The sequence below is a fragment of the Pseudarthrobacter sp. lyk4-40-TYG-27 genome (assembly GCF_030209295.1).
Lineage (GTDB): Bacteria > Actinomycetota > Actinomycetes > Actinomycetales > Micrococcaceae > Arthrobacter.
On record NZ_JARVSH010000006.1, the window covers coordinates 344,730 to 542,361 of the forward strand.

The following is a 197,632-nucleotide window of genomic DNA, read 5'->3' on the forward strand; positions in this document are numbered from 1 at the left end:
CCAGATTGAAAGTGACGTCTTCAGGATGATCTACGGAGCCAACCGTAGAGGACAGTATCGGGCGTTTATCCGCGGTTGCTTCGATGGATGGCTTGGACGGCTGGGCAAGATAGATCCATCATTTCAACAGAGGATCACAGGATGAGCGCAACTGAAGCGGTTCGGGTTTCGGTGTGCATGGCAACGTACAACGGTCAGGAGTACGTTGCCGAACAAATTCGGTCCATCCTTGCGCAACTGTCGCCCGAGGACGAACTCATCGTCGTTGACGATGCCTCGAAAGATTCAACGCTCGACGTCGTCCGCGACCTTGGGGACCCACGCATCGTTCTCCTTCCAAGCGCGGAAAACCAAGGCTACGTTGCCAGCTTCGAGAAGGCAGTGTCCGCGAGCAGGGGCGAATACATTATGTTGTCTGACCAAGATGATGTGTGGCTGCCCGGGCGGGTGGATACTCTGGTCAGCGCCCTGCAGACCAAAGATTTCGCGGCGAGCAACTTCACCGTTTTTGGAAGCCCCGCCAACAGGTACCATCAAGTTCAGCTCAAAGAATCCGACAGCCGTCGGTGGGTGGCCAATTTGATAACCACATGGATAGGAATCCGACCTTACTACGGGTGCACCATGGCTTTCAGGTCCGCGGCCAAGAAACTCATCCTCCCGTTCCCGGATTTTCTAAGCGAAACTCACGACCAATGGATTGCTATCGTGGCGAACCTAAACCGGAACATGGTCCACGTTGCAGCGCCTACAGTCGCACGGCGCCTTCATGACGAAAACACGACTCCGAAGTCCCGCAGACCTGTTGCGGTCATTCTCCGGGCGAGAATCATGCTCCTGCGCGCCTTCTTCGTGGCCTTGACCCGAAGGACCGAAAACCGATGACATCACATAATCTCCCCATTCCGAGCCAATCCGGCGATGTCAGTTTCGAGGGAACCTTCGGCGTGGTCGCCCTGGCCGCATACCAGCCCGATGAGTCCATGTTCGCTCGCCAACTGCAGTCCATCCAGTCGCAGAGCCACTCGAATTTTTTCTGTCTCATCTCCGTGGATGGAGACCATCAGCGCGTGGCGGCCATGGTGCAGCGGGCCTGCGGCAATGACGACCGGTTCAGGGTTCTTGGATACGACGACCGGCTCGGCTTCCACCACAACTTCGAGCGGGCCCTCGAAGCCGTCCCGGAAGAAGCCCGATGGATTGCCCTCAGCGATCAGGACGACTATTGGTATCCCGAGAAATTGGCAACGCTCCTTCCGAAACTTGACGTTGCCGCCCTCGTTACCGGGCAGGCACGGGTGGTGCCGCCCCACATATCCGCCATCGGGCAGGATCCGTCAAACGGAAGCCTCACAGACAGGAGATCTGTCGGAGCTGCCGACCTTATCGCTAATAACCAAGTCACCGGGTCACTCTGTATTTTCCGGCGCGAAGTGCTTGAGCTGGCCCTGCCGTTCCCGTCGCTCGACGCGCCTTCGCAATACCACGATCACTGGATCGGACTTTGCGCTCTCGCCTGCGGGAGCATCAACATCCAAGACGTCGTGCTGCAGGACTACATCCAGCATGGCGGAAATGTCGTAGGCGAATCGCAACAGAGCTTGCCCACATCCATCCGCAACACCTTTCGATTCGTAAAGCGTTACGAAGGTAGCGTCTCACCACGAAGTGTTTGCAACATCATCTACAAGACTGGGCTTGGGTGGCGGACACTCATGGCGAGAACATTGTTGGAGCGGCTCGGTCCGACGGTTGACTCTAAGAGCCCGGAACTGAGGGATAGTCTCTTAATCTACGCTGTACCCAAGGCCGGCGCGCTCATAAGACTGGTAATCAAGGGGGTTCGCAACGGAAACGTTTCCTCCCTGCGCGCCCTTGAAATCTCGCTTGGCACAATTCTGCGTCGGGTATCTGTCTAGGGCGAGATGTTGCTGCCGCCCCTGCTGGTTGGCTGCCGCCGATTGCAGAGTGCCGCTCATATTCACCACTTCACGGACCCTCAGTGGATCAGCTGCGCCGGTCAGCGCCGGCCTGCACCCGCCCAACTGTGTTGACGGTGACGCCCTAACCCCTGCTGAGCTGATCGCGCCTTTCTGTTGACAATGTGCGCAGCAGATCACCTGGATAAAGCACAGCAGGCAGGCGGAACATGCCCTCGGTCAAGCCCTTGACCGTGCCAGACAACCAGAGTGCCTTGTTCTTTGCCACGGGGAACTGTCGGAATGCCAGCACAGCTAATTCTGCAAAACGAAAGATAGGCCTTTGCGTCAGCGACCAAGGGCGCGGATTTAGCCTCGTAAGCCACAACTGGTTCCGAAGGTAGTAGTACAGCCGCCATCCCATGTCTTTGACGCCCGCGTTGTTGGGATGTTTCATCCGGGCGCTAACAACGTGGATGCCAAAGGAAGACCGTGCCAGTCGCTTCGTGTATTCGACATCGTCAAACCAAATGAAGAAGTCCGCATATGGAAGGGGCATAGCCGCCGACAGCTTCAGATCGATTAGGACGCCTACGAAGGTGGTGTGTGACAGCGCAATGCCTCCCAGTTTCTGGGCAGCGAGTTGGGCAGATGCATCTGTTGAAACTGTGGGGAGGTTGCCGACCACCACAGCGCCTTCGGTGTCTTCCACTAAGGGCGCGGCGAAGCTCGGCCGTGGTTCGCTCTCCATGGCCTGGATCAAAGGAGCCAGCGCATCGTTGCGTGGCTCAGCATCATCATCCATCAACCATGCAAGGCTGTGCCCATGCTGCAGCGCCAGCTCGATGCCCCAAGCAAAGCCACCGGCCCCGCCGAGGTTCGAGCCGGTTTCGAAGAGGGTAATTCCCGGATGATGGGCGCGCACGTACTCAGCGCTGCCGTCGGTAGATCCATTTTCGATCACGATGATCTCATCCAGTGGGCGGGTCTGCTGCTCCAGAGCCGACAGGCACTTCTTCAGATAGTCCAGTCTGTTGAAGGACACAACTACGGCTGCTACGGACATGAACCATCCTGACTTTGCGGTGCGACTTACCATTACAGCTTAGTCGACCGGCGTGGGCTTGCCGGGCGACGGCCGTTGCGGGGCCTTAGGATTGAGGCTTTGGGTGCTTTCCTGGCACCCGGGGTACGAAAGGTTGGATTCAGCTTCGTGAAAGCAATCCTGGCCGCATTGTTCAGATTAGGAACCTTTGCGCTCACAGTGGGCGCCGGTACCGTCGTAGGGCTGCTGGCCATACCCGTCATCACCCGCGTCGTCGGCGCCGACGCTTGGGCCGTACAGGTCCTTGTGCAGACAGTTGCAACGCTTTTCGGTGTGGCAGTTGCATTCGGCTGGGGAACTGTTGGCCCAGGTATGGTCGCTGCCGCCGCCAAGGAGGACCGGCCTCAGCTTTTCCTTGATTCCCTCATTACCCGCTCCTATCTCCTGCTCATCACCGCGCCAGTAATGATGATCCTCATGGCTCTGCTTAGGCCCAAGGAAGCATTGTTTGTCTCAATCGCCACCGCCGCCTACCTCATGCCCTTCGTGGGAGCGGCTTGGTACTTCGTTGGTGAAGGGCGGGCAATGCGGTTGTTTCTTTTCGATGCGCTGCCTCAATTGCTCGGCACGGTCATAGGGGTCGGCATTTTGGTCTTGACTCGGGATTTCACCCTGCTGGTCGTCACCCAACTCATCTTCAATGTTGTCGCTGTGTGGGTCAGTTCGACAGTCATACTGCGCTCTGGCGAAGGTCTGAAGGCAAATTTTTCGCCCCGGAACTCCCTGCGTCAGATGGCACATCAACGCCATGGAGTTATTACGGCGGCGACGGGAAGCTTCTATGTCAACTTACCCATGTTGGCTGTGAATGCGATCATTCCTTCCCAACTCGCAAGCTACGCAATTGCTGACCGTCTTTTTCGGTTTGCCGTCACGGGATTCTCCCCCGTTCTACAGTTCGTCCAAGGTTGGATACCAGCCGCGGGTGCCGGTTCTACGAACCATCGAATAAACCGGGCGTCGCAACTAACCCCCTTACTGGGACTCGCTGGTGGTTCAGTCCTTGCTGCAGCCGGTCCCTGGGCCGCCCAAGTCCTCGTTCCGGGGACAAACAACTTCGGCTACAACTTAAGCATTCCAGTCGGCGTCAGTTTTGCCGCCGTTGCGATCTCGCAGGTGATCGGGCTTGCATGTCTGGTGCCCATAGGCAAAGCGCGGGAGCTTGCTGCATCAACACTGGTCGGGGCAGTCATTGGAACGCCTGTGATTGTCGTCGGCGCAATACTATTGGGGGTCCCCGGAGTGGTTTGGGGAATGGCGCTCTCCGAAGTTGTCGTCGCGGCATTCCAATGGCGCGTTCTCCGGCGATACCTCAAGTCGCAGCCTTAGTCGCCACACCTTATAAAAGGTAGACCTACAAGCTTTAAGCGCAATACCCAAACTGTGAGGTTGCGGCGGCTTGCTGCTGCTGGCGGAGAACCCCAACAAGGCAGTTGTCCCTTTGTCGGCAGGTGTCCCCTAGGACCGGTAGCCCGCATCCGGGATGCTGGATGGATGTGGCTTACTTCTCTTCTTACTTAGGGGTGAAGGGTCCACGTCGAGCGGCCGCTGCCGCCTGCTCTGCTAGCCAGGGACGCGTGCCCTCAGGATAGTCGAAGGCATCATCTACGGGTAGCGGTGCGGGTTCGCTTGGCAGGATGTGTCTGCCGGCGGCGGTCCGTGGCAATCTGCACGGAAGTGTCACCGCTTCTACTGCGGTACCGGAACGTGGGACAGCCCCGTGGGGGCAGTGCTGACGGCTAGGAAACACGCTTAGTTCACTGCCCCAGGAGCTCTTTACACGCGATATGCACTTTGTCCGCAAACCATCCCCGGGGCGCGATCTGAATCCCGGTAGTCCCCAAGGTCGGATTGGCGATACAAGCCTGTCTTCCTGCATTGACCTCCTCACTCCATACAGGCCCGTTCGTCCGGGAAACCACCGTGGGAAAGAAGAAGATGAGCTGTAACACAAGGAAAGAACCGAGGAGGAGTGAGGCTTTCGCCCGAGACTTCGTTATGAGTACGGCGCTGGCAAGTGGAAAGAGTGTCAAAAGGAACATAGAAGGAGCTGTGCTGTACCGGGAGATGAAGAAACCGTTCCAATCGGCTGCGTTAAAGGCAGCGTAGTCGAAGAAGGGCTGTGGGTTTACCACCTGAGTTGCTGCCCACGTTCCGAAGGATGCTACAACCATGGTGCCAGCCAAGAATCGCTGCGCCGGTTCACCTTTCCACATGATGAACGCAAACAGCACGACAAACGGAATCGCCGCAACGACTATCGGCAGCGCACCAAAAGCATGAACGTGACTTGTGACAGTAACGGAATCTCCGTAAAACAATGCGCTACTGCTATTTAGGAACCAACCTTCCAAGACAGAAAATAAATTTACAGGGTATCCAGAGGATGGGGACCGCGAATTCGTCAAAGTAACGAAAATCTGGCAGGCGAGCCCGAAAAACAAACCTATTTCCGCGTACCACCTTGATTTGTCCCGCCACCGGTAGAGGAATAGGGGCACAAACATCAGTGTCAGTATCTCGGTAAGTGCTACCACCAGCGAGGCAACAAGGAGGAATATCCCCTCCTTTCGGCTCTTCGCCGGCTTCAAGACTAACCATGGCGCAAGCCATAATAGGTACCAGTGGACGTTTGCAAAGTTGGCCAACGTTTCCACGGGCCCAGGTGCCACAAGGACAGGAATCGAGGCAAGACAAACTCGGATGGTTCTACTCGCGGAAAATGGCTTCGACAGTCGATAGACGAGGAGGCCCACGAGCGACACCACGATGCAGCTGAGAAAATTCATGGCCAACGCGTATAGGTTGATCGGAACAACGCTTACGACCAGGTTGGCAGCGAGCCGCGGAATAAGGTGCAGGTAGCCCTCATACGGCGCCAGTATTCCGCGCCATCCGCTGCCGCTAATAGCATCATTGAGGAACACGCCGCCGTCTTCTGCCCAGATACTTCTTTGCGCTTCCCACGGCATCCTGAAGAAGGCAATCAAGGCCCCGATCGAGACGATGGCGACATTGATTACCCAACGAATGATGCCTCGACTGCTATCTCCAACAAGCGTCCCGGGTCTCATGGCTGCGCTCTCCCAACGCAGGCCGGTTTGTGTCAACTTCATTGCCCCTAATCGTAGGTTTGTACTTGTTCCGAGCCATGATCCATCGAGAACCGATCTAACCTCAATCGGGCAGCATCAAAGACGTGCATTCGGCACCAACAGCCAGGCCAGCAAGACCAAGAACATACGAAGCCATCTTCCAGATCCGAAGTGCGAGGGCCGCGGAGGCAGGGCCCGCAGCGGAGGGTAAATGCGTATCAGGTAGATTTCCTGCTAGGCCGGCGTACATTTTCGTTGCTGGGATTCGACGACGACGCTAGGGCTGTCAGCTCTCATCGATTCCTCTTCCCCCACAATATAGGTCATTTGTATCGACGCTATGGCGACCCGCAAAGGTTTAGCTTGTAAAGCTTGGCCTCTCCCTGCGAATCTTCGAGCGTGGCCAACCCTGCCGTTATCAGTGCGTCCAGACCTTTGTAGCCACTGTCTCGTCCGTGGACCTCCCGGTGTCCAAAGTCGAGAATGTAGTCAATCTTCAGTCTTTCGACTGTGGGGCAAACAGCGGGGTCGTCCTGTGCTGGCACAGGGCCGTTGAGCAGGGGGGCGGCGCCTTCGGGAACAGCACTAAGGATATGTAATTGGACCAGTTTCCGATCAGCGAAAGCATAGGCCAACGAGCTGCCATTCCACGGATTTCCTACCATCACGGCGTCCTTGGGTACCTCACCGGGCAACCGCTTGATGAGGGTCATTTCGTCGGTGGATATCAGCGGTGCGTTATCACTCAAACTGTAAGAGCCCGTCATAGACGCCTGGGCCTGGCTGACGTTGCCGCGCTGTGTGGCCGCAATAAGAGCCACAACAGCGACGACCCCAGCCGCAACGACTATCATCGAAGGCTTCACCGGAACGAACCTTCTCGCGGGGCTGACCTGAGTCGCAGGGCCGCTCCTATCTACGTGAGTATGCACTCGCCCAAGAATCACCAACAGGTGATCCCACATGCCCACGGCTCCCCTGCAAGCCAGTGGGATTGTCACGAGCGGAAGGAGGGCAGCAAGTCGCGGCGGATCGTTATACCAAATACCCGTCACGAACAGTCGAAAGTTCTCTTGAGGAAACGAACTCACCACGACGAAGAGAAAGGCTGCCACCGCATATGAACCCAGAAGCCACAACCGTTTGCCAGAAGGAAGAGTCAGGTAGAGACCGAGGATAGTCAACAGCATGATGCCCCAAGCAACAGGGCGTCCAATCGCTGAACTGGAAATTACCTCGCCGATTGCCTGGCCCGTCGACTCAACTGGCGGCCAAAAAGCCGCTTCGGCCGGAGGACGCACGACGCCCCAGAGAACCCGGATCAAGACAACGGCACCGACCAACGCAAGAACCAATGCTCCGGCAATAGCAGTCCGGCGCATGCCAGTTGCGGATCTGATCAGTACTACGGATTTACGAACGAAAATGTAGCTAGCTGGTGGAATAATCAGCGCGAGCCAAGCCATGGCTGCGCTTGGGTGAGCCAATGCCATACCGGGAAGCACACCAAGCAGCAGCAGCGCGCTCAAAAGCTTTGAGCGGCCCGGCACTGCGGAGAGACCGAGTGCATCCAGTCCGACGCCAAAAACTACGGGAAGGAGGGCAAGAGCAAGAAAATTCGGGTACAGGACTCCGAAGTCCAGCAGGGAGATCGGAAAGGCCCCAAAAGCCGCGGACAATACTCCAGCCGCGAGACTGACGGCAGGCTTTCGGCCCCAAACCGACTGCGCAAGATAAATGCAGCCAACAGGCCAAACTATTGAGGCGACCACGATGTTGATGACATTGGCGGAAGTTGTTATTTCCGCTCCTCCCGTGCTGACGAGCAACGAAACCAAGTCGTGCCATGCAGCTGGGTACGAGCCAGCCCCTGTCATAGAGTTGAGAGTAAGCGACGAACCGGAGCCCGTATCGAGGATATATCGCACTGCGTTAAGGTGAAAAACATTATCAAACGTCTGGGAAAACGCTTCCGGCGATCCGACGGCGTTCACTATCCGCCGTCCTATAAGGACGGCTGCAATTGTTGCTGCCGCAAGCGAAGCCAGCATCCAGCAGGACGGGTTCTCGTCAAATTTAGGACTAGCGCCACGAGCCCTCTTTTTTGAAAGAAACGAAGCAAAAAGAGCTAAGGATGCAATAACAAAAGTCAAACCAAGCACAGGCAGAATTGACCAAGACAATCCCAGAAACGGTGCGGCAATCGCTGCAACTCCGACTAACGAGGTACTGACCGCCGGAGCAACCGCAAGGGCCTGGCTTGTGCGCAAGCGGGCGGCCATTCCCACGGCCAGGCCAGGAATAACCAGCAGCGATGCCGCAAGGACAAATTGTGGTGCTTCATCAAACCAAGACAAAAAGTCCTCCGAACGAGTACTGGCGCGCGGAGATGTTACTCATGCCGCGGCTACCATGCTAAGAACGCCAGGGTCAGCCCTAGAATAGGGTTGCCCCGGAAAGTAAGTTGGGTCAACTGCGCAACAGGCCAACGGCTTCGTGAATCGGCCCGTCGTAGATCATTTCCCCATGCCTCAGAAGAACCCCCCGCTTGCATATGCGTGCCACAAGGTCCAAGTCGTGGCTCACCACAACTAGAGTCTTACCATCCATTGCGAGTTCCTGAATTTTGTCGATGCATTTTCGCTGGAAGGGCTCGTCGCCTACGGCGAGGATCTCGTCAATGAGGAACACTTCAGGGTCTGTGTGTACAGCAACGGAGAAGGCGAGCCGCAAATACATTCCGGACGAGTAGAACTTGACCTCAGTATCTATAAACTGACCGATTTCCGAGAACTCTACGATGTCGTCAAATTTGTCCTTGATCTGCTGCTCGGTCATTCCCAGGATTGCGCCGTTCAGGAATACGTTGTCCCGCCCAGACAAATCTGGGTGGAAGCCAGCACCAACTTCAATAAGCCCAGCGACCCTTCCGCGCGTCCTCACGGTTCCGGTGTCGGGAAGCATCACTCCGGAAATGTGTTTAAGCAGCGTTGATTTGCCTGAACCGTTGAGGCCCAGGAGTGCCACGGTTTCCCCAGCCTCGATGTCAAGGGATACGTTCTTTAACGCGTGGAACTTCTCGGAAAGATCGCCCTTTCGCCCCTTGGCTAGCCACACCACAGCCTCTTTCAGTGACCTGGTGTGGCGCAACACGAATTGCTTGCTGATATTCGAAACTTCGATAGCGGTGGCCACTTAGAGCTCCTGTGCGAAACGGCCCTCGAGGCGCCGAAAGGTGTACTGACCCAAAACAACAATGACCACCGCAACCACGAGCCCGACAGGCAGCCACAAACCAAAGAGGTTCGGGGGCATGGCTGCCGAACCGTCCGTTGTGGGAAACCAGAACGCGTAGTGGAATAGCTCCACCCCTATGGTGATCGGGTTTGCCTGGTAAATGGCAAATGCCGTGCTTCCAAGCTTCTGCTCAACCATTGACCACGCATACATGACCGGTGAAGCCCAAGTGGCAACCATTAGGAGCATGTCCACCAGGTTTTCCGAGTCACGGAAGTACACGTTGGCTGCACCGAAAAGCAGCCCCAAACCGGTCGCGAGCAGCCCAACGATGACAAAGCCCGCGACCGCAGCCAACAGTTGCACCAGGTTAGGGTGCCATCCCGCGAAGACACAGCCGACGATGAGAACCACAAGCTGGGGGAAGAAGTGCACCGCTGACACCCAAACGGAGGCCACTGGGAACAATTCGCGCGGAAGGTAGATCTTCTTGATCAGGTTTCCGTTCATCACGATGGACCGTGCCGCATTGCCCAATGCTTCGGAAAAGAAATTGATCAGGACAATGCCGGAAAACAAGTAGACGGCATAGTTTGCCAATCCGTCCGGATTCCTGGCACTTCGTTCCAATCCGAGGAAGATTCCCAACGCCACATAGAAGACGATGAACTGAACGCCCGGTTTGACATAGGACCAGAGAAGTCCGAGAACGGAGCCCCGATAACGGACCTTCAACTCTTTCCGCACCAGCAGCTTGAGCAGGAAGCTTGACTGCTTGATGTCCCGCAGTCCCCCGCCCAGTCCTGGCGTGGTCAGATCACTGGTCGAAATTACGCTCACTTGATCTCATTCTGCGTATGCTGCTCAAACGTCTTCCTCCACGACTCGATCGATGTCAGATCGTTCACGGCAGCCTTGTACTTCCTGCTGAGCGCGGGCCAATCCTTGAGCAGCGCCGCGTGAAGGCGTCCACTGTCAGCCAGCATCTTCCTCAAGCGTTTTGGATCACGGCGGTACCAGGATGCTCCGGTCCCCTCGGCATTGGAGACCACTGCGCTGTCATACTGGGCCATCCGCCACCATCGGTTGTCCTGATGGGCAACCGTGGTCTGAGGGCGTTCGGCACTGGTTCCCTGGATGGGCTTAACCAGTTGCCTGACTACCGTCTTCGCCGCCCACGGCAGAAGGGTGATTCTCGAAGGCTGGGACGGGCCATGTCCTCGGCGAGGCGGCTTGTCCATTTTTGGAGCCGGGAAATCCTCAGGATTTGGTCGGAACACGGCATCTGAATGCGCAGACATCATTTCCCGGATTTCCGGCAGTTTGGTTGCCAGCAGGTCGGGCAGTGTCTCAGGCCCCTTCAACACATCCTCCAGTGCCCATTGCCGCCCTTGTGCGGTGGCGTACTGCATGGAGACCATATGCTTGACGTCGCCGTACTGCGAAGCCTTGACCACGTCACCGCCGTATTCGTACGGACTGTGCAACAGCGCCGTTACGACCCGATTCCGCGAGTGGAAGTAGGCCTGCCAACCGACCAGGTCGTCTTTGTCGATCCAAGAGACGTGCCACACGGCAGATCCCGGCAGAGAAACCGTCGGGTAGCCGTGCTCCTTTGCTCGCAAACCGTATTCAGCGTCGTCCCACTTGATGAACAGCGGCAGTGAGAGTCCAATGTCTCGGATCACTTTGGTGGGGATCAAGCACATCCACCAGCCGTTATAGTCGACGTCACAGCGCCGGTGAAGCCAAGACGTCTGCCGCAGGTTGGACGACAGGAAGTCGTGCCCGAGGATCATATCTTCGCTGGGAAGGGCCGGTTGGAAGCGGTAGGGATTAACCACTTCGCCGAACGTGTGCAGGACAGTCCGGTTATACAGGTCGAACATGTGTCCGCCGACCAGGGTTGGCGTTTTGCATCGGTCGGCAAAGGTGAGGAGGCGGATGATGCTTTCGGGTTCGACGACGATATCGTCATCCATGAGCAGAACGTAGTCACTGCCGTTTTCAACGGCCTCGAACATCCCGCGCGCGAATCCGCCGGAGCCGCCCAGGTTGGACTGGTTGATGATCCTGAGTTTCCCGTTCAGGGACTCCTTGACCGCTTCGAAGCCGGGGGCATCGTAGAGTTTCTGTGAGCCCTGGTCGACGATCAGGATCTCCCGCACGTGCTCCAAAGCTTCGGCGCTGTCGGCCAGGAGACGCAGGTTGTTGAGGCAGAAGTCCGTCTTGTTGAGTGTGGTGATCTGGAGGGTTACCGACCCCGAAGTTCTCTCGACAGCGGGCCCTTGCCATTCGGCGTCGAGCATGATGAGTGGCTCAGTTCCTGCCAACAGGTCGAACCAGTACCATCCGCCGTCGCCAAAGGGAGCCAGCGACAGTTCAAAATGGCTTTCCGAGATGCCCTCGACACGCCGGGTGTCTACCCTCTGCAGTGATCCGCGTGCATTGGATTTGTAGACAATGACGGAACCGGTGCCTTGGGTCCGGACTTGCAGCCGGACTTTGTCCACCGTTGCCCACCGCCGCCAATAGCTGGCAGGGAAGGCATTGAAGTAGGTGCCGAACGAAACGCGCTCCCCCGACCGGACTGATGTGGAGTGCCGCGAGAGGAAGTCCTCGACGTGCGCCTCTTTGGTCGGGCTGCTGATCGTCCTGGGCTTGGCGTCTTTCTTGTCTCCGTCGCCAATCGTTGGGAGCTGGATGCCAGTAGCGGTGCCCATATCCATGTAGAGGGGCGCTGTATCCATCTGGCTGGCGCTTGGCAGAATGACGCGCTGCAGGGTCTGCCATCCCAGCTGGTTGTCGATTCCTTCAGCCTTAACTTCAGCTTTCGCTTTGCTGTCGGTGGCGGCGCTCATGCGTCAACACCTCCACTTTCCAGCTTCACGCCGCTTTCGAAGTGCGGCCGGATCTTGTTATCAAACATGCTCAACGCGGATCCGATGGCCATATGCATGTCCAAGTATTTGTAGGTGCCCAGCCGGCCGCCAAACAAGACGTCCGTTTCCGCGGCTGCGAGGTCGCGGTACTTCAGCAGTCGCTCCCTGTCGGCGGAGGTGTTGACGGGGTAGTACGGCTCATCGCCCTTTTCGGCAAATCGTGAGAACTCCCGCATGATGACCGTCTTCTCGGTCTGGTATTCACGCTCGGGGTGGAAGTGGCGCGGTTCGATCACGCGGGTGTAGGAGACGTCGTCGTCGTTGTAGTTGACGACGGACGTGCCCTGGAAATCACCAACATCGAGGACTTCCTCTTCGAAGTCGATGGTGCGCCAGGACAGGTCACCCTCGGCGTAGTCGAAGTAGCGGTCCACCGGGCCGGTATAGACCACGGGGATCTTGCCGACAACCTTGTTCTTGCTGTATTCGTGGGATTCGTCGAAGAAATCGGTATTCAGACGCACCTCGATGTTCGGGTGCTCGGCCATCTTCTCGATCCACGCGGTGTAACCGTTGGTGGGCAGGCCCTCGTACTTGTCGTTGAAGTACCGGTTGTCGTAGTTGTACCGCACGGGCAGCCTGGAGATGATGCCCGCCGGCAGGTCCTTGGGGTCCGTCTGCCACTGCTTCCCGGTGTAGTGCTTGATAAAGGCCTCGTACAGGGGACGGCCGATCAGCTGGATGCCCTTGTCGTTGAGGTTCTGGGGATCGGTGCCCGCCAGCTCGCCGGCCTGTTCCTGGATGAGGTCCCGCGCCTGGCCGGGAGTCAGGTTGGCGCGGAAGAACTGGTTGATGGTGGCCAGGTTGATGGGCAGGGAGTACACCTCCCCTTTGTGGACGCCGTACACCTTGTGCACGTAGTTTGTAAAGGTGGTGAACCTGTTGACGTATTCCCACACGCGTTCGTTCGAGGTATGGAAAAGGTGGGCGCCGTACCGGTGTATTTCAATACCGGTCTGCTCTTCCTTTTCGCTGTAGGCATTGCCCCCGATGTGGTGGCGACGGTCGATGACGACCACCTTCAAGCCGAGCTCAGTGGCGGCCCGTTCTGCGATTGTCAGGCCAAAAAAGCCGGACCCTACGATGACGAGGTCAGCGGTCACAAAATCTCCTGGTTCGAATGCGGGCAGCGCAATGTTGCGCATTGTCTGCTGCTCTAGCCTACCCGAGGGACCGCAACGTCCGTCGAATCCACCCTGCCCCTGTGATCCGTCGCACATCCGACCTTAAGCGAGCCGCAGGACCCCATCCCGTTCGACGTACGCATCCCGCGTGCCGGGACAAACCCAATTGCTGCCGTCGTTAATCAATGGTTGGCCGGCCTTGCCCACCCAGCCGATGCGCCGCGCGGGGACACCCGCCACGAGCGCGAAGTCCGGCACGTCCTTTGTGACCACAGCGCCTGCCGCCACCATCGCCCACGCCCCGATGGTTACGGGCGCTATGCAAACCGCACGGGCACCAACAGCAGCTCCCTCCAGGATCGTCACACCCACTTTTTCCCAGTCCTCCTCTGTCTTGAGGGTCCCTTCCGGAGTGACAGCGCGTGGGAAAACATCATTGGTCAGGACCACTGCGGGACCAATAAAGACCCCCGCCCCAAGAATCGCGGGTTCGTACACCAGGGCGTAGTTCTGCACCTTGCAGTTATCCCCCAAAACCACGCCGGGGCCGATGTAGGCGCCGCGACCCACGACACAGTTCTCCCCCAGGCGTGCCGCCTCACGGACCTGCGCGAGATGCCACACTTTGGTGCCCGCCCCGATGCTTGCGCCTGCATCAACGTCAGCACTGTCCGCGATGGTGCCCAAAGGATTCCCCCTTGCTGCTCATGGCCCGCTTCTCAAGGGGACCCGTGTAGCGATCCTAGCCGAGCTCCCGCCGTGCAAGCAGGACTCCCCGGCTGGGTTTTCCACATAGAGCCCGAAACGTCTCCCCAGGCTTTCCCTTCATGGATAGCGTGACGCAATACGCACGAAGGATTAGCACCCATGACCCTGCATTGCACCTTGGTTGGTGGTCCGGGCTCCCCACATCTCCGGGCTCCTCTCGAACTGTCCATCGAGGCTCCGCCCGGCACGCCAGGAGCGGACATCAACGAACAGTTGTCGACGAAATTCGGCACCGGCCCGGTCACTGTGGACGGACAGGACCTCCGTTCGTTGGTTGCCGGTATTCCGCCGCTGGTAAGCGCGGCGATTCTTGTCGACGGCGGCACCTCGCAGTCAGGGCAACGGCCGCGTCGTCTCCGGGCCGCTGATACCGCGGCCCCGCTGGCACTCGCCATTCACAGCGGCGCTGCTGCGGGAACAGTCATTCCGATCCGGCGAGGCAGCTACACCATAGGTCGCAGCGGTGCGCGCGTTGTCATACCGGATCCGGAGTTGTCGCGCGAGCACGCACGCCTTGTCGTCACGGACACGGATATCATCCTGATCGACTTGGACAGTGCAAATGGCACCTACGTCGACGGTGAGAGGATCCGGAATACTGCCATCTCCACGGATTCCGGTATCAGGTGCGGGCAGTCCACCATGTCGCTGGTGTTTTCTGACCAGTCGGAGAGGGTCCTGGCCGATGCCGGAAAATCCGTGGCCGAACCCATCGTGGTCTCCGGCGGGGCTGAGGCCAGCAACCGCGCACTGCTGCTGCTGGCCGCAGTTCTCCCGCTGGCGATTGGCGTGGGGCTTGCGGTGGTTACCGGGATGTGGATGTTCCTTGCCTTCTCGGCGGCGTCCGCGTTTTCTGTTCTCGTGCCCGTCATCAGCGGCCGGCGGCAGAGGCAGGAATTGGCGGCTGCTGTTCAAGCGGCAGTGCGGGAAGACGGGGAACGCCGGCGCCGGTGCGCCCCGTCCCTTGCCCTCGTTGCCCTGGCAGCGCACCGGAGCACCCAGACGCCGGTGCCCCATTTGGCGTCCGACGGCGTGTGGCTGAGGTTGGGCGAAATGGAGCAGTCCGCCAATGTCCGAATTGAGCCGGCACGCGCCGTCCAGTCCATCCACCCGGTTGGGCGGGTCCCCATCGTCCTTGACCCGCGCCGGCCGCTCACCATTATTGCGGGCTCTTCGGCGGCCATAGACGGCGCCATCAGGTCCCTCATCATGCAACTTGCGGGCTACCCCTTGGCTGACACGACGGGGGTGGTCGTCCACGGCCGGCCGGAGAATCTGCCGTTGGCCGCCCGGTATCTTCCCAGGGCAATCCTTACCGGAACAACTGATGCCGCCCTCCGGGTCATCGAAGGAGGTGGCCCATCAGGTTCAGAGCGAAGTGTCCTGTTGATCCGCAGTACGGACCCGGCGGACGAGGGCGACGTCAAAGTCCGTGAAGCCGCTGTGGAACGAGGTTGGCAGGTTCTTCATTTTCTTCCGGAGCACACCGAATCCCCTTTAGCTGACGTGTTTTTGTCCGAGGGCAGGTCGATCATGCTCCTTGACCACGACAAGCCGGTCTTTGTCCCGGACCTTCTACCTGAGGCAGTGTTCACCACGCTCTGCCGACGCCTGGCGAAGGCGCCCAAACGGGAGGACGGGCACGTGCGCTCCGTTCCGGCCACCGTCGCCCTCAGCGAGATCCTGCCCATGACTGCGGCTGAGACCGCGAGACGCTGGGAAGCCGCAGCGGAAAGCCCGGGGCTCGCGGTGCCACTGGGCCTGGGTGCGGCCGGCCCGAGGACCCTGGACCTGCAGGCAGACGGTCCCCATGTGCTCGTAGCAGGCACCACGGGCTCAGGAAAATCGGAATTGCTCCGGACCCTTACCCTGGCGCTCGCCCTGAGCTACCCGCCTGAGCGCGTCAACTTCTTCTTCGTCGATTTCAAAGGTGGCTCCGGATTGGGTCCACTCCACGGCTTGGTCCACTGTGTCGGACTTCAAACCGACCTGACCGGCGCCGAAATGGAACGCACCCTGATATCGCTGCGGGCAGAAGTCAGGCTCCGTGAGGAGCACCTCTCGGCAGCCGCCGTACCGGACCTCGCAGCGTACAGGTCCTCGCACGCTGCCAAGGATTTCAACCTCCCCCACCTCGTTGTCATCATCGACGAGTTCAGGATGCTTGTTGACGATGCTCCGGAAGTGCTGCGTGAGCTGCTGCGGATCGCTTCCATAGGGCGGTCGCTGGGTATCCATCTTGTGATGGCCACGCAACGGCCACAGGGTGCATTGACGGCCGACATCCGGGCAAACGTCACCTCCAGCATTGCCCTCCGCGTGCAGTCGGACATGGAGTCAGTGGACATCATCAATTCGAAGGCCGCGGCGGCCATCGGAGTGGATACTCCGGGCCGTGCGTTCCTCGCCCGCGGTGCGGAACCTGCTGAAGCGTTCCAGGCCGCGTCCCTGCCGCCCATTTCCGAGGATCAGCTGCACGGTCCGGTCGTCATCCAGCCGACAACCACGTACCTGGCTCCCCGGGAAGCGGCGGCCCCGTCCCCGCCGTCCCCTGCGCCAACCCCTGCCACGGCGGCGGCTCCCCTGGTGGCACTCGTGGAATCCCTGTGCACGGCGTATGGCAAACAGGTCCCCCGGAGACCGGTGGCTCCTCCCTTGCCGGCAGACCTGGAAGAACCGGGGCAGGATTTTTCATCCGACGGATACCAGGCAGCACGGTCGATGCCCGCTGGACCTGGCGACGACGAAGGCTGTGTGCGCCTGGGACTGATGGATCTGCCCCAGAAGCAAAAGGTGGTGACTCTGGCCTGGAGCCCCGCCACCGATGGGCATGCCGCCTTCCTTGGCAGTTCCACCTCCGGCGCGCCGGAAGCCCTTGGACTGACGGCCGGAAGATTGATGGCCAGCCCGTCCGAAGCCCACTTCTATTTCCTGGACAGTACTGGGAGCCTTTTGCCCTTGGCGCACGCCGGCCGGACCGGGGCCCACGCCGGTATCCACGAGTTGCGCCGGGGAGTCCGGATCCTGGAACGTCTTACCCGCGAACTAGGGAGGCGACTTAGCCGGCCCGCCGTTGGGGAGGTACCCCTGGTTCTCATTGTGTCTGGCTGGGGCTCCTGGGTTTCAGCGTTCCGGTCCGGCCCATTGGCCTGGGCCGAAGACCTGGTCCAGGACCTCGCCCGCGACGGGAGCAAGGCTGGAATAACTCTGTTGCTTTCCGGTGAACGCGAACTGGTCGCAGCGAGGTTCTACGCATCCATCCCCAACCGCTTCTATTTTCCGTCCGGCTCCACCGAAGAGAGCCGTGCCGCATGGCCCCGGATGCCCTCCGTTCCCCCGGTGGCGGGAAGGGCTGTCGCATTTGGGCCTGCAGCCGCCGGCGGCCCGACGGTCTGCCAGTTTTACCGAGAATCCCTCGCTGGCCACGGGCGTCCATCTACCTGCAGGGACGGCCTGCCTGCGGCATCGCCGCCGTTCAGGGTCGAACCCCTCCCGGCTATGATCACCGCCGGCGAGGTCACGGCACGTGCCGGGCGCAGCACAGCGTTCCGGACTGGTGCCGAGAACGGGCAAACTGGCACTGCAGACGCCTCTGCAGGAACCGGGCAAGCCCGGGCCGTCCTGCTGGGCGTGGCAGGCGACGAGCTCGATGCGATTCCCGTCCGGATTCCAGCCGGCGCCGTGATGGCAGTCCTCGGCGTTCCCGAAAGTGGCAAGAGCAACGTGCTGCACGCTATAAAAACGCTAAATTCCAGCAAAGGATTTTTGTCAAGCCCCGTGCCGCACATGAAAGCCGGAAACCTTTGGCGGGGCGTGCTGGAGCAGGCCACTGCCGGAGAGATTTCGCCCGACACGCTGCTGCTCGTCGACGATGTAGACCTTCTGGACCCCGCGGCAGTGAAGGACCTGGGCCACCTGTGCGGTTTGGGCTATTCGATGGTGGTCACCGCAAGATACAGCCCGTTGCTGCCACAACGCGTTCCTTTGATCATGAACGCCCGGGCGGCCGGCCTCGGTCTTCTGATGTGCCCGCGGACGATGGCCGAGGGTGACCTGTTCGGGGTCCGGTTTGAGGTGGAGGCGAATCCGCCGCCCGGCCGTGGCATCCTGATTTCTGAGGGACGGTCGTGTGCCCTGCAGGTGGGATGGGCAGGGGCCGCACCCTGATCTGCCGGGTGTTCTCTGCCGTTGCCCCAGATCCGGGAGTTCGTTACCCAGTCCTGACGTTTACAGGGAACGAACCAGCGGCGCCTGTTGCAGGGGCGTCAGAGAGCAGGGGGCGGACTGCCCGTTCGGGACGCGTGGCCGATCACCCTGTTGGAGAACAGCAGAACTATGGCGGCCGCCGCTGGTACCACCATTGCCGCACCCGCAAGGACCAGTCCGCTGGTCAAGGTTGGGACACCAATCGTCAGGACGAACAGTTGGGCCACCAGCGCCGCTGCCCGGGTCCACCGGTACCCGCGATAGAGGAAGACGGATACCGCAAAGAGCCAGGCCGAAAAGGCCAGCAGGAGGCCCAGAGTGAAGACAGCTCCCCAGAAAGAGAGCACGGGGCTGCCGGTGAACAGCTCGTACCCGTACCAGCCTGCAGCAACCAGCAGGGCAAGGGCTTCTGCACCGGCAATCAACGCCACCACGGTGGCAGCAACGGGTGCGGGAGTGGAACGCTGGTCGGCCGGGCGGCCGGGTCCGTTGCCGGGCTCGTCCGGAATCGCTGGGACACCTGCTGGGTTTACCGGGGGTCTTGACACACTGGCACCCTACCGGACATAGTCGGACACTGGTGAGGGCAGGAGCCGCCACTGTGATGCATCGCTCAGGTTTCCACTGATATCAGGCGTTATTACCCCTTGTTTACACAGCGTTAACATGACAGGCTTGATGCAGATGACCAAGGGGGCCCAGAGGGCCCCTTTCCTTTGTAGCCACTAGTGAATAATTTCACAAAGGGCACTTCCCAGAAATGGAGCAACTGATCAGCATGGATTGGCGTAACCGCGCAGCGTGCCTCGACAAGGACCCGGAACTGTTCTTCCCCGTCGGAAACACAGGCCCGGCCCTCCTGCAGATCGAGGAAGCCAAGAGCGTCTGCCGCCGGTGCCCCGTAGTGGACACGTGCCTCCAGTGGGCTCTGGAATCCGGCCAGGATGCCGGTGTCTGGGGCGGCATGAGCGAAGATGAGCGCCGCGCCCTGAAGCGGCGTGCCGCCCGCGCCCGCCGGGCGTCCTAGAAGGCGGGCAGCCGGCACCGTTAAAACGGACCTTACAACCAGAGGCCCCGGATCGATCCCAAGGATCGGTCCGGGGCCTCTGTCGTTTGGTTCTACCCACCACCGGGCGCCATATCGGCGCGTACGGTCCGTGGCCTACTTCCCGTGCAGGCTTAGCCTGATCTTGACCTCGGTTCCACCGCCCTCCCGGCGTTCCCACGTGATGGTGCCGCCCAGTTCACTGGTGACCAAGGTCCGCACGATCTGCAATCCAAGCCCCTCGACATGCGGGGTCTCCGGGAGCCCCACGCCGTCGTCTGCGATGGTTACCGTCAGTTCCTCGCCATCCTCCCCCTCGGACCTGTCGGCCAGGAGCCACACTGTCCCGGCCCTCCCCTCAAGACCGTGCTCCACGGCATTGGTCACCAGTTCGTTGATCACCAGGGCAAGCGGTGTGGCCAGGTCGCTGGGCAGCTCACCGAACGTGCCGGAGCGTTCGGTCCGTACCTGCTGTGACGGGGACGCAACCTCGGCGGACAGCCTGAACTGGCGGCCAATCAGCTCGTCAAAATCAACGCTCTGGGTCAAGCCCTGCGACAGGGTCTCATGCACAAGGGCGATGGTGGCCACACGGCGCATCGCTTGTTCCAGTCCCTGTTTGGCCTCATCACTCACCATCCGCCTGGATTGCATCCGCAGCAGCGCAGCCACCGTCTGGAGATTGTTCTTGACCCTGTGGTGGATCTCTCGGATGGTGGCATCTTTGGTCACCAACTCCATTTCCCGCCGCCGCAGCTCCGAGACGTCCCGGCAGAGCACCAACGCACCGAAGCGCTGCTGTTCATCGCGCAGGGGGATGGCACGCAGGGACAGGCTGACACCGCGGGATTCGATCTCGCTGCGCCACGGCATCCGCCCGGTAACCACCAGCGGCAGGGTCTCGTCAACCATCCGCCGGTCCTTGAGGAGGCCGGCCGTGACCTCGGCAAGGGAACGCCCTTCAAGGGATTCACCGTCGCCAAGGCGGCGGAACGCGGAGACACCGTTCGGGCTGGCATACTGCACCACGCCATCGGCATCAAGCCGGATCAGGCCGTCCCCCACGCGGGGTGCACCCCGGCGCGACCCGGTAGGCGAGGCAAAGTCCGGCCATAATCCCAGGGTGCCCATTCGCAACAGGTCATACGCGCACTGCCGGTAGGTCAGCTCCAGCCGCGACGGCATCCGCGAACTGGACAAGTCCATATGCGTGGTGACCACCGCAAGCGTCCGCCCGTTCCGGACCATCGGGACCGCCTCCACCCGAAGCGCCATCTCACTGTTCCAGTTGGTCTCGCTGGACCGCTCAATGGAGCGGCTGTTCCAGGCTTTGTCCACCAGCGGCTGCAGGTCGGAGCGGATCCCTTCCCCCACGAAGTCGCTGTGGAACGCGGTATGCGTGGTGGAAGGGCGCACGTGGGCCAGGGCGACATAGCCAAGCTCCGGGTGGGGGAACCACAGTGCCAGGTCGGCGAACGCCAGGTCCGCGACCATCTGCCAGTCCCCCACCAGGAGGTGCAGCCATTCGGCATCGCCCGGCCCGAAATCAGCGTGTTCCCTGATGGGGTCCGTAAAGATTGCCACTGCACCTCCAGTTGCGACGCCGCAAGGCTAGCGTCGGACGATTGACCTCAAGAGCCTCAATGCTACCGACAGTGAGGCCATGTCGTCGGCCTCCAGGGCGTTCACTTCGTCGAACATGCTCTTTGCCCTGCCCAGCTGTTCGGCATTCTGCGCCTCCCAGTCCTTGAGCCGCGCCTCCGGTGAGTCGGCCGTGGACGTTGCGTCCAGCACCGCCGTCGTCATGTCCGACACGGTCGAGTACAGATCGTCGCGCAAGGCGGCCCGCGCCAGCGCCTGCCACCTGTCCTGGCGGGGCAGGCTGCTGATCCGTTCCAGCAAGGAATCCGCGTGGAACCGGTTGAACACGGTGTAATACGTGGCCGCAATGTCCTCTACCGGGTCCTTGCGGGATCGGGCGATCTTGGCAATATCCAGCAGCACGAAGCTCTCGAACAGCTCGGCCCAACGCAACGCCAGGCTTTCCGGGAGTTCCCATTCGCGACCCTTCGCCAGCCATTCGGCCACCCGTTCGCGGTCATCCCCGCGCAGGTAGTCCAGCAGGCGGGCCCGCATCGGATCCATGAGCGGCTTGAACTCCGCCACTACCTCTGCGATCGGGCGGGAGACGCTTTCCTGGCCCAGCAGCCACCGGACCGCACGGTCCAGGAGCCGGCGGATGTCCAGGTGTACGGTGCTCCAGTGCTCCGTCGGGAACGAAGCCGGCAGGCTGTTCAACTCGGCCACCATCGCATCCAGTTCGTACACCTCCCGCAGTGCCACGAACGCCTTGGCGACGGCCACTTCGCTGGCCGACGTTTCTTCCATGACCCGGAAGGCGAAGGTGATCCCGCCAAGGTTGATCATGTCGTTGGCCACCACGGTGGCGATGATTTCGCGTCGCAGCGGATGCGTGTCCAGCTCCGCATCGAAGCGTTCGCGCAGCTGGTGCGGGAAATAGGAGCGCAGCGTGGCCCGGAACCAGGGATCGTCGGCAAGGTCGCTGTCCCGAAGCGCCGAGGCCAGCTCGATCTTTGCATAGGCGGCCAGCACCGACAGTTCAGGGGAAGTCAGGCCCTGCCCCTGCTGCAGCCGGTCACGCAGGGTTTCGGTCGTCGGCAATGCTTCCAGGTCGCGTTTCAGGTCCGCGCTCTTCTCCAGCCAGTCCATGAGCCGCTCGTAGCTCGGGCTCCACTCGGCCACCCGGCTGCGGTCGTTCAGGAGCAGGATGTTCTGGTCGATGTTGTCTTCCAGGACCAGCCGGCCCACCTCGTCGGTCATGGAGGCCAGGAAGTCCGCGCGTTCGGCCGCCGGCAGCTTGCCTGCGGCGACCATGCGGTCAACAAAGATCTTGATGTTGACTTCGTGGTCGGAGCAGTCCACGCCGGCAGAGTTGTCGATAGCATCAGTGTTGAGGATGACCCCCTGCAACGCCGCCTCGATGCGGCCGCGCTGGGTCATGCCGAGGTTTCCGCCTTCGCCCACCACTTTCACGCGCAGATCCCGGCCGTTGACGCGGATGGCGTCGTTGGCCTTGTCCCCCACCGTTGCGTTGGATTCTGAACTGGCCTTGACGTAAGTGCCGATACCGCCGTTGTACAGCAGGTCGGCCGGGGCCAGCAGGATGGCCCTCAGCAGCTCCGGCGGGCTGAGTTCGGTGGTTTCGGCCGACAGCCCGAGTGCAGCGCGCACTTGCGGGGATACGGGAATGGACTTGGCCTGCCGGGCGAAGACGCCGCCGCCTTCACTGATCAGCGACTTGTCGTAGTCGTCCCAGGAGGACCTGGGCAGCTCGAACAGCCTCTGCCGCTCAGCGAAGGAGGATGCCTCGTCCGGCGCGGGATCGAGGAAGATGTGCCGGTGGTCGAATGCCGCAAGCAACCTGATGTGGCGGGACAGCAGCATCCCGTTTCCGAACACGTCACCGGACATGTCCCCCACACCCACCACCGTGAACGGCTCGGTCTGGGTGTCGAGGTCGAGCTCACTGAAGTGCCGCTTGACCGACTCCCAGGCGCCCCGGGCCGTGATCCCCATGGCCTTGTGGTCGTAGCCTACGGAGCCGCCGGAAGCGAACGCGTCCCCCAGCCAGAATCCGTATTCTGCCGACAGCCCGTTGGCGATGTCCGAGAAAGTAGCCGTCCCCTTGTCCGCCGCCACGACAAGGTAGGAGTCGTCGTCGTCATGCCTGACAACGTTCGACGGCGGCACAAGCCGCTCGCCGCTACCTTCCGTGAGCAGGTTGTCGGTGAGGTCCAGCAGGCCGCGGATGAAGGTCTTGTAGCTTTCGACGCCTTCCGCCATCCAGGCCGCGCGGTCGGCGGCCGGATCCGGAAGCTGCTTGGCGAAGAAGCCGCCCTTGGCTCCGGTGGGAACGATGACGGCGTTCTTGACCGTCTGCGCTTTCACCAGGCCCAGGACTTCGGTACGGAAGTCCTCCCGCCGGTCAGACCAGCGAAGGCCACCGCGGGCGACCTTGCCGAACCGCAGGTGCACGCCCTCCACCCGGGGCGAATAGACCCAGATTTCGAACATCGGCCGCGGGAACGGCAGCCCCTCGATCTGCGCCGGGTCCAGCTTGAAGCTCAGATGCGGCTTGTCCTGGAAGAAGTTGGTGCGCAGGGTGGCCTCAATGAGGTTGCCGAATGTGCGCAGCACGCGGTCTGCGTCCAGTGTGGCAACCTTCTCAATGGCAGCTGCCAGGTCCTGGCGTACGGACGCCTGGGCGGCGGCGCGGCCGTCGTCGTCCATGGCCGGGTCAAAGCGGGCAGCGAAAAGCGCGATCAGGGCCTTGGTCACGTCGGCGTTGGCCAGGAGCGTGTCCGCCATGAACCCGAAGGAACTGCTGCTGCCCATCTGGCGCATGTAGCGTGCGTAAGCCCGCAGCACCGTGATCTGCCGCCAGTGCAGGCCCTCCCGCAGCACCAGGCGGTCGAAGCTGTCAGACTCCGCCGCTCCTGTGATGGCGGCGCCAAAGGATTCGGCCAGGAGTTCCCCCGTGCTGACCGGATCCACGCCGGCAGGGTATTTCAACCCAAGGTCGTAAAGGAAGAAGTCCCTGTGGTCGGCGGTTTCGATCTCGAACGGGCGTTCGTCCAGGACTTCCAGACCCAAGTTGTGGAAGTAGGGAAGGATCTGGCTCAGGCTCTTGGGCTCCAGCATGTAGAGCTTGACCCGGGCGTCCTCTTCCAAGGTCGCGCCTGCCCCCTCGGGCAGGTAGACGTGGACGCCGGGACGGTCCTGCCGCGCGTCCGCACTCCGTTCGGCGGCGGCTCCGTACTTCTCGAAGCGCGCAATATCCTCAAGCGCGTCCTCTACCTCGTAGTCCACCCGGTAGCTGGCGGGAAACGCCTCGGCCCAGATGGCGGCGAGCTCCTTGGCCTCGGCCGGGTCCCGCCCTTCGCGCAGGACCTCGGTGATGCCCTCACTCCAGGACCTCGCGGCCCGGACCAGCCGCGTTTCCAGCTCCTCGCTGTTGACGTGGCTGACATCGGCGTTCTTGGGCAAGCGGATGCGGAAGAACAGGCGGGCAAGGGCCGACTCCGTCATGCGTGCTTCGTAGTCGATCGAGACCGCCTGGAACGTTTCCCGCAGTTCCTGCTCAATGCGCAGCCTGACATTGGTGGTGTACCGGTCACGGGGCAGGTAGACGACGGCGGACATGAAGCGGCCGTAGATGTCGGGCCTGAGGAACAACCGGGTGCGGCGACGTTCCTGAAGCTTCTGGATACCCAAAGCCGTTGCGGCGAGGTCGGGAATTTCGATCTGGAACAGCTCATCGCGCGGATAAGTCTCGAGGATCCCCAGCAAATCCTTCCCGGAATGCGAGTCCGGCGGGAAGCCCGCGGTTTGCAGCACAGCGTCGACCTTTTCGCGGACGATCGGAATATCCCGGACGGAGCCGGCGTAAGCGCTCGTGGCGAAAAGTCCGATGAAGCGGCGCTCGCCGTTGACGTTGCCTGCGGCATCGAAACTCTTGATTCCGATGTAGTCGAGGTAAGCCGAGCGGTGCACGGTCGAGCGGGAATTGGCTTTCGTAATGACCAGGGCGCGTTTTTCCCGTGCCTTCTTCCGGCCGGTATCGGTGAGGTGCTGGATGTGGGGGGAATCGGCGGCCGCCCGCAACAGTCCAAGCCCGCTGTCTTCGCGCAGCTCGAGGACATCTTCCCCGTCGACGTTCAAGAGGTCGTATTCGCGGTAGCCGAGGAACGTGAAGTTACCGTCGTCCAGCCAGCGGAGCAGGTCCTTGGCCTGGCGCAATTCGGCGATCTGTGCGGGGTTGGCCACCTGGTCCAGGCTTCTGGCGATTTCCAGCGCCTTTTGGCGCATCTTCGGCCAGTCCTCGACAGCGGCCCGGACGTCCTTGAGTACCCTGGTCAGTCCGGCAAGCAGGGACGACTTCGCGTCGTCCGGAATACGCTGGATTTCGACGGCGATCCACGACTCCATGTGGGAGGCGTTTTCACCTTGGGCGATGAGGTGCGACAGGTTCGGCATGGCGGCCGTGTCCCCACTTGAAATGCCCAGGTGGGCCGGGACCCTGTTAACCTCTACCAACTCGCCGGTTTCCCGATTCCTGGTGGCGACAAACAGCGGGTGGACCACCAGTTTGATGGCTGCGTGCTGCCGGACCAGTTCCGCGTTCACGGAATCGACGAGGAAGGGCATGTCGTCAGTAACGACGAAGATGACGGTGCTGTCCTCCTCGTCGGCGATTGAGATCTTTGCCTGCCCGGGCAGCCGGACCGACGCCGTCGTGTGGTGCTCCCGCGCCCGGGACTCCAGTACCTCGCGAGGGTAGCTCCGGGCGTCCTCCTCCGCCAAGTGCTGGTAGTAGTCCCCCATGAAACCTTCAAGGCCTTCAATGGAGAGGGGCTGATCCTCCACACCGGATCCAGACGACATCGACAACGCCTCCACTAGAGAAATTCGCCGCACCTTTGCAGCTCTTATGGCGAGCCTAGTCCTTTGCCTTGCGCCGCGGTGTGGAAGAAAATACAGAGGATTTGGACTTTTGCTGGACGGGTGCACAAACCAGTTCCCTGATCGCCCTGCGGAGCGTCGACTCCGGCGCAGCTTCGTGCAACAGGGATCCAGCCAAGAGCGCTGCGTCGGCTGCAGCGGGGTCGCACGGCAGAAACGCGGTGAGCCCGGAAGCCGGACCGTATCGTTCCCAGGCATCCCTCAGCTGGCGCTCGGGACTTCTGCCAACGGAGGAGGCCCGCACTTTGTTCATGACCACGATAGGTGCGGCCTGTGGGACCGCTGTTTCCAGTTCGGCGAGCGCCCGCACCAGCCTGGGCACCCCTACCGGATCCGCTGCCCCGACCGCATAGACCGTGTCAGCCACCTCAAGGGGGCAAAGCGTCGCCGCATTCCGCCGCGGCGCCATGGTGTCGAAGCTGAGTTCTTCATCAGCCTCAAGACAGAAGCCGGTATCGACCACCACCACGTCCGCCATGTGCCTGGCCCGCTCGAGGACCAAGGCCAGAGCTGTGGCCCTGAGTTCGGTCCACCGGTCAGCGCGGGTTATCCCCGTCAGGACCTTGAACGTCCCTGACGCGGTGGCAACGGTTGAGGCCACTTTCCGAAGCGCATCAGCGTCCAGCGCCCCCTGGTCGGCGAGCCTGCACGCCTGGGCAAGCCCGGCCGACTCATCCAGCAATCCCAGGACTGCCGCTACGCTTGCGCCGTAGGTGTCGGCATCGACAAGGAGGACCTCCCGGCCGTCAGCCGCCATTTCTCCGGCGATGTTGGCTGCAACCGTGGTCCTTCCGGGCGACCCCGCCGGACCCCATACGGCGATGATCTTCCCCGTCCCGGCATTCTCCGGGCCGGGCCTGGGTTCAACCGGAGTAATGGCGAGCGCCGCTCCAGTATCAGCTTCCGCGCTCAACGCCGGAGGACGACCCAGACCGGTCAGGCGGGCAACAGCGTCCGCTATCCTGTCCGAAAGCTCCGCGGAATGAACCCCGGTCAGTGCCGAGGCCACCCCGATCTTGCGGAGCCTGTCCGCCTCATCGGCGTTGTCCGTCAGGGCAATGACTGCCACCCCCACAGCGCCAAGGCGGTCAACCAGGGACGCAGTCAGCCCTTCTGAACCTTCGGCCACGACGGCAGCCCTGGCGAGGCCGCTCTGGCAGGCTGCCAGCAATTCCGGAAGTTCAGCGCATCGCCGAACCACTGTGACGGGGCCGTGCAGCCGTTCCAGGCCGCCCACCACATCCTCCCGGCTTTGGCCCACAGTGACCACCGGAATGCTCATCGGGCGCCCCCGGGGTTCCAGACGACCGAGATCTTTGCTTCATTTGCCTGCGCGCCCAGCAACGCCGGCATCTGCTTGTCCTCCACCAGTACCATCAGAACCGTCGTCTTCGACGATCCAAGGGCCGTGGACCCCGTGGCCACTTCGGTGATCTCCGCACCGGGCAGGAGGAGCTTCGGCTCACTGAAACCGTTCTTGGCATCCGGCTGCGCCACCCAAACATCGACGCGGGCGCCGGCAACGGCTTGTGCCGGCAACGTCTGATCAATGGTGAGAGCCACAGGCTTCCGGTCCAGCCGGTCCACTTCGCCGAGGCTTGACCGCGGAACGAGCTGGTCTTTCCCAATGCGCTGCATGGCAACCACGTCCTGCGGCAACCCGTCCGCCACGGTGATGTAATGCTGCTCGGTATCTCCCAGCCTGACCTTGGCGCGCACCACGTTCTCGGGAGTGAGTCGTTCGCCCACCGCAATGCCGTCCCTGGCGGCGTAGACCTCGGTTGTCCGGTCTGCGCTGCCTACGAGAAAGACGACACCCGCTATGGATACCAGGACCAGGAGTACGCCAACCAACAGCCGGGGGTCTCTCCACGAGGGACGCTTGAGCCGTGCAGCACCGACGCTTGAATCAGGAACCATACCGTCCTCCCCCTTGGCATCCCGGACCCTCCCCACGGGGGCCGGACTCCTCATTGTTACCGGAAGGCCGATGGAACAAAAGTCATTTGGCTAAAACCTGCCAATATGTGGATAACGGGCACAAACTGTGCCACTTGATGGCAAAATGAGTCCATGCCAAGGTTTCTCACGCTCGCAGACGTCGCTGAGCAGCTTCAGATTAATTCTCCAGCCGCGTATGCCTTGGTGCGCAGCGGCGAGCTGAAGGCCATCCAGGTGGGTGGCAGGGGCCAGTGGCGGGTCGAAGAAAAGATGCTGGAGCAGTACATCCAGGAACGCTATGCCGAGGCCAGCCGCATGATCCAGGAGTCCCGCGCCAAGTCGATGTGACCGGCTAGCGCACCTTCCAGCCGCAAAAGCAGCAGGACCGACTGCGCCGCCGCTACAGACCGCCCGTCTTGCGTGACCTGATCATGGCAAGCCCGGCGAAGGGTATGGCAGAGACCTGGCTCACGCCCTGGCTCCTGCGGACCTCGCCGGGCGTGACCACGGCCAGGTCGATGTAGTCACTGCCCACGCGGTCGATCACTCCTGCCAGGCGGACGAGACCTGCAGCACCGCCAACGGTCACCGCCAGCTCCGCCCTGTCGCGTGCAAGGCCACGCAAGGAATGCGCGAGCCCAATCGATCGGCGAACCGCGGAATTTTCTGCTTGCGCGTGCCGCCCCAGTCCGACATAACGCGCCACGGCCGCGTAGGGAACAAGCACTTGGCTCTGCTCATCGTCCAGGACCAGCGCATCGGCCCCGGCATGTGTGAGCTCACCGTGTACGGTTTCCCCGCAGAGAAGATGGACGCCAATCCGGTAGCCCACCGATGCCCGCAGCCTGTCCTCAACCGGCAGGCTTACCAACTCGGCGCGGGCCCGCTCATTGATTTCGGCGTCCAACGACAACCGGTCAATTTCTGCAAGTTGGCTTTCGATGTCATTGAAAAGTGCATCCCAGCGCATTCCGCCAGCGTAAGTTGCCCTTCCGCCCCGGTCAACGCAGCCAGGATTTTCTCTCCAACGTCTGGACAAAAGATCTTACATCGGTCCAAACTAAATCAAACAACATCAAATGGCATCAAAAGGAACGATAATGGATTGCAGGGAAGAAACGCGGTGGTCGGACATCGTGTCGGCATTTGCCTTGCTCGTGCTCGGCGTCGCACTTTGGTTCCTGGGCTCCGGACTTGTCGCCCAATGGCAGGCTTCCGCAGCGCGCAATCAGGAACCATCCGTGGAAGTCCTGTTGGCGGCCGCCGCATCAGCGGCCGGTGCCGGCATTTTGCTGTGGTGGACGTTTGCGATCGTATGCGCCGGTTCAGGAGTCCTACTCGAGCGCCTTGGCCGGCGTCGGTCCGCGGCAGCCGTGCGCAGGTTCTCTCCTGCATTCATGCAACGGGCCTTGGTTGCCGCCCTTTCGATCCAGCTCCTCGCAGGAGCGGCCGCGCAAGCCGCCGCAACCGATCCGGGGCCCGCATGGGGCCCCACACCCAGCCACTCGTCGTCGGCCCCCTTCAGCCCACCACCCACGAGCAGCATTCCAGACACGGGAGGAGGAACCGTGAAGGAACAGTCCGCAGTGGAACCGCCAGGGAGCATCCCCGCAACGGAAGGACAACCCGGGCCCCCACCGCCCGCCGCCATGCCGGCACCCGGATGGCGTCCCGCTCCTCAGGTAGTGGAACCCGGCCTGCTCGCCGCGCCAGGGAGCCGGGCAGCAAGTGGAGCTGCTCCCGGGACCGGGGCTGCAACCGTGACCGTACTGTCCGGGGACACACTGTGGGCCATCGTAGCCAACCAGCTTGGCCCCGGTGCCTCGGATGTGGACATAGCCCTCGAATGGCCGCGCTGGTACTCGGTGAACCGCGGGCAAATCGGCGGGAACCCGGATGTCCTGCTGCCAGGCCAGATCCTCCGGGCGCCACAGCCGTCGTAACTGCACTTTTTGCTACCTGGCAGTGGAACCAGCCAACTAAATGAAGGGGAATCCAATGATTGCTGTGACACCAATTCGCGCCAAGCAGGACTTGACGGCGCTTTCCGGGAACAAGACCGGTGGGCCGGGGATTGCCGCCAGCGGGACCTCGTCCGCAGGGCGTTTCCGGGGAGCACTTCCGGCACCGCTGCGACCAGTCGACGAGGCCGCGGAAGTGCGGGCCATCACCCGCGGGACCATCCAGGCCTCCATGGAGGTCCTGGCCGGAATCCGGCCCGTCCACCAGCTTGCACGCCGGCTGGATCCACGGTGCCTGTCGGCCCTTCAACACCGGGCAGCATTGATCAGGCGTGAACTGACCCGGACTGGCAATCCGGCACTGGCCCGGCTTCACCGGAATTCAGTGGTCCGCTCGGTACGCGTCTGTGAGGTGTCCGATGGGATCTACGAGGCCAGCGCCGTCGTTGTGGATGACGTGCGCGCCCGCGCCGTTGCTGTGCGCATCGAACGGAGCAAACAGGTGTGGCGGGTGGTCGAACTTGTCATCGGGTGAGAGAGCGCCCGGAGACGCCGACAGGGCAGGGAACAAGAGGTTCCCTGCCCTGTCGGCGGATGCCAGCGCCCTTGGTAACCCCTGCGGGCTAACGCTTCTTTTTCTTTGCGGGGCGCTTTGCTGCGTCCTGGGCGGCTGCCTTGGCCGGATTGCCGGAACGTCCGCCTGAGCGGGTTTCCACGCGGGTCTCGGTTCCGCCGCCTTCGCTGGGTGCCGTGTACTGGAGCTGGGCAGGCTTCTCGGGCGCTTCGAGACCGGCCGCCCGCAGTTGCGGATCCACGTGCTCGGTGTGGCCGCCGGAAGCATCCTGGACCACGACGTCCTGGGCGGGAGTGACTTCCACCTCGAGGTTGAAGAGGAAGCCGACGCTTTCCTCCCGGATGGCTTCCATCATGGCCTGGAACATGGCGAAGCCTTCACGCTGGTATTCCACGAGTGGATCGCGCTGGGCCATGGCCCGCAGGCCGATGCCCTCCTTGAGGTAGTCCATCTCGTAGAGGTGTTCCTGCCACTTGCGTCCGATGACCGACAGGACCACGCGGCGCTCGAGTTCGCGCATGCTTTCGGAGCCAATCGCTTCCTCCCGCGCCTGGTAGACCAGGCGGGCGTCAGAGAGGATCTCCTCCTTCAGCAGCTCCACGGTAACCCGTGCCTTGCCGCCGGCTTCTTCGATGATGTCTTCCGCCGTGACACTGACGGGGTAGAGCGTCTTGAGGTTGGTCCACAGCTGGTGGAAGTCCCAGTCGTCACCGTTGCCCTCCGCCGTGGCGGCATCAATCAGGGCCACAATGGTGTCCTCGACGAAGAACTGCACCTTCTCGTGCAGGTCATCGCCCTCAAGGATGCGGCGGCGGTCGCTGTAAATGGCTTCGCGCTGGCGGTTCAGGACGTCGTCGTACTTGAGGACGTTCTTGCGCTGTTCGGCGTTGCGGCCTTCCACCTGGCCCTGGGCCGAGGCGATGGCCCGCGACACCAGCTTGGATTCCAGCGCAACGTCGTCCGGAACCGAGCTGTTCATCAGTCGTTCGGCGGCCCCAGAGTTGAAAAGCCGCATGAGGTCGTCCGTCAGGGAGAGGTAGAAGCGGGATTCTCCGGGGTCACCCTGGCGGCCGGACCGGCCGCGAAGCTGGTTGTCGATGCGCCGGGACTCGTGCCGTTCGGTGCCCAGGACGTACAGGCCTCCCAGATCCAGCACTTCCTCGTGTTCGTCCTTTACGGACTGCTTGGCTGCCTCAAGGGCTGCCGGCCACGCGGCTTCGTACTCTTCTGAGTTCTCCTCCGGGTCCAGGCCGCGCTTGGCGAGCTCGGCCACTGCGGTGAATTCTGCATTGCCGCCCAGCATGATGTCAGTACCGCGGCCGGCCATGTTGGTGGCGACGGTGACGGCGCCCTTGCGGCCGGCCTGGGCAACGATGGCCGCTTCACGGGCGTGGTTCTTGGCGTTCAGGACCTCGTGGCGAATCCCTTCCTTTGCGAGCAGCTTGGAGAGGTACTCGCTCTTCTCCACGCTGGTGGTGCCCACCAGGACGGGCTGGCCTTTTTCGTGCCGCTCGGCGATGTCCTTCACGACGGCGTCGAACTTGACGACCTCATTCTTGAACACAAGGTCAGGCTGGTCGATCCGCTGCATGTCCCGGTTGGTGGGAATCGCCACGACACCGAGCTTGTAAGTGCTCATGAATTCGGCAGCTTCCGTTTCGGCGGTGCCGGTCATGCCGGACAGCTTGCCGTACATGCGGAAGTAGTTCTGGAGCGTGACGGTAGCCAGGGTCTGGTTTTCCGCCTTGATCTCGACGCCTTCCTTGGCCTCGATTGCCTGGTGCATGCCTTCGTTGTAGCGCCGCCCGGCCAGGATGCGTCCGGTGTGCTCGTCGACGATCAGCACTTCGCCGTCCAGGATGACGTAGTCCTTGTCCCGCTTGAAGAGTTCCTTGGCCTTGATGGCGTTGTTCAGGAACCCGATCAGCGGGGTGTTGGCGGACTCGTACAGGTTCGAGATGCCGAGGTAGTCCTCGACTTTTTCGATGCCGCTCTCCAGGACGCCCACGGTGCGCTTCTTTTCGTCGACCTCGTAGTCCTTCTCGGGCTGCAGCCGGAGCACTACCTTGGCGAATTCGCTGTACCAGCGGTTGGTGTCACCCTGCGCCGGGCCGGAGATGATCAGTGGCGTTCTGGCTTCGTCGATAAGGATGGAGTCCACTTCGTCGACGATGGCGAAGTGGTGGCCGCGCTGGACCAGTTCGCTCCTGTCCCACGCCATGTTGTCGCGCAGGTAGTCGAAGCCGAATTCGTTGTTGGTGCCGTAGGTGATGTCCGCGGCGTACTGCTGGCGGCGCACGGCGGGATCCTGGTTGGCCAGGATGACGCCACTGGTGAGGCCGAGGAAGCGGTAGACGCGGCCCATAAGTTCGGACTGGTATTCGGCGAGGTAGTCATTCACGGTGACCACGTGGACACCCTTGCCGGAGAGCGCGTTCAGGTAGGCGGGAGCGGTCGCCACCAGGGTCTTGCCTTCACCGGTCTTCATTTCCGCGATGTTGCCCAGGTGCAGGGCGGCGCCGCCCATGAGCTGGACGTCGAAGTGGCGCATTCCGAGTGTCCGCGAGGAGGCTTCGCGTACGGCGGCGAAGGCTTCCGGAAGCAGGTCGTCGAGCTTCTCGCCATCCTGGTGCCGCTCGCGGAGGCGGTCGGTCTCCTCCCGCAGTTCCGCGTCGGTGAACGTCTTGAACGAGTCTTCGAGGGCATTGATGGAGTCGGCATAGTTCCGCAACTGCCGGAGTGTCTTTTTGTCACCCGTGCGGAGGATTTTTTCGATAAGTGATGCCACGTGAAGATGCTCCCAGTCTCATGCCGCCGAATTCTGGCGTGTTCAGTCTACGGGAGAGACACCCGGCCGTTACTCCCTTTTCCCTGAGAGCGGATAGTCCTGCAGCCGCCCAAGCTCCTGTGTCAGGCATGCGGCGAGATCTCCCGCCGGGCCGGCTTCCACGTCGGGCAGGCCAAGCCATTGGCCCATGAGCTTCAGCTCTGCAGCCAGTTCGGCGGCGGTGTCCCCGGGGGCGTCCGGCTCGGCAAAAGCGGACCTCACCAGCAGCCTGCCCCCGGCGCGGTCCGCTTTCACGTCCACCCGGGCCACAATTCTGTCCCGCAGCAGGAAAGGCAGCACATAGTACCCGAAACGCCGTTTGGGCTCCGGGGTGTAGATCTCAATCCGGTAGTGGAAGCCGAACAGTTCCAACAGGCGCCGCCGCTCGAAGACCAGGGAGTCGAACGGGCTCAGCAGGGCCCGGCCGTTGGCGCGCCTTGGCATGGCGGCTTCCACGTGCCGGAAGACTTCGCGGTTCCAGCCGTTCACGTTGACGCGTTCCAGCCTGCCTTCCGACACCAGGTTCTCGACGGCCAGCGCGGTCGCCTTCACAGGTGTCCGGAAGTAGTCGGCGAAGCAACGGACGCTTCCGATCCCGTGCGCCATGGCCGCCGCCTCTGTCAGCCGCTGGAGCGCGGCGGCCGGATCGGACGCCGTGGCTTCGTTCGAAGAAAATGGCAGGACCTTGGCCGTCAGGGTGTACTTGCGCTCGAACTGCCCGGTCCTGGCGGCAGCTGACACTGCCCCTTCTTCGAAAAGGTGTTCCAGGACCCGTTTCACAGCGTTCCAGTTCCACCCCCAGTTCTCGGTCTGCCGTTCCTCGACGTGGCCGATCCTGGCTGTAAGTTCCGAGGCCGTCATGGGCCGGGACGTGGCGAGGACGGAAAGGATCCTGCCGGCCAGGTCGCTGCGGAGCTCCGGGTCCATGCGTGAGGCACCCACCCATGACCGCTTCTGCCATTGCAGGAGGTCACCGTAGTGCTCGGGCCGGATATAACTGGCCTCGTGCGCCCAGTACTCCACCATGCGGCGTGGCCGCTGCGCGGACATGCGGTGCAGGATTTCGCGGTCGTAATTGCCAAGGCGCGAAAAGAAGGGCAAGTAGTGACTGCGGACCAAGACGTTGACGGAATCGATTTGGACGAGCTGGAGACGGGCAAAGGTACGGCCCACCGCCCGTGCTGTCACGGGGCCGGCGGGCCGTCCTTTGTGGAGTCCCTGTGCTGCCAATGCGATGCGCCGTGCCTGGTCAAGGCTCAGCGATGCTGACATTCAGTCCTCTCACGTGGTGGTGTATTCCACCTTACGCGTTGGCGGGTGCGTCGTCGGAGCGGTACGCGAGGATCTTTTCCTCCACGACGGTGTCGCCGGGCTCGCACTCGTGGTCCAGGGTGATGACCCCGTAGGTCCAGCCACGACGGCGGTACACGACGGAGGGCGTGTTGGTGGCTTTGTCCACGAAGAGGTAGAAGTCGTGTCCCACCAGTTCCATGTTGTCCACGGCGTCATCGAGGGAGAGCGACGCCGCGGGGAAGACCTTGCGCCGGATCAGCACCGGTGAGCTTCCCGCCGGGATGTCGTTGTCAACATCATAGGGAGACTTGTTGTCGGCGGCCTGTACGGTTTCATCCCGGTGGTTTGCCTCAAGGTACAGCGGCTCGTGCGCGCTGGCGGGTTCAAGCGATGCGGTGGCCTCGCGAACGGCCTTGGGGGTGTGGCGCCCGTGGTGGACCTTCTTGCGGTCCTTGGCCCGGCGGAGCCGCTCAAGAAGTTTGTTGTAGGCGAGGTCAAAGGCAGCAAATTTGTCTGCGGCGCTCGCTTCGGCACGGATCACGGGTCCGCGGCCCAGCACTGTCACCTCTACGGTCAGCTGGTCGCCGGTTTGCCGGGCATTGGTCTCCTTGGAGACTTTCGCGTCGACACGCTGGACCTTGTCACCCAGCGATTCGATTTTTGCGATCTTTTCCCCGGCATATTCGCGGAACCGGTCTGAAACGGTCAGATTTCGTCCGCTGATCATAAACTCCATGGTGCCCTCCAAATGACTTCGGTGACACGACGGCGGCACTTCCCTGGGCCCAGCTGTCTGACAGTCGAGCCCCTCTCCGAGCCGCCATCGAAAGGTACATTCTGTTCTTGGTACCCACCTTCGACGTTAGTTCATAGCCACCTGTTATTCATCCTTTCCCGGTTTATTTTTTTCTAAGTCATGGTCGCTTCGGCGGTTCCATGCGGGCGCCGGGCGCGGGGTCCGCAGCATCGGGCGGGCGTGTCGCGGCAAGCACGACGGCGCCCCTCACCTTGGCCCCTGCCTGGTGCAAGGCACGGGCTGCTTCCCCGATCGTGGCACCCGTCGTCAGGACGTCGTCGACGATGATGCACGGCCTCCCCGCAATCGCTGGACGGGACCGGACGACGACCCGCATGGACCCCCTGACCCGCTGGGAGCGGGCGCCCCTGCCCAGCCCCTTCTGGCCGCCGGACAGTCCTGTCCACCTGAGCGCTTGGGCCCCCGATGGCCGGACCTTTCGCAGGGCATCGACGACGGCAACGCCCGGCAGGTGCCCGGCCGCCTTCTTGAGGAGCAGGTGGACCGGGCTGAAGCCCCGGTTGACGTAGGCCGCCGTGCTGGTGGGGACGGGCACCAGCACGAACCCGTCAGCGTCCGCTGTTGCCGCCCGGACGGCCCCGGCCAAAGCCCGGGCCAGGCTTGCACCAAGCTGGTGCTGGCCGTGCCGTTTGAACGAGAGCAGGCCCTGCGCCAGCTGGTCCCGGTAAACAGCGGCCGCCACGACGGGGAGCAGGATGGTCCCGGATACATCCATCAGCGCGGGGGCGCCGCCCTCAGCCCGGAACGGCTCCCTGGCCAGGTGCCGGATACGGCTGGTGCAGGCTGGGCAGAGGGCACTGTCCTCCGCACCGCAGCACACACAGTCCACCGGGACGGCCAAGGCCAGGAGTTCACCTCCGGCCCCCGCCACCCAGTCGACAAGCCGCAAAAGGGCACTCGCTTGATTCGCGCGGTGCTTTGCAGCCCACCGCGGCGGCGGATGAAGGTCCGGGTCACGCGCAGGTTCCCTGTCAGGGGACCTCGATGTTCCGGCGGGTCGTCTGGTGCCGTTCACCTTTCCACCATCACCGGTCGGTTCCGCATGGGGAAGGACCGGGCCCACCTATGTGGATACCAGGTGGGCCAGGTCCGCCCGCCCTCAGCCGGGGAACGAGGGATCCACCGGGCCCTTGATTTGCGGTGACCAGCCATTGCCCAGGCGCTGGAAAATCCCTTCGCCGGACTGCACGTAAATGTCATCGGCACCGTTGCCTGCGCTGATGGACACCACCCCTGGCCAGGGGGCAAGCTGCTGCGGCTGGCCCGAGGTCAGAGACAGCAGCTCCGGCGTAACGTTGGAGCCAGCTGCCGCTTTCATCACGGCGACCGAGGTGCTGTTGACCCAGACCCCCTGGTCGGGATCGGTGGCGGTGACCAGCGTGATGGGCGCCGTCAGTTCGCGCGGGGTGCCGTCGCCGCCGCGGATCACGCCCGTCACCTGCACTTTGGATTTTCCGTTCTGTTCGGAGATCACCAGGGCACGGACACCGTCACGCGAGATCCGGAATTCCTTCACCGTACGGCCGGCAAGCCACGACGGCGCCAACGTCACGGAGGGGACGGGTGCACCTTCAGCCACTCCACCGGGACGGAACGCCACCACTTCGGTTGCCCCGGTGGCGCCGGGGCCCGCCGTCCACACCCAGTCATTGAGGCTGAAGGACGGACGGCTGAGGGTGCTCCGTGTGGTCAGGGCGCGGGCGGGCTGGCCCGGGCTGATGCTGTACAGCGTGGTGCGTCCTTCGTTCAGGAACGCGGCAGCCTGGGACACGGGTGATTCCGCGGGGAACCGCGGGTTGAGGGCCGAGACGGACTGCATGTCGGGCAACGGGGAAACCCGGTTGTTTTCGTACCGCACCAGTTCGCCGCCGCTGATGGCAATCTGGCGGGACGGCACCGTCTTATCCAGCACCGGGGGAAGAACCGAACCGTTGTCCTCCACGCGCACCAGGTCCTGGTTGGCACGAAGCTCCACGTTGACCACATCAGGCTGGGTCCGGAACGTCAACGTCAACTGCATTTGCATGCGGAGCCGGTCTTCGGCTGATGTTTCCGTGAGCTCTTTTGCCGTCAAATCAACCTGGGCTGCTCCAGACACCACCGGCACCGATTCACGGGCCAGTTTGATCCCGGAAGGAAAGGCACTGACGACGGCGCCGCGAAGGTAGGGAGCGGGCCCGGCCAGCAGGGCACTGGTCATGGCTTTGACCGTCTTGTTCTTCAGGAACCACCGCACGTCCGGTACGGCATAGGTGAACGTCGGGTCGTAGAAGTAGATCGGGTAGGCGCCGTAGATCACCTTGAAGGTTTCCTCGGCGATGGCGGTCCCATCCGGTATCGCGGAAATCCGCCACTCGCTGTCAACCTGTGTCACGGTGACGGGAATCCGTTCCACCGTTCCCGGCGGTGACTGGGTGGCAATACCGTCGGCGTCCACGGTGTAGGCGACATCGAGCTCATAGTTGTAGACGTTTTCCGTGCCGGTCGGTACCACCCGCGCTTCCCGGTAAACCAGCGCCCGCTTGTCGGGTTTCCAGGACACCGCCGATGCCTGGGTGAGGTACTGCCGGGCCACTGCGTAGTCGTCCTCGTAGCCGCTGCCCGCCCGGTAGAAGTAGTCGATGATCGTCTCCGGTGTGGCGCCCGGTTGCGGCGCTGCAGGAAGGAACACCGGGGCACTGACATTTCCGGCGCTGCTTTCGCTGCTTTTTCCCACCGGCCCGGACGTCGGGATCCGGGCACACCCGGACAGGAGGACGATCAGCAGAACCAGGAAAGCCGCAGCGTACTGTGCGTGCCGTCCGTGCCGGGTCATGGTGTCTCCTCGGGGCCCCGGGACGGAGCGGGCTTGGCGGCATCTGTCTGCAGCACCAGCATGTTCTTGTTGTCCTGTTCTGCGGGGATGTTCCCTGGCGCGCCCGGGATGGTGACGTCCCTGGGTTCGAGCTGCACGGGTGACTCGGTGATCGCGCCATCCTGGCGCAACGGCAGGGTCAGGCGGAAGTTCGCCCCGCTGCCTTTCCGGCCCCAGGCCTGCAGCCAGCCGTGGTGCAGCTTGGTGTCCTCCATGGCGATGGACAGGCCCAGTCCGCTGCCTCCCGTCGTCCGGGCGCGGGCGGGGTCCGCCCGCCAGAACCTGTCGAAGACGCGGGCAGCTTCAGCCGGGTCCATCCCGATACCGTGGTCCCGCACGGAAACGCCAACAGCCGTCTCGTTGGCCGCGACCGTCACCGTCACCGGTTTTCCTTCGCCATGCTCCACGGCGTTCAGGATCAGGTTCCGCAGGATCCTGTCGATCCGGCGGGCATCCATTTCCACCACCATCGAGCCTTCCGGGGCCGCGAAGACGATGTCCGAGCCGTACTCGGCAGCCACGGGGGCCGCACCTTCGATGACGTGCGAAATCACATGGAGCAGGTCCTCGGGTTCAGCGTCCAGCACCGCGACGCCTGCATCGAAGCGGCTGATCTCAAGCAGGTCCGAGAGAAGGGACTGGAAACGCTCCACCTGGTTGTAGAGCAGCTCGGCCGAGCGCTTGTTGATGGGGTCGAAGTCGTCGCGCGCGTCGTACAGGACTTCGGCCGCCATGCGCACGGTGGTCAGGGGTGTCCGCAGTTCGTGCGAGACGTCCGAAACAAAGCGCTGCTGCATCTGTGAAAGGGTGGCTAGCTGGGTGATTTGTTCCTGCAGGCTGGCGGCCATGTGGTTGAAGGAGGCGCCCAGGCGGGCCACCTCGTCCTCGCCCCGGACCACCATGCGTTCCTGCAGTTGCCCGGCGGCCAGCTTTTCCGACACCATCGCGGCGTGGCTGACCGGGCTGACCACATTGCGGGTGACGTACCAGGCGACCGCGCCGATCAGGAGCACCAGGACGGCGCCGCCTGCCCAAAGGACGCTTTGGATCTCATTGAGCGTCTGCTGTGCCGTGTTCAGGTCGTAAATAAGGTAGAGCTCATAGACGGTGCCGTTAAAGGTCACTTTGTTTCCGACGGCGATTCCCGGCCGGTCTTCGGTGCCCACCGGAATAACGGTGGACGCCCAGAACTGTTCCTTGCCCGATTCCTGTACAGCCTTGCGCAGGTCCGGCGGGATGACGCTGACAGTGAGCTGGTCAGAGGCGCGGGACTCCACCCAGCGGTTGCGGGGTTTGGTCTGGTTGGGCATCGCTTCAAAAACGTAGCGCCGCTGGATGACCGATCCCCTGCCCTCGACCGCGCTGAGCGTGTCCGAAACCAAGGTGATGACGCTGGACTGGTCGGTGACCTGGGCGCCGTCGAACGTGTCCTGAACCTGCTTGACGTTGTAGCGGGTCTCCGACTCCGCCTGGGTCAACCGCTCCTGGAAGAGGTTGTTGGCAATCTGGTTGGACAGGTAGGCGCCAACCACCGCAAAGGAGGTCATGGCCAGCATCAGTGTGGTCAGGACCGTCCGGAACTGCAAGGAGCGGCGCCAACGTTTTTGCAGGGCCCTGCCGAGGTAACGCAGGCCGGGCAGGAACCGCACCACACCCGTCCGCACCAACCGGACGACGCGCAAGGCGACGATAAGGGCGCGCCGCTGCCAGATCCTTGCGCGGAACACCATGCGCGGCATGCCCGGGGGTGTGGACTCGGCAAGCCCCGGCCCGCGCTCTTCGTCGCTGCCGTTCAGCGGGGCGCCGGCTTCCGGCGCCTCCCCGGAAGCCGCAAGGCTCCGGTCAGGTCCCCCGTCCTGCGCGGCGGGGTCAGACCCCTGCTTTGTAGCCGACACCACGCACCGTCAATACAACTTCCGGGGCTTCCGGGTCCTGCTCGATCTTGGACCGCAGCCGCTGGACATGGACGTTGACCAGGCGGGTATCGGCGGCGTGCCGGTAGCCCCAAACCTGCTCCAGGAGGAGTTCCCGGGTGAAGACCTGCCACGGCTTGCGGGCCAGTGCCACGAGGAGGTCGAATTCCAGCGGCGTCAGGGAGATCCGGTCGCTGCCCCTGCTGACAGTGTGGCCCGCGACGTCGATGGTGATGTCCGCGATCCGGAGCGTCTCGGGCGCCTTTTGGTCTCCGGGGCGGAGCCGGGCGCGCACGCGTGCCACCAGTTCGGCCGGTTTGAAGGGTTTGGGCACATAGTCGTCAGCTCCGGATTCGAGCCCTCGGACGACGTCGGAGGTATCAGACTTGGCGGTCAGCATGACGATGGGCACATCCGATTCGGCACGGACCTGGCGGCAGACTTCGATACCGTCCATGCCGGGAAGCATGAGGTCAAGCAGGACCAGATCCGGCCGCGAAGACCGGAAGACGTCCAGCGCCTGGGCGCCGTCGGCGCAAAAGACGGGTTCGAAGCCGTCATTACGGAGGACAATTCCAATCATCTCGGCCAGCGCTTCGTCATCATCTACAACCAGAATGCGTGCCTTCATAGTTATATATTCCCTTATCGGGATGGCTTTGTCCTGTTCAGCGCCTTCCGGCATGGCGGGACACTAGGCGGTCCGACGCCGGAACTATAGTCTTGGGGTCAAGCCCTGCGCTGCCGGCGGGCACCTTTGGAGAGGGCAGCGCGCGGGTATCAGGCGCAGTGGTATTGGGGGAGGAAATCAGTGTCACCACAGGAGTCGGAACCCGGCGAGCCCCGGCAGGGGCGGCCGGGCAACGGAGCAGACGACGGCGGATCGGGCGCCGGGAGCGCCAGCAGCCCCGTACCGCCGGGTTGGCAGCAGCCGTGGGAACCACCTGCAGGCCCGCAACCGCCGGCAGGGCAACAGCCGCCCGGCTGGGAGCAACAGCCGTCATGGCACCCGCCGCCCCAGTGGCAACAACCCCAGTGGCAACAGCCGACGCCGCCGAACCCCAGCAGCCCTTACCCGGGTCAACCACCGTACGCCGGCCAACCGTATGGGCCCCCCGGATACGGCGGCCAGCCGAATAACGGGTCCCCCTACCCCGGCATGCCCTACGGCACCCCGCCCTACGGTCAGCCGCGCTACGTCGCTCCCCCCAAACCCGGCATCATTCCCTTGCGGCCGCTGATGTTCGGCGAGATCCTGGATGGTTCTTTCCAAGCGATGCGCCGCAACGCAAAGGCCATGGTGGGCGCGGGCCTGCTGACCCAGGCCCTGGCCGCCGTCATCACCGCGGTAGTCACGGCCGTGAGTGCATCCTCGGCTGTATCGCTCGAAGGGTGGGCGCGCACTGCCACCCGGGGCGATATGGCGTCCATGGCCATCGGACTGATGGCAGGCGCCGCCGCGGTGACTGTCCTGTCCGTGTTCCTCTCCGCCGTCCTCCAGGGCGCCATGGTGGTGCCCGTGGCCCGGTCGGTCCTCAACCGCCCCACCGGCTTCCGGCGGATGATGTCCCTGGCGCGGCCCCGGATCGGCGCCCTCGTCGGATTGGCTGCGCTGCTGGTCGCGGCGGGAATTGCGGCCATGGGGCTGCTCGCCGTCATCCTGGCGCTCTTCTTCACCAACGTCCGGGGCGCCGCGTCCCTCTTCGCTTTCCCCCTGGTCCTGGGCGTCGTTGCCCTCTTCGCCTGGGTGGGCATCAAGCTCATGGTGGCGCCGGCCGCCGTCGTTATCGAAGAACTTGGTGCCTTCGCCGGGCTTCGGCGGTCGTGGGAGCTGACCCGGGCCAACTGGTGGCGGATCCTGGGCATCACGTTGGTGGTATCCATCCTGGTGGGCGTGATCAGCCAGGTGGTCCTGATCCCGGTGAGCTTCCTGCCCGTGGTCCTGGCCGGCGTCGTCTCGCCGCACGGCGGCAGCGGACAGGACGCCACCCTGGCAGTGGTCCTGGGCATCGTCACCGCCCTGGTCGGCGCTTTGGTCGGCGGGGTGGGGTTCGCCTTCCAGACCTCCGTCATGGCCCTGCTCTACATGGACTTGCGGATGCGCAAGGACGGCCTTGACATCACCTTGCTGCGCCAGGCGGAGACCGGGGCGGATCCGGACGGTATCCCGGGCCGGGGCCCCCGCCCGGGCACCAACACTCCGTACCCAGGGCAGGGTGCGGCGCCGGGAGCCTGGCCCTATGGCCACTGAGCCTCCGGTGCTTCCGGGCGCCGAAGAGGCACGGCGCTGGGCGGCGGAGGAACTGGCCAAACCGGAGTACCGGGAGGCCGCCCCGTCCTGGCTTGACACACTGTGGCGGAACTTCCTGGATTGGCTGCAATCCCTGGACGGCTCCCGGGGGGATGCGCCATCGGTCCCCGGCGTTGCCATCGCCCTTGTCATTGCCGGGATCATCGCGGCCGCCATCATCCTGGCGCGGCCCCGCCTCAATGCCCGAACCCGGCAGCCCAAGGACGTTTTTGAGCTCGGCAACTCCCTGGCGGCCGCGGACTACCGCGCCCGCGCGGAAGCCGCCGCCGCGGCAGAGAACTGGGGGGACGCCGTCGTCGACCGCTTCCGCGCCATGGTCCGCACCGCCGAACACCGGACGATACTGGATCCCCAGCCCGGCAGGACCGCAGACGAAGTGGCACAAGCGTTGTCCGTCCAGTTCGCTGCCGAAGCCGGGCCTTTGCGGTGGGCGGCAGAAACCTTTGATGGAATCCGCTACGGAAACAGGCCAGCGGGCAACGGGCAATACCGTGAAATGGTGGGACTCGATACCAGGCTGGAGGACATGAAGCCCGCATCCGCCGGCTCCGCAGGCACGGTGCCGGTGCCATGACCGGGCTTCCACCAGCGAACACCGGCTACAGCAACACACCAAGCTCCGGGGCGGCCGCCGGGCAGGCAGCGCGAGGCCGCGGGCCGTTCGGGTGGATCCGCAACCACCGTGGCCTGGCGGCCTCGGTTGTGCTTGCCGTTGCGGCGCTGGCACTCGTCATCGGAACGCAATTGGCCCCCAAGGGCGACACCGTTCCCCTGTCCGTCCACAATGCCGGACCCAACGGCGCCAGGGCGCTTGCGCAGATCCTCGGCCGCCACGGCGTGGACGTCCACACCCCGAACCGCTTCGATGCAGCGCTGGCCGACCTCCGGTCCAGCTCCTCACCCACGCTGCTGCTCTACGACCGGAACGGCATCCTTGGCAAACCCCAGCTTGCGGCCCTGGCAGCGGCGGCGGACCGCGTGGTGGTCATCTCCCCCAGGCTGGACACCCTCACCGCCCTCGACGTCGGCATCCACCAGGCCGGCGTCGTGCCTGACGCCGTCCCGGTCCTGGACCCGAGGTGCAGCCAGGCGGACGCCAACGCCGCAGGCCAGGTCACGGGCCAGGGAGGATTCGTGTACGACGGCGGCACCACCTGTTACCGGGCGGCAGGAACCGCCGGGATGCTCGCCACCAGCGGCGACCGGCGCACGGCAGTGCTGGGAAGCACGGCCGTGCTGGGGAACGACAAGCTCGACGACCTGGGCAACGCAGCCCTGGCGGTCAGGCTGCTCGGAGCATCGCCTGACCTTGTCTGGTACCTGCCCTCGCTGGAAGACGTGACGGTGACCGGCCACGGGAAGACCCTCGATGACCTGGCACCGGGTTGGGCACGCTTCCTGGGGCCTTGGCTGCTCCTGGTGGCGGTGGCGGCAATCGTGTGGCGGGGCCGGCGGCACGGGCCCTTGGTCTTCGAGCCCCTGCCCGTGGTGGTCAAGGCGGTTGAAACCGCGGAAGGACGCGCCAGGCTGTACCAGGACTCACGTGCCCTGGACCAGGCCCGGGACAACCTGCGGGCCGGCATGCTGGCGCGCATTTCAGGGAAGGTCCGGCTTGGCCCCGGCGCGGGGGCCGAGGACGTCATTGCCGCAGCGGCCCGGCTCCTGGGCAGGGATCCGGCTGCCGTGCGCGTGCTGGTGAATGAACGACCGGCAACCGAAGCCCACCTGGTGGCCTGGTCACAGGCCATGGACAAACTCGAGAAAGAGGTCATGACCCAATGAGCGAACACAGCAGCGGCCCGCAGGTCCTTAATTCGGTGGGCGGCGGCAATACAGCAGACGACGACGCTGCGAGGCAGTCGCTCCTTGCCGTCCGCCGCGAAGTGGCAAAAGCGGTGGTGGGCCAGGACGCAACGGTTACGGGCCTCCTGATCGCCCTGCTTGCGCAGGGGCATGTGCTGCTGGAGGGCGTCCCGGGCGTGGCCAAGACCCTGCTGGTCAGGGCGCTGTCCTCGGCCTTGAGCCTGGACACCAAGCGGGTGCAGTTCACCCCGGACCTGATGCCGGGCGACGTCACCGGCTCGCTGGTCTACGACGCCCATACCTCCGAATTCAGCTTCCGGGAGGGACCGGTGTTCACCAACCTCCTGCTCGCAGACGAGATCAACAGGACCCCGCCGAAGACGCAGGCCTCACTCCTGGAGGCAATGGAGGAGCGGCAGGTGTCCGTGGACGGCCGGGCCCGGAGGCTGCCTTCACCGTTCCTGGTGGCCGCCACGCAGAATCCGGTGGAGTACGAGGGGACCTACCCGCTTCCCGAGGCACAGCTGGACCGGTTCCTGCTCAAGCTCAGCATGCCGCTGCCGCAGCGCCAGGAGGAAATCGAGGTCATCCGGCGCCATGCCGCCGGGTTTGATCCCCGCGACCTTGCTGCCGCGGGAGTGCAGGCAGTAGCCGGTGCGGCGGATCTGGAACGGGCGCGTGAGGCAGTAACAAGGGTGGCTGTCGAACCGGAAATCATCGGCTACATCGTGGACCTAGTTAGGGCCACACGGAGCGCCCCCTCATTCCAGCTCGGGGTCTCCCCGCGCGGTGCCACCGCCCTCCTCAACACCTCACGGTCCTGGGCCTGGCTCTCCGGCCGCCCCTTCGTCACCCCTGACGACGTGAAGGCGCTGGCGCTGCCCTGCCTGCGCCACCGCGTGGCCCTGCAACCTGAGGCGCAGATGGACGGCGTACGGGTGGACGATGTCCTGGGCAGCATCCTGGCGTCCGTTCCCGTTCCCCGCTGATGGCCATCTCGGGTCGCTTCGTTGCACTGGTGCTGCTTGGCGTTGTCCCGGTACTGCTCCTCCCCGGCTGGCTGACCGTCCTGGCCACCGTGTCAGTGCTGACGGCCCTGGCGTGTACCGAACTGGTGTTCGCCGGGTCGCTGCGGCAGATCAGCGTGGTGCGCCCGGCGCCGGAAAATGTGACGCTGAACGGCCAAACGGACGCGGTGTTCACGGTCCGCAACGACGGCAACCGGGCGCTGCGGGGCACGGCCAGGGACGGTTGGCAACCTTCGGCCGGCGCCCGGAACCCGGTGCAGGACATCGACGTGCCGGCGGGCGAAAGCCGCCGCTACACCGTACGGCTTCAACCGGTCCGGCGCGGGGACCTCACAACGCAGCATGTGACCATACGTTCCTTCGGCCCGCTTCGCCTCGCCGCCCGCCAGCGCACCATCGGGTGCCCGGGCTCGGTGCGGGTCCTGCCGCCCTTCCATTCCCGGCGGCACTTGCCCTCAAAGTTGAGGAAGCTGCGCGAACTCGACGGCAAGGCTGCCGTGCAGATCCGTGGTGCCGGCACAGAATTCGACTCCCTGCGCGATTACGTCAGGGGCGATGACGTGCGCTCGATCGACTGGCGCGCCACCGCCCGCCGTTCCGCGGTGGTGGTCCGCACCTGGCGCCCGGAGCGGGACCGGCGCGTGGTGATGGTCCTTGATACTTCCCGGACCTCCGCCGCAAGGATCGGCGACGAAACCCGCCTGGACACCGGGATGGAGGCGGCGCTCCTGTTGGGCGTATTGGCGGAGCGCGGCGGCGACCGGGTGGACTTCGTTGCGTTTGACCGGCGGACCAGGGCCCGTGCCGCGTCCGCCGGGCAGGGAAACATCCTGGGGAGGCTGGTGCAGGCCATGGCCCCGCTGGAGGCGGAGCTGATCGAGATGGACTGGCCGGCGGTCCCGGCGCAGGTCAGGGCCCTCTCCGCGCATCGTTCCCTGGTGGTCCTGCTGACGTCGCTGGACGGTGGTGCACCGGAAGAAGGCCTGCTCCCGGCCGCCGAACGCTTGGCCAGCCAGCACGTCGTGGTGGTGGCCGCCGTCCGCGACCCGCAACTGGGCACGATGCTCCGCGATCGCAGCGATGCCACCGGAGTGTTCCGGGCGGCAGCCGCGGAACGCGCCCTTCTGCAGCGGGCAGCCCTGACCGCGGAGTTGCGGCGCTATGGTGTGGAAGTGGTGGACGCCGAACCCCATGAGTTGCCGCCCCGGCTCGCGGACATGTACATCCGGCTCAAGGCTGCCGGTAGATTGTAAAACCGGCGGCAGCTGTCCGTCACCGGCAACAGGAGGTCACCATGAGCGTCCCGATCTACCAGCAGGCCTTGGGCGCAGAGTTTTCCCGCCTGCAGCCCGAATTGCAGGAGTACTTCTCACTCGCCCCTGGATCAGGGCAGTACGGCGTGGGTGAAGGAACGTTCGACGTCGTGGGCTGCCGCCAGCGGTGGCTGCGCCCATTACTGCGGCTCACCAGCGGCGAAGAAGCATTTTTCCCGGAGTACGGCGAAAACGTCCCGTTCCGGATCGAGAACCATGCGCATCAGGATCCGTTTGGCCGATCCAGCCTGACCGCACGCCGGGAAATCCGCTTCCCCGGGCGCACCCGGCTTTTCCAGGACACCACCAGCGCCACCACGCGCGGCGGCGGCACGCAGCTGGTGGATTACGTCGGCCGGTACCGGCGCCTCGTCACGGACCTGAACCTGGGCGTCACCCCGGAAGGAAGGCTGCGCGGCGTATCCGAAGTTTCGCGGCTTTTCCTCGGACCGCTCCGGTTGCCCCTCCCTCGGGCACTGGATGCGAAAGCCTACGCGGAACAGTGGTGGGACCCCTCCGAAGGCCCGCACGGGCGGCACCGTATCCAGGTGAAAGTGATCCAGCCCCAGATTGGCCTGGTCCTGGTGTACGCGGGGGCCTTCGAGTACCGGCTCCGCCCCTACTCCGGCGGCAGCTCCGCCCAGAGCTACCTCCCCCGTTACGCCCAGCCGGACCGCTGGGAGAACAGGGTTTGAGTCTTATCCCAGCACCCGCTGGTTGAGCCCGTCCGCCACCTGGGTCAGCCTGCCGAGGACCGCCGTGGCCTGTGCAGGAGTGAGTCCCGCCAGTCCTGCCGAGGGCGTCACCCGCACCGCGCTGAGCAGTTGGGCGGGCAGGCCCAGCTGCCGCCAAGGACGCCATAGCGACTCCACGCCCTCGGCCACCTGCGGGAGCGTCCCCCCGGAGACTTCCAATGCACCGGCCCAGAAATGCTTGCCTGCCTCGACTGCCCCGGCGAGCTGTTCCCATTGCCGGTTGGTCAGGGCCTTCAACGGCAACGCAACGCCGTCGGCCCCCGCGGACAGGGCCAGCTCGATCGGTGCTTCGATGTCCGGGAGGGACACGACCACCTCGGCGGCTCCGGCTGCGCGGAGGGCGTCCAGGACCAGGCGCCAGGCCTCCCGCGCTTCGGAGACGGCGATCGCCCGCAGGGTCCGATACCCGCTGGCCGTGGGTATGGTGCCTGCCAGCACTGCTGTGATGGCCGGCTCGTCCACCTGGACCACCAGGCGGGTCCCCGGTACTGCTGCGGCAACCCGGCCAAGGTAGCCGCCCACCCCGGCGGCCAGTGAGGCTGCGAGGTCCCGGCGGGCGCCGTGGTCCAGCAAGGCGCGTTCACCGTTGTGCAGGTACAGGCCGGCAGCGAGGGTGAGCGGCCCCACCAGCTGGACCTTCAGTTCCCGGGCTGAAACGTCCTCGGCGCCGGCGACGTCCGCGAGGACATTCAGGTCGGTGGACAGGGCCGAAGCTGCCCGCCGCATGTCCTTGCCGGGGCGGTCAACAAGCCGCCACCCGTGGGGCTGGACATCAACGGCCAGTTCCTCAAGGAACGATGCGGTGCGGCCCAAGGCATCGGATCCAACGCCACGTTCCGGCAGTTCGGCGAGGAAAGGTAAATGCGGGCTGCCAAGTTCACCGCGAATGATCCGGGCGGCTTCGAGCGGATCCTCACCGGGCCACGGGCCCAGGCCAGTGGCCGTCACTTCCTGCGCAGCAATAACGGCCGGCTGCTGGCCGGGTCCGGGTTGGTGCTGTTCCCGGCTCACGCCAGTGCTGAGCTGTGGGGGTTGGCTTCGGCGGACGCCTGATGGTCCTCGGCGATGGCCTCATGGTGGCGGATAACCTCGCCGATGATGAAGTTCAGGAACTTTTCCGCGAAGGCGGGATCGAGGTGGGCGTCCTCGGCGAGTCGCCGCAGCCGTGCGATCTGGGCAGCTTCGCGCCCGGGGTCGCCGGCGGGCAACCGGTGTGCGGCCTTCAGGAAGCCCACCTTTTGCGTGGCCTTGAAACGCTCGGCGAGCAGGTACACCAGTGTGGCGTCGATATTGTCGATGCTGGAACGGATGGACAGCAGTTCAGCCATCACCGAATTATCCACGTGGCCTGCCAGTGAACTGGCGGATGGATCAAAATCGTCTGGGCCCGGGTTGTGCTGCGTCATGGTTCCAGTCTATGGGAGCGGATGGAATCGACGCGGGTATGAAGCGCCGGTGCCGGCTGACCGCCGGCACCGGCGCCACTGGCTCCTGCTTGCGGGAGCCACAGCCAGGCTCAGATGCCCAGGAGTGCCCGGTGTTCCTCCCGGCGTTTAGCCTGTTCGGCCGGGTCCGGCACTGGCAGCGAGGCGATCAGGCGGCGTGTGTAGTCATGGCGCGGGTTGCCCATGACCTGCCTGCCGATCCCCTGCTCCACCAGCTTGCCCTTGTACAGCACGCCCACCCAGGAGGACAGGATGTCAACTACGGCAAGGTCGTGGCTGATGAACAGGCAGCCGAAGCCAAACTCCTCCTGGATGTCCTTGAACAGTTCCAGGACCTTCGCCTGGACCGAAACGTCCAGGGCCGACGTCGGCTCATCCGCAATCAGCAGCCGCGGATTCAGGCTAAGTGCCCGCGCCAGCGATGCCCGCTGCCGCTGGCCGCCCGAGAGCTCGTGCGGGTACCTTCCCGCATACGACGCCGGCAACTGCACCGATTCCAACAGCTCGCCGACGCGCTTGCGCGCCTGGGCCTCGCTTGGCCGGGTGTGGATCAGCATGGGCTCCGCGATGCAATCACCGATGGTGAGTTGCGGGTTGAACGAGGCGGCCGGATCCTGGAAGACGAAGCCGATGTCCTTGCGGAGTGGTTTGAACGTGCGTTCGCGCAAGTTCAGCATTTCGTAGCCCAGGACCTTCAGGCTGCCTCCGGTGGTCCGGTTCAGCCCGGCGATGGCCCGTCCGATGGTCGTCTTGCCGGATCCAGATTCCCCCACAAGGCCGAACACCTCGCCCGTGGACAAGGTGAAGCTGACGCCGTCCACTGCCTTGAAGGCGGGTGTCCCCAGTCGTCCCGGGTATTCGATCACCAGGTTGTCGGCTGACACCAGCACTTCCCCGTCCTGGTGCGGACGTTCGGTGAGGCCGGCCGACGCCGAGTTGCGGCCCAGGTGCGGCACGGCAGCGAGGAGCTTGCGGGTGTAGTCCTGGCGGGGTTCAGCGAACAACGTCTTCGAGGTGGCCTCCTCGACGATGTCGCCCCGGTACATCACCACTACCCGGTCGGCGAGGTCGGCCACCACTCCCATGTTGTGGGTGATCAGGACGATCGAGGTGCCGTACTTGTCCCTCAGGTCCCGGAGGAGTTCGAGGATTTCCGCCTGTACCGTGACATCCAGGGCCGTGGTGGGTTCGTCGGCGACAATGAGGCCGGGATTCAGGGCCAGGGCTGCCGCGATCACCACACGCTGTTTCTGGCCGCCGGAAAATTGGTGCGGGTAGTAGTTGACGCGGTGCTCGGGGTCCGGGATTCCCACTTTGCGCAGGGCTTCGATGGCGCGTTCCTTGGCTTCCTTCGCTGATACGCGCCGGCTGCCGTCTGCCCCGGCATGGGCCCGGATCCCTTCGGCGATCTGCCATCCCACCGTGAATACCGGGTTGAGGGCGGTGGAGGGCTCCTGGAACACCATGGCCACGTCGCGTCCACGGATCTGGCGGAGCCGGCCGGGGCTCAGGCTGATGACATTGGTGCCGTTGATCAGCACGGCGCCGGAACTCATCGCTGTTTCAGGCAGCAGCCCCAGGATGGTTTTGGCGGTGACGGTCTTGCCGGAGCCGGATTCGCCCACGATGGCCAGCACTTCTCCGGCCCTGACTTCAAGGTTGACGTCCTTGACGGCATGGACGTCGCCGCCGTCGGTGGCGAAGGTGACCTGCAAGTGGTCGATCTCCAGCACCGTTTTACGGTCCTGTTCCGTGCGGTCCGAAACGGACCCAAGGTTTTCGCTCACGGGTTGCTCAATTCTGTTTCGGTGCCGGGTCCAGCTGATGCGGCAGATGCTTTGCGGCTGATCCGCTTCCGCCCGCGCAGGCGCGGATCGTTGAGGTCGTTGATGCTTTCGCCCACGAGCGTCAGCCCCAGCACGGTCCAGACGATGGCCAGGCCGGGGAACAGCCCCGTCCACCAAACGCCGGACGTGGTGTCGGCGAGCGCCTTGTTCAGGTCGAAGCCCCATTCCGCGGCTGAGCTCGGTTCGATGCCAAAGCCCAGGAAGCCCAACCCTGCGAGGGTCAGGATTGATTCGGAGGCGTTGAGGGTGAAGATCAGCGGCAGGGTGCGGGTGGCGTTGCGGTAGATGTGCCGGGTCATGATCCGGATGTTCGAGGCGCCCACCACCTTGGCCGATTCGACGAAAGGCTCCGCCTTGAGCCTGATCGTTTCGGCCCGGATCACCCTGAAGTACTGCGGGATGAACACGACCGTGATGGAGATGGCGGCAGCCAGGATTCCGCCCAGCAGGCTGGACTGGCCCCCGCTGATGACAATGGCCATGACGATCGCGACCAGCAGGGACGGAAAGGCGTAGATGGCATCGGCGACGACCACCAGGATGCGGTCCAGCCAGCCGCCGATGTAGCCGCTCACCAGGCCGAGGATGACGCCGGCGAAGATGGACAGGATGACGGCGACGATGATGACCAGCAGGGCTGTCTGGGTGCCCCAGATCACCCGTGACAGGACGTCATAACCGCCAACGGTGGTGCCCAGGAGGTGCTTGCCGCCGGGCGCCTGCTGGGTGGGGAAGTTGCCGTCGGCATCCGAGAGCTGCGCGAAGCCGTAAGGCGCCAGCAGCGGTGCTGCCAAGGCTGTGAGCAGGAAGATGCCTGTGAGGACGAGCCCCACGACCAGCATGAACCGTTGCAGCCCGACGCTCTTGTTGAAGTGGGAAACAACCGGCAGCCGCCGGAAGAAGGATGCCCGCGGGTTGGCCACGGGTTCCAGGGTGGTCTCGGCAGTCATGTCAGTACCTCACGCGGGGGTCGATCAGCGCGGCGATAATGTCCACGATGAAGTTGGTGACGGCGACGATGACGGCCAGCAGCACCACGATGCCCTGGACGGCGACGAAGTCGCGCGCCGTGAGGTAGTTGGCCAGCTGGAATCCGAGGCCTTTCCACTCAAAGGTTGTTTCGGTGAGCACGGCCCCGCCGAGCAGCACTGCGATCTGCAGGCCCATGACCGTGATGATGGGGATCAGCGCCGGCTTGTAGGCGTGCTTGGTGACCAGCCGGTATTCGCTGACGCCACGTGAGCGGCCCGCCTCAATGTAGTCCTTGCCGAGCGTGCCGATGACATTGGTCCGAACCAGGCGCAGGAAGACCCCGGCCGTCAGGAGGCCAAGGGCCAGAGCCGGAAGGACGGCGTGGGACATCACGTCGCTGAGGGCAGCCATGTTTCCGCTGCGCAGGGCATCCAGCCAGTAGATGCCGGTGGGGGCTTCCAGGGCTGTGAGGGACAGTTCGGTCCTCGTCCCGGCGCGGCCGGCGACCGGCAGCCAGCCCAGCCACACGGAGAACACCAACTTGAGCAGCATGCCGGCGAAGAACACCGGGGTTGCGTAGAACAGGATGGCCAGGATCCGGAGCACGGCGTCCGGCAGGTGATCACGACGGTGCGCGGCGATCATCCCGAGCGGTATGCCCACCACCAGCGCGACGATGATGGCGTTGATGGCGAGCTCCAGGGTGGCGGAGCCATAAGTGGTCAGCATCTCGGTGACCTTGCGGTTGTCCGAGAGGGTGGTGCCGAAGTTGCCCGTGACCAGCTGCCCCAGGTATTCGAAGTACTGCAGAAGCAGTGGCCGGTCGTAGCCGGCGGTGTGGATGCGTTCTTGCAGCTGTTCCGGCGGGAGCCGGCCGCCCATGGCGGCGGTAATGGGGTCGCCGGTGATCCGCATGAGGAAGAACACCAACGTGACGAGGATGAGGATGGTAGGGAAGATCAGCAGGAAGCGGACCAGGATGTACTGGGCGAGCCCTCCCCCTGCCGCTTTTTTCTTGGTCGGAAGGAGCGCGTCCGCATCACTTGGCGGCGCGTCAATCAAAGATGTCATCGGTACCTGGATTCGTGGTGACCGGGAGCCAGCATTCCCCTCGTTGCTGACTGATGACCGGCAAAAGGCGGGACACCATTGCGGCGTCCCGCCTCCGGCCCGTCAGAGCCCGATGGGGGTTGACTGCTTACTTGGACAGCACGCCAAGGCGTGTCTTGAACGAGGGGTCGAGGGTCTTCTCGACACCCTTGACGTCAGCTCCCGCCACCAGGAGCTGCGAGCCCTGCAGGAGCGGCAGGGTGGAGAGGTCCTTCGCCACTGCCGTCTGGGCATCGCCGATCAGCTTCTGGCGTTCGGTCTTGTCCGGAGTGACCAGCTGCTTCTGGATCAGGTCCGTGACGGTCGGGTTCTCGTAGTGGTTCTTGAGGAAGTTGCCCGGGATGAAGAAGGGCGTGAGGTAGTTGTCCGCATCCGAGTAGTCCGGGAACCAGCCGAGCTGGTATACGGGGTACGCGTCAGAGGTGCGTGCCTTGGAGTACGTCACCCATTCGGTGGACTGCAGGTCCACGGTGAAGAGGCCGGACTTCTCCAACTGTTCCTTGACCATGGCGTATTCATCGCCCGAAGACTTGCCGTAGTGGTCCGGGTTGTACTGCAGCTTCACGGTCACCGGACCGGTGATCCCTGCGTCGCTGAGGACCTTCTTGGCTTTGTCCAGGCTCGGCTTGCCGCTGCCGTCCCCGTACAGGTCCTTCATGGGCTGGATTGCGCCGGGCAGCCCATCCGCCACCACGGAGTAGGCGGGAACGTAGGTTCCCTTGTACACCTGGTCCGAGATGGCTTGCCGGTCAACAATGTCCGCCATGGCCTGGCGCACGGCCAGTGCCTTGCCAGGGTTGGCTTCAGGCGTCTTGGCGCCGAACGGCATGGTGTCGAAGTTGAAGACGATGTAGCGCAGCTCGCCACCCGGGCCCTTGTAGACCTTGACCTTGGAGTCCTTGCCGAGGTCGGCAGCGTCCGTGGCGGTGAGGCTTCGGCCGGCAACGTCGATGTTGCCGCCCTGGACGTCCAGCTTCAGGTTGTTGGAATCGGCGTAGTACTTGATCACGGCGCTGTCGTTGGCCGGCTTGCCGAGCAGTCCGTTGTAGTCGGGGTTGCTCTTGAGGCTGACGAGTTCGTTCTTCTTGTAGGAATCGATGGTGTACTGGCCGGCGAACGGCTTGGCCGCCACGATGTCTTCGTCGCTCATCACCTTATCGGCGGGGAAAACTTCCTCATCCACGATCGGACCGGTGTTGGTGCCAAGGACGCTCGGGAAGACTTGGTCGTTGGCGGCGTTCAGGGTGAACACTACGGTGGTGTCGTCCTTGACGTCGACGGACTTGAGGTTGGACAGCAGCGACGCCGGGCCGTTGGGATCATTGATCTTGAGGACGCGGTCGTAGGAGAACTTCACGTCCGAGGCCGTCAGCGCGTGGCCGTTGGCGAACTTCAGGTTGGGCTTGAGCTTCACGGTGAACTCGGTGGGTGACGTGAAGGACGCGGACTCCGCGATGTCCGGGCTGACCTCGGCCGAACCGGGCTTCGAGTTCATCAGGAAGGGGTAGACCTGGTTCATCACCAGGAATGAGCCTGCGTCGTAGGAACCGGCGGGATCGAGGGTTACGACCTTGTCCGTGGTTCCAAAGGTAATGGCACCGCCGCCGGCACTGCCGGTGGACGTTCCCCCGCCGCCAGAGGGCCCCGTGCATGCTGTCAGGGCCAGGGCGGAGATGCCTGCCAGCGCGATGGCGCGGTGCAGGGCCGTTGTGCTCTTGATCATCTGTGAACTTCTTTCCGATGAGTACGCGCACGCCCGCGGTCACAGGTTGATAGCCCCAGACGCCGGCGTGCAGTGCTGATCCCTTGATTCAATCAGAGAGTCAGCCCTCGGGACGGCCATTTCTGTGAGTTGAAACACAATATTTTCTCAATAGTTACCCGGCAGTGCGATGCGGAATCGTGCAGGCGGCCGGCCCTGGGCACAGCAAAGGACCGCCACGGTGGAACCGCGGCGGTCCAGGGAACGGCAGGGTTACAGCGCGGCCCGCTGGAGGGACCGTGCGGCGTCGATGGTGGCCTGGCCCAGCACGCGGCTGCCCTGGTACAGCACCACGGTTTGGCCCGGGGCCACACCGCGCAACGGAGCCTCCAGCCGGACCATCAGCTGGCTGCCGGCAGCGCCGTCCCGGGCCGGCTCCACCCAGGCTGTGGCGGGTACGGGATCCCCGTGCGCACGGACCTGGGCGTGGCAGTTGAATTCCGCCCCCGAGTCCACCTCGGAAATGGGAAGGCCCGCCCAGGAGACCTTGATGCCACGGATCTCGTCGATGGCCAGCAGGGCTTCGGGACCCACGACCACTTGGTTCTCCTTGGGCCGGATTTCCAGGACGAAGCGGGGCTTGCCGTCGGCGGCGGGGGTACCCAGTTTGAGTCCGCGCCGCTGGCCCACCGTGAAGGCGTTGGCTCCCGGGTGCTCCCCCACCTTGGCGCCGGACTCGTCCACGATGTCGCCTGTGGTCATCTCGATTTTCTCGGCGAGCCAGCCGGCGGTGTCGCCGTCCGGAATGAAGCAGATGTCGTGACTGTCCGGCTTGTTGGCGACGGAGAGGCCCCGCCGCTCCGCTTCGGCACGGACCTCGGCCTTGGACGGTGTGTCGGCCAGGGGGAACATCGAGTGCTTGAGCTGTTCGTGGGTCAGGACCCCAAGGACGTAGCTCTGGTCCTTCGCCCAGTCGGCTGCGCGGTGGAGTTCCCGGTTGCCGTCGGCGTCCTCGATCACTTTGGCGTAGTGGCCGGTACAGACGGCGTCGAAGCCCAGGGCAATGGCTTTCTCCAGCAGGGCGGCGAACTTGATCCGTTCGTTGCACCGCATGCACGGGTTGGGGGTGCGGCCGGCGGCGTATTCGTCGATAAAGTCCTGGACGACGTCTTCCTTGAAGCGCTCGGAGAAATCCCAGACGTAGTAGGGAATGCCGAGGACGTCGCAGGCACGCCAAGCGTCCCGGGAGTCTTCGATGGTGCAACAGCCCCGGCTGCCGGTGCGGAGGGTTCCGGGCATGCGGGACAGGGCAAGGTGGACGCCGACGACGTCGTGCCCGGCCTCGACCGCGCGGGCGGCGGCAACGGCGGAATCAACTCCGCCGCTCATGGCTGCTAGTACTCGCATGCTGGCTTTCTGTTGGGGGACGCTTGCTCACCGGGGCCCGGGCGGCAAGGCCGGGCGGGCGAAACGATCTTCGCCTATCCATTCTACGGACCCGCGCAAATCGCCCCTGGCCGCCGGGACCTGACCCGGCAAACCCGCCCAGGGCACCAGCGCCCTGCGGAATCAGCTGCCGTGCAGTGCCTGCCGTGCCACGGTACCTGCGGTTTGGATGGTGGACTCGTGGCCGGCCATTCCGGCCTGGCGTGCACGTGCATAAGCCTCGGGCAGTGCCGCAAGCAGGGCATCGACGTCGGCCTCGGTGGAAGTGTGTCCCAGGCTGAACCGCTGGGCTCCCCGCGCGGTGTCCTCGTCCAGGCCCATGGCCAGCAGCACGTGGGAGGGCCGCGGGACGCCCGCGGTGCAGGCAGAGCCGGTGGACGATTCGATGCCCGCCAAGTCCAGGAGGAACAGCAGCGAATCCCCTTCGCAGCCAGGGAAAGTGAAATGCGCGTTGCCGGGCAGCCGACCATCACCGGGCGCACCACGGAGTACGGCTTCGGGAACCCGTTCGCGGATGCCGTCCACAAGGCGGTCACGCAGGGCAGCGATCCGCGCCGCCTCGGCGGGCAACGCAGCTGCAACGGATTCCGCAGCGGCGGCGAAGGCCGCGATGGACGCAGTGTCCAGCGTCCCGGAGCGGACGTCGCGTTCCTGGCCGCCGCCGTGCTGCACCGGCGTCAATGTGACCGAGCGGCCCAGCAGGAGCGCACCCACTCCGACAGGGCCGCCGATCTTGTGGCCGGAAACTGACATTGCGTCGAGGCCGGATTCCTTGAAATCCACGGACAAGGAACCGAATGCCTGGACGGCGTCGGAGTGGACGGGCACGCCGGCCGCGTGGGCCAGCTCCACGATGCGGCGGACGGGCTGGATGGTGCCTACTTCGTTGTTGGCCCACATCACGGTCACCAGGGCGACACTGCCGGGGTCGCGTGCCAGCTCCGCCTCCAAGGTAACCAGATCCACCACACCCTCGCGGTCCACGGGCAGCCAGGTAACAGCCGCGCCCTCGTGGCGCTCAAGCCATTCGACGGTGTCCAGCACCGCGTGATGCTCGACGGCGGAGCAGAGGATGCGGCGCCGCCTGGGGTCTTCTGCCACGCGGGACCAGTACAAGCCCTTCACGGCGAGGTTGTCCGATTCGGTGCCGCCGGAGGTGAAGATCACTTCTGACGGGTGTGCCCCGACGGCCGCGGCAATGGTCTCGCGCGCGTCTTCCACGGCGCGGCGGGCCCGGCGGCCGGAACCGTGCAGTGATGACGGGTTTCCGGTACGTGCCAGCTCACGCGTCAGTGCGGTGAGGGCCGCACCGTTGAGCGGCGTGGTGGCGGCGTGGTCGAGGTAGGCGGGCACCGTCCAATTCTAGCGCCCGCTGCCGCGGCAGCCCCGGGCACCAACCTCGGACGCCCCGATGGCGGCAGCCATCAGTTCACCGGCCAGGTCATAGTTGCGGTCCGCCCCCGCTTCGGCTCAGGCCGACGGCGGCACCAGGGGCATGTAGCGCGCCACATCCTTGCGGGCGGCGGCGAGCGACCCCGGATCCGGGCAGGAAACGGAGATGTAGGCCGACGAGCCCGCAGTGCCGAAGACCCTGGCAAGAACCGCGGTCGGCTTTCCGCCGTGCGCGGCAGGTTCCAGCACGAGGACCTCGACGCTCTTGCCGGGCTCTTCGACGCTGCCGCCCCACTGCAACGTCTCCGTCGTCAAATACGAGGGCTGGATGGTGGCGTCCAGGTACTGGAACAGGGCCACGGTGGACTCCCGGTCGTCCCCACGGACCAGCGGGCCCTGCCCGGTGCTGACCCGGGCCGCGACCACGCAACCGTCAGCCTTGGCGTATTGGCTTGCACCGGCTACGTCCTTCGTGACCGGCTTCCACCCCGGTGCACGCTGCAGCTCGTCAGAGATGCCCACCGGAACGCCCGGGGCCAGGGTGCCCCCGGCCGCAAAGGGCAGGTCCCGGGCTGCCACTGCCGCGGCGTCGTGGCCGGGGGTGATCGTTGGGGTGGACAGGGCCGGCGTGCTTGGCGGCGTTTCCGGGGCAGCAGGGTCCCGGACACCCACGCTGCAGCCGGCCAGCAGCACTGCCATTGCCAGCGGCACCCCCAGGCGCCATCCCCGGCCCGCCGGCACGGCCGTCGTCGGAAAACCCATTTCCACCCCGCATCCCCTGCAGCCGGTGTTCGGCTGTGCATCCACGAGTCTAAACTCCGGCCGCGGGGAACCCCGGCACCCCGGGCGCTCGTTGACAATGCAGGCCGACCATCCGGGCTGGCTAGACTGGGCGGGCACTTCGCTTTCCCCGTGGCGCTTGAAGAACAGGACGATTGCTTGACCGAGAGCAGCAGCTCCCACTACCAGGTCCTCCGTGTGGCCGTCACAGCCACTGAAAAAGAGATCAAAGTGGCGTACCGGCGCGCAGCCAGGTCTGCCCACCCGGACCACGGGGGTGATGCCGCAACGTTCCGCCGGGTCACCGCTGCGTACGAGACGCTGATTGATCCGCAGCGCCGCAAGGCCTACGACCGGTCCTATGGGGCGGGCGCCGCGCCGGCCGACGCCGGCGCCCACTTCGATGCCCCCGCGGCAGGGAGCCGGGCGTCCGCCACAGTCCGCAGACCGGGCGGCGGGCGGAACACGGCCGGGGACCCTCCGGTTTACGTTCCGCCTTACGAAGGGAGCGGCGTGGTCCCGCTGATTCCGTTGGAGCAGGCCGGCCAGCAGGTCCATGGGATGCCCCGGAAGAGGGGAATCTTCGGCGCCGAGGCCCGGATCCAGCGTGAAATGCGCACGGTGCAGCTCCTCTCCCGCCAGGTGCTGACGGCCATCCCCGCGGCCCGGCTCATCAACGGCCTGCAGTCGCCGGCGGACAACAGCCACATCGACCACGCCGTCCTGTCCGGCTACCGCCTCGCCTTGGTCAACTCGATGCTCCTGCCCAAGGGCGCCTATGCCTGGGACGGCCGCACCCTCAATCACGGGGGGCGTGCCGTGGCGCCCCCGCAGCTTGCCCGGGTGGTGTGGGCGATGCAGGACATCTTTCCGGAACTGAACGTCACGGGGTGGACCGTGGTGTTCAGCCCGGATGGCAACCTCCATGAGCCGGTGATCGACCATCACCGCCGCCCGGCAGGGCCCATGGAAACGGTCCAAATCGTCAACGCGGCCGGCCTGGTGCGCGGCCTGAAGGAGTTCCTTGCCGCAGGACCGGCACCCAACACCGTGAACGTGCCGGTCCTGGCCCGGCTGCTGCGCGGCATGCACTGACGGCGGTTGGCTAGGATGGGGACGTGTTCCGCATCCTCTTCCATGCCCCAGAAATACCCGGCAATACCGGCAATGCCATCCGCCTTGCCGCCATCACCGGCGCCGAACTGCACCTCGTGGAACCCCTGGGCTTCGACTTCTCCGATGCCAAACTGCGCCGTGCAGGCCTGGACTACCACGACCTCGCGGTGGTGACAGTCCACCGGAGCATCGAAGACGCCTGGGAACAGCTCAAGCCGGAGCGGGTCTACGCCTTCACCTCGGACGGTACAACCAGTTACACCGACATCCCGTACCAGCCCGGGGACGTCCTGATGTTCGGCAGCGAATCCGTGGGCCTGCCTGCGGAGCTGAAGACCGACCCCCACGTGACCGCAACAGTGCGCCTGCCCATGCTCCCGGCGCTCCGCTCCCTCAACCTCGCCAACGCCGCCTCCATTGCCGTCTACGAAGCGTGGCGCCAGCAGGGCTTCGCCGGGGCCAAGCTCTAGCACCCCGCCCGGCGGGGACAACCGGGACTGAACTCTTTTTTCGTCGATCCCATCCGGCTGCCGCACGGCTCCGAATGCCTTTTGAAACACATTCAAGCGGAGCAAGGAGCGGCAGGTGACATTACTCGAGGCGCATTCCAGGCGCGAACACCGCAACAGCCGCGGCACTGCCCGGGAATCTCCCGCCGGAGACTTATGCTTGGAAGTGATGGAAACTCCCAACGCGCCGAATCCCGAAGGCTCCGCCGCGGTGACCGATCCCCCAGCCGACATCAGCCAGCGGCTGTCGACGCTGCTTGCCGCTGTCGCCCGCGGGGACCAGGCCGCGTTTGCCGAGTTCTACCAACTCACGTCCCGCCGGGTTTTTGGCATGGCACGCCGGGTCCTGATCGACCCCGAACTCAGCGAAGACACAACGCAGGAAGTCTTCCTGCAGGTCTGGCAGAACGCGGCCAAGTTCGATCCGCAGGCCGGGAGCCCGCTGTCGTGGCTCATGACCATCTCCCACCGGCGGGCGGTGGACAAGGTCCGGTCCTCGCAATCCTCCACGGACCGTGAAGCGAAATACGGCGCCAGCACCCAGGACATCGACCACGACAGCGTCTCCGACGAAGTCGGAAGCCGGCTCGAGGCCGAGGCGGTGGTCCGCTGCCTGGAGACGCTGACCGAAACACAACAGGAATCCGTGCGCCTGGCCTACTACGGCGGCCTGACCTATCGGGAAGTCGCCGAACGGCTGAATGCCGCTGTTCCCACCATCAAGTCCCGCATCCGCGATGGACTGATCCGATTGAAGACCTGTCTGGGGGTGAGTTGAATTGAGTGACATGGACAACAGCCGCAACGACCGTTCGCGTGCGTTTGGCGACACCGTCGCCATGGACCTTGCCGCAGGCCGTGCCATCGACCTCGCCGAACTCTACGCCCTTGACGCGGTCACGGAGCACGAACGCGACGCGATTGACCAGTACATGTCCACCGCACCGGAAACGGAGCGCCTCGTCTTCCTGGAGCGTGTCCGCCAGTCCCGGGAGACGCTGGCCCGCACCTTCCGCGCGGAGGAGGAGCCGCCGTCGGACCTGTTCGAACGGATTGTGGCCCAGCTTCCCGCGGGCAGCGGCCGTACCAGTGCTGACGCCGTGCCCCCGGCCGTAGGCGCGGTAAAACCGCCAGAACCAACCGACGATCTCGCCGAGGCCCGCAAGCGCAGGGCGGAGCGCCGTCCGTCCGGCACCAGGCGCTGGCTGGTGGGCGTGGCAGCCGCGGCAGCGATTGCGCTGGGCGGCGTGGGAGTGGGCGCCTACCTGGCCGACCAGAATGATCCCGTCAACCAGGTCGTGCGTGCCGGGGACCTGCGCGAGGCGTCCGTCAACGTTCAAGGCGGCGGCAAGGCGACGGTGCTGATCTCCGCGTCAGAGGATGCCGCCGTGGTGAAAATGAGCGGCGTGCCCGCTCCACCGGCGGGCAAGGTCTACCAGATGTGGCTCATTCCCAAGGACGGCTCCGCCCCGGTGTCGCAGGGCCTGATGGACGAACAGGCACTCTCCAAACCTGCCGTGGTCCAAGGCATCCATTCGGCTGCTTCGCTGGGCATCACCGTTGAGCCGTCCGGCGGTTCGAAAGCGCCCACGCTGCCGACGGTTGCGGCGGCACCGCTCGGCGCCTGACCCGGCACCGGCGACCAACGCCAAAAGCCCCCCGTTCCCATGATCGGAACGGGGGGCTTCTTGCGTCCTAGAAGCCGGCGATGGTGTCCGGCCCGTTGACCGCCACCACGTGGAAGGCCTCGGCACTGCGCCCGCGCGGCATTCCTGCCCGCGCGGCGTTGGTGCGCATGCCCTGGCGCACGGTGGCTTCCATGGCCTCCACGTCGGGGTGCTGGCTGACGTGGACATGGATGGCGGCGAGTTTCGCGTCAACCTGGTCGGTGACATCGACGAAGTGGTTTTCCCGTTCACCCGGTCCCGCATAAAGCCAGAGCCACGGCAGCTTGTAGGCTTCCAGCCCGGCCTCCGCCAGCTCGGGATAGGCGAAGGGGTTCTCCAGTGCTGGGTACACGGCCCGGGTCACCGCCTCCCCCACTGCCAGGTGGTCCGGGTGGCTCTTCTGGATCCGCTGCCAGTTCCGTTCAGGGTGCATGGCGAGCACGACGTCGGGGCGGACTTCGCGGATCAGCCGCACCACGCCTTTCATCACCTCGTGGGAGGCCTCAAGGTAGCCGTCACGCTGATGGAGGTAGTGGATGTCAGTGACGCCCACCAGCTCCGCTGCCCGGCGCTGTTCGGCGTCCCGCATGGCGATGATGTCCGCGCGGTGGGCAGGATCGAAGCCGCCGGCATCGCCGTCGGTCATGATGCAGTAGCTCACCTCCACCCCCGCAGCCGTCCACGCGGCGATGGTGCCCGCTGCGCCGAAGTCGATGTCGTCGGGGTGGGCCGCAAAACAGAGCACCCGCCCAACCCGGTGTAATTCCGGGTTGAACGGGCTCCCTGCCTGCTCGCTGGAAGCAGTCAACGGATCAGCCTTTGCGCTTCTTGATCTCGGCTGCGGCCTGGGGCAGGACATCGAAGACGTCCCCGATGATGCCGAAGTCGGCGATCTCGAAGACCGGCGATTCGGCATCCTTGTTCACGGCGACGATGACCTTGGACGTCTGCATGCCGGCTTTTTGCTGGATGGCACCGGAGATGCCTGCCGAGATATACAGCTGCGGGGAAACGGTCTTGCCGGTCTGCCCCACCTGTGCGTCGTGGCTGATCCATCCGGCGTCGGTGGCTGCGCGGGAAGCTCCTACGGCGGCACCGAGGGCATCGGCCAGCTCCTCGACGGGACCGAAGTCGCCGTCCATGCCGCGGCCGCCGGCAACGACGATCCGGGCGTCGGTGAGGTCCGGGCGGCCGCTGGCCACCTTCTGCTCGCGGGCAGTGATGCGGGCAACGTTGGCGACGGCGGGCACCTCCACGGTTGCCGTTTCGGGCGTGGTGGGTGCGGGCGCGGGTTCCGGAACCACGTTGTTGGCCTTGAGCGTGAGCACGGAAACGGCCGTCGTGGCCTTGCAGGAGGTGTTGTACGAGCCGGCCAGGACCGACTTGTGCGCGGTACCGTCCGGGTCCACGGCGACGACGTCGGTGATGACGCCGGCGTTGAGCCGGATGCCCAGCCGCGCCGCGATCTCTTTGCCTTCCGGAGAGTTATCCAGCAGCACGATCCCGGCTCCGGCTGCCTCTGCCGCTGCGGCCAGGTAGGCTGCCTTGGGCGCTACGAGGAAATCACCCAGGTCCTCGGCCGACGGGTGCAGGACGGTGCCCACACCGTATTCCGCCAAGGTGGCGGCGACGTCGTCGGAAAGGTCTCCGTTGACCGCGACGGCGCTCTCCCCCAGGGAACGAGCCAGGGTCAGCAGCTCCAGGCTGCTCTTCTTGAGCGAAGCTCCGGGGCTGTCGATGAATACCAGTACTTTTGCCATGTCGTTGTCCCCTTAGAGCAGCTTCTGGGCGGCCAGGAAATCAACCAGCTTGATGCCGGCGTCGCCCTCGTCGGTGATGATGGTGCCGGCAGTCCTCGGCGGCCGCTGTTCGGCGCTGGTGACGGTGGTCCACGACCCTGCAAAGCCAACCTGGGCAGGGTCCACGCCGATGTCTGCGAGGGAGAGCGTGGTGATGCTCTTGCGCTTGGCCGCGATGATGCCCTTGAAGTTGGGGTACCGGGGTTCGTTGATCTGGTCCGTGACGGACACGACCGCGGGCAGTGCTGCTTCCACAGTCTCCGATGACGTGTCGGCGTCGCGCCGGGCAGTGAGCCGGCCGCCGTCGACCTCCAGCGAGGATGCGAAGGTTACCTGCGGCAGCCCGAGCCGCTCCGCCAGCTGGGCTGGGACCAGCGAGGTCTCACCATCGGTGGACGCCATCCCGGTCAGGACCAGGTCCACGCCGCCCAGGTGCCGGACCGCCGCCGCGAGTGCCAGCGAGGTGGCAGCCGCGTCCGAGCCGGCGAGCGCGTCGTCCGTGAGGTGGACGCCTTCGGTGGCGCCCATCTGCAGCGATTTCTTTACGGCGTTGACGGCCCCGGCAGGGCCCATGCTCAGGGCAATGACCTGGTTGCCGGCCTTGCTTCCGCCTCGGGCCTCGGCAAGCTGCAGGGCAGCTTCCAGGGCGTATTCGTCGAGCTCGGACAGGATGCTCTCGTCGCGGTCCGCGGTGTTGCCCTCGCCACCCAGGTGTCGGTCGAACTGGGCGTCCGGTACATGTTTGACCAGGACTACGATCTTCAATGTCTCTTCCACTGTGTTTACAGCAGCCTTCCATGCTTGTGGACAGCCAGCCGGGTGGGTCATGGCCGCGGAATGCCCGGCAGGCGGGTAGCTCCTAGCTAACCATATCGGCGCGTCCGGGCGCCCTCTTCCGTTAACGCCTGTGTCAGGTTTTCCGTTGCGCCGGACATGCCGACGGCGGCGCCCCCTGGGTGGGGACGCCGCCGTCGTGATGGCTTGGGCGTGTCAGCTGGCTGCCGCGCCGAGCGTGACGTCGAACGTCTGCTCCTTGCCGCCGCGCTGGACCGTGATCTTGACCGTGGAACCTGCCGGCTGCTCGCGGACCGCCGCGGTCAGCTGGTTCGGTTCACCGATGCTGAGGTCGTTGAACTTGGTGATGACGTCGCCGACCTTGATCCCGGCCTTCCCTGCCGGCGAACTGGCGTCAACCGTTGCTACGTCGGCGCCTACCGAGAATTCCGAGGACGCACCGGAGGTACTCTTCGCCTTGACGCTGACACCGAGCTGGCCATGGGAGGCCTTGCCGTTGTCGATGATCTCCTGCGCCACGCGCTTGGCGTTGTTGATCGGGATGCTGAACCCGACGCCGATGTTGCCGCTCTGGGACGTCGAGGTGCCGGAGCCTGCGGACGCGATGGCCACGTTCACGCCGATGATCTCACCCTTGCTGTTGACGAGGGCGCCGCCGGAGTTGCCGGGATTGATCGCTGCATCGGTCTGGATGACGTTGATGGCGATGGATCCCTGGCTCGAGCTTTGCTGGCTTTGTCCGCCGCCCGGAGGCGCAAACTGGAAGCCCTGGTCACCGCCCTGGCTGTTGTCACCGCCCTGCGGGGCTGCCGACGATGCCACACTGATGGTCCGGTTCAGCGTGGACACGATGCCATCCGTCACCGTCCCGGTCAGCCCAAGCGGTGAACCGATGGCGATGGCGGTGTCACCCACGTTGAGTTTGGAGGAATCCCCCAGGGTTGCAGGAGTGAGGCTTGAGGTGTCGTCCACCTTGATCACCGCGAGGTCGGACAAGGGGTCCGTGCCTACGAGCTTCGCGGGAAGGACCTTGCCGTCGCTGGTGCGGATTTCAAGGGTGGCGTTGGCCGTCTGGCCGTCCAGCGTGACCACGTGGGTGTTGGTGAGAATGTGTCCCTGGTCGTCAAGGACGATGCCCGAACCGGTGCCACCGGAGCTGCCGCTGGTGGCACTGATGGTAACGACACTGGGGGAAGCCTTCACCGCGGCGGCTGTAATGGCGTTGACGTCATCCTTGTTATTCACGATGACCGTTCCCGGCTGGTTGCTGCCACCCACCGCCGAGGTGCCGGAGCCGGCGTTTCCAAACAGTTCACCTGCGCCCACCGTTGCCACGCCGCCGCCCACAAGCCCAGCGGCGAGGATGCTGGCGATGAGGGTGCCGATGCCGAAGGTCGCCTTCCGGCGCGGAGCATCCTTGGGATTGGGCGCCAGGCCGACACTTGAATGCTGCATACCGGGCCCCGCGCCCTGGCCTGGCTGGCCGTTCTGCTGCTGGCCGTAGTATCCGGACTGGCCGTAGAAAGGCTGGCGCTGCGGGTAAACGGGCCTGGGAGCGCCGGGGAGCTCCTGGGTGTGGTCCTGGCGTGCTGCCTGCGGCTGGTCCAGCCGTTCCGTGGGGTCGTGCTGCTGGTCAGCGGCACCGTACTGTCCCTGCTCGTGGCCGGCATTGCCCCCGCCCCCGGACTGAGTGTCCGCCGGGCCGGCTCCGGGCTGCTGCGGGTCCTGCTGCTGCCAGGGGTTCCGGCTGCCCGCGCTGCCCTCCGGGACCGGTCCTGGCGTGTGATTCTCAGTCATGGGACTTCCTTTCATCCTTGTCTGCCATTAACTATGACCCGTCCCGCTGGAACAAGCTCGGATGTTTGCTGAAAGCTTCCTGAACGTCGTGGCGTTCCCATAGAACCCCGCAATGTGTTTCGCTGGCGGCATATTCGGCCGCATGGACTGGCTGTGGGGTGCACCATAGAATCAAGATGAATTGCCACAGCGACCTGCGGCTTCACACCAAGCGTGGGGGCGCTGCTGGATTCGACGACTGATTCGTCCCGAGTCGGTGTCAGGCGTGCTGAAGGGTTGCACATGCGGTCAAAGTTCAAACGTTTCCTCGCCGTGATCGGCCTTGCCGGGCTGCTCACGATTCCCGCCGGCGCGGCCTGGGCCGAAGACCCGGTGACCATTCCCTCCGGAACGAACATTGTTGATAATGCCAACGTCCTGGGCAGCCGGAAGGGCGAAGTCCAGGACGCCATCCAGAAGCTACTGAAAGACCACAAGTACAACCTGTACGTGGTCACGGTGAAGACCTTCACCAACCCGACCGATCCGGCCCAGTGGACCCAGAAAGTAGCTGAGCTGAGGACCATGGGCAGGGCTGACGCCGTCCTGGCAATTGCTGTTGATGACGGCAAGTTCAACTTCGTCACGAATTCGAGCAGCCCCATCCGGTCCAAGCAGGCCAACATCAGCCAAAACGCAGTCACCGCCAACCTGGCCGGGGGCAAGAAGGACTATGCGCAGGCTGCCATCGACACCGCCTCAGCAATCGGCGACGCCGCCAATGGCGGAAGCGGCAGTGTGTCTTCCGGTGACGGTGCAGGCGCCGCGGTTCTGGTTGGAGCCGGCGTCGTCGTGGCAGGCGGCGGCGCCTGCCTGTACTACCGCAACCGCCGGAAGAAGGCCGCAGCCCAGGCCTCCACGGGCAGCTACGGCCCCCAAGGTGCCGAGCTGGACCCATTGGCTTCGCTGAGCGTGGACGAACTCCGCCGCAAGAGTGGCTCCCTCCTGATCGAAGCTGATGACGCCATCAAGTCCAGCGAACAGGAACTCGGCTTCGCCCAGGCGCAGTACGGCGACTCCGCCGTGGGGAACTTCACCAAAGCGCTGGAGGAAGCCAAAGCCCACATGGGCGAGTCCTTCAAATTGCAGCAGCAGCTTGATGACCACATTCCGGACACCGAAGAACAGCAACGCACCTGGCTGGGCGAGATTATCCGCCGGTCCGAGGCCGCCCTGGCCTCCCTGCAGGAGCAGAAAGCGGACTTCGACTCACTGCGTGAACTGGAAAAGAACGCGCCCCAGGCCCTCGCGGCCGTCAATGCCGGAGCCCGGGAAGCGGACGCCAAGATTTCCACGGCCGAGCAGTCGCTTGCCGAAATGCGGTCCAAGTACGCGGACAGCGCGCTGACACAGGTTTCTGACAACATCGTCCAAGCCAAGGAGCGGCTGGCCTTCGTGCAGAACGCCTCGGCAACCGCGCAGCAGAAACTGGACGGGGGCGAGCAAAGCCTCGCCGCCGTGGCAGTCCGCGCAGCCGAGGAGAGCCTGCACCAAACCAACGTCCTGCTGGACGCCATCTCCAAGCTGTCCGCGAGCCTCGATGAAGCCCGGAACAGCGTCGAAACGGCGGTGGTGGACACGGCGCAGGACCTGGCGCAGGCAAAGGCCATGATCCAGTCCGGAACCCACGCCGAGCTGGCGGGCCCCGTGGCTGCGGTGGAAGCGGCCCTTGCCCAGGTAAAGAGCGAAATCCAGGGCGGGAAGATCGATCCTGTCGCCACCCTGCAACGTGTCGAAAGCGCGCACCAGACCCTGGACCAGGCCTTGACCGGCATCCGGGACCAGCAGGAGCAGGCGCGGCGCGCCCAGGCATCCCTGCAGCAAACCATCATGTCCGCGCAAGCCCAAATCAGCGCAACCTCCGACTACATCACAGCGCGGCGCGGCGGCGTTGGCACCGAGGCGCGGACCCGACTGGCCGAATCCCAGCGCAACCTCGACTACGCCCTCTCCATCGCACGGACAGATCCGGTCACGGCCCTGACTTATGCACAGCAGGCCCACGCCCTGGCGGCGCAGGCAGCACAACTGGCCCAGGCAGACGTTGACCACTTTGACGGCTACGCCAACCAGGGCTTCGGCCGTGGCGGCATGTTCGGCGGCGGCGGTGGCGGCGGCCTGGGCGGTGCCATCCTTGGTGGCATCCTGATCAACTCCATCCTGAACGGCGGCCACGGCGGCTGGGGCGGCGGTGGCGGCTGGGGCGGGGACTCCGGCGGAGGTGGCGGCTGGGGCGGAGACTCCGGCGGCTTCGGCGGCGGAGACTTCGGCGGCGGAGACTTCGGCGGCGGCGACTCCGGCAGTTTCTAGACCCTCCGCCGGCCCAGACCGGAGCAATCCGGCCGGCGGACAACAGCAGTACACCACTGTGCACCGGTTCCAGTGGGTCAACACAGAGCAGGACGAAAGGCAAACACCATGGTTAAGCAGTCCATTTTCGGCCGGATCGCACAGCTGGCAAAGGCGAATATCAACTCTTTGCTGGACAACGCCGAAGATCCGCAGAAGATGCTGGACCAGATGGTCCGCGACTACACGAACAACATCGCAGAGGCCGAATCCGCCGTGGCCCAGACCATCGGCAACCTCCGGATGCTCGAGGACGACTACAACGAGGACATCAAGAACGCCCAGGACTGGGGCAACAAAGCCCTCGCCGCCTCCCGCAAGGCTGACGAATTCCGCGCCGCCGGCGATGTGGCCGACGCCGAGAAATTCGACAACCTGGCCAAGGTTGCCCTGCAGCGCCAGATGGCGGCCGAGAGTGAAGCCAAGGGCGCTGAGCCGAGCATCGCCTCCCAGCGCGAAATCGTGGACAAGCTCAAGGTGGGCTTGGACCAGATGAAGAACAAGCTCAACCAGCTGACCAGCAAGCGCAATGAACTCGTCGCCAGGTCCAAGACCGCCGCTGCCCAGTCGCAGGTGCACGACGCCATTAAGAGCATCGACATCATGGACCCCACCAGCGAAGTCGGCCGCTTCGAAGAGAAGATCCGCCGCGAGGAGGCCAAGGTCCGCGGACAGGAGGAACTTGCCGCGTCCAGCCTCGATGCACAGTTCAACCAGCTGGAAGACCTGGGAGAGCAGACGGAGATCGAAGCCAGGCTGGCAGCGCTGAAGGCCGGGGGCAAGCCTGCCCTCGGCGCAGGCAGCCAGGCATCAACGTCCGGATCCACGGTGGACGAAGCCGACTTCGACAAGCTCTGACCTGCGGGATATCCGCTGCATGGAACAAGACAATGGCCGGGACCGGTGTCCCGGCCATTGTCTTGCCTCCAGTGTGTAGCGTGGTGGTATGGCATCCACTGAACAAACGTCCCTGGTATGGCTGCGCGACGACCTGCGCTTGGACGACAACCCGGCGCTGGACGCCGCGGCCCGCCTGGGCGGTCCCATGACGGTGGTCTATATCCTCGACGAGGAGTCCGAAGGAATACGCCCGCTGGGTGGTGCTGCCCGCTGGTGGCTGCACCATTCCCTGGTGGCGCTGGCAGCGGACCTGGAAGGCAAAGGTTCCCGGCTGGTACTGCGCCGCGGTGCCGCGGCGGGCATCATCCAGGACCTGGCTGCCCGGACCAAGGCGACGCATCTTTTGTGGAACCGGCGGTACGGCCAGCCCGAGCGGACCATTGATGCCGGGCTCAAGGACTGGGCCGGAAGCAACGGCATCGAAGCCGCCAGCTTCCAAGCCAACCTCCTCTTCGAGCCTTGGACCATTACCACGGGCGCGGGCGGCCCGTATAAGGTGTACTCCCCCTTCTGGCGGGCTTGCCTGGCCGCGGCGGACATCCGCGACCCCCTGGAGGCACCTGGGACATTGCCGGGGCCTGCTCCGTCCGGCCGCGGACTGCCCGCCTCAGACACGCTCAGCAGCTGGGCCCTCCTTCCCACTTCCCCCGACTGGAGCGGCGGCCTGGCCGAGGCCTGGGAGCCGGGCGAAAAGGGCGCAGCACACCGCCTGGAGGAGTTCCTGGACGGCCCCATCGAGGAGTACGGCACGGGCAGGAACCTTCCCGGCACCGATGGCACCAGCAGGCTGTCACCATACCTGCGGTTCGGCGAGATCAGCCCGTTCCGCGTGTGGCGCGAGATCCGCCGCCGCCACCCCCGCAAAATCCCTGCCGACGTCGGAACATTCCGCTCGGAACTGGGCTGGCGCGAGTTCAACTGGCATCTGCTGTACCACAATCCGGACCTGGCCACCCAAAACTTCCGGCCGGCGTTCGACAAGTTTCAGTGGGGGTCGCCAGGCAAACGGGAACTTGCGGCGTGGAAGCACGGAAACACGGGCTATCCCCTGGTGGACGCCGGCATGCGGCAGCTCTGGCAGACGGGCTGGATGCACAACCGCGTCCGGATGGCGGCCGCATCCTTCCTGGTCAAGAACCTCCTGACAGATTGGCGGATCGGCGAGGAATGGTTCTGGGACACCCTGGTGGACGCGGACGCCGCGAACAACCCGGCCAACTGGCAGTGGGTGGCGGGTTCCGGCGCCGATGCCTCACCGTACTACCGGATCTTTAATCCCGTCACGCAGAGCAAGAAATTCGACGCCAACGGAAGGTACCTGCGCGAGTTCATCCCCGAACTTTTGGAGCTGGACGGCAAAGCCATCCATGAACCCTGGAAGTCAGGGGTCCAAGGCTACCCGGAACCGCTCGTGGACTTGCCGGAATCGCGGGAGCGGGCGCTGAACACTTACCAGCAGCTCAAGGACTCTGAGGCTAGCGGCTGACCTTGCCCATAAGGGACGCGATGGGGCGCAGGAAGATCGGACGCGCCAAGAACCAGGCGGCCACCATGACCGCGACCGACGCAAGGAAAACCCAGAAGCCGAACCAGCCGTCGTCGTCGCTGACACCGTACATATGGTTCAGGTTCCGCAGCGCGCCGGTGGTGAGCACCAGGAAGACGTGGACCACGATGAAGGCGACGAAGTAGATCATCACAGGGAAGTGGACGGCACGCGCCCATTCAATCGGGTAGGCCTTGTTGAGCCTGGCTGCCTTCTTTGGCCACGCGGAGGACATCCGCAGGCCGGTGATGAATGCCAGCGGCGCCGCAATGAAAACAGTGACGAAGTAGGCCAGGAGCTGCAGCGCGTTGTAGTTGATCCAGCCATCCTCCGTGGGCCAGTCCAGCGACGCGTATTGCAGCGCGGCAGAGAGGGCGTTGGGAACGACATCCCAGCTCGTGGGGACAATGCGCATCCACTGGCCGGTGGCAAACAGCAGGACAGCGAAGACCAGCCCGTTCAGGATCCACAGGGCATCAAGGGTCAGGTGGAACCAGAGCTCCAGGCTGATCTTGGTGGGCGCATTCCTGGTACGGATCAAGCCCTTGTTGTTGCGGGTCCAATGCCCGCTGGGACGGGTGGTGGTCCGCACCTGCCATCCGGTGCGGATGATCAGGAGCAGGAAGAAACCGTTCAGGAAGTGCTGCCAGGCGAGCCACGCCGGGAACCCAACAGGGGCGGAGGCCGGCAGTTCAGATTGGCCCGGGTAATCGGCCACGAACGACGCAACGGCGGGCAGTCCCATCAGCAGCCTGGCGGCCAGCACTGCCAGGACCAGTGCCACGAGGACGGCGGGAACCGCCCAATAGAGCCGGGACCGCTTACCCGTCGCGGCGCCGGGCTTCTTCGTGGGTGTGGCCATCGAACAACATACCTCTCAAGAATGGCGTATGGCTGCCCACGGATCGTGGGGTCCTCGAAAGAGAATACTAGGAACTATGCGCATCCAGGCAAAAAGAAGGCCCCGCCGGCGTAACTGCCGGCGGGGCCTTCATAAGTTGCGGGGACAGGATTTGAACCTGTGACCTCTGGGTTATGAGCCCAGCGAGCTACCGAACTGCTCCACCCCGCGTCGCTTGATCAACACTACCCTACTTTTGCGGCGGTCCCGACCACCCTGAGCACCACCGGGGCACGCCTCCCGAAAGGCTCTGCGCTGTCGCGCGGGCAAAGCAGAAGGCCCGAACATTGTTCCCAATGTTCGGGCCTTCTTCCAGTTGCGGGGACAGGATTTGAACCTGTGACCTCTGGGTTATGAGCCCAGCGAGCTACCGAACTGCTCCACCCCGCGTCGCAAGAACTACTTTACCGGGAGGTGAACCGGAGGCCAAATCGGCGGGGCGTGACGTCCGTTACGCCGGCCCGGCACCCGCGCCCGTGGAGGCTGGGATGCCGGGCCGCCGTCGTCGGACTAGCGGCTCGCTGACGGGGACGGCGTCGCCGAAGGTGAACCGGAGGCGGCCGGTGCCGGCGTCGCCTCCGGAGCCGTGACCGGAATCTTGGCTTCGGCCTCCATGGCCTTCTGCAGTGCGGCCGCGACCTTCTTCTGGGCCTCGCCGTAGGCGGCGAAGTCGCCCGCCGCAAGGGCTGTCTGGCCGGCCTGGATGGCCGAGTTGGCGTCATCCAAAGCCGCCTTCAGCTGGGCCTTGGCGTCGGCTGCCGCAGGCGTCGAAGGCGCTGCCGGCCCGGCGGGCGTTTGCCCGTTATTGGCCGAGTCTCCGGCTGCTGCCCCCGAATCGCCTCCGAAGAGCTGCTTCAGGGCTGCGTCCAGGGTGGGCGCGAAGCCCACCTTGTCACCGAATGCCACCAGCACCCGCTGCAGGGTCGGGTAGGAGGTCTCGCCCGTCGACTTGAGGTAGACGGGCTGGACATAGAGGATGCCGCCGCCCACGGGCAGGGTGAGCAGGTTGCCGTTCAGCACATCCGATGCGCCCTGCCGCAACAGGTTAAGGGCCTGCGACACGGTGGGGTCCGAGTTGAACTTATTCTGCGCCTGCCCGGGGCCGGGGACCTGGGTCTCCGGCGGAATCTGCAGCAGCCGCAGCTTGCCGTAGCCGTCAGCCTTCACCCCCGCCTGGTTGCCGGCGTCCGAGTCGGCGGCCAGGAAGCCATACAGGACGTTCCGTGCGTTTCCGTTGACAATTTGCGGAATGAACGACGATGTCAGCTGGAACGCCGGCTTCTGCTGGTCGGGCATCTGCAAGGACATGTAGAACGGCGGCTGCTTGACGTCCGTGTCCACAGTGGGATCAGCCGGAGTGCTCCACACGTCGTTGTTCTTGTAGAAGCTGATGGGATCCGTCACGTGGTACTGCCCCAGGAGCTCCCGCTGGACCTTGAAGAGATCCTCCGGGTAGCGCACGTGGCTCATGAGCGCACCGGACATCTCGGAGTACGGCTTCAGCGAGGACGGGAAGACCTTCTGCCAGGCCTTCAGGACGGGGTCGGTATCGTCCCAGGCGTACAGGGTGACCGAGCCGTCGTAGGCGTCCACCGTGGCCTTGACCGAGTTCCGGATGTAGTTCACCGTGCTGTTGGGCAGCGCCACGGCGCGGCCGGAACTGGTCTGGGAATCAGCCGTCGCATCGGAGAGCTGCTTCTGCTGCGAGTAGGGGTAGTACTGGCTGGTGGTGTATGCATCCACGATCCACTTGACCCGGCCGTCCACCAGGGCGGGGTAGGATCCGCCGTCCACCGTCAGGTACGGGGCCACCTTCTGGACGCGTTCGCGGGGGTTCCGGTCGTACAGGATTTGCGATTCGGAGTTCACCCCGTCCGAGAGCAGCAGGTCCGAGGACTGGAATTTGATGGCGTACAGGATCTTGTTGAAGAAAGAGCCGACGTTCGGACCGCCGTTGCCCTTGAAGGTGTACTGGGTTTCGCCTTCGCCTTCCTTGCCGGACGGGCGGTCCTGTTCGCGCGGGGTGGCGCCGTCCGGAGCTCCCACGATCGAGTATTCCGGCGAGGACTCGCCGAAGTAGATCCGCGGCTCGTAGGTGGAATCACTGCCGAGGACGCCGGTGGAAGGGATGCCGGACTGCAGGAACTCAGGTTTGCCGTCCACCGTGAACTTGTTGCCCTTGGCGGCCACGACGCCATAGCCGTGCGTGTACACCACGTGCTGGTTGAGCCAGCCCTGCTGGTTGGTCTGCACGTTGGTGGGGTTCAGCTCGCGCACCGCGATCACGGTGTCCTGGATCTTGCCGTCCACCTCGTAGCGGTCCACGTTCAGGGCCTTGGGGAACTGGTAGTACGGGCGGTACTGTTCCAGCTGCGCGAAGGCGTCCGAGATCAGGTTGGGGTCCAGGAGCCGGATATTGGCCGTGGTCTGCGCATCAGGTGCCAGCGCACCGGTGCTGGCCGTGTTCGTGGCGTCGTAGCGGGTTTCCTGGATGCCGTCCAGGCCGTACGCCCTGCGGGTGTTGTCGATATTGCGCTGGATGTACTGGCTTTCCAGCGTCTGTTCGGACGGACGCACCTGGAACTGCTGGATCACCCACGGGTAGACGCCGCCGGCCAGGATGGACGTAATAATCAGCATTGCCGTGCCGATCACCGGCAGTCGCCAGCGGCCGATGACGGCAGCGACGATGAACAGGACTGCCACCAGGGCGGCCGCGACGGCGAGGATGGCCTTGGTGGGGATGACGGCGTTGACATCGGTGTACAGGGCGCCGGCCCAGCGGCCGCCGTTGTTCTGCACGGACGAGAAGCGGTCCAGCCAGAAGTTGACTCCCAGGAGCACCAGGAAGGCCGCACCCGTGACCGCTATATGGATTTGTGCTGCGCGGCTGGTGAAGACGCCGCGCTCCATGAGCCGGATGCTGCCGTACAGGTAGTGGGTGAGGATCCCCGCGATGCCGGCAATGACCACCACGCTGATGAGGAACCCGGTCACGAACCCCAGGAAGGGCAGGGTCATCAGGTAGAAGCTGATGTCCATGTTGAACTGCGGGTCGTTTTGCCCGAAGCCCACCTGGTTGAAGAAGAGCAGCACCTTCTGCCACTGGCTCGCCGCGGCGCTGCCCGCAAACAGGCCGAACAGGATGGGAAGCCCCACCATGACAATCCGGCGGACCGGCTCAAGCTGGGCCTGGTACCTGTTAAGGTTGTCCCGCACCTCCGAATCCGGCGCGTAGACCGGCCGGGCGTTATAGGCGATCCGGATCGCGAAGAACACAGCCGCGAACATGAGGGCGAAGCCGGCCACGAACGTGGCAATCTTGGCCAGGTTCTCCGTGATGAAGACCTCGATGAAGCCCAGCTGCCGGTACCAGAGGACGTCGGTCCAAACGTTGGCGAAGAAAATGAAGCCCACAACCACCAGGGCGACAACGATCAGGGTGGGCGTCAAGGCGCCGCGACGTGAAGGGGGTCTGCCTGTGGGCATGGTGCTGGCGGGACGGGACAAACTGGGTACCTCATAGCTGGTCGTCAGAATATTCGAAGCGTGCGAGCGACGCACCCTACCGGCCAAAAACGGCTGGTATGGTCCGTCATCTGTGCCACGAGTGGCGGTGGAGCTTAGTTCCTGTCGGTTCTAGATGCGCCCAGTCTAGTTGTTTGCGCAGGTCGGCAGGCCGGACGTGTCCTGTCCGCTGCCTGCGGCTTCCACCGCGTGCCGGGCCTGGGACAAGTTTTCCACCCGGACCACCTGGAGTCCGTCCGGAACATGGCCGGCCACCTCGTCGCAGTTTCCGGCCGGCGCCAGGAAGAGCGTGGCGCCGGATGCGCGGGCACCGCGCATCTTCTGTGCGATCCCTCCGATCGGGCCCACCGTGCCGTCCGGGGCGATGGTGCCCGTGCCCGCGATGTGCTTGCCGCCCGTGAGGTCACCCGGCGTCACGGTATCGATAATGCCCAGCGAAAACATGAGTCCTGCGCTCGGTCCGCCCACCTTGTCCAGGGAAATCTGGACTTGGAAGGGGAAATTGAACAGGTACTTGAGCATGACGCCAAGAATGTAGCGGCCTTGGCCGTTGTCCTTGGGCGTGATGTCCAAGGTAACGGGCTGGCCTCCTCGCTCCACCGTTACCGTGGCCGGTGCACCCTTGCCTGCCGCCAGCTCATCCTGGATGACGGACAGGGACGTGATGTCCTTGCCGTTGATGGTCTTCAGGACGTCGCCTTGCTGGATCTTCCCGGCGGAAGCGGAATCCTTTGACAGGTCCGCGGCCTGGAGCTGCTGGCTGAAAGGAATCTTGAGTTCATTCAGAGCCGACGCGACGGCGTTTTCCTGGGACGTGGTCATGGCCACGGCGCTTTGCTCCTGGGCCTCTTCCTTGGTGGTACCCGTGGGGTAGATCAATTCTTCCGGGTACACGGCTTTGGAACTGTCCAGCCACGCGGAGAAAGCGCTGAGGATGCTGACGGAGCCGGTGGGCCCGCCGTCAACGTAGACCGTGGTCAGGTCCAGGCTTCCGGCCGCAGGATAGGTTTCATGGCCGCTGACACTGATGACCGGATGCCCTTGGCTCTCCCCCAGCGTGTTGTAGGTGGGCCCGGGGGACTCGATGACATACGGCACAGGCAGGGTCCCAACAGCAATGCCCAGCCCCAGCGCCGCCAACCCGGCAACCATCATGGTGGACAGGCGCCTGCCCGGCCGCCCGCCGTCGTCCGCAACCATGCCCCCTCCTGAGCCGCTGCCGTCCTCGCCGTCAAGGGGGCCGTTGCCTCCCGTTGGTTCCGGACCGGAGAAGGGGCGAAGCTCGGGAACGTGGTCCTCGGAGGAATGGCCGCCACGGGTTGTAGTCACCCCACCAACAGTACGCGGTGAAGATGTCCCGGGGCGCTTTGCCTAGAGCGAACGACGGCGGCGGGCGGCAGACAGCCACGCCCCACCGGGGTACCGTGAAGACTGATCAACAGTCACACCATCGATCGGCGGGACCATGACCTCCAACCCACTCAATCCGTCCAACGGCGACGACAATCCCAAGGATCCGTTGACCGAGATGCTGCAGAACCTGATGGGCGGCAAGGGGATGGAAAACTTCGACCCCGCCGAGCTCGCCAAGGCTGCCGGCCTGCCTGACGACCCCAACCTGCTGGCCCAGATGTTCTCCCAGGTGCAGGCGATGATGAATGCGCCGTCCGAAGGACCCGTCAACTGGACTCTGGCGCACGACAACGCCCGGCGCGTCGCCGCCGGCAGTTCAGATCCCTCCGTCACCGCGCAGCAGTCCCGGGACGTCGACGAAGCACTCCGCCTGGCCGAACTGTGGTTGGACCCGGTAACGGACCTGCCCGCCACCGGGCTGATCGGCAAAGCCTGGTCCCGTGCCGAGTGGGTGGAAGCAACCCTTGGCACCTGGAAGCGGCTGACCGAACCGGTGGCCAACAGCATCGCCAACGCCCTGTCCTCGGCCATGACGGAGCAGATGCCCGAGGAGATGAAGTCCATGATGGGCGGCGCCTCCTCGATGCTGCAGAACATGGGCGGGGCCATCTTCGGCATGCAGCTGGGCCAGGCCATCGGGGCCCTGTCCAAGGATGTTGTCAGCTCCACCGATATTGGCGTCCCGCTCGCCGACCTTGAAATGGCGCTCCTGCCTGCCAACGTCGCGGCATTCGGCGAAGGCCTGTCGCTGCCCGAGAACGACATCCGGCTGTTCCTTGCCGTGCGGGAGGCCGCACACGCACGCCTGTTCGTGCAGGTGCCGTGGTTGCGTGGCCACCTGCTGGGCGCCATCGAGGCCTACGCCCGTGGCATCCATATCGACACCTCCCGCATCGAGGAGCTCGCCCGGGACATCGACCCGAGCAACCCGGAAGGCATCCAGGAGGCCCTCTCCCAGGGCGTGTTCATGCCGCAGCGGACCCCCGCCCAGGAGCAGGCACTGGAGAAGCTCGAGACAGCGTTGGCCCTGGTGGAGGGCTGGGTGGACGAACTCACCGCTGCCGCCACCGAGAACCTGCTGCCCTCCGCCGGCGCCCTCCGGGAAACGGTGCGGCGCCGCAGGGCCACCGGCGGTCCGGCCGAACACGCATTTGCCTCCCTGGTGGGGCTGGAGCTGCGGCCCCGGCGCCTGCGCGACGCCGCGACGCTGTGGGCAACGCTGAAAGATGAGCGCGGCATTGAAGGCCGAGACGCCATTTGGCACCACCCCGACCTGCTGCCCACCGCGGAAGACCTCGATGACCCGAAGGGTTTCAGCTCCCGCCGGAAGCTCGCCGAAGCGAGCGACAGCGAGGTCGACGACGCCCTGCAGAAGTTGCTCAGCGGCGGTTTCGACGAGGCGCCCGGTGCTGACGGTGACACCGCCGCCGGCACGGACACAAATGACGGCGGCCAGGACACGGACGACGGCGGTTCGGACCAGCCGAAGAGCTGAGATTGGTTGGCGCGGCCGGGGGTTTCCCGGCCGCGCCGGTCCGTTAAGCCGGGGTGATGGGCCTGCGCGCGGTTGGCGCCGGACGTTGAGCGGTGGGTGGTCCTAGTCGGCGTCGCCCGGCCAGGGGTTCCCGGCAGTGTTGGGCACACGGTCCGGGGCGGCAGCGTCTTTGTCCAGGCCCCGTGCGGTGGCGTATGAGACACCTTCGAGGAACGCCTTCGCGCGCCCGGTGTGGGGATAGGCCTCGAGCAACCGCCAGAACGCCGCGTTGTGCGAGGCCACCAGCAGGTGCGCCAATTCGTGCAGCAGGACGTAGTCGATCACCCATTGGGGCATCGGGCGCAGTTTGTCCGACAAGCGGATGGTCCCGTCGGCGGGGGTCGCGGAACCCCACCGCGAGTTTTGGTTTCCGACCCAGCGTACCGATGTGGGCGTTGCCCGGCCGCCAAGGTATGTTTCAGACAACTGGGCGGCATGGGCGGCCAGGGCTTCGTCGGTGGCGGGACGCCGCCGGCCGGAAGCGGCGCGCCGCTCCCCCTGCTTGTGCAGCTTTGCCAGCATCCGGTGGACCCACTCACGTTCCTGGGCCGCGGTGAACCGGGCCGGAATGGCGACCACGGCGGTACCGTCTTCCCAGAATGCCGCGACGGTCCGGGTGCGGCGCGCCGACCGCCGCACCTCCACGGGGGATCCACCGGTGGTGGTCAGGACGGCGGCGGGCTGCCCGTGGCTGCCTGGCGGGCTGCCGCGCCTCACAGCACGCTGCTTTCGGCAAGGACCTTCAGGACATCCTCCCCATAGCGTTCAAGCTTGGATGGACCGATGCCGGCAAGCCCGGCAAGTTCTTCGAGGGACGCAGGCCGCGCCTCAGCTATCGCAGTGAGGGTGGCGTCGGTGAAGACGACGAACGCGGGAACGTCAGCGGACTGGGCGACGTCGCGCCGCCAGTTCCGGAGGGCGTCAAAGGTCTGTTCCTCGTAGCTGGGCGGACACGCGTTGCAGCGTCCCACCTTGCGCTCCGCCCCGGTGGACAGCATGCTGCCACAAACCCGGCAGACTGCCGGAGCGGCCGCCTTGCGGCGCGGAACCGGTCCCTTGCCGCGGGCGCTGGAGCTGGCAACGGAGTCGGGCCGCAGCCCGTCGAGGAAACGGGACGGCTTGCGGTTGGCCCGGCCGCCGGGAGTCCGCGCCGTGCTCCACGACAGCGAGAGGTGTTCACGGGCGCGGGTGATCCCGACGTAGAGCAACCGGCGCTCCTCATCGACCGATTCAGGCGAATCCGCGAAGGAAATGGGCATCAGGCCTTCGCTGAGCCCCACCAGGAACACGGCATCCCATTCCAATCCCTTGGCTGCGTGCAGGGAGGCGAGCGTCACGCCTTGCACGGTGGGGGCATGCTGGGCGAGGGACCGCTCCTGGAGTTCGTTGACGAAGTCGCCGAGCCCGAATTCCGGACCGCGGTTCTGCGCCAGTTCATCGGCCAGTGCCACCAGCGCCGCCAATGACTCCCACCGCTCGCGGAGGGCGCCACCACTGTGCGGGGCGGAATCCGCGTAGCCGAGGGAGGAAACAATGTCCCGGACCACCTGGCCCAGTGGTTCCGGGGAATCCGCTTCGCTGACGGCCCTGGTGGCGGCGCGAAGCTGGAGAATGGCGTCCCGCACCTCCTTGCGCGCGAAGAAGCGTTCGCCACCCCGCAGCTGGTAGCCGATTCCCGCAGCCGCCAGCGCCTGTTCGTAGGCCTCGGACTGGCCGTTGGTGCGGAAAAGGACCGCGACCTCGCTCGCCGGTGTCCCGGCGTCGAGCAGTGCCTTGATCTTCAGCGCCACGGTGGCGGCTTCGGCTTCGTCGTCCGTGCATTCGGTGAACTGGGGCACGGGGCCGGCGGGACGCTGGGCCACGAGTTGCAGGGGCGTGGCCCAGGCGGCGTCTGCGGCAGGGCCGCCGCTGCGCCGGCCCGCCAGCAGGTCGTTGGCCAGCTTTACAACCTGGGGTGTGGAACGGTAGTCCCGGATGAGCTTGACCACGTTGGCCTGCGGGTAGCGGGTCTTGAAGTCCAGCAGGTGACGGGGGGATGCTCCGGTAAAGGAGTAGATGGTCTGGCTGGCGTCGCCCACCACGCAGAGTTCGTCGCGGCCGCCAAGCCAGAGTTCGAGGAGCCGCTGCTGCAGCGGGGAAACGTCCTGGTATTCGTCCACCACGAAGTGCCGGTACTGCTCCCGGACCGTGGCCGCCACCTTCTCGTCCTCCTGCAGGATGCCCACCGTAATCAGCAGCACATCTTCGAAGTCGATCACGTTGCGGTCCGTCTTGACGTCCTCGTAGGACTGGAAAACGCGGGCCACCGCCGTGAGGTCGAATCCCCCGGGTGCACCGCGTCCCTGCGCGTTCTCCAGGTAATTGGCAGGCGTCAGCATGGACACCTTGGCCCATTCAATCTCCGAGGCGAGGTCGCGGATGGACGCGCGGTCGGTGCTCAGCCTCAGCCGCCGGGCGGCCTCGGCGAGGATCTGGGCCTTGTGATCCAGCAGGTTCGGCAGGGTGCCGCCCACCGCTTGCGGCCAAAAAAACTGCAGTTGGCGCAGCGCGGCGGCGTGGAAGGTCCTTGCCTGGACATTGCCCGCTCCCAGGTCCCGCAGGCGGCTGCGCATCTCGGCCGCGGCCCGGGCGGTGAAGGTCACCGCCAGCAGTCGCTGGGGCGTGTAGACCCCCGAATGGACGCCGTAGGCGATGCGGTGCGTGATGGCGCGGGTCTTGCCCGTACCCGCTCCCGCCAGGACGCACAGCGGACCGTTGAGGGTGCTGGCCACTTCACGCTGTTCGGCGTCCAGCCCCCCGAGGATCCGGTCCTCCAGGGAGGCTGCTCCGTCAAAATTCTCTGTAGTCACTTCTGCTGCTTTGTTTCTCGACTACCGCGTGCTGGAGTCTGGTGGATGGAGTTACTTAGGCTCCGGTCAGGTCCCGGATCCGGCCGCCGTACCAGTGCTCAATCAGTGAGCGGGCAATCGAGAGCCTGCTGGAAATGGTGATTTCGCCACTGAGCACGGCTTCCTGGAGTTCCTCGCGGCTGAACCAGCGGGCCCTGGTGACCTCGACGCCGTCGGGCGTTGCCTGGGTGTCTTCGGTAACGGCGGTAAATCCAAGCATAAGGGAGGCAGGGAACGGCCACGACTGGGAGCCCAGATACTGGCAGGCCGAAACCCGGACCCCGACTTCCTCCTGGATCTCGCGGACGACGGCCTGCTCCAGCGATTCGCCCGGCTCAACAAAGCCGGCAAGGGTGGAGTAATTAATGGCATCCACGGGACCCCCGCCACCGAGCAGCAGCCGCCCGTCCGCGCCGACGACAGTGACGATGATCGCAGGATCGGTCCGGGGATAGTGTTCCGAGTTGTCCGCCGGGCAACGGCGGACCCAGCCGCCGGCTTCCACGACTGTAGGCGTGCCGCAGCGCGGGCAGTGTATGTGGCCGGCGTGCCAGTTGGCGATGGCGCTGGACTCCACGAACAACGCCGTGGAGGTGGCGGTCAGGCCTGCCGCAACGTCCCTGAACCCCGCCCAGGCCGCATCCGCGGGGATGCCGGCCGTACCGGGTTCGGGCGGTTCAGGCAGGACAAACAGCAACAGCTCCGTGCCCTCCGGGAGGTCCGAACCGGGCAGTGCGGAGCCAAGGTACACCACGAGGTGCGGGGTTGCCCCGGCCCTTTCAAGCTCCGCCAAAAGTTCCCTGGCGGGGGCGAGCACCATGGTGCTTTCCTGCACCAGGCCCTGCCGGCCCGACAGGACGACGGCCAGCGCATCCGGACCGGCCAGCAGGTCATCGATCATGCCGGGCCTGATGCGGGCAGCAGATCCCCGGTCCACCAGGGCCGGCCGCACCGGGAGCAGGGTGTCCGCCAGGTGGTTCGCGGGCAACCCTGCCGGCGCAGCCTGGTGAACGGGCAGGACAGACTCCGTATGGCTCATGAGTCCACCGTACTGACTGCCCCGGACATTTCACATTTCATGGTGCGGTTTGCCGGTAGGTAACGCCCCCTGAATTCAAGCAATCTCAAGACTCGCCGCCGGCAGACCTCAGTCTGGGACAGCTGGCAATCTACCGTGGAACGGTGAGAAGAAAACCGATTGAGCTGGCGGCCATTGCAACCGCGGCAGTCCCCGGACTGACGCCGACGGCCGTTAGTTCTGCACCGGATGATCCCGCGGACTTCGACTCGGCCCTGCTCCTGGATTCAGAAGGCAAGCGCTGGCGGGTCAGGTCGCCGCGGCACGCGGAGGCCAGCGCCCGGCTGGAAACGGAGTTCCTGGTGCTGCGGGCCTTCGCTCCGGCCGTGCGGGCCGAACTGCCCTTCCTCATGCCCACGGTAGCCGGCAGCGTACGGCTGGGAACCTTAAGCACCTTCGTGTACTCGCACCTGTCGGGCACCACGCGCAGCGTTGAGGAATTGACGTCCGGTCCGGGCAGCGTCGCCCGCGAAATCGGTACCGCCCTGGCTGCCATCCACGACCTGCCCCGGTCTTTGGTGAGCAACGCCGATCTCCCCAGCTACACCCCCAACGAGTTCCGCCAACGGAGGCTGAACGAGCTGGACCAAGCAGCAACCACGGGTAAGATTCCGGCCGCGCTCCTGCGCCGCTGGGAACACGCAATGGAGGACGTGTCCCTGTGGCGGTTCAACCCCTGCGTGGTCCACGGCGACCTGCACGAAGACAACCTGCTTATCGAGTCAGGGCGGGTCACGGCGGTCACCGGCTGGACAGACCTGAGGATCGGTGACCCCGCGGACGACTTCGCCTGGCTGGTGGCTTCGAATGAGCAGGACTTCGTTGATGCAGTTCTGAAGTCCTACACCTCCGGTCGCCGCGACGCCCCGGACCAGCACCTCCTTCGCCGGGCTGCATTGTCAGCGGAGTTTGCGCTGGCACAATACCTGGTCAAGGGGCTTGCAGCTGGTGATGAGGCCATGGTCATCGAGGCAGAAGGCATGCTGGAGAGCCTGGCCGGCGACATCGCCGAGTTTGGTGGGCAGCCAATAAGCGTCGAACCCCTTCCGGACCCCGCAAGCCGGGACAATGCGGAAGCGGCTGCACCGGCGTCCTCGGAGAGTACCGCGTCGACCGCCGTGCCCACCCCGGCACATTTCGGGTCCTCCCCCGCCGTCACGGTTGTTCCGGTCCCGGCAGAACCGGCAAAACCGGCAGCGCCCGCACAGCCCGCCGTGCATGTGACTCCCATCCCGGTGGAGGAGGCACCCGACGCCGAGGACGGGGCGTCGACGACCCAAGGACCTGATGACACCTCCACCGCCGCCATCTCGGTCATAAACGTCAAACAGGGCTGAGCCGCACCGGGACGCACGCCGGCTGCGCGCAAAGTAAACCCGCGCCTCACGTCCGGGCGAGGGCGCGCGACACTATTCCTTCCAGCTCGGCGGCCGACCCGAGGTCGTGCGGCCGCACCACGGCGTTGTCCGCCACATAGAAGAACGCAGCCCGCACGTCTTCCAGCGGAACGCCTTTCAGGCGTGCCCAGGCAAGCCGGTACACGGCAAGCTGGATCGAACGGGTCTTCAGCTGCCCGGCTGACGGGCGGCGGCCGGTCTTCCAGTCCACCAGGTCCCAGCGGCCGTCGGCGTCCTGGAAGACGGCGTCGACCCGTCCCCGGACAACTACGTCACCCACCCTTGTTTCGACCGGCACCTCAACGAAGGCCGGGGACCTGTCGGCCCATGGGGATGCCTTGAACGTGGCCACCATGTCGTCAAGGTCGTACGCAGCATCGATGTGATCGTCCGACCCCGGCGCCTCGCCGAGGTCAAGCATCCCCGCGGTTCCGAAGTACTCCTCCACCCAGGCATGGAAGGCCGTGCCCTTTCGCGCCGACATGCCCGGTTCGCGGGGAACCGGCCTGCGCAGCCGCCCTGCCACTGCTTCAGGGTCCTCCCCGAGGTCCACGAGGGTGGAGGCGGAGATGTGGGTAGGCAGGTGAACCTCCTGGCCGCCTGACCTTCTGGCCCTGCGTTCCAGCAACAGCGCAGCTTCCCTCGCCCAGCCGGCGGCCGCTCCCGTGAGCAGCGCCCCCCCGCCGTTCCGGGGCACGCCCGCTCCGCTGGATTTCCCGGACGCCTCCGGCAGCTCCACGCCGGCCTCCAGCAGGCCCAACACCCGCCCGGCCGCAGCTTCCATGGCTGCCCTGCGGCCACGTGACATGCGGAGCCGCGCACCGGTCCGCGCGTCCGTCGGACCCTCCAGCGGGTCATAGGGCCACACCGCTTCTTCTGTCTCCAGCGTCAGCGGGCTTTCTTCCGGAAGGGCAGCCTCTTCCAAGGACAACCGATGGATCACAGCGGCAGCCTGAAGTTCGTTGCCGGCCGGCTGGGTCAGTGGTGCAAGCTCCGCCAGGAAGGGGGACATCTCGGCCCGGCCGGCGCGAGAACCCACCCAGGCGGCGCTCGATACCCACAGCACATGCTTGGCCCTTGTGTAGGCAACGTAGGCAAGCCGTCGTTCTTCTTCTTTCCCGTGGGCCTGCACCGCCGCCTTGAAATCTTTCTCAGCATCCAGCCACCCCTTTTGGTCCGGTTGTTCCACGTCCCACTGGGGAAGGTCCGCCCGGTCTCCGCGCAAAGGCCAGGGAAGGGCTGCCGACCCGCTGCTCCAGCGGGAATCCCTGTCGCTCGGGAAGGCTCCCGCGTTCAGCCCGGGCACGAAGACAACGTCCCATTCCAGGCCCTTGGACGCATGGACGGTCAACAGCTGGACTGCTTCCCGGTTCACGTCGCTGGCAGGTGCTTCCAGGCCGTTCTCCTCAGCGGAGGCAGCCTCCAGCCATGACAGGAAGGCGAGGATATCCACCCGTTGGGAGGTTCGGAGGAATCCCGCCGCGGCGTCCTGGAAGGCGTCGAGGTTACGCCGCGCCTGATGGATGCTGATCCCGGGCCGTGCCGCCACCTCGATATCCAGGAGCATGGCCCGTTCCACTTCACCCAGGAGGGTGGTGAGGTCATCGCCAAGGTAACCGCGCAATTGGCGCAGTTCCGCCGACAACCGGGCAAGACGCGTGCGGGCCGGCGCACCAAGGGTCCGTCCGTTCGACGACGTCCATCCGTCGCGCGGCAGGAAGTCCAGGGCTTCCACGAGGCTGGCGCCGTCCGTGAGGTCACTTTCCAGGACCGGCCCCTCACCGGCGTCGCTGTCGGTGTCGGTGACGGTGTCGGTGTCGGTGTCCTCGAGGTTGAGTCCGGCGGAGGCTTTGCCCCGGTTTCGCGCCAGTTGGCTGGACCAGTCCCGCAGCGCCATCAGGTCCGCGGGACCTATGCGCCACCGTGCACCGGCCAGGAGCCGCATGAGGGCATCGGAACGGCCCGGGTCCGCAAGGACTCGCAGGGTGGCGACGAGGTCTACGATCTCGGGGGTGTCCAGGAGCCCGCCAAGGCCCACGATTTCGTAGGCGATGCCACGGGCCTCGAATTGCCGGCGGATGGTTTCCATCTGGGCGCGCCTGCGGCACAGCACGGCCAAGGCAGGGGCAACGGCGGTTCCGTCCGCCGTGGCTTCGAAGTCTGTGACCTTGTACCTCAGGACGTCCTCGGCCAGCGCGGCGGCCTCTTCGACGTCGCTGGCGAAGCGTCCCAGCACCACTGCTCCATCGACAGCGTGGGGGCTGGGTTGCAGCGGGGGCACTTCGGCCACGGCCGCCGTCGCTCCTGCCGGCCCGCGCCTGGCGGCCGACAGGCCAAGGGACTGGGACATGACGTTTGCGGCAGCGAGGATGGAGCGGCCGTTCCGCCAGGCTGTGGTCAAGTAGGAGGTTGGGGCGGGCGCCCAGCCCGACCCCGTGCCGGTTTCAGCGGTCCGGACGGGAAATTCACGGACGAAGTGGAACAACTGCCCGGCGGAAGCGCCGCGGAACCCGTAAATCGACTGGTTGGGGTCGCCGACTGCCGTGACCGCATGGCCGCCGCCGAAAAGGCGGGAAAAAAGTACCAGTTGCGCGTACGACGTGTCCTGGAACTCGTCGAGCAGGACAACCTTGTACCGCTGCCGCTCCATCGCGGCCGCCAGGGGAACCTCCTGCGCCACTTTCGCGGCGAGAGCCACGAGGTCCCCGAAATCGAGGGCGCCGCGGGCACGTTTCGCCGCAGCGTAGCGGCCCACCATATCAGCGACGCTCGCCCTGGTCCGCAGCATTCCGGCAAGCTCCGCCGCTGCCTGCGGCGGGTTCTTCTTCTTGTCTGCCAGATACGGCAGGGACTCGAATTCCGAGAGGCGCGCCATCAACCAGGCTTCGACGTCCTCGGGTTCCTGGAGGTGTTCGGCGCACTCCCCCGCCAGTTGGATCACGGCCTTCACCAGGGTGGATTTCGCCGCCCGGAAGTGGGCGTATTCGCCGTCGTAGGCCTCAACCACCTCACTTGCCAACTGCCATGCCTGCGCGCCGCCAAGCAATACCACATCGCGTTCCACACCCAGCCGGAGGCCGTAGTCCGAGACGATGCCGCTGGCGAAGGAATGGTACGTGGACACCTTGGGTTCCAGTGCGTCGCTGCTGAGCAGGCCCTCCGGAAACATCCCGCCGCCGGCGTCCTTTGCGGCAAGCCGCTGCAGGGCCAGCAGCTTCGACCGGATCCGGCTGGCGAGCTCGCCGGCAGCCTTCCGGGTGAACGTCACCCCCAGGACTTCCTCGGGCGTCACCCAGCCGTTGGCCACCAGCCATACCACTCTGTCCGCCATGGTGGCGGTCTTTCCCGAACCCGCCCCCGCGATCACCAGCCGGGGCGACAGGGGGGAAGAGATGATGGCCGACTGCTCCGGCGTCGGGATGTTCTTTTCGCCGAGCAGCACGGACAGCTCTTCGGGACTGAAACGGGATGTGGCGGCCTCCCCTGCAGTCAGGACCTCCATCGGGTGGCTCATTCGGTGACCTGCCTTCCACGGGCACACAGCGGACATACTTCGGGAAGCCGGCAGCCATGGCCGCCGTGGCTGCCCTTGGCCGGATCGTGCCGTGCGACGAATTCGCTGCCACCCATCACGGCGGCCGCATCCTTGACCATGTCCAACGCCCAGTTTTCCTGCGGGTCCAGAGGCTCCTGCTGCTGGATGGACGGGTTCTTGGCCCCGGTGCCGAGCTGCGCCAGGATGGCACCGCCGGACAAGCCGTTCCCCTGCGGGCCGGCCTCGAAACCGCCGGCGACCACCGCTGCCTGGTATGCACCAAGCTGTGGATGGCTGGAGAGCTCACCCTTGCCGGGCTGCCTCTTGCCGGTCTTGAGGTCCACCACCACCAGGCGGCCCTCGCCGTCGACCTCCAGCCGGTCCACCTGCCCGCGGAGCACTGCATCGCGCGGCGCCGCTGCGTCCACCACCACGTCCCCTAGGGCGACATCGAAGTCCTTTTCCACGCCCAGCAGGCTGCGGCCTTCAGCCCTCATGGCCACCACATACTGCGCCAACTTCCGCACCATGGACTCGGCGCGCTGAAAATCCAGCCGCCCTTCCCAGTTATCCTTCATCCCCAGCGCCGGCCAACGGCGCACCAGCTCCGCAACGTACTCGGAGCCGGACGCTTCCGGCATGTCCTGGGCGATCGCGTGCACAAGGGTGCCAAGGCTGCGGGCAAAGTCGGTGGCCGCCTCGCCGCCCGCCGCCTGGACGAACCAGTCCAGGGGCGACTTCTGCACGGTCTCCACCTTGGACGGGGACACGAACACGGTGGACCCCGGCGGCACCACGGCCTCGGAGGAGCTCAGCGGAGCCAGCCCCCACCAGGTGTCCGGGTGGGCACCGGCGACCGCAGGTTCGGCGGCGGCCAGGCGTGCCAGCACTTTGGCCGCCTCCTCCCTGTGCGCGGGATCCGCAGCATCGGATTGGGCATATTGCCGGAGTTCGGCGACCAGGGCACGCAGGGTCATGGGCCGCTCGACCTGGGTGAAAACGCGCCCCTCCTGCCCCGGTTCCAGTGGTGCGACGAAGTCCAGGAAGGATGACGGTTGGTCGTCTTCCGATGAGACGGCGGTGCACACCAGGAGTTCGCGTGCCCGCGATACCGCCGTGGAGAAACTGCGCAGTTCGTCATAGCGGATATCCCTCAACCGGCTCAACGGATCCCGTTGGAGCGCATACTCCGGTCCGTGTTCCACGGCGTCGGCGTAAAGGGTGCTGCCGAGCAGTTCGCCGCGGAGCCTGGTATTGGGCCACACACCCTCCTGCAGGCCCGCAATGATGACGACCGGCCATTCGCGGCCCGCGGCGCTGGCCGGCGTCATCAGTTCAACGGCGTCATCCAGCTGGGCGCGGGCAGCGAGGGTGTCCATGGGAAGCTCCTGGTTCAGCAGGTATTCCAGGAACTGCTCAGGGCCCGCGCCGGGCATCTGGTCCACATAGCGTTCAGCGGTGTGGAAGAGGGCCATCATCGCGTCGAGGTCGCGGTCGGCCCGGGCCCCGTGCGGACCGCCCGACAAGGCAGTTGAGGTCCATGCGGGGGCGAGGCCGGTGGAGTTCCACAGAGCCCACAACACTGATTCGGCATTGGCGCCGGGCAGGGCGGCTGCCGCCCGGCCGGCCTGGATCATCCTTGCGGTTCGCCGCGCTGCCCGGCCTTCAAGGCCCAAGGCGCCGAGCGCCCCGGGCTCGAGCAGTGCCTCGACCAGGAGGACATCGCTGGCCCGCCCGCCGCCACCGAGGAGTTCCTCCCGGCGCAGCGATTGCCGGAGCCGCCGGAGCTCGATGGATGTGGCCCCTCCGATGCGCGACGTCAGGAGGGCCACGGCGGCTTCCGGCGTCAGCAGGGCCGGATCCAAGGCAATGGCGAAGGCATCCAGGAGCGGCCGGACCGCCACCTCGTCCCGGACCGCGGATTCAGCCACGGGGACCCGGACCGGGATGCCCTGCCCGGACAGGTACCGCTGCAGCTTGCTGACCTGGCCGCCATTGCGAACGATCACCGCCATGTCGCCAAGTCCGCGGTTGTGGTTGATGTGCTGGTCGAGGATCCGTTGGGCAACATAGCGGAGTTCATGGACCGGCGTGGGGACCAGGTGGGCCTCGACACGGCCGGGCCGGACATCTTCTCCGTCCGGCGCCGGACCATCGTCCCGGGCCGGCCGGCCGATTGGCTCCAGTCGCCGCGCCAACTGGCCGCCGGCGCGTTGCGAAATGCGGCCGGCAACACTGAGCCATGATTCGGCCACCGCGGGTGCCAGGCGGTGCGCGTAACGGAGCGGGCGTTCCAGGACGGGCTCCTGGCCTGCCAGGAGCCGGGGCAATTCTGCCACGAGGTCCGGCCTGGCGCCACGGAATCCCTGGACTACGGTGTCCGGGGACGACGTCACGTAGGAGTCGCTGCCGGCCGCGATATCGGCCAGCAGTTCGAAGATGGCGGGGTTGGCTTCCTGGATATCGTCCACCAGGACCACTTGCAGGCGCTCGCGCTCGGCCGCCAGGAAATCCGGGGCGTCCTGGAAGATCTGTCGGGCGGCTGTGATGATTCCGGCGGGGTCGAACGCTTCAGGCATCCGCAGGTCCAGGACGTCCCGGTACTCGGCGTAGAGCGCTGCCGCCGCTTTCCAGTCCGGACGTCCGCACTGGTCCGCCAACCGATAGAGATCCTCGGCAGTCCGGCCGGATTCAATCACACGGTCAAAGAGCTGCCGCACCTCCTGTCGGAAACCACGGGTTTCCAGTGCACGGTCAAGATCGGCCGGCCACGGCAGCTCGAGGCCGGGAATCCTGTGTCCCTCCAGGAGCTCCTTGATGATCAGGTCCTGCTCCGGACCGGACAACAGCCGGGGTGGCCTTGAGAGCTGGATGACGCCCTCGGCCTTGGCCCGCCGGATGAGGTCGAATGCATAGGACGCCCAGGTCCTGGCGGGAGTGGTGCTGAGGCTCCGGTCAAGTCGGGCCGTGAAGCGGTCCCGCAGGAAGTCTGCGGCAAGGCGGGTGGGCGCCAGGATCAGCATGCGCTCCGGATCCACCCCGTCACGGAAAACGCGCTGGACTGCTGCCTCGACCAGGACGGTGGTCTTTCCCGTGCCCGGTGCGCCGGGTACCAGGACCGGCCCGGAACCCTGCGGAACATCCACCGCTGCCTGCTGGTCCGGCGTGAGCTGGATTGCTTCGGCGTGCACCCGGCGGGGCGGGAGCAGCCGGAGGGCCGGGGCACCGGGGAATGCGGCCTCCGGAGCTTCCTTCGGCTCCTGCCGCGGGGCCAAGGAGCCGTCCAAGGGGATTGCTACTGTCACAAACTCATTCCATCATCAGCCACTGACAAACTCCGGAGCCGACCCTCCAACTCTCCGGCGGCGTCGTCGATCCGCTCAAAATCCTCATCGGTGGGGGCCCAGCGTGCCGCAGCCAAATCCACGCGCCAACGTCCTTCGCCTGTCCGCAGGTACGCGGCATGGTCTCCCTTCAGCGGGGTACCCTCCTCGAGGTAGCGGTATAAGGCCTCGGCTTCATGGCCTTCGGGAGCATGCCCGCTCGCTTTCAGGACGCGCCACCAGGGCACGCTGCTTCCGTAGTGGCTCATCACCGAGCCCACCTGCCGGGGCCCACCGGAGCCCAGGAGCTCGGCGACATCCCCGTACGACACTGCGGATCCCGGCGAAACCAGCCTGACAACGGCAAGGACCGCCTGGACATACTCTTTCCGCATTGATCCAATGTAGCGGCAGTGGCGTTCCACTAAATTGTCGGCGGGTCCCCTTAGCGTTGAACCATGAGCTCCTGGCACACCCTCCCCCGCGCAGCATTTGATCTTGAAACCACCGGCCGCAATTCGCGTGCGGCCAGGATCGTCACGGCGTCGATCACCGTGGTGGACCATGAAGGCGGGGTCATCAAGGAGCACGAGTGGCTGGCGGACCCGGGTGTGGAAATTCCCACGGAAGCCAGTGATGTCCACGGCATCACCACCGAGCAGGCAAGGCGGGACGGCCGGCCGGCCCATGAGGTGACGCGGGAGGTCGCCGCCGTCCTGCAGGAACTCTTTGACTCGAAAATTCCGGTCATCGCGTTCAATGCCAGCTACGATTTCACCGTCCTCGCGGCGGAGTCGGCGCGGTACGGGGTGCCGCAACTCCACCGCTTCCCCATCCTGGACCCGTACATCATGAACAAGCAGGTGGACCGGTACCGCAAGGGCAAACGGACACTCACGGCCCTTTGCGAGGAATACGGCGTAAACCTGGACAACGCGCACACCTCTGCCGCCGATGCTCTCGCCACCCTGCGCGTCCTCGATGCGATGGCCGGGAAGTTCCCCAAATTGCAGATGCCGGCAGGCAACCTGCACCAACTGCAGATCGAATGGGCCACGGCCCAGGCCGCCGACTTCCAGAACTACCTCCGCAAGACCAAGCCTGCGGCAGTGATCGAGGGAGACTGGCCGGTCCTGCCGCCCCAGGATGCCACTGCCGGAGGCTTCTAGCCCGCTCCTGCCGCCTGCCGGATTGGGAGGCATGTCACAGTCACGTTGCTTAATGCAAGTTCCCCCTCAGGTCGGCTGATCCTTCGTCCGGGTGGCCGCCAGGCGCTTTGATCACTCCGTAATTCCTTCCGTGGCTGATCATTATTCGGTCAAGCAGTCACGGAACGGCACTTTCTTCAGCTCACAGTGCCTGATAGCGCTGGTGAGACAATAAAGTTTTGCGGTCACCGCCTGCCCAGCCCGGCTGGACCAGCGCCGGGAGCAGGTGCCAGGCGCCACAGCGCAGCCCTGCGGCCCGGTCGACTTAGGACTCAATGAAAGTGACAACCTGATGAAAATCAAAGCGATGAAGTGGCTCACAACCGCTCCTGTTGCCCTCGCCCTTGCGGTTTCGCTCGCGGCGTGCGGCGGCTCCTCCCAGCCGAGCGGCACCCCCACCGACGCCCTGAAGGGCAGCGACCAGCAGACACTGGACAAGTACACCACCGCGGACGTCACGCCGATCGACAAGATCGACAAGACCAAGCTCGGCCTCATCACCGAGGGCACCCTGCGCGTCGGCACCCTCTCCGATGCCCCGCCGAACATCTTCATTGACCCTTCCGGCAAGTTCACCGGCTACGACAACGAGCTGCTGCGGGCTATGGCCGACAAGCTGGGGCTCAAGATCGAGTTCGCCTCCACAAAGTTCCAGGCGCTTCTCAGCCAGGTGAAGAACAAGCAGTTCGACGTCGGCTCGTCCTCGATTTCCACAACGGACGCCCGCCGCGAAACGGTTGCGTTCACTAACGGTTATGACTTCGGCTACATGGCTCTTGTGACTAAAGAGGATGCCAAGGTCCAGAAATTCGCCGACCTGAAGGGCAGCCTTCGCATCGGCGTCGTCAGCGGCAGCGTGCAGGAGGACTACGTCAAGAACACCCTCAAGCTTGAGCCTGTTTCCTTCCCCGACTACAACACCGTGTTCGCCAGCCTCAAGAGTGGGCAGGTGGACGCTTGGGTGGCTCCGTCCCAGCAGGCCACCGGCCAGGTCAAGCCCGGCGACGGCACCAAGATTGCTGAGAAGAAGCTCAACACGCAGAACTTCACCGCCTACGCCGTAGCCAAGGACAACCCTGCCCTGCTCGACGCTCTTAACTCGGCCCTCGACGCCGTGGTTGCCGACGGGACCTGGTCCAAGCTGACGGCCCAGTGGTACACGGACCGCCCGACGTCCGCCGAGCAGACCCCCGAGGGGTGGAAGCCGGGCAGCAAGGCCGTCAAGGTCCCCGCGAAATAGATACCGGCTACCAGGAGAGATAGCGACGCCATATGGATTTCCTGACACGACTCGGAGAGACCTTCTTTGACTGGGGGAAGATCGCTGAGGTCTTGCCAAGCATGTTCACCGTTGGCCTGCCCAACACCTTGGTCCTTGCGATCACCTCGGGACTTATCGGTGCCTTCCTCGGTCTGATTCTGGCTCTCATGGGAATCTCCCGTAATCCCGTGGCACGGTGGGCGGCCCGGGTGTACACGGACGTTTTTCGTGGACTCCCGGCCGTCCTCACCATCTTGGTCATCGGACTTGGATTCGGACCGATTTTCCGCGAGATATCGGGTAGCAACAGCCCCTACCCCATGGGCGTTGCGGCTCTGTCGCTCATGGCCGCCGCGTACACGGGCGAAATCTTCCGCTCCGGCATTCAAAGCGTAGACAAGGGTCAGCTTGAGGCGTCACGGGCCTTGGGGTTCGGTTATGGCCCGTCCATGCGCCTAGTCGTGGTGCCGCAAGGTATCCGCCGGGTACTTCCTGCCCTGATGAACCAGTTCATCGCTCTGATCAAAGATTCCTCGTTGGTATTCACCTTGGGCTTGCTGGCAACGGAACGGGAATTGTTCCAGATCGGCCAGGACGCCGCCGCACGCAGCGGGAACCTATCCCCGTACGTGGCAGCGGCTATTTTCTACCTCGCCATGACCATTCCACTCACTCACCTGGTGAACTTTATTGATTCCCGCCTCCGCACCGGACGGCCGGAAAAGAAAGAGCCGGACGAAGCTGCAGCGGTCGTCGGGAAGGGAGCCCAGGCATGAGTGAGTTCACGTCCGGAACACTGAGCGCAAAGAATATCCACCTGTCCTTCGGCAGCAACCACGTGCTGCGGGGCATTGACCTGCACGTTCCGCAGGGCACCACGGCTTCCGTCATTGGCCCTTCGGGGTCGGGCAAGTCCACCCTGTTGCGGGTCATGAACCGGCTGATTGAACCGGACCAGGGGGACATCCTGCTGGACGGCCGTTCGGTCCTGAAGGACAACCCGGATGAACTCCGGCGCCGGATCGGGATGGTGTTCCAGCAGTTCAACCTGTTCCCGCACAAGACGGTGGTGGAGAACGTCTCGCTTGCCCTGCGGAAGCTGCGCAAGCTCTCCAAGGAGGAAGCGCGCGCCGAGGCCCTGGAGCAGTTGGACCTTGTCGGGTTGAAGCACAAGGCTGATTCCCGGCCCGCCAACCTGTCCGGCGGGCAGCAGCAGCGCGTCGCCATTGCCCGCGCGCTGGCCATGAAGCCGGAGGTGATGTTCTTCGACGAGGCGACGTCCGCGCTGGACCCCGAGCTGGTCAAGGGCGTGCTTGCCCTGATGGCGGACCTGGCCAAGGGCGGCATGACCATGGTGGTTGTCACCCACGAGATGGGCTTCTCCCGCAATGTCTCGGACGCGGTGACGTTCATGGACGCCGGCGTGGTGGTGGAGTCCGGCCCTCCTGAGCAGGTCTTCACCGAGCCACGGACGGACCGGCTGAAGGGCTTCCTCGCCGACGTCCTGTAGGCAGCCAAGCAGACACGGACCAAAAATCCCCGCCTCCCGGACTGTTCCCCCTTGTACGCAGGGGGGAAAAGTCCGGGAGGCGGGGATTGTCCGTTTAACGGTCGACGGCGGTCCTAGGCCTGGGCGGCTGCGGCCGCCTTGGCTGCGGCCGGAAGTGCGTCGTAGATCCGGTTCATGGCGTCGTCGTCGTGCGCGGCCGAGAGGAACCATGCCTCGAAGACCGAGGGCGGCAGGTAGACCCCGGATTCCAGCATGGAGTGGAAGAACGGGGCGTAGCGGAACGTTTCCTGCGCCTGGGCGTCGGCATAGTTGTGGACACCATGGGCGGAGGTTCCGAAGGCCACCGAGAAGAGGTTCCCGGCGAACTGGACGGAGTGGTCCACCCCGGCCGCATCCAGGGCGGTGGAAACTGCGGAGGACAGTTCCAGCGAGCGGACGTCGATGAAGGAGTAGACATCCCGCGTGGCGTGGGTCAGGGTGGCGACGCCGGCCGCCATGGCCACCGGGTTACCGGACAGCGTCCCGGCCTGGTACACCGGGCCGGTAGGTGCCAGATAGTCCATGACGTCGGCGCGGCCGCCGAGGGCCGCCGTCGGCATTCCGCCGCCGATGACCTTGCCGAAGGTGAGCAGGTCCGGGGTCCAGGGCTGTTCGGCGTCGGGGGCACCGCCGGTGAGGCCCCAGTAGCCGGAGTAGCCGGTGCGGAAGCCGGTCAGGACCTCATCGACGATGAGGAGCGCGCCGTGCTCCCGGGTGATCCGGGAAAGGCCCAGGTTGAAGCCCTCGCGGGGGGTGACGACGCCCATGTTGGCCGGTGCCGCCTCGGTGATGACAGCTGCGATGTTCTGTCCGTGCGCGGCGAAGGCTTCCTCGACGGCCTGGAGGTCGTTATAGGGCAGCACCAGGGTTTCAGCGGCGGTCGCTTCTGTGACGCCGGCGGACCCGGGCAGGGCGAGGGTCGCCACGCCGGAGCCGGCGGCGGCCAGCAGTCCGTCAAGGTGGCCGTGGTAGCAGCCGGCGAACTTGATGATCAGGTTGCGGCCGGTGAAGCCGCGGGCCAGCCGGACCGCCGTCATGGTGGCCTCCGTGCCGGTGGACACCATCCGCAGGCGTTCGACGGCGGGCACGCGCTCCTGGACGATGGCCGCCAGGTTCGCCTCATCAGGCGTGGACGCACCGAAGGAAAGGCCACGGTCGACGGCGGCGTGGACGGCATCCAGCACGGCCGGGTGGGCGTGGCCCAGCAGGGCCGGTCCCCACGAGCAGACGAGGTCCACGTATTCCTTGCCGTCGGCGTCGGTCAGGTAGGGGCCCTTGGCTGAGACCATGAACCGAGGCGTGCCGCCGACGGAGCCGAAGGCGCGGACCGGCGAGTTGACGCCGCCCGGCATCAACTGGCGGGCGCGGTCGAAGAGTGCCTCGTTGCGAGGATTGCTGGAAGTCATGGTTCCTATTCTCTCAGTTAGCCGTAAGCACGGTTAGCCGGCGAGCAGCTCGGCCACCCGGGGCGCCACCGCCGTACCCATCAATTCGATCGAGCGCATCATGGCCGCATGCGGCAAAGGCCCGTTGCTGTATTTCAGGTCGAAGCGGTCCACGCCCAGGTTGCGTTTGAGCCGCACGATCTTTTGGGCCACCGTCTCCGGCGAGCCGACGTAGAGGGCGCCCTCGGCCGAGCAGAGGGCATCGAACTCGCCCCGGCCGGCCGGCCCCCAGCCGCGCTCGGCACCGAGCTTGTTGCGCAGCTTCAACCAGTGCGGGAACAGCTCTTCGCGGGCCTGCTCATCGGTGTCGGCCACATGGCCGGGCGAGTGCGTAGCCATCTGCTGCATCGGGTGGCCGTACTTGGCCATGGCCTCGCGGTAGAGGTCGGCGAGGGGCCGGAAACCGCGCGGCTGGCCGCCGATGATGGCGAAGATGATGGGGTAGCCGTACTGGGCGCACCGGAGGACGGATTCGGGGGTACCTCCCACGCCGATCCAGGTGGGCAGGAGGTGGTGTTCCAGCGGCGGGTAGACGCTCAGGCCGGCGAGGGCCGGGCGGGTGCGGCCTTCCCAGTGCACAGGTTTCTGTGCGCGGACCTTGTCGAACAGCTCGAGTTTCTCTTCGAACAGGACCTCGTAGTCGGCCAGGTCCAGCCCGAACAGCGGGAAGGATTCGATGAAGGATCCGCGCCCCAGCATGACTTCCGCCCGGCCGTTGGAGATTGCGTCCACGGTGGAGAAGCGCTGGAACACCCTGATGGGATCGTCCGAGCTCAGGACGGTCACGGCAGAGCCCAGGCGGATGCGGGTGGTGCGTGCCGCAGCGGCGGCGAGGAAGACTTCAGGCGCGGACACGGCGTAGTCCTTGCGGTGGTGCTCCCCCACACCGAAGGCGTGGAGTCCGACGGCGTCCGCCAGTTCAGCCTGTTCCAGCAGTTGGCGCAGGACCTGGGCATGCGGCTGCGGGCTGCCGTCGGGGGCCTCACCCACGTCGCCGAAGGTGTTCAGGCCCAGGAGGATGCGGTCGTCCCCCACCGGCGCGGTGGGTCCCGCCGCCTGGGCGGCCGTCACCGGGATTCCTTGAGCCAGCCGGCCAGTTCGGTGGCCCAGTACGTGAGGACCATGTGGGCGCCGGCCCGGCGGATGCCGAGGACGGACTCGGTGATGGCGGCGCGGCGGTCGATCCAGCCGTTGGCGGCAGCGGCCTCGATCATCGCGTACTCGCCGGAGATCTGGTAGGCGGACACGGGCACGGGGTTCATCGCGGCGACGTCGGCCACGATGTCGAGGTAGCTCATGGCCGGTTTGACCATGATGATGTCCGCGCCTTCAGCCAGGTCCAACTCCACTTCGCGGAGGGCTTCGGTGCGGTTGCCTGCATCCATCTGGTAGGTCCGCCGGTCTCCCTTGAGCTGGGAGTCCACGGCTTCCCGGAATGGTCCGTAGAACGCCGACGCGTACTTGGCGGAGTAGGCGATCACCGACGTGTTGAGGTGGCCGGCGTCGTCAAGGGCTGAGCGGATGGCGGCGATCTGGCCGTCCATCATGCCGGAGGGGCCCAGCATGTGGGCGCCGGCCTCAGCTTGCGCCACGGCCATCCGGGCGTAGATTTCCACGGTGCGGTCGTTGTCTACGTACCCGTCGGCGTCGAGCACCCCGCAGTGTCCGTGATCCGTGAATTCGTCCAGGCAGACGTCGCTCATGATCACCAGGTCGTCGCCCACTTCCGCGCGGACGTCCCGGATGGCCTTGTTCAGCACACCGTCCGGATCCAGGGACGCCGAGCCTTCGGCGTCGCGGGTTTCCGGGATGCCGAAGAGCATGATGCCGCCCAGGCCGAGTTCCACGGCTTCCGCCGCGGCCCGTTTGAGCGTGTCGGTGGTGTGCTGGACCACGCCCGGCATGGACGTGATGGGGTTGGGTTCGGTGAGGCCTTCCCGGATGAAGGCCGGGAGGATGAGTTCGGCGGGCGCGAGCCGGGTTTCGGCGGTCAACCGGCGCATGGCGGGGGTGGTGCGCAGGCGGCGGGGGCGTTGGTTGGGGAAAGTCATGGGTCCTGTCCTTCGCGTGGTTCATCAGGCTTTTGGGGAGCGGGGAGGCGGGCGGGCCGGTCAGGGCGGGTTGAGGGCCTTCGCGACGGCGGCAACCAGCCCGTCAGGGGTGGGCTCGTCCGCCACCGCAGCCACGTCCTGGCCGAGCGCCACGGCCTGCTCCGCCGTCGACCGGCCGATGACGACCAGCCGGCAGCCCGGGCGGCCCGCGAGGGCTGAGAGGCGTCGCACAGCGCTGGGCGAGGCGGCTATCGCCGCATCGATGCGCCCCGCGGCGATCTCCGCCGCGGCGCCTTCCGGGGTGAGGAGGGAGTACGACGGCGGCTGGTGGCGTGCGCCGCCGTCGTCCGCTTGGACGGCGAGCCGGCGCTCTGCTGCCGCCGGGTAGTCCACGGTGCGGTAGGCAGTGACCGTCGTGACATCGCCCCCTGCCGCCCGCAGGCCATCGGCCAGTGTGGCAGCGGCGATGTCGGCCTGCGGCAACAGGATCCTGCCGCCTCCCGGCCAGACGCCCAGCAGGCCCGCTGCCGACTGCTCTCCGGCCGGAACAAGGGAAACGGTGAGGCCACCGGATTCCAGGAGCCTGCGCGTCGCCGGACCGATGGCCGCGATGCGCGTGCCTTCAGGGACCAGTCCGGCCAGGCCGAAGCCCCGGTCTGCGGCTTTTTCCAGCAGGACGTGCACGGTGGTCGCGCTGCTGAGCACCAGCCAGTCAAAGGCGCCGGCGGCCAGGGCATCGCAGGCGACGTCCACCGCGTGCTGGTCCGGTGCCCGTTCGAAGTCGATCAGCGGCAGCAGAACCGTCTCGGCGCCTGCCCTTTCAAGGGCGTCCACCAGGGCGGCGGCGCGTTCCGGGCTCCGGGTGACCAGCACCCTGGCACCGGCCAGGGGTCCGCCGCCGGACGGTTCACCGCTGCGCGGCGTGTCCGGTCCGGGGCTCGGCGAAGGCTGCGTCATCGCCAGGTCAGGACGCCTGCAGGTCTGCGATGTCGGCGGCTCCGGCGGCGAGGAGGACCTCAGCCAGCTCAATGCCCAGCAACGTGGCGCCGACTTCCGTCAGCCCGTCCGTGGCCCGTTTGTCCCGTACGGTGGCGGTGCCGTCCACGGCGCACACCACTGCTTCGAGGTGGAGCATGCTGCCTTTTCGGTAGGCGTACGCACCGACCGGTGCGGCGCAGCCCGCTTCGAGCCGGGCCAGCAGGGCCCGTTCGGCGGTGACCGCCAGGCGGGTGTCCGGGTCATCCAAGGCTGCAAGCGCCTGGGCCAGCACCTCGCGGGACCCTTCGGTGGCACCCGGTTTCGGCGGGGCATCGGCCGTGCGGCACTCGATGGCCAGTGAGCCCTGCCCGGCGGCGGGGAGCATCACGTCCGTTTCGAGGTATTCGCTGACGCTGTCCAGCCTGCCGATGCGTTCCAGTCCGGCGGCGGCGAGGACCACCGCGTCGAGGTCACAGGATTTTCCGGGCACCACCTGGTCAGTGGAGTTGCCGGGCAGTCCGGGCACGCGGCCCAGCCGGGTGTCCACATTGCCGCGGATATCGATGATCTCCAGGTCGGGCCGGGCAGCACGCAACTGCGCTGCCCGCCGCGGCGAACCGGTGCCCACCTTGGCTTCCGCCGGCAGGTCGGCCAGCTTGAGTCCGTCGCGGGCGCACAGGACGTCCCGCACATCCACCCGCCGCGGCGTCGCCGCCAGGCTCAGGCCCACGGCTGCGCCTGTGGGCAGGTCCTTGAGCGAGTGGACAGCGACGTCGCACTCATCGCGCAGCAGCGCATCACGCAATGCTGCAACGAAGACGCCGGTGCCGCCCATTTGCGACAACGATCCGGTGAGGACGTCACCGTCGGTCCTGATGTGCACCAGTTCCACCGGGAAACCCCCGACGGCGGCCAGCTGGTCCGCGGTCTGCCGGGTCTGGGTCAGCGCGAGCTTGCTGGCGCGGGTTCCGATCCGGACAGTCACTGCTGTGCCGTTTCCCCGGCCGTCCCCGCGGGATAGGGGTCGTGCCCGGTTCCCACTGTGGTGTCAGCGCCGGAGATGGTGGGCTTTTCGCCACGGAAGTTGGCGCAGCAGCCGGGCCGGCACACGTCGTACCAGGGCCCGAGATCCGTCACGGCCGGGCGGTCGCTGATGTTGTTCGCCACGGTCCGCTCGCAGATGAGGTCCACGAGGCCGTCGACGAACGCGCGGTGCGTGCCGGGAGTGGGGACGCGGGTGGCGGCCAGTCCGAGGTTGGCGCAGGTTTCCATGGCTTCGGTGTCCAGGTCCCAAACGACTTCCATGTGGTCGCTGACGAAGCCCAGCGGCACGATGACGATTCCCTTGACCCCTTGGCCTGCCAGTTCCTCGATGGCGTCATTGATGTCCGGTTCCAGCCACGGAACATGCGGGGCGCCGGAACGGGACTGGTACACCAGGGACCACGGAGCGGCCAGGCCGGACTCCGCCTTGACCCGGTCCATGACCGCGGCGGCGTTGGCCAGGTGCTGGGCCACGTACGCCGAGCCTTCCTCGAACTCGCGCGGCTCGCCCTCGGAACGGCCGGCAGCCTCGGCGTCGCGGGTGGGGATGGAGTGGGTGGCGAACAGGACGTGGACGGGAGCCTCCGGGGTGCCTGCGGCCGCCAGTTTGGCCAGGACGTCCGCCAGGCCTGCGGAGGTGCCCTCGACGAACGGCTCCACGAAACCGGGGTGGTCGAAGTACTGGCGGACCTTGTCCACTTCCAGCCTGCCGTCCAGGCCGGTTTCGGTCAGGGCCATGCCGATGTCCTCGCGGTACTGGCGGCAGCTGGAGTAGCAGGAGTAGGCACTCGTGGTGAGCATCAGCACGCGGCGGTGGCCGGCGTCGTACGCTTCCTGGAGTGTCTGCGGGAGGTAGGGCGCCCAGTTGCGGTTGCCCCACAGGACGGGAAGGTCGATCCCCCGGGACGCCAGCTCGGCCTCCAGGGCTGCCTTGAGCTCGCGGTTTTGCTGGTTGATGGGGCTGATGCCGCCGTTGGCCCGGTAATGGTGGGAGACCTCTTCAAGCCGTTCGTCCGGAATTCCGCGGCCGCGGGTGACGTTGCGGAGGAACGGAATGACATCGTCCTGGCCTTCCGGTCCGCCGAACGAGGCGAGCAGGACGGCGTCGTAATTCTTTGGCGCCATGCGTCCGGCTTCCGTAACGGGGTTGACCGCTGCCTGCGGATCCAGCGGGCTCATGCGAGGACCTCGGCAACCTCATCGGCGGTGATCCGGCGGCCGGTGTAAAAGGGCACTTCTTCACGGACGTGGTTGCGTGCCTCGGTGGCGCGCAGGTGGCGCATCAGGTCCACCAGGTCCACGAGTTCGGGCGCTTCCAGTCCAAGGATCCATTCCCAGTCCCCCAGCGCGAACGAGGAAACGGTGTTGGAGATTACCTGGGGGAACTCCCGGCCCAGGAGTCCGTGCTCCCGGAGCATCGCGCCGCGCTCCTCCTCCGGCAGGATGTACCACTCGTAGGAGCGGACGAACGGGTAGACACAGAGCCATTCAGCCGGCGCGACGCCGCGCGAGTAGGCGGGCGTGTGGTTCTTGGCGAATTCGGCCTCGCGGTGGACACCCATGGCGGACCAGACAATCTCGGTCCCGGCAAACAGGGTGCTGCGGCGGATGTCGCGGATGGCCTGCTGCAGCGCCTCGGGCTTGGGCCCGTGGAGCCACACCATCACGTCGGCGTCGGCACGCATGGCGGAGACGTCGTAGCTGCCCCGGTGCGTCACGCCCGCCTCGGCGAGCCGCTCCAGCAGGGCTTCGAAGTCGGCGGCAGCGTCTGCGCTGCGGACCACCGACGCCGACCGCTTGAAGACCGTCCAGAGGGTGAAGAACTGCTCGGCTGATTCTTCGGTTTTAGTGACAGATTCGGCAGAAGTGTGGCTCATGGTTACCAGTTTGCCCCTTCACCGCCACCAAGTGGAAACCGAACAGTTCTACAACTCGTAGAAGTGATTAATGTCACATTATCCCGCCCCGCGGGTCAGGCTGCACGGCGTTTACAACCGGCGCATGCGCAGGAACACGAGGCCGGCGGCGGTCCCCACGCCGACGAGCCCGACTCCCAGCCACACCATGGCATCGGGGACACCCGGCAGGGCCTCGATGGACGAAACCGGGCGGCCCGGACTTGCCGGGACTCCGGCCGCCTGCGCGGTGCGGGCTGCCGGGGACGGCTGGGCGCCCGGCTGCAGGGCAGTGCTGGACGGCAAGCCAGTTGACGGAGCCCCGCCGGTTTCCGGACCGGCAGCAACCGGCGCCGTACTCTCCTGGCCTGCTGCAGCGTCACCGGCGGCCGTGCCGGGCGTTGCTGCTGCGACGCTGGATCCCGTGCCCGGATCGACAGCTCCGGGCGCGGGAGGGACCGCCGCCTGGGCAGCCGCCGGCGCTGCTGGGGACACCCCTGCCGCGGAGCCGGACGCCGCGCCGGCACCCGTGGACGCGGCAGGTGGCGGGGCGGTGGCGGGGCCGGTCCTGGCGGACGACGGCGAAGAGGATGGCGAAGGAGTCGACGACGGCGCAGGGGTGGTCGGCATGGGGGTCCGCGCGGCCGGGGACAAAGGAGTCCCGGAGGTGGTCGGGAGCGGAAGATCGGGAAGCAGCGCGGACAGCGGGCCTCCCGCCGAAACGGCGGCGGACGCTGTTGTGCCGGCACTCAGCGACGCTTCCGCCGTGGGATCCTGCGGCGGGACTGCGTCCTCGGCCAAGGACGCCTGGACGCCGGTGGAAAGAACCAGTACCGCTCCGACGGCCGCTGCTGCGGTGCCTCGCCGGAGTCCCCCATGGATACCGGTCCGGGACATTGGAAGCTCGGACCTGTGTTGAACCATAGTCATCGACCCTAACCAGAACGCCGGCCCGATTGAAAACCGGGAACTGCCCGGCCGCAGGTTCTGGACGGGGGCGTCAAGGCGCCCCGACGCGCTGACCAGCAGTGATGGTCAGGCGCCGGTCATCCGGCCAATTTGTTCCCGGGTATCGGCAACAACGGCAGCCAGGCCGTTCCCGGCCATCCAGCCGCCGACGACGGCCAGGCCGCCGGCAGCCGTGCACGCCTCCCGGATGGCTGCCGCCCGCGCCCGGTGTCCCACCGCGGCGAAGGGGAGGGACCCGCGCCACCGCACTACGTCCCAGTCCCGGATGTCGCCGGCCGCGACGGGAACGCCCAGCAGTGCTGATGCGTCGCGAAGCGACGCCGCGAAGAGCTCCTCATCGGAGTCCGGGCCGCCCGGCTGGGCGGAGGCGCCGTCCACCCGGCCGTAAGACAGCCGCAGCACGTGGCGGCCGGGGCCTGCAGCGGCGGCGAGCCAGTCCCATTTGCCGGTGGCATGGGTGAGTGCCTTCGCCTCGACGCCTGGGGTTTGCGGGGCCACCAGAATCCCGGTTCCGCGTGGCCGCCGGTCCAGGTCCGGCTGGTCCAGCACCAGGGTGACAAGTTTGACGTCAGGCCCCGAGGCCGGCTGCTTCCCTGCGATCGCAGGGACCGCAGCTTCCAGGAGCCCGACGGCGGCCGGACCGTCGACTGCCATGACCAGCAGGTCGCCGGTGAACGGCGCGCCGGCGGCGTCCACCCGCCACCCTGTAATGGTGCGGCTGACGGCCGTCGCCGCCGTGCCCGCCAGCAGGGTCACCCCCCGCGACCGCAGATCGGCCACCAGGGCATCCACCAGCGTGTGCATGCCACCGTCAAGACCGGCGACGGCGGACCCGGCCTTGGCGGGACGGCCCGGATCGGTGGCTCCCGCACCGATTGCGGGCCGACGCTGCGCAGACACCGCGGCAGCGAGGGAACCGTGATTCCGCAGCCCGGTTCGAAGGCCCGGCGCCACCATGTCGACGTCGAGCAGGCCGGGATCCGCGGAGTGGACACCGCCCACGACGGGGGAAACCAGCCGGTCCAGCACCCGCGCGCCCATCCGTGCCCGGACGAGGGCGGCAACGCTGGTTACGCCGGTACCGGCACCCACCGAGGCAGGCAGGAGCCGGTCCAGCGAGGCACGCAGCGAGCCCATGATGCCCAGGGTCCGCCGGACCTCCGGGTCCCAGGGGTTGGCCGGAATGCCCAGCACGCCGGTCTTGGGCAGTTCGCGGGGCCCGTCGGGAAGCTGGACCCAGGCACCGCCCGGGCGTGGGGAAACGATCCTTCCGCCCAGTCCCAGTTCGGTGGCAAGGCGGGCTACGGCGTCGGACCTTGTGGCGAAGGATTCCGCACCGCTGTCCAGCGTGAGGCCGGACACGGTGTGGCTGCCAACGCAGCCTCCCCAAGCGTCACCGGCCTCGAGCACGGTGACGTCAAGGCCGGCTGTGGCGAGCTCCCGGGCGGACAGGAGCCCGGAAATCCCGCCGCCCACCACCAGCGCCGTGCCGGGCTTCGCCGGAGAACTGCCCACGGGTTACGCCGGCGGGATGGAGTGGATGAGCTCCACCACCCGGGTCAAGACGGCCGGATCCGTTTCGGGCGGCACGCCGTGCCCCAGGTTCAGGACATGGCCGGGGGCGGCGGAACCGGCCGCGATGACCTCCCGGACGTGGGCTTCGAGGATGTTCCAAGGAGCTGGGAGCAGCGCGGGGTCGATGTTGCCCTGCAGCGGAACCGTTCCGCCCAGCCGGCGGTTCGCCTCATCAAGGGGGAGCCGGTAGTCCACCCCCACCACGTCCACGCCAACGTCACGCATGGCCACCAGGAGTTCGGAGGTTCCGGTGCCGAAGTGGATGAGCGGAGCACCGAGGTGGCGGACGTGGTCAAGGGCCCGGGCCGAGGCCGGTGCGACATAGCGGGTGTAGTCGGCCAGGCCCAGCGAGCCGGCCCATGAGTCGAAGAGCTGGGCCGCCGAGGCACCCGCCTCCAGCTGCGCCTGGAGGAACATGCCGGAGGCGTCTGCGGCCCAATTTGCCAGGGCGTGCCAGGTTTCGGGGTCGGCGTGCATCATGGTGCGCGGGCCAAGGTGGTCGCGCGACGGCTTTCCTTCGACCATGTACGCGGCCAGCGTGAAGGGGGCGCCGGCGAAACCGATGAGCGGCGTCTTGCCCAGTTCAGCCACCGTCAGGCGGACGGCCTCGCGGATGGGCTCAAGCGCTTCCCAGGTCAGCTGCGGGAGGGCGGCAACGTCGGCGGCCGTGCGCACGGGCTTGTCCAGGACGGGCCCCACCCCCGGCACGATGTCGACGCCGACGCCGGCCAGCTTCAGCGGAATCACGATGTCGGAGAAGAAGATGCCGGCGTCGACGTCGTGGCGTCGTACGGGCTGCAGCGTGATCTCCGAGGCCAGTTCGGGCCGGAGGCAGGAGTCCAGCATGGCGATGCCCTCGCGGACCTTGAGGTACTCCGGCAACGACCGGCCCGCCTGCCGCATGAACCAGACGGGACGGCGGGAGGGTTTGCCTCCGCGGTAGGCCGTGATCAGCGGTGAGTCCGCTGTGCGGCCGTCCATCAGTGGATGGTCTGCGGCGAGGGCGCCGGCAGCGGAGACGGCAGGGCTAGGAGTCATGCTTTTGATTGTGCCCAAAAAGAGCCGCAAAAGATAACGACAACCTGTCGCCGTGCGGCCCTCGCAACGGGAAGGTGTCCGGGATCACCGCAGGGTGTGGCGACTATCCTTTCCGGCGGTTGTTCTACCGGGCAACGAAAAAGCTATGATTGGTCTGCTGTGGTTCTTTTCTCATTGGTGGCTACACACGCCGACATCGATCTTGAAACCGTCGCTCAGCTGAGCAACGGTTCCTCAGGGATTGCCGCGTCCACCCTCATCGAATCCCCCGCCGTGGCCGGCGCCGTGGTCCTGGCCACCTGCAACCGCTTCGAGATCTACGGTGAAGCCCCCAACGCTGCCGACGTCGAGGCTGCCCGCGCCGCCCTCGTCGCCCGCATCAGCGAGGCCAGCGGCTTGGCTGAACCCTTGGTCTCGCGTTCGTTCAATACCCGTACCGGGCCCGAGGTGACCCAGCACCTGTTCGCCGTGAGCGCCGGGCTTGACTCCGCCGTCGTCGGTGAACGCGAAATTGCCGGGCAGGTACGGCGGGCACTGATTACCGCACAGCACGACGGCACCGCCAGCGCCGGACTGGTCCGGCTCTTCCAGGCCGCGTCCAAGACCGCCAAGGACGTCGGCGCCCAGACTGCCCTGGGTTCCCGCGGCCTCTCCATTGTCTCGGTGGCCCTGGATCTTGCCACCGACCTTTCCGAAAGCCCCGACTGGTCTGCAAAGAAGGTAGTGCTTTTCGGAACCGGCGCCTACGCAGGCGCCACCATGGCCCTCCTCCGCGAACGCGGCTGCACGGACATCAGTGTCTACTCGTCTTCAGGGCGGGCCGAAGGATTCGTGGCAACACGCGGCGGCACGGCGCTGGACGCCGAGTCCCTGCGACCGGCGGTTGCTGCGGCTGACGTCATGATTGGCTGCAGCGGTTCGGACACCCGGGTGGAAGCCGATGAACTGGCCGAGGTCCGTGCGGATTCCACGCAGCCGTTGATCGCCATCGACCTTGCCCTCACCCACGATTTCGACCCCGCCGTCGGCGAACTGGACGGCGTCGAGCTGCTCACCCTGGAATCGGTGCGCCTCGCTGCCCCACAGGAGCAGGCCGAATCGCTGACGCACGCAAGCGGCATCGTCAACGGCGCCGCCAGGGCGTTCGAACAGGAACGCGAAGCCCGCTCGGTGGACTCCGCCATCGTTGCCCTGCGCCGCCACACCATGAACGTGCTGGACGCGGAGATGGAAAAGGTCCGGGCCCGCCACGGCTGCACCGCCGCCGCGGAAGAAGTCGAATTCGCGCTCCGACGGATGGTCAAGCAGCTGCTGCACGTGCCCACCGTACGCGCCCGCGAACTTGCCGCCAACGGGCAGCAGGATGACTACGTGGCCGCTTTGGAAGCCCTGTACGGCATCACCGTCGAGCAGCCCGGAGCCGCTCCGGCCGCAACCGCGGAGGCCGAATGCCCGGTGGACCACACAGGCCGCGAAACCGCCTGACGTCCCGGCAGCAACGCCCGCTCACTTCCTGCCCCAATTGAGCCAACGCCCGCTCACTTCCTTCCCTTCTCACGCCAACGCCCGCTCACTTCCTTCAAGAAAGTGAGCGGGCGTTGGGTTGGAAGCTGTCGAAAGTGAGCGGGCGTTGGGGAAATTGGTGTCGAAGGTGAGCGGGCGTTTCCGTCAGTAGACGGGCTTGTCAGGCTCCACCTCGCGCACCCAGGCCAGGATCCCGCCGTCGAGGTGGCTGACCCGCTGGTAGCCTGCCTGGCGGGCCGCCGCGAGGACGTTCGCCGAGCGCGTCCCGGCCTTGCAATGGAACACGATGTCCCGGTCCTGCGGGAGTTCGCCCCACGCCTCGCCCGCCAGGATCCGTCCCTGCGGGATGAGCTTGGCTCCGTCGATCCGGACGATGTCGTACTCGCCGGCCTCCCGGACGTCCACCAGTTCGAAGTCCTTGAGCCCGGCTTTCCGCGATGCCAGCATGGTGGCCAGCTGGGTGGCGGTGATGGTGTGTTCCGTGTCCGTGGTGGACTCCGGGGCAATCCCGCAAAACGCCTCATAGTCCGTGAGTTCGGTGATGGGTTCCGCCGCGGGGTCCTTGGAGACCCGGATCTCCCGCCAACTGCCGCCGAGGGCATCGAACAGCGCCACGCGGCCCAGCAGGGAGCGGCCGACGCCGGTAATCAGCTTCACTGCCTCGGTGACCATCAGCGAGCCCACGGCGGCGCAAAGCATGCCGAAGACGCCGCCCTCGCCGCAGGACGGCACGGAACCGGCGGGAGGGGCCTCGGGGTAGAGGTCCCGGTACGTGGGGCCGTGCTTCTCCCAGAAGACACTCACTTGTCCGTCGAAACGGAAGATGGAGCCCCAGACGTAGGGTTTGCCCAGGATGGCGGCGGCATCGTTCACCAAATACCTGGTGGCGAAGTTGTCAGCGCCGTCCAGGATCAGGTCGTACTCCGCAAACAGTTCAAGCGCGTTGCCCGAATCCAGGCGCACGTTGTGGAGGCGGACATCCACCAGCGGGTTCAGGGCGGCGATGGCATCGCGGGCCGACTCGATCTTGGGCCGTCCCACATCCTGCACGCCATGGATGACCTGGCGCTGCAGGTTGCTCAGGTCCACCACGTCGTCGTCGATGATGCCCAGCGTCCCCACCCCAGCCGCGGCGAGGTACAGCAGTGCTGGTGAACCGAGGCCGCCGGCTCCGATGACCAGCACTTTGGCGTTCTTGAGCCGCCGCTGCCCCAGCGCGCCGATCTCGGGAATGATCAGGTGCCGGGAGTAGCGTTCCACCTCGGCAGACGTCAGGGCAGCTGCCGGTTCCACCAGCGGATCCAGCGAATGGGTTGAAACATTTGCGGTGAACGTCGAAGCCATACTTCAATGTATGCCCCGGGATACCGCCGGGTCATATTACCCCGCAGTAAAGTGAATGTAACTGCAATGGAAAGAAGGACAACTGTGGTCCCTGAAGCACGGGCTGACCGCCCGCCCGCGGCCGAACCGCAAACTCCCTCCCGCCCCGCAGGCCAACGGTCCGCCCGGCTGCCCCGGGACGAACGCCGCGCGCAGTTGCTTGCCGCCGCCCAGGAAGTTTTCGTTGCGAACGGCTACCACGGGGCCGCGATGGACGAAATTGCAGAGACTGCCCACGTGAGCAAGCCTGTCCTGTACCAGCACTTCCCGTCCAAGCGTGAGCTGTACCTGGCCCTGCTGGAAAGCCACCTGACGTCACTGACCGAGCTGATGCTGGGGGCGTTGAACTCCACCACGGACAACGACGAGCGCGTTCAGGCCGTCATGCGCGCCTACTTCCACTTCATCGCCAACGACGACCAGGCACACCGCCTGGTGTTCGAATCGGACCTGATCAACGATCCCGATGTCAGCTCCAGGCTGGAGACCTTTAATCGGACCTTCGCAGACGCCATCGCCCGGGTCATTGCCGAGGACACCAAGCTCCCCCACCTGGAGGCGGAGCTCCTGGGCCGCGGCCTTGCCGGGATGGCGCAGGTCAGCGCCCGGTATTGGCTGGAAACGGACGGCAACCTGGACCTCAACGTGGCCAGCGACCTCATCTACCGTTTAGCTTGGCGCGGAATCTCTCGCTTCCCCAAAGAGTCCTAGACTACAAATAAGACATCATCGACGAACCAGGCTGGGAGGCCCCCTTGGAAATTAAGATCGGCGTTCAAAACGTTGGCCGCGAAATCGTGCTCGAATCAGACCAGGATGCTGAGACGGTGGCCAAGACTGTTGGTGAAGCCATCAATGACGGCACCCAGTTGCGCCTGAAGGATGACAAGGGACGCCTGATCATTGTGCCCGGCAACGCACTTGCCTATGTGGAAATTGGCGCTGAAGAGGTCCGCCGCGTAGGTTTCGGCCAGTTCTAGGCTGACCGCACGTTCCAAGGAGATCCATGCTGTCGCTGACCATCGTGGTGCTTGCCACGCTCGCCGCCGGGTTTATCGTCTGGGCCAATGACAAACGCCATTCCCGATACGGCGCGGGCGTGCCCGCCGGGATCGCCGTGGGCGTCGCGGCGATGGCGTGGATCATCCTCATGACGGCAGGTTTCGGCTACCTTCCGGGTTTGACGTGGCTCCCCTGGGTCCTGCCCATCGTCCTCGGCACCGCCGCGGCCATTGCCGCCGTCGCCTACCTGGGCCGCACCCGGACACGCCATGACACCGAACGGCTGAACGCGGTCCTGCGGGGCTGAACCGACCCTGAGTAAAGCTGTGGCCACCACCCGGACGGGTGGTGGCCACAGGCTTTTTGGGGGCTAGAGGAACTCGGCCCGGCCCTCCATCGCCGATGAGGCCAGGGCGTGTTCCCGGCGCGGGATGCGTCCGGCTGCCCTCGCCAACCGTCCGGAAACCACGGCGTGCTTGAACGCTTCGCCCATCAGCGCCGGGTTCTGCGCCCGCGTCACGGCTGTGGCCAGCAGGACGGCGTCGCAGCCCAGTTCCATGGCCAGGGCGGCGTCGGAGGCCGTACCGATGCCCGCGTCCAGGACCACGGGAACCGAGGCCCGGGAGACGATGAGTTCGATGTTGTGCGGGTTCAGGATGCCCAGTCCGGTGCCGATCGGTGCGCCGAGCGGCATCACGGCGGTGGCACCAAGATTTTCCAGCCGCAGCGCCAGCACGGGATCGTCGTTGGTGTAGGCAAAGACCTTGAAGCCGCGGTTGACCAGCTGCTCGGTGGCGTCAACGAGTTCCACGGCGTCCGGCAGCAGGGTCTGCTCGTCGGCGATGACTTCCAGCTTCACCCAGTCGGTTTCGAGGGCCTCCCGGGCCAGTTCCGCGGTGAGGACAGCGTCCCGGGCCGTGAAGCAGCCAGCGGTGTTGGGCAGGACTTTGATCCCGTGGTCCACCAGCAACTGGAACAGAGAGCCGGTTTCCGCGGTTGAGTACCGCCGCATGGCCACCGTGGTCAGTGCCGTGCCGGAGGCCAGGAGCGCAGCGCCCAGGCCGTCCAGGCTGGGTGCACCGCCGGTGCCCATGATGAGCCGGGATCCGAGGGCGACGCCGTCGATCACCAGGGTGTCATCTGCGGCTTGGCTTGCGGTGTTGATGGTGCCGGTTTCGGTCATGGGGTCAGCCTCCTTGGACTGCAGTGACGAGTTCGATGTCGTCGCCGTCGGCGAGCGCGGTACCGAACCATTGACTGCGCGGCACCACCTGGGCGTTGTGGGCGACGGCGACGCCCAGTTTCCTGCCGTCCGTCGCCTGGCCGTTGGGGGCCAGCGGCCGCCCGGTGACCTGGCTGACGAGCGTGGTGATGGAGGCGCCGTCCGCCACGGTGTGCGGGTTTCCGTTGAGGGTGATGTTCACGCTGTCTCCTTCAGATGGGGGCTGGGGACGGCCACGGCCGACCCGGAAAAACGGTCCGGGCTGAACGGTGCCCAGCGGGGATCGGCGGCCCCGTCCAGGAGTGCCGTGCAGATCGCGGCGGCGGCGGGCGTGAGCAGCACCCCGTGCCGGAAGAAACCGGTCGCGATGACCAGCCCCGGCACGTGCCCGTCGGCTGGGCCCCCGGATCCGAAGGACGCCGCAACCCGGCCCAGCAAGGGTGCATTGTCGGGGGTTCCGGGGCGCGCCCGGGCGGTGCATTCCAGGAGTTCAAGTTCGGCGACGGCGGGCACCAGCGCCTGGGCGTCCCGGAGCAGCTGGTAGACGCTCCCGGCGCTCACGGCGTCGGAGAGGGCGTCCTCCCGTTGGGAGGCGCCGATGACTACCGTGCCATCCTCCCGGGGCACGATGTACACCGGGATCCCGTGGACCAGCCCGCGCACCGTGGCTGTCACCAACGGGCGGAGGTGCTGCGGCACGGAAAGCCGGAGGATGTCCCCGTGCACCGGCCGCAGCGGCAGGTCAAGGCCGTGGGGCAAGCCGTCAAGGGACGCCGCGTGCAGGCCGTTGGCCACGACAGTTTCCCCCGCCAGGACTGTGCTGCCGCTCCCAAGGCGGACGCCGGCCACCGTCCCGTCCTTCCACAGCAGTCCGGCCGCCCGCTCCGGGACGGCAAAACCTTCCGTTGCACCGGCAACCGCCACCGTCGGGGTTTCCCGTACCGTTGCGGCGAGCGCCAGGCGCACGGACGCTATCAGCCTCCTCGGGTCCACCTGGTGGTCGGCCGGGGTGTCCAGCGCACAGGAGATCCCCGGGCTCAGCAGGGGTTCGCGGCTGCGGGCTTCACGCACGGTCAACGGTGCCACCTCCAGGCCGCTGGCCTGCTGCACTGCGCGCAGGTCCATCAGCGCCCGCCGGTCGGCAGCGTCGACACCGACAGCGAGGGTGGGTGTCATCAGGTAGCCGGTCCCGGCTCCGGCTGCTGCGGCGACGCCGGCAGCGAAGCCGGGCCAGCGGGATGATGCGTCGAGCATGAGCTCCAGGAGGTCCTCTTCCTGGTAGTGCAGCTCGCTGACGGGGGCCAGCATGCCGGCAGCGGCCCAACTGGCGCCGGCGCCGGGCGCGTCATCGATGAGCGCAACGGACCGGCCGGAGCGCTGGATCTCCCAGGCGATTCCGTGTCCCACCACTCCGGCGCCGATGACGGCGACGTCGGCCCGGATGGCGTCATCGCCAGGTCCGGGCAGGCAGTTCCTGGTGCTGGTCATGGTGTGGTTCCTTCCCTACGCCGGTATTAGCCGGATCAGGTCAAGCGGTCGGCTCCGACGCCCTCTCAGCCCGGCGCTTTGTGACAGCTGCCGCGGGCTCCCGCAGTACCAGCCCAGTTTAGAGGAACTAGGCTGGCAGGCATGAATATGTCCCCCTCCTCCTTTCCTGCCCTTGGGGCGGCCCGACTGTACCTCTGCACGGATGCGCGCCGGGACCGCGGCGACTTTGCCCGGTTCGTGGATGCCGCGTTCGCCGGGGGCGTGGACATCATCCAGTTGCGCGACAAGAGCATCGAGGCGGCCGAAGAACTGGACCTGCTGGCGGTCTTGAAGGAGGCCGCGGTTCGCCACGGGCGGCTGTGGGCCGTTAACGACCGGGCCGACATCGCGGTGCTGTCCGGCGCACCGGTGTTCCACATCGGCCAAAAGGACCTCCCGTTGGCTGCGGCCCGGACGCTGGTCAACGGCAATGCGGCCATCGGGCTGTCCAGCCACAGCCCGGAGCAGGTGGATGCCGCCCTCTCCGCCGCTGCCGGGCCTTCCCACCTGGACTACTTCTGCGTGGGGCCTGTCTGGGCCACGCCCACCAAACCCGGCCGGACCGCCGTCGGGCTGGACCTGGTGAAGTACGCCGCCAAGGCTGCCGCGGAAGTACCCAACCCGGTGCCGTGGTTTGCCATCGGGGGCATCGACCACGGAAACGTGCACCAGGTGGCGGAGGCAGGAGCACGGCGGATCGTGGTGGTGCGTGCCATCACGGAGGCGTCGGATCCCGCGGCCGCTGCGGCCTCCCTGCTCGACGCGCTGGACGCTGCCGGCCCCGGGCCTGCGTAAACCCAGGACTTGGAGTTACGCTGACTTTTGTGTCACATCATCGGTTGGCTCCCAATGTCCGCGACCACCGGAACGCCTTGGAAGAGGCACTGGGCGCGTTGCGGACCGAACTCGAACTGCCGGGGCCTTACCCGGCCGCGGCAGTGGACGACGCCCGCGCCGCCGTGGCGGCCCTGAAGCTGCCGTCCTATGACCTGACCGCCGTCGCATTCGTGACCATCGACCCCGCCTCGTCCACGGATCTGGACCAAGCCGTGTTCATCGAGCCGGACGGGGGCGGCTACCGGGTGCTGTACGCGATCGCCGATGTTCCTGCATTTGTTGCGCCGGGTGGTCCGCTGGATGCTGAAACCAGGCGCCGCGGGCAGACGTTCTACGCTCCCGACGGCCGGATCCCGCTGCACCCGGAGGTCATCAGCGAAGGGGCCGGGAGCCTGCTGCCGGGCCAGGAGTGTCCGGCTTTCGTCTGGGAATTCACGCTCGACGCCGACGCAGCAGTGATGTCCGTGGGCGTCAGGCGGGCGCGGATCCGCAGCCGCGACAAGCTCAGTTACAGAGGTGCACAAGCAGCCCTCGACGCCGGCACCGCTCCCCCGGTGCTGCAACTGCTCCGGGAAGTGGGGCTGAAACGGGTGGCGCTTGAGCGGGAGCGCGGGGGCGCCAGCCTCAACATGCCGGAGCAGGAGATCGTTCAGCTGCCCGACGGCGGCTACCGGATCGACGCCGCCCCGCAGCTTCCCGTGGAGGACTGGAACGCGCAGATTTCGCTGATGACGGGGATGGCGGCCGCCCAGCTCATGCTGGAAGGCAAGGTGGGCATCCTGCGCACCATGCCGGCCCCCGATGAGCGGTCGCTGAGGCATTTCCGGCTGCAGACCGAAGTGCTTGGCAGGCCGTGGGACGGCGAAGTCAGCTACGGCGAGTACCTGCGGTCGCTTGACCCCACCGATCCCCGCCAGCTGGCCATCATGCATTCGGCCGGGATGCTGTTCCGGGGCGCGTCCTATACGGCGTTTGACGGGACGGTCCCGGACGACGGCATCCAGTCCGCCATCGGCGCCGCCTACGCCCACACCACCGCCCCGCTGCGCCGGCTGGTGGACCGCTTCGTGCTGGTAATCTGCGAGGCCCTCAGCAACGGCGGTGATGTTCCGGAGTGGGCACGGGAGGCGCTGCCGCTGCTGCCGGGAATCATGGCCGGTTCCGACCAGCTGGCGTCGCGGATGGAGCGGATGGCGCTGGACACGGTGGAGGCGGCATTGCTGCTGAACCACATCGGCCAGGAATTCGACGCGATCGTGATTTCCGGGTCCAAGCCCCAGAACGGGAACGGCAACGGATCCGCCAAGAACGGCAATGGAAACGGTAACGGAGCCACCAGGAACGGCAACGGGAACGGCAGTTCCGGGATCATCCAGATCGCCGAACCGGCGGTGACGGCCCGCTGCGCCGGCGAGCTGACGTCCGGTACCAAGGTGCGCGTCCGGCTGCTGTCCTCCGACATCACCACCCGGCAGATCCACTTCGAACTGGTTCCATAAGGGCCCGATGGACGCGGCAGGAAGGGGCAACACGGGGATTTCGCCCCTGTACGGCTAGACTGGGAAGGTAGAACTGGATGCCCGGTCGTTGATTTCCTTGATTTGAAACCAACAAGCCCGCCCCTACGCGATCTTGAGATTTGCCAGTTGGTCACCAGTGCCAGCATTAGATAGCCCGCGATCGGCTTCCACTGGATTAGCTTGCGCGCCCGAGCGTGCTCCGGAACGGCCAGGACTGGCCGGCCCGTTGAGCAGGCAGCGCCATTGCCCAAATGAATAAGGAAACTCCCCGTGAGTGAATTGCATACCCACCAGCTCCTGACCGATGCGTCCGGCACCGAGACCATCGAGCCGGAAGAGACCATCATCTCGGACGAGACCCCGCACGAGATCGCGGAGAAGTCCTTTGCCGACTACAACGTCCGCGCGGACATTGTCGAGTCCCTCGCCGACGCCGGGATCACGCACCCCTTCCCCATCCAGGCCATGACCCTGCCGGTGGCCTTGGCGGGCCACGACATCATCGGCCAGGCCAAGACCGGTACCGGCAAGACCCTGGGCTTCGGCATCCCGGCGCTGCAGCGGGTCATCGGACAGGACGACCCCGGCTACGCCAAATTGGCCGTCCCGGGCGCCCCGCAGGCCCTGGTCATTGTCCCCACCCGCGAGTTGGCAGTGCAGGTGGCCAACGACCTCCAAACGGCCTCCCGCAAGCGCAACGCCAGGATCACCACCATTTACGGTGGCCGCGCCTACGAGCCCCAGGTTGAAGCACTCCAGCAGGGCGTCGAAGTAGTAGTGGGTACCCCGGGACGCCTGATCGACCTGTACAAGCAGAAGCACCTGAGCCTGAAGAACGTCAAGCTCGTGGTCCTCGACGAAGCCGACGAAATGCTGGACCTGGGCTTCCTGCCGGACGTTGAGACCCTGATCGCCGGAACCCCGGCTGTCCGCCAGACGCTCCTGTTCTCGGCAACCATGCCCGGCCCCGTCATCGCGATGGCGCGCCGCTACATGACCCAGCCCACCCACATCAGGGCAGCCGATCCGGATGATGAAGGCCTCACCAAGCGCGACATCCGCCAGCTCATCTACCGTGCGCACAGCATGGACAAGACCGAGGTGGTGGCACGCATCCTGCAGGCCCGGAACCGTGGCCGGACCATCATCTTCACCAAGACCAAGCGCACCGCCGCCAAGGTGGCCGAGGAACTGGTGGACCGCGGTTTCGCCGCCGCAGCCATCCACGGCGACCTGGGCCAGGGCGCACGCGAACAGGCGCTCCGCGCGTTCCGGAACAACAAAGTGGATGTGCTGGTGGCAACGGACGTCGCCGCCCGCGGCATCGACGTGGACGATGTCACCCACGTGATCAACTACCAGTGCGTCGAGGACGAAAAAATCTACCTGCACCGGGTGGGCCGCACCGGCCGCGCCGGCAACAAGGGCACTGCAGTCACATTCGTCGACTGGGATGACATGCCGCGCTGGGCGCTGATCAACAAGGCCTTGGGCCTGAGCGTCCCCGAGCCCGTGGAAACCTACTCCTCCTCACCGCACCTCTACAGTGACCTCGACATCCCCGAGGGCACCAAGGGACGTCTCCCGCGCGACAAGCGGACCTTGGCCGGCGTTGACGCCGAGGTGCTTGAGGACTTGGGCGAAACCGGCAAGAAGAACAGCCGCGGCGGCCGGGACGCCTCCCGTTCCCGCGAGCGCGACGGCCGGGGACGCGGAAAGGACGACGGCGGAAAGGCCGGCGGCCGGGACTCCGCCCGCTCCGGTGAGCGCCGTCGTCGTACCTCCGACTCCGCCCCTGCCGCCGACGCAGCCGCCCCCGCGGCCGACGGCGACCAGCCCTCGCGCACCCGCCGTCCCCGGACCCGCACCCGCCGCCGCAACGGCGAAGTGGTTGCCGCCGCGGACAAGGGCGGACAGCCCGGCAGCTCCGAGGGCTAACTGCGTCGATGACAGACACTGTTTGGGCGCCGGACGGCGGCAGCCTGGTGGTTCACGCGGACAACGCGGAGTACCTCCCAACACTGCCGGACGGCGCCTTCACGCTGATCTACGTGGATCCGCCCTTCAACACGGGCAGGCCGCAGCAGCGGCAGGAAACCCGGATGGTGGCCAACGCTGAAGGCAGCGGGGACCGGGTGGGTTTCAAGGGCCGTTCCTACGACACCATCAAGGGCGCGCTGCACCGCTACGACGACGCGTTCAGCGACTATTGGTCTTTCCTGGAACCGCGGCTGGTGGAGGCGTGGCGCCTGCTGGCTGATGACGGCACCCTTTACCTGCACCTGGACTACCGCGAAGTGCATTACGCCAAGGTGATGCTGGACGCCATTTTCGGCCGGGCATGCTTCCTGAACGAAATCATCTGGGCGTACGACTACGGCGCCCGGGCGAAGAACCGGTGGCCCACCAAGCACGACAACATCCTGGTGTACGTCAAGAACCCGGCCAAGTACCACTTCGACAACGCCGAGGTGGATCGTGAACCCTACATGGCCCCCGGGCTGGTGACGCCGGCCAAGCGCGAACTGGGCAAGCTGCCTACGGACGTCTGGTGGCACACCATCGTCTCCCCCACCGGCAAGGAAAAGACCGGGTACCCCACCCAGAAGCCGGAAGGGCTGGTCCGCCGGATTGTGGCCGCCTCGTCCCGCCCCGGCGACTGGTGCCTGGACTTCTTCGCAGGCTCCGGCACCCTGGGCGCCGTGGCGGCCAAGCTTGGCCGGAAGTTCGTGTGCGTGGACCAGAACCAGCCCGCGATCGACATCATGGCCAAAAGGCTCGGTGCGCACGCCACCCTGGCCGTGTACCAGCCCACCTGACGCGCCCCCTTGATCAGGGGCGGATGACCGCGGCTCCGGTACCCAGTTCTTCGATCCGCGCCAGCATTCCGGGGGCAGTGACGTTCTCGCCGAGCAGATTCGGCTTGCCCGTACCGTGGTAGTCGGAGGAGCCGGTGACCAGCAAGCCATGCTTGGCGGCGAGCTTGCGCAAAAACGCCCGCCCCTCTTCCGGATTGTCCCGGTGGTCGATCTCCAGTCCCGCCAGTCCGGCGTCGATCATCTCTTGGTAGGTCCGCTCCCCCACGATCCGGCCCCGGGCCGACGCTACCGGGTGGGCAAACACCGGCACGCCTCCCGCGGCACGGACAAGTTCGACGGCGGTGGCCGGGTCCGGTGCATAGTGCGGGATGAAGTAGCGGGACCGGGAGGTGAGGATCGAAGCGAACGCCTCGGAACGGTCTTCCACCACCCCCGCTGCCACCAGGGCATCAGCGATGTGCGGCCGGCCCAGGGTGGCGCCCGGAGCCACGTGGTGGATCACGTCGTCCCATGTCAGGGGGTAGTCCTCGGCCAGGATGGTGACCATCCGTTCGGCCCGCGTCAGGCGCGAGTCCTTGGCTTTGGTGATCTCCTCCAGCAGGCCTGGATGGGTGGGGTCGTGCAGGTAGCTCAGGAGGTGGACGCTGATGCCTTCCGCGGTCCGGCAGGAGACTTCCATGCCGGGAACCAGGGCCACGCCGTGCGTGACGGCGGCCGCGGCCGCCTCGGCCCAGCCCGCGGTGGAATCATGGTCGGTCAAGGCCACCACGTCCAGGCCCGCACGCGCGGCAGAGGCCATGACGTCGGCGGGGGGCTCTGTCCCATCGGAGACGTTGGAGTGGGCATGCAGGTCAATCCTCACTTGTCCAGACTAGTGGACCCCGCCCCTCCGCACCGGAGCCTGTTCGCATAGCCGCGACGCTGGTGAGACGATGGTGCCGTGAACGATGCCGATAACACCCAGAACTCTGCTTCCCAGCCGCTGGAGGAGCGCGTCAACAACCGCTCTCAGCGGCCCAGTTCCAACGCTTTCAAGGCCTTCATGGCCAGCAACTGGGCGCCGTCCAGCCAGGAGCTCCCCCAGCGCGACGCCGTCGCTGGCTACGCCGCAACCCGGCGCAAGGCAATCTCCGCCCTGTTCAAGGGCGAACGGCTGGTCATCCCCGCCGGACCGCCCAAGGTCCGCTCCAACGACTGCGACTACCGCTTCCGGCCGCACTCCGGCTTCGCCCACCTGACGGGCCTCGGCCTGGACCACGAGCCGGACGCTGTCCTGATCCTGGACCCGGTGGAGGAAGGAACCGGCGACGACGGCGGCAACCACCGCGCCACGTTGTACTTCCGGCCGTTGGCGGGCAGGGACACCGAACAGTTCTACGCCGATTCCCGCTCCGGCGAGTTCTGGATCGGGGCGCGCCCCACCCTCGAAGAGTTCCAGGCCCGCCTGGGGCTGCCCACCGCCCACATCGACCAGCTCGAAACGGCCATCACCAAGGATGTCGGCGCTCCCGAGATCGGCGGCATCTCCATCCGCCTGGTCCGCAAGGTGGACGAAAACATCGACGCCCTGGTGGATACGGCCCGGTACAACACGGCGAAGGACCCGGAGAACCTGGACCTTGAGGTCCTGGACGCCCTGGACGAGAAGCTCAGCGAAGCACTCTCCGAGCTGCGCCTGCTCAAGGACGAGTGGGAGATCGAGCAGATGAAGATCGCCGTGTCCGCAACGGTTGAGGGATTCGAGGAGGTCGTCAAGGCCCTCCCCCGTGCGCTGACGCATGCCCGCGGCGAACGGGTAGTGGAGGGGGCGTTCTTTGCCCGCGCCCGCGAGGTGGGCAACGAACTGGGCTACGACACCATCGCGGCCTCCGGCAACAACGCCACCGTGCTGCACTGGACCCGCAACACCGGCCGGGTCCACGCAGGCGACCTCCTGCTCCTGGACGCCGGTGTCGAGGCGGACTCGCTCTACACGGCGGACATCACCCGTACCATTCCGGCTGATGGCACTTTCACCGCGGTCCAGCGCAAGGTCTACGAGGCAGTGCTCGACGCCGCGGACGCCGGCTTCGCCGCAGCGCAGCCGGGGACAAAATTCCGCGACATCCACACCGCGGCAACCACGGTCCTGGCCGAGCGCCTCGCCGAGTGGGGCCTGCTGCCGGTCAGCGTGGAGGAGGCGGTCAGCCCCGAGGGCCAGCAGCACCGCCGCTGGATGCCGCACGGAACGAGCCACCACCTCGGCCTGGATGTGCACGACTGCGCCCAGGCCAAGCGGGAACTTTACCTGGACGGCATCCTCACCGAAGGCATGGTCTTCACGATTGAACCGGGCCTCTACTTCAAGGCGGAGGACCTGGCGATTCCCGAGGAATACCGTGGCATCGGCGTCAGGATCGAGGACGATATCCTCATGACCGCCGACGGCCCCGTCAACCTCAGCGCGGCCCTGCCCCGCAAGGTTGAAGACGTCGAGACCTGGATGGCCGGCATTTACCGGACCGAAGAGGCCTGACACGGGCACACACGGGAAAAGCGTGGCCACCGGACTGGGTCCGGTGGCCACGCTCTTTTCGTTTCGCCGTCATCCTGCGCGCGCCGTCAGGAAGGCAGGGGTGTCTGCGGAGCTGGCAGCCCTATTGTCCGCTGCCGCCCCGGTGCGTGTCCTCGTCCTGGCCGTACTGCCCTGCGTTGTGCTCCTGGTTGTGGCCCGCTGCGGATTGGGTGGCCGGTTCGTTGGAGTGTTCCGGGGCGGCTGCGCCGTGCTGCGCGGCGTCAGCCGTGGGGCCCTGCGGAAGCCGGACTCCGTACTGGGGCCGGCCGTCCGGCAGGTCGGGGTACCGCACGGTGCGGACCGGCTGTGCCGGCGGCTGCCCGTCGTCATACTGTTGTCCGGCCTGTTGCTGGCTTCCGGCGCCCGGGGAGCCGTGGCCTTCCTGCGGCGGAGCTGCAGTGGGCCGCTGGCCGTAGGGGTCGTTCCACCCGGCGGGCCTGGCCGGTCCTTGGCCAGGCTGCTGTTCCTGCCCCGGATGCTGCTGGTTCGGCTGGTTGTAGTAGTTATGCTGCGTGTACGGGCCGTGCCCGGACGCCGCGTCGGAGCGGGACATCGGCAGCTGCTGCAGCAGGCGCCGGGCCTCATGGGCTGCCTCGGGAGCCACGATGACGTCATAGTTCGTGGCCACTACCTGGCTGGTGGAGGTGAAGTCCCGCTTGCCGCGCTGCATGGCGTAGGTGACGATGCCGAAGAGCATGAAGAAGGCCGCACCCATCAACACCGACGTCATGATCGAGAAGTAGCCGGGCGAGGGCGCGAAGAAGGACAACATGACGCCTACGAAGAGGCCGAACCACATGCCGCTCAGTGCTCCGGAAAGGGCCACCCGGGGGTAGCTCAGGCGTCCCGTCACCCGCTCCACCATCTTCAGTTCGTTGCCCACGATGGAAACCATCTGGACCGGGAACTGCTGGTCCGCGAGGTAGTCAACCGCCTTCTGGGCGTCGAGGTAGGAGTTGTAGGACCCGACGGTGTCACCGGTGGGTACGGCCCGGGCGTCATCCGGTCCGGTGGGGCCGCCGGTCTTGGGAGCACCAAAAATGTTGGACATACACCCATTCTTGCCCATCAAGATGGGTGCTGCCTGTAAATTCAGCTAAAAGAGAGCAGACTCGGTAGCCTGTAGTGGTGAGCACAACACCTACCCGTGTCTTCGTGGCACGCCTCCTGGGCCTGGATGTCTTCGACCCCTTGGGTGACCGCCTGGGCCGGCTGCGCGATGTTGTTGTGCTGTCCAGGGGGACCCAGGGTGCGCCGCATGTGGTGGGTATCGTGGTGGAAGTTCCGGGGAAGAAGCGCGTCTTCGTGCCCATGACGCGGATCACCTCGATCGATCAGACGCAGATTATCTGCACCGGCCTGGTCAACCTGCGCCGGTTCGAACAGCGTGGAGCCGAAACCCTGGTGGTGGCGGAGATGTTCGACCGGCGGGTCACCCTCCGCGACGGCAGCGGCGACGCCACCATCGAGGACATCGCGATCGACCAGCACCGGTCCCGGGACTGGTTCGTCAGCAAGCTCTTTGTCCGGCGCGGCCACTCGCTGTCCCCTCTGAGCCGCTTGCGCCGCAATGAAACCCTGATCATTGACTGGGCGGACGCCCAGCAGGGAGCACGCACCGAGCCGCAGGCAGCCACGCAGTTCGTGGCCAACCACGAAGACCTCAAGCCCGCAGACTTTGCCGAGGCATTGCAGGAGATGAGCGACAAGCGCCGTTTCGAAGTTGCAAGCGAACTGCAGGACGAGCGGCTGGCCGACGTCCTCCAGGAGCTTCCCGAGGACGATCAGGTGGAAATCCTCTCCGCGCTGGATGTCCAGCGCGCCGCCGACGTCCTTGAGGAAATGGACCCCGACGACGCCGCCGACCTCCTGGGCGAACTCCCTTCCGCCCAGGCCGAGGAACTCCTCCAGCTGATGGAGCCCGAAGGCGCCGAGGACGTCCGCCGCCTGCTCGAATACGACGAGGACACGGCCGGCGGCCTGATGACGCCCGTGCCCGTGATCCTGCCGCCGGAAGCCACGGTGGCCGAAGCCCTGGCCCACGTGCGGCGGGAGGAGCTCTCCCCTGCGCTGGCGTCGTCGATTTTCATCGCCCGGCCGCCGCTCGAGACCCCCACCGGCCGCTTCCTGGGCGTGGTGCACATCCAGCAACTGCTCCGGTTCCCGCCGTTCGAGGCACTGGGCAACCTGGTGGACAAGAACCTCGAGCCTTTGTCCGACCAGGCCCACATCAGTGAGGTGGCACGGACCCTGGCCACCTACAACCTCAACTCCCTCCCGGTGGTCAACGACGCCGGCCGGCTTGTGGGGGCGGTGACTGTTGATGACGTATTGGATCACTTGTTGCCGGACGACTGGCGCGCCCACGATGGCGAAGCCCCGATAAGAAAGCTCGGTGGCCGCATTGGCTGATAACAGCGCCCCGAAGAACCCCAACCAGCGGAGCCTGGCCAACGCGGAAGCAAAAGGCAGCCTCGACACACCCCTAAGCGCCCGTCAGCGGATCCTGCCCAAGTTCAAGCCGGATCCGGACGCATTCGGGCACGCCACCGAGGGTTTTGCCCGGTTTATGGGCACGCCGCAGTTCCTGGTGTACATGACGGTGTTCTGCATCTTCTGGTTGGGCTGGAACACCTGGGCGCCCGTCGAGTGGCAGTTCGACTCGAGGGACCTCGGCTTCACCCTGCTGACCCTGATGCTGTCGCTGCAGGCTTCCTACGCGGCACCCCTGCTGCTGCTCGCGCAGAACCGCCAGGACGACCGCGACCGCGTCTCGCTGCAGCAGGACCGGCAGCGCGCCGAACGCAACCTGTCCGACACCGAGTACCTCACCCGGGAGTTGGCCTCCCTGCGGATCGCGCTGCGTGAAGTAGCCACCCGTGACTACGTCAGGGCGGAGTTGCGCTCACTCCTGGAGGACATGTTGGAAGCCCAGGAGGAACTCCGGACCCACGACGACTCCGGCCCCGGTTCCCATGAGTCACCGCGGGACAAGGTCAAGGACAAACTGCGTGAGCAGAGGGACCGGCAGCGTGGCCCGCGGACCCAGCAGATCCCCCGGGTCAAGCCCGGCCATTCCACCAACGAACGCTAGGCCGGATCATCCGGCTGCACTTCGCCGCACCAGCACGAAAGCCGAGGCCCCTCACGTGAGCGCCCCCATGGATCCGGCACCATCCAGCAACTCCCCGCTGCTCCAGGCCGTCACCCACGCCCTGGCAACCGTTATTGACCCTGAGCTCCGCCGCCCGATTACCGAACTGGGGATGGTGGACTCCGTCCAGGTGTCCGACGACGGCCGGGTCACCGTCGCAGTCCTGCTCACCATTGCAGGTTGCCCGCTGCGGGACACGATCACAGCCGATGCCCGCAAGGCCCTGTCCGCGGTCCCCGGCGTCACCGCCGTCGACGTCGACCTGAAGGTCATGGACCAGGCCCAGCGGAATGCGCTCAAGGAGAAGCTGCGCGGCCCCGGCGGCGCACGCACCATCCCGTTCAACCAGCCCGAGTCGCTGACCAAGGTCTATGCGGTGGCCAGCGGCAAGGGCGGGGTGGGGAAATCCTCGGTGACCGTAAACCTTGCCACTGCCTTGGCTGCCCGGGGCCTGCGCGTGGGCATCGTGGACGCGGACGTCTACGGTTTTTCCGTCCCCGCCTTGATGGGCATCACCCAGGCTCCCACCCAGGTGGATGACATGATCCTTCCCCCGGTTGCCTACGGTGTGAAGGTCATCTCCATCGGGATGTTCGTCACCGGGAACCAGCCTGTCGCCTGGCGGGGACCCATGCTGCACCGGGCCCTGGAGCAATTCCTCACGGACGTCTACTTCGGCGACCTGGATGCACTGTTCCTGGACCTTCCCCCGGGGACCGGGGACATCGCCATTTCGGTGGCGCAGTTGCTGCCCAAGGCCGAGATCCTGGTGGTCACCACGCCCCAGGCTGCGGCAGCGGACGTGGCCGAACGCGCGGGTGCGATCGCAGCCCAGACCGGCCAGAAGATCGCCGGTGTCATTGAGAACATGTCGTACCTGGACATGCCCGGCGGCGGCAGGATGGAACTCTTCGGAAGCGGCGGCGGGACAGTCCTTACCGGGCGGCTCAGCACCACGCTCGGCGTTCCGGTGCCCCTGCTGGGCCAGATTCCGCTGGATATCCAACTTCGCGAGGGCGGTGACGCCGGGGTTCCGATCGTGCTTGGCAGGCCCGATTCCGCGGCAGGGGTGGCGTTGGCAGGTATTGCGGCGCAGCTTGCCGCCACACCGCGGGGCCTTGCCGGGATGAAGCTGGGCCTCCAGCCCCGCTGACCAGCGCCCTAGGTGGCTTCGGTATCGAAGGGAGCGGTTTCGCCCGGGGCAAGCCGCTCCACAACCCGCTCAGGACGGGAAGGTGTGGCGTCGGCCACTGCAGCCGCGCCGGAAACCGCCGCCACCGCGGCCGGGGCTCCCGCACTGACGGGTTTGGTGTCGTCGTCGAACAGTGCTTCCTTGATGATGCGGCGGGGGTCGTACTGGCGGGGATCGTATTTCTTCCAATCGACATCGTCGATGTCGATGCCTACTTCTTCCTTGATTTGCTCACGGGCACCGGAGGCCATCCGGCGGACTTCCTTGACCAGGTTTGCCAGCTTCTGGGTATATTCGGGCAGCCGTTGGGGGCCGATCACGAGAACGCCTATGATCAGCAGAATTATGAATTCCGGGCCGTTGATACCAAACACTTTAGGAAGATTACCCTCTCCGGGCTGCCAGTGACGATTCCCGTCCGGCTGACGTGGAAACAGTCCGCGTCACGGGGTGAACAGGGCTGCGATCTTGCTGATGCCGCGCTCCAGCCGTGACTCCAGCGGCTCCCCGGACTTTCCTGCGGACGGTTCTGGAACGGAGGCCGCAACACCCTCGGTGGCGGCATCGGCGACGTTCTTGAGGATCGGAAGGGCGTCGTCGGCCCGCGCCGCAGGAAGGTCCGAGCGGTAGGTGATGGTGAGGCCGGCGGTCCGGTAGGTCGCAGACGCCGGGGTCAAGGACCACGCCTGCGACGTCCCGGCACCCGGTTTGGACGGGTGCTGTTCGGTGACCGTGGCGTGGTGGGCACCGTCGGTAAGGCGCAGCTCCACCGCCGGTTGTCCTTCCACCAGCACCGCCCGTGCGGCTTCGAGGTGGAATCCCATGGCCTGCAGTTCCGGGCAGGCCCAGCCTTCAGAACGCAGCGAGGCCAGTTGGGCGGGATCCAGCGGGCGCCCATCCGTTGGGCTCTGCGAGGAAACGTGGGAAAACGCCGCCTCCGTTCCTGACGGTTCCCCCGCCACCGGATCCCCCGCTGCGGTGAACGCCCCCACGGCGAGCACGCCGGCCGCGGCCATGGTCCCTCCCGCGGTGAACGCCAGGGCCCGGGCGGCCATCCGGCTTCCGGTGGGGCCCGCGGGTGCTTCAGGCTGCGCCGCAAGTTCGTGGGTGCGCGCCAGAAGCCGTGCCGTCAGGTCCTCGCTGGCGGGCGGGACCGGCGCTTGGCGGAGGCGCTCAAGGTACTGCCGTTCCCGGCGGACAGTGGCGGCACACTCCTGGCACGCCTCGAGGTGGCTGCCGGAGCGCTGGTGCTTGCCGCCGAAAGGAAACTGGGACCTCATGCGCCGATCAGAGGATGCCCGCTATGCGCGGCATGGAGAGCTTGCGGCGTCCCTGGTGCGGGCGCGGGTCACGGTGTGCCAGCTTTTCCCGCAGCATGGTCCTGCCGCGGTGGATACGGGAACGGACGGTGCCGAGTTTGACGCCGAGCGCCTCGGCCACTTCGTCATAGGACAGGCCTTCGAGGTCGCAGAGGACGACGGCGGCACGGAAGTCCGGCGGGAGTTCCTCCAGCGCTGCCTGGACATCGAGGTCCAGGTTGTTCAGCTCGAAGCTCTGCTCGGGGCCCGGTTCGCGGCCGGGCAGCCGGGACTCGGCGTCCTCCGCCAGGGCGTCGAACCGGATGCGCGTCTTCCGGCGCGCCTGGTCGAGGAACAGGTTGGTGGTGATGCGGTGCAGCCAGCCGTCCAGGGTGCCCGGCTTGAAGTTTTCCAGTGAACGGAAGACGCGGACGAACACCTCCTGGGTGAGGTCCTCGGCGTCGAACTTGTTCCCGGTCAGGCGGTAGGCCAGCCGGTAGACCTTCGCGGAGTGATTGGTGACCACTTCTTCCCAGGTGGGACGGACCCACTCATCATCGGGATTGTTGACTGCAGGGACAGGTGCCACAACTGAAGATGACATCGTCCACTCCCCTCGTGGAATGCTAACGCCCGGATACTGTTGACATCTCTGATTCGGCGCCGGTCACCTTTTGGATGAGCGGATTCCAATCATGTCAAACTTGGCTGGGAATTTCCTGACCGCAGGGTAACTTCAGCCTTCGGCGCAACAGCCTCTTCCCGGGCCGGCGGGGCCGGACACAGTAGGCTAAAGGGGACATTCCCCCTTCACGCCCAGAAAGCGATAATTCATGAGCGCCGACAAGTCCAGCAGCTGGTCCTATGCAGAAGATCTGCCCGCTGAGGATGAGGTCATGCTTCGGGCCCGGGAACGTTCCTTTGAATTGGGCGTGAGTGCCATCAGCCCCGGTGTCGGCGCGGTCCTGACGGTCCTTGCTGCCGCGTCGAAGGCGCAGACCGCCGTCGAGATCGGCACCGGCGCCGGTGTCTCCGGCGTCTGCCTGCTGCGGGGCCTTGGCCCGCACGCTGTCCTGACCACCATTGACGTGGACGTCGAACACCTGCGCGCGGCCCGCGAGGCGTTCACCGAGTCCGGCAGTCCGGCAAACCGCACGCGCACCATTTCCGGCCGGGCCGGCGATGTCCTGCCGCGCCTCACTGACGGCGCGTATGACCTGGTCTTCATCGACGCCGACAAGCCCGGCCTGCCCGGCTACGTCGAGCAGGCCATCCGGCTCCTCAAGAGGTCGGGCCTGTTGATTATCAATGACGCCCTGGACAAGGACAAGGTGGCCAACCCGGCCGGCCGCGAGGCCACTACGGTAGTGCTGCGCCAGGTGGGAAGGGCCATCCGCGACGACGACCGGCTGGCGTCGGCGATGCTCCCCACCGGCGACGGCCTGCTGGTCGCCGTCAAGAAGTAGGCCGGAAACAGGACAGGGTCCGCGGCACGAGGCCACGGACCCTGTCCGGCACGACTATTCGGTAACGCCCACCAGGCATTCCTTGAGGTTGGCTGCTTCGGCAGCGTTCAGCTCGACCACGAGGCGCCCGCCGCCTTCGAGCGGGACGCGCATGATCAGGCTGCGGCCCTCCTTGGTGACTTCCATTGGGCCGTCGCCGGTACGTGGTTTCATAGCCGCCATGAGGAATTCCCCTCCATTTTGTTCCAGGACTGATCAGCCCGGGCGGGCTGGGTCCGCATGTCGATCAAGCGGCTGTGGCGGGGTGGTGCTCCCCCCGCCGAGGCTGCGCGTTTTCTGGATGCTTGTGTCCTTGCTTACTTACTATTATCGCGGATTTACCCGCACGTAGCTAATCGATGGACATTTCCGTGCGCCGGGCATTCCCGGCCTGACCTGCACGGAAGCCCCTCCCGCTAGGGCGGATAATCGCCGCCTCCCGGCAGCTGGGCCCAGGCCCACAGCCACACGATCCACACGATCTGCAACAGCACGAACATGGCCACCACGGTTCCGCGGTAAGCCCGGGACCGGGAAAGGAAGGCAGCGCCCAGGGCCAGCGGAAACAGGGGCAGCAGCATCCTGAACGTGCTGGTCTGCGGGTGGAGGAACATCAGCAGGTAGCCCATGTAGCAGGCACACCACAGCCGGAGTTCGGCACCGAGCCGCACTACCGGGGGAAGGAACAGCATCACGCCGAACAGTGCCACAAAGACCAACGGCGCCAGCAGGCCAAGGACGGGGCCGAAAAGTTCGACGCCGGTATCGAACCAGGGCTTGAACGGCACCAGGTCCTGCCCCCGCCACACAGTTTCGGTCTTGGTGTAGGCCTGTGGGTCACCCGTGGCGGCCCACGCGGCAGCAGGCCAGACCAGTGCGGACACACCTGCGACGGCGGTGAGTCCAGTCAGCGCGGCGAGGTCCCGCACCGAGTGGGATTCTTCTTCCGTTCCCGGCGCGGCGCCGCCCCGGAGACGGTCCACGGCGCGCCAGACCAGCAGCAGGCCCACCATGGCCGCGAAGGGCACGCCCACGGGCCGCGACAGGCACAGCACGAACACCACCGGCATGGCCCACAGGTATTGGCGGCGCAGCACCAGCAGGAGGGCCCACGCAAGCAGCAGGAGGGACAATGGTTCGGCGTACGGCACCTGCAGCACGGCCGAAACGGGAAAGGTCGAGAAGAACGCGACGCCCCACATCGCCTGGCCATGGTCCGCCCGCTGCCGGAACAGGACGTAGGCCAGCAACGCGGCGCCCCAGCCGGCCAGCATGGCGATCACGGTCAGCGATGCGGCGGAATTCATGCCGGTGAGGCGGCTGAGCCCGCCGGCCAGCGCGGGAAAAAGCGGGTAGAAGGCCCACGTGTTTTCCTGCACGTTTCCGGCGGCGTCCGTGGGGAGCACGGAAGGGTAGCCATCGGCGATGACCGTGGCGTACCAGCGGGCATCCCAGATGTTGATGAAATTCCAGTAGTCCGGCTTCGGCGGGAACCAGGGGTTGACGCCCTGGTGGAGCGCGGCGGCCATGAAGATGCACGCCGAGACCAGGCGGGCGGCGGCATACAGGACAGTGGTTTGGATCCACCACGGCCAGCCGCGGACGGCGGAAGCAGCCCGGAGTGCGGCAGTGTGGGCAGATGCCAGGGGGCTGCGGCGGTCCACCGTGCTCACGGGCCGCCCGTCCCCGGCACGGCGGTCCCGCGGGCGGCCTCGTCCGCGTCCGCGGAGGTGCCCGGGTCAGCCGGTGCCGGGTTCGCGGGGGCGGCCGGGCCGGCGTCGGAATCCGGTTCCGGTACGTCGCCTTCCATCGCAGCCAGCCGGCTGCGGAGCTCCGCCACTTCCCGGTTCCTGGCGGCGAGTTGGTCCCGCAGGTCCTCCAGGACCTGGTCCACCTGGTCCATCCGGTAGCCGCGCAGCCCGAGCGAGAACCGTAGTTGGTCCACGTCCTCAGGTCCGGCGTGTGCCGGCAGCAAGACCGGTGGGAGGTTTGCGGGCGGGTCCTCGAGGCCGGCACCCAGCAGTGCAGGCAGCCCGGCACCGCCGGTACCGCGGGAGCGCCGGCCCAGGCCGGCCCACAGGACCGCCGCCACCAGGACCACGGCGAGGAATACCAGAAAGAAACTCACTGTCCCATCGTGCCAGATCCATCCCGCCGGTCCGCGGCCCACGGCACGGAACCGGGCCAGGCCGTGGCCCCTGTACTACTCCGGCCGCTGCTCACCATTCATGGACGGGGTCACGGCAACGTGAAGCACACGGTCCACCGCTTCGGCGGGATCGTCAACTAGCTGGATCAGGTCCAGGTCCTTCTCCGAGACCATTCCCTCGGCCACCAGGGTGCCCCGGATCCATTCGATCATCGGCCCCCAGAATTCGACGCCAAGGAGCACGATCGGGAACGACGTCACCTTCCGTGTCTGGACCAGGACCATGGCCTCGAACAGCTCATCCAGGGTGCCCAGGCCGCCCGGCAGCACGATAAAGCCCTGCGCGTACTTGACGAACATGGTCTTGCGGGCGAAGAAATAGCGGAAGTTGATACCCAGGTCCACCCACTGGTTCAGGCCCTGCTCGAAGGGCAGCTCAATGCCCAGGCCCACGGATACGCCGTTGCCTTCCACCGTCCCCCGGTTGGCCGCCTCCATGGATCCGGGGCCGCCGCCGGTGATAACCGCCACCCCGGCCTCGGCGAGCTTGCGCCCCACCTCGACGCCCATTTCGTAGTACTTGCTGCCGGGCTTGGTGCGGGCGGAACCAAAAACGCTGACGGCCTTTCCAATGTCCGCCAGCGCACCGAATCCTTCGACGAATTCGCTCTGGATCCGCAGGACCCGCCAGGGGTCGGTGTGGACGAACTGGCCGGGGCCTTTGGTATCGAGCAGATGCTGGTCGGACATTTCCACGGCGGCCTGCTTGCGGCGCAGTTCAAGGGGCCCTTTGCGGCGTGGCTGGGTTGTCTTGGCCGGATCAGCGTTGGTACTCATTCCCCTAGGCTAACCTCCGACTCCAGGTATCTCTTGAATCACGATCGGCATGAACTTGGGGTGATTGGCGTCATAACCCACCGTTGTTCGCTAGATTCTTTCCTATGACTACTCATGTGCCCGGCGATGCCCTCGTCTCCCTGAACGCCGTTAATAAGCATTACGGCCAGCTGCACGTTCTGAAGGACATCAACCTGCAGGTCCGCAAGGGCGAGGTTGTTGTGGTCATCGGACCTTCGGGCTCCGGTAAGTCCACCCTCTGCCGCGCCATCAACCGCCTGGAAACCATTGAGGGTGGAACCATCACCATCGACGGGAAAGTCCTGCCCGAGGAAGGCAAGGAACTGGCCCAGCTCCGCGCCGATGTTGGCATGGTCTTCCAGTCTTTCAACCTTTTCGCACACAAGACCATCCTTGAAAACGTGACGCTCGGGCCCATCAAGGTCAAAGGCGTTTCCAAGACGGCCGCGGAGAAAGATGCCATGGCACTCCTGGAACGGGTAGGCGTAGGGCACCAGGCGCCCAAGCTTCCCGCCCAGCTTTCCGGCGGACAACAGCAGCGCGTCGCCATCGCGCGCGCCTTGGCAATGAAGCCGAAGGTCATGTTGTTCGATGAACCCACGTCCGCGCTCGACCCCGAAATGATCAACGAGGTCCTGGACGTCATGGTCCAGCTGGCCAAGGAAGGCATGACCATGATCGTGGTCACCCACGAGATGGGCTTCGCCCGAAAGGCTGCTGACCGCGTGGTCTTCATGGCAGACGGCCAGATCGTGGAGGACGCCACCCCGGAGGAATTCTTCAACAACCCGAAGAGCGACCGTGCCAAGGACTTCCTCTCGAAGCTCCTCACGCACTGATCCCCAAGCAACCACACTCAGTTCGCATCCAGGCCGAGAACCCAACGGCCATCAATGAAAGGAATGTCATGAAGGCATTTATGTCCCGACGAAAGTCCTTCGTCGTGGCGGCTACAGCCGCCCTCGCCCTGTCCCTTAGCGCTTGCGGTGGCGGAGACTCCGGAGGCTCAAGCAACCCGAGCCCCGTCGAGAAGCCGTCGTTCGCAGCCGGTACCACCATGGAGAAGCTGTCCTCCGCCGGCACCATCAAGATCGGCACCAAGTTCGATCAGCCGCTGTTCGGCCAGGTCGGCCTGGATGGCAAGCCCGTCGGTTTCGACGTTGAAATCGGCAAACTGATCGCCGCCAAGCTGGGCATCGCCGCTGACAAGATCGAATGGTCCGAAACTGTCTCCGCAAACCGCGAGCCCTTCATCGAACAGGGCAAGGTGGACATCGTCATCGCGACTTACACCATCAGCGACAAGCGCAAGCAGGTCGTTGATTTCGCCGGCCCGTACTACGAAGCAGGCCAGGCCTTGATGGTGAACAAGGACAACGACTCCATCAAGAAGCCCGAGGACGTCAAGGGCAAGAAGGTCTGCTCCGTAACCGGCTCCACCCCCGCTGCGACCATCGTGGACAAGTACGGCGCCGAACTGGTGCCTGCCGCTACCTACTCCGCCTGCCTGGAGCCGCTGCGCAACAAGCAGGTTGAAGCTGTTACCACTGACAACGTGATCCTCGCCGGGTTCGTTGACAAGGAGCCGGACGCTTTCAAGCTTGCATCAGAAGAAACCTTTACCAAGGAGCCTTACGGCATCGGCCTGAAGAAGGGCGACACGGAGTTCCGTAACTGGATCAACGACCAGCTTGAGTCCTTCGAGAAGGACGGTTCTTACAAGAAGGCCTGGGAAGCCACCGCAGGTTCAGTCATCAAGACTGCACCGAGCCTGCCGGCCATCAACCGCTACTGAGCAGCGTTCCATAGGTGCCGGGGCCGCCAAGCAGCCCCGGCACCACCGCCTTCACTCCGTCCACGCATACAGCCGAAGGATCTTATGGACGTCATCATTGAAAACCTGCCCTTGTATTGGGAGGGTTTTCTCCGCACTCTTTTCCTTTCCGTCGTATCGGGTATCTTCGCGCTGATCCTCGGAACGTTGCTGGCCGCAGCGCGGGTATCCCCGGTGGCGGCGTTGCGCGGTTTCAGCACCGTCTACGTGGAAGTACTCCGCAACACACCGCTGACCATCGCGTTCTTCTTCGCGGCGGTCGTGCTCCCCCGCCTCGGGGTCAAATTTGAGCAGTTCGAGGTCGCCGCAATTATCGCCCTCAGTACGTACACGGCCGCGTTCATCGCCGAAGCTGTCCGGTCGGGCGTCAACAGCGTGCCCGTGGGCCAAGCCGAAGCAGCCCGCAGCATTGGCATGAAGTTCAGCCAAGTACTCTCGCTCATCATTCTTCCGCAAGCACTGCGGACGGTGATCCCGCCGCTGATCAACATCCTGATCGCGCTGGTGAAGAACTCATCCGTTGCCGGCGCCTTCTTTGTCCTGGAGCTGTTCGGCTATGGCCGGCAACTGGCCAACGCCAACGGTGACGCGGTCATCACAGTCCTGTTGGGCACGGCTTTCTTCTATCTGCTCCTCACCGTTCCGCTGGGAATCCTCGCCAACACGGTGGAACGAAAGGTGGCGATTGCCCGATGAGCTCCGTCCTGTATGACGTCCCCGGCCCCAAAGCACGCCGGGTTTCACTCATTGCTTCAATCATCGGCGGTCTCCTGATCCTTGGCCTGCTGGCCTGGGTGGTCATGACCTTGGCCCAGCAAGGCATCTTCGAGGGCCGCCGCTGGCAGATTTTCACCCGCGCCGATGTTTGGCGGCTTCTCGGCAACGGCCTTGGTTCGACCCTGTCCGCAGCCGCCCTGGCAGCAGTCATCGCATTTCCGCTTGGCCTGCTGCTATGCCTCCTGCGGATTTCAGACGCGGCGGTCATCCGGATACCCATGCGCATCATCCTCGAATTCCTTCGCGGTATGCCCGTTGTCCTGATGATGCTCTTTATCCTCCTCGGATTCGGTACGTCCGCATTCATCGCTGTCGTTGCCGGCCTGGTCCTCTACAACGCGGCGGTGTTCGCTGAAATCATCCGTGCCGGTATCCAGTCCCTCCCCAAAGGACAGCGCGAAGCCGGCCTGGCCATTGGCCTGACGAGCTTCAAATCCCGGATGCTGATCGAACTGCCGCAGGCGATCCGGCGCATGATGCCGTCCCTTGTAGCGCAGATGGTGGTCCTCCTGAAGGACACCTCGCTGGGTTACATCGTGGCCTACGGCGAGCTGCTGCGGGCGGTGCAGGTCATGGCGGACTTCCTGGGAACGCAGTACCTGTTCCCGATCTTCTTTGTGGCGGCAGCGATCTACATTGCCATCAACATCTCCGTGTCCAGGATTGCGGTGTGGATCGAACGCCGCGGCTCCCGGAAGGCAGCTGGCGGCGTGGCAACTGCAAACACGACGGCGGACCTTCAGGTCGGACACGCCGGACCCGTTTAGCACACCCTGAACAAAGAGCAGGTCCGCAACTCCCGGGAGTTGCGGACCTGCTCTTTTTAATACAAACAGTATTATTCGGCGAGCCAATCCTGCAGCGCCCGGAGGCAGGCGCGGATTGCGTCGGCGGATACGTGTTCGTTGTCCTTGTGCGCCAGCAGCGGGTCGCCCGGGCCGAAGTTCACCGCCGGGATGCCCAGCTCACTGAAACGGGCGACGTCGGTCCAGCCGTACTTGGGCTTGGGCTCGGCTCCCACGGCGGCAACGAAAGAGGCGGCAGCAGGGTGCTGCAGGCCGGGGCGGGCGCCGGCCGCGGCATCGGTGCGGACCACGTCGAAGCCGGCAAGCAGCTCACGGACGTGGGCTTCCGCCTGGTCCGGGGTCTTGTCCGGGGCGAACCGGTAGTTGATCTCCACCACGCAGCGGTCGGGGATGACGTTGCCGGCCGTACCGCCGTTGATCTTCACCGCGTTAAGGCTTTCGCGGTAATCCAGGCCGTCAACGGTGACGGTACGTGGTTCATAGGCGGCCAGGCGCGCCAGGATGGGGGCCGCGGCGTGGATGGCGTTGCTGCCCATCCAGGCGCGTGCGGAATGGGCGGCTTCACCGGAAGTGCTGGCCTCGAACCGGCTGGTTCCGTTGCAGCCGCCTTCCACCGTGCCGTCCGTGGGTTCCAGCAGGATGGCGAAGTCCCCCTGCAGGAGGTGGCCGTGGTTGCGGACCAAACGTCCCAGTCCGCTCTTGACCGCCTCCACTTCCTCGTGGTCATAGAAGACGAAGGTGACGTCGCGTCCGGGCTGGGCGCCGCCGTCGAACATTCCTGCTGCCAGCGCCAGCTGGACCGCCACGCCGCCTTTCATGTCCGTGGCTCCGCGGCCGTAGAGGATGCCTTCGCCAGGAACGCCGGAGTCCCAGCTGGACGGGACCGTCCCCCTGGAACCTTCCGTCAGGGGCAGCGGGACCGTGTCCAGGTGTCCGGCGAGGATGACGCGTTCGCTGCGGCCCAGTTCCGTGCGGGCAACGATGGCGTCCCCGTCCCGGACCACGGTCAGCTGGGGAATCCCCCGCAAAGCGGCTTCCACGGCGTCCGCGAGCTGCTTCTCATTGCCCGACACGCTGTTGATGTCCATCACCGCGGCAGTCAGCAACGCCACGTCCTGGCGCAGGTCAAGGATGGACAGGGACGAGTCAGGGGCGGTTTCAGCAGTCACGAAGCCAGTCTAGTTCGAACGGGCTGCCCGCCCCTCGATAGACTGGAGCACATGACTGAGACCGCTTCCTCTGCCGTGCCCGAAACCCTCACCCCTGACACCGATGACCGTTCCGCCCACGGCTTTGGCGTCGCCACCATCGCCACCGGCGATGCAAGCGTCCTGGACGTCTGGTTCCCGGCACCGGCGCTTGGTGTCGCCGCCGAGAACCTCCGCTCGGTGGAGCACGCCGACGAAACCCTGACCCGCATTGCCGAGAACGGCGCTGACGAGGACCGCGGTACCGAGCAGAAGGTCGTGTTCGTCCAGATCAACCTCGATGAAGCCCCCGCGGACACCGCCGACGCCTACCTGCGCCTGCACCTCCTCTCGCACCGTCTGGTCAAGCCCAACACCATCAACCTCGACGGCATCTTCGGCAAGCTCCCCAACGTCGTGTGGACCAACTTCGGCCCCGCCGCGGTCGAAGGCTTCGAACTGACCCGCGCCAGGCTCCGCCGGCGCGGCGCCGTCACCGTCTACGGCATCGACAAGTTCCCGAGGATGGTGGACTACGTGGTGCCCACCGGCGTGCGGATTGCCGACGCCGACAGGGTCCGCCTTGGCGCGCACCTGGCCGCCGGCACCACCGTCATGCACGAGGGCTTCGTCAATTTCAACGCCGGAACCCTGGGGACCTCCATGGTGGAAGGCCGCATTTCGGCCGGCGTCGTGACCGGTGACGGCAGCGATGTCGGCGGCGGCGCATCCATCATGGGTACCTTGTCCGGAGGCGGCAAGGAAAAGATCACCATCGGTGAGCGTGTGCTGCTCGGTGCCAACTCCGGCGTGGGTATCAGCATCGGCGATGACTCCGTTGTCGAAGCCGGCCTCTACGTCACGGCCGGCACCCGGGTGCGCATCCCCGGTCCCAAGGACGAGGTCGGCGAAGACACCACCAAGATCGTCAAGGCTGCTGAACTCTCGGGCGTGCCCAACCTGCTGTTCCGCCGCAACTCCACCACCGGCGCCGTCGAGGCGCTCCCCCGCGCCGGCCAGACCGTCGAGTTGAACGACGCCCTGCACGCCAACTGATCCGCCGGTGGGACGAAGACGCGGCCTGCGCCGCCTGGCGGTCCTCCTGCTGGCCCTCGCGCTGGCAGCGGGTGGCATTTATACCGCTGTGTACTTCGTGCAGCGTTCCGAAACCCTCGTTTCGGAACGCTGTACTGCCTCGGCGGGCAACCGCAGCGGGGAGCTGGCACCGGACCAGGCGGCCAACGCCGCCCTCATCACCGCCGTGGCGGTGCGGCGTGGATTGCCGGCCCGCGCTGCCACCATCGCACTCGCCACCGCCATGCAGGAGTCGAAGCTGCGCAACATCGGGCACGGGGACCAAGCCGGTCCGGATTCGCGGGGGCTCTTCCAGCAGCGGCCCTCCCAGGGTTGGGGCAGCGAAGCGCAGATCATGGACCCGTACTACGCCGTCAACGCTTTCTACGACGCGTTGGTGAAGATTCCAGGATACGAGGCGCTCGACATCACCGATGCCGCCCAGCGGGTTCAGCGCTCGGCCCATCCCGGCGCTTACGCCCAGCACGAGGACATGGGCCGGGCGTTTGCCTCCGGCCTGACCGGCCAGACACCGGAGGGGGTCAAGTGCACGCTGCGCTCGGCCACCGCCACAGGGAATGCGGCCGCGGTGGCGGGCGAACTGGAGCAGGCCTACGGTGGCGTGGATTCCCAGGCAGACGGCGCCACCCTGGTAGTGGAAGCCGACGGGGAGATGGCGTGGTCCATTGCCCAGTGGGCAGTGGCCAACGCCAAGGACCTGGCGGTGACCCGCGTTGATGTTGCCGGGCGGACGTGGCAGCGTTCAGGAGGCGACTGGCAGGATTCCACCACGGCAGCTGGGCAGGTGCGCATCACGCTGCGGCAGGGCGACGGCGGCAGTTGAGCCTGCGGGGTCAGACCAGGATTTCCAGCACCGGCTGGACGTAGCTGCGGAACAGCTCCGGCTGGCCCATCAGTTCCTGGCTCATGATGATCTTGTCCGGTTCCAGGTACCACGCCCGCTGCTCGTCCAGCGGCAGTTCGATGATGGTCAGGCGGAAGTCCCGCGAATCGCGCCCGATTTCCATCAGCCTGTCATCCACCATCTCCGCAAGCAGTTGGTCGGTGCCGCTGGCGACCCGTTCCCCCTCCAGTTCGGCATACTCGCTCCTGCGTTCCCTGGCCCAGGTGAGGGCTGAGCCGAAGTGCGCCTGCAGGACACGTTGCAGGGCCGGGGAGTTGCCGAACGCCTCAAAATCCGGTGGAGAGAGTTCGGGCACCGTCTGCGGGTGCGCCTTGAGCAGTTGGTCCCACCAGGCCTCCCATTCGGTCTTCAGTGCGCTGAGTCCACCAACCTCCGCGGTCAGGTGGGTATGGTCGGCGGACCTGATCTTGGGAGCCGTGTGGGACAGCACGGGACGGCCCACGCCGTTGAGGGCCGCCGCATCCCGGACGTAGAGCGCAATCATCATCGGTCCGGACGTGTCCGTGGTGATTTGCCATCCTGAACCGCTTGCGTGGTGCATTCAAAGTCCTTCCCTGGCCGCCTTCCGCCGGACATCATGAGGCTGTCCGGCGTACCGGCTTTCAGTCTATTCCCGCAGGCCATCCGCGGTAGTGCCGGACATGCTCCGGGTACCGGTCATCGGGCAAGGCTGTCCAGGTGCCGGTCAAGGACATCGCGGCACATTTGCGCAGTCATCCAACCCGGCTGCAGCAACGCGTGCATGCACAGGCCGTCCAGGGTGGCCAACAACCGCTCCGCCTCCAGTACCAGGTTGTCCTGCGGTTCGTCCGGCAGCAGCGCGGCAACCACCGTCCCGACGACGGCGGCGACCTCCCGGTGGCTGCGGTCCGCCACGCCTGCAAGGAACGGCCTGATCCGCGCTGCGTTCTTGAAGGCCAGCCAGGCGCAGGCCTCCACCGCGCTCTCCTGGTCCAGCGGCAGCAATCCGCCCAGCAGGGTTAAAACGGCCTCGCGGTGCTCTGGGCTGCCCGGGACGGCCCCGTCCACAGCGGGCAGCAGTTGCTGGAGCCGTCCGACGATGCGGTCCACCACCGCGCCGAACGAGAAAGTGAGGAGTTCTTCACTTCCCGCAAAGTAGTGCCGGACGGAGCCCACCGCCAGGCCGGACTCGTCAGCCACTTCACGCAGCGAGGCGCGCTCCAGCCCGTCAACGGCGATTATCCGGAGAACCGCCTGGACCACGTCCTGCCGCCTGGCATCTGCATCAACAATTTTGGGCACCCTCCTTATTAGCACACTTGTGCTTCTTTCCGGGTGTCACATCGCGCCCGCCATCCGGAAAGCAGGGGCGGCCGGCACCTGCCGTGGGATAGCGTTGGGGCATGAGAATCTTGGTTACAGGTGGGACCGGCTACATCGGTTCCCACACTGTTCTTTCCCTGCAGGAAGCCGGCCACGAGGTCGTTGTCATTGACAACCTGGTCAACTCGAGCGAAGAGTCGCTGCGGCGGGTTGCCGAGCTTAGCGGCAAGGCCGCCGAGTTCCACCACGTCGACCTGGTGGACGAAGCTGCCGTCGAAAAGGTGTTTGCGGGCGCCGCCATCGACGCCGTGATCCACTTCGCCGGCCTCAAGGCCGTCGGTGAGTCGGTCCGGGAGCCGCTGAACTACTACTACAACAACCTGGTGGGCACGCTGAACCTGATCCGCGTCATGGACCGGCACGACGTCCGCTCCATCGTGTTCAGCTCCTCCGCCACCGTCTACGGTGAGCACAACCCCATTCCGTACGTGGAAAAGATGGAGATCGGTGCCAACAACCCCTACGGGCGTACCAAGGAGCAGATCGAGGACATCCTCTCGGACCTTGGCGCAGCGGACACCCGGTGGCACATAGCACTCCTGCGCTACTTCAACCCGGTGGGCGCGCACCCCTCCGGCAGGATCGGCGAAGACCCCCAGGGCATTCCCAACAACCTGGTTCCGTTCATAGCCCAAGTGGCCGTGGGCCGGCGCGAAAAACTCATGGTGTTCGGTGGCGACTACGACACCCCGGATGGAACCTGCCTGCGGGACTACATCCACGTTGTCGACCTGGCCGAAGGACACGTGGCTGCGCTGAACCACATTGCCGCCCGCACCGGAGTCTTCCGCTGGAACCTGGGCTCCGGCAAGGGGTCCTCCGTCCTGGAGGTGCTGCGGTCCTTCGAAAAGGCCGTCGGCAAGCCCATCCCCTACGAGATCACCGGCCGCCGCGCAGGAGACCTGCCGGCGTTCTGGGCCGACGCCACGTCCGCGCTGGCGGATCTGAGCTGGTCCACCACCAAGACGGTGGACCAGATGTGCGAGGACCACTGGCGGTGGCAGAAGAACAACCCCCAGGGCTACGCCTCGTAGTCCCCTTGAATATGGCACAACGCGAAGCGGCCGCCCACCTTGGAAAGGTGGGCGGCCGCCGTCGTTATGGCCGGTTTCAGCGTGCCGGGTAGTCACGCTCCGGCTCACCGATGTACAGCTGGCGCGGGCGGCCGATCTTGGTGTTGGGGTCGCTGATCATTTCACGCCACTGCGCGATCCAGCCGGGCAGGCGGCCGATCGCGAACAGGACCGTGAACATCTTCTCGGGGAAGCCCATGGCCTTGTAAATCAGGCCGGTGTAGAAGTCCACGTTCGGGTAGAGCTTGCGCTGGATGAAGTAGTCGTCGTTGAGAGCCTTCTCCTCCAGGCGGAGTGCGATCTCCAGCAGCTCGTCGTTGCCGCCGAGCTTGGTGAGGATCTCGTGGGCCGTGGCCTTGACGATCTTGGCGCGCGGATCGTAGTTCTTGTAGACCCGGTGCCCGAAGCCCATCAGGCGGACGCCGTCTTCCTTGTTCTTGACCTTCTCCATGTAGTCCTCGGGCTTGAGGCCCTCGGCCTGGATCTGGCGGAGCATCTTCAGGACGGCCTCGTTGGCGCCACCGTGGGCGGGGCCGAAGAGGGCGTTGATGCCTGCCGAAACCGAGGCGAAAAGGTTTGCGTTGGATGAGCCCACCAGGCGCACCGTGGAGGTGGAGCAGTTCTGCTCGTGGTCCGCGTGCAGGATCAGGAGCAGGTCCAGCGCCTTGACGATGACCGGGTCCAGCTCGTACTGCTCTGCCGGCAGGCCGAAGCTGAGGCGCAGGAAGTTCTCCACGAGGTTCATGGAGTTGTCCGGGTACAGCATCGGCTGGCCGATGGACTTCTTGTGCGCGTAAGCGGCGATGACCGGCAGCTTGGCCATCAGGCGGATGGTGGAAACCTCCACCTGCTCGGCGTTGAACGGGTCCAGCGAGTCCTGGTAGAACGTGGACAGCGCGGATACTGCGGAAGAAAGCACCGGCATGGGGTGCGCGTCACGCGGGAAGCCGCCGAAGAAGCCCTTGAGCTCCTCGTGCAGCAGGGTGTGGCGCCGGATCTTCTGGTCGAACTCATCCAGCTCGGTGGGCGTCGGCAGGTTGCCGTAGATCAGCAGGTAGGACACCTCAAGGAAGCTGGAGTGCTGCGCCAGCTGCTCGATGGGGTATCCGCGGTAGCGCAGGATGCCCGCATCGCCATCGATGTAGGTGATTGCCGAGGTGGTTGCTGCGGTGTTCATGAAGCCGGGGTCAAACGTCACGGCGCCGGTCTGCTTCAGCAGCTTGGAGACGTCGTAACCCTCGTTCCCTTCAACAACCTGGATGCGCGGGAGCTTCAGCTCGCCACCTGCATGGAGCAGGGTCGCAGCATTGTTGGTCTCAGTCATGGAGTCCCCTTCATGAGGCGTCTGGGCCTCTGTCGAAAGCTTGATCCAACATCAGGTGAGCCGCGCACTGATCCTGAGAAGACAGGTTCCAACACCCGGGCTGCCTTCTTGTAGAAAGCCACCATTGATAGTCACTTAAAAACTACCGCTCCTTGGCGGGTGTCACTAATCCGCAGCCCGCCGAGACAGCCTAAAATGCCCCGGATGTGGGACGAGTCACACGAATATTACGTGCTCCTAGGAACCTGCTCCTGACAGCCTGGCCACCGCTGCGTCAATGCGTTCGTCCGTGCCGGTCAGGGCAACCCGGACAAAACCATTGCCGGCATCACCGTAGAAGACGCCGGGTCCCACCACGATGCCCCGGTCCGCGAGGCGGTCCACCGTGTCCCAGGTGTCCTCCCCGGCAGTGGACCAAAGGTACAGTCCGGCGTCGGATTCCTTGATCTCGAGGCCGAACGCCTGCAGCGCGGGCACCAGCCGCTCACGCCTGCCCCGGTAGAGGTCCTTCTGCGCCTCAACGTGCACGTCGTCGCCCAGCGCCACCCGCATGGCCTCCTGGACCGGGTACGGAACGATCATGCCCGCATGCTTGCGGCTGTTGACCAGGTTGGGCATCAGGTCCGGGTCACCGGCCACGAAGGCCGCCCGGTAGCCGGCCAGGTTGGACTGCTTGCTCAGCGAGTAGACCGCCAGCAGGCCCTGGTGCGAGCCGCCCGCCACGCGTGGATCAAGGATGCTGGGAACGCGACGGCCGCCGCGCTGGACGTCCCAGTCCCCCCAGCCGAGCTCCGCGTAGCATTCGTCCGAGGCCACCACGGCACCCAGTTCCCGGGCCTGGACCACCAGCGCCCTCAGCGACTCGGCATCCCGCACGCTGCCGGTGGGGTTGCCGGGCGAATTGACCCAGATCAGGCGCACCCGGGCGCGCGTGGCGTCGTCGAGTTCGTCCAGGTTATCCGTCGCCACCGAGGTGACGCCTGCAAGGGTTGCGCCGATATCGTAGGTGGGGTACGCCACCTTGGGACGGACGACGACGTCGCCCGGCTTGAGGCCCAGCAGCAGCGGAAGCCAGGCAACGAGTTCTTTCGAACCCACGGTGGGCATGATGTTGCGGGGATCCAGGCCGGACACTCCGCGCCGGCGTTCGAACCAGCCGGCAATGGCGTCCCGGAGCGCCGGCGTGCCGTGCACGGTGGGATAGCCGGGGGCATCGGCGGCAGCCTTCAAGGCGTCCTGAACCAGTGCCGGGGTGGGATCCACCGGCGTGCCGATCGACAGGTTGACAGCCCCGCCGGGGTGCCTGGACGCCTTGGCCAAATAAGGTGCCATAGCCTCCCAGGGGTAGTCGGGCAGGGCCAGGCCAAACGAATTCACTGCTGCTGTCACGGCGCTCGTCCGGGTCAGTGGTCTTGGTTCTGCGGCGGCAGAGCGGCGATCATCGGGTGGTCCTTGCCCGTGTTGCCGATCTTGGCCGCGCCGCCCGGAGACCCGAGGTCATCGAAGAACTCGACGTTCGCCTTGTAATAGTCGGCCCATTCATCCGGAGTGTCATCCTCGTAGTAGATGGCTTCCACCGGGCAGACCGGTTCGCAGGCGCCACAGTCGACGCACTCGTCCGGATGGATGTACAGCGAACGCTCGCCCTCATAGATGCAGTCCACGGGGCATTCTTCGATGCATGCCTTGTCCTTAACATCCACACACGGCTGCGCGATTACGTACGTCACGTCCCTGGCCTCTCCACGTTGGGTTCCGGCGACCCGCCGGTTCTTGCATCCGGCAGCACGGCCGGACTCTTGACATCTGAGCCTATTATCTCCCAGCACGTTCCCGCGAACCTAGCCGGCACCCTAGTATGAACTGGTGAGTCTGCCTGCTGCCGCGCCCGCCCGGTTCCTGACCGCTGCGGCCCCGGGTACCCGCGTCGTGGTCCGTTACCGCATCGACGGAGGCCTGACCGACGCCCTGGGCCACCTGCTGGCATGCGACGCCGGTTCCTGCACCATCCGCACCCGCCGGGCCGACGTCGTTATCCCCCTGGAACGCGTGGTGGCGGCCAAGGAGGTTCCGCCCGCTCCCCCGCGGCGCCCCGCGCGGTGACGGCCGCCCCCCCGCGCCACCCCTCGCGCCACAGGCTCGGGGTTGCTGCGCAGCACGGACATTAAAGCGGCACGGACGTTAAAGCAGAATGCCACCGGTGCAGTACCGGTGGCATTCGTGGTGTTCAGGCGTTGTTATGCCTTGGCGCGGGCGCGGTTGGCCTTGGCACGCTCGTTGGTGTCCAGGATGACCTTGCGGATGCGGATGGCCTCCGGGGTCACCTCGACGCACTCGTCCTCGCGAGCGAATTCAAGCGACTCTTCGAGGGTCAGGTCGCGCGGCGGCGTCAGGTTCTCAAAGGTGTCGGAGGAAGCGGCACGCATGTTGGTGAGCTTCTTTTCCTTGGTGATGTTGACGTCCATGTCATCGGCGCGGGAGTTCTCGGCAACGATCATGCCCTCGTACACCTCGGAGGTGGGCTTGACGAAGAAGGAGCCGCGTTCCTGCAGGTTGATCATGGCGAACGGGGTCACAACACCGGCACGGTCGGCAACCATCGAACCGTTGGTACGGTACTCGATGGGACCGGCCCAAGGCTCGTAGCCCTCGGAGATGGAAGCGGCGATGCCTGCACCGCGGGTGTCGGTCAGGAACCGGGTACGGAAACCGATCAGGCCACGGGCCGGGACGATGAACTCCATGCGGCACCAGCCGGTGCCGTGGTTGGCCATGTTGGTCATCCGGCCCTTGCGGGCGGCCATGAGCTGCGTCACGGCACCCAGGTATTCCTCGGGAACGTCGATGGTCATGTGCTCCATCGGCTCGTGGATCTTGCCGTCCACCAGCTTGGTCACAACCTGCGGCTTGCCGACGGTCAGCTCGAAGCCTTCGCGGCGCATCTGCTCCACCAGGATGGCCAGCGCCAGCTCGCCACGGCCTTGGACTTCCCAGGCGTCGGGACGCTCGGTGGGGAGCACCTTGATGGAGACGTTACCGATCAGTTCCTTATCCAGGCGGTCCTTGACCTGGCGGGCAGTGACCTTGGCACCCTTGACCTTGCCGGCCAGCGGCGAGGTGTTGATACCGATCGTCATGGAGATCGCGGGATCATCCACCGTGATCAGCGGCAGCGGCTGCGGGTTCTCGGCGTCCGTCAGGGTCTCACCAATGGTGATCTCCTCGATACCGGCGACGGCGACAATTTCGCCGGGGCCGGCGGATTCGGCCGGCACGCGCTCCAGCGCCTTGGTGGCCAGCAGTTCGGTGATTTTGACGTTCTTGAGCTCACCGTTGGCGCGCGCCCAGGCAACGGTCTGGCCCTTGCGCAGGGTGCCGTTGTAGATGCGCAGCAGTGCGAGGCGGCCCAGGAACGGGGAGGCGTCGAGGTTGGTGACGTGCGCCTGCAGCACACCCTCCGGGTTGTAGGTGGGGGCCGGGATGTGCTCGATGATGGTCTTGAAGAGCGGCTCCAGGTCCTCGTTCTCCGGAGCGGTGCCGTCGGCGGGCTGCTCGAGGGAGGCGCGGCCAACCTTGGCTGCGGCGTAGACGACCGGCACTTCGAGGATCTTGTCCAGGTCCAAGTCCGGCACTTCGTCCGCGAGGTCGGAGGCGAGGCCCAGGAGCAGGTCCATGGACTCGTGGACGACCTCTTCGATGCGCGCGTCAGGGCGGTCGGTCTTGTTGACCAGCAGGATGACCGGCAGGTGCGCGGCGAGTGCCTTGCGGAGCACGAAGCGGGTCTGCGGCAGCGGACCTTCGGAAGCGTCCACGAGCAGCACGACGCCGTCGACCATGGACAGGCCGCGCTCCACCTCGCCACCGAAGTCGGCGTGGCCCGGGGTGTCGATGACATTGATGGTGATGGTCTCGCCGTTGGAGGACGGACCGTTGTAAGCCACCGTGGTGTTCTTGGCCAGAATGGTGATGCCCTTTTCACGCTCCAGGTCACCGGAGTCCATCACACGGTCTTCGAGGTGGTTGTGCTCGGCAAAGGAGTTGGTCTGCTTGAGCATGGCGTCGACCAGGGTGGTCTTGCCGTGGTCAACGTGGGCCACAATCGCGACATTGCGGAGGTCACTGCGTGATGCAGTGGCCACCGCGGTGTTGGTGGTGGTTTCAGACATGCGTAATTGCTCGATTCAGTGGAGTCAGCTGTTGTATCGCGACATTTCCAACTGGAACGCACGACGGACAAGGCCCTTGGCACAGGGCGCCTGCATCTATTCTAGCCGGTGAGCCTTTTGTTGGCCTAAAATCCGGCGGGACCACGTGCCCGCTGGGTGCATCCTGGCAGGGCGGGTCCCGCAAAGTGTGACGAAATTCACTGGCACTTCCGGGAGCGTGGCATGATTGCTGTGACGCAGAGCCCACCTTCAGAGCAAGTCGGAGACCACGATGCCCCGTGCGACGGCCACCACGCCCAGCGGCGCCGCCCGCGCCGCCACCATGGTGGCGTCCGGCCTCCTGGCGGCCTCTGCGGTCCTGGGGCTCGCCGGGTGCGGGGCGCCTGCCGGCGACGGGGTCAGCTCCCTCTCGCGGGCCGCAGCCTCCGGTGGACAGGCCCCCGCCGCCGCCATGAAGACGAACGTTGCAGCCACGTCCCGGCTGCTCAATACCGGGAACGGACGGCTTGAGGCGGTGGTGCCGGACATCAGCAGGACTGTCCTGCTGATCGGGGATTCCCAGTCTGAACCCCTGGACGGCTGGCCGCGCCTGGGCCTCGCCGCTGCCGGGTACGACGTGTATTTTTGCGGCCGGGGCGGCACCGGGTACGTCGCGGCAAACGGTGCCACCGGCAACTACGTTGACGCCCTGGAGCGCGGGGACTGGTTGCTCCCGTCAGGCACCCCGGCGCTGATCGTCATCGAAGGTGGCGGCAATGACGCGGCCACCGGCGCGAGCAACACCCAGATTGTCCGCAACGCCGAGCGGCTGATCGCCGATCTCAAAACCCGCTACCCGGGCACTCGGATGGCAATGATCGGCACCTTGGCACGCGGCGCGGACAACGGCGGCGGTCGCCGCAGCGAAGTGGACGCCCTGGTGGGGTCCGTGGCCGCCGCCCACGGCCTGCCTTTTGTTTCAGCCGGGGACTGGCTGACCCGCTACGGACTCGCCAAGGACCTGGCTGATTCCGTCCACATGAACGCCGCCGGCCGCGTGGCCCTGGGCGGGATCCTTGAGCGACGGCTCAGGGAGTTGAAACTGGATCGGACGTCGGCCGCCAGCCAGGGTTCGCTGGCGGCAGTCCCCGGCGGCACCAGCGGGCTGCAGGACTGAGGCTTAAACAGGTGAAGCCGGGACCCACCGTCCCGGCTCCACTTGTTTGGGCTGCGCCCTACGCCACCTCAGGCGGCAGCATCAGCTTCGCACCGGGAATGGCGTTGAGCAGCGCCTTGGTGTAGTCCTGCTGGGGCGACTCGAAGACATCGTCCGTCGAACCGGTTTCCACCAGCCGGCCCTTTTCCATCACGCACACGTGGTCGGCGATCTGCCGCACCACGGCGAGGTCGTGGGTGATGAACAGGTAGGTCAGCCCAAGGTTGGCCTGGAGGTCGGCGAGCAGGTTCAGGACCTGCGCCTGCACCAGGACGTCGAGGGCGGACACGGCCTCATCACAGATGATCACCTCCGGATCGAGCGCCAGGGCGCGGGCGATGGCAACACGTTGCCGCTGCCCGCCAGAGAGCTCGTTCGGGTACCGCTGCATGGCGGACTGGGGCAGCGCCACCTGGTCCAGCAGGGTCCGGACTTTCTTTTCCCGGCTTGCCTGGTCCCCGATCTTATGGACCCGCAACGGTTCTTCGATCGTGCGGTAGATGTTGTACATCGGATCGAGCGAGCCGTACGGGTCCTGGAAGATCGGCTGGACCCGCCTGCGGAACTTGAACAGTTCGGCCGGTTTCAGCGCCGAGGTGTCGACGCCGTCGAACAGGATCCGGCCCTCCGTCGGCTTCTCAAGCTGGAGCACCATCTTGGCCACCGTGGACTTGCCGGACCCCGACTCCCCCACGATCGCCGTCGTGGTTCCGCGCCGCACATCGAAGCTCACGCCGTCGACGGCCGCGAAATCCGCCGCCTTGCCCAGCCCCTGGCGGAGCTTGTACACCTTCCGCAGGTCCTGGATCTGCAGGAAGGTATCGGACTTCGCCGTTTCGGCAGCAGGCGCCAGCAGGTCGGTCGTCTCCACGCCCTGTTCCTTCGCCACCTGGATACGGCGGCTGGCGAGGGACGGGGCCGACTCCACAAGCCGCTTGGTGTACGGGTGCTGCGGGTTGCGGAGCAGTTCCAGCGACGGTCCGGCTTCAACGACGCGGCCCTGGTACATCACGACAACCTTGTCCGCGCGCTCGGCTGCCAGGCCGAGGTCGTGGGTGATCAACAGGACGGAGGTGCCCAGTTCGTTGGTCATGGTTTCCAGGTGGTCCAGGATCTGCCGCTGGACCGTCACGTCAAGGGCCGACGTCGGCTCATCGGCAATCAGCAGCCGCGGCTGGCAGGACAGGCCGATAGCGATCAGGGCTCGCTGGCGCATGCCGCCGGAGAACTCGTGCGGGTACTGGTTGGCCCGGCGCTTGGCGTCCGGCAGCCCTGCCTGGGAAAGCACCTTGGCGATGTCGTCCGGCCCGCTGGGCCGTCCGTTCGCGCGCAGTGTTTCCCGGACCTGGTAGCCGATCTTCCAGACCGGGTTCAGGTTGGACATGGGGTCCTGCGGGACCATGCCAATGGTGTTGCCGCGCAGTTCGATCATGCGCTGCTCGCTGGCGTGGGCAATGTCCTCGCCGTCGAGCAGGATCTGGCCGCCGGATACCTTGCCGTTGTTGGGCAGGAGGCCAATGGCCGCCAACGCGGTGGTGGACTTGCCGGAGCCGGACTCCCCCACGATGGCCACGGTTTCGCCGGGCATGATGGTCAGGTGTGCGTCCCGTACGGCCTTGACTTCGCCGCCACCGGTCTTGAAGGTGATGGCGAGGTCGCGGATTTCGAGCAGCGGCCTGATCCCGGTGGTGCCGGCCTCGTCAATGCGGACGTCTGGAGTTGTCATCTCTTTATCTCTCATCGCTGACGGCTCTTCGGGTCGAGGGCGTCGCGCACGGCGTCACCCAGCATGATGAAGCTCAGCACCGTGATGGACAGCGCCGCGGCCGGGTACAGCATGATTTCCGGCCGGGTCCTGATCGATGCCTGCGCACCGGCAATGTCGTTGCCCCAGGACATGATGCTCTGCGGCAGGCCGATGCCCAGGAAGGACAGGGTGGCTTCCGCCACGATGAACACGCCCAGTTCAAGCGTTGCAAGGACGATGATCGGTGCAAGGGCGTTCGGCAGGACGTGGCGGATCAGTGCCCCGAACTTGGAAACACCCAACGCCCGTGCCGCCGTAACGAAGTCCGCGTTGCGTACCTCAATCACCGCGCCGCGGGTAATACGGGCCATCTGCGGCCACGCGAGCAGCGATATGACGAACACTACGGTCCACACGCTCTTGTTCTCGCGGAACAAGGGAAGCTGCGTGATGACCAGCGCACCCAGGACCAGCGGCAGGGCGAAGAAGATGTCGCCCAGGCGTGCCAGCACGGCGTCGATCCAGCCACCGTAGTAGCCGGCGAGGGCGCCGAGGGTCACGCCGATGACCAGGACGCAGAGCACCGAGAGCAGGCCCACGGAAAGCGAGGCTTGCGTGCCGTGGATGACCCTGGAGTAGACGTCGCAGCCCTGGAACGTGAAGCCGAACGGGTGCCCCGCGGTGGGGCCGCCTTCGGAGTTGCCAAGTTCGCAGCCGTCGTTGGGGGGCGTGGAGGTGAACAGGCCGGGGAACAGCGCAATCACGACCAAGGCAAGGATCAACAATGCCGAGATGATGAACAGCGGACGACGGCGGAGCTTGCGCCAGGCGTCTGCCCACAGGCTGAGTGGGGCCTGGTCAGTCTTGACGGCATCCGTTGCCTGCAGCGGGGTCTCGTCGATGGGGGCCACAAAGTGGTCATTTTTACTGGTCATAGCGGATCCTCGGGTCAAGCCAGGCGTACAGGAGATCGACAAGCAGGTTGGCCACCACGAACACCAGCACCAGCACGCTGACGATGGAGACGATGGTGGGGCCTTCGCTACGGAGGACTGCCTGGTAGAGCTTGTTGCCTACGCCGGGAACGTTGAAGATGCCCTCGGTCACGATGGCACCGCCCATCAGGCCGCCAAGGTTGGCGCCGAGGTAGGTCACCACCGGAATGAGCGAGTTGCGCAGGATGTGCGCCAGGACCACCCGGGGGCGCGAGAGCCCCTTGGCGGTGGCGGTCCGCACGTAGTCGGCGTTCATGTTTTCGCTCACGGACGCACGCGTCAGCCGGAGGACGTAGGCAAAGGAGACGAGCCCCAGGACCACGGCCGGCAGCAGCAGGGTGACCCAGTCGGCGTTGGCGCCCACAGTGGGTTTCGCCCAGCCGAGCTGCACGCCAAAGACGAGCTGGAAGACGAAGCCCAGCACAAACGTGGGAACGGCGATAACCACCAGCGAAGCTACCAGGACCGTGGAGTCGAACCAGCCGCCGCGGCGCAGGCCCGCGAATACGCCGAAAGCGACGCCAAAGATTGCCTGGATTGCCAACGCCTCGACGGCCAGCATGGCCGTCACGGGGAAGACCCGGGCAAGGCTGGCCGCGATGGGCTGGCCGGTGAAGTCGTTGCCCAGGTTGAAGGTGAAGAGGTTCTTGAGGAACAAGCCGTACTGGACCCAGAAGGGCTGGTCCAGGTTGTACTGGCTGCGCAGGGTGTCAATGACTGCCTGCGGGGGCTGGCGGTCGCCGAAGAGTGCGGCGATGGGGTCGCCGGGCAGGGCGAACACCATGTAGTACACCAGGAGGGTCGTGCCGAGGAACACAGGGATCACCTGCAGGAGTCGGCGCAGGATAAACCGGATCACAGGATCACCTGCCTTCCGGTAGGGGGGAAAACGCGTTCATGAATGCCTTCCTGCCGCTTGCAAGCCAATGGGGGCCCGGACGTAACCGGAACCCCCATCAGCCTTCGGCAAGTTAGATCTGGGCCTACTTGGCGGTAATGCCGTAGTAGAGGATTTCACCGTTCCAGCCGGTCTCGGCCTTCACAATGTTGTTGCTCCACACGATCGGGCGTGCCTGGTCCCAGAGCGGCAGGCCGGGCAGGTCCTGGAACAGGACCTCCTGGGCCTGGTTGAACTTGGCGTTGGCCTCGTCCGTGCTCTTGGCTGCCAGGCCTTCCTTCAGCAGCTTGTCGAACTCCGGGTTGGAGTACTTCTCGTAGTTGGAGGAAGCGCCCGTGGCCCATACCGGTCCCAGGAAGTTGTAGAGCGACGGGTAGTCACCCTGCCAGCCTGCGCGGGTCAGGCCCGGCAGCTGCTGGGACTTGCGCAGGTTGAGGACCTCGGCGAACTTCGCGAACGGCTGGATTTCAGCCTGGATGCCGAGGTTGTTCTTGAAGCCGTTGGCAACAGCGTCGATCCATTCCTTGTTGCCACCGTCGGTGTTGGAGGCAATCTGGAGCGGCTTGGAAGCGTCGTACGGCTGGATCTTGTCGGCCTGGGCCCACAGGTCCTTGGCCTTGGCGGGATCGAACTTCAGGACTTCGCTGCCCTTGAGGCCTTCCTTGAAGCCGTCGATGACCGGCGGAGCGAAGGCCTTGGCCGGGGTGCGGGTGCCGTTGAAGACAACCTTGGCGATTTCCTCGCGGTTGATGGCGTAGGACAGAGCCTGGCGGCGCAGCTTGCCGGCTTCACCCTGGAAGTTCGGGTTGTAACCCGGGATGTTCAGGGTGGAGTCGGTGGCAACAGCCTTGGTGGCGTTGCGGTCCGGGAAGTCGTTGACGTAGGTCTTCAGCGCGTTGGACGGCAGGACGTCAGTGATGTCCAGGTTGTCCGACTGCAGGTCCGTGTATGCGGGGCCCGGATCGGTGTAGAACTTGAAGGTCACGCCGCCGTTCTTGGCTTCGCGGGTGCCCTTGTAGTCGGCGTTCTTCACCAGGGTGATGGACTGGTCGTGGACCCAGGAACCCTGCTTTTCGAACTTGTAGGGACCGTTGCCTACCGGGTTTTCACCGAAGGTCTTGGGGTCAGCCAGAGCGGCGGAAGGAAGCGGGTAGAAGGCGGAGTAGCCAAGGCGCAGGGACCAGTCGGCCTCAGGCTGGGCGAGCTTGACCGTGATGGTGGAATCATCGGTTGCCTGCAGTCCGGACATCGTGTCGGCCTTGGGAGCCGGGGTGGTGGTGGTCTTGCCGTCGGCACCCTTCACCGAGTTCACGGCCGAGACGTCTTCGTAGCCGGCGATGGACTCGAAGAAGAAGCCGTTGTTCTGCAGGTTCTTGGAGTTCGCGGCGAAGTTCCAGGAGTCAACGAAGGTCTTGGCCGTGATGGCTTCCCCGTTGGTGAACTTCGCGCCCTGCTTGACCTTGATGGTCCAGTTCTGCGCGTCGGACGACTCGATGGAATCGGCCAGTGCGTTTACGGCCTTGCCGTTGGCGTCGTAGCTGCGAAGGCCTTCGAAAAGCAGGTTTACGACGCGGCCGCCGTAGACCTCATTGGTGTTCGCCGGCAGCAACGGGTTTTGTGGCTCATTGCTGTACGCGGTGATGACCTTGTTCGGATCGCCGGCAGCAGTGCTGGACCCGCCAGTGCTGCCGCCGCCGCCGCACCCGGTCAGGGCAAGCGCGGCGATTGCCACGATGCCCAGTGCTTTGGAAGTGCGCGTAAAACGCATTCCGCCTCCTATGAGTTGTGGGAGAGAGATATTGGGGAAATCTTGTGCTTCCCCGCAGGCTGGACACAGCTGAGTGCTGTGACGAAACCTACATATACGGGTTAGCCTAACCGCACGAAGTCCGGATACTGGTACTCCGTTGCCAAACCGTGACCGGAGCAGTCAAATACCCCGAGAGTGGTGGGCAGTTACGCACGTCACATGCTACTCGTCGGTACGCCAGACGGCGAATCGGGGCCGTGATCGTTCACGTTTAGGCGCCTCCGTTCGCAGCGAAGGGCGCTCCCGGCCTACGCCAGCCGCCAGTCCCAGACGTTCCACCAGACACCCACGGGACCGGGGCTGGTTTTCACGCCGGCCACCCGGGAGTTGAACGCAGTGGTGCCCAGGGTCTGGTAGAGCGGCAGGCCGTAGGCGTCCTCCCAGACGTGCCTGTCGATGTCGGCAAGGAGTTCGTCCTGTTTGCCAAGGTCGGTGGTGACGGCCAGTTGCGCCATCACCTTGTCCGCATCGGCGTCGGAATAGCCCGTGAAGTTGCTGCCGCCTCCGGTGCGGAAGATCTGCGGTACCCGGCTGACTCCCGCTTCCGTGCCGATCCACCCGGACAACGCCGCGTCATAGCCGCCGCGGCTGAGCGATGCTGCCCAGTCGGCGCTTGCCTGGCCGCCGTCTTCCACCCGGAAGCCCGCCCGTTCGGCCGAACCCCGGATCAGTGCGAAGGCCTTGGCGCGGTTGGGGTTGTCCCGGTTGTAGAGGATGCGCACGGTGGGCGTGGCGCCCCTCAGGAGGCCCTTGGCGGCGTCGATGTCCACCTCGGCGTAATCCGAGGAGCCGTTTTTCTTTACGGTGTCCGCGTATTTGGGCTGATCGGGCAGGAAAACCTGTGAATCCAGCGGTTTGTTGTCCACTGCCTGGCCGCCCAGCACGGCATCCACGATGTCCTGCCGGGGAACAGTTTTGAGGAAGGCCTCGCGGACGTCTTTGTCCTTGAAGGGGCCGGCGAAGTTCAGGTCGAGGTGGTCGTAACCGGCCTGCTTGTAGCGTTGCACAGTGATGCCCTGCCCGGACAGGCCCGTGAGCAGCGCATCGGTGGCAGCGGATGGCTGTGGCGAGATGATGTCCGCCTGCCCGTTGCGCAGGGCGTCGACGGCGGCGGGCACGGCACCGGTGAATCGAACGTTGATCTCGTCAAGCCAGGGTTCCTGGCCCCACGTGTAGTCCCGGTTCCGAACCAGTTTCATGGAAACCTCCGGGACGATGTCCCGGACGATGTAGGGGCCGTTGGAAAGGTACAACGCCGGATCATCCGGGATTATCTTCGTGTCGAACCCGGTGTTCCAGAAGTCGCTGACCTTCTTGAGGGCCGCGATGGTTACGGGCTTCTCAGGATTGCCGCGCGGCGTGTCCTTCAGGAGGTCGACCAGGTCTCCTTCGTCTGTTAGCCCGCTCTTGGCCGCGACCACATGGGCCGGGAGCCCGACGTCGAATGCCACTTCCCAGTCGGCGTACGGTGCGGCGTACTCGAGGGTGATGGATCTGCCGTCCGAGCCGAGTTCCGGAAAGACCGTCCCTGCCAGGCCTGTGGCGTTGGAGGCTGTTGCGAAGTATTTGGTGCCTTTCCCGGTGCCGGGGTCGACGTCGTCGAAGTAGCCGGATCCGGCAGCCCAGCTCAGGAGCAGGTCGGCGGCGCCTACCGGAGCACCGTCGGACCACTTGACTCCCTCGTTGACCGTGTATTTCACCTTGAGGGGCTGGTCCGACACCTTTTCGTAGTGCCCGAATTTGTCGTTGCGGACCACCTTGGAGCTGTCATCGAGGAAGAAGAAGCCGGAGTGCGTAATGGCGCCGATCTTCGTGTTGATGTCGGTGTTGCCGTTTGCGCTGTACGGGTTGAAGGAGGAGAAGGCGTTTACTTCCGCGACGGTCACGCTGCCGCCGCGCTTGGCCTCCCCCACCACCACCGACGGCGCACCCCCGCCGGAGCAACCGGACAGAATCAGGGCGGCCGCCACCGCAGCAGTGAGCAGTTGCATCAGCTGCCTGGCCGGCATGCCGCCTCCTTTGTGTTTTTCCCTCTCCGGAGGGCAACGGGCCGCCACGAACACGCCCGGTGAAATCAGGATACGCGGTGCCACTGCCCAGTCATCGAATCCTGTCCCCCTCTCCCGGAAACGGGGGCTTCCGGACCAGCCGGTCACGGCCGGGGTCATCCAGCAAGGCGTGGGCACGGGCCCGGTGGTTTTCCTTGACCGCCGGATCCATCCGGTCCCACAAGGACACGACCATCCGCGAGCGCGGATTCCGTTCGAAGACCGGACGGTGGTCATCGATGAACGACCAGTACAACCCGTCCCAGTCAGCCATCCACTCCCCCGCCGGCAGGTCCGACATCTTCCGCAGGTAGTTGCTGCCCGAGACGTAGGGTTTGGTGGTGATGTCGGCCCCCACGGCGAACTGGCTCATGGCGTAGACGTTGGGCACCATCACCCAGTCGTAGGCGTCGATGAACATCTCCATGAACCACGCATAGACATCGTCAGGGTGGATCCGCAGCAGGGACATGGCGTTGCCCAGCACCATCAGCCGTTCGATGTGGTGGGCATAACCGGTGGCCAGCACGCGCGATATGACCAGGTCCACGGGTGCCAGCCCTGTCCTGGCATCCCACCAGCCCGCACCGGGCCGGTTCCGGTGGTTGAGCAGGTTGGCTGTTCGCATCCGGCGGCCCCGCACCCGGTAGGTGGCACGCATGTATTCGCGCCAGCCGATCACCTGCCGCACGAAACCTTCAAGCGAGGCCAGTGATGTGGCGTCGCCGGCGCCGTCCAAGGCAGCGTCCAGGACTTCGCGCGGATCCAGCAGGCCGACGTTCAGGACCGGAGTAAGGAGGCCGTGGTTGATGAACGGATGCTCGGCTGAGATCGCGTCTTCGTAGGGTCCGAAGCCGCCCAGGCGCTCTGAAACAAATTCCTGCAGATGCTCGCGGGCCTCCCGGGTCGTGGTAGGCCAGGCGAACAGGCGCGGGTCGCCCGGGGCATCCGGGAATTCCTGCGCCACCCATTCAATCGCGAGGCCGACCTCGCGGGATGCCTCGTCGCTGTGCCGGCTTCGGGCCGCCAGGGAGGGCTCAGCCAGCGCATCAAGGTCGAACGCGCCTTGCTGCTGGGGAGCGGGGTGGTCCCGGAAGCGGCTGACGGTGGGTGGAACATGCCCCCGGGGAAGCTTCTTGCGGTTCTCCGCGTCGAAGGACCATTTTCCGCCGGCCGGTTCGCCGTTATCGACCAGGATGTCCAGCCGCCGGCGTTGCCAGATATAGAAGTCCTGCATCCGTGGCCGGTTATGGGAGAACCAGTCGTCGATCTGCGTGCGGGCCGTCAGGAAGTTCGGCGTCTCGAGCACGTCTTCGCTGCGCAGCCGGTACCCGCCGTCGGCCAGTCCCGCAGCCAGGTCCTGCTCAAGCCAGTCATCGACGACGTCGAACCAGGTGACGGACAGCGGACGCCGTTGCCTGACCAGCTCGGCAAGCTGGACGCGTGACGTCCGGGTCCGGTCGCTGGCGAGGACCACCACGTCGTAGCCGAGCCCGCGAAGCCGGCGGGCGAACCTGGCCATGGATGCGCGGTGCAGCACCAGTTTGTGGGAGTGGAAGGCGTACTGGCGGAAGTAGAGGTCATGCTCGATGAGCACGAAGACGGTGTCCGTGCCCGTCTCCTCCCAGTGCTTCTCGAAGAGTTGATGGGGCAGGACAAGGCGCAGGCGTGGTCCATCAGTCATAGGGAAACCCTATGGTGCCTCGGTTTCGGCCAGGGCCGCGGGCGGTAGGGTGGACGGACGTCAGGCCATGGCATTGGGGGAAGAATGCTTGAAAACACCGCACGGCCGTCACAGCCGCCACCACCTTCAGCCCATCGCCGCGTCCGGCAGGCGGACCTGCCGGCAGAACAGTTGTCCGCCCTGGAACCGGTGCCGAAAGGACGGCTGGCCGGTTGCGTCCTGGCATTGCTCCTCGGCGGCTGGATGCTCGCAGTCCCGGTTGTCCTCATTGACCGGCTCAAGGATTCTCCAGGAACGACGGCGGGGGTGCTGTCCGTCGTCGTCGTTGCCTGCGCTGTTGTCACCGCCGGCCTCGGGGGGTTCCGTTTCTTCAACCCGAGGGATGAGCGCAAGCCACTGCGGTTGTCCCTTTCTGCTGCCCTGACGGCAAGTATCGCTGCCGGCGCCGCGTCTGCCCTGGTGCCCGAGTACGGCGTGCTTCTGGTGATTCCGGCAGTGTTCGCCGGAATACCTGCCCTGGGCCTGCTTGTGAGGGACGCCAGGGCAGGCTGACCGCCGGGGCCTGCACCCGTTCTGGTCCCGGCCGGCCTCAGCTACGGGTGGTTTGCTGGAGGCAACCGGGCGACACCACCCTGACCGTACCCGCCGGATTGTTGACCAGGGCTGCCGCGGGGCGGACAGGCCGCCGCTGCAGGTCGCCACCGCAGTTGGGACATGACCTGTTGGGGAAGCGCTCGACGCAGTCCGGGCACCACGTGCATTCAAAGGTGCAGATGTAGGCGGGATCGGACGGCGCAATGTCGCGGTCGCAACATTCGCAATTGGGACGGATCTCAAGCATCCGACAACTCTAGCCAATGGGACCCGCACAAACGCCCGGTACACCTTGAGGCTGGACTCCCGGACGGCCACTGCCTGTGAACGTTCGACAGGGTGGATAGGCTGGGTGCATGGCGACCGTTATTCTCGTGCGGCATGGCCGCACCACTGCCAATGCCACGGGGCTGCTGGCCGGCCGGGCGGCCGGCGTCGGCCTGGACCAGCTCGGACGGGACCAGGCGGCACTGACCGCGGACCGGCTCGCGCCGGTGCCGTTGGTCGGCGTGGTGTCCAGTCCGCTTGAGCGGTGCCTGCAGACCGCCCGGTTCATCCTGGACCGCCAGGCCGGTGCGCCGCATGCGCCGACCGATCCGGATCTCACCGAGTGCGATTACGGCCAATGGCAGGGCCGCCTGCTCAGCGAACTCGCAACCGACGCGCTGTGGCCGGTCGTGCAGTCGCAACCGTCCGCCGTCGTCTTTCCGGGCGGCGAAGCCATGGCCACGATGCAGGCCCGGTCGGTGGCAGCTGTCCGACGCCACGACGCAGCCTTCGAAGCCGAGTACGGGCCGGGGGCCGTCTGGGCAGCGGTGAGCCACGGCGACATCATCAAGTCAATCCTCGCTGACGCGCTCGGCATGCACCTTGATCTGTTCCAGCGGATTAACGTCGGTCCCGCGTCCGTATCGATCGTGCGCTACGGTGCCAACCGGCCGAGCGTCTACGCCACCAACACCGATGCCGGCGACCTGTCGTGGTTGTCGAAGGGCATGGACTCCGTCGACGCTCCGGTAGGCGGCGGCGCGGGGCACAAGGCGCCGTGAACCCCATGTGCCTAGAATACTGACATGCCTACACGTGTTCACGAGTTTGACTGGCCTGATCGGGTGGTTGTTGGCACCATTGGCCTGCCGGGGGCGCGTACGTTCTACCTTCAGGTACGGGCAGGGGCGCAGCTGGTGAGTATCGCCATGGAGAAGCAGCAGTCCGCCCTGCTTGCGGAGAAGATCGACGAAATCCTCGACCAGCTCATCACCGTCGAGGGCAATCCCTTCAGCATTCCCACGGGCACGCCCCCTGAACTTGTCGACAACGACCAGCTTGAGGCCGTCCAGGAACAGTTCCGCACCGGGGCCATGAGCTTGGGGTGGGACCCCAGCACGGCCCAGGTGGTGATTGAGGCGCATCCCATTACCGATGCCGATGACGACGACGAATCGTTTGACGAGGACTCCGACGAGTCGGAAATGCTGGTGGTGCGGATGCCTGTCGGCACCGCCCGTGCCTTCGCCAAGCGGACCCGTGAGATCGTGGGCGCCGGACGTCCAGCGTGCCCGATCTGCGGCTACCCCATAGACGCCGACGGGCACACCTGCACCCTTCCCGAGGCCTGATGCCGGCGCCGGACCTGCTGGCCGCCGAGCTGACTCTCACCGGCCGCATCACGACGGCATCAAACGCTACGTTCCTGGGCAGCATCGGCGACGTGGCCGTCGTTTACAAGCCGGTTGCAGGCGAGCGGCCGTTGTGGGATTTTCCCGCGGGATCCCTGGCCCGCAGGGAGGTGGCCGCGTACCGGGTCTCGCAGGTCCTGGGCTGGGACATCGTGCCCCGCACCTGGCTGCGCGATGGTCCGATGGGCGAAGGGATGGTCCAGCTCTGGCAGGAGCGGGACCCCGCCCAGAGCCCCGTGGACCTGGTCGCTACGGAGCAGGTGCCGGAGACGGGCTGGAAACAAATCCTCGAGGGACAGGACGAGCGTGGACGGATGGTCGCGCTGGTTCACGAAGACTCGCCGGCCCTCAGGCGCATGGCAGTGTTCGACATCATAGTCAATAACGCCGACCGCAAGGGCGACCACATCCTTGCCATGCCGCGCGGACACCGGCACGGCGTGGACCATGGGCTCACCTTTCACAGCGACCACAAGCTCCGCACGGTGCTGTGGGGATGGCTGGGAGAGGCCCTGACCGCCGAGGAGCGCGCCGGCGTCGACCGTGTCAGCGCGGGACTTGACGGCGAACTGGGCCGGGACCTGGCGGACCTGATCAGCGCCGAAGAAATCGCATCGCTCGCCGCCCGCTGCGCCCGGTTGCGCCAGACGGGGCGGTTTCCGGCTCCGAGCGGCGAAATGTCGGCGGTACCTTGGCCGCTGTTTTGAGGAACTTCCCCGGATGCTTCGCAGCCATCGCACCGGCGCCCCTGGACTAGACGTTGAAGCGGAACTCCACCACGTCGCCGTCGGCCATGACGTATTCCTTGCCCTCGATCCGGACCTTGCCGCGGGACTTTGCCTCGGCCATGGATCCTGCTTCGACGAGGTCGTTGAAGGACACCACCTCGGCCTTGATGAACCCGCGCTGGAAATCGGAGTGGATGACACCGGCGGCCTGAGGTGCTGTATCGCCCTGCCGGATGGTCCAGGCGCGGGTTTCTTTTGGCCCGGCGGTGAGGTACGTCTGGAGCCCCAGGGTGTGGAAGCCAACACGGGCGAGCTGGTCCAGGCCGGATTCGTCCTGGCCGTTCATCTCGAGCATCTCGCGGGCTTCTTCCTCGTCCAGTTCGACAAGGTCGGACTCAAGCTTGGCGTCGAGGAAGATGCAGTCGGCCGGGGCCACCAGGGCGCGCAGCTCGGCCTGCTTCTCGGGGCTACCGAGGATTCCCTCGTCGGAGTTGAAGACGTAAATGAACGGCTTTGCGGTCAGCAGGCCGAGTTCCTTCAGGTGCTCCATCTCCAGCTTGTCGCTCTTGATCGAGGAGAAAATCGTGTCGCCACGTTCCAGCACCGCCTGGGCGGCCTTCACGGCGGCCAGTTCGGCGGCTTCGCGCTTCTTGATCTTGACTTCTTTTTCGATCCGCGGGACGGCCTTTTCAATCGTCTGCAGGTCAGCGAGGATCAGCTCGGTGTTGATCGTCTCCATGTCGGACCGGGGGTCCACCTTGCCGTCGACGTGGATGACGTCGGGATCGTCGAACACGCGGACCACCTGGGCGATCGCCTCGGCCTCGCGGATATTGGCCAGGAATTGGTTCCCCAGCCCTTCGCCCTCCGAGGCGCCCTTGACGATCCCGGCGATGTCGACGAAGGACACGGCGGCGGGAAGCACGCGCTGGGAGCCGAAGATGGCAGCCAGCTTTTCCAGCCGCGGGTCCGGCAGGTTGACGACGCCGACGTTGGGCTCGATCGTGGCGAACGGGTAGTTCGCCGCGAGCACCTGGTTGCGGGTCAGTGCGTTGAAAAGGGTTGATTTGCCGACGTTGGGCAGTCCGACGATGCCAATAGTAAGAGCCACGAGCATTGATTCTACCCGCCGGGGCCCTGCCGCCAGTACCCGGGGATGTCACTGGCCGTGATTGTCAGAGGCCCGTGCAACAGTGAAGCCATGGATGCTTTTGCCTTGATTTTGGCCCTTCTGATGTTGCTGCTGGGTGCACTGGCCGGTGCGGCGGCCATGTACGTCCTGCTGCGCAGGAACTCCCGCGGACTGGAGGCGGACTTTGACGCGGTCTCGTCCCGGCTTTCGGAGGTGACGGCCCAGTTGGCAGCGGCCGACGCCGAGCGGCGGCTTTTGGCTGCCCAGAACCGTGAGCTCGGTGAGGCGCGGACGCAGGACGGCAGCGTGCTGCGTGCCCTGGCCCCGGTGGCCGAAAAACTGTCCGCGGTCCAGCATCAGGTGGCGCTCCTGGAACGGGACCGGGTGGAACAGTACGGCCAGCTGGCACAGCAGTTGCAGGAAGCCCGGCTGTCCGACGAGCAGCTGATCCGCTCCACGCACGCGCTGGAATCGGCTTTACGGTCAAACAGTGCCAGGGGCCAATGGGGCGAGGTACAGCTTCGGCGGGTCGTGGAGGCCGCGGGGATGCTCCGCCACGTGGACTTCGTGGAGCAGGCCCACAGTGCGGGCCACGATTCTTCCGTCCGCCCCGACCTGGTGGTGCAGCTGCCCGGCGGGAAACAACTTGTGGTGGACGCCAAGGTGCCGTTGTCGTCCTACTTGGAGGCACAGGATCTCGGTGTGGCGGATCCCCGCACGGTCCAGCCCTCCGGGGCGCGGTCCGCGAATGATGCCCGCAGCCAGGCACTGCTGGCAGCGCACGCCAAAGCGTTGAGGGCGCACGTGGACGCTTTGGGCACCAAGAAGTACTGGGACATTCCGGGAAATTCGCCGGAACTGGTGGTCTGCTTTATTCCCGCGGAATCGATTCTTGCGGCGGCGCTGACGGCAGATGCCGGACTCCTGGACTATGCATTGTCACGCAACGTGGTCCTCGCCTCGCCAAGCACGCTGCTTGCGGTATTGAAGTCCGTGGCGTTCACCTGGCGCCAGGATGTCCTGACGGACAGCGCACGCGAACTGTTCGAGCTCGCGCGGCAGCTGTACGACCGGATGGGGACGCTGGGTGAGAACGTCGGGAAGCTCGGCTCGTCCCTGAAGTCGTCGGTGGATCGCTACAACGCTATGGTGGGGACCCTGGAAGCGCGGATCCTGCCCACGGCCCGGAAGCTCAACACCCTGGAAGATTCAGGCCTCGTCACGCCGGCCTTGGTGGAAGCAACCCCGCGCGCGCTGGTGGCGCCTGAACTCCAGGGCGACGACGAAGCGGCCTGAGGACCGTCGGGGGTGCTGGAAGGGCCTGGCAGGTGTTTGAAACTGCCCGGCCCTTCCTTCACGCTGTTGCTTGCCGCCGTCGGCCTGCTGTGCTGGGTCCCCGGCGGCGGGGGTGGTCAGCTGCGGGTCCGGCGGCCGCCCAGGGCGCGGCTGACATCGCCGGCTTCCTTGAGGGTTGCACGGAGTTCCTTGGGCAGCGAGAACAGCAGGTCCTCCTCGGCGGTGACCACTTCTTCCACCGCGCCGTAGCCATAGTCGGCCAGCAGCCGCAGGACGTCCTGCACCAGGACCTCCGGAACTGAGGCCCCGGACGTGACGCCCACGGTGGCAACGCCTTCGAACCAGGCTTCGTCAACCTCGTTCGCGAAGTCCACCCGGTACGAGGCCTTGGCGCCGTATTCCAGCGCCACCTCGACCAGCCGGACGGAGTTGGACGAGTTGGCGGAACCCACCACGATCACCAGGTCTGCCTTGGGCGCGATCTTCTTGATGGCCACCTGCCGGTTTGTGGTGGCATAGCAGATGTCATCGCTGGGCGGGTCCTGCAGGGTGGGGAACCGGTCCTTGAGCAACCGGACGGTTTCCATGGTCTCGTCGACGCTGAGGGTGGTCTGGGACAGCCAGATGACCTTTTCCGGATCGCGGACGGTCACCTTGTCCACTTCGTGGGGCCCATTGATGATCTGGATGTGGTCCGGCGCTTCACCGGAGGTGCCTTCCACTTCCTCATGGCCGTCATGGCCGATCAGGAGGATGTCGAAGTCGTCCTTGGCGAAGCGGACGGCTTCCTTGTGCACCTTGGTGACCAGGGGGCAGGTGGCATCGATGGTGCGCAGTCCTCGGCTCTCCGCCGATTCGACGACGGCCGGGGAAACGCCGTGGGCCGAGAAGATCACCAGAGCGCCCTCTGGCACTTCGTCAGTCTCGTCCACGAAGATGGCGCCTTTTTCCTCGAGCGAGCTGACAACGTGGACATTGTGGACGATCTGCTTGCGGACATACACGGGCGGACCGTAGTGCTCCAGGGCCTTCTCGACGGCGATCACTGCGCGGTCAACACCGGCGCAATAGCCACGCGGAGCGGCCAGCAGCACCTTCTTGGTTCCGTTCACGGGGGCCGCGTCCGCCACTTCTTGGGGAGAGCGGCGCCGGCGCGGAACGGTTGGCATCGAAAGGGGTACAGCCGAGGTGGTCATCCCTCCATGCTACCGGCTGGCCTGCACCCGTTTCCGGGAGGCGAACAACGTCACAATTCCCACTGCCGCCAGGACCCCGCCAGTCACCGCGGTGGCACCGATCCACGCCTGGAAGTCAGCCGCTGCCACACCCACGAATTCGTCGCGGAACATGTTTGCCACCGAACTGCCCGTGTCTGCGGTCGCGGCGCGGGCCGATCCCAGCTGCAGTCCGAGCGACCAGAGACCGGCGAGGGCCAGGCCGCCAAGGCCCGCACCGAACAGGACTGTCCAGCGGCGGCGGGCTGCGACGAGTGCCAGCAGGAACGCAATGCCGGCACCGATGGCGGCGATGTAGCCCATGGGCGCGTAGGTGGACAGCCGCTCCGCCCACTCGCGCTGTGCGGGTTGGCCGACGTTGATGAGGGCCTGGTCCGGCGGGTTGAGGGGAAGCCGCGTGGTGCGGGAGATTTCCTCCGAACCGAGGGCAACCAGCGGGGCTACGTCAAGGGTCAGCGACGACGCCGGAACGTTGCCGGCCTCCCCCGCCGGGCCTGCGAAGTTCAGGCGGTGGCTCCTGCGAAGGGTCTCCTCCCACGCTGCGGGGTAGCCGGGAAGCTGGGTCAGGGACTCCGCGGCCTTCTCCAGGACCGAATCGACCAGCCCGGACAGGGCGCTGAGAACCGAACCCGTATCGATCGTTCCCACGGCCGCGGCAGCGAGTTTCTTCTGGAAGTCCGCGTTCTTGCCCAGCGGCGCCGCAAGCCGGACGAATCCGTCTTCCTGGATGATGTTCCGGTCCACCCACATGGCGGGGACGGCGACGGATGCCAGGAGGATGCCCAGCACGGTGGCGAGGGCGGAAATGAAAGTGCGCACGGCAGGTCCTTCGGGGTTGGGGGCCTCACTCCATCCTAGGCAGGCCGCCTGGCCGTCCCTGTCAGCCCCGGGTGCTAGACCTTATGGATAAGGTTGATTGACCGCCCACAACAGTTGAAGGACCCCATGCCCGCAGCACCAGCCCCGCACCGGCGTCCGCATGTCTGACCAGGCATCCCTTCCGGGTGCCGCACCCACCACTTTGCCGGCCACCGCAGCGGAAACCAGCCCGGACAATCCGTGGCCCCTCCAGCTGTTGTCGCAGAAGCTGAAGGCGCACATCGACCGCACTCCGTCGGCATGGGTGGAAGGCCAGGTCATCGAACTGAACCGCCGCGGCACCAACGCGTACATCACCCTTCGCGACGTTGATGCGGAAGTATCGCTGCCCGCGTCCGTCTGGACGAAAGTGCTGGAGCGGCAGAACCTTCCGCTCGAGCGGGGCTCACGGGTGGTTGCGCTGCTGAAACCCGAGTTCTGGATGAAGACCGGCCGGTTGAACATGCTGGTGCGGGACATCCGTCCCGTCGGCCTGGGCGACCTTCTGGCCAGGATCGAACGGCTGCGCCAGGCGCTGGCCGCGGAGGGCCTGTTCGCCGATTCGAGGAAGAAGCCCCTGCCGTTGCTGCCGCACCGCATCGGCCTCATCACCGGCCGCGACTCGGACGCGAAGAAGGACATCCTGCGCAACGCGGCATTACGGTGGCCGGCCGTGGAGTTCGAGATCCGTGAAGTAGCGGTGCAGGGCAACACCGCGGTGTCCCAGGTGGTCCGGGCACTCCGTGAACTGGATGGGTTGCCGGAAGTTGACGTCATTGTCATTGCCCGGGGCGGTGGCGCCCTGGAGGACCTCCTGCCGTTCAACAGCGAGGACCTGGTCCGGGCAGTGGCTGCCGCGGCCACCCCCGTGGTCAGTGCCATCGGGCATGAGGCGGACCGTCCGTTGTTGGACTACGTTGCCGATCTTCGGGCCTCCACGCCTACGGATGCTGCCAAGCGGATCGTTCCGGAAGTCTCCGAAGAACTGGCAGGCGTCCGCCAGGCGCGGGAACAGCTGCGGCGCTGCATGGAACGGCTGGTGGACCGCGAGTCGGACCGCCTGGCCTCGCTCCACTCGCGGCCCGTGATGGCAGCACCCGAGGGTATGGTTTCCGTCCGCGCCGAGGAAATAGAGCGGCTGCTGCGGCGCTCCTCGGCGGCCGTGAATTCCACGGTGGTGCGGGCGGCCGACCAACTGGAGCACCTGAAGGCCCAGGTACGCGCGCTGTCACCGCAGAAGACGCTCGACCGGGGGTACGCCGTCGTCGAACTGGCAGGTGACCAGAGCGCCCGGATTGCGGCGTCCGGCCACGCCGTTGTCCGCCGCCCTGCTGAGGCGCCGGCAGGGTCCGCTTTGTCGATCCGGGTGGCCGAGGGCCGATTTGGCGCCACGTCCACCGGGGTGCTGCAACCAGGCAAACCAGACCACCAGCAAGGATTGGAAGAGAAGGCATGACCGAACAAAAACCGGAGTCGGACGTCGCGGGGCTGAGCTACGAAGAAGCCCGGGAGCAGCTCATCGCGGTGGTGGGCAGGCTGGAAGCAGGCGGGGCAAGCCTGGAAGAATCCTTGGCATTGTGGGAGCGCGGGGAGGCGCTGGCCGCACGTTGCGAGGAGTGGCTGGAGGGCGCACGGAAGAGGTTGGCAGCCGCACGCGACCAGCCGCTCTAAGCCGCCGCAGCCGCCGGTCAGGACCGGGCCACGAGCTCCCGTTCGATATCCACGTCGAACTCTGCTTTGGGCCACTCCAGGCGAAGATCGGACAGTGCCGACATCACCAACTGCTGCACGGCGATCCGGGCGTACCACTTCTTGTTGGCCGGAACCACGTACCAGGGGGCCGCAGCCGTGCTGGTTGCGTCAAAAGCAGCCTGGTACGCCGCCATGTAGTCGTCCCAGAAGGCCCGTTCCTTCAAGTCACCGCTGCTGTATTTCCAGTGCTTGGCGGGATTGTCCAAGCGGGCCAACAGCCGGGACTTCTGCTCATCCTTGCTGATGTTGAGCATCACTTTGACGATCCTGGTGCCGGCGTCTGCCTGGCGTCCCTCGAATTCGTTGATGGCCCGGTAGCGACGGGTGATCTCTTCCGGCGTGGCCCAATTGTGGACCCGGTGGATGAGGACGTCCTCGTAATGGGAGCGGTCGAAAATCCCCACCATCCCGGCCGCCGGCACCTCCTTCTCGATGCGCCAAAGGAAATCGTAGGACTTCTCCTGCTCGGAGGGGGCCTTGAATGCCTTGAACTGGACGCCTTGGGGGTCCATGGTGGCCATGACGTGGTTGACGATGCCGCCCTTGCCAGCGGTATCCATCGCCTGCAGGACCAGCAGGATCCGCTTCCTCCCGCCGAACCGTGACTCCGCGAACAGCTTCTCCTGCATCTCCGTGAGCTTCCCGTCCAGGTCAGCCAGCAGCGCTTCGCCGTCAGCTTTGTTGCCGCTGTAGCCCGGAGTGGCGTCGGGGTCCACCGCGGCCAGGGAAAATCCCTTGCCAACGCGCAGGGTGTCAGAGGGGTGCTGGTCGAAACCGACAATGCTGGCCACGGGGGTCCTTCCCTGGGAGGGTCATGGACGCGGCGCGCCCGTGACCACAGGCTAGTTCCCCTGGTACCGGCTTAGGAAGTCCCCCATCCGGCCGATGGCTTCCTCGATGTCCTTCACGTTCGGCAGCGTGACCATGCGGAAGTGGTCCGGCCGCACCCAGTTGAATGCCCGGCCATGCGACACCAGGATCTTCTGTTCCCTCAGGAGGTCGAGGACAAACTTCTCGTCATCCCTGATGTGGTAGACCTCCGGGTCAAGGCGCGGAAAAAGGTACAGGGCGCCCCGTGCCTGCTGCGTGCTGACACCTGGAATCGCGTTGAGCATGTCGTAGGCCTTGTTGCGCTGTTCCAGCAGGCGGCCGCCCGGAAGGATGAGGTCGTTGATGCTCTGGTAGCCGCCGAGTGCCGTCTGGATGGCGTGCTGGGCCGGGACGTTGGCGCAGAGGCGCATGTTGGCCAGCAGGTTGATGCCCTCCAGGTAGTCGGCGGCTTCCTTCTTGGGCCCGGAGATCGCCATCCACCCGGCCCGGTAGCCACACACCCGGTACGCCTTGGACAGGCCGCTGAACGTCAGGCACAGGACGTCGTCGCCGGTGAGCTTGGCGAGATTCACATGGACGGCGTCTTCGTACAGGATCTTCTCGTAGATCTCGTCGGCAAAGACCACCAGCCCGTGCTTCTCGGCGAGCTCCACGATGCGCTTGAGCGTGGCATCGGGGTAGACGGCACCGGTGGGATTGTTGGGGTTGATCACCACGATTCCCTTGGTCCGGGGCGTGATCTTCGCTTCCATGTCCTCAAGGTCCGGCTGCCAGCCGGATTCCTCATCGCACAGGTAGTGGACCGGTTTGCCACCGGCGAGCGCCACGGAGGCGGTCCAGAGCGGGTAGTCCGGCGTGGGAATGAGGACCTCGTCGCCGGAATCGAGCAACGCCATCAGGGACATGGTGATGAGCTCGCTGACGCCATTACCCAGGTAGATGTCGTCTACGTGGATGTTCTGGATCCCTCGGGTCTGGTAGTACTGCGAGACGGCGGTGCGTGCGGAAAAGATGCCGCGGGAGTCACTGTAGCCCTGTGCGTGGGGCAGGTGGCGGATCATGTCCACGAGGATGGCGTCGGGCGCCTCGAATCCGAACGGCGCGGGGTTGCCGATGTTCAGCTTGAGGATTCTGTGGCCTTCCGCTTCCATCTGCTGGGCGGCCTGCAGGATCGGTCCACGGATGTCATAGAGGACGTTGTTGAGCTTCGTGGACTGCCTGAATTCTGCCATCCCTCAAATATGCCACAGGAAGGATGCATCACCGTTGAGACCTCCGCCACACGCGCGACGGCGGCTGCGGGACCTTTGGAAGTCCGGCAGCCGCCGTCGTGATCACCTGCTGCTCCGCCCCTGTGGGCGGGGAAGGCGGGCTGTTACTTGACGATGCCCTTGTCTTTGAGCCAGGCGGCTGCGGCCGTCTTGGCGTCCTGCTTCTGGCTGCCGCTGACAGCCCGGTTGAGGTTGATGAGGTCATCGGTGGTGAGGATGCTGGACACTGAGTTCAGGGCCTGCTTGGCCTTGTCCGTCATCTTCGCCTTGTTGTACAGCGGCAGGACCTGCTGGGCGATGAAGTTGTTCTTCGGGTCCTCCAGCACCACCAGGTCGTTGTCGGCGATCGACGGCGTGGTGGTGTAGATATCCGCCACCTGCACCTGGTCCTCAAGGAGCGCCTTGAGCGTCACCGGGCCGCCGCCGTCGCTGAAGGGCTCCAGCTTCTTGGGCACGCAGTTGTAGTTCTTCTTCAGGCCCGGCAGGCCGTACGCGCGCTCACCGAACGTGGCCGGAGCGCCCACCACGATGTCGCTGCAGACCTTGGCGAGGTCTTCGATGGACTTCAGCTGGTACTTCTCCGCGGTTGCCTTGGTGACAACCATGGCGTCCTTGTCCTCGGCCTTGGAGGCGTCGAGCACGGCCAGGCCGTCCGGGAGCTTGCCCGGCAGTGCCTTGGCAATGTCGCCGGCGGAAACCTCGGTGGCTTCCTTGTTGACGTAGAGCAGCAGGTTGCCGCTGTAGTCCGGCACCACGTCCACGGAACCGTCCTGGACGGCCTTGAAGTAGACCTCGCGGGAGCCGATGTTCGGCTTGGTGGTGGCGGTGATTCCGTTGGCGTTCAGGGCGCCGGCATACAGTTCGGCGATGATTTGGCTCTCCGGGAAATCAGCGGAACCAACCACCAGGGACGTTGCCCCGCCGGAGGCGCCGCCGCTGGATGCCGGCGCGTTGCTCAGCGGATTGGACGAACCACCGCAGGCGGATAACGCCACTGCCAGGCCAAGCCCGGCGGCCAGGCCGCCGAAGGCCCGCCTGCCGAGGCGTGGGGGACGGCTATCTTTCATGACTTACCTCCTTGTACAACAGTCTCCGCAACCACGGGGTCTGTGAGATCAACCGCAGCCTCCTGGCTGCGGTGGGACTGCTTCGAGGTGCCTGTTGCCAGGAACAGCCTCTGGAATAGGGACAGGACCAGGTCCACGGCGATGGCCAGGACAGCGATAAGCAGGGACCCGCCCAGCATCTGGGGAAAGTCGCTCAGGACCAGGCCGTCGAAGAGATATCGGCCCAGGCCACCCAGGTTGATGTAGGCAACCACGGAAACCGTGGCGATCACCTGCAGCACGCCGGTCCGGAAGCCGCCGAACATGACCGTGAGGGCATTGGGCAACTCGGCCCGGAACAGGACCTGCAATTCCGTCATGCCCATGGCCCTTGCGGCGTCCACCACGTTACGGTCCACGCTGGAGATACCGGCGTACGTCCCGGCCAGGAGCGGTGGGACGGTAAGGATCACCAAGGCCCAGATCGGGGGCATCAGCCCGATACCGGCCAGCAGCACGAACAGGATCAGCAGGCCCAGGGTGGGCAGGGCCCGCAGCGCACCGGCAAGGGCAACCACAGCCACCCTTCCCCTCCCGGTATGGCCAACGAACAATCCAACCGGGACCGCTATGGCGGTGGCGATCAGCATGACCAGACCGGTGTACTGCAGGTGCTCGACCAGGCGGGTGGGGATGCCCATGCTTCCGGACCAGTGCATCGGATCGGCGAGCCACGCAACGGTGTCCGAGATGACGTTGCTCATGCTCCCCCTCCCGTCCCGCTTGCGGCGAGGGGCCCCGTGGCGGCGGAGGCCCCCGTGCGGCCGGCGCCGTCCCCGCCTCCGCGCCGTTTACCTGTCCGTTCCCAGGGCGTGAGGATACGTTCCAGCAGGACGAGGAGGGCGTCCATGACCAGCGCCAGGACCAGGATGGCGATGATCCCCACTACCACCTCGGTGACGAAGTCCCGCTGGAGGCCGTCAGTGAAGAGCATGCCCAGGTTGCCAACCCCCAGCAGGGCGGCAACGCTGACCAGGGAGATGTTGCTGACCGACACTACGCGCAACCCGGCGAACATCACCGGAAGGGAGAGCGGCAGGTCGACCTTCAGGAAGCGTGCGAGCGGTTTAAACCCCATGGCCTGGGCGGCCTGGCTGACTTCGGCATCCACGGAGTCGAACGCGTCGAGCGCCGCGCGGACCAGCAGCGCCACAGCGTAGATGGTGAGCGCCACCACCACATTGACGGGGTCCAGGATGCGGGTGCCCAGGACGGTGGGGAGGATGATGAACAGTGCCAGCGAGGGAATGGTGTACAGCAGGGACGACGCCGTCAGCACCACGGAGCGCAGCGCACCGCTCTGCCGGGCCAGCTGGGCGAGCGGGATGGAAATCACCAGGCCCAGGACCATGGGAACGAGCGCCAGGACCAGGTGCTGGCCGCCGCGTTCGAAGACCATGCCGCTGTTGGCCAGGAACCACTCCATCAGAGTGCCGCCTGCCGCAGCTGCCGCGCTTCCTCGATCAGTGCCAGGACCTCGCCGCCGCGGACTACCCCCAGCACCCGGCCGTCGGGATCCACGGCAACACCAAGGCCCGACGGCGATGACAGGGCCGCGTCCAGGGCCCGCCGCAGGCTCTCGCCGGGGCGGAACAGCGACCCGCCGGGAACAAGTTCAGTTTCGGTGCCGGGCGCCGACCAGCCCAGGGGCCGTTTGTCGGCATCGACCACCAACTGCCAGCCACCGGCCGCACCGTGGTCCGACACGTTTCCTTGGGCGCCCCGGATAATCGTAGGTACGGGGTGCAGGACCACGCCGTCGGACGGGGTGAACCCAAGGTGGCGGAAGCCGCGGTCACGCCCCACGAAGGAGGCGACGAAATTGTTGGCGGGCGCCCGCAGGATCTCCTCCGGCGTGGCGTATTGAGCCAGTTTGCCGCCGGTGGCGAAGACGGCCACCCTGTCCCCGAGGATGGTGGCCTCGTCAATATCGTGGGTGACAAAGACGATGGTTTTGGCAAGGTCTTTTTGCAGGCGCAGCAGTTCCTGCTGGAGTTCGTCACGGACCACGGGGTCCACTGCACTGAACGGCTCGTCCATGAGCAGCACCGGCGGGTCTGCTGCCAGGGCGCGGGCCACGCCGACGCGCTGCTGCTGGCCGCCGGAGAGCTGGGAGGGGTAGCGCTTGCCGAGGGACGACGCCAGGCCCACAACGTCCAGGAGTTCCGAGGCGCGTTTGCGGGCGTCAGCCTTTGAGACACCGTTCAGCCGGGGCACGGTGGCGATGTTGTCCAGAACCGACCGGTGCGGCAGCAGCCCCGCCGACTGCATGACGTAGCCCATGGAGCGGCGCAGTTCCGCGGCCGGGACGGAGGTGACGTCCTTGCCGTCCACCGTGATGGTTCCCGACGTTGGTTCCACCATGCGGTTGATCATCCGGAGCGACGTCGTTTTGCCGCAACCGGAAGGACCGACAAAGACGGTAATGGTGCCCTTGGCGATGGACATGGACAACCCGTCCACGGCAGGCTGGCCGCCGGGGTACTGCTTGGTGACGCTCTGGAACTCGATCATCGCCTGGTCCATGGTGCGGACTTACCTGTTCTCTCGGACGGGCTGATCCCAGCACCGCGACTTTGCCATCAGCACGCTGATAGTTACGGTAACCCAATCAGGGGCCGGGTTCACCAGATCTGGCCCCAAACCCCACAAAGGAATCCCTACTGTGACCATTCGGTGCCGCGGCGGGGGCGGATGGGTATCCGGGCGGGAAAGAGCATGTTCGGCCGGCCGGGGCCCGCCTAAAGTGAAGGCGTGACCAATTTGGAAGTTTCACCCCAGCAGGAAATCTGTCCCCCGGCCCCGGCGGAAGGGAGATCCGGACCCTGCCTGCAGTTATGGCCGGAGCGCGAGGTGCCGCTGGGCGGGGTGCGCGCCATGAACGTCAAACGCACATTGCCGCAGCGCGGGTTGCCGACGATCGGGGCATGGTGCTTCCTGGACAGTTTTGGTCCGGACCGGACAGCGATGTCGGTCCTTCCCCATCCCCACATCGGGCTGCAGACCGTGACGTGGCCCTTGGCAGGACATATCCGGCACCGGGACAGCGTGGGCAGTGACGTGGTTGTTCGGCCTGGAGAACTGAACATCATGACTGCCGGGCACGGGGTGTCGCACTCCGAGTTCGCAGTGCTTCCTGCCGACGGTGGCGGGTTGCCGCTGCAGCGGGGCGTGCAGCTTTGGGTTGCGCTTCCCGATGCCCACCGGCACCGGGCGCCTGCCTTCGAACAACACCGGGAGTTGCCGGTGGCGGATGGCCGCGGGTTCTCAGCCACGGTCATGGTGGGTGAGTTTGGCGGCGTGGTGTCTCCCGCCACGATGTATTCGCCAATTGTGGGCGCAGACGTCGCCTGTGAAGGGGACGCGGTTCTGCCGCTGAACCCGGACTTTGAGCACGGTGTCCTGGTGCTCGACGGCGGCCTGGCGGTGGACGGGCAGGATCTGCCTGCGGGGCCGCTGGGCTACCTGGGCGCCGGGCGGAGCGAACTGGAGGTCCAGGCACGCCCGGGCACCCGATTCCTGCTGATCGGCGGTGAGCCTTTCGGCGAGGAACTGTTGATGTGGTGGAACTTCGTGGGCCGCACGCACGAGGAAGTGGAACAGGCCCGCGGGGACTGGGAGGCCCAGGCAACACTTCCGGACGCCATGGCCGCCGGCGCCCGCTACGGCCTGGTGCACGGACACGGGCCGGATGCCGGGGCCGAAGCCGGCCGCATCCCGGCCCCGCCCCTTCCGGGGGTCCGGCTGACGCCCCGGAAACGCACCGTGGACTAGGCGGGCCGGGCCACCAGCTCCAGCACACCGAAGACAGGTTCCTGGTCCAGGACCCTGACGTCCGTGACTCCGGCGTCGGCCAAATTCCGACGGAAGGAGTCCTGCAGGGGCACCACGTTCATGCCCAGGCCGCCGCCAAGGATCACCGGACCGTGGAGTCCCAACTGTCCCAGCACCTGGCCGGCCAGCGCGGCAAGGTCCTTGCCGGCCTGTTCCAGCAGGGCTGCGCTGTCCGCGTGTCCTTCTGCCGCCGCCTCCACGACGTGCCTGGCCTGCTGCGCCCAAAACCGCCTCCCGGTTTCGGGTGAGTGGAACAGCGCTATGAGCTTGTTCGGGTGGTCCAGTCCGCAGCTCTTGAGCAGGGCGGAAGTGAGTTGATCGATCGGCAGTCCTTGGTTCATCCGGCGCAGGCTGTGCCGCACCGCTTCCCTGCCCAGCCAATAACCGCTGCCTTCGTCCCCGAGAAGGTAGCCCCAACCGCCTGCCCTGGCCTCGCCGCCGTCGGCATTGCGTCCCCAGGCGGCCGAGCCGGTGCCCGCAATGACCGCCACTCCTGTTGCGGCCCGCCCGGCGGCGAGCAGGAGGCGCGAGTCGTGCACAACGGTGACGGTAGCCCCCGGGACGAGGGGCTGGATCAGGCCGGCAAGGGCGGCGGCGTCCTGGTCGGTGTCGATGCCACCGGATCCGGCGTATACCCGTGCCACGGGGCCGGCTCCGATCCGGGCGAAGAGGTCCGCCAGGTTGCGGGCTGCCTCATCCCGGGTGACGTTCTGGACGTTGGAGCTTCCGGCGGACTCGTCGGCGACGGGGATGCCGTCCTCGAAGCGGACGCCATGCGTCTTGGTGCCGCCGATGTCCAGCCCGATCGTGATGCCGTGCAGTGGATTGGCGGGATTGTCAGCGGGCCCGGCGTGGGTGGTGGGGGTGTTCTGGGTGTTCGTCACGTCACAAGGGTACTTGCCCGGGTGGCCAGGCCGGCCACCAGGCCCGGGCCTTCGGCCACCACCAGTTCGCGGAACAAGCGTGCCGGCGCAGGCTCGGCGCCGGGTTTCCTGCGCCGCCAGCTGACGCCGACCTCCCGGAAGGCCAGCCGGGAATCCAGCGGTACTTCCACCCAACCGAGGTCTCCGGTTTTGGGGCGGCCGGTCCAGCCCGGTGCCCCTGCGGCGGGTGGCAGGATGCCGACGCCGAGCCCGGCTGAGACGAGCCCGCGGACTGTGTGGGAGTCCTGGCTTTCGAAGGCGATGCGCGGCCGGAACCCGGCGTCCCGGAACAGGGCGTCCGTCAGGGAGCGCAGACCATAGCCTGGGCCGAGCGCTACGAATGGCTCGGTCCTGATGTCGGCCAGCCGGGCCGTCCGCTGCCGCGCCAGCGGGTGGGCATGGTGGACCACCAGCCGGAGCGGCTCACGGTACAGCCCCGCCGAATCAAGGGTGCGTCCGGGGGCGGCAACCGGAGCCGTGAGGGCAAGGTCGGCTTCCCCTGCTGCCAGTTCCTCAATGCAGGAGTCCCTTGCGCCCTGGCTCAGCCGGAACCCGGTCCCGGGATGCCGGGCGCGGAAGGTGCTGATCAGCAGGGGCAGCGTGGCCTCGCCGAAGGTGTGCTGGAAGGACACGGAAACCGTCCCGCGGACCACCTCGGACTCATTGCGCACCAGATCCAATCCGGCCTGGAACTCCGCGAGCGCCTGCTCGATGTAGGGCAGGAGCGTGCGCGCGGCAGGGGTGAGGCGGACGCCGCGTCCGTCCCTCACCAGGAGCTCGGTGCCGACGGCGGCACTTGCCCGGGCCAGCGCCCGACTCACCGTTGACTGGGGTACGCCCAGAAGCTCGGCGGTTTCCGTGACGTGCTCGGTCCGGCCGAGTTCAGCCAGGACCGGAAGAAGCGGCAGGAGCTGCGCCAGTTGCTTGCGGTCCGGTTCCACTTCCGCTTCCTTCCTTGCCCGCCGGGGAGCGCCTGTCTTCGGAGCGGCCAGCGGGGCGGCGCATCTGGTCGGCAAATTCGATTTTGCTATGAGTTTGACATAAAACATGCATTGGATGCATCAGTTGGGGCGGGACTACGCTGGCGGCATGCCAAAGACTCAGCGCGGCGGCGTTGCCGCTCCCCCACGCTGGACCGGCCACGCCAAGGGATCCAAGGCCTACGGGCGCATCCTCGCCGGACTGTCCTGCGCGGGTGTGGCGACGTTCGCGCAGCTCTACTCCACGCAGGCCGTCCTCCCGCTGCTGGCATCCGACCTGCAGGTCACCGCCGCCGAAGCCGCGCTCACCATCTCGCTGGCCACCGTTGGCCTGGCAGCCACCGTCATTCCCTGGTCTTTCCTGGCGGACAGGATCGGCCGGGTCAAAGCCATGATGTGGGGCATTTCCACGGCCACCGTCCTGGGACTGCTGGTGCCGTTGTCATCCGGGTTCGCGATGCTTCTGGCCCTGCGACTGCTGGAAGGAATGGCCTTGGGCGGCATCCCCGCGATTGCCATCGCCTATCTCAACGAGGAGGTCAGCAAAGTCCACGCGGCGCTCGCGGCAGGAAGCTATGTAGCCGGGACCACCTTGGGCGGCTTGTCCGGCCGGCTGGTGGCGGGCCCGGTCGGCGAGCTCTGGGGATGGCGGGCCGCGGCCCTGGCCGTTTCCCTGCTCGCGACAGCCGCCGCCGTCGCGTTCCTGGTCCTCGTTCCCAGGGCGCAGGGCTTCGTGCCCGCGAAGGTGGCCGGACTCCGCGGAGCCCTGCGGATGCTCGGCGGCCATCTGCGCAATGTCCGCTTGCAGGCCATCTATGCGCAGGCCTTCCTGATGATGGGTGGTTTCGTGGCCGTCTACAACTATCTCGGTTTCCGGTTGTCGGGCGCCCCCTTTGGACTCCCGGCCACCGTTATCAGCCTGATCTTCCTGGCGTACCTGTCCGGGACGTTCTCCTCCCGCTGGGCAGCCACCATGACCACCCGGTTCGGGCGTCGCAACGTCCTCCTGGCAGGGCTTGCCCTTGCCATGGCCGGACTCGCCCTGACCCTGGCCTCGAACCTGGTGCTCATCCTGGCCGGCCTGGTGGTGTTCACCGGGGGCTTCTTTGCGGCCCACAGCATCGGTTCCGGCTGGACGGGCGCCATAGCCAGCACCGGCCGGGCCCAGGCGGCGTCGCTGTACAACCTGGCGTACTACCTTGGCTCCAGCCTGCTCGGCTGGGCCGGCGGCCTGGTTTTCCAGGCCTGGGGCTGGAACGCCCTGGCGGGAGCCGTGATCGTCCTGGCGTGCCTGACGGCCGCAACTGTCGCCGTCGTCCATCCTGGAACGGACCCCGCCGCCGCCTGACGGCCTTGGACCGACTCGAATTAACGGGCTTCAAGGCACCGCCGGGCAGCCTGAATGTTCGGCCGGGCGTGCTCCTGTACCGCGGATGACGGCGTTTCTGCGGTCTAGGATGAACAGAGGACCCGTTGGAAGGAAACGCTGTGAGCACGAATGCCAGGAACATCAGGCCCGGGGCGCACCTGGAACCCCTGGATGCCATTGACGAACGGCTCCTGGCAGCCTTGGTGGCCGATGCCCGGATCTCCAACAAGCAACTCGCCGAGATGGTGGGAATAGCCCCGTCGACCGCCCTGATGCGCACCCGCGCTTTGTCTGAGCGGGGCATTGTGCAGGGCTACGAGGCAAAGTTGAGCCTGTCGGCGATCGGCAGGTCTGTGCAGGCACTGGTGGCCGTGCGGCTCCGCGCCCACGACCGCGACCAGATCGACCGCTTCACGGCACGGGTACCGCACCTGCCGGCTGTCCTCTCCACCTTCCACACGTCCGGGTCGGTGGACTACCTGCTGCACATCGCCGTCGGCAGCACCGAAGACCTTCGGGACTGGGTGCTGGACAACCTGGCTACCGACCCCGTCGTGGGCCATACCGAAACCACCCTGGTCTTCGAACACATCCAGGGCAACCACGGCCCGCTCCCGGAGTAGCGGGGCGCCTGGCTGTGACCGGGGTTGCCCGGTAATGCCGTCAGGCGGCGCTGCGCCTGGCGGACTGAACGAGCGTCGCGGCGGAGAGGACCAGCGCCGCCGCGCCGCACACCAGGACGAAGCCCTGGACCGCCGCGCCCATCCCCACCGCAGCGCTGGCCCACCCCAGGCCAAGGACCGGAACTGCGCTTCCCAGATACGTAATGACATAGACGGTGCTGATGATCTGCGCGTGCCGGGCGGGCTCCACCCTGGCCGCGACATCGTTGAAGACGGTCCGGAACGCCAGTCCCTGCCCCACGCCGGCGGCTACCGCAGCTGCCACCAGCAGCGCCGGGTTGTGCCAGGCACCGGCGGCTCCCAGCATCACCACCGAAACGCCAAGGACGGCAAGGCCCGCCGGCACCGTGAACCGGCCTCGAACTGTGACCAGCTGGCTCAGGGCCGAAGCCCCCAGCGGCAGGCCTGCCAGGATGCCGATCAACGGCCGGGAATCCGTGGCCAGGAACTGGGCGAAATAGCCGGGAGCCAGCGAAAGGCTGAAGCCAAAGACGGCAAAGCTGAGGAAGCCGACGCCGGATGCCAGCCAGAAGGCTCCGCGCGCCTGGCGTGACACGGAAGGGCGCCGGGGCGCCAGGGCGTGGAGCGGCCGGGTCGGTGCCGGGGCCACGATGGCAGGGCGCGCACGGATCAGGTACAGCGGAACCAGGAGCCCGGCGAGCAGCAGGGAGTGGACGACGTAAGGGGCCGTGGTGGCGCCGGGAAGCAGCGACAGCAGGCCGCCGATGACCGGGCCTGCGGCGACGCCTCCTGAGGACGCCAGGAGCGTAAAGCGCGATGCCCACTCCGGCCGGGATGGAAGCAGCTCCCGCAGGGCGGCGGCACTGGCTCCGGTGGCAAGTGCCACGGCGGTTCCCTGCAGTGCCCGGCCGGCACAGAGGGCAGCAAGCGACTGCGCTTCCGCAAAGATCCAGCCGCCGGCCAGACCCGTCAGCACAGCAACCAGGAGGGCTGCCCGCCGTCCGATGTGGTCCGACCAGTGGCCGGCCACCAGCAGGGTTCCCACCAGCGCCAGGACGTAGCTGGCAAACGCTGCCGTGACGTCCAGGCTCGAGAGCCCAAGGCTGGACTGCAGGAGGGGATACAGCGGTGTGGCCAGGTTGGCGCCTACGAGGAGCATGAAAATGACCGCACCCGAAATAACCAGCCGGGCCGTGGTGGAGGCATTCCACCCGGCGTGGGTGGCCGCTGCCGGGCGCATGCGCAGCTCACTGAAGACCGTCATCGTGCCGCCTTAGGGATCGCCGCAGCGGACAGTCCTTGTGGGACGCCGGTGCGGATACAACTGTGATGCTTCAAGCCTGCAGCAGGGTTGCGCGATCCAACAGTTCTTGGATGGATAATTGAGCACAATCATCAAATATCAGATCCCAATGTGGTGGAGAGTGACGATCGTGAACAAGTTGGACCCCACTGACCTGAAGATCCTCCTGGCCCTGATCAAGGATCCGCGGATACAGATCGGGGAACTCAGCGAGTCCCTGGGCATTGCCCGGAACACCGCGCAGTCCCGGGTGCGCCGAATGCTCCGCGCAGGTGTCCTGCGTCCGGGCGGCCGCGAGGTTGACCTGGATGCGGTGGGCTATGACGTCGTGGCCTTCGTGACCATCGAGGTCTCCCACCGGGAACTGGACGGGGTGGTGGCGGCGCTGCGGCTTATCCCGCAGGTCCTGGAGGTCCACGAAATCTCCGGCCGCGGGGATGTCTGGTGCCGGGTGGTGGCCACGGACACGCACAATCTCCAGGCATCGCTGCGCCAGGTCCTGAGGATCAAAGGGGTCATCCGGACCGAGACGGTGCTGGCCCTGCACACCCATATCCCCTACCGGACAGAGCCCCTCATCAGCGGCCTCAGCAATGCCGCGTCCGCGGCCGCTAGGATTTCCTGAATGACCATCATCGATAACGCCGTCTACGTCAACGGTGTCCGCCACGCGGAGCCCGAAAGCCTGGAGCAGACCTTCGAAACCCTTGCCCGGCATGGTGGCATGGCGTGGATCGGGCTTTACCGGCCCACGGCGGAGGAAATGGCGGCGGTGGCGGCGGAATTCGGGCTGCACGGCCTGGCGGTGGAGGATGCGGTCTCAGCCCACCAGCGGCCCAAGCTGGAGCGGTACGACGACAATCTCTTTACCGTCCTGCGCCCGGCCCGGTATGTGGACTCAGACGAAACGGTGGAATTCGGCGAGCTCCACGTCTTCACGGGCAAAAACTTTGTGGTCACGGTACGCCACGCCGAAACGGCCGGCGTAGCCAGGGTGCGGCAGCGCCTGGAGGCCCGGCCCGACCTCCTCCAGCATGGGCCCGAAGCCGTCCTGTACGCCCTTTTGGACCGGGTGGTGGACGACTACGCCCCGGTGGTGGCCGGGCTCGAGAACGACATCGACGAAATCGAGGACCAACTCTTCAGCGGCGATTCTTCGGTGTCCCGGCGGATTTACGAATTGGCCCGGGAAGTCATCCAGTTCCAGCGCGCCATCCATCCCCTCCCGGAAATGATGGACCAGCTGAAGCGTGGTTTCGAAAAATACGGGGTGGAGACCGATTTGCGGCACAACCTGCGGGACGTTGAGGACCACGTGGAACGGGTGATCTCCCGCGCAGACTCCTTCCGCGACATTTTGCAGAACGCGCTGACCCTGGATGGGACACTGACGGCAAACCGGCAGAACGAGGTCAGCGCCGAGCAGAACGAGCAGGTCAAGAAGATCTCGTCCTGGGCGGCCATCCTGTTCGCGCCGTCGTTCGTTGCCGGCATCTACGGCATGAACTTCGACAACATGCCTGAGTTGCACTGGCCCTGGGGCTATCCCATGGCGCTGGGCCTGATGGTGGCCGCAGCGGCACTCATGTACGGAATCTTCAAGAAGAAGGGCTGGATTTAAACCAAACGCCCAAGGCCCCACCCCATTGTGGAGGGTGGTTCCTTGGGCGTTTGGCGCGTTGCGTCAGGATCAGGTCAGGCGTTGGTCCTGCGCTTGAGCCAACCCCAAACACCTGTTGCGACGAACAGGACCAGGCCGATGATGGCGAGCCAGAGCAGGCCCTTCACGACAAAGCCGACGATGGACAGAATGAGCCAAATGACAAGAAGTCCGATGATTATTCCCATGGGGCCACTCTAGGCCCGCCATGGAGTAACGGCCCGGGCATTCGACTGCGTTTCGCCCATAAACATTGCGCTGGGGGCAGGGTTCTGGTGGAGCTAAGGAGATTCGAACTCCTGACCTCTTCGATGCGAACGAAGCGCTCTACCAACTGAGCTATAGCCCCGGAATTGACCGCGGCCTGCGTGGTACTCCAGGCCGGTGCGGAACCGGTGTCCCTAGGCTACAAATAATCCGTGTCCAACACCAAATTGACGCGCCCGGTGCGGCACAGCGGCTGGGAATGCTTGCAGGCCGCCTACGCCCGACGGCGCTGGAGGACGTCGTCGAGGTTGCTCAAGGCACTCTGTGCCTTGGTCAATTGGGGTGAACCCGCAGGCTGGGACGCGGCTTCCGGGGCGTCGGCACCGGCGGCCCCCTGCTTCAGCGACGGTTTGCCAACCGCTTTCGGAGCCTCCGGCAGTTCAAGCGGCAGCGGCTCGGGGCGCTCAGCCTTGGCTGCCTCAACGTAGGTTGGCCTCGGAACGTCAACAGGCTCCCAGGGACTGCCCACGGGAGCGACTGCCGACGCGGCGGCCGCACTGGTGTCACCGGCGGCAACGGCGACGGCGAGGGCCGCCTCACGCAGTTCCATTGCCGTGAGCGGTTTGGCCTTGGCCTCACCCGCTTCGGCGTCAAACAACGGGCTTTCCGGCCGGGCCGGAGCTGTGTCGGTTTTGGGCACGGGGACGGGGTCCGGCTCCTGGCGCCGGGAAGGCGCATTCATGGCGGAGCGGAAGGCCGCGTTGACCTTCGCTTTGCGGTCCCGGAGGGCCAGCCAGCGGAGCAGGGCCACCGCGCCGAAAGCCAGCGTAAAGGCGGTGAGGGGAAGCGCGGGCGATCCCACACCGAAGGGAAGGAGCACACCCGAGATGAACGCGGTCACCAAGCACAGCAGACCCGCCAAGGCCACTGCCGTCCGGCCGTACCGGATGCGGAACCGGGCCGGGGGCGGGGTGCTGGCAGCGCCGGCAGCGGCTGCGGCGCTCTTGTTGGGTTCCATGGCTTTCTCCTGCTGGGCGACGACGTTCAACACTTTGCCGGCGGGCTGGTCCGGCCTTTCATCGGCGGGGACGTCTGCCAGGAAGTCGCCGGCGGCCTGGACCTGGCGCCTTCGGTTCCGGAGGACGTACGGGGCGACCCAAAGGATCCAGAGCGCGACGGCAACCACGAGGATCACTGAGCTGCTTAGGGGGAAGTCCACACTCAAAACCGTATGAGCATCATGCCTGCTCAGGCCGCATTAGCCCCGGTGTGTCGTACCCCTGTCCACAAACCGATGGATTTATGACGGGCGGGACGCCAGCCATGGCGCCAGCAGGCCCGCCGGGATCTCTTCGGAGGTCAAGGCAAACGAACGGTGATCCGCCCACCGGCCATTAATGTGCAGGAAACGGGGCCGGTATCCCTCGTCCCGAAATCCCAGCTTCTCCACCACCCTCAGGCTGGGCGCGTTCTCGGGCCGGATGTTGATTTCCATCCGGTGCAGGCCAAGGGTCCGGAAGCAGTGGTCTGTCACCAGGGCCACGGATGTGGGCGCGATCCCCCGGCCGGCCCGGGCTTGATCCACCCAGTACCCCAGCGTGGCCATCATGGCCGAACCCCACACAATCGAGGACACCGTCAGCTGGCCCACGATGGCCGGATTCCGAAGTCCCGGCGTCCGCTCGGTTATGACGAATGGAAGCGCCGTGGCCTGGGCCGCCTGCGCGTTCAATGAGCGCACCATATGACGGTAGTCGGGCAGCCCGCCTCCCGGTTCGGGGTTGGAGGCCTCCCAGGGCGCCAGCCACTCGCTGTTCCTGGACCGCACCTCGCTCCATTCCCTTTTGTCGCGGTAGCGGATGGGCCGCAGGACCAGGTCACCGCATTCGAGGGTGACCGGCCAGATGGGACCGGTACGCACGGCGTCAGCTGGAAAGGCCGGCGGTGAAACCGGGCAGCCATTCCCGCAGGCCGGGGCCCAGGTCATCGCTGTCGACGGCCAGCTGGACGCAGGCCTTCAGGTAGCTGAGTTTGTCCCCGGTGTCATAGCGGCGGCCGCGGAACACCACACCGAAGACCCCGTAGCCCTCCCCGTCTCCGGACGCGAGTTCCTGCAGGGCATCGGTCAGCTGGATCTCGCCGCCGCGGCCGGGTGCGGTGTGCTCGAGGACATCAAATACCGCGGGGTGCAGGACGTAGCGGCCGATCAGCGCCAGGTTGGACGGTGCTTCCTCGGGTGAGGGCTTCTCCACGAGCCGGTTGACGCGGACATAGCCTTCGCCGTCCAGTTCCTGGACGTCGGCGCAGCCGTAGGCACTGATCTGTGCCGGCTCCACCTCGATGAGGGCGACGACGGACCCGCCGGTCTTCGCCTGCACGTCGATCATTGTGCTCAGCAGTTCGTCACGGGCATCGATGAGGTCATCACCCAGCAGGACAGCGAAGGCTTCGTCGCCGACGTGTTGTTTGGCGCGGAGCACGGCATGGCCCAGGCCGTGCGGGTCGCCTTGCCGGACGTAGTGGATGTCGCCCAACTGGCTGGCTGCCTGGATGGAGGCGAGCTTCTCCGTGTCGCCCTTGTCGGCAAGCGTCGATTCGAGCGAGGGCACGCGGTCGAAGTGGTCTTCCAGTGCACGCTTGTTTCGGCCCGTAATCATCAGGATGTCGTTCAGGCCCACATGGACGGCTTCCTCCACCACGTACTGGATGGCAGGTTTGTCCACGACGGGGAGCATTTCCTTCGGCATTGCCTTGGTGGCCGGCAAGAACCTGGTGCCCAGGCCCGCTGCTGGGATGACGGCTTTGCGGACTCTGGGGTTACTGGTAGTCACCGGACTAATCTAACGTCAGCGTCAAGCATTTCAGTAACCACCGGCACAGCGGGCCGTCATCCGCCCGTGACGCCGCGGAACGCCGGTACCAAGGAAGGACACCATGCAGGAGCAGACGAATTCCGCCAAGGACGATATCCGGGCGGCCCACCGGCGCCGGCGCGCCGCGCTGACGGAGGCGGAGCTGGACGCCGCCGGTTCGGCATTGGCTCGCCACGGGGAAGCCTGGGCAGCATCCGTCACTGCGGGGCGCCCAGGCACCGTATGCGTCTACCTGGGTGTCGGCAAGGAACCGCCCACCATGCCGCTGGTCAAGGCGCTGCACGGCAGCGGCCACGAGGTCCTGCTTCCGGTATGCGAGCCGGACCGGGAGCTGAGCTGGGTGTTCTGGACCCCGGACACCAGCTTCGAACGCAGCCGGTACGCGCCCATCCTGGAACCCGCCGGGAGACGGCACGGGCCCGACGCGGCCGGAAGCGCAGCGGCGCTCATCATTCCCGCCACTGCCGTGGACCTGTCAGGCAACAGGATCGGCCAGGGGGGCGGCTACTACGACACCTTCCTGGGGCATCTCGCCACTGCCGGGAAGGAAATACCGCTGGCCGCTGTTATCTACGACGATGAATTGCTTCCCGCGGGGCGGATTCCTGCCGAGGAATTCGACCGCCCGGTCCCGGGTGTCCTGATGCCTTCCGGGTACCGGGGCCTGGCGGGTGGCGGCTGAGCCCGGTCCCTTCCGGGCGCAGTGATAGAATTAGCACTCAGGCCCTGCGACTGCTAACGGATTACCGGGTGGCAGCACGGGACCTCTCGTTTGCCCAAGAGGAGGAGCACCAGTGCCAACATATGCTTACGCCTGCAAGGATTGCGGCCACGCCTTCGATATCGTCCAGTCGTTCGCGGACAGCAGCCTGACATGCTGCCCCGAATGCGAGGGCACGTTGCGCAAGAAGTTCAACAGCGTGGGTGTGGTCTTCAAGGGCTCAGGTTTCTACCGTACCGACTCCCGCGATTCCAAGGGCAGCTCGGTCTCCCCCGCCCCGGCAGCGACGCCGGCGACGCCGGCGGCATCGCCAGCCCCGGCTGCAGCGGCCAGCTAGCCCCAAGCACTGATGACGACGACGGCCGGCACCTTCGGGCGCCGGCCGCCTTTGTCCACATAGCCGCAGCCACCACTGTCCTGCCGCTTCGGCTGCCCATAGCGTGGGCGCATGCCTGCATATCCACGCCGCGGCCGCGACAGCCTCCGGATTCCCACGACGTCCCGCACCACCGGCCGTCCCGCCAAGGCCAACCACCCCATCCCGGCGCGGATTGCGTCCTGGCTGGGCCGCAACCGCCGCCTGGCCGCCGCCCTGGTCCTGTGTGCAGCGGCGGCCATCACTGTCAATCAACTGACGCCGGCTTCGCTCTCGACCGTGACAGCACTTGCTGCTGCGCGGGATCTTCCGGCAGGTACCGCTGTGACGGCGGCAGATTTGGCCAGCGTTCATGTGCCGCCCGGGATGGTGGCGGAGGGCTTCCTCCAAGACACTGCTGCAGCCGCCGGCAAGCAGCTCGCCGGTCCGTTACGAAAGGGCCAGCTCGTTACCGACGCCCAACTCCTGGGACCGGGCCTTCTCGTTGGGACGCCTCCGGGCTCGGTCGCGGTTCCGCTCCGCATGGCGGACCCGTCCTCCATTCAGCTGGTGGCCCCGGGCCAGTTGGTCAATGTGGTGCTCACATCTGCCAACGGGTTTGACCAGCAAGGCCCCTCCGAGGTGCTGGCGTCTGCGGTTCCCGTGCTGTGGACTTCGAACAAGGGCGGCCAGGGTGGCCAATGGCTTGGTACAACGGAGACCGACGGGTTGATAGTGGTGGCAGCAAACGCGGAACAGTCATCCCGGCTGGCTGGAGCGTCAACGCAGGGCCGGCTCTTCTTCGTCCTGGTTGGTCCGCCGTGACACCACGGATACGATTCCTCAACAACTTCCGGGTTGCCCGGGCCCAAAGGCTTGGCTGCTGGTCAGCCCCGCTGCTGGTCAGCCCCAGTGCGGCGGTTTCTGTTCCTTCAGCCACGCGTCGTGGTCATCCTCCCGGTCGCCCCAGCTGCGGGCGTCGTCCTCCGCAGCCTTGCTGGGCAGCACAGCGTCGGTACCTGAGGTGGCCCGCCCTGGCGCTGGAGTGGAGTGAGGCGCACCTGCCGGATTTCCGCCGTCAGGTACCGCTTCCGTCTTCTCGTTCTCGCTCATATCTTCTCCGGCCCGATCTTCCGCGGACCCATTGTTGTCGGAAATATCGCTGCCGGAACCATTGTCGTCGGAAACGCTGACGTCGGAAACACTGTCTTCCGCGACCATGCCGTTGGCCTCCTTGGCGTCCAGGCCACCGGCCCGCCGGCCCTGGCTGGGGCGGATGCCCGCGGCGGGGTCTCCGGAGTCACTCCGGTTCCCGCCATTGGCGTTCCGCGGCAGATAGGCAACACCGGCGGCCGATGCTGTATCGATACCATTGAGCGCCTGGTCCACGTCGTCGTCAAGGAATCCAGCCGAGTGCCCGGTCCTGCCCGGCAGCACCAGGTTTTCCAGGCCGAGGTACCCGGCAATGCGGTCGGCACAGGACGACGGGTCGGTGAATACCTCGATGGTCCACAACGGCATATAACGCCATCCCAGGCGCTCCAGCAGCTCCGGGCGGAGCCTGCTGCGTTCCCGGACGCTCATGGTGCGGTACTGCCCGGTGCCGTCAGACTCGATCGCCACTGGTCGTGGCAGGTCGGCATCATCCTTGCCCATGGTATTCAGCGGGTCAGCCGCGGCCACAACGTCGATGGCGCCGTCGTACTGGTGCCAAACCCGGGCGCCGCGGGCGCGCAACCGGTCACCCAAGTCGGCGACCAGCGGGTCCGCACCGAGTGCCTGTTCGCTGGCGGCAGCCCGGGAGGCGGGAGTTCCGAGGTCGGTATTACCCGAAATTTCGCGGTTCAACAGCGTGTACAGGTCCACCGCCCCGTGCGTGAGCCTGGTGTGGTCCAGGTCCTCGGGCCGGAAGCAGGTGAGCACATGCATGGACCGGCGCGCCCGCGTCATGGCCAGGGCGAACTTCTCCCTGCCACCTTCCGCGGACAATGGTCCGAAGTTGTGCAGCGCCCGGCCGTGCGGGGTGCGGCCAAAACCTGGGGAGAAAATAACATGGTCGCGAACCAGCCCCTGGGCCCTCTCCAGGTCCACCACCCTGAAGGACTCAGGACCGGCACCGAAGAAGCTGGCCATTCCGGGCTGGTTGGCCAGCTGGAGGCGGATGGACTCGCCAATCCTGGCGGCATGCCGCAGGCTGGCGGTGACCACGGCGAGCGAAGTGCGCGGACGCAGGCGGGCGTGCTCGAACACGAGCTCGACCACCCGGTTGACCTCGGCCACCACCGACTCCACACCCTCGTGGTCTGCGCTCGGCAAGCCGGTTCCGTCAGGCAGGTACTCCACCAGCAGCGACCGGTCCAAGCCCGTCGCCGACTGGCCCTCGGGCAGCCGGCGCAACCCGCCGTCGTAAAAGTTCTTGCTCAGCTGCAGGACGAGGTCCTCGTCCACGGCCCGGTACACCACGTTCAGCCGCCAAACCGGAAGCACCGCAGAGAGAGCCGTGAAGGCACTCTCCACCCTGTGGTGGGCGGACTCACCGGCGGCGAGGCGTTCCACGCCCACGGTAAAGGTCCGGGGCGACGCGATGCGCGGGTCGCCGAACGCAATCACCTGGCGTGCACGGGCGATCGACGGCAGGACGGCCTGCAGGGACGTGGCCTCGGCATCCAGGATCACGACGGCGTCGAAGTGTTGCTCTGCCGGGAGCAGGCCGGTCATCAGGTACGGGCTGACAGACCACACCGGAACCAGTGTGCCGATCAGGTCAGGAGCCTGGGCGGTCAAGGACGGGAGCGACACCCGGCCGTCCTTGAGCAGGCTCCGCAGCAGGCCCGCCTGGCGCGGCTGCTCGGCGATCGCCCCGCGCCAGCGTTCCGCCAAGTCCCAGCGAAGGCGTGCGGCGCCGCTGGCGATGTGCGCGTTGTCCGCCAACCGATACTCGGCCTCGAGCCGGCGCAACGCGTCGCCGTCGGACATGGCCAAGTAGTCATCGCCGCTGATCATGGCCTCAAGGGCCGACTGCCACCACGCCAATTCCAGCTCGGCTGCAACGGACCGTTCCGGGACTTCCCGCTCCGCGAGGTCGGCAAGGAGTTCGCCCAAACCGTGCTCACGCATGTTTTCGATCAGTAGGGTGCGTTCGGGCAAGGTCTTGAGGGTATCGGTGTCCGCCACGAGGCGTTCCAGCCGCTCCATCAGCTGGCCGTAGGGCGCAGTGGCGAGCGACCCGCCGGCATCCGTGTGCCGGAGCGCCTGGCCCAGCTGTTCCAGCTCCGCGTCCAGCGACCGGTACATGGCGTTCATTTCGGCAAGGCCGGACGGAACCGCCGGATGGCGTTGGGTGGTGGCATACCCGGCCCAGAGGGCGCGCTGCTCCTGGACCAGGACCAAGGATGTGTGCAGGTCGGCGATGTGCACGCCCGGGCGGACGTATTCCTTGGCCACCCGCCGAAGCCTGGAACGCTGCATGGACGTCATTTCGATGCCGCGCTCACGGCGCCACGCTGACGGTGCCGTGGCGGAAATCAGGTCCGTCACGGGCCGGTCAAAGATGTCCGGCGTGAATTTGTCCAGGCTGCCGCGGACGGCAACCAGCAGCTCGAGCTGCTCGCCCCATTCCGCAAAGGACTCCCCCAGCCGGATTTCAGCGTGCTCGGCGACGGCGTCCATGCGGTCGCGCAGCACCGGGAGGCTCTTGGCCACGGAGCGGACCAGATCCTGCGCTTCCTCGGTTTCCTTCCGGGTCAGCAACCGCGCGCCGTGCCAGGGGCTGGTGGTGGCGGCCTTGCTGAAGCTGCCCAGTTCGGCAGCACGGCGAAGCCTTCCGGCCAGCTCCTCGCGGTCGCGGATGCTGTCCAGGACACTGCGCTTCAACCGGACGGTGGTGGCCGGCGCCGGATGGATCGAGGTGAGCTCCGCGAGGGACTGCATGGCCTGGTAGGGCGAGCAGCCCCACCGGTCCCGGACGTTGTGCAGCGACGCCACGTGGTCCATGAGCGCGTGCCGGTGCTCAGTCAGGGTGGTGTGCAGGTTGCCCAACTGCGGTTCCAAGGACTTTTCGTTGCGGACGATCGCCCGCACCAGCTGGCCCTTCAGCTGCTGCGCCGTGACGTTTCCGGAAAGCTGGAACAGGATGGATTCCAGTCCCAGGGATTCGAGCTGGCCGGAGACTTCATTCAGGCTGGCCCGGCGGTCACCAACCACCAGCACCGTCTTCCCGGCGTCCACCAGGGCACCGATGGTGTTGATCGCGGTCTGCGTCTGGCCGGTACCCGGCGGGGCGCTGACAACGAGGGAGTCACCGGCTCGGGCCGCATCAATCACATACTGCTGGTCCGTGTCCGCGTCCAGCAGCAACAGCTCGTCCTTGGGATGCCTGTTGTCCAGGTGCGGGAAACGCGAGGGGTCCGGGTCTTCGACATCCACAACTTCGCCCCCGGCGGCGGTCGCCAGCGCGGACACAATGGGGTGGGAGTCGTTGATCCACGGGTCGTCCAGGTTCCCGGAAAGATCGGCGAAGGTCGAAACGAGCAGGTTGTGCTGGGTTTCTGCGCCATGGATGGGCCGGATCAGCGTGGCCAACCGGTCAAGGACGGGCTGCGGGTCGAACCGTGCGGTGCTGTAGGCGAGGCGGGTCACGGCGTTGACGTCGAAGACGATCCCGTGGATGTTCTTCAGGTGGCGCACCAGGGCGGGGTTGATGTGCGCCTGCTCGGTGAGCTGCAGCTCGAAGTCGTCCTCCCCCGGACGGACGGTGAGGGATATGGCGGTCAGCATGACGGGGGCGGACACGCGCTGGGGTTTGCCTCCGACGGCGGACGTCCACACCACAGTGCCGGCGGACAGGTACCCGGCGTCGATGCCGCGGTCGTTGGAGAGCTCAAAGATCTTTGACCGGATGTTGCGCGATGCCCTGGCTGCCACGACGTACTGCTGGCGGTCCCGGATCAGCGTGGACAGGCGTGTGCGGCGCCCTGCCATGAGCTGGGCGAGCCCCGAGGGATGCGCCGAGGTGAGGTCGATGGAGCCTTCGGGGGTCTTGGTGAAGCGCAGCATCGTGTCCGCGCCAGTGACGGGTTTAAGCCCGGACAGCCATTTGCGAAGCTCTTCCGAGCCTTCCGGGTGGCCTTGACCAACTGACACTTCTGCCTTCTTTTCTGCGTTTGCACGTGACGCCCTGGACCATACCGGCATAGATTCGAGAGTAGCCGCTCCGGTGCCGGACTTTGGCGACCGCAACACTGGAGCACAGGAAATTGCTGGGATTCTCCCGGGAAAAACAGTGGCCGGCCTCCGCTGGCGGAGGCCGGCCACTCAGGGGACTATTCCCATTCGATGGTTCCCGGCGGCTTGCTGGTGACGTCCAGCACCACCCGGTTGACGCCGTCCACCTCGTTGGTGATCCGGTTGGAGATCCGTGCCAAAAGATCGTAGGGCAGGCGCGACCAGTCGGCGGTCATGGCGTCCTCGGAGGACACGGGACGGAGCACGATCGGGTGGCCGTAAGTGCGGCCGTCCCCCATGACGCCGACGCTGCGGACGTCGGCGAGAAGCACAACGGGCATTTGCCAGACTTCGTCGTCCAGGCCGGCGGCAGTCAGTTCGGCACGAGCGATGGCATCCGCCTTGCGGAGCAGGTCCAGCCGTTCTTTGGTGATGTCGCCGACGATCCGGATGCCCAGGCCGGGGCCGGGGAAGGGCTGGCGGCCGACGATTTCCTGCGGCAGGCCGAGCTGTGCGCCCACGGCACGGACCTCGTCCTTGAACAGGGCGCGCAGGGGTTCGACGAGCTCGAACTGCAGGTCCTTGGGGAGGCCGCCCACATTGTGGTGGCTCTTGATGTTGGCAGCACCTTCGCCGCCGCCGGATTCGACGACGTCCGGGTACAGGGTGCCCTGGACCAGGAATTTGATCTTCTCGCCGTGGGCAGCAGCATCGGCGATGATGGCCAGTTCCGCTTCCTCGAAAGCACGGATGAATTCACGGCCGATAATTTTGCGCTTGGTTTCCGGATCGCTGACGCCTGCCAGTGCCGAAAGGAAGCGCTCCTGCTCGTTGGCGACGTAGAGCTTGACGCCGGTGGCGGCGACAAAGTCGCGCTCCACCTGCTCTGCCTCGCCTTCACGCAGCAGGCCGTGGTCCACGAAGACACAGGTGAGCTGGTCGCCCACTGCGCGCTGCACCAAGGCGGCGGCCACGGCAGAATCGACACCGCCGGAGAGTCCACAAATGACCCGGGCGTCTCCCACCTGCTGGCGGATGCGCTCCACCTGCTCCTCGAGGATGTTGCCGGTAGTCCAGTTGGGTTCCAGCTTGGCTCCCTTGAAGAGGAAGTTCTCCAGGACCTGCTGGCCGTAGGCGGAGTGCTTGACCTCCGGGTGCCACTGCACGCCGTACAGGCACTTCTCCTCATTGGCGAAGGCCGCGACTTCAGCGCCGGCGGTGGTGGCCAGGACATCGAAGCCTTCGGGCGCCTCGTGGACGGAGTCGCCGTGGCTCATCCACGTCTTCTGGTGCTGGGGCATGCCTTCGAGCACGGAGCGCCCGTCACCCAGGATGGTGGTTTCGGTGGATCCGTACTCCCGCAGCCCGGTCTTGTCCACCTTGCCGCCCAAGGCGTTGGCCATGGCCTGGAAGCCGTAGCAGATGCCGAAGACGGGGACTCCGGCTTCGAAGAGGTCGGCACCGACGCTCGGGGCGCCGTCGGCATAAACGCTGGAGGGGCCGCCGGAGAGGATGATGGCGGCGGGATTCTTGGCCAGTAGCTGCTCGGTGGTGTAGGTATGCGGAACCACTTCCGAATACACATTCGCTTCCCGGACGCGGCGGGCAATGAGCTGCGCGTACTGGGCACCGTAATCAACAACCAGCACCGGCTTCTGGGAAGTCTGGGATGCAGTGGGAGTAGTCACCGTAATAGCCTACTTTGCACCGTTGCACCGACGCACCTTGAGAGACCTCCCTGTGACGGAGCAGACGTCAGTGAAGGCGGAAACGCTCAGTAGCGCTGGGGTGCCTGCGGGTTGGCGGCGAGCTCGGCCTCAACCTCGGCGTGGAACTTCTTTTCGACGATGAAGGACAGGAACGGCACCACGCCGCCGAGGGCCAGCAGGACCAGCTTCAGGAACGGCCAGCGCATGAGGGACCAGAGCCGAAAGTTGGAGATCAGGTACACCACGTACATCCAGCCGTGGACGATCAGGACCGTGACGGAGACGTTCACACCGTTCAGTACCGCCGGCGGTTCGGCGTCGGCGAAGCCAAAACCGAAGGGCTGGCCGGTGAGTGCGCTGGTGCCGCCGGCAAACAGGTACTGCCCGAAGCCGTACCGGGCCACCAGTTCCGCGCACAGCAGGAGCAGCATGGTGCCGGTCAGGTAGGCCATGACCTTGTAGAACTTCAGGGCCGACCGGATCTGCGCTTCGGTGCCGCCGAAGCGGCGCTTCTTGCCGGATCCTTTGGCGCCGGAGGCTTGGGACGAGGGGGTGGCCGGTTTCGGATCAATCATGGCTGTACCTTCTGCTGGTGCTGATCAGGTTGCTGCTGTTCGTTCTGGTGCTGTTCCGGTTCATCCGACTCCTCGGCTTCGTCGAGGGCCTCTTCAAGGTCCCGGTGGTAGTCGTCCTTGACCAGCCGCCACCAGATGAAGAGGGCGAAGCCGGCAAAAACCACCCATTCGATGGAGTAGAAGAGGTTCAGCCAGTTGATCTGCTGCGACGGTGGCTGGGGGCCGATGTTCAGCGGAAGCAGGCTGCCAGGCACGGACGCGGCGCTGACATCTTTGCCGCCCGCCACCTCCGCGGTGGCCGAGACGAATCCCGGGTAGCTGCTGACGCCCCAGTAGTTGATGAGTTCGGCAACAGACACGGCCGAGGCCTCCCCCGTTTTGGGGGCCTTCCCGGGAACCGGCGCTTCAGAAGGAATCAAGCGCCCCGTCAGTTGCACCAGGCCCGACGGAGGGGCTGGCGCGTCGGAAGGGTCCGCCACCCAGCCCCGCGCCACCGGAATCCAGGTTTGTGGGGAGGCAGCCGCACCTTTAAGGGTGGGGGCGCCGTTAACGGCGAAAGCGGAAACTACCCAATAGCCGGTCTTTCCATCGTGCAGCCTGCCAGGGACGAGCACCTGCTTGTCGGGACTGTAGGTTCCCTCCGCGGTGACCATCTGGTCTGAGACGCTGCCGTGGAAGAATTCGCCGGGCTGGAGGGTGCTGGTGAGCGGCTGGACCTGTTCGGTGGCGGGGTTGACCGGCGCTTCGGGCTGGGTGGACCGGCCGAACTGCCACTGGCTGAGCAGCACGAAGACCCCGGAAAGCGCGATCGCGAAGATGAAGCCTGCGATCCATCGGGGTTTGAGGGCTGTTTTCCACACGTCTTAACCGTACTTCGTACTTCTGTAGAACAACTAAACGCCTGTGCGTTCGGATGCGGCGCAGGGACCCGGCTGCTTAGTGGTCGAAGAACACCAGGCTGGAATTGATGAGCTCGGCGATGACTTCTGCATCGTAGGCCCGCCGCAGGGATTCCCGGAAGGATTCCTTGGACAGCGACCGGGCCAACGTGGCCAGCACTTCCAGGTGGTCCGAGAATGAACTGGCGGGCGTGGCGATCAGCAGGATGACGGTGGCCGGGCCGTCCGTGGCGCCGAAGTCCAGGGCATGGCCGTACTTGGTGATGCCGACGGCGATCGACGTCCGGGAGACGAACTCGCTGCGGGCGTGCGGGAGACCGACCCCGCCGGGGAGGCCGGTCGCCAGCTGGTGCTCGCGCGCGTTGACGTTCTTGAGGAATCCGTCAAGGTCGGAAATTCGCCCGGCGGCATGGAGCCGTTCCGCCAGCTGGTTGGTGGCGTCGGTTTTGTCCGTCGCTTCCAGTTCCAGAATCACCATCTCGGGGGTGGTGAGTTCGGCGTCATACGGGTCAAGTGGTTCCGCCAAGGCGTATCCCTTCAGTCAGCAGTGCGGGGCGAGCGGCCCCTCAGCGCAAGGGCACGATGTCTTCCACGCCCAGGCGGGCAGCGTCCGCGGATTCGTCGTCCGGCTGTTGCTGGCTGAGGCGCTCGGCCTCCACCCTGGCAATGTAGTGGCGGACTTCGTTTTCGCGCTGCGCGTCACTCCAGCCAAGAACGTCACCCATCAGTTTAGCGACAACGGGGGCAGCAGACACGCCCCGGTCCCACGCCTCGATCGAAATCCGCGTACGGCGGGTCAGGACGTCCTGCACGTGGCGGGCCCCCTCATGGGTGGCGGCGTAGACGGCTTCGGCCTGCAGGTAGTCATCGGCCCCGGGGATGGGTTCGGCCAGCTCCTTATCCTGCGCGATGATGGCCAGGACCTCGGGCGTCATTGATCCGTACCTGTTGAGGAGGTGTTCAATGCGGGCCACGTGCACGCCGGATTCCTCGGCGGTGCGGTTCCTCCGGTTCCAGGCGGCCCGGAAGCCGCTGGCACCGAGAAGCGGGATGGTTTCGGTGCAACTGGGCGGAACCCGTTCGTCCATGGTGCGGGTGGCTTCGTCGACGGCGTCCTTGGCCATGACCCGGTACGTGGTCCACTTTCCGCCGGCCACCACCACCAGGCCCGGGACGGGGTGCGCCACCACGTGTTCGCGGGAGAGCTTGGCCGTGGAGTCGTTTTCACCGGCGAGCAGCGGCCGCAGTCCGGCATAGACCCCTTCAACGTCCTCCCTGGTCAATGGCCGCTTCAGCACCTTGTTGACGTGCTCGAGGATGTAGTCGATGTCCTTGCTGGACGCGGCCGGGTGGGCTTTGTCCAGGTGCCAGTCAGTATCGGTCGTGCCGATGATCCAGTGCCGCCCCCAGGGGATGACGAACAGGACGGACTTCTCCGTGCGAAGGATCAGCCCCACCGTTGACTGGAACCGGTCCCGCGGAACCACCAGGTGGATGCCCTTGGAGGCGCGGACCTTGAGCTGGCCCCGGTCGGTGACCATGGCCTGGGTTTCGTCGGTCCAGACGCCTGTGGCGTTGATGACCTGCCTCGCGCGGACCTTGAACTCCGTGCCGTCCTCGCGGTTGGAAACTTTGGCTCCCACCACCCGCTCCCCTTCGCGCAGGAAGTCCACCACGGCCATCTGGTTGACGGCGTGGGCTCCGTAGTAGGCGGCGGTACGGATGAGGTTGGCCACGTACTTCGCGTCGTCCACCTGGCCGTCGTAGTAGCGGATCGAGCCCACGAAGGCGTCGTCCTTCAGGCTGGGGGCGGCACGGAGGGTTCCACGCCTGCTCAGGTGTTTGTGGAACGGCACGCCGCGGCTGTGCCCGCTGGAGATCGACATGACGTCGTACAGCGCAATGCCGGCGCCGACGTAGGGCCGTTCAATGAACGGCTTGGTCAGCGGATAGAGGAATGGCACCGGCCGGGCCAGGTGCGGGGCAATTTCCGAAAGCAGCAGTCCGCGTTCCTGGAGGGCCTCCTTGACCAGGGCGAAGTCAAGCATTTCCAGGTAGCGCAGGCCGCCGTGGATGAGTTTCGAGGACCGCGACGACGTTCCGGCGGCCCAGTCGCTTGCCTCGACGATGCCAACGCTCAGCCCGCGGGTCACGGCGTCCAGTGCGGCTCCCGCACCGACGATGCCGCCGCCCACGATCAGGATGTCCAGTTCCTGGCCAGGTTCCGCGGTGGCGCGCAACCGCCCTATGGATGCTTCCCTGGCTTCCGGGCCGAGAACTCCGCCGTTTGCAGGAACACTCTTCATTGAACGCCTCCAGTGCCGCTAGTGCCGGTAGTAAACCCACACTACTTGCTGGAAGCGCGCTTTGGGCAGGGCGGCGGTGACTGCCGCCCCGCCCAAACGGGTCAGTTCCCCGCGTAAGGCGAGACCACGACGTCGACCCGCTGGAATTCCTTCAGGTCCGAATAGCCGGTGGTCGCCATGGAGCGGCGCAGCGCGCCGATGAGGTTGGACGTGCCGTTGGTGTGGTGGCCGGGTCCGAACAGGACTTCCTCCAGGGGTCCCACGGTGCCCACGTTGGCGCGGTCCCCGCGCGGGAGCTCCGTGTGGTGGGCTTCCTGGCCCCAGTGCCAGCCTTTGCCCGGCGCCTCCTCTGCCCTCGCCAGGGCGCTGCCCAGCATGACGGCGTCGGCGCCCATGGCAATGGCTTTGACGATGTCACCCGAGGTGCCCATGCCGCCGTCGGCAATCACGTGGACGTAGCGGCCGCCGGACTCGTCCATGTAGTCACGGCGGGCGGCCGCGACGTCGGAAATGGCTGAAGCCATGGGCGAGTGGATGCCCAGGGCGCGACGCGTGGTGGTGGTTGCGCCGCCGCCGAAGCCCACCAGCACACCTGCCGCGCCGGTACGCATCAGGTGCAGTGCCGGGGTGTAGCCCGCCGCCCCGCCCACGATGACGGGGACGTCGAGTTCGTAGATGAACTGCTTCAGGTTCAGCGGTTCGTGGTTCTTGGAGACATGCTCGGCGGACACCGTGGTTCCGCGGATGACGAAGATATCGACGCCGGCGGCGACGACGGTCTTGTAGTGCTCCTGGGTGCGCTGCGGGGTGAGCGATCCGGCCACGGTGACGCCGGCCTCGCGGATCTCGGCCAGACGGGAGGTGATGAGTTCCGGCTGGATGGGCGCACGGTACAGCTCCTGCATCCGGCCTGTCACGGCGGGGCTGTTGACCTCGTCCTGAAGGGCCGCAATCTCGTCCAGCACGGACTGCGGATCCTCGTACCGGGTCCACAGGCCTTCCAGGTCAAGGACGCCAAGGCCGCCAAGCTTGCCGAGGGCGATGGCGGTCTGCGGGGACATGGCCGAGTCCATCGGGGCGGCGATCACAGGCATGCTGAACTGGTAGGCGTCGATCTGCCAGGAGACGGAGACGTCCTTGGGGTCGCGGGTGCGACGGTTGGGGACGATTGCAATGTCATCCAGGGAGTAGGCACGACGCCCACGCTTGCCACGGCCGATCTCGATCTCATAAGTCACTGCTCTAGGTTATCCCAGCAGCTCCGCTGGCCGGGTCCGGACTGCAGGCAAGGGTGCAGCCCTGCCCATGGAAGAACTGCCTGGCTACCGCGTAGCCTTGGGCAGGGGGATTCGGTGAACGCTCCCCGCGCCCACCTTCCGAGGAGAACCAACCATGGCCACCTGGTCCATACGTCGCTGGCAGCCGATGATGAAGCAGACCTCGCCGTCCCTGCCAGCTGGCTCAACGACACCCCTCCCGCAGGCTGACCAGCACGCACACGCCGGTACAGGTGCGGCCGGCGTTGAAATCGCCGCCGGTGACGAAACGCAGCCTGCGACCGCGGCCCCGGGCCTGGCGGACCGGCTGCGCCATGGACTGGGCTTGCTTCCGGCATGACACATCACAATCCCTTCCCCGCAGATGCGCCCGTCCACTCCCTCGAGCACTGGCTGGCTCCGGAACTGGCTCGGATCAGCCCGCCAAACGCTCCGTCCCGGCTGCGTCAACTGGCTGACGCCCAAGGTACCGGAGCCGCCGGCTGGAGCAGCGCAATCGCCGGCGGTCCCGTCCTGGCCCTCGCGGGCATGTTTTTTGCCGTCACGTCGGGGAACCCTGCCGCAGCGCTCGTACTGGTCCCTCTGGGGGTTGGCCTGATGCTTTCGGGCCTCTTTGGATGGAAGCGTGCCCGGGCCACCCTGCCCACCCCCGACAGGGTCCTGATCAGCCGTGGCCCGGGATCCGCCCGTGGTGGCGTCGCCATGATGTCCGTACTGGCAGTCGCGCTGGGCGCCATCATGGTCCTCTACCTGCCCTCGGCCACGGCGAAGGGCAATGGTGCGGCAATAACACTCGTGGGAGCCTTCGTACTCATCCTGCTTCTCCTGGTCGCATGCATCGTGGTCCCGTCAACGGTCATGGGCCGCGCCCGGCAGTCGTTCCGGGAAAGGGTGCAATCCAACCCAGAGCTTCGGCGGGCAGTTGAAGAAGATTTGGCCCTCTGGCGCGATCCTCATGGCAATGCCGCCTACGGACCGCTCTGATAACCGGTCAGCGGCAGGATTGTGATGGGCAAACGCTGGATCTTCGACGGGCATATTGCAGGTATTGGCACGGCATCCGGGCTCCGCGCCGTGGTGGGCATCTGGCAAGACTCCCCCTTCGGTTCGTTTGCCGACGTCATGGTGCAGCAACCCTCGGGGCACCGGCTGCTGTTGGCACCCCGGCCGGATGTGGCAGAGTTCATCGCGGCCACCTACACGTTCGATGAGGTGCGTTTGGTTGACGTCTCCGCCGTGTTGGGTGAACGGGCGCTAAGGGTCGACGCCGGCCCCTTGGCAATCCGGGCCGTGACCGGGGCGAGGACCTTCCTGGGTACGGCTTTGCGGGCCGTACCGCGGCGCCTTGCGGTGCACCCGCGCTGGCTTTCCGCCGTCAGTCCGCTTGCCGCGTTGGCGGCCCCGGGAGCCCGCACCTACGGCACGGCGGGCAGCGGCAGGGCGGAGTATTACGGGGTGAGCGACCTGCACCACGTCACCTCCGCTGTCGTCCGCTGGGAAGGCGCCGACGCCGGGACCCTGGCTCCCATCCGGCCCGCCGTGACGTTCGGGTTCAGCAGCGTCCCGCCCAGGCCGAGCGTGGCACGGGTCCGCACCACCGTGGTGCAGTCCTAGGTTCCGGTCGGTTCCTCGACGGTCAACTGGGATTCGAACATCCTGAAGTACCTGCCGCGGAGGGCCACCAGTTCTTTGTGCGTGCCCTGCTCGACGATCCTGCCGTCTTCCAGCATGTAGACGACGTCGGCCTTTTCGATGGTGGCCAGCCGGTGGCTGATGGCAATGATGGTGCTGTCGCGGTCGGCGAAAAGGCGGGTGAATATCCTGTGCTCGGCGAGGGCGTCGATGGCGGACGTCGGTTCGTCCATCACCATGAACGAGGCGTCCCGGTAGAAGTTCCTGGCCATGGCCAGGCGCTGCCATTGGCCGCCGGAGAGACCGCTTCCTTTACGGCCCCGCGGATCCTCCATCCAGTTGCTGACGTGGTTGTCCAGGCCGTTGGGCAGTTTGTTGATGAACTCCAAAGCTTCGGCGTCTGCTGCCGCCCGCCGGATGCGGCCGTCATCGCGCCGGCTGTCGACGTCGCCGAAATAGATGTTCTCCGCGGCCGTGGCGAACTCGTACTTCAGGAACTCCTGGCTAAGGACTGCCAGGTGCCGGTGCCAGGAGGTGACGTCGACGGCGGCGAGGTCCACGCCGTCGAGCAGCACCTGTCCGGAGTCCGGGCGGTAGAGGCCGGCGAGGATGCGGATCAGCGTCGACTTTCCGGCGCCGTTCTCCCCTACGATGGCGATGTGCTGGCCGCGCCTGATGGTGAGGCTGATTCCCCGAATCACCTCGATATCGCTGCCCGTGTAGGTGAAGCGGATGTCCTTCAGTTCCACTTCCTGTGGAGCCTCCAACAGGGGCGGTGCATGTTCGGCGTGAACGGGCATCCCCATGAAGGTCTCGTAGTCCGTCAGGTTGGCCAGGTCTTCGTCAATGGAACTTAGTGAGGACACCAGGTTGTTGGCGGTGGACAAGGCGCGGCTGACGATCTGCTGGACGTACAGGAATTGGCCTACGGGCTGGGCCCGGGCGATGACTTGGCCCACCACCCAGATCAGCGAGACCACCTCGGCGCCGTACTGCAGGGCGTCCGCAGCCAGCTGCCTGGGGATGTAGCGCCGCTGGTAATCAAGACGGCGCCGTTCGTCCGCGTCGCGGAGGCGGGAGCGGAGGTCCATGAGGAAGCGGACGATCCCGTAGAGCCGCATCTCTGCGATGTGCTGCGGGCGGAGCAGGTTGGTTTCGATCATTCGGCGCTGGCGGCGTGAGTCCACCTGGGTGTTCCAGTGCGCAATCTGCTCCCGGGAGAGCTTGAACTGCAGGTACACGCTGGGAATGATGGCCACCAGCACGATGACGGCGATCCACCAGCTCACCAGCAGCAGGGCACCGATGGCCAGGATGACCGAGACCAGCTGAGTGAAAATGGCGGCGATCCGGTCCAGGACGCGGGCGTACGAGTCCGAGAACCGCTTGGCGCGGTCGTAGAGGTCCACCGTCTCCTTGTCGTCGTAGCGCCAGAATTCCAGCGCAAGGAATCGTTCGTACATTTGGTCGCCCACGATGGCGCCAACCTTGAAGCTCATCAACTGCTGGATGTAGCGGTCGACGCTGCTGAAGGCGCCCCAAAAGAGGCCCAGCGCCGCGGTGACCACGACGTAGACGATCGCAAGGCGTCCGGCTCCGGCGTCGCCCGCATATGCAGCAGCAAGCGCCGTGGTGGTCCGTGACGCAAAGTAGGTGGTGACCAGGGGAAGGACGGCCGAAATCAGCGAGCCGAGCACCTTCATGATCACCGCGCCCGGGGACGCCCGGAAACTGACCCTGAGGACCTGTGCTACGGCGCGCGCGTACGGCCTGATGGCAAGCCGTTTTTGCGGATCGCGTTTTGGGGTGAGTTCCGCCGGATGGCGCGGTTGGGACATGGAATCAGCCTAGTGCTGGCACCGGTTGAAACGGTCAGCACCGGACGATCTGCTGAACGACGTCAGACACGACCTGGACCGACAGCACGAACGGTTTTGCGAAGTATCCGGCCCGGACGGGGTCCTCTTCCGGGAGGTCGTTGAGGTCTATGAGGTTGGCGTCGTCCGGTTCCCATGGCGGGAGGTCTTCAATGCC

General features: G+C 65.7%; 172 protein-coding genes, 3 tRNA genes and 1 riboswitch (1 of these 176 running past the window's edge). Of the genes, 68 read left to right on the forward strand and 107 right to left on the reverse strand.

The features are described 5' to 3' along the window. The 3 genes in view from QRM96_RS13385 to QRM96_RS13395 are tightly spaced (each overlapping or abutting the next) and all read left to right on the forward strand, a layout consistent with a single transcriptional unit that may run on beyond the window. Positions 1-145, forward strand: partial view of a glycosyltransferase gene (locus QRM96_RS13385; RefSeq protein ID WP_285319957.1) — the 3' end only. It extends 785 nt beyond the left edge of the window; only the last 145 of its 930 coding nucleotides appear in the window; the start codon falls outside the window, past its left edge; its stop codon occupies positions 143-145. Continuing rightward, positions 142-885, forward strand: coding sequence for a glycosyltransferase (locus QRM96_RS13390; protein ID WP_285319958.1), 744 nt, complete (start codon positions 142-144; stop codon positions 883-885). The genes QRM96_RS13385 and QRM96_RS13390 overlap by 4 nt, the downstream gene beginning before the upstream one ends. Next, the gene (locus tag QRM96_RS13395; RefSeq protein WP_285319959.1) at positions 882-1,919 is read left to right on the forward strand and encodes a glycosyltransferase; all 1,038 of its coding nucleotides are present in this window, start codon (positions 882-884) and stop codon (positions 1,917-1,919) included. Before QRM96_RS13390 ends, QRM96_RS13395 begins: the two co-directional genes overlap by 4 nt. 145 nt (positions 1,920-2,064) lie before the next feature. On the opposite strand, the gene QRM96_RS13400 is transcribed toward QRM96_RS13395, so the two are convergent. Further along, positions 2,065-2,985 (reverse strand): glycosyltransferase family 2 protein, encoded by a 921-nt coding sequence (locus tag QRM96_RS13400; RefSeq protein ID WP_285319960.1) that lies wholly within the window; start codon positions 2,983-2,985, stop codon positions 2,065-2,067. 147 nt (positions 2,986-3,132) lie between these two features. On the opposite strand from QRM96_RS13400, the gene QRM96_RS13405 reads away from it, so the two are divergent. Next, a complete protein-coding gene (locus QRM96_RS13405; RefSeq protein WP_285319961.1) occupies positions 3,133-4,353 on the forward strand; it encodes a polysaccharide biosynthesis C-terminal domain-containing protein in 1,221 nt (406 codons plus the stop codon). A 428-nt stretch (positions 4,354-4,781) separates the two neighbouring features. Here the strand turns inward: QRM96_RS13405 and QRM96_RS13410 are convergent, their stop codons facing one another. The 7 genes from QRM96_RS13410 to QRM96_RS13440 form a co-directional block, all read right to left on the reverse strand. Beyond that, positions 4,782-6,140 (reverse strand): hypothetical protein, encoded by a 1,359-nt coding sequence (locus QRM96_RS13410; protein WP_285319962.1) that lies wholly within the window; start codon positions 6,138-6,140, stop codon positions 4,782-4,784. 317 nt (positions 6,141-6,457) lie between these two features. After that, on the reverse strand, positions 6,458-8,476 hold the full coding sequence (locus QRM96_RS13415) for a DUF6541 family protein (protein WP_285319963.1): 2,019 nt from the start codon (positions 8,474-8,476) through the stop codon (positions 6,458-6,460). A gap of 112 nt (positions 8,477-8,588) precedes the next feature. Continuing rightward, on the reverse strand, positions 8,589-9,314 hold the full coding sequence (locus QRM96_RS13420) for an ABC transporter ATP-binding protein (RefSeq protein WP_285319964.1): 726 nt from the start codon (positions 9,312-9,314) through the stop codon (positions 8,589-8,591). Further along, positions 9,315-10,196 (reverse strand): ABC transporter permease, encoded by an 882-nt coding sequence (locus QRM96_RS13425; protein ID WP_502934890.1) that lies wholly within the window; start codon positions 10,194-10,196, stop codon positions 9,315-9,317. Then, positions 10,193-12,217, reverse strand: coding sequence for a glycosyltransferase (locus QRM96_RS13430; RefSeq protein ID WP_285319965.1), 2,025 nt, complete (start codon positions 12,215-12,217; stop codon positions 10,193-10,195). The genes QRM96_RS13425 and QRM96_RS13430 overlap by 4 nt, the downstream gene beginning before the upstream one ends. Next, positions 12,214-13,401, reverse strand: a complete 1,188-nt coding sequence (glf, locus tag QRM96_RS13435; protein ID WP_285319966.1) for a UDP-galactopyranose mutase — start codon at positions 13,399-13,401, stop codon at positions 12,214-12,216. Before glf ends, QRM96_RS13430 begins: the two co-directional genes overlap by 4 nt. 123 nt (positions 13,402-13,524) lie before the next feature. Further along, positions 13,525-14,109 carry an acyltransferase gene (locus QRM96_RS13440; protein WP_285319967.1) on the reverse strand — a complete coding sequence of 195 codons (585 nt, stop codon included), beginning with the start codon at positions 14,107-14,109 and terminating at the stop codon, positions 13,525-13,527. 180 nt (positions 14,110-14,289) lie between these two features. On the opposite strand from QRM96_RS13440, the gene QRM96_RS13445 reads away from it, so the two are divergent. After that, positions 14,290-18,357: a type VII secretion EssC family protein gene (locus QRM96_RS13445; protein WP_285319968.1), complete on the forward strand. Its 4,068-nt coding sequence runs from the start codon at positions 14,290-14,292 to the stop codon at positions 18,355-18,357. A 98-nt stretch (positions 18,358-18,455) separates the two neighbouring features. Here QRM96_RS13445 and QRM96_RS13450 read toward each other — a convergent pair whose 3' ends face one another. Next, positions 18,456-18,944 (reverse strand): hypothetical protein, encoded by a 489-nt coding sequence (locus QRM96_RS13450; RefSeq protein WP_109045121.1) that lies wholly within the window; start codon positions 18,942-18,944, stop codon positions 18,456-18,458. A gap of 230 nt (positions 18,945-19,174) precedes the next feature. Between QRM96_RS13450 and QRM96_RS13455 the strand changes: the two genes are divergently transcribed. Further along, positions 19,175-19,423 (forward strand): WhiB family transcriptional regulator, encoded by a 249-nt coding sequence (locus QRM96_RS13455; RefSeq protein WP_003804966.1) that lies wholly within the window; start codon positions 19,175-19,177, stop codon positions 19,421-19,423. Positions 19,424-19,558: 135 nt separating this feature from the next. Here the strand turns inward: QRM96_RS13455 and QRM96_RS13460 are convergent, their stop codons facing one another. From QRM96_RS13460 to QRM96_RS13475, 4 genes are read right to left on the reverse strand one after another with little or no spacing between them, the layout of a single operon-like run. After that, positions 19,559-21,025, reverse strand: a complete 1,467-nt coding sequence (locus tag QRM96_RS13460) for a sensor histidine kinase (RefSeq protein WP_018760216.1) — start codon at positions 21,023-21,025, stop codon at positions 19,559-19,561. A 27-nt stretch (positions 21,026-21,052) separates the two neighbouring features. Beyond that, positions 21,053-25,906, reverse strand: a complete 4,854-nt coding sequence (locus QRM96_RS13465) for an NAD-glutamate dehydrogenase (protein WP_285319969.1) — start codon at positions 25,904-25,906, stop codon at positions 21,053-21,055. Positions 25,907-25,961: 55 nt separating this feature from the next. Next, positions 25,962-27,266: a CpaE/TadZ family protein gene (locus QRM96_RS13470; protein WP_285319970.1), complete on the reverse strand. Its 1,305-nt coding sequence runs from the start codon at positions 27,264-27,266 to the stop codon at positions 25,962-25,964. Continuing rightward, positions 27,263-27,904: a hypothetical protein gene (locus tag QRM96_RS13475; RefSeq protein ID WP_109045138.1), complete on the reverse strand. Its 642-nt coding sequence runs from the start codon at positions 27,902-27,904 to the stop codon at positions 27,263-27,265. The genes QRM96_RS13470 and QRM96_RS13475 overlap by 4 nt, the downstream gene beginning before the upstream one ends. Before the next feature lie 153 nt (positions 27,905-28,057). On the opposite strand from QRM96_RS13475, the gene QRM96_RS13480 reads away from it, so the two are divergent. Further along, entirely contained in the window at positions 28,058-28,273 is a 216-nt protein-coding gene (locus tag QRM96_RS13480) for a helix-turn-helix domain-containing protein (RefSeq protein WP_018760220.1), read from the forward strand. A 52-nt stretch (positions 28,274-28,325) separates the two neighbouring features. Here QRM96_RS13480 and QRM96_RS13485 read toward each other — a convergent pair whose 3' ends face one another. Then, the gene (locus QRM96_RS13485) at positions 28,326-28,895 is read right to left on the reverse strand and encodes a hypothetical protein (protein ID WP_109863788.1); all 570 of its coding nucleotides are present in this window, start codon (positions 28,893-28,895) and stop codon (positions 28,326-28,328) included. A 790-nt stretch (positions 28,896-29,685) separates the two neighbouring features. On the opposite strand from QRM96_RS13485, the gene QRM96_RS13490 reads away from it, so the two are divergent. Both QRM96_RS13490 and QRM96_RS13495 read left to right on the forward strand, forming a co-directional pair. After that, positions 29,686-29,868 (forward strand): LysM peptidoglycan-binding domain-containing protein, encoded by a 183-nt coding sequence (locus QRM96_RS13490; RefSeq protein WP_109863787.1) that lies wholly within the window; start codon positions 29,686-29,688, stop codon positions 29,866-29,868. A 55-nt stretch (positions 29,869-29,923) separates the two neighbouring features. Further along, complete coding sequence (locus QRM96_RS13495) at positions 29,924-30,421, forward strand: Rv3235 family protein (RefSeq protein ID WP_285319971.1); 498 nt, start codon at positions 29,924-29,926, stop codon at positions 30,419-30,421. Positions 30,422-30,509: 88 nt separating this feature from the next. On the opposite strand, the gene secA is transcribed toward QRM96_RS13495, so the two are convergent. The 7 genes from secA to mtrA all read right to left on the reverse strand — a co-directional run bounded on the left by secA (position 30,510) and on the right by mtrA (position 40,795). Next, positions 30,510-33,248 carry a preprotein translocase subunit SecA gene (gene secA, locus QRM96_RS13500; RefSeq protein WP_018760224.1) on the reverse strand — a complete coding sequence of 913 codons (2,739 nt, stop codon included), beginning with the start codon at positions 33,246-33,248 and terminating at the stop codon, positions 30,510-30,512. 69 nt (positions 33,249-33,317) lie between these two features. Continuing rightward, the gene (locus tag QRM96_RS13505) at positions 33,318-34,559 is read right to left on the reverse strand and encodes a winged helix-turn-helix domain-containing protein (RefSeq protein WP_285319972.1); all 1,242 of its coding nucleotides are present in this window, start codon (positions 34,557-34,559) and stop codon (positions 33,318-33,320) included. Positions 34,560-34,590: 31 nt separating this feature from the next. Next, entirely contained in the window at positions 34,591-35,316 is a 726-nt protein-coding gene (hpf, locus tag QRM96_RS13510) for a ribosome hibernation-promoting factor, HPF/YfiA family (protein ID WP_026264258.1), read from the reverse strand. A gap of 178 nt (positions 35,317-35,494) precedes the next feature. Next, on the reverse strand, positions 35,495-36,286 hold the full coding sequence (locus QRM96_RS13515) for a ComF family protein (RefSeq protein ID WP_285319973.1): 792 nt from the start codon (positions 36,284-36,286) through the stop codon (positions 35,495-35,497). Between the two features lie 210 nt (positions 36,287-36,496). Beyond that, positions 36,497-38,212 (reverse strand): LpqB family beta-propeller domain-containing protein, encoded by a 1,716-nt coding sequence (locus QRM96_RS13520; RefSeq protein ID WP_285319974.1) that lies wholly within the window; start codon positions 38,210-38,212, stop codon positions 36,497-36,499. Continuing rightward, positions 38,209-39,981 carry an MtrAB system histidine kinase MtrB gene (mtrB, locus tag QRM96_RS13525; protein WP_196803307.1) on the reverse strand — a complete coding sequence of 591 codons (1,773 nt, stop codon included), beginning with the start codon at positions 39,979-39,981 and terminating at the stop codon, positions 38,209-38,211. Before mtrB ends, QRM96_RS13520 begins: the two co-directional genes overlap by 4 nt. Before the next feature lie 139 nt (positions 39,982-40,120). Beyond that, entirely contained in the window at positions 40,121-40,795 is a 675-nt protein-coding gene (mtrA, locus tag QRM96_RS13530) for an MtrAB system response regulator MtrA (RefSeq protein ID WP_018760230.1), read from the reverse strand. Positions 40,796-41,323: 528 nt separating this feature from the next. On the opposite strand from mtrA, the gene QRM96_RS13535 reads away from it, so the two are divergent. Genes QRM96_RS13535 through QRM96_RS13560 form a run of 6 tightly spaced genes read left to right on the forward strand, consistent with a single transcriptional unit; the run spans position 41,324 to position 47,314 of the window. Then, positions 41,324-42,415, forward strand: a complete 1,092-nt coding sequence (locus QRM96_RS13535) for a DUF7847 domain-containing protein (RefSeq protein WP_018760231.1) — start codon at positions 41,324-41,326, stop codon at positions 42,413-42,415. Then, on the forward strand, positions 42,405-43,049 hold the full coding sequence (locus QRM96_RS13540) for a DUF4129 domain-containing protein (protein ID WP_285319975.1): 645 nt from the start codon (positions 42,405-42,407) through the stop codon (positions 43,047-43,049). Before QRM96_RS13535 ends, QRM96_RS13540 begins: the two co-directional genes overlap by 11 nt. Further along, positions 43,046-44,257, forward strand: coding sequence for a DUF4350 domain-containing protein (locus tag QRM96_RS13545; protein ID WP_285319976.1), 1,212 nt, complete (start codon positions 43,046-43,048; stop codon positions 44,255-44,257). Before QRM96_RS13540 ends, QRM96_RS13545 begins: the two co-directional genes overlap by 4 nt. Beyond that, a complete protein-coding gene (locus QRM96_RS13550) occupies positions 44,254-45,267 on the forward strand; it encodes an AAA family ATPase (RefSeq protein WP_285319977.1) in 1,014 nt (337 codons plus the stop codon). Before QRM96_RS13545 ends, QRM96_RS13550 begins: the two co-directional genes overlap by 4 nt. Further along, on the forward strand, positions 45,267-46,559 hold the full coding sequence (locus QRM96_RS13555) for a DUF58 domain-containing protein (RefSeq protein WP_285319978.1): 1,293 nt from the start codon (positions 45,267-45,269) through the stop codon (positions 46,557-46,559). Before QRM96_RS13550 ends, QRM96_RS13555 begins: the two co-directional genes overlap by 1 nt. 41 nt (positions 46,560-46,600) lie before the next feature. Next, a complete protein-coding gene (locus tag QRM96_RS13560; RefSeq protein ID WP_285319979.1) occupies positions 46,601-47,314 on the forward strand; it encodes a DUF4166 domain-containing protein in 714 nt (237 codons plus the stop codon). Between the two features lie 3 nt (positions 47,315-47,317). Here QRM96_RS13560 and QRM96_RS13565 read toward each other — a convergent pair whose 3' ends face one another. The 9 genes from QRM96_RS13565 to QRM96_RS13605 all read right to left on the reverse strand — a co-directional run bounded on the left by QRM96_RS13565 (position 47,318) and on the right by QRM96_RS13605 (position 58,050). Next, on the reverse strand, positions 47,318-48,337 hold the full coding sequence (locus QRM96_RS13565) for a uroporphyrinogen decarboxylase/cobalamine-independent methonine synthase family protein (protein ID WP_043423675.1): 1,020 nt from the start codon (positions 48,335-48,337) through the stop codon (positions 47,318-47,320). Between the two features lie 44 nt (positions 48,338-48,381). Further along, entirely contained in the window at positions 48,382-48,780 is a 399-nt protein-coding gene (locus QRM96_RS13570) for a chorismate mutase (RefSeq protein WP_018760238.1), read from the reverse strand. A 110-nt stretch (positions 48,781-48,890) separates the two neighbouring features. After that, positions 48,891-50,606: an ABC transporter ATP-binding protein gene (locus QRM96_RS13575; RefSeq protein WP_285319980.1), complete on the reverse strand. Its 1,716-nt coding sequence runs from the start codon at positions 50,604-50,606 to the stop codon at positions 48,891-48,893. Then, positions 50,603-51,616 carry an ABC transporter permease gene (locus QRM96_RS13580; RefSeq protein ID WP_285319981.1) on the reverse strand — a complete coding sequence of 338 codons (1,014 nt, stop codon included), beginning with the start codon at positions 51,614-51,616 and terminating at the stop codon, positions 50,603-50,605. The genes QRM96_RS13575 and QRM96_RS13580 overlap by 4 nt, the downstream gene beginning before the upstream one ends. A gap of 1 nt (position 51,617) precedes the next feature. Further along, on the reverse strand, positions 51,618-52,709 hold the full coding sequence (locus tag QRM96_RS13585; protein ID WP_026264261.1) for an ABC transporter permease: 1,092 nt from the start codon (positions 52,707-52,709) through the stop codon (positions 51,618-51,620). A gap of 127 nt (positions 52,710-52,836) precedes the next feature. After that, positions 52,837-54,471 carry an ABC transporter substrate-binding protein gene (locus QRM96_RS13590; RefSeq protein WP_109863773.1) on the reverse strand — a complete coding sequence of 545 codons (1,635 nt, stop codon included), beginning with the start codon at positions 54,469-54,471 and terminating at the stop codon, positions 52,837-52,839. Positions 54,472-54,723: 252 nt separating this feature from the next. Beyond that, entirely contained in the window at positions 54,724-55,857 is a 1,134-nt protein-coding gene (gene mnmA / locus QRM96_RS13595; RefSeq protein WP_285319982.1) for a tRNA 2-thiouridine(34) synthase MnmA, read from the reverse strand. 162 nt (positions 55,858-56,019) lie between these two features. Beyond that, positions 56,020-57,249 carry a cysteine desulfurase family protein gene (locus QRM96_RS13600; protein ID WP_285319983.1) on the reverse strand — a complete coding sequence of 410 codons (1,230 nt, stop codon included), beginning with the start codon at positions 57,247-57,249 and terminating at the stop codon, positions 56,020-56,022. A gap of 117 nt (positions 57,250-57,366) precedes the next feature. After that, positions 57,367-58,050, reverse strand: coding sequence for a hypothetical protein (locus QRM96_RS13605; protein WP_285319984.1), 684 nt, complete (start codon positions 58,048-58,050; stop codon positions 57,367-57,369). A 177-nt stretch (positions 58,051-58,227) separates the two neighbouring features. Here QRM96_RS13605 and QRM96_RS13610 point away from each other — a divergent pair, with 177 nt between their 5' ends. The 4 genes from QRM96_RS13610 to QRM96_RS13625 all read left to right on the forward strand — a co-directional run bounded on the left by QRM96_RS13610 (position 58,228) and on the right by QRM96_RS13625 (position 61,321). Beyond that, on the forward strand, positions 58,228-59,163 hold the full coding sequence (locus QRM96_RS13610; protein ID WP_285319985.1) for a J domain-containing protein: 936 nt from the start codon (positions 58,228-58,230) through the stop codon (positions 59,161-59,163). A gap of 23 nt (positions 59,164-59,186) precedes the next feature. Further along, positions 59,187-59,654: a tRNA (cytidine(34)-2'-O)-methyltransferase gene (locus QRM96_RS13615; protein WP_133830986.1), complete on the forward strand. Its 468-nt coding sequence runs from the start codon at positions 59,187-59,189 to the stop codon at positions 59,652-59,654. Positions 59,655-59,862: 208 nt separating this feature from the next. Next, the gene (locus QRM96_RS13620; RefSeq protein ID WP_109863770.1) at positions 59,863-60,471 is read left to right on the forward strand and encodes a sigma-70 family RNA polymerase sigma factor; all 609 of its coding nucleotides are present in this window, start codon (positions 59,863-59,865) and stop codon (positions 60,469-60,471) included. A gap of 10 nt (positions 60,472-60,481) precedes the next feature. After that, on the forward strand, positions 60,482-61,321 hold the full coding sequence (locus QRM96_RS13625; RefSeq protein WP_109863769.1) for an anti-sigma factor: 840 nt from the start codon (positions 60,482-60,484) through the stop codon (positions 61,319-61,321). Positions 61,322-61,388: 67 nt separating this feature from the next. On the opposite strand, the gene QRM96_RS13630 is transcribed toward QRM96_RS13625, so the two are convergent. The 4 genes from QRM96_RS13630 to QRM96_RS13645 all read right to left on the reverse strand — a co-directional run bounded on the left by QRM96_RS13630 (position 61,389) and on the right by QRM96_RS13645 (position 65,751). Further along, entirely contained in the window at positions 61,389-62,168 is a 780-nt protein-coding gene (locus QRM96_RS13630) for a PIG-L deacetylase family protein (RefSeq protein WP_026264262.1), read from the reverse strand. A 4-nt stretch (positions 62,169-62,172) separates the two neighbouring features. Next, positions 62,173-63,120, reverse strand: coding sequence for an electron transfer flavoprotein subunit alpha/FixB family protein (locus QRM96_RS13635; RefSeq protein ID WP_285319986.1), 948 nt, complete (start codon positions 63,118-63,120; stop codon positions 62,173-62,175). Between the two features lie 12 nt (positions 63,121-63,132). Next, a complete protein-coding gene (locus QRM96_RS13640; protein ID WP_018760252.1) occupies positions 63,133-63,924 on the reverse strand; it encodes an electron transfer flavoprotein subunit beta/FixA family protein in 792 nt (263 codons plus the stop codon). Between the two features lie 225 nt (positions 63,925-64,149). Beyond that, entirely contained in the window at positions 64,150-65,751 is a 1,602-nt protein-coding gene (locus tag QRM96_RS13645) for a S1C family serine protease (protein ID WP_109863767.1), read from the reverse strand. A gap of 282 nt (positions 65,752-66,033) precedes the next feature. On the opposite strand from QRM96_RS13645, the gene QRM96_RS13650 reads away from it, so the two are divergent. From QRM96_RS13650 to QRM96_RS13660, 3 genes are all read left to right on the forward strand, one after another. Next, positions 66,034-68,100 (forward strand): TPM domain-containing protein, encoded by a 2,067-nt coding sequence (locus QRM96_RS13650; RefSeq protein WP_285319987.1) that lies wholly within the window; start codon positions 66,034-66,036, stop codon positions 68,098-68,100. 108 nt (positions 68,101-68,208) lie between these two features. Further along, positions 68,209-68,997 (forward strand): PspA/IM30 family protein, encoded by a 789-nt coding sequence (locus tag QRM96_RS13655; protein WP_018760255.1) that lies wholly within the window; start codon positions 68,209-68,211, stop codon positions 68,995-68,997. 88 nt (positions 68,998-69,085) lie between these two features. Further along, complete coding sequence (locus QRM96_RS13660) at positions 69,086-70,525, forward strand: cryptochrome/photolyase family protein (RefSeq protein ID WP_285319988.1); 1,440 nt, start codon at positions 69,086-69,088, stop codon at positions 70,523-70,525. Here QRM96_RS13660 and QRM96_RS13665 read toward each other — a convergent pair. The 5 genes from QRM96_RS13665 to QRM96_RS13685 all read right to left on the reverse strand — a co-directional run bounded on the left by QRM96_RS13665 (position 70,515) and on the right by QRM96_RS13685 (position 76,214). After that, on the reverse strand, positions 70,515-71,447 hold the full coding sequence (locus tag QRM96_RS13665) for a cytochrome b/b6 domain-containing protein (protein ID WP_285319989.1): 933 nt from the start codon (positions 71,445-71,447) through the stop codon (positions 70,515-70,517). The genes QRM96_RS13660 and QRM96_RS13665 overlap by 11 nt on opposite strands. 136 nt (positions 71,448-71,583) lie before the next feature. Beyond that, positions 71,584-71,657 (reverse strand) — tRNA-Met (locus QRM96_RS13670). 145 nt (positions 71,658-71,802) lie between these two features. After that, positions 71,803-71,876: transfer RNA gene (locus tag QRM96_RS13675), tRNA-Met, on the reverse strand. Positions 71,877-71,996: 120 nt separating this feature from the next. Beyond that, complete coding sequence (locus QRM96_RS13680; protein WP_196803300.1) at positions 71,997-74,975, reverse strand: UPF0182 family membrane protein; 2,979 nt, start codon at positions 74,973-74,975, stop codon at positions 71,997-71,999. A 165-nt stretch (positions 74,976-75,140) separates the two neighbouring features. Continuing rightward, positions 75,141-76,214 (reverse strand): YlbL family protein, encoded by a 1,074-nt coding sequence (locus QRM96_RS13685; protein WP_018760259.1) that lies wholly within the window; start codon positions 76,212-76,214, stop codon positions 75,141-75,143. A gap of 265 nt (positions 76,215-76,479) precedes the next feature. Here QRM96_RS13685 and QRM96_RS13690 point away from each other — a divergent pair, with 265 nt between their 5' ends. Continuing rightward, on the forward strand, positions 76,480-77,922 hold the full coding sequence (locus QRM96_RS13690) for a zinc-dependent metalloprotease (protein WP_285319990.1): 1,443 nt from the start codon (positions 76,480-76,482) through the stop codon (positions 77,920-77,922). Between the two features lie 102 nt (positions 77,923-78,024). On the opposite strand, the gene QRM96_RS13695 is transcribed toward QRM96_RS13690, so the two are convergent. The 3 genes from QRM96_RS13695 to nudC are packed head-to-tail and all read right to left on the reverse strand — an operon-like array spanning position 78,025 to position 81,888. Then, positions 78,025-78,678 carry a M48 family metallopeptidase gene (locus QRM96_RS13695; protein ID WP_133830993.1) on the reverse strand — a complete coding sequence of 218 codons (654 nt, stop codon included), beginning with the start codon at positions 78,676-78,678 and terminating at the stop codon, positions 78,025-78,027. Beyond that, a complete protein-coding gene (locus QRM96_RS13700) occupies positions 78,675-80,810 on the reverse strand; it encodes an ATP-dependent helicase (RefSeq protein ID WP_285319991.1) in 2,136 nt (711 codons plus the stop codon). The genes QRM96_RS13695 and QRM96_RS13700 overlap by 4 nt, the downstream gene beginning before the upstream one ends. Positions 80,811-80,865: 55 nt before the next feature. Continuing rightward, a complete protein-coding gene (gene nudC / locus QRM96_RS13705; protein WP_285319992.1) occupies positions 80,866-81,888 on the reverse strand; it encodes an NAD(+) diphosphatase in 1,023 nt (340 codons plus the stop codon). A 143-nt stretch (positions 81,889-82,031) separates the two neighbouring features. Here nudC and QRM96_RS13710 point away from each other — a divergent pair, with 143 nt between their 5' ends. After that, positions 82,032-83,264 carry a macrolide 2'-phosphotransferase gene (locus QRM96_RS13710; RefSeq protein WP_285319993.1) on the forward strand — a complete coding sequence of 411 codons (1,233 nt, stop codon included), beginning with the start codon at positions 82,032-82,034 and terminating at the stop codon, positions 83,262-83,264. Between the two features lie 46 nt (positions 83,265-83,310). Here the strand turns inward: QRM96_RS13710 and QRM96_RS13715 are convergent, their stop codons facing one another. The 3 genes from QRM96_RS13715 to QRM96_RS13725 are packed head-to-tail and all read right to left on the reverse strand — an operon-like array spanning position 83,311 to position 90,577. Next, the gene (locus tag QRM96_RS13715; RefSeq protein WP_502934892.1) at positions 83,311-86,826 is read right to left on the reverse strand and encodes an ATP-dependent helicase; all 3,516 of its coding nucleotides are present in this window, start codon (positions 86,824-86,826) and stop codon (positions 83,311-83,313) included. Between the two features lie 8 nt (positions 86,827-86,834). Continuing rightward, positions 86,835-90,134 (reverse strand): ATP-dependent helicase, encoded by a 3,300-nt coding sequence (locus tag QRM96_RS13720; RefSeq protein WP_285320042.1) that lies wholly within the window; start codon positions 90,132-90,134, stop codon positions 86,835-86,837. A 26-nt stretch (positions 90,135-90,160) separates the two neighbouring features. Next, complete coding sequence (locus tag QRM96_RS13725) at positions 90,161-90,577, reverse strand: MGMT family protein (protein ID WP_285319995.1); 417 nt, start codon at positions 90,575-90,577, stop codon at positions 90,161-90,163. 63 nt (positions 90,578-90,640) lie between these two features. Here QRM96_RS13725 and QRM96_RS13730 point away from each other — a divergent pair, with 63 nt between their 5' ends. The 4 genes from QRM96_RS13730 to QRM96_RS13745 all read left to right on the forward strand — a co-directional run bounded on the left by QRM96_RS13730 (position 90,641) and on the right by QRM96_RS13745 (position 94,161). Further along, positions 90,641-91,351 carry a 3'-5' exonuclease gene (locus QRM96_RS13730; protein WP_285319996.1) on the forward strand — a complete coding sequence of 237 codons (711 nt, stop codon included), beginning with the start codon at positions 90,641-90,643 and terminating at the stop codon, positions 91,349-91,351. 331 nt (positions 91,352-91,682) lie between these two features. Beyond that, the gene (locus QRM96_RS13735; protein WP_285319997.1) at positions 91,683-92,630 is read left to right on the forward strand and encodes a substrate-binding periplasmic protein; all 948 of its coding nucleotides are present in this window, start codon (positions 91,683-91,685) and stop codon (positions 92,628-92,630) included. Positions 92,631-92,662: 32 nt separating this feature from the next. Beyond that, a complete protein-coding gene (locus QRM96_RS13740) occupies positions 92,663-93,427 on the forward strand; it encodes an amino acid ABC transporter permease (RefSeq protein ID WP_285319998.1) in 765 nt (254 codons plus the stop codon). Beyond that, positions 93,424-94,161, forward strand: a complete 738-nt coding sequence (locus QRM96_RS13745) for an amino acid ABC transporter ATP-binding protein (protein ID WP_018760271.1) — start codon at positions 93,424-93,426, stop codon at positions 94,159-94,161. Before QRM96_RS13740 ends, QRM96_RS13745 begins: the two co-directional genes overlap by 4 nt. Positions 94,162-94,274: 113 nt before the next feature. Here QRM96_RS13745 and hemL read toward each other — a convergent pair whose 3' ends face one another. From hemL to hemE, 10 genes are all read right to left on the reverse strand, one after another. After that, positions 94,275-95,606: a glutamate-1-semialdehyde 2,1-aminomutase gene (hemL, locus tag QRM96_RS13750; RefSeq protein WP_285319999.1), complete on the reverse strand. Its 1,332-nt coding sequence runs from the start codon at positions 95,604-95,606 to the stop codon at positions 94,275-94,277. Between the two features lie 33 nt (positions 95,607-95,639). Then, positions 95,640-96,716 (reverse strand): LLM class flavin-dependent oxidoreductase, encoded by a 1,077-nt coding sequence (locus QRM96_RS13755; protein ID WP_018760273.1) that lies wholly within the window; start codon positions 96,714-96,716, stop codon positions 95,640-95,642. Further along, positions 96,713-97,696: a porphobilinogen synthase gene (gene hemB / locus QRM96_RS13760; protein ID WP_285320000.1), complete on the reverse strand. Its 984-nt coding sequence runs from the start codon at positions 97,694-97,696 to the stop codon at positions 96,713-96,715. Before hemB ends, QRM96_RS13755 begins: the two co-directional genes overlap by 4 nt. Positions 97,697-97,756: 60 nt before the next feature. Continuing rightward, positions 97,757-98,653 (reverse strand): uroporphyrinogen-III synthase, encoded by an 897-nt coding sequence (locus QRM96_RS13765; RefSeq protein ID WP_285320001.1) that lies wholly within the window; start codon positions 98,651-98,653, stop codon positions 97,757-97,759. A 7-nt stretch (positions 98,654-98,660) separates the two neighbouring features. Then, on the reverse strand, positions 98,661-99,659 hold the full coding sequence (hemC, locus tag QRM96_RS13770) for a hydroxymethylbilane synthase (protein WP_018760276.1): 999 nt from the start codon (positions 99,657-99,659) through the stop codon (positions 98,661-98,663). After that, positions 99,656-100,897, reverse strand: a complete 1,242-nt coding sequence (locus QRM96_RS13775) for a ferrochelatase (protein WP_018760277.1) — start codon at positions 100,895-100,897, stop codon at positions 99,656-99,658. Before QRM96_RS13775 ends, hemC begins: the two co-directional genes overlap by 4 nt. Then, positions 100,894-101,595, reverse strand: a complete 702-nt coding sequence (gene hemQ, locus QRM96_RS13780) for a hydrogen peroxide-dependent heme synthase (protein WP_018760278.1) — start codon at positions 101,593-101,595, stop codon at positions 100,894-100,896. Before hemQ ends, QRM96_RS13775 begins: the two co-directional genes overlap by 4 nt. A gap of 111 nt (positions 101,596-101,706) precedes the next feature. After that, entirely contained in the window at positions 101,707-102,510 is an 804-nt protein-coding gene (locus tag QRM96_RS13785) for a hypothetical protein (protein ID WP_285320002.1), read from the reverse strand. Positions 102,511-102,648: 138 nt separating this feature from the next. Next, the gene (hemG, locus tag QRM96_RS13790; RefSeq protein WP_018760279.1) at positions 102,649-104,097 is read right to left on the reverse strand and encodes a protoporphyrinogen oxidase; all 1,449 of its coding nucleotides are present in this window, start codon (positions 104,095-104,097) and stop codon (positions 102,649-102,651) included. Between the two features lie 3 nt (positions 104,098-104,100). Then, positions 104,101-105,195, reverse strand: a complete 1,095-nt coding sequence (gene hemE, locus QRM96_RS13795; protein ID WP_133831002.1) for a uroporphyrinogen decarboxylase — start codon at positions 105,193-105,195, stop codon at positions 104,101-104,103. Positions 105,196-105,354: 159 nt separating this feature from the next. Between hemE and QRM96_RS13800 the strand changes: the two genes are divergently transcribed. After that, on the forward strand, positions 105,355-106,680 hold the full coding sequence (locus QRM96_RS13800) for a glutamyl-tRNA reductase (RefSeq protein ID WP_109863744.1): 1,326 nt from the start codon (positions 105,355-105,357) through the stop codon (positions 106,678-106,680). Positions 106,681-106,863: 183 nt separating this feature from the next. On the opposite strand, the gene moeB is transcribed toward QRM96_RS13800, so the two are convergent. Next, entirely contained in the window at positions 106,864-108,063 is a 1,200-nt protein-coding gene (gene moeB / locus QRM96_RS13805) for a molybdopterin-synthase adenylyltransferase MoeB (protein ID WP_285320003.1), read from the reverse strand. A gap of 84 nt (positions 108,064-108,147) precedes the next feature. On the opposite strand from moeB, the gene QRM96_RS13810 reads away from it, so the two are divergent. The 3 genes from QRM96_RS13810 to QRM96_RS13820 are packed head-to-tail and all read left to right on the forward strand — an operon-like array spanning position 108,148 to position 109,411. Next, entirely contained in the window at positions 108,148-108,813 is a 666-nt protein-coding gene (locus QRM96_RS13810; protein ID WP_018760283.1) for a TetR/AcrR family transcriptional regulator, read from the forward strand. Positions 108,814-108,857: 44 nt separating this feature from the next. Next, positions 108,858-109,082 carry a DUF3107 domain-containing protein gene (locus QRM96_RS13815; protein ID WP_018760284.1) on the forward strand — a complete coding sequence of 75 codons (225 nt, stop codon included), beginning with the start codon at positions 108,858-108,860 and terminating at the stop codon, positions 109,080-109,082. A gap of 26 nt (positions 109,083-109,108) precedes the next feature. Next, on the forward strand, positions 109,109-109,411 hold the full coding sequence (locus QRM96_RS13820; RefSeq protein WP_018760285.1) for a hypothetical protein: 303 nt from the start codon (positions 109,109-109,111) through the stop codon (positions 109,409-109,411). A 63-nt stretch (positions 109,412-109,474) separates the two neighbouring features. Here the strand turns inward: QRM96_RS13820 and QRM96_RS13825 are convergent, their stop codons facing one another. From QRM96_RS13825 to thiO, 3 genes are all read right to left on the reverse strand, one after another. Continuing rightward, positions 109,475-110,287, reverse strand: a complete 813-nt coding sequence (locus QRM96_RS13825; RefSeq protein WP_018760286.1) for a thiazole synthase — start codon at positions 110,285-110,287, stop codon at positions 109,475-109,477. A 4-nt stretch (positions 110,288-110,291) separates the two neighbouring features. After that, positions 110,292-110,528, reverse strand: a complete 237-nt coding sequence (gene thiS, locus QRM96_RS13830) for a sulfur carrier protein ThiS (protein ID WP_018760287.1) — start codon at positions 110,526-110,528, stop codon at positions 110,292-110,294. Then, on the reverse strand, positions 110,525-111,814 hold the full coding sequence (thiO, locus tag QRM96_RS13835; RefSeq protein ID WP_285320004.1) for a glycine oxidase ThiO: 1,290 nt from the start codon (positions 111,812-111,814) through the stop codon (positions 110,525-110,527). Before thiO ends, thiS begins: the two co-directional genes overlap by 4 nt. Continuing rightward, positions 111,810-111,928, reverse strand: a riboswitch (TPP riboswitch). Its footprint overlaps the gene before it by 5 nt. A 27-nt stretch (positions 111,929-111,955) precedes the next feature. On the opposite strand from thiO, the gene thiE reads away from it, so the two are divergent. The 4 genes from thiE (at position 111,956) to QRM96_RS13855 (ending at position 117,029) form a co-directional block, all read left to right on the forward strand. Further along, positions 111,956-112,648, forward strand: a complete 693-nt coding sequence (gene thiE / locus QRM96_RS13840) for a thiamine phosphate synthase (protein WP_491340088.1) — start codon at positions 111,956-111,958, stop codon at positions 112,646-112,648. Positions 112,649-112,677: 29 nt separating this feature from the next. Further along, positions 112,678-114,189, forward strand: coding sequence for an RNB domain-containing ribonuclease (locus QRM96_RS13845; protein ID WP_285320005.1), 1,512 nt, complete (start codon positions 112,678-112,680; stop codon positions 114,187-114,189). 291 nt (positions 114,190-114,480) lie between these two features. Beyond that, positions 114,481-116,148 (forward strand): DEAD/DEAH box helicase, encoded by a 1,668-nt coding sequence (locus QRM96_RS13850; RefSeq protein ID WP_285320006.1) that lies wholly within the window; start codon positions 114,481-114,483, stop codon positions 116,146-116,148. A gap of 8 nt (positions 116,149-116,156) precedes the next feature. Then, positions 116,157-117,029: a DNA-methyltransferase gene (locus QRM96_RS13855; protein WP_018760292.1), complete on the forward strand. Its 873-nt coding sequence runs from the start codon at positions 116,157-116,159 to the stop codon at positions 117,027-117,029. Between the two features lie 13 nt (positions 117,030-117,042). On the opposite strand, the gene QRM96_RS13860 is transcribed toward QRM96_RS13855, so the two are convergent. Next, positions 117,043-117,891, reverse strand: coding sequence for a PHP domain-containing protein (locus QRM96_RS13860; RefSeq protein ID WP_018760293.1), 849 nt, complete (start codon positions 117,889-117,891; stop codon positions 117,043-117,045). A 78-nt stretch (positions 117,892-117,969) separates the two neighbouring features. Between QRM96_RS13860 and QRM96_RS13865 the strand changes: the two genes are divergently transcribed. After that, positions 117,970-119,544 (forward strand): aminopeptidase P family protein, encoded by a 1,575-nt coding sequence (locus QRM96_RS13865; protein ID WP_285320007.1) that lies wholly within the window; start codon positions 117,970-117,972, stop codon positions 119,542-119,544. A gap of 121 nt (positions 119,545-119,665) precedes the next feature. Here the strand turns inward: QRM96_RS13865 and QRM96_RS13870 are convergent, their stop codons facing one another. After that, positions 119,666-120,634 (reverse strand): YflT domain-containing protein, encoded by a 969-nt coding sequence (locus QRM96_RS13870; protein WP_285320008.1) that lies wholly within the window; start codon positions 120,632-120,634, stop codon positions 119,666-119,668. A 77-nt stretch (positions 120,635-120,711) separates the two neighbouring features. On the opposite strand from QRM96_RS13870, the gene QRM96_RS13875 reads away from it, so the two are divergent. The 3 genes from QRM96_RS13875 to QRM96_RS13885 all read left to right on the forward strand — a co-directional run bounded on the left by QRM96_RS13875 (position 120,712) and on the right by QRM96_RS13885 (position 123,890). Continuing rightward, on the forward strand, positions 120,712-121,995 hold the full coding sequence (locus QRM96_RS13875; RefSeq protein WP_026264267.1) for a magnesium transporter MgtE N-terminal domain-containing protein: 1,284 nt from the start codon (positions 120,712-120,714) through the stop codon (positions 121,993-121,995). Further along, positions 121,979-122,677, forward strand: coding sequence for a DUF1003 domain-containing protein (locus QRM96_RS13880; protein ID WP_018760297.1), 699 nt, complete (start codon positions 121,979-121,981; stop codon positions 122,675-122,677). The genes QRM96_RS13875 and QRM96_RS13880 overlap by 17 nt, the downstream gene beginning before the upstream one ends. A gap of 67 nt (positions 122,678-122,744) precedes the next feature. Continuing rightward, positions 122,745-123,890 carry an Mrp/NBP35 family ATP-binding protein gene (locus QRM96_RS13885; RefSeq protein ID WP_109863737.1) on the forward strand — a complete coding sequence of 382 codons (1,146 nt, stop codon included), beginning with the start codon at positions 122,745-122,747 and terminating at the stop codon, positions 123,888-123,890. A gap of 8 nt (positions 123,891-123,898) precedes the next feature. Here the strand turns inward: QRM96_RS13885 and QRM96_RS13890 are convergent, their stop codons facing one another. From QRM96_RS13890 to sigE, 3 genes are all read right to left on the reverse strand, one after another. Then, positions 123,899-124,303: a twin-arginine translocase TatA/TatE family subunit gene (locus QRM96_RS13890; protein ID WP_109863736.1), complete on the reverse strand. Its 405-nt coding sequence runs from the start codon at positions 124,301-124,303 to the stop codon at positions 123,899-123,901. Positions 124,304-124,372: 69 nt separating this feature from the next. Continuing rightward, entirely contained in the window at positions 124,373-125,209 is an 837-nt protein-coding gene (locus QRM96_RS13895) for an anti-sigma factor (protein ID WP_109863735.1), read from the reverse strand. A 7-nt stretch (positions 125,210-125,216) separates the two neighbouring features. Beyond that, complete coding sequence (gene sigE, locus QRM96_RS13900; protein WP_109863734.1) at positions 125,217-125,831, reverse strand: RNA polymerase sigma factor SigE; 615 nt, start codon at positions 125,829-125,831, stop codon at positions 125,217-125,219. Between the two features lie 229 nt (positions 125,832-126,060). Here sigE and QRM96_RS13905 point away from each other — a divergent pair, with 229 nt between their 5' ends. After that, positions 126,061-126,693: an O-methyltransferase gene (locus QRM96_RS13905; RefSeq protein ID WP_018760302.1), complete on the forward strand. Its 633-nt coding sequence runs from the start codon at positions 126,061-126,063 to the stop codon at positions 126,691-126,693. Between the two features lie 54 nt (positions 126,694-126,747). Here the strand turns inward: QRM96_RS13905 and QRM96_RS13910 are convergent, their stop codons facing one another. The 4 genes from QRM96_RS13910 to QRM96_RS13925 form a co-directional block, all read right to left on the reverse strand. Further along, positions 126,748-126,915, reverse strand: coding sequence for a DUF3117 domain-containing protein (locus QRM96_RS13910; RefSeq protein WP_009357720.1), 168 nt, complete (start codon positions 126,913-126,915; stop codon positions 126,748-126,750). A 233-nt stretch (positions 126,916-127,148) separates the two neighbouring features. Further along, positions 127,149-128,405 (reverse strand): putative hexosyltransferase, encoded by a 1,257-nt coding sequence (locus tag QRM96_RS13915; RefSeq protein WP_018760304.1) that lies wholly within the window; start codon positions 128,403-128,405, stop codon positions 127,149-127,151. Further along, positions 128,402-128,860, reverse strand: a complete 459-nt coding sequence (locus QRM96_RS13920; protein ID WP_018760305.1) for a DivIVA domain-containing protein — start codon at positions 128,858-128,860, stop codon at positions 128,402-128,404. Before QRM96_RS13920 ends, QRM96_RS13915 begins: the two co-directional genes overlap by 4 nt. Before the next feature lie 75 nt (positions 128,861-128,935). Continuing rightward, positions 128,936-129,718: an LOG family protein gene (locus QRM96_RS13925; protein WP_018760306.1), complete on the reverse strand. Its 783-nt coding sequence runs from the start codon at positions 129,716-129,718 to the stop codon at positions 128,936-128,938. 104 nt (positions 129,719-129,822) lie between these two features. On the opposite strand from QRM96_RS13925, the gene QRM96_RS13930 reads away from it, so the two are divergent. From QRM96_RS13930 to QRM96_RS13945, 4 genes are all read left to right on the forward strand, one after another. Continuing rightward, positions 129,823-130,578 carry an amino acid ABC transporter ATP-binding protein gene (locus QRM96_RS13930; RefSeq protein WP_026264268.1) on the forward strand — a complete coding sequence of 252 codons (756 nt, stop codon included), beginning with the start codon at positions 129,823-129,825 and terminating at the stop codon, positions 130,576-130,578. 68 nt (positions 130,579-130,646) lie between these two features. Next, complete coding sequence (locus QRM96_RS13935; RefSeq protein WP_018760308.1) at positions 130,647-131,534, forward strand: glutamate ABC transporter substrate-binding protein; 888 nt, start codon at positions 130,647-130,649, stop codon at positions 131,532-131,534. A gap of 84 nt (positions 131,535-131,618) precedes the next feature. Then, positions 131,619-132,269 (forward strand): amino acid ABC transporter permease, encoded by a 651-nt coding sequence (locus QRM96_RS13940; RefSeq protein ID WP_018760309.1) that lies wholly within the window; start codon positions 131,619-131,621, stop codon positions 132,267-132,269. Next, positions 132,266-133,117 (forward strand): amino acid ABC transporter permease, encoded by an 852-nt coding sequence (locus QRM96_RS13945; RefSeq protein ID WP_018760310.1) that lies wholly within the window; start codon positions 132,266-132,268, stop codon positions 133,115-133,117. The genes QRM96_RS13940 and QRM96_RS13945 overlap by 4 nt, the downstream gene beginning before the upstream one ends. 71 nt (positions 133,118-133,188) lie before the next feature. Here QRM96_RS13945 and dapE read toward each other — a convergent pair whose 3' ends face one another. Beyond that, complete coding sequence (gene dapE / locus QRM96_RS13950) at positions 133,189-134,325, reverse strand: succinyl-diaminopimelate desuccinylase (RefSeq protein ID WP_285320009.1); 1,137 nt, start codon at positions 134,323-134,325, stop codon at positions 133,189-133,191. A gap of 51 nt (positions 134,326-134,376) precedes the next feature. Between dapE and dapD the strand changes: the two genes are divergently transcribed. Both dapD and QRM96_RS13960 read left to right on the forward strand, forming a co-directional pair. Then, positions 134,377-135,399, forward strand: a complete 1,023-nt coding sequence (gene dapD / locus QRM96_RS13955; protein ID WP_109863732.1) for a 2,3,4,5-tetrahydropyridine-2,6-dicarboxylate N-succinyltransferase — start codon at positions 134,377-134,379, stop codon at positions 135,397-135,399. 7 nt (positions 135,400-135,406) lie between these two features. Beyond that, positions 135,407-136,261, forward strand: coding sequence for a transglycosylase SLT domain-containing protein (locus tag QRM96_RS13960; RefSeq protein ID WP_109863731.1), 855 nt, complete (start codon positions 135,407-135,409; stop codon positions 136,259-136,261). Positions 136,262-136,271: 10 nt separating this feature from the next. On the opposite strand, the gene QRM96_RS13965 is transcribed toward QRM96_RS13960, so the two are convergent. Together QRM96_RS13965 and QRM96_RS13970 are read right to left on the reverse strand one after the other, a co-directional pair. After that, a complete protein-coding gene (locus QRM96_RS13965) occupies positions 136,272-136,883 on the reverse strand; it encodes a hypothetical protein (RefSeq protein ID WP_285320010.1) in 612 nt (203 codons plus the stop codon). A gap of 116 nt (positions 136,884-136,999) precedes the next feature. Next, the gene (locus QRM96_RS13970) at positions 137,000-137,605 is read right to left on the reverse strand and encodes a TetR/AcrR family transcriptional regulator (protein ID WP_285320011.1); all 606 of its coding nucleotides are present in this window, start codon (positions 137,603-137,605) and stop codon (positions 137,000-137,002) included. Between the two features lie 101 nt (positions 137,606-137,706). On the opposite strand from QRM96_RS13970, the gene galE reads away from it, so the two are divergent. Further along, a complete protein-coding gene (galE, locus tag QRM96_RS13975; protein WP_109863728.1) occupies positions 137,707-138,720 on the forward strand; it encodes a UDP-glucose 4-epimerase GalE in 1,014 nt (337 codons plus the stop codon). Between the two features lie 76 nt (positions 138,721-138,796). On the opposite strand, the gene QRM96_RS13980 is transcribed toward galE, so the two are convergent. The 3 genes from QRM96_RS13980 to fdxA all read right to left on the reverse strand — a co-directional run bounded on the left by QRM96_RS13980 (position 138,797) and on the right by fdxA (position 141,813). Further along, entirely contained in the window at positions 138,797-140,083 is a 1,287-nt protein-coding gene (locus QRM96_RS13980; RefSeq protein WP_018760317.1) for a citrate synthase, read from the reverse strand. A 237-nt stretch (positions 140,084-140,320) separates the two neighbouring features. Next, the gene (gene dapC, locus QRM96_RS13985) at positions 140,321-141,472 is read right to left on the reverse strand and encodes a succinyldiaminopimelate transaminase (RefSeq protein ID WP_133831019.1); all 1,152 of its coding nucleotides are present in this window, start codon (positions 141,470-141,472) and stop codon (positions 140,321-140,323) included. Between the two features lie 14 nt (positions 141,473-141,486). Further along, positions 141,487-141,813 (reverse strand): ferredoxin, encoded by a 327-nt coding sequence (gene fdxA / locus QRM96_RS13990; RefSeq protein ID WP_009356972.1) that lies wholly within the window; start codon positions 141,811-141,813, stop codon positions 141,487-141,489. Between the two features lie 136 nt (positions 141,814-141,949). Here fdxA and QRM96_RS13995 point away from each other — a divergent pair, with 136 nt between their 5' ends. After that, positions 141,950-142,186, forward strand: a complete 237-nt coding sequence (locus tag QRM96_RS13995) for a putative acetyltransferase (RefSeq protein WP_109863726.1) — start codon at positions 141,950-141,952, stop codon at positions 142,184-142,186. A gap of 134 nt (positions 142,187-142,320) precedes the next feature. Here the strand turns inward: QRM96_RS13995 and typA are convergent, their stop codons facing one another. Continuing rightward, entirely contained in the window at positions 142,321-144,249 is a 1,929-nt protein-coding gene (gene typA / locus QRM96_RS14000; RefSeq protein WP_285320012.1) for a translational GTPase TypA, read from the reverse strand. Between the two features lie 271 nt (positions 144,250-144,520). On the opposite strand from typA, the gene QRM96_RS14005 reads away from it, so the two are divergent. Continuing rightward, on the forward strand, positions 144,521-145,405 hold the full coding sequence (locus tag QRM96_RS14005; RefSeq protein ID WP_285320013.1) for an SGNH/GDSL hydrolase family protein: 885 nt from the start codon (positions 144,521-144,523) through the stop codon (positions 145,403-145,405). Between the two features lie 58 nt (positions 145,406-145,463). Here the strand turns inward: QRM96_RS14005 and QRM96_RS14010 are convergent, their stop codons facing one another. From QRM96_RS14010 to QRM96_RS14035, 6 genes are all read right to left on the reverse strand, one after another. Beyond that, complete coding sequence (locus tag QRM96_RS14010) at positions 145,464-147,170, reverse strand: dipeptide ABC transporter ATP-binding protein (RefSeq protein ID WP_109863723.1); 1,707 nt, start codon at positions 147,168-147,170, stop codon at positions 145,464-145,466. A gap of 11 nt (positions 147,171-147,181) precedes the next feature. Further along, the gene (locus QRM96_RS14015; protein WP_109863722.1) at positions 147,182-148,126 is read right to left on the reverse strand and encodes an ABC transporter permease; all 945 of its coding nucleotides are present in this window, start codon (positions 148,124-148,126) and stop codon (positions 147,182-147,184) included. Then, positions 148,116-149,045 carry an ABC transporter permease gene (locus QRM96_RS14020; RefSeq protein WP_109863721.1) on the reverse strand — a complete coding sequence of 310 codons (930 nt, stop codon included), beginning with the start codon at positions 149,043-149,045 and terminating at the stop codon, positions 148,116-148,118. Before QRM96_RS14020 ends, QRM96_RS14015 begins: the two co-directional genes overlap by 11 nt. Before the next feature lie 124 nt (positions 149,046-149,169). Next, the gene (locus QRM96_RS14025; protein WP_109863720.1) at positions 149,170-150,852 is read right to left on the reverse strand and encodes a peptide ABC transporter substrate-binding protein; all 1,683 of its coding nucleotides are present in this window, start codon (positions 150,850-150,852) and stop codon (positions 149,170-149,172) included. Between the two features lie 290 nt (positions 150,853-151,142). Next, the gene (locus QRM96_RS14030) at positions 151,143-152,903 is read right to left on the reverse strand and encodes an ABC transporter family substrate-binding protein (RefSeq protein ID WP_285320014.1); all 1,761 of its coding nucleotides are present in this window, start codon (positions 152,901-152,903) and stop codon (positions 151,143-151,145) included. Between the two features lie 91 nt (positions 152,904-152,994). Further along, entirely contained in the window at positions 152,995-154,626 is a 1,632-nt protein-coding gene (locus QRM96_RS14035) for a cryptochrome/photolyase family protein (RefSeq protein WP_285320015.1), read from the reverse strand. Between the two features lie 84 nt (positions 154,627-154,710). Between QRM96_RS14035 and QRM96_RS14040 the strand changes: the two genes are divergently transcribed. Then, the gene (locus QRM96_RS14040) at positions 154,711-155,178 is read left to right on the forward strand and encodes a hypothetical protein (RefSeq protein ID WP_285320016.1); all 468 of its coding nucleotides are present in this window, start codon (positions 154,711-154,713) and stop codon (positions 155,176-155,178) included. A gap of 37 nt (positions 155,179-155,215) precedes the next feature. Here QRM96_RS14040 and QRM96_RS14045 read toward each other — a convergent pair whose 3' ends face one another. Beyond that, the gene (locus QRM96_RS14045; protein ID WP_109863716.1) at positions 155,216-155,467 is read right to left on the reverse strand and encodes a DUF1272 domain-containing protein; all 252 of its coding nucleotides are present in this window, start codon (positions 155,465-155,467) and stop codon (positions 155,216-155,218) included. A gap of 109 nt (positions 155,468-155,576) precedes the next feature. Here QRM96_RS14045 and QRM96_RS14050 point away from each other — a divergent pair, with 109 nt between their 5' ends. Genes QRM96_RS14050 through QRM96_RS14060 form a run of 3 tightly spaced genes read left to right on the forward strand, consistent with a single transcriptional unit; the run spans position 155,577 to position 157,606 of the window. Then, positions 155,577-156,269 (forward strand): histidine phosphatase family protein, encoded by a 693-nt coding sequence (locus QRM96_RS14050; RefSeq protein WP_285320017.1) that lies wholly within the window; start codon positions 155,577-155,579, stop codon positions 156,267-156,269. A gap of 24 nt (positions 156,270-156,293) precedes the next feature. Beyond that, complete coding sequence (locus QRM96_RS14055; RefSeq protein ID WP_285320018.1) at positions 156,294-156,839, forward strand: DUF3090 domain-containing protein; 546 nt, start codon at positions 156,294-156,296, stop codon at positions 156,837-156,839. After that, complete coding sequence (locus QRM96_RS14060; protein ID WP_109863713.1) at positions 156,839-157,606, forward strand: SCO1664 family protein; 768 nt, start codon at positions 156,839-156,841, stop codon at positions 157,604-157,606. The genes QRM96_RS14055 and QRM96_RS14060 overlap by 1 nt, the downstream gene beginning before the upstream one ends. 46 nt (positions 157,607-157,652) lie before the next feature. Here QRM96_RS14060 and ychF read toward each other — a convergent pair whose 3' ends face one another. Then, positions 157,653-158,738: a redox-regulated ATPase YchF gene (ychF, locus tag QRM96_RS14065; RefSeq protein ID WP_109863791.1), complete on the reverse strand. Its 1,086-nt coding sequence runs from the start codon at positions 158,736-158,738 to the stop codon at positions 157,653-157,655. 90 nt (positions 158,739-158,828) lie between these two features. Here ychF and QRM96_RS14070 point away from each other — a divergent pair, with 90 nt between their 5' ends. Beyond that, positions 158,829-160,055 (forward strand): DNA recombination protein RmuC, encoded by a 1,227-nt coding sequence (locus QRM96_RS14070; protein ID WP_109863712.1) that lies wholly within the window; start codon positions 158,829-158,831, stop codon positions 160,053-160,055. 116 nt (positions 160,056-160,171) lie between these two features. On the opposite strand, the gene QRM96_RS14075 is transcribed toward QRM96_RS14070, so the two are convergent. Next, entirely contained in the window at positions 160,172-161,251 is a 1,080-nt protein-coding gene (locus tag QRM96_RS14075; protein WP_285320019.1) for a 4-hydroxy-3-methylbut-2-enyl diphosphate reductase, read from the reverse strand. Between the two features lie 9 nt (positions 161,252-161,260). After that, positions 161,261-162,109 carry a hypothetical protein gene (locus QRM96_RS14080; RefSeq protein WP_285320020.1) on the reverse strand — a complete coding sequence of 283 codons (849 nt, stop codon included), beginning with the start codon at positions 162,107-162,109 and terminating at the stop codon, positions 161,261-161,263. Between the two features lie 160 nt (positions 162,110-162,269). On the opposite strand from QRM96_RS14080, the gene xseA reads away from it, so the two are divergent. Beyond that, positions 162,270-163,604, forward strand: a complete 1,335-nt coding sequence (gene xseA, locus QRM96_RS14085; RefSeq protein WP_109863709.1) for an exodeoxyribonuclease VII large subunit — start codon at positions 162,270-162,272, stop codon at positions 163,602-163,604. Further along, the gene (locus QRM96_RS14090; protein WP_109863708.1) at positions 163,601-163,819 is read left to right on the forward strand and encodes an exodeoxyribonuclease VII small subunit; all 219 of its coding nucleotides are present in this window, start codon (positions 163,601-163,603) and stop codon (positions 163,817-163,819) included. Before xseA ends, QRM96_RS14090 begins: the two co-directional genes overlap by 4 nt. A 17-nt stretch (positions 163,820-163,836) precedes the next feature. Here QRM96_RS14090 and QRM96_RS14095 read toward each other — a convergent pair whose 3' ends face one another. The 6 genes from QRM96_RS14095 to QRM96_RS14120 form a co-directional block, all read right to left on the reverse strand. Beyond that, positions 163,837-164,691, reverse strand: a complete 855-nt coding sequence (locus QRM96_RS14095) for a polyphosphate kinase 2 family protein (RefSeq protein ID WP_109863707.1) — start codon at positions 164,689-164,691, stop codon at positions 163,837-163,839. A 51-nt stretch (positions 164,692-164,742) separates the two neighbouring features. Beyond that, positions 164,743-165,963 (reverse strand): pyridoxal phosphate-dependent aminotransferase, encoded by a 1,221-nt coding sequence (locus QRM96_RS14100; protein WP_133831027.1) that lies wholly within the window; start codon positions 165,961-165,963, stop codon positions 164,743-164,745. Positions 165,964-166,106: 143 nt separating this feature from the next. After that, the gene (locus tag QRM96_RS14105) at positions 166,107-167,069 is read right to left on the reverse strand and encodes an ABC transporter substrate-binding protein (RefSeq protein WP_109863705.1); all 963 of its coding nucleotides are present in this window, start codon (positions 167,067-167,069) and stop codon (positions 166,107-166,109) included. Beyond that, the gene (locus QRM96_RS14110; RefSeq protein ID WP_285320021.1) at positions 167,066-167,812 is read right to left on the reverse strand and encodes an ABC transporter permease; all 747 of its coding nucleotides are present in this window, start codon (positions 167,810-167,812) and stop codon (positions 167,066-167,068) included. The genes QRM96_RS14105 and QRM96_RS14110 overlap by 4 nt, the downstream gene beginning before the upstream one ends. Then, the gene (locus QRM96_RS14115) at positions 167,809-168,534 is read right to left on the reverse strand and encodes an ABC transporter permease (RefSeq protein WP_133831028.1); all 726 of its coding nucleotides are present in this window, start codon (positions 168,532-168,534) and stop codon (positions 167,809-167,811) included. Before QRM96_RS14115 ends, QRM96_RS14110 begins: the two co-directional genes overlap by 4 nt. Then, a complete protein-coding gene (locus QRM96_RS14120; RefSeq protein ID WP_018760344.1) occupies positions 168,534-169,634 on the reverse strand; it encodes an ABC transporter ATP-binding protein in 1,101 nt (366 codons plus the stop codon). The genes QRM96_RS14115 and QRM96_RS14120 overlap by 1 nt, the downstream gene beginning before the upstream one ends. Positions 169,635-169,862: 228 nt before the next feature. On the opposite strand from QRM96_RS14120, the gene QRM96_RS14125 reads away from it, so the two are divergent. Then, on the forward strand, positions 169,863-170,882 hold the full coding sequence (locus QRM96_RS14125) for a pirin family protein (RefSeq protein ID WP_285320022.1): 1,020 nt from the start codon (positions 169,863-169,865) through the stop codon (positions 170,880-170,882). Here QRM96_RS14125 and QRM96_RS14130 read toward each other — a convergent pair. Beyond that, positions 170,879-171,826 carry an N-acetylglucosamine kinase gene (locus QRM96_RS14130; protein ID WP_285320023.1) on the reverse strand — a complete coding sequence of 316 codons (948 nt, stop codon included), beginning with the start codon at positions 171,824-171,826 and terminating at the stop codon, positions 170,879-170,881. The genes QRM96_RS14125 and QRM96_RS14130 overlap by 4 nt on opposite strands. Next, positions 171,823-172,806, reverse strand: a complete 984-nt coding sequence (locus QRM96_RS14135) for a LysR family transcriptional regulator (protein WP_285320024.1) — start codon at positions 172,804-172,806, stop codon at positions 171,823-171,825. Before QRM96_RS14135 ends, QRM96_RS14130 begins: the two co-directional genes overlap by 4 nt. Positions 172,807-172,954: 148 nt before the next feature. Between QRM96_RS14135 and QRM96_RS14140 the strand changes: the two genes are divergently transcribed. Both QRM96_RS14140 and QRM96_RS14145 read left to right on the forward strand, forming a co-directional pair. Then, positions 172,955-174,193, forward strand: a complete 1,239-nt coding sequence (locus QRM96_RS14140; RefSeq protein WP_285320025.1) for an MFS transporter — start codon at positions 172,955-172,957, stop codon at positions 174,191-174,193. A 140-nt stretch (positions 174,194-174,333) separates the two neighbouring features. After that, entirely contained in the window at positions 174,334-174,837 is a 504-nt protein-coding gene (locus tag QRM96_RS14145) for an Lrp/AsnC family transcriptional regulator (protein WP_018760349.1), read from the forward strand. Between the two features lie 40 nt (positions 174,838-174,877). Here the strand turns inward: QRM96_RS14145 and QRM96_RS14150 are convergent, their stop codons facing one another. Next, complete coding sequence (locus QRM96_RS14150; RefSeq protein ID WP_285320026.1) at positions 174,878-176,122, reverse strand: MFS transporter; 1,245 nt, start codon at positions 176,120-176,122, stop codon at positions 174,878-174,880. Positions 176,123-176,291: 169 nt separating this feature from the next. Here QRM96_RS14150 and QRM96_RS14155 point away from each other — a divergent pair, with 169 nt between their 5' ends. Both QRM96_RS14155 and corA read left to right on the forward strand, forming a co-directional pair. Continuing rightward, complete coding sequence (locus tag QRM96_RS14155) at positions 176,292-176,786, forward strand: Lrp/AsnC family transcriptional regulator (protein WP_196803301.1); 495 nt, start codon at positions 176,292-176,294, stop codon at positions 176,784-176,786. Further along, the gene (corA, locus tag QRM96_RS14160; RefSeq protein WP_285320027.1) at positions 176,787-177,782 is read left to right on the forward strand and encodes a magnesium/cobalt transporter CorA; all 996 of its coding nucleotides are present in this window, start codon (positions 176,787-176,789) and stop codon (positions 177,780-177,782) included. It begins immediately after the preceding gene. 74 nt (positions 177,783-177,856) lie between these two features. Here corA and QRM96_RS14165 read toward each other — a convergent pair whose 3' ends face one another. From QRM96_RS14165 to galU, 5 genes are all read right to left on the reverse strand, one after another. Continuing rightward, positions 177,857-178,009, reverse strand: coding sequence for a hypothetical protein (locus QRM96_RS14165; protein WP_018760353.1), 153 nt, complete (start codon positions 178,007-178,009; stop codon positions 177,857-177,859). Between the two features lie 85 nt (positions 178,010-178,094). Then, positions 178,095-178,170: transfer RNA gene (locus QRM96_RS14170), tRNA-Ala, on the reverse strand. A gap of 132 nt (positions 178,171-178,302) precedes the next feature. Next, entirely contained in the window at positions 178,303-179,223 is a 921-nt protein-coding gene (locus QRM96_RS14175) for a hypothetical protein (RefSeq protein ID WP_285320043.1), read from the reverse strand. Positions 179,224-179,328: 105 nt separating this feature from the next. Next, entirely contained in the window at positions 179,329-179,949 is a 621-nt protein-coding gene (locus QRM96_RS14180; RefSeq protein ID WP_285320028.1) for a GNAT family N-acetyltransferase, read from the reverse strand. Positions 179,950-179,953: 4 nt separating this feature from the next. Continuing rightward, a complete protein-coding gene (gene galU, locus QRM96_RS14185; RefSeq protein WP_026264278.1) occupies positions 179,954-180,859 on the reverse strand; it encodes a UTP--glucose-1-phosphate uridylyltransferase GalU in 906 nt (301 codons plus the stop codon). 103 nt (positions 180,860-180,962) lie between these two features. Here galU and QRM96_RS14190 point away from each other — a divergent pair, with 103 nt between their 5' ends. The 3 genes from QRM96_RS14190 (at position 180,963) to cpaB (ending at position 182,802) form a co-directional block, all read left to right on the forward strand. Next, positions 180,963-181,583 carry a 5-formyltetrahydrofolate cyclo-ligase gene (locus tag QRM96_RS14190; RefSeq protein ID WP_285320029.1) on the forward strand — a complete coding sequence of 207 codons (621 nt, stop codon included), beginning with the start codon at positions 180,963-180,965 and terminating at the stop codon, positions 181,581-181,583. A 112-nt stretch (positions 181,584-181,695) separates the two neighbouring features. Then, positions 181,696-181,959 carry an FmdB family zinc ribbon protein gene (locus QRM96_RS14195; protein WP_285320030.1) on the forward strand — a complete coding sequence of 88 codons (264 nt, stop codon included), beginning with the start codon at positions 181,696-181,698 and terminating at the stop codon, positions 181,957-181,959. A 111-nt stretch (positions 181,960-182,070) separates the two neighbouring features. Beyond that, a complete protein-coding gene (gene cpaB / locus QRM96_RS14200; protein ID WP_285320031.1) occupies positions 182,071-182,802 on the forward strand; it encodes a Flp pilus assembly protein CpaB in 732 nt (243 codons plus the stop codon). A gap of 78 nt (positions 182,803-182,880) precedes the next feature. On the opposite strand, the gene QRM96_RS14205 is transcribed toward cpaB, so the two are convergent. The 7 genes from QRM96_RS14205 to QRM96_RS14235 form a co-directional block, all read right to left on the reverse strand. Next, positions 182,881-187,170, reverse strand: a complete 4,290-nt coding sequence (locus QRM96_RS14205) for an AAA family ATPase (RefSeq protein WP_285320032.1) — start codon at positions 187,168-187,170, stop codon at positions 182,881-182,883. Between the two features lie 128 nt (positions 187,171-187,298). Further along, positions 187,299-188,888, reverse strand: a complete 1,590-nt coding sequence (gene guaA / locus QRM96_RS14210; RefSeq protein WP_285320033.1) for a glutamine-hydrolyzing GMP synthase — start codon at positions 188,886-188,888, stop codon at positions 187,299-187,301. A gap of 86 nt (positions 188,889-188,974) precedes the next feature. Continuing rightward, positions 188,975-189,484 carry a DUF3817 domain-containing protein gene (locus QRM96_RS14215; RefSeq protein WP_109863695.1) on the reverse strand — a complete coding sequence of 170 codons (510 nt, stop codon included), beginning with the start codon at positions 189,482-189,484 and terminating at the stop codon, positions 188,975-188,977. Further along, positions 189,481-190,344 carry an SURF1 family protein gene (locus tag QRM96_RS14220; protein WP_109863694.1) on the reverse strand — a complete coding sequence of 288 codons (864 nt, stop codon included), beginning with the start codon at positions 190,342-190,344 and terminating at the stop codon, positions 189,481-189,483. The genes QRM96_RS14215 and QRM96_RS14220 overlap by 4 nt, the downstream gene beginning before the upstream one ends. A gap of 76 nt (positions 190,345-190,420) precedes the next feature. Continuing rightward, entirely contained in the window at positions 190,421-190,909 is a 489-nt protein-coding gene (locus QRM96_RS14225) for a PTS sugar transporter subunit IIA (RefSeq protein ID WP_018760364.1), read from the reverse strand. A 40-nt stretch (positions 190,910-190,949) separates the two neighbouring features. Then, on the reverse strand, positions 190,950-192,689 hold the full coding sequence (locus QRM96_RS14230) for a glycerol-3-phosphate dehydrogenase/oxidase (protein WP_109863693.1): 1,740 nt from the start codon (positions 192,687-192,689) through the stop codon (positions 190,950-190,952). A gap of 101 nt (positions 192,690-192,790) precedes the next feature. Continuing rightward, positions 192,791-193,927 carry a GuaB3 family IMP dehydrogenase-related protein gene (locus tag QRM96_RS14235; protein WP_018760366.1) on the reverse strand — a complete coding sequence of 379 codons (1,137 nt, stop codon included), beginning with the start codon at positions 193,925-193,927 and terminating at the stop codon, positions 192,791-192,793. A 114-nt stretch (positions 193,928-194,041) separates the two neighbouring features. Between QRM96_RS14235 and QRM96_RS14240 the strand changes: the two genes are divergently transcribed. The 3 genes from QRM96_RS14240 to QRM96_RS14250 all read left to right on the forward strand — a co-directional run bounded on the left by QRM96_RS14240 (position 194,042) and on the right by QRM96_RS14250 (position 195,580). Continuing rightward, positions 194,042-194,176: a hypothetical protein gene (locus QRM96_RS14240; RefSeq protein ID WP_285320034.1), complete on the forward strand. Its 135-nt coding sequence runs from the start codon at positions 194,042-194,044 to the stop codon at positions 194,174-194,176. A gap of 126 nt (positions 194,177-194,302) precedes the next feature. Then, positions 194,303-194,950, forward strand: coding sequence for a hypothetical protein (locus tag QRM96_RS14245; protein WP_133831037.1), 648 nt, complete (start codon positions 194,303-194,305; stop codon positions 194,948-194,950). A 24-nt stretch (positions 194,951-194,974) separates the two neighbouring features. Continuing rightward, a complete protein-coding gene (locus tag QRM96_RS14250) occupies positions 194,975-195,580 on the forward strand; it encodes a hypothetical protein (protein ID WP_133831038.1) in 606 nt (201 codons plus the stop codon). Here the strand turns inward: QRM96_RS14250 and QRM96_RS14255 are convergent. Further along, entirely contained in the window at positions 195,577-197,436 is a 1,860-nt protein-coding gene (locus QRM96_RS14255; RefSeq protein WP_285320035.1) for an ABC transporter ATP-binding protein, read from the reverse strand. The genes QRM96_RS14250 and QRM96_RS14255 overlap by 4 nt on opposite strands. Positions 197,437-197,632 lie beyond the last annotated feature (196 nt).

Coding starts and splice junctions, on each gene's coding strand:
- QRM96_RS13620 (WP_109863770.1), top strand. CDS start 59,863: ATGGAAACTCCCAACGCGCCGAATCCCGAAGGCTCCGCCGCGGTGACC.
- QRM96_RS14190 (WP_285320029.1), top strand. CDS start 180,963: ATGCAGGAGCAGACGAATTCCGCCAAGGACGATATCCGGGCGGCCCAC.
- thiE (WP_491340088.1), top strand. CDS start 111,956: ATGAATATGTCCCCCTCCTCCTTTCCTGCCCTTGGGGCGGCCCGACTG.
- hemL (WP_285319999.1), bottom strand. CDS start 95,606: ATGACTTCCAGCAATCCTCGCAACGAGGCACTCTTCGACCGCGCCCGC.
- hpf (WP_026264258.1), bottom strand. CDS start 35,316: ATGGAGTTTATGATCAGCGGACGAAATCTGACCGTTTCAGACCGGTTC.
- QRM96_RS13470 (WP_285319970.1), bottom strand. CDS start 27,266: ATGAGCATTCCGGTGGTCACTGTGGGCCAAAGCCGGGAGGATGTGGTG.
- QRM96_RS13655 (WP_018760255.1), top strand. CDS start 68,209: ATGGTTAAGCAGTCCATTTTCGGCCGGATCGCACAGCTGGCAAAGGCG.
- QRM96_RS13535 (WP_018760231.1), top strand. CDS start 41,324: ATGCCCTACGGCACCCCGCCCTACGGTCAGCCGCGCTACGTCGCTCCC.
- galE (WP_109863728.1), top strand. CDS start 137,707: ATGAGAATCTTGGTTACAGGTGGGACCGGCTACATCGGTTCCCACACT.
- QRM96_RS13925 (WP_018760306.1), bottom strand. CDS start 129,718: ATGAGTACCAACGCTGATCCGGCCAAGACAACCCAGCCACGCCGCAAA.
- QRM96_RS13885 (WP_109863737.1), top strand. CDS start 122,745: ATGGATCCGGCACCATCCAGCAACTCCCCGCTGCTCCAGGCCGTCACC.
- thiO (WP_285320004.1), bottom strand. CDS start 111,814: ATGACCAGCACCAGGAACTGCCTGCCCGGACCTGGCGATGACGCCATC.
- QRM96_RS13645 (WP_109863767.1), bottom strand. CDS start 65,751: ATGACTGAGAATCACACGCCAGGACCGGTCCCGGAGGGCAGCGCGGGC.
- QRM96_RS14215 (WP_109863695.1), bottom strand. CDS start 189,484: ATGATTGATCCGAAACCGGCCACCCCCTCGTCCCAAGCCTCCGGCGCC.
- QRM96_RS13590 (WP_109863773.1), bottom strand. CDS start 54,471: ATGATCAAGAGCACAACGGCCCTGCACCGCGCCATCGCGCTGGCAGGC.
- QRM96_RS14040 (WP_285320016.1), top strand. CDS start 154,711: ATGCTTGAAAACACCGCACGGCCGTCACAGCCGCCACCACCTTCAGCC.
- QRM96_RS13390 (WP_285319958.1), top strand. CDS start 142: ATGAGCGCAACTGAAGCGGTTCGGGTTTCGGTGTGCATGGCAACGTAC.
- QRM96_RS13855 (WP_018760292.1), top strand. CDS start 116,157: ATGACAGACACTGTTTGGGCGCCGGACGGCGGCAGCCTGGTGGTTCAC.
- QRM96_RS14250 (WP_133831038.1), top strand. CDS start 194,975: ATGGGCAAACGCTGGATCTTCGACGGGCATATTGCAGGTATTGGCACG.
- QRM96_RS13580 (WP_285319981.1), bottom strand. CDS start 51,616: ATGACTGCCGAGACCACCCTGGAACCCGTGGCCAACCCGCGGGCATCC.
- QRM96_RS13930 (WP_026264268.1), top strand. CDS start 129,823: ATGACTACTCATGTGCCCGGCGATGCCCTCGTCTCCCTGAACGCCGTT.
- QRM96_RS13690 (WP_285319990.1), top strand. CDS start 76,480: ATGACCTCCAACCCACTCAATCCGTCCAACGGCGACGACAATCCCAAG.
- QRM96_RS13570 (WP_018760238.1), bottom strand. CDS start 48,780: ATGACGCAGCACAACCCGGGCCCAGACGATTTTGATCCATCCGCCAGT.
- QRM96_RS13775 (WP_018760277.1), bottom strand. CDS start 100,897: ATGAGCCCGCTGGATCCGCAGGCAGCGGTCAACCCCGTTACGGAAGCC.
- QRM96_RS13895 (WP_109863735.1), bottom strand. CDS start 125,209: ATGAGGTCCCAGTTTCCTTTCGGCGGCAAGCACCAGCGCTCCGGCAGC.
- cpaB (WP_285320031.1), top strand. CDS start 182,071: ATGCCTGCATATCCACGCCGCGGCCGCGACAGCCTCCGGATTCCCACG.
- QRM96_RS14090 (WP_109863708.1), top strand. CDS start 163,601: ATGACCGAACAAAAACCGGAGTCGGACGTCGCGGGGCTGAGCTACGAA.
- QRM96_RS13475 (WP_109045138.1), bottom strand. CDS start 27,904: ATGGTTCCTGATTCAAGCGTCGGTGCTGCACGGCTCAAGCGTCCCTCG.
- QRM96_RS13940 (WP_018760309.1), top strand. CDS start 131,619: ATGGACGTCATCATTGAAAACCTGCCCTTGTATTGGGAGGGTTTTCTC.
- QRM96_RS13495 (WP_285319971.1), top strand. CDS start 29,924: ATGATTGCTGTGACACCAATTCGCGCCAAGCAGGACTTGACGGCGCTT.
- QRM96_RS13715 (WP_502934892.1), bottom strand. CDS start 86,826: ATGGAGGTCCTGACTGCAGGGGAGGCCGCCACATCCCGTTTCAGTCCC.
- QRM96_RS13480 (WP_018760220.1), top strand. CDS start 28,058: ATGCCAAGGTTTCTCACGCTCGCAGACGTCGCTGAGCAGCTTCAGATT.
- mnmA (WP_285319982.1), bottom strand. CDS start 55,857: ATGCGAGTACTAGCAGCCATGAGCGGCGGAGTTGATTCCGCCGTTGCC.
- QRM96_RS14115 (WP_133831028.1), bottom strand. CDS start 168,534: ATGGAGTGGTTCCTGGCCAACAGCGGCATGGTCTTCGAACGCGGCGGC.
- QRM96_RS13540 (WP_285319975.1), top strand. CDS start 42,405: ATGGCCACTGAGCCTCCGGTGCTTCCGGGCGCCGAAGAGGCACGGCGC.
- moeB (WP_285320003.1), bottom strand. CDS start 108,063: ATGGCTTCGACGTTCACCGCAAATGTTTCAACCCATTCGCTGGATCCG.
- QRM96_RS13650 (WP_285319987.1), top strand. CDS start 66,034: ATGCGGTCAAAGTTCAAACGTTTCCTCGCCGTGATCGGCCTTGCCGGG.
- QRM96_RS13680 (WP_196803300.1), bottom strand. CDS start 74,975: ATGCCCACAGGCAGACCCCCTTCACGTCGCGGCGCCTTGACGCCCACC.
- QRM96_RS13560 (WP_285319979.1), top strand. CDS start 46,601: ATGAGCGTCCCGATCTACCAGCAGGCCTTGGGCGCAGAGTTTTCCCGC.
- QRM96_RS14005 (WP_285320013.1), top strand. CDS start 144,521: ATGCCCCGTGCGACGGCCACCACGCCCAGCGGCGCCGCCCGCGCCGCC.
- QRM96_RS13585 (WP_026264261.1), bottom strand. CDS start 52,709: ATGACATCTTTGATTGACGCGCCGCCAAGTGATGCGGACGCGCTCCTT.
- QRM96_RS13455 (WP_003804966.1), top strand. CDS start 19,175: ATGGATTGGCGTAACCGCGCAGCGTGCCTCGACAAGGACCCGGAACTG.
- hemQ (WP_018760278.1), bottom strand. CDS start 101,595: ATGAGCCACACTTCTGCCGAATCTGTCACTAAAACCGAAGAATCAGCC.
- QRM96_RS14245 (WP_133831037.1), top strand. CDS start 194,303: ATGACACATCACAATCCCTTCCCCGCAGATGCGCCCGTCCACTCCCTC.
- QRM96_RS13625 (WP_109863769.1), top strand. CDS start 60,482: ATGGACAACAGCCGCAACGACCGTTCGCGTGCGTTTGGCGACACCGTC.
- QRM96_RS14025 (WP_109863720.1), bottom strand. CDS start 150,852: ATGCGTTTTACGCGCACTTCCAAAGCACTGGGCATCGTGGCAATCGCC.
- QRM96_RS14255 (WP_285320035.1), bottom strand. CDS start 197,436: ATGTCCCAACCGCGCCATCCGGCGGAACTCACCCCAAAACGCGATCCG.
- QRM96_RS13735 (WP_285319997.1), top strand. CDS start 91,683: ATGAAAATCAAAGCGATGAAGTGGCTCACAACCGCTCCTGTTGCCCTC.
- QRM96_RS14110 (WP_285320021.1), bottom strand. CDS start 167,812: ATGAGCAACGTCATCTCGGACACCGTTGCGTGGCTCGCCGATCCGATG.
- QRM96_RS14100 (WP_133831027.1), bottom strand. CDS start 165,963: ATGGCAGAATTCAGGCAGTCCACGAAGCTCAACAACGTCCTCTATGAC.
- QRM96_RS13635 (WP_285319986.1), bottom strand. CDS start 63,120: ATGGCAAAAGTACTGGTATTCATCGACAGCCCCGGAGCTTCGCTCAAG.
- QRM96_RS13465 (WP_285319969.1), bottom strand. CDS start 25,906: ATGTCGTCTGGATCCGGTGTGGAGGATCAGCCCCTCTCCATTGAAGGC.
- QRM96_RS13485 (WP_109863788.1), bottom strand. CDS start 28,895: ATGCGCTGGGATGCACTTTTCAATGACATCGAAAGCCAACTTGCAGAA.
- QRM96_RS14150 (WP_285320026.1), bottom strand. CDS start 176,122: ATGACGGTCTTCAGTGAGCTGCGCATGCGCCCGGCAGCGGCCACCCAC.
- QRM96_RS14030 (WP_285320014.1), bottom strand. CDS start 152,903: ATGCCGGCCAGGCAGCTGATGCAACTGCTCACTGCTGCGGTGGCGGCC.
- QRM96_RS13505 (WP_285319972.1), bottom strand. CDS start 34,559: ATGTCAGCATCGCTGAGCCTTGACCAGGCACGGCGCATCGCATTGGCA.
- QRM96_RS14070 (WP_109863712.1), top strand. CDS start 158,829: ATGGATGCTTTTGCCTTGATTTTGGCCCTTCTGATGTTGCTGCTGGGT.
- QRM96_RS14035 (WP_285320015.1), bottom strand. CDS start 154,626: ATGACTGATGGACCACGCCTGCGCCTTGTCCTGCCCCATCAACTCTTC.
- QRM96_RS13550 (WP_285319977.1), top strand. CDS start 44,254: ATGAGCGAACACAGCAGCGGCCCGCAGGTCCTTAATTCGGTGGGCGGC.
- QRM96_RS14120 (WP_018760344.1), bottom strand. CDS start 169,634: ATGGACCAGGCGATGATCGAGTTCCAGAGCGTCACCAAGCAGTACCCC.
- QRM96_RS13965 (WP_285320010.1), bottom strand. CDS start 136,883: ATGCACCACGCAAGCGGTTCAGGATGGCAAATCACCACGGACACGTCC.
- QRM96_RS13445 (WP_285319968.1), top strand. CDS start 14,290: ATGACCCTGCATTGCACCTTGGTTGGTGGTCCGGGCTCCCCACATCTC.
- corA (WP_285320027.1), top strand. CDS start 176,787: ATGACCATCATCGATAACGCCGTCTACGTCAACGGTGTCCGCCACGCG.
- hemE (WP_133831002.1), bottom strand. CDS start 105,195: ATGACTCCTAGCCCTGCCGTCTCCGCTGCCGGCGCCCTCGCCGCAGAC.
- QRM96_RS13765 (WP_285320001.1), bottom strand. CDS start 98,653: ATGACGCAGCCTTCGCCGAGCCCCGGACCGGACACGCCGCGCAGCGGT.
- QRM96_RS13945 (WP_018760310.1), top strand. CDS start 132,266: ATGAGCTCCGTCCTGTATGACGTCCCCGGCCCCAAAGCACGCCGGGTT.
- QRM96_RS14075 (WP_285320019.1), bottom strand. CDS start 161,251: ATGACCACCTCGGCTGTACCCCTTTCGATGCCAACCGTTCCGCGCCGG.
- sigE (WP_109863734.1), bottom strand. CDS start 125,831: ATGTCATCTTCAGTTGTGGCACCTGTCCCTGCAGTCAACAATCCCGAT.
- QRM96_RS13545 (WP_285319976.1), top strand. CDS start 43,046: ATGACCGGGCTTCCACCAGCGAACACCGGCTACAGCAACACACCAAGC.
- QRM96_RS13980 (WP_018760317.1), bottom strand. CDS start 140,083: ATGACTGAGACCAACAATGCTGCGACCCTGCTCCATGCAGGTGGCGAG.
- hemB (WP_285320000.1), bottom strand. CDS start 97,696: ATGACTTTCCCCAACCAACGCCCCCGCCGCCTGCGCACCACCCCCGCC.
- QRM96_RS13430 (WP_285319965.1), bottom strand. CDS start 12,217: ATGAGCGCCGCCACCGACAGCAAAGCGAAAGCTGAAGTTAAGGCTGAA.
- QRM96_RS14015 (WP_109863722.1), bottom strand. CDS start 148,126: ATGACCAGTAAAAATGACCACTTTGTGGCCCCCATCGACGAGACCCCG.
- QRM96_RS14105 (WP_109863705.1), bottom strand. CDS start 167,069: ATGAAAGATAGCCGTCCCCCACGCCTCGGCAGGCGGGCCTTCGGCGGC.
- QRM96_RS13725 (WP_285319995.1), bottom strand. CDS start 90,577: ATGCGGAAAGAGTATGTCCAGGCGGTCCTTGCCGTTGTCAGGCTGGTT.
- QRM96_RS13685 (WP_018760259.1), bottom strand. CDS start 76,214: ATGGTTGCGGACGACGGCGGGCGGCCGGGCAGGCGCCTGTCCACCATG.
- QRM96_RS14140 (WP_285320025.1), top strand. CDS start 172,955: ATGCCAAAGACTCAGCGCGGCGGCGTTGCCGCTCCCCCACGCTGGACC.
- QRM96_RS13730 (WP_285319996.1), top strand. CDS start 90,641: ATGAGCTCCTGGCACACCCTCCCCCGCGCAGCATTTGATCTTGAAACC.
- QRM96_RS13820 (WP_018760285.1), top strand. CDS start 109,109: ATGCTGTCGCTGACCATCGTGGTGCTTGCCACGCTCGCCGCCGGGTTT.
- mtrB (WP_196803307.1), bottom strand. CDS start 39,981: ATGGTGTTCCGCGCAAGGATCTGGCAGCGGCGCGCCCTTATCGTCGCC.
- QRM96_RS13555 (WP_285319978.1), top strand. CDS start 45,267: ATGGCCATCTCGGGTCGCTTCGTTGCACTGGTGCTGCTTGGCGTTGTC.
- QRM96_RS13400 (WP_285319960.1), bottom strand. CDS start 2,985: ATGTCCGTAGCAGCCGTAGTTGTGTCCTTCAACAGACTGGACTATCTG.
- QRM96_RS13395 (WP_285319959.1), top strand. CDS start 882: ATGACATCACATAATCTCCCCATTCCGAGCCAATCCGGCGATGTCAGT.
- QRM96_RS13870 (WP_285320008.1), bottom strand. CDS start 120,634: ATGTCCAACATTTTTGGTGCTCCCAAGACCGGCGGCCCCACCGGACCG.
- QRM96_RS13740 (WP_285319998.1), top strand. CDS start 92,663: ATGGATTTCCTGACACGACTCGGAGAGACCTTCTTTGACTGGGGGAAG.
- QRM96_RS13745 (WP_018760271.1), top strand. CDS start 93,424: ATGAGTGAGTTCACGTCCGGAACACTGAGCGCAAAGAATATCCACCTG.
- QRM96_RS13520 (WP_285319974.1), bottom strand. CDS start 38,212: ATGACCCGGCACGGACGGCACGCACAGTACGCTGCGGCTTTCCTGGTT.
- mtrA (WP_018760230.1), bottom strand. CDS start 40,795: ATGAAGGCACGCATTCTGGTTGTAGATGATGACGAAGCGCTGGCCGAG.
- QRM96_RS14010 (WP_109863723.1), bottom strand. CDS start 147,170: ATGACAACTCCAGACGTCCGCATTGACGAGGCCGGCACCACCGGGATC.
- dapD (WP_109863732.1), top strand. CDS start 134,377: ATGACTGAGACCGCTTCCTCTGCCGTGCCCGAAACCCTCACCCCTGAC.
- QRM96_RS13825 (WP_018760286.1), bottom strand. CDS start 110,287: ATGACCGAAACCGGCACCATCAACACCGCAAGCCAAGCCGCAGATGAC.
- QRM96_RS13605 (WP_285319984.1), bottom strand. CDS start 58,050: ATGGGTTTTCCGACGACGGCCGTGCCGGCGGGCCGGGGATGGCGCCTG.
- QRM96_RS13785 (WP_285320002.1), bottom strand. CDS start 102,510: ATGTCCCGGACCGGTATCCATGGGGGACTCCGGCGAGGCACCGCAGCA.
- QRM96_RS14055 (WP_285320018.1), top strand. CDS start 156,294: ATGCCTACACGTGTTCACGAGTTTGACTGGCCTGATCGGGTGGTTGTT.
- QRM96_RS14050 (WP_285320017.1), top strand. CDS start 155,577: ATGGCGACCGTTATTCTCGTGCGGCATGGCCGCACCACTGCCAATGCC.
- QRM96_RS13410 (WP_285319962.1), bottom strand. CDS start 6,140: ATGAAGTTGACACAAACCGGCCTGCGTTGGGAGAGCGCAGCCATGAGA.
- QRM96_RS13660 (WP_285319988.1), top strand. CDS start 69,086: ATGGCATCCACTGAACAAACGTCCCTGGTATGGCTGCGCGACGACCTG.
- QRM96_RS14060 (WP_109863713.1), top strand. CDS start 156,839: ATGCCGGCGCCGGACCTGCTGGCCGCCGAGCTGACTCTCACCGGCCGC.
- QRM96_RS14230 (WP_109863693.1), bottom strand. CDS start 192,689: ATGAAGAGTGTTCCTGCAAACGGCGGAGTTCTCGGCCCGGAAGCCAGG.
- QRM96_RS13905 (WP_018760302.1), top strand. CDS start 126,061: ATGAGCGCCGACAAGTCCAGCAGCTGGTCCTATGCAGAAGATCTGCCC.
- QRM96_RS14045 (WP_109863716.1), bottom strand. CDS start 155,467: ATGCTTGAGATCCGTCCCAATTGCGAATGTTGCGACCGCGACATTGCG.
- QRM96_RS14165 (WP_018760353.1), bottom strand. CDS start 178,009: ATGGGAATAATCATCGGACTTCTTGTCATTTGGCTCATTCTGTCCATC.
- QRM96_RS13935 (WP_018760308.1), top strand. CDS start 130,647: ATGAAGGCATTTATGTCCCGACGAAAGTCCTTCGTCGTGGCGGCTACA.
- QRM96_RS13910 (WP_009357720.1), bottom strand. CDS start 126,915: ATGGCGGCTATGAAACCACGTACCGGCGACGGCCCAATGGAAGTCACC.
- typA (WP_285320012.1), bottom strand. CDS start 144,249: ATGTCTGAAACCACCACCAACACCGCGGTGGCCACTGCATCACGCAGT.
- QRM96_RS14205 (WP_285320032.1), bottom strand. CDS start 187,170: ATGCCGGTATGGTCCAGGGCGTCACGTGCAAACGCAGAAAAGAAGGCA.
- nudC (WP_285319992.1), bottom strand. CDS start 81,888: ATGAGCCATACGGAGTCTGTCCTGCCCGTTCACCAGGCTGCGCCGGCA.
- xseA (WP_109863709.1), top strand. CDS start 162,270: ATGTCTGACCAGGCATCCCTTCCGGGTGCCGCACCCACCACTTTGCCG.
- QRM96_RS13665 (WP_285319989.1), bottom strand. CDS start 71,447: ATGGCCACACCCACGAAGAAGCCCGGCGCCGCGACGGGTAAGCGGTCC.